This window comes from Serinicoccus sp. JS2-9 (genome assembly GCF_059025165.1).
In genome coordinates, this window is sequence record NZ_CM180091.1 from 891,226 (window position 1) to 1,116,078 (window position 224,853).

Below are 224,853 nucleotides of genomic sequence, written 5' to 3' on the forward strand. Positions count from 1 at the left end.
GCCGCCACTCCGCCTCCAGCCACACGACGGCCTCCCGTAACCCGGCGATGTCGTCCTCCAGCCGTTCCGCCCAGGCGCCGGTGTCACCCGCGTCGGTGATCCGCCTCAACGTCCCCCACGCCCGCTCGCGACTGCGGCACACGCGCACCATGGTCCGGACGACCCCGGCGTCCGGCGTTCCCGGTCGTGTCTCCATGGCCTCATCGTGCCGCACCCATGGGGTGATCCTTCCGGCACACCTGCTCCCCCGCCGTTACTCGTGTCGCCTACTGGGCTAGGACGCGCGTGGGAGGCTGCAGGGATGGGCCATCCCGTACCCCATCCGTGGACTTTGCAAGCAGAGGGTTGTCGGTTCGAGTCCGGTCGCCTCCACACGAGCACGGCCCGATCGCAGTGAGCGGTCGGGCCGTCCTCATGCCCGCAGATCACGGCGCACCCTTGCGCTCCATATCGTTTGTCGATAACATCGAAAAACGATATGGCCCGCTCGGGGCATGTGAGTCAGGGAGGTTCATCATGGGGACAGACCGGAAGCGACGCGGCATGGACTGGGCACGGTTCGACCGTGGTGACCAGATCGCGACGGCGATCCTGCTGTGGTTGATCGTCGGCTTCTCGGCGGGGTATGCCGTGTTCATCAGTCTCGACTGGATGCTGCGCCGACAGGTGACGCTCACCGAGGTGCCGCTCGAGGTGGGCGAAGACGCGGCGGGCACCGGCCGCATCGTCGGCATGCCGGCTGGCACCGTCCTCGTGGAGGGCGTCTCAGCCGGCCACTTCACCCTCCTCATGGCGCCGGTCCTGGTCGGTCTGATCGCGACGGTCTGGGGTGCCGTCCTGCTGCAGCGCCTGCTGAAGGACCTGGGCAGGGGTGAGCCCTTCAGCCGGGCGAACGTGTCCCGTCTGCGGATCGTCGCGCTGCTGCTCATGGTCGTCCCGTTGGCCAGCGACCTGGTCTCTGCCATCGCCCGCAGCGAACTGCTGTCGGCGAAGGGGGTCGACGCCTACGTCTTCGTCTTCAGCCCCGGATGGCTGCTCGCGGGCATCCTCGTCGCCGCGGTCGCGCAGGCCTTCGCCTCGGGCGTCACGCTGCGCTCCGATGTCGACGGGCTGGTCTGATGCCACCCGAGGAGGGCCACCGGGTCCGGTGCCACCTCGATGCGCTGCTCGCCGAGCGCGGGATGACGGTCGCGGCGCTGGCCGAGGCGGTGGGCGTCACCCCGGTCAACATCTCGGTGCTCAAGAACGACCGCGCCAAGGCCATCCGCTTCTCCACGCTCACCGCGATCTGTGAGGTCCTCGACTGCCGGGTCGGCGACCTGCTCAGCGTCGGCGCCTCCACCGTCGCGCCGAGCGACTGATCCCGCCCGGGGAGGTCAGGATCCGGCGACGAGATCGAGCAGCTCGACGGTCGCACCCACGATCTGCTCCTGCGCCGCCGCACGCGCCACCCCCGGCGTGCCGTCGCCCGGCTGCTGGCCGTAGTCGCCGAAGAACGCGTGCACCCCGCCGCGGATCTCCACCACCGAGGTCCGCGGCGGAAGCAGGTCCAGGCTCGACTCGATGTCCGCCGGTGTCGCCAGCCCGTCCTCGCTCCCGAAGATCGTGGCCACCGCCAGGTCGTCCCGCCCGCTGAGGTCACCCAGGGGGTATGACGCCCACAGGACGAGCCCGTCGACCTCACCCGGATGATCCTCGGCATACGTCGACGCGGCCACTCCGCCGAGGCTGTGCCCACCGACGCTCCACCGGGTCACCTCTGGATGGTCGGCGATGACGCCGCCGGGCGCGCCCAGCGCGGTGAAGCCGATCGCGAACGGCTGCTTGACGACGACCACGAGGTGTCCCTCCCCGGCGACCTCGGTGAGGACCGGCAGGTAGGCCCGCGGGTCGACGCGGGCACCGGGCTGGAAGATCAGGCCGTCGGTCACCTCCTCCCCGCTCGGCGTCAGCGTGAGCCGGGTGGAGCTCTCGGTGACGGTCACCTCGTCGGTGCCCGCCGTGAGTGCAGCCGCCTCGGGCGTCGCGCCGAACGGTCGCAGCCACGCCACCGCCCCCAGCACGAGCGCCGACACCGTGACCAGGACCACGCGCGCCAGCACTCGGACCCACCGCGGCCGGCGGCGCGCACCACGGCGGTCACCCGAGCGCCTCCCGCGGCCCAGGGCCAGCGCGAGCAGCGCCAGTCCGGCGACCCCCACCAGGGTCACGAGCACCAGGTATGCCGGGTGCCCCGCGAGCAGCACGCCGGCGCGAGTCAGCCAGACCCACCCCGCCACGGCGACCGCGGCCAGGCCGAGCACGAGGGGGAGCCAGGCCACCGGGCGGGCGCTGGTCGCGGGCACCCGGCGATGCTCATCGGTCACCTGGCGATTCTCCGGCCTGGCGTCACCCTGGGCAAAGTCGTGCACGCCAGGCACACGTCTCGACGGTGCCTCTGGTGCATATCCTTGCCCAGGTCGGGTAGGGGGTCAGGGCAGCCCGGCCAGCCGGCCCAGCGCCGCGGCGAGAGCCCCGGCGACCACGACGACAAGGAAGGGCGCCCGCAGCATCAGCGCCACCACTCCGGCGCCCAGGGCCAGCAGCCGCGCGTCGAGAGCCAGCGCCTGGCCGTCGGCCACGGTGTTCATCATGACCAGCGAGGCCAGCAGCCCGACGGTCATGCACCCGGAGATCCGGATGATCGCGGGCGCTTCCAGCACCCGCTGCGGCACCAGATAGCCGCTCAGCTTGGTCAGATAGGCCAGCGCACAGGCACCCAGGATCCACAGCCACACGGTCATCGCGCACCCCGCTCGGACCTGTCGGCCTCGCTGCGGCCCACCGTGCCAGGAGCCTCGGCGCCGGACGGCTGCGGACCCGAGGCCTCGCGCCGGAGCTGCCACCAGCCGATCGCCGCGGCCACGGCGGCGGCGACCAGGATCGGCACCCCCGGTGGCAAGAGAGGTATGCACAGCACGGTCACCACCGCGCACGCGCTGGCGATCGCCCACGGCTCGGCGCCGCGCAGGCGTGGCCACAACAGGGCGAGGAAGGCCGCGACGGCGGCGCCGTCGAGCCCCCAGGCCTTGGGGTCACCCATCGCGTCTCCGGCCAGGGCGCCGACCAGCGTCATAAGGTTCCACAGCACGAAGATGCCGACCCCGGCGGTCCAGAAGCCGCGTGCCTGCTCGGCGCGGTCCCGCTGGGCGAGCGCCGTCGCGGTGGACTCGTCGATCGTCACCTGCGCCGCGGCATACCGGCGCCACCCCTGGGGCCGCAGCATGGCGTTGATCTGCATCGCGTAGACCCCGTTGCGCAGCCCGAGCAGGGTGGAGGCCCCGAGGGCGGAGGCCGGTGAGCCGCCGCCGCCGACCACCCCGATGAAGGCGAACTGCGACCCGCCGGAGAAGGTCAGCAGGCTGAGTGCGCAGACCTCCGCCACGCCGAGACCGCTCGCGGTGCCGAGCGCGCCGAAGGAGACGCCGTAGGCGCCCGTCGCGAGGGCGATCGAGAGCCCGGCCCGGGTGGCGGGGCTGTCTCGCGCCATGGTGGCAACACGCATACCGCTAGGATGCAGACATGAGTAGCGTTCGTCAAACCGAACACTTCGACCGCAATAACGAACGCGGGCAGGCGGTCGCGCGGTTGGCGTCGGCGGTGCGCACCGAGCGGGAGCGCTCCGGACTGAGCCTGTCCGAGCTCGCCCGCCGCGCCGGGCTGGCCAAGTCCAGCCTCTCCCAGCTGGAGGCGGCCCAGGGCAATCCCGGTGTCGAGACGGTGTGGGCGCTCGCGACCGCGCTCGGGGTGCCGTTCTCCGCACTCATCGACCCGCCTCAGCCGGAGCGGGCGTTGATCCGCGCGGGTGAGGGCGAGGCGACGCTCTCGGACTCCGCCGAGTATGCCGCGCTCGTCCTTTCCCACAGCCCGCCTCACGTGCGGCGCGACCTCTACCGCATCGACGCCGAGCCGGGCGCGGTCAAGGTGTCGGATCCGCATGCGGCCGGCACGGTCGAGCACGTCGTCATCGTGCGCGGTCGGGCCCGGGCGGGCGTGACGGCTGACCCGGTGGAACTCGGGCCGGGCGACTACCTGCGCTATCCCGCCGACGTCGAGCACGTCTTCGAGGCGCTGGAGGTCGGCACCAGCGCGGTCATGGTCTCCGAGCAGCGCTGAGCGAGCAGGCGAGGCTGCCGGAGCGAGCAGACGAGGCTGCCGGTCAGAGGAACTGCTGCGGGTCGAACTCCTCGATCGGGATGATCCGCAGCCGCGGCAGCGGCGTGTTGAAGGCCAGCGTGTCGTGCTCGAGGTCGTAGAACTCCATCCCCTGGGCCACGAGCGGGTGGAAGCCGGAGTTGCGGAACTCCTCGAAGGCGATGAGCCCGACGCGCCGCGAGCCGTCGATGAGCGGCGTCACCGCCTCGAGAAAGTCGCCGTCGTGGCTGACCAGCATGACGTCGTCGGCCCGCTGCTGCAGCGCCTCCAGCGTGCGCTGGATCGCGATGTCGACGACCTTCTCCTCGGAGGTGCCCGACAGCGGGACCGGGGTGTAGCCCAGCGCCCGCAGCGCCTGCACGAAGGACATCGGCAACCCGCTGCTGGCGTTGAGGAAGAAGAGTCCCTTGGCCGGCTGGTCCCAGGTGTCCTGGGTGAAGGCGAGCAGCCGGTCCCACCGGGGCCGCTCCTCGGGGTGCGGGCGCCGACCGAGGATCGAGTTGCCCAGCGTGGCGTCGATGTTCTCCCCGTCGACGAGGAGATAGGACTGACGGGCCATGACGATGCCTTTCTCTACATCAATATGTGATCATTCATAGACAAGTTTCTGCGGTCCGGGGAAGATCCAGGACAGGCCGTCGCGCAGCCGGTCCCGCCAGTTCTCCCACGAGTGTCCGTCGCGCGACTCGACATACTGCACCTGCGCCCCGGTCGACTCGAAGACCGGCACCATCGAGCGGTTCGGCACGATGAGCGGCTCGTAGACCCCGCAGGTGATGAACATCCGGTCGGCGACCCTGCGCGGCCGCGCGCGATAGCGGTTCATGAACTTCACGACCGGGTCGAAGGCCGGCCCGCCCCCGTGGTCGGACCCGATGTCGGTGAAGACGAAGGACCCGGACTGGAGGAAGAGGTTGTCCCACACGCCCGGGTTGCGGTAGGCCGCGGACAGCGAGGCCACCGCCCCGAAGCTCGCGCCCATGAGGCAGCGCGCGTCCGAGCGCCGGATGACCGGGAGCTGCTCCTCCACCGCGGGGAGCAGCTCGCGGGCCAGGTGCCGCGCGTGCGGCGCGTAGTTCGGATACTCCCGCAGCCGGTCACCCGGGTTGGAGAAGACGACGATCGTCTCGGCGAGGTCGAGGTCGTGGATGAGGTTGTCCAGCACCGTCCGCATGGCGGAGTAGGCGAGGTAGTCGTCGCCGTCGTGCACGACGAGCAGCGGGTAGTGGCTGCTGCGCCGGAAGCGGGCCGGCAGATAGACCCGGTTGTGGGTCATCCGGCGCAACGCCTTGCTCTGCAGCGGCAGGTCGACGATCTCGCCGGGTCGGGCGTCGGGCTGCGGGTGGACCCACTCCGGCACCTCGTAGCCGGCGGCCTGACAGACGCTGCTCGATCCGACCGGGCTGTGCGCCACGTGCGGGTTGAGCGGGTCGTTGAGGGTCTCGACCGCCTCTCCGACGCGGATCTCGATCTGATACTCCACCCGCGACTGCGCCGGGAGCTCGATGCTGACGAACCACAGCGGCGTCGCGCCCTCGGCGACGTCGAGGCGTTTCATCGGCACGTGCTGCGGCTGGTTGACGATCCGGTGCCGCACCGCGACGCCGTCCGCCCGGCCGCGGTAGAGGAAGGTGCAGGTCGCGCCCTCGACGATCGGCACCTCGTGCGTCGCGAGGAAGTGCGCGACCGCGCCGTCGTCCAACGGCTGCGTGCGGGCCCGGGCGCGCAGCTCGTTGATGGCCAGCTTGCCCTTGTGCCGCTGCGGCATGGGGTATGGCGTGGGCAGGCTCACGCGAGCACCTCTCCCGATCGGTCCACTGCCGCGCCGGTATGCAGCACCGGCGTCCCCTGGTCGCCGATCACCCGGGCCCCGCGGGGCACCCGGCCCTCGGTGGTGAGGGTCACCTGGTCACCGGCGTCCAGCGGCAGCGGCAGCCGGGGGAAGCAGCGGCTCGCCAGCGTGTGCATCCGGGCTGAGTTCTTGGCATCGAGGCGGTCGCGCGCCGACGGCAGGGCGACGAGGCCGCGGGTCAGCCCGAGGCCGTCCATGAGCACCTCGGCCACGCCGGGCGCTACCACCGAGTCGTCGTAGAACAGCAGCACCCGCTCGGTCAGCGCCATCGCGCCCGCGCCCCAGGCGACGACCGGCCGCCGGACCCGGGCGTGCACCGCACCGCTGCTGTCCTGACCCGGGTCGGGCACGGCATACGCCAGGACGGGGGCCAGGTTGAAGATATGCAGCGCACCGAGGAGCACCCCGACGTGCCCGCCGGTGATGACGACGGCGTCGCACTCCGCGACCAGGCGGGCCACCTCGGTCCGGCCCCGCACGACGACCTCGCGGTGCTGGGGGGCGTAGGTGGCGTAGAACTCCTCGTGCAGCTCGGAGACCCGGGCCACGTGCCGCTCGTCCAGCTCCCGCAGGATCCGCAGGGTGTCCTCGACGGCCATCTGCTGGACGGCCTGGTCGCGCGGCTCGTGGGCGCGGATCCGGTCGAGCGCCTCGACCGCGTGCTGCAGCCCGATGAGGTAGAGCTCCTGCATCTCGGTGAGCACCCGACGGCGCGCGACGTCGGCGCGCGCCAGCTCGGGATCGGCCTCCCACATCTGCTGCATCCGCTCCCACAGCCGCAGGTTGAGCGCCCGGCCCCCGAGCAGGTCGGTGAGCATCCCGTCCTCGGCCTCGCGGTCGCGCCACCCGGCGGTGATCGTCGCCACCCGGGCGCCCCGCAGCCCGAGCCCGTCCATCACCTGCTCCAGGCGGGGCTCGCGCTGGGGGCCCAGGAGCGTGATCCGCGGGTGGCTCGCGTCGGCTGGCCCGTCCGGGTCAGCCGGCATGGACGTGCACCGTGCGCCCCACGTCGTCCATCATCCCCCGCAGCGCGTCGAAGTCCGGGTGCCGCATCCGGATCCAGGCGTTGGCCATGAAGCCGGCCGCGACCGGTTGCGTGCCGGTGCCGGCGACCGGCACGTGGGCGTCGATGATCCACCGGCCGTAGCGGTTCTCGATGTCCTCCAGGCCGCTGTAGCCGTGGATGACGCCGTCGTGGTCGGGGCGCAGCGCGATGATGCCGGCGCTGTGGCTGCGGCTCGGGCGCTCGCGGACCTCGCCGTGCACGATCGACTGGGCCCACGCGGCATACACGTCCATGTCGTTGGCCGCGCAGTAGAGATCCCAGCAGCCGACCCCTGGTGGGCGGCAACCGATCTCTGAGAACTTCAGCCCCTTGGGCCCGTGGAACCACTCCATGTGGGTGGCCGACGTGCCGATGCCCAGCGCGGCGTTGACGCGGTGGCCCATCTCGCGGATCTCGTCGTAGAGACCGCCCCCGTCGATCCGGTTGGTGGCGATGAACTGCGGCGAGATCCACCGGGTCCGCATCGCCTCGAGCACGCCGGGGAAGTAGTGCGAGGCGAAGTCGACGGCGATCTGCCCGTCGACCGACACCGTGTCGTAGAAGCCCTCGTGGCCCTCGATGAACTCCTCCACCGCGATCGAGGAGTAGCCGCCCATCTGGTCGAGCGCGGCGCGCAGCTCGGTGTCGTCGTCCACGCGGACGGTGTCGGCCGCCCCGGCCGCGTCGCGCGGCTTGAGGATGAGCGGGTAGCCCACCTGAGCCGCGAAGTCCCAGACCTGCTGGGCGTCGTCCGCACCGGTCGAGGCGGCGGTCGGCACACCGGCCTGGCGTAGCGCCTCCTTCATCGACGGCTTGTCGCGGCACAGCCACGTGGTGCGCACCGAGGTGCCGGGTATGCCGAGCGCCTCGCGCACCTGCGCCGCCACCAGCTGGTGCGACTCGATGGTGGACTCCAGCCGGTCGACCCACACCATGCCCTGGACGCATCGGGTGGCCTCGGTCATCTGGTGCAGGTCGGTGACGGAGCCGACCTGCTCGTAGTGGACCATCCAGCCCTTGAGCTGGTCGTCCAGGTAGTCCAGCGGGGTCTCACCGATGCCGACGACGTTGGCGCCGGCCTCCGCGAGGGCCCGGGCGAACTCGCGCTGGTTCTTCGGGAAGTGCGGCTCGACGAGGACGATGTTCACACCGACGAGCCTGCCACATCCCGAGGGTCTGCGGGGAGTCGGCCAGGACTCGGCGGGGAGTCGGGCGCGGCGGCGGCTGGACGTCGAGGTCAGCCGCGGCGGGCGAGCTCGTCGAAGGCCTCGGCGACGACCTCGGCGTAGACGTGCATGCCCTCCAGGTCAGGGTGGACCCGGTCCGACTGCAGCACCTCCGGCTGCTCGCCGATCGTGGCGTTCCACTCGCCGACGACGGCCTGCGGATAGTCCTCGACCACCGCGCGGATCGTCGCGTTGGACTCCTCGGTGAAGGGGGCCTGCAGGGACAGGTCCATGACCACGATGTTGCGCTCCGGCCCCAGGGCGTCGAGCGTGGCCCGGAGCGCCTCCTCGTCGACCCCCGCGTTGGTGCCCAGGTGCAGCACGACGTTGCCGCGCACCGCGTCTGCCGACAGGCCCGTGGCGACGACCTCCTGCGCGTCGCTCCACCGCCGGTTGGACTGGGCGAGGTAGGTGATCCCCGGGAAGCGGTAGGTGAGGCCGTCGGCGCTGGTCACGACGAGCGAGTCACCGATCGCGGTCATCTCCGGGCCGGCGGGGACGAGCAGGTCGTCCTCGTCGCGGGCGAAGGTCGAGCCGCGCAGCTGCACGCTCTGAGGGGAGGGTGCAGGGGCCGCCTCGCCCGGATCAGCGCCGCCCCGGCCCAGGATGGTCCCGGACGCCAACTGGTCGCGTGCCGGGTCGACGAGCTCGTCGTCGGCGGTGCCGTCCGAGCCGGCGATCCGGGCCTCGGACTCCTCGATCTGACGTTGGGTCGCGGACTTCTCCGGCGCGGTGGCCAGCGCGAGGACCGTCCCGACGAGCAGCACGAGGAGCCCGGCACCGAGGAGACGCGGTGTGCGGCTCACCTGCCAGGGGGTCCGGATCCAGGTCCCGAGCGCGCGCACGGTGGCCCGGATGCCGTGCCGGCGGACCGGGAGCTCGACCAGGCGCAGCGAGAGCTCGGAGAGCACGAGCGTGAGCCCGAGCGACGTGAGCAGCACCCCGGTCGCCCGCGCGGTCCCGACGGCATACGGCACGACCGCACCGGCGAGGACGAGCACCGGCCAGTGCCAGAGGTAGATGCCGTAGGAGCGCCGGCCGAGCCAGGTGAGCGGCCGGGTCGACATCACCCGGCGCCAGAGCGAGGGCGCCTCGAGCAGCCCGGCCACGAGGACGACGGTGGCGACGGAGGCCAGCGCGATGCCGCCGCGGAAGGTGAGGGGAGAGTCCTCGCCGCCCCACCGCATGAGCGCGGCCAGGGTCAGGAGCGCGAGCAGGACGGCCCATGGGCGCGCGACGCGCCAGGTGGCCGTGCGCAAGCCGGCGCGTCGCCGCGGGTCCGCCCACGCCAGCGCGAGGGCGGCGCCGCCCATGAGGCCGACCAGGTGCGTGTCGGTGCCGTAGTAGACCCGGGTGGCGTCGTCGCCCGGCGTGTAGAGCAGCGCCATGAGCAGGGCGGAGGTCAGGCCGATGAGAGCCACCCCGATGACGCGCTGCCTGGTCGTGCGGGTGACGGCCAGGACGACGACGAGCGTGAGCGGCCAGAGCAGGTAGAACTGCTCCTCCACCGCGAGGCTCCAGACGTTGACGAAGAGGATCGGGCTGGTGCTCTGGAAGTAGCTGGCCCCGGCGGCGATCTCCACCCAGTTGCTCGTGAAGGTGAGGGCACCGGCGGTCTGCCGCCCGATGCCCACGAGCAGATCGCCACCGATGAGCCGCGCGGCGGAGACGCTCACGAGCACGACGAGCAGCAGGGCCGGCAGCAGCCGCCGGGCCCGCCGCCGCCAGAAAGACGGCAGGTCGAGGCGACCGGTGCGGTCCAGCTCGCGCAGCAGCAGCGTGGTGATGAGGAAGCCGCTGACGACGAAGAAGACGTCGACCCCGAGGAATCCTCCGGGCAGGGTTCCGGGCCAGTAGTGGAACAGCAGGACCCCGAGGATGGCGAGGGCTCGGAGGCCGTCCAGGCCGGGGATCTCGCCGGGGCGTGGCTGCACGCCGCGTGGCCCGCGCCCACCCCCGCGTCCCCGACCGCGACGACGGGCGGCGCGGTGCGGGTGGACTTCGGGGGTCGCCGGGGCGTCCAGGGTCCGCGTGGCGCGCTGCTCGGGAGTCAGGCCGTGCGGGGGCCCGGTGACGTGGTCCGGCGGGGCTCCGGGATCGAGGAGGTCGCGGGCGTGGTCTGGGCGAGGAGAAGCGGGCAGGGACATCTGGTGCGCCCACCTCCTTCGTCGTCGCCGTGTGGCGCGAGGACTCCGCTGCGGCGAGCGTAGGGCGGGGTGACGAGGGGTCAGGGGACCAGCGACGGTGTGTCGTCAGGACGCGCCGAGGGCGCCCTCCCCGGTGGGAGAGCGCCCTCGGCGGTGGTGCGGGTGCCCGGGCTCAGGTGCGCGGCGCGTCGTCCTGCTCGCCGTCGCCGTCCTCGGCCGGCGCGTGTCGCAGCGGCTCGTCGGCGTGGCCGCGGGCCTGCTGGATCTCCTCGGTCGGGGCCTGGCCCTCGGCCTGGTCCTCCACCGGCGTCGGCTCGTCGGTGGCGAGGTGGTCGATCTCGTCGGTGGCGAGCATGTGCGGCTCGCCCTCCTCCGTGGCCGCCGCGGGTGCCGCCGCGGCCGTGGTGCCAGCCGCGGTGGTCGAGGCGGGAGCGGCCGAGGAGGACGGAGTGCTGCCGGCCCAGGGGTCGGTGCCACCCCCGCCACCGGTCGTGGTGGGCGAGCTCGCCCACGGGTCGGCCGCAGGCTGCTTCTGCTGCTCCGAGAGCCACCAGGCCAACCCGGCACCTGCCGCGGCGAGCAGGCCCAGAGCGATGAGCGCGCCACCCTTGCGGCGCTTCTTCGTGGGGCCTCCCGTGACGGCGGCGACGACGCCCTCGTCCTGGGCCAGCAGCTTGTCCTTGCCGCTCTGCACCTCGCCCAGCATGTCCTGGATCTTCGGGAGCAGCTCGTCGTTGATGAGGTCGCGCAGGTGGTCGACCGCCGGAGCGACCCCGGCGAGGCCCTCCTGGGCGCGCGGCACGGCGGCGTCGATCCCGTGGTCGACGCCGGCCACGGCGCGGGTGCGCGTCTCGGCGGCCTTGTCCCGGGCCGCGGCGGCCAGCGCCGCGAGGACGGCGGCTCCGGCTCCAGCCTTCTCGGCCGCGCTGTCACCCAGGTCGCTGCTGCGCACGCGGTCGAGCGCGTCGGCGGAGCGTTCCCGCAGCGCGTCGGCGGTGTGCCCGCTCTGCTCACGCAGCGTCTCGGCCGCGTGGCGGCCCTGGGCGCCGGCCTTCTTGGCGACCTCCCGGCTCTGGTCGCTCGCCCGACGGGCCGCCTTGGAGGCGCGGTCGCCGGCCATCCCGGCCACGGCCGCCGCCGCGCCGCCGGCCTTGGCGCCCTCCTTCTCCAGGGCGGAGCGGCTGTGCGCCCGCGCCTTGTCGGCGGCGCCGCGAGCCTTGCCGGCGGCCTTCGCCGCGGCGTCCCGGTCCTTGCCGGCGGCCTTGAGCGCCTTGGCGCGAGCCTTCTGGGCCTGCCGCTTGCCGCTCTTGTCGTCCTTGGGGGCGGTCACCTCGGCCAGCGTGGCGAGCACGGCGGCACCGAGGTTGCGGGCGCCGGAGGCGGCGCTGGCACCGGCCTCCGCGGCGTCCTGCCGGGCGCGCGCGGCCTGAGCGGTGGCGCGCTCGGCATCGGTCTTAAAGAACACGTCGGGTCCCTCCTGTCGTGGGTCTGCCACCATCCTGCCCTGTCCTGCGGGCTAACTCCACCTCACCGGGCCCCTGCGCGAGCCGCGGCGCCGGAGCAGTGGCGGCCACCGACCGAGGGGGCTCACCGCATACCCTCCGCCGCACCGGGCCCGTGCGAAACTGGGGGCATGAATGTCACGCTGCACACCAACCACGGCGACATCTCACTGGTGCTCTTCGACAACGCCGCGCCCAAGACCGTCGCCAACTTCACCGGTCTGGCGACCGGCGAGAAGGAGTACCAGGACGAGGCGGGCCGCTCCAACCCGCAGCCGTTCTACGACGGCCTCACGTTCCACCGGATCATCCCGGGCTTCATGATCCAGGGCGGCTGCCCGCTCGGGGAGGGCTTCGGGGGTCCCGGCTTCACCTTCGACGACGAGATCAGCCCCGACCACGACTTCACCCAGCCCTACATGCTGGCCATGGCCAACGCCGGCAAGCGCATGGGCAAGGGGACCAACGGCTCGCAGTTCTTCATCACCGTCGAGCCCACGACCTGGCTGCAGGGCAAGCACACGATCTTCGGTGAGGTCGCCGACCAGGCGTCTCGCGACGTCGTCGACGCGATCGCCGCCGTGCCGACCGGTGCCGGCGACAAGCCGCAGGAGCCGGTCGTCATCGAGCGGGTCAGCATCGACTGACCGGTCCGTGACCGACTCCCCCTCCCCCACGCCGTCCGGTGATGCACCGGGCGGCGTGCCCGTCTGCCCGCGGCACCCCGAGCGCACGAGCTACATCCGGTGCCAGCGGTGCGATCGACCGACCTGCCCCGACTGCCAACGCCCCGCGGCGGTCGGCATCCAGTGCGTCGACTGCGTGAAGGAGGGGGCGCGCACGGCCCCGACGGCCCGCACCCGGTTCGGGGCCCCGGCGGCTCGCAGCGGTGGAACGCCCGCTGTGACCTACACCCTCATGGGGCTGTGCGCCGGCGTCTTCGTCGGCCAGCTGCTCATCCCCGGCCTGACCAGCGCGCTGTCCTTCATCGGTGTCCTGGCCGGCGTGGAGCCCTGGCGCCTGGTGACCTCGGCGTTCGTGCACTCACCCCGCAGCATCCTGCACATCGTCTTCAACATGTATGTGCTCTTCGCCTTCGGGCCGATGCTCGAGTCGCTGCTGGGTCGGGCGAAGTTCCTGGTCATCTATCTGCTGGGCGCCGTCGGAGGATCGGTCGGCGTGCTGCTCTTCTCCCGCGTGGACCCGGGGTGGTTCACCCAGGTGGTCGGTGCCTCGGGAGCGATCTTCGGGATCGTGCTGGTCTACGTCGTCCTCGCGATGCGGAGCGGGGGTGTGCCGACCCAGCTCCTCGTCATCCTGGGGCTGAACGTCGCGCTGCCGCTGCTCATCCCCAACATCGCCTGGCAGGCCCACCTGGGGGGTGCTGTCACGGGAGCGGTGATCGGCGGCCTGCTGCTGGCCACGTCGGCCCCCGGCCGCTCACCCGAGGCCCAGCGTCGCCGTCGCCTCATCTGGCCCGCCCTCTCGGGGCTGCTCGTGCTGCTGCTGATCATCGCCGCCGTGCGGCTGCTGCAGGTCCTGGGCCCGGTCGCCTTCGGCGGCTGAGACCGAGTTACACGGGTGTGATTGTCCCCAAGCTGGGGACAACCTGTGGACAACTCAGCGCCAGCGGGTCGCCATGACGAAGCCGGCCATGATGAGGCCCATCCCGATCCCGAGGTTCCAGTAGCGGATCGCCCCGATGGGCCACTCGCCGCCGGTGATGTAGAAGACCGCCACCCACAGCACCCCGATGATCATGAGGGCGCACATCACCGGTACGAACCACGAGGGGTTGCTCGGCAGCCTCTGGGTCTCAGGCGTGGTCTGGCTGGTGCTCTGGGCGCGCTTGCGGGCGCCCTCTCGGCCGCGAGACTCGGGCACGTCCTTCTCCTTCGTGGGTGGGTCCGGCCAGGATATACGCGGCTAGGCTGGGGTCGATGACGGACGAGCCCAGCGAGGACACCCCGAGCACCGCGCCGCGCGCGGTGTCGGTCGGGGTGACGCTGATCTGCCTCGCCGCGGGGCTGCTCTTCGGCACCAGTGCCTCGCTCGCCCGCGAGGGGGGGCAGTCGCAGCCCGACGACCTGGTCGACCTCATCACCGAACGCGATCGCGCCGTCCGCCAGCTCACCGAGGAGGCCGACGACCTCACCCAGGAGGTCACCGAGCTCCAGGCCGCCCGGGACACCAGCGCCGCGACGGTGGACACCCGCCGCGCCGACGAGCTGTCGGTGGGCGTCGGAGCCGCGCCCGTGCAGGGCCCCGCCCTGCGGGTCACCCTCGACGACGCGGGCTACAGCCTGGAGACACTGCCCGACGGCTACTCCGTGGACGACGTGGTGGTGCACCAGCAAGATCTCCAGGGCGTGGTCAACGCCCTCTGGGCGGGAGGGGCCGAGGCGCTCATGGTCCAGGACCAGCGCATCGTCTCGACCAGCTCGGTGCAGTGCGTCGGCAACACGCTCTACCTCCAGGGGCGCGTCTACTCGCCGCCCTACACCATCACCGCCGTGGGCGACCTGGCCTCGCTGCAGGCCGCGCTCGAGGCCGATCCGGTCGTCTCCACCTATCGCGAGTGGGCGGACGCCGTCGGGCTCGGGTATGCCGTGGAGGAGCTCGCCGAGGCACAGCTGCCGGCCTTCTCCGGGCCGGTCCGGCCGCAGCACGCGAGCGTCCTCGACGGCTGAGTCCAGCCGAAGTCGACCACGGGTTTTCGTGCCATGGCGCAAGAACCCATGCTCCAAAACGTCGTGGGGCCTAGTCGTCCGGTGGTCCGTCGCCGGGCGGGTCCGGCTGGCCGGGCTGGGTGGGCTCGGCGGAGTCCGTGGGGTCGACCGGGTCGGTCGGCTCCGTCGGCCCGGTGGGTTCGGTCGGCTCGGTGGGTTCGGTGGGTTCGGTGGGCTCGGTCGGGTCCGGGGTGGTGGGTTCGGTCGTCGGCGTGATCGTCGCGGTCTCGGTGATGATCTCGGTCTGCGTCTGGATCGGCTCGGCGGCGACGACGAGCTCGACGGTGCTGCCCTGCTCGACGACGTCGCCGGCCTCGGGCGACTGGGACAGCACGGTGCCCGGCTCGGCCTCCGAGGTGCGCTGCGTGGTGATCTCGCGGTCGAGCGTGGCGCGATCCAGGGTCACGACGGCGGTGTTCTGGTCCTCGCCGACGACGTCGGGGACCTCGACCTCGCCGCTGGCCACGGTGAGCATGATCTCCTCGTCCGGCTCGACCTCCTCCCCCGCCTCGGGATCGGAGGAGATGACCTGCCCCTCCTCCCAGTCGGGGTCGTCCTCCTGCTCGGCCTCGCCGCGGACGTTGGTGAAGCCCTCGCGTTCGAGCAGGTCCCTGGCGACCTGTTCCTCGAGCCCCTGCAGATCGGGTATGGCGATCGCCTCCGGTCCGGAGGAGACGACGAGCTGGATCTCCGAGCCTCGCGCGAGCTCACCGCCGGGCGGCACCTGGTCGATGACGGTGCCCGACTGCTCCTGGCTGTTGCGTGAGGTGACGGCGTCGTCCGGGACCAGGAACCCGGCGCTGGTCAGCTCGGTGCGGGCCTGGGCCTCGGTGCTCCCGATGGTGCTGGGGACGGCGAGCATCTCCGGGCCGTCCTCGTTGCCGGGCCCGAGCACCTGGAAGAGCACCCAGATCACGCCGGCGGCGGCCAGCAGGGCCAGCGCGCCGAGGAGCAGCCCGGCGCCGCGATGGCGGCGCTCCCGCACCGGCATCTCGTCGGTGCGCTCGTAGCGATCCTCCTCGGCGACCGCGTAGCTGCTCGTCGGCTGCTCCTGCGGCTGTCGCGGCCGGGCGGCCACCGGCACGGCCTCCGTGGCCGCCGCATTTCCGCTCGCGGCGGCAGCGGCACCGGCGGCACCAGCCCCTGCGGCCGCCCCGAGACCCAGCAACCGTTGGTAGGTGTCCTGGGCGGCGACCGAGACCGGCTCGTCCGCCCGGGCGGCGTTGAGGTCCGCCCGGAAGTCCGCGGCGCTCTGGTAGCGGTCCTCCGGCTTCTTCTCCAGCGCGTGCAGCGTGATGGCGTCCAGGGCCTGAGGGAGCATGGCCGCGTGCGTCGACGGCGCCTTCGGTGCCTCGCCCAGGTGCTGGTAGACCAGCGAGACCGGGTCGCCCTGGAAGGGGGTGCGCCCGGCGAGCAGCTCGTAGAGCAGGCAGCCCACGGAGTAGAGGTCGGAGCGGCCGTCGACGTCGAGCCCCTGCGCCTGCTCCGGCGAGAGGTAGCGAGCCGTGCCCATGACCGCCTGCGTCTGGGTCATGGTCGCGGCGGTGTCGGCCAGGGCCCGGGCGATCCCGAAGTCCATGACCTTGACCGCGCCGGCCTCGGTGACCATGACGTTGGCCGGCTTGATGTCGCGGTGCACGAGACCGCGGTTGTGGGCGTACTCCAGGGCGCCGAGCACGGCGGCGGTGATCCGGGCGGCCTCGTCGGGGCCGATCGTCCCTTGCTCGTTGAGCAGCTCGCGCAGCGTGCGGCCCTCGACGAACTCCATGATGATGTAGGGGACCTGCACGGGCGCCCCGCCCGCCTCGTGGACCGTCTCCTCACCGGAGTCGAAGACGCCCACGATCGCCGGGTGCGACAGACCGGCCGCCGACTGCGCCTCGCGCCGGAACCGGGCGAGGAAGGAGGAGTCCCGCGCCAGGTCGGTGCGCAGGATCTTGATGGCGACCGCGCGCCCCAGCCGCAGGTCGTGGCCGACATGCACGTCGGCCATGCCGCCCCGCCCGACCAGGTCACCGATCTCGTAGCGACCGCCGAGCACCCGTGGGCCCGGCGAGCCGTCACCGGTGTCCGGCCGAGGCGTCGCCTCCGTGGGGTCCTCGCTCATCCGATCATCGCTCCACTCCTGCTTCGAGCATCGCCCGGGCGATGGGGGCGGCGATGAGGCCACCCGTCTCGCCGGTCCAGTTGTCGGTCGCCGACTCCACGATGACCGCGACGGCGATCTGCGGGTCGTCAGCGGGGGCGAACCCGGTGAACCAGGCGTGCGCTCCGCCGGTGTCGCCGTACTCCGCCGTGCCGGTCTTGCCGGCCACCTGCATACCCTCGATCGCCGCGGACTGGCCGGAGCCGCGCTCGACGACCAGGGTCATCATCTCGGTCAGCTCTGCGGCGGTCTGCGCCGAGACGGCGCGCGACCGCGCCCGCGGCTCCGTGGCATCGATGACCTCGAGGTCGGAGTCGCGCGTCTCCTCCACGAGGTGGGGCGACATCGTCACCCCGCCGTTGGCGATGGCTGCGGAGATCATCGCCACCTGCATCGGTGTCTCGCGCACCTCGAACTGGCCGATGCCGGTGAGGGCGAGCTGGGCGTCGTCGACCTCGTCGGGGTAGATGGAGGGCGTCACGCTCATCGGGACGTCGAGCGGCTCGCCGAAGCCGAAGGCCTCGGCCTGCTCCCGGATCGCGTCCGCGCCGAGCTCGCCCGCGAGCCAGGCGAAGGAGGTGTTGCACGACACCTGCACGGACTCGGCCAGCGTGGGCGTGCCCTCCGGGTCGCACGCGGCGCCCCCGAAGTTGGGCAGGGTGGTCTCGGTGCCCGGCAGGGTGTAGGTGACCTCGCCCTCCAGCTCGGTGTCCGGCTCGTAGTCACCGCTCTCCAGGGCGGCCGCCGCCATGACGAGCTTGAAGGTGGAGCCCGGGGGGTAGAGGTCGCCGGCGATGGCGCGGTTGACCAGCGGCTGGGTGGGGTCCTCGGAGAGCGCGACGTAGGACTCGTCGACGGCGTTGAGCTGGTGGCTGGCGAGGGCGTTGGGGTCGAAGCTGGGCCGGCTGACCATGGCGAGGATCTCGCCGGTGGCGGGGTCGAGGGCGACCGCGGCGCCGCGGCGGTCGCCGAGGGCCTCGATGGCGGCGGCCTGGACGTCGGGGTCGATGGTCAGCTCCAGCGAGGCGCCGGTCGGCTCGGTGCCGGTCACCACGTCGGCGAGGCGCTGGTAGAACAGGCTGTCGTCGGTGCCCGCCAGCACTGAGTTGTAGGCGTTCTCCAGACCCAGCCCGGCGCCGTAGGTGAAGGAGTAGTAGCCCGTGACGTGGGCATACCGCGTCGCCTGGTCGTAGCGGCGCAGCCACTTGAGCTCGTCGTCGGTGCGCTCGGAGGAGGCGATGGGCGTGCCGTCGACGAGGATCGCCCCGCGGTCGCGGCTGTAGCTGTCGATGAGGGTGCGCCGGTTGCCCGGCCGCTCGCGCAGGTCTTCGGCCTGCACGAACTGCACCCATGTGGTCGAGATGAGCAGCGCCGCGAACATCGCGAAGACCACGATGGCGAGCCGCCGGATCGGGGTGTTCATGCCGACGCCTCCTCGCGGGGATGGGCCAGGTCCTTGGTCGGGTCCTGGCGCCGCTCGGAGATGGGCCGCCGGGCGTGGTCGCTAATCCGCAGCAGCAGCGCGACGATGATCCAGTTGGCCAGGAGCGAGGAGCCACCGGCCGAGAGGAACGGCGTGGTCAGGCCGGTGAGGGGGATGACGCGGGTGATGCCGCCGACGATGACGAAGACCTGCAGCGCCACCGTGAAGGACAACCCGACGGCGAGCAGCTTGCCGAAGCCCTCACGCGAGCCGATCGCCGTGCGCAGCCCGCGCTCGACGAGGAGGGCGTAGAGCATGAGCAGCGCGAACATCCCCAGCATGCCCAGCTCCTCGCCGAAGCTGGCCACGATGTAGTCGCTGTTGGCGAAGTAGGTGATGTAGGGGAACCCCTCGCCGAGCCCGGCCCCGAAGAGGCCGCCGTGCGCCAGACCCATGAGGCCCTTGGCCACCTGGTCGGACTGCTCGGGGGCGAAGGGGTCGAGCCACAGCGTGACCCGGCGCTGCACGTGGTCGAAGAGGCGGTAGGCGAGGACGCAGCCGCCGAGGAAGAGGGACAGGCCGATGACGATCCAGCTCGTGCGTTCGGTGGCGACGTAGAGCATCGCCACGAAGAGCCCGAAGAAGAGCAGCGAGGAGCCGAGGTCGCGCTGCAGCACGAGGATGAGCACCGAGAGGATCCAGATGACCAGGATCGGGCCCAGGTCGCGGGCGCGGGGCAGCTGGAGCCCGAGCACCTTGCGACCGACGAGCGAGAGCGCGTCGCGGGTGGTGATGAGGTAGCCGGCGAAGAAGACCGCCACCGCGATCTTGGCGAGCTCGCCCGGCTGGAAGCTCAGCGGCCCGATCCGGATCCAGAGGCGCGAGCCGTTCTCCTCGTGGCCGATGACCGGGAGCATCGGCAGCAGCAGGAGCAGGAAGCCCGCGGCCATGGCGATGTAGGTGTAGCGCCGCAGCACCCGGTGGTCCGGCAGCGCGATGAGCACTCCTGCGGCGATCGCCATCGCCAGGCCGGTCCACATGAGCTGACGCGGGGCGACCCCCGACGTGCCGCCCGCGGCCTCGACGAGGTCGATGCGGTGGATCATCACCAGCCCCAGCCCGTTGAGCAGGGTGGCGATCGGGAGGAGGAGCGGATCGGCATACCGCGCCTTCCAGCGGAGGACCGCGTGCATCGCGAGCGCGAGCGCACCGAAGCCGGCCACGTGCCACCACGCCGCCGTCGGCAGCTCCCCGACCTCGGCGAGGTTGACGTTGACGTAGGCCGTCGTCACGACCCCCACGGCGAGCACGAGCAGGAGCAGCTCGATGGTGCGACCGCTGCGCACCTTGAGGCTGGTGATGGTCGAGGGGCTGGGGGCGGTGGCGCTGGTCACGGGCACCCCTGGGGCCAGACGACGGTGACGGTCTCCTGCGCCTCGTCGGCGCCGGTCGGCGTGGGCGTGGGAGGTGACGCTGTGGTCGACTCCGTCGACTCCGTCGACCCGGCCCCGCCGACCGCGTCGGAGCCGAGCTCCAGGCTGTCGCGCAGGAGCTGGTCGAGCAGCGTGGCCTCGGTGGGGGCGGCGGTGCTGGCGCGCGCCTCCTGGAGGCTGTCGGCCGTGACCGACGCCGCACCCTCCGGCACCTCCGTGGCCGTGGTGCCGTCCGGCAGCAGCACGGTGGGCACGCAGCTCGGCGCGACGAGGGCCCGCAGGTCTTCGACGATGCGGTCCGCTCCGGCCCGGTCGTCTGAGGAGAGCGTGCGCTGCACCTGGTCGCGGTAGTAGCGGGGCAGGTCCTCGACCGCGAGATCGGTCTGCTCCTCCGCAGTGGACAGGCTCAGCGGGCCGACGTCTTGGGAGATGCCTCGATAGATCGTGACCATCCCGTCCTGCTCGCCGACGTAGTACTGCTGCTGGCTCCAGGTCCAGCCACCCCAGGTGACGGCCGCCACCACGGCGACGACAGCGACGGCGATGCCCGTGGCCCGCAGGACGCGCACCCAGGGCCGCGACTGCTCCTCGGCGAGGACCGGGGCCTCCGAGCCTGGCGTCCCGCCGGCGGCCTCGCGGGAGAGCGCAGCGGCCTTCTCGGCCGGGCTGAGCTGGCTCAGGGGCTGGGTGCCCCGGCGCTCGCTGGCGGCACCGACCACCTGCGGCTTGCTGGTGCCGTCGCGCGGAGAGACCGCGTCGGCGACGATGACGGTGATGTTGTCGCGGGTGGAGGCGCGCAGCGCGGTCTGCACGAGGGAGTCGGCCACCTGGCCCGGGGTGCGTCCGGTGTCCGACAGCAGCTCGGTGACGACCTCCTGGGAGACGTAGTCGGTGAGCCCGTCGCTGCAGATGAGGATGCGGTCGCCCTCGCGCAGCTCCCGCAGCGACAGGTCTGGCTGGTCCTCGGGCCGGCCGGTGAAGACGCGGGTGACCAGCGAGCGCTGCGGGTGGTGCAGCGCCTCCTCGGCGTTGATCCGACCCTCGTCGAGCAACTTCTGGACGAACGAGTGGTCCTTGGTGATCTGGGTGAGCCGCTCGCCGCGCATCAGGTAGGCACGGGAGTCGCCGATGTTGGCGACGGCCAGCTTGGAGTCGACGCGCAGCATGGCGATGCACGTGGTGCCCATCCCGTCGGAGTCGGGATAGACCTCCATGACGTCGGCGAGCCGGTTGTTGGCCTCCGCGAGGGCGTGCTCGAGGATGTCGAGCGCGTCGTCGGCGCCGTGCGACTCCCCGTCGAGATGGACCAGCTCGCCGACGACGAGCGAGGAGGCGACGTCACCCGCGGCGTGCCCACCCATGCCGTCGCAGAGGACGAGCAGCTCGGGGCCGGCGTAGGCGGAGTCCTCGTTGCGCGACTTGGCGCCGAGGCCGACGTTGCTGCGGGCGGCGTAGCGGAGGGCGACAGCCATGGTCAGCGGCGCAGCTCGAGGACGGTCTGGCCGATGCGGATCTGGGAGCCGGGGTCGAGCCGGGCGCCGGTGCCGATGCGTGACCCGTTGACCTCGGTGCCGTTGGTGGAGCCGAGGTCGTCGGCATACCACGCGTCGGCGCCGGGATAGATCCGCAGGTGCCGGCCGGAGGCGTAGTCGTCGGTGAGCACGAGCGAGCACTCGGGGTTGCGGCCGATGAGGACGCCGGCGTCGTGCAGCGGCACCGACGTGCCGCGCAGCCGGCCTTCGGTGACGACGAGGTGGGTCGGCGTGTTGCGGCGCTGCTTGCGCTCGGCCTTGGACTCGCGGGGTCGCGCCGGACCCGCGTTGCGGGTGAGGACCCGTGTGCCGTAGAGGTCGCCGCGCAAGACTCCGACGACGGAGAAGACGAAGGCCCAGAGGAGCACCACCACCCCGAGCCGGAGCAGGTTGAGGGTCAGCTCACCCATCAGCCCTCCAGCTGCACGGTCAGGTGCGTCCGCCCCAGAGTGATGCGGTCGCCGTGGCGCAGCTCCTCGGTGCCGACCTGCTCGCCGTTGAGGAAGGTGCCGTTGGTCGACCCGAGGTCGCGCAGGATGACCTGCTGGTGCGGCCCGTCGTGGGTGATGCGGATCTCCGCGTGCTTGCGGGAGGCGCCGGGGTCGTCGATGACGACGGTGCACGTCTCGTCGCGGCCCAGCGAGGTGACCGCGGAGGTGAGCGAGGTGCGGCGCCCGTTGATCTCGAGGGCGGGACCGCTGCGGCGGGGGCGCGGACGCTCGGCCCGCTCCGGGGTGGCCGCCGGTCGACGGTATGCCGCGTGCGCGTCCTGCTCCTCGTGGCGGTCCGTCTCGGGCCGGCGCTGTGGGCCCTGTGGCGCCGAGGGCTCCTGCTGAGCGGGGGCCTCGCGCCGCCGGTCCTGGGCGGCCTGCGCCTCCGCGAACTCGCGGGCACCCCCGCGATCGGCGCCCTTGCGACCGTCCTTGGCGGCGGGGCGCACCCGGAAGATGCCGGTCTCGAGATCCTCGGAGTGGGTGAGACGCACCTCGAAGGGGCCGGGAGCGACATACCGCTGTGCGTCGGCGTGGTCCTCCGCCGCGGCGACCAGCTCGTCGGTCAGCGCGTGCTCGTAGGACGCGAGCCGCTCGTGGTCGGACTCCGCGAGCTCGACGGTGAAGACGTTGGGGACCATCGTGCGGCCGGGGCCGAGCACGGCGGCGCGGTCGTCCATGGCGCCACGCATGGCGGAGGCGATCTCGACCGGCTGCACCTCGGCCTTGAAGACGCGGGCGAAGGGTTGCTTGACGGCGCGCTCGAGCCCGCGCTCGAGCTTGTCGAACATACCCACGGCCTGTTCCCTCGTCTCTGGTCGTCAGCGGCTGGCTCGTCGATGGTATCTGCCGCAGGTGGGAGGACCCTGCAGGCTGGCAGGATGGCGGTCATGCGGGTCTGGGAGCCGGAGACCTGGTCATCGTGCGGGAGGTGCTGCGCGAGCCCCCAGAGACCAGGGTCGAGACCGGAGAATGGGCGCGGCCTTCCAACCGTGCTAGTCTTGCTCGGCACTCGCGCGAGTGGCGGAATAGGCAGACGCGCACGGTTCAGGTCCGTGTGCCCGCAAGGGCGTGGGGGTTCAACTCCCCCCTCGCGCACCGTGAGAAGACGGTGAAGGTCCTGGTCATCAGGTTTCTGACCAGGACCTTCGTCGTGCCAGCCGACTCCGGCCTCAGCCCTCGGGCGAGGACGCGCCGTAGAGCAGCGGCTGATAGTCCGGGTGCCGGTCGATCCACGCCTTGATGAACGGGCAGATGGCCAGCACGCGCCGCGTCCCCTGCTCGCGCACGTCGTCCAGCGCCGACCGAGCCAGCGCGCTGCCGACTCCCTGCCCCTCGAAGGCCTGGTCCACCTCGGTGTGGGTGAAAACGACGAGGATGTCGGTGAGCTGATACTCCGCGAAGCCCGCCAGCGCGCCGTCGACGCGAGCCTCATACCTCGTCTGGTCGTCGTTCCGGGTCACCTGGACATCGGCCATGCTCCACCCTCTCGCGATGTGTGCCGCGTCTAGCGCCGAGGGTGAGCTCTGCGCAGATGCTGCTCAGGCGGCGAGGAAGGCGTCGATCTGGTTGATCGACTGGGTCGCGCCCTCCTCCACGCCCATGTCGAGCACCTGCTGCAACGCCTCGTCGGACTCGTAGGTCGAGGTGAAGGTGGCGCGGGTCCCGCCCTCGACCGCCTCGAAGGCATAGACGTTGCGTGAGGCCGGCAGCTGCTCGGCGACCTCCCAGGTCTCGGCGTCGGCGAAGCGGTCCTCGAAGCTGAAGCTGGCCGGCTCGTCCACGCCGGTGATCTCCCAGATTCCGCCGAACTTCTCCCCGTCCGGCCCGGTCATGAAGTAGCGGGTGGTGCTGCCCTCGACGAGCTCGTGCTCCACGAACGTCGCCGGGTGCGAGGGCGGGCCGAAGACCTGCTCGAGCTGGCGCGGGTCGGCATACAGCTCCCAGACCCGCTCGACCGGGGCGGCGAACTCGGCTGTGATGACGATGCTGCGGGCAACGGGGTCGGTGGTGACGTGGGTGACGGGCATGTCAGTGCTCCTTGAGGAAGGTGTCGATGCGGTCGACGCGACCGCGCCACAGGTGCTCGAGCTCGGTGAGCATCGAGGAGACCGAGCGCACGGCCTCGATGTCGCCGCTGGCCAGCTGCTGCCGGCCGCTGCGGCGTTTGACGAGCAGGCCGGCGCGCTCCAGCACGGCGACATGCTTCTGGACCGCCGCGAAGCTCATGTCGTAGCTCGCGGCCAGGGCCGAGACCGAGTGCTCTCCGGCCAGGACGCGGCGCAGGATGTCGCGCCGGGTCCGGTCGGCCAGCGCGTGGAACAGCGCGTCCGCGCGCTCCTCGCTTGGCTCGTGCATGGAAACAACATACAACCAAATGGTTGTATGTTGTCAATCGCCCTCGGCGAGGATGTTCAGCGCGATGTCGACGACGTCGGCGCGGGACGGCGCGGCGCGCGCCTCGTCGATCGACACCCATCGCGCCTCGTCGGTGCTGCCGTCCACCTCGGTCGTGCCGAGCGTCCCGCCGACGATGGCCGCGTCGAAGATGAACCGCTGCGAACGGTAGGGACGCCCGGTGCGGAAGGTGGTGCCGGTGTGGTGATGCTCGGCCAGGAGCGCGCCGACCTCGACGGCATACCCCGTCTCCTCGAGGACCTCCCGCCGGCATCCGGCGACGAGCGTCTCGTCGAACTCCACGCCCCCACCGGGCAGCGACCACCCCGGCGTGGCGCCGCCCTGGCCGTTGAACCACGTGAGCAGCACCTGACCGTCGCGCACGAGGAGGGCGTAGGCGGCCAGGCGGGTGTCGTAGTCGGTGAAGTGCACCCACCCACGCTAGGGCAGGTGCGGCGTGGCGGGGGTCAACCCCCGGTCCGGTCCGGGCGGTCGCGCCACGGTCACCGCTCGATCCGGCTCCCCGGCACGAAGGGGCGGATGGCCCGCGCCGGCTCGCTCGACTCGCTGTGCGGGCGGCTCGCCGGGCTCCTCACCCGCCGACCCGGTGGTCGCGGCCGGGGCCAGCGTCGCCGCCCTCGTCGCGCTGGCGGTGCCGGCCGCCGGCATGCACACCTCCCTCGGCGGGGTGGAGAGTGCCGACCCCGACCTGCCGTCGGTGCAGGCCTACCAGCAGCTCCAGGAGGCCGTCCCCACTGACGGCGTCACGATGGAGCTCGTCGTCCGGCACGAGCCGGAGCAGGTCGAGGTGGTGGCCGCGGCCCTCGTCGGAGCGAGCGACACGGCGACGTCCATCCCGGGGGTCAGCGGGGTCGCGCCCGGGACGCCGCCTCCGGTATGCCGCAGCGCGAGCGGGTCCGCCAGTCGGTCCGGGCCGGCGTAGCTCGCTCGGCCGGGGTGGTCACCTCGGCGGCGGCCGTCATGGTGGCCGTCGTCGCGATCTTCGGCACCCTCTCCGAGCTGGAGCTCACACAGCTCGGCGTCGGCCTGGCCACCGCGATCCTGCTCGACGCGACCCTGGTCCGCGGCGTGCTCCTCCCGGCGACGCTGACCCTCCTGGGCGAGCGGGCGCATACCGGACCGGCGTGGTTGCCTCGCCTGCACCACTGACCGGAAGCTGGACCGGATGGGCGAGCCGGTCGTGGGCCGGTCCGAGGCGATGTCGGTCTGCGGCGCGTGCCTTCCCGGCGGGCCTGAGCCCGGGAGCGCCGCGCCTCAGGGCACGACGTAGTCGCTGTTGCGGGCGTCGGTGAGGGCCATGTGACCCGGGGCGTGCCCGATGGCGAAGGCAGGCCGGGAGCGCATCACCGCCGCCTGCGGGGTCACCCCGCAGGCCCAGAACACCGGCACCTCGCCGTCGCGGATCTCGACCGCCTCTCCGAAGTCGGGGCGGGCGAGGTCGGTGATCCCGAGCCGGCCGGGGTCGCCCACGTGCACGGGGGCACCGTGCACGGCCGGGAAGCGCGCGGTGATCCGCACGGCGGTGGCGACCTGCTCCGCGGGGACGGGCCGCATCGAGACGACGAGCGGTCCGGACAGGTCGCCGGCGGGGACGCAGTCCCGGTCGGTGCGGAACATCGGGACGTTGCGGCCCTGCTCGACGTGCCGGACCGGGACCCCGGCCTCGACCAGCGCGTCCTCGAAGGTGAAGCTGCAGCCGATGAGGAAGGCGACGAGATCCGGACGCCACGCCTCCCGGACGTCCGGAACCTCCGCCACGCACTCGCCGTCCCGATAGATGCGGTATGCCGGGAGGTCGGTGCGCAGGTCGCCGCCGAAGAGCCGGCTGCTCACCTCGCCCGGCTCGGTCACGTCGAGGACCGGGCACGGCTTCGGGTTGCGGTGGGCGAAGAGCAGCAGGTCGTAGGCATGCTCCCGCGGGACCGCGATGAGGTTGGCCTGCGTCCAGCCGGAGCACCACCCGGCGGTGGGCGTGACTAGACCCTCGCGGAACGCCCGGCGGGCCTCGGTCGGGGTGCGCTTCCCCGGCCCGCCCGGTGCCGCGTCATCCATCGTCGGTCCGGTCCGGACCGGCGGAGCCCGCCGCCCGCACGAAGCGCAGCTGCTGTCCGGGGCGGGCCTGCGCGGCCCGCGACAGGTGGGCGTCCCGGACCACCGCGATCACCGGGTAGCCGCCGGTCACCGGATGGTCGGCGAGAAACAGCGTCGGCTGGCCGCTGAGCGGCACCTGGAGCGCCCCGGGGACCATGCCCTCGCTGGGCAGCTCGTCCTCGATCCGCCGGCCGAGCGCCTGGCCGGAGAGCCGCATACCCACCCGGTCGCTGTCGCTGGTGACCTCGTAGGACGTGGAGGTGAGGGTCTCCAGGGCCTCGTCGGTGAACCAGTCGGCCCGGGGACCGGGGACGACCTCGAGCCGGATCGGCCCGTCCTCGGGAGCCGGCACGGGGGCCAGGTCGACGGGCGGAGGGGTCTGCGGCGCGCTGCCGACGGGGAGCTCGTCCCCCTCGGACACGGCGGGGGGCCCGACTCCGGAGAGGGTGTCCTGGGAGCGGGAGCCGAGCACGGGCGCGACGTCGACGCCGCCCCGGACCCCGACATAGCTGCGCAGACCGGACGAGGGTGGGCCGAGCGCCAGGACGCCACCGGCGGGGACCCGGACCGGTGCGTTGCGTCCGACCTCGCGCCCGTCGACGGTGACCGCGCACGGCGCACCCGTCACCACGACGACGACGTCGCCGTTCGCGCGCAGGCGCAGCCCGCCGAGGGTGGTCTCGAGGGCGGCGTGCGACTCCGGGTTGCCGAGCAGGCGGTTGGCCAGCGTCAAGGCGTCGCGGTCGGCGGCCCCGGAGCGGCCCACCCCGAGCGCCGCGTGCCCGGGTCGGCCCAGGTCCTGGACCGTGGTCTGTGGCCCGGTGTCGACGACCTCGAGGCTCCGCCCGGTGCTCATCGCGTCTCCACGAAGCGCACCCGCACCCCGGGGCGCAGCAGGGCCGGCGGGTCGCGATCCAGGTCCCACGGCACCAGGTCGGTGCGGCCGATGAGCTGCCACCCGCCGGGGGACTCCCGCGGGTAGACGCCGGTGAACTCCCCGGCGAGGGCCACGGACCCTGCCGGGACGCGGGTCCGCGGGTCGCTGCGCCGGGGAACGGTGAGGCGGTCATCACCCACGAGATAGCCGAAGCCGGGGGCGAAGCCGCAGAAGGCGACCGTCCACTCCTGCCCGGTATGCGCCTCGACCACGCCGCGCTCCCCGAGGCCGGTGAGCTCGCCGACCTCGCCAAGGTCGGCGCCGTCGTAGACGACCGGCACCTCGAGGTCGTCGACGTGCGGCCGGTCGCCCACGCCGGGGCGCGCCGCGCGCACGGCCTGGGCGACGGCGTCCAGCCCGGTGCGCCCCGGGTCCACGCGCAGCAGCAGGGTGCGGGCCGCGGGCACCAGGTCGAGCACCCCGGGGGGCGGGTCGTCGGCCAGGGCGGCGTAGAGCGCCAGCACCTGGTCGAGGTCCTCGACCTCCACGAGGAGGCCGCTGTCGGCGCACGGGAGAAGCTTCATACGAACGCCGCCAGCCGCACCCCGGCCGCCTCCAACCCGGTGCGGACCGAGCGCGCCATCTCGACCGCCCCGGGACTGTCGCCGTGGACGCACACCGACGCGGCGTCGACGGCGATGCGGCTGCCGTCGATCGTCGTCACCTCTCCCCGGGTGGCCATCTCGACGCACCGCTCGGTCACCACGTCGACGTCGTGGAGCACGGCGCCCTCCTCCCGTCGTGGGACGAGCGTGCCCTCGGAGGTGTAGGCCCGGTCGGCGAAGGCCTCCCGGACCGGACGGAGCCCCGCCTCCTCGGCGACGCGCAGCCAGACCGACCCCGGCAGGCCCAGCACCGGGAGGGTGGGGTCGTAGCGGCGGACGGCCTCGGCGACGGCGCGGGCCTGCGCCTCGTGGTGGACGATCGCGTTGTAGAGCGCCCCGTGCGGCTTGACGTACTGCACCCGGCCGCCGGCCACCTTCGCGAACGCCTCCAGGGCACCGATCTGGTAGATCACGTCGTCGGTGAGGTCCTCGGGGACCATGTCGATGAACCGGCGGCCGAATCCGGCCAGGTCGCGGTAGCCCACCTGGGCGCCGATCACCACGCCCCGCTCGACGGAGCGCTCGCACACCCGGCGCAGCACGCCCGGGTCGCCGGCGTGGAAGCCGCAGGCGACGTTGGCGCTGGTGATGACCTCGAGCAGCGCGTCGTCGTCGCCGAGCGTCCAGGCGCCGAAGCCCTCGCCCAGGTCGGCGTTGAGGTCGATGGTCCGGGCGGCACTCATGCCCACAGCCCCGCGATGCCGCCGAGCGACTGCCAGCCCAGATAGACCGTCAGAGCCCAGACGATCGTGCCGAGCACGAGCAGCCAGCGTGGGTAGTGGTAGCCGCCGAGCAGGTCGCTGCGCCGCGCGGCGGCCCACAGGATCACGGCGAAGCCGACCGGGAGGATGAGGCCGTTGAGCGCGCCCGCCAGGATGAGCAGCGTCGCGGGTGCCTGGCCCAGCAGCAGGAAGGCCGTGGCGCAGACGGCGATGAAGCCGACGACCACCCAGTTGCGGCGTTCCTTCATCCCCCGGAGGAAGACCATGAGGAACGACACCGAGGTGTAGGACGCGCCGATCACCGAGGTGATGCCGGCCGCCCAGAGGATGACGCCGAAGATGCGGACGCCGACCTCGCCGAGCGCGGCCTCGAAGGCCGTCGCCGGGGGGTTCTCCGTGCCCAGCGAGACTCCCCCCGCGACGACCCCGAGGACGGCCAGGAAGAGCAGCGCCCGCATGACGCCCGTGACCAGGATCCCGGACACCGAGCCGCGGCTGATCGTGGCGATGCTCTCCGGCCCGGTGATGCCGGAGTCGACGAGGCGGTGGGCGCCGGCGTAGGTGATGTAGCCACCCACGGTGCCGCCGATGAGCGTCGTGATCACGAGGAAGTCGACGGTCTCGGGCAGCACGCTCTGCCGCAGGGCGTCGCCGACCGGCGGCGAGGTCGTGAACGCGACGTAGGTGACCATGGCGATCATCACCAGGCCGAGGAGGACCACGATCCGGTCCATCGCCACGCCCGCCCGGCGGCTGAGGAAGATCCCGATCGCGATGATCGCAGAGATGGCGCCGCCGATCTTGACGTCGAGCCCCAGCATGGCGTTCATGCCCAGCGCGGTGCCACCGATGTTGCCGATGTTGAAGACCAGGCCCCCCAGCACGACCAGCGCGGCCAGGAAGTAGCCGGCGCCCGGGAGCACCCGGTTGGCGAGGTCCTGGGCGTGCATCCCCGAGACGCCGATGACCCGCCAGACGTTGAGCTGCACCGCGATGTCGACGAGGATCGAGACCACGATCGCGAAGGCGAAGGCCGCGCCCAGCTGCGCGGTGAAGACCGTGGTCTGGGTGATGAACCCCGGTCCGATGGCGCTGGTGGCCATGAGGAACATCGCGCCGAGCAGGGCCCCGCGCCCCGTGGCGCGGCCTACCACTCCCGCCGTCGATGTCGAGGTCGCGCCCTCGCCGCCGGACCCTGGTTCTGCCATGGTGTGTCCCGTCCTCGCAGGCCGGCCCTCCCGTCGGACCCGTCCCATCAGTCTGCCGGACGTGCGCCTGCTCGTCCACGGGATCGCCGGAGTGGGGCCCCTCAGCTGAGGAAGTCGCTGAGCCCGCTGCCCCGGCGCTCGCCGGCGCCGGTGTTGGCGGCGTTCTCCGCCGGCTGCACGAGCACGTGGCCCTGCCCGCTGAAGGCCATCTGCACCATCTCGCCGGTGCCGCCGCGCAGCATCGACCCGAGCCCGCCGGTGTCGACCCGCACGTCCATCTGCACGCCGCCGGTCCACAGCACGACCGCCTGGGCGTCGCCGAAGGTCGGCGCCGACCCCACGTCGAGGGCGACGGGCTCGCCCTTGGTGGTCACCGCGACATACCCCGAGCCGCGCAGCGCGACGTTGAACAGGCCCCCGGCCATCATGCCGCCGCGGGCCGCCACCCGGTGGATGTTCCAGTCGATGGAGGAGGAGAAGGCCAGCACGTTGGCGCCGTTGACGGAGATGAGGTCGTCGTCCAGATAGAGCACCTGCACGTCGGCGGCGTCCTCGGCGAGGAAGAGCTCACCCTGACCGCTGCACTCCATCATGTGGACGCCCTCACCGGTCAGCGAGGACTTCACCAGCTTGTTGAGCCCGCCGGAGCCCTTGTTGGCGAAGCGGATGTCGCCCTGGTAGGCCACCATCGACCCCTGTCGCGCCAGCACCGGGCCGTAGTCCATCCGGACCTTGAGCATCTTGCTGTTCTGCCGGGTGAACTGGTCGCGGGCCTCGGTCTCCTTGAAGTCCTCGAACAGCGAGCCGTGGATAGCCATCGTCGTTCCCCTTCTCGTCACGGTCAGGCACGAGTATGGTGCGTAGCGGCTCCCGCTGTCATCTCCAGAAAGGTGAGTGAGATGGGATTCTTCGACAAGGCGCGCGCTGCCGCGACCGACCTCGCCGGTCGGGCCGAGACCATGATCACCGAGGCGTCGTCGGGGGTGTCGGGTCAGGGGACGACCGGTCTGTATGCCGAGCTCGGTCGCCTCGTCTACGCCGAGCACCAGGGTCAGGCACCCGACCCGGCCCGCAAGGGGCAGCTCATCGCGCAGATCGAGACCCACGAGGCCCAGGCGGCGCAGGCCGCCACGGCGCCACCTCCTCCCGGCACGCCCGCTGCCTCACCGGAACAGCCCCGGCCGACCGCGCCACCGCAGCCACCGCAGGACGAGCCGCGGCCGCAGACGCCGCCCCCGCCACCGCCGCCCCCGACCTCCTGAGGTCGAGCAGGGCCGCCGGCGCACCCGTGGCGCGGTTGCGCCGGGGTGTGACCTCAGCCCTGGACGTCGCCGCCGACCAGCCACCAGCGGGCGTTGCCGCGCTGCCCGATGCCGTCGACGATCTCCAGAACCCCACGGGCGATGAGCCCGACGATGGCCACGACGCCGTCCACGAGGGCGAAGACACCCCACAGGAGCACGAGGCTGACCGCCGTGGAGACGGGCCACACCAAGGCGCGGCACGAGAGCGACGAGGAGCTGCGTCGCTCGCGCGGCGTGCACTCCCTCGCCGTCGTCATGGGGTCCGCTCACGGTCGTGGCGGTCATCCTCGCGACGACGTCGTTGCTGGTCGGCGCCGCGCCGACATGACGGTAAACACGGGTCGCGACCTCTTGCCGACCGGCGTCCGCGCTGGTTGCATGACTCCATGTCAACGACGACACGAGCCCTGCTGGCCACCTTGAGCGCCACCGCCCTCGGCGCGACCCTCGCCGCGGGCCCCGCGAGCGCCGCGCCGGACGACTACGTCGCCCTCGGCGACAGCTTCAGCGCCGGCACCGGCACCCGCGCCTCCACCGACGACTGCTACCGCTCGCCGTACGGCTATCCCGCCCTCATCGCGGCCCGCGAAGGGCTGACCCTGGACTACCAGGCCTGCTCCGGGGCGACGACCTCCGACGTGCTGAGCAACCAGCTCGGCACGCTCGACGCCGCCACCGGCTACGTCACGATGACCATCGGGGGCAACGACGTGGGCTTCGCCGACGTCCTCACCGAGTGCGCGCTGCCCGGGTGGATCAGTGACTGCCACGGCGAGATCGACGATTCCCTCGTCGTGCTGCGCACCCAGCTCCCCGGTCGCCTCGACACGGTCTACGGCCAGATCGACGACCGCGCGCCGAACGCCGACGTGGCCATCGCGGGCTACCCCTATCTGTTCAACGGCCGCGACTGCAGCTGGGCCACGTTTTTCTCCGGCAGCGAGATGCGCCGGCTCAACGACGGCACCGCCGAGCTGGACGAGCTCATCCGCGACCGCTCCCAGCGGGTCGGTTTCGACTATGTGGAGGTCCGGGACGACTTCGCCGGGCACGCGGTCTGCGACTCGCCCGCGTGGATCAACAACCTGACCCTGCCGATCGTGGAGTCTTTCCACCCCAACCGCGCGGGCAACGAGGCGTATGCCGCGGCGATCACGCCGGCGCTGGCCGAGGTGGCGACCCAGCAGGGCCGGTCGGCGCCCCGGGCCGGGGGGCAGCAGTCGGCGGCCGCCCCGCAGTCGACATCTGACGCGGGCGGTCCCTCGCTGCGCGAGCAGGCCGACGTCGTGCTGGCGATGGACCTGACCAGCGAGGCGAACCTGCGCCGCGCCGTGGCCGAGGGCGTCGACAGGGGCAAGATCACCCGGGCCGTGGCCTGGCTGCGCAGCGGCAACGACGCCGTGGTCCGGCGCGGCCTCGCCGAGCTGCAGCGCCTCGACGCGGAGCACGCGGCCGCGACGAAGGACTGAGGGGCGCGCAGTCGGCTCAGTCCCGACCGATCACCTCCCAGATCGCCGTCCGGATGACTGGTGCGCGGGGAGTAGACCAGGACGCGGTCCCCTGCGCCATCCGGACGAGCGGCGCGCGCTTGCCGCGAGGCGACGACGAGCCAGGTGCGTCGTGTCATGCGGTGACGCTAGGTGAGGGGTGCGACATACCGCGCTCGGAGCGGACCCGGGTGGCCCCGGACCCACAGCCCTGGAAGGCTGAGCCGCATGCGCAACGTGCTCGGCGGCCAGCTCCAGGAGTGCGGCGTCGACCCGGTCACGGGGTTCACCCGGTCCGGGTCGTGCGAGGTCACGTCGGAGGATCTCGGGGTGCACGGCATCTGTGCCGTGATGACCGAGGAGTTCCTCACGCATCAGTATGCCGTCGGCAACGACCTGCTCACGCCGCGTCCGTCCTGGGGGTTCCCCGGGCTGCGGCCCGGAGACCGGTGGTGCGTGGTCGCCGCGCGCTGGGCCCAGGCCCACGCGGAGGGCAAGGCCGCCCCCGTCGTGCTGGCGAGCACGCACGAGGCGGTGCTCGAGATCGTGCCGCTCGACGTGCTGCGCCGGTATGCCGTGGACGTCCCCGACGACCTGTCCGGGCTGCGCTGACTGCGGTTCGGGTCAGACGCGCCGGGTGTCGTAGGCCCACATCGCGATCTCGACCCGGTTGCGGGCACCGAGCTTGGTCATGAGCGCGGCGATGTGGCTCTTGACCGTGCTCAACGCGATGTAGAGCTCGCCGGCGATCTCGGCGTTGGTGCGGCCCCGCGCGACCAACCGCAGCACCTCCTCCTCCCGCTCGGTGAGCGGGTCGAGGGGCTGGACCGGTGTCGTCGGCGTCTGGTCGGCGAAGGTCGCCAGGAGCCGTCGGGTCACGTCGGGGGCGATCAACGCGTCACCGGCGGCCGCCGCGCGAATCGCCTGGGCGAGCAGATCGGGGCCGGCGCCCTTGAGCAGGAAGCCGCGCGCGCCGGCACGCAGCGCGCCGAGCACGTAGTCGTCGAGGTCGAAGGTGGTGATGACGACGACGGCCATCGGGTGGGCCACGCCCGGGCCGGCCAGACGCCGGGTCACCTCGACGCCATCGAGCCCGGGCATCCGGATGTCGACGAGCAGGACGTCCGGGCGCAGTTGTCGCGCCACCTCCAGCGCCCCCGGCCCGTCGGCCGCCTCCCCCACGACCTCGATGCCGGGCTGGGCACCCAGGATCAGCACCAGCCCGGTGCGCACCAGGTCCTGGTCGTCGGCCACCACGACCCGGATGCTCATGTGGGACCGTCCACCGGCAGCGCGACCTCGACCACCCAGCCGCCCTCGGGCGCCGGCCCCGCGGAGAGCGAGCCGCCGAGCAGCTGGGCGCGCTCCGTCATACCCGTGAGACCGAAGCCTCTCCCCGGGCCGTGCCCGGGGTCGATGCGCCCGTCGTCGGCGACCCGCAACGTCACCACCTCGCCCGACCGGCGGATCTCGATGAGGACCCGGGTCGCGCCGCGGGCGTGCCGCAGGGCGTTGGTGAGTCCCTCCTGGGCTAGCCGGTAGAGCGCGGCGTCGACCGGGCGCGGCAGGAGCGTCACGGAAGGGTCGATGTCGACCTCCACGGCGGGCGTCGTGCCGGTGCGGGCCAGGGCGGGCAGGTGGGCGACGCCTTGCTGCGGCGCGAAGGTGGTGCTCCCGTCCTCGTCCCGGAGCACCCGGACCATCGACCTCATCTCCGCCAGCGTGCGCGACGCCTCGTCCTCGATCGCGGAGAGCACCCCGGCCGCCCGGTCCGGGCGGCTGCCGACGAGCACACCGCCGGCCTGCGCCTGCACCGCGATGGCCGAGACGTGGTGGGCCACGGTGTCGTGCAGCTCGCGCGCCAGCGCCAGGCGCTCCTCGTTGCGGATCTCCACCTGGCGGCGGTGCCACAGGGCGGCGCGATAGCGGAAGACCGCCGCGAGCGCGGCGACGAGGAGCAGCAGCAGGGTCCCGCCCACGACGTCGGTCGGGCCGGCCGCGGCGACGTACATGCTGAACGCGACGACGGCGCCGACGAAGGCCAGGCCCAGCGTGATCTCGCGACCCGAACCCCACCGCACCAGGGAGAAGAGCAGGACGACGACCACCATCATCGACGCGAGCCCGAGGTCGTCGGTGCGGGCCACCAGCTGCAGGAGCGAGAGCAGCCCGGCGACGCCGAAGCCGACGAGGCAGGCGACCAGCGGATGCCGGCGGCGCAGCAGGAGCGCCGGCACCAACGTCATACCGAGCAGCACGACGACCGGCCGCCAGGCCAGGTCCGGCCGGAGGATTCCCTCGACCAGGGCGGCGACGCCGAAGACCGCGGCGAGGACCTGGTCGAGGCGGCCCACCGGCGGGGCGGCGGCGGGCCGCGGCTCGCGCCAAAGGGGACGCCACGGACTGGTCACGGTCGTCAGCCTAGGGCTCGCCACACCTGTCGCGGACCCACCGGAAGGACGACGCGAGGACCGTCCTTCCGGACTGGCAGGTGCTGGCTCCCGGGCGGGCGCGCCCGGAGGGTGAGCACGGCGATCGTGGGAGGCATCACCAACCACCGAGGCGAAAGGCCACGACATGACCACTCAGAGCGCACCGCGCCCCACCCTGCACGACCAGTCGGTCCCGGTCCGGACCAAGCTCGCGGCCGCCTGGGCCGCTTTCATGTTCTTCTACATCTACGTCGACTACCTGCACCTCTACCAGCCCGGCGCGGTCGCCGACATCCTGGACGGCGTCGTGTGGAAGTTCGACATCACGCAGACGTTCGTGGTCACCGCGCTCGCGAGCGTGGCGATCCCGGCGCTCATGATCCTGCTGTCCACGACGCTTCCCGCGCGGGCGAACCGCCTGCTCAACCTCGTCGTGGGGGCGCTGTACGTCCCCTACTCGGTGTTCAACGCGGTGGGCGAGTCCTGGATCTGGTTCTTCGGGCTCGGCGTCGTGCTCGAGGTGGTCATCCTCGCCTTCATCCTCCGCTCGGCCTGGACCTGGCCGCGCACGTCGGGTGCGGCGCGGGCCGCGTAGTCAGCGCTCCTCGGTCGGGCCGGGCCGCAGCCCCGCCCGCTCGCTCTGGGCCGCCCGGCTCGCGAGGGCCAGCAGGAAGGCGCCCCCGACGAGGTCCATGAAGCCGATGACGAGCAGGATGATCGTCAGCGCGTTGCCGTTGCCCGAGCTGTAGCGCTGGATGCCGAAGATGACGATGACGACGCCGAGCACGGTGTAGACCCAGCCGCGGCGGCGCAGGCTCGCCGGGCTCTGCCGGGCGCTGCCCGACCCGAGCAGGCCCTCGGGGGTGCTGGTGGGCTGGTCCGGGGCGGTGCCGCTGTCGGTGTCGGCGCCGGTGTCGGTGTCGGCGGCCGCGGGCGCGTCGGAGCGGTCCCTAGCCGCCGCCCGACCCGCCTCGTCGTCGAAGGTGCCGTCGAAGGGCGCGCCGGTCTGTGCGTCATACGCCTCGTAGCCGGTCTCCTCCGCCACGATGCGCACGGCCTCCCGCGTCTCGTGGTGCACGCGCTCCACGTCGGCGTCGCTCCGGTAGGGGAAGCTGACCGAGGCCGAGCGGTCGAACAGCTCCACCTGGATCCCCGTCTCCTCGGCGTCGAGCTCGCCGTAGACGTCGCCGCCGGCCTCCTCCGCCACCCAGACCTCCACCGGGCCGGTGACGACCTCGCGGACCCGACCCTCGATGCGCCGCCAGGTGTCCACCCCCGAGGCGAGGGCCTGCTCGTCCGACGCCAGCGCCTCGTCGTCGGCCTCGGCCGCCGCGATCGCCTCGTCCCACGGCTGGTCGGGGAGGCGGGGATACAGCGCGATGTCGTAGCTCATGGTGTCCATCTTGCCTGCGACGGGGGCCGGGGTATGCACATGGTGTTGTGATGGAAAGGCGTCATGCATTCGTTCGGACACCTTGGCTTTTTTTATTTCTGCGGCGGCCCTATCTCTGATCAGGTGCGATGTCCTTGTGGCGGCTCTGGAGCAGCCACTAACGTGGCATTTCAGCGGAAAGATTTTCCGGCACAGTATGGGGAAAGGAAGGCTGTCATGGCCACTGTCACTGCGATCTCCTCGTGCGAGGTCACCGCGTGCGCCTACAACAAGGACGGCTGCAGCGCCGAGGCCGTCACGATCGCCGGTGAGTCCGGCGGCGCGACCTGCGGGACCTTCATCGAGCTCGACGTGCGCGGAGGTCTTCCCGTGGCCGGTGGCCACGTGGGTGCTTGCCAGCGGTTGGAGTGCGCGCACAACTCCGACCTCATGTGCACGGCCGAGGCCATCACCGTCGGTGGCGACACCGCCAACTGCCTCAGCTACACCGCGAGCTGATCACTCGACTGCCGCCGCCGTCCTCCGCCACGCCTGGAGGGCGGCGGTGAGCGCTGTCAGGTCCCTGATCGGGGCGGGGAAGGGCACGACGACCGACCGGGTGAGGTGCTCCTCGACCTGCAGCCAGGTGCAGCCGGTGCTGTCGACATCGGCGAGGAGCACCTGACCGGCATACTCCGCGATGCCGGGTGGTGTCGGCTGGGCGCCGCAGACCAGACCGGGTCGGACGCTGTCCGCAGCCTCCTGCACCACGGACGACGCCTCCCCGAGCGCCGCGACGAGCGCGACGCTGTCCCACTCCTGCTCCCGCGACGGGAAAGCAGGCTGCTCGGCGAGCTCAGGCAGCAGCAGCGTGCTCACGCCGCCGTGACCATGCACGATGACCTTGTCGCCGCTCAGCGCGAGCAGCGCGACGCGCGCACCGGCCTGGGCGGCCAGGGCCACCGTCTCGGGGAGCGCACCGGCCTGACGCAGGGAGCGGACCTGCTCCTCCTCCAGCACGTGCAGGTGACCGAGAGCGTGCAGGCTGGCCGTCGCGACCTGCAGCCGCGCGTCAGCCGCCAGCTGGTCGAGTCGCAGGCGGACGGCGCCGCAGCTGCCGGGGTCGATCGCGAAGCTGTCGTTTAGTGCGAGGGCGACCTGGCCGGTGGCGCAGAGCCCGTGGGCGAGTGGGCGGTGGGCAGTGTCCGGGTCGAGGTGGTAGGCCACCACGCTGCAGCGTCCAGCGCCCTCGAGGAGTCGGGCCGCGACCGAGCGCGCCATCGCGTGGCGGAGGGCGTCGAGGTCGTCGGGCACCTGGGAGGGCGTGCGCGGGGCCGTCATGGACTAAGGATACCCTCACCCGGAATGCGTTGAGGACGCGCGCCTAATGGGGCTGTGGTGAGGGTGCGTCTGCCGGTGCTCTGGTGCGGCACCGGCCCTCCCGAGGGGTGGGCGAAGAAGGTGGCGCCGAGTGGGCGAAGAAGGTGGTGCCGATGGTGTGGGCCGACTGGGCGGATTCGGGGCCGCTCCTGGGCCTGGGCTTGGGTCCCGGGTGGTGAGGGTGTCGTGGTGGATCGCGAGAACGCTGGACGACTCTCTTGACGTCGAACAGGTGTTCGAGTAGTGTGGTGGGTAGTCGCTCACCAGGGGTGGCGGCAGGTTCGTCGGGGGAGGTCGGTGTGGCGGTCGCGACGGTGGAGTGGGGTGCTGGGTCGGAGTCGGCGGGGGCGGCGGCCCTGGAGGCGTTGGGGTCGGTCGCGGCGGTGCGGGCGGGGCTCGAGGCGCGGTTGATCGAGGCGGCGCGGTTGGTGGTGTCGGTGACGGGGGCCGCGCTGCTGGCGGCGAAGGGGTTCAGCAGCGTGGAAGAGCTGACCGAGGCGCAGCGGGTCAAGTGGCGCACGGAGACGAAGCGGGGCGCGTGCCAGGAGGTGCAGGCCGCGTTGGGGATGGGTGAGGCGCAGGCGAGGCAGTTGGTGGGGGTGGCGTGTGCCCCGGTGCGGGTGCGGGCGGCGGTGCTGGGGGCCCTGGATCGGGGTGAGGTGACCTGGGAGATGGTGCGGGGTTTCTGGCGCCGCTGCGGGGCGTTGCCGGCCGAGGGTGCGGAGCTGGTCGCGGAGGGGGTGTTCGGGGATGACCCGGAGACGGTGGTGGCCGAGCGGTTGGACCCGGACGGTGAGCTGCTGGACCGGCCGTGGCATGAGGCGGACTACCGGGCGGTGCTGGAGCGGGAGGCCCGCCGGGTCGAGGGGGAGGATGTTGCTGCGGAGCGGGAGCGGCGGCGCAGGGCGTACCGGGCCCGGCATGTGTCGGTGCAGGTCAATGATGACGGGTCGGGCACGTTGGCGGTGACGGGTCCGGTGCTGGCGATGATCGGTGCGCATACCCGGATCGAGCGGGCGGCCCGGTTGCTGCGCAAGCAGGGCGATCCTCGCACCCTGGACCAGCTGCGGGCGGACATCGCCGCGACGCTGTTGCTCCACGGGCACGTCCCGACCCCTGCGGGCACGACGGCAGGCACGAGCGCAAGCGATGACGACAGGGCTAGCGGTGCGCCTAGCGGGACCACCGCAGGAGCAGGCCACCGCGGCGCGCAGAGCAGCCCAGCCGGCACCGACAGCGACGCCGACGGTGACACCGACACCGGCGGTGACGTGGATGGTCATCTGATGGTGCCGGATGTCGCCGGGATCGCTCGGGTGGTCACGGGGATGCCGGCGGTGCAGCTGCAGGTCGTCGTGCCCTGGGACGCGCTGGCCGGGCGGGTCACGTGCCCGACCTGCACCAGACCGACCGGCGTGACGGGCAAGCACCCGCCGCCGGACGATCCTGCCCCTGCGTCGGGGGTGGGTCTGGTGTTGGGGCGGCACCCGGTGTACGTGGGTCCGGGGCAGGCGCGGGAGATCGCGTTGATGCCGGGCACGACGCTGTTGCGGTTGTTGACGGACCCGGCGGATGGGCGGTTGATCGAGCGGAGCACCGCGTCGTACCGGCCGGACGCGGCGATGCGCCGGCAGGTGCTGGCCGCGGACGTGTTCTCCCGGGCGCCGGGGTCCCGGCTGCCCGGGGCGGTGTGCGAGCTGGACCACGTCACCCCGTGGGCCGCCCGGGGGGCGGGGGGTCCGACCGCGGAGACCAACCTCGTCGCGCTCGGCAAACGGGTCCATGACCTGAAGACCCGGGGGTTGGCGTTCGCCGCGATCAACGAGGCGCGGGACCTGACCTGGGTCACGCTGCTCGGGCAGGCCCAGACCACGAGGGTCCACGACTACCGGCAGTACGCCCACGGCCCTAGCACCACCGGCCACTCGGGCGCGGCTGATACTTCGGGAACGTCTCGGGCGCAGGTGGAGGCCGGGCTGCGGGAGGCGGTGGACCGGCTTTCTCCGATCGACCCCGCCCGGGTTGGGGAGCACCCGAGTGCACGGGAGGACCTGGACGATCGGCGGGACCTGCTGAACCGGGCGTTCTACGCCGCTCTCGCGCACCGCGGGGTCGGTGCGTTCCTGGAAGATCACGACGACCACCCCGGGTCCGGAGAGCACGGCGGCCCGCTGGCCGGGTGGATGTGGGTCACCCGCACCACCGCGGGCGGGCAACGCCGCCACGGGCCCGATCCCGACACCCCCACCCTCGACCAGGTCCTCCACCCCGCCAGCACCCACGAGACGGACGACCACGACTCGGTCGACCGCGGCGGTAGCCGCGACGGACGTGAAGGCGGCGTTGACGACGGCAGCAATGGCGGCGACGGCGGCGACAGCCACGGCGGGCAGGACAGGCCGGGCAAGCGCGGCGAGCAGGACAGGCCTGGACAGCGCCCGGGGCACGAGCCGCGAGACAGGCACGACGAGCGGGGCAGGGGCGGATCGCAGAAACCGAGCGAGCGCGACCCGAGCGAGCGACCCCGCTGGGGCACCACGCCAGGCGACGACACCCCACCCTTCTGACCAGCGCAGTGGCCGCCTCGCCGGCCCTGGCCACCCCGACGGCCCTGGCCGCCACGGCGGGTCACCGCTCAGGCAGGCCGATGCCGGAAGCGCACGCGGACGATCCCGTGGTCGCCGGTGCCGCGTTCCTTCTGGTTCTCCTCGTTGAGGTGGTCGTTGACGACGTCCAGCCCGTCGAAGAGCCAGCGCCGCCGGTAGGAGTGGTCGTAGAACTGCTCCGAGACGAGCACGTGGTCGAGGGACTCGCGCAGATCCTGATAGACGTGCGTGTAGTAGACGTCACGGGTGCTGCGGTACTCCTGCAGCGTCTGCGCGGTGTAGAGCGCGTTGTCGCCGCCCCCGCGGGACTCGCCCACCAGGTAGCGCGGTTGTTCGGTGAGGATGTTGAGCGTGTTGGAGTGCTGGCCGTCGTTGAGGTCGCCCAGCACGATGACCGGGGTCACGGTCCCCTTGAGCTCGGCGGTGAGGATCACCCGCAGCGCCGCGGCCTCGGCGGTGCGCCGCACGGTCGAGAGCGCGGCCCCGATCGCGGTGGTATGCGGTTTGTAGCGGTCGCGGTCGGCGTTGTACCAGGGCTCGCGCCAGATCTGCGTCGGCGCCTTGGACTTCACGTGACACACGTAGACCGCGGTCGCCGGCTCGTCGTCGCGGGGAGCGATCTCGAAGCGGAGCACGGGGCGTGAGAAGCCACGGATCCTCACCGCGATGTCGGGTGTCTGCGGATCCTCACCGGAGGACTCCAGCCGCAGGTCGTCCGGGAAGGTGTCGAGCCAGCGGGGCGAGTCGGGCACGAGCAGGTCCCGGCGGACCAGGGCCGCGCAGACGATCTTGGCGCCGGTCGCCGGCGCCGCCAGCAGCTCGTAGTCCTCCTCGAGGCCGGACTGGGTCACGACGTCCCGCAGAGCCTCGGCGTGCCACAGCTCCTGCAGACCCAGAACGTCGGGTGCGAGGTCGCGCAGCATCCGCGCCGACCAGGCGACCTTGGCGGCATACTGGTCCGGGCTCCACCCCTCGCCGTTCTGATACATCGGCCCACCGGGCAGGTTCAGGTTGTAGAGGTTGAAGGTCGCGACGCTCAGCGTCGGACGATTGACCACGGTGCCTCCTCGGTCCCGGTGCTCACGGCATACCTCGTCGTTCGGCTCTACCCTCGCACTCCGCCAGAGTCTGCCGCTCGCATCCCAGATACGCGCGGTGCCGTGCGGTGAGGGTTCGGCTGGATAGATTGGGTGCCCGCACGCCGTCCCCGAAGTCACCAGGAGAGCACGTGCAGCTGTCGGTCAACGGCACGGACGTCGAGGTGCAGCGGCCCGACGAACCTTTGCTCTGGGTGCTCCACGACGAGCTGGAGCTCAACGGTGTCCGTTACGGCTGCGGCATCGGCGCCTGCGGGTGCTGCACCGTCCTCGTCGACGGGGAGCCGCAGCGGTCCTGCCAGCTCACCCCCCGCGACGTCGAGGGCCGCGAGCTGCGCACCCTCGAGGGCCTCGCCGAGGACGACGAGCTGCACCCGGTGCAGGAGGCCTTCGCCGAGAACCCGCTCCAGTGCGGCTGGTGCCTGCCCGGCCACGTCCTGTGCGCCGTCGCCCTCCTGGAGCGCACGTTCTCACCGGACGAGGCGCAGATCGAGGAGTCGGCCCGCGTCAACCTGTGCCGCTGCGGCGGCTACAACAGCGTCCGCGCCAACGTCGCCCGCGCCGCCGAGATCGCCGCGGAGCGGGGACGCCGGTGACCGCCGCAGAGGGGGATGCCGCCCCGGAGGCCGAGCGCCCGCCGCGCCGTCGGCGCCTCACCCGCCGCCGTTTCCTCATCGGAGCCGCCAGCGGCGCCGGGCTGCTCCTCGTGGGGGCCCCCATCGCGCTCGATCGGGGCCGCCCGTTCCTCGCCGAGCAGGTGCTCGAGAGGGGCATCGGCGACCCGGAGATCCCCGAGCCCATGGTGTGGTTCGAGCTCACACCGGCCGGCGTGACCTTGCACGTGCCCAAGATCGAGATGGGCCAGGGCATCCACACCGCGCTGGCCCAGATCGCCCTGGCCGAGCTCCCGCTGCTCGACGCCGACACCCTCGCCGTCGTCCAGGCCGACACGCGGCGCGGGTTCGCCGGCGGCACGATGTTCACCTTCGGCTCTACCTCGGTCTCCAGCCTCTACCAGCCGCTGCGCACGGCCGCCGCCGCAGTGCGGGAGATGCTCCTCGCCGACGCCGCGGAGCGGCTCGGGGCCGACCGGCAGCAGCTCGCCATGACCCCGGGCGAGATCTCGGTGCGTGGTCAGGCGACGGCGGTCTCCGTGGCCGAGATCGTGCGCGACCACGAGGGCACCTGGGAGCCGCCCGAGGACGCCGACCTGCTCACCGATCCCTCGGCGCCGATCCCCGACCTCCCGCGCGTCGACATTCGTGACAAGCTCACCGGCTCCGCCGTCTACGGGTATGACGCCCGCCTGCCCGGGATGCGCTACGGCGCCGTCGCGCGGCCGCCCCGGTTCGGCGCGGAGCTGGTCTCCGCGCAGGCACCGGACTGGTTCGCCGACGAGGGGGTCGAGCTGGTGCTCGACCTCGAGGCCGGCTTCGCCGGGGTCGTCGCCCCCAGCCGCACCCTGGCCTGGAACGCCCGCGACGCCCTCGACACCGCCTGGTCCGGCGGCACCACCGCCTCGACCGAGGACCTCGAGGCCGCCCTGGACGCCGAGGATGGCGCGGTCATCCGCCGCACCGGCAACCTGCGCGAGGCGCTCGCGGACGGCACGGTGGTGGAGGCGGCATACCGCACGCCGTATGCCGCCCACCTGCACCTCGAGCCGCTCGCGGCCCTCGCGACCGTGACCCCCGCGACCGACGACGCCCCGGCCCAGGTCGAGGCGTGGGTCCCGACCCAGGCGCCGGACACGGTGATCGACCAGACCCGTGAGCTGCTCGGCGACGACACCGAGGTCGTCGTGCACGTGACCTATCTCGGCGGCTCCTTCGGCCGCAAAGGCAGCCAGGACGCCGCGCTCGAGGCGGTGCGCCTGTCCCGGGCCGCCGGAGTGCCCGTGCACGTCGGCTGGACCCGCGAGGAGGACCTCCGGCACGGTCTCTACCGCCCTCCGACGCACACCCGGCTCCGCGGCACCGTGGGCACCGAGGGCCGGATCCGCGGCGTCGAGCAGCACAGCTCCAGCGGCGACATCATCTGGGCCGTGGCCGGCCTGCCCGAGTTCGTCAGGGGCACGCTCGGCTTCGACCCCGGCACCCTGCTCGGCCAGTTTCTCCCCTACGACCTCCCCGCCTACCGCGTGCACAACCAGCGCCAGCAGCTGGAGGTGCCGACCGGCCCCTGGCGCGGCCTCGGCCTGCTGCCCAACGTCTTCGCGACCGAGAGCTTCGTCGACGAGCTCGCGCTCGCCGCGGGCGTCGACCCGCTCGCCTTCCGGCTGGACCACCTCCCGGCCACCGAGACGGGTGACCGGCTCGCCGCCGCGCTGCGCGCTGCCGCCGAGGAGTCAGGCTGGGACACCCCGCCGGAGCCGGGCCGTGGCCGCGGCATCGCCTGCAGCGTCGAGCACGACACGGTCGTCGCCCAGGTCGCGGAGGTCTCGGTCACCGGCGGCGAGATCACCGTCCACAGCGTCGTCTGCGTGGTCGATCCTGGCCTGGTCATCAGCGAGTCCGGGGCCCGCTTGCAGTCGGTCGGCTCGGTCGTCATGGGTCTCTCCTCCGCGCTGCTCGAGCACCTGCCCATCGCCGACGGCGCGGTCGTCCCGGGCAACGTCGACGGCTACCCGATCCTGCCGCTCGACCGCACCCCACCCATCGACGTCACGCTCGTCGAGAGCTCGGAGGTCCCGCACGGCCTGGGCGAGCCCGTGCTCGGCCCGGTCGCGGCGGCCGTCGCCAACGCCGTCGCCGCCGCCACTGGCGAGCGGCTGCGCACCCTCCCCCTGCGCCCCACCGAGGAGTCGGCATGACCCACACACCCACGCTGCGGGAGCGGCTGCATACCAACCCGCTGCTGTGGTTGGTGCCGATGTCCTTCGTCCTCACGGGCGCGACCTACGTCGTCGGCCTGCAGATCCAGCGCGACGACCTGCTGCCCGACGCCGGCGCCTCCTGGTACTACTGGCAGCTCCCCGAGCCCACCGTCTGGACCCGCGCCTCCGCCTGGACCGGCTACGTCCTCCACCAGCTCAGCCTCTGGGGCCTCATCTACTACGCCCAGACGCGCGTCGGCCGCTGGACCGACGGGCTGCACCGGATCAACGTCGTGGCGCTGCTGACCAACCTCGGCTTCATCCTGCTGCACCTGGTGCAGTCCTGGATCTTCTACGACGGCCTCGCCCAGGACGTCTCGATCTTCTCCTCGCAGGGCTCGGTGGTCCTGCTGCTCGTCGCGGTGCTGCTCATGGAGAACAAGCGCCGCGGCCTCTTCTTCGGGAGGAAGGCGCCGCTGGGCCGCCGGGTGGTCGACTTCGCCCGGCGCTACCACGGCTACCTCTTCTCCTGGGCGATCGTCTACACGTTCTGGTACCACCCCGCCGAGATCACCCAGGGTCACCTCATCGGCTTCTTCTACATGTATCTCCTGCTCACCCAGGGCAGCCTCTTTTTCACCCGCAGCCACACCAACCGCTGGTGGACCTTCTCCTTGGAGATCATGGTCGCCGCGCACGGGGCGCTGGTCGCCTACATGCAGGCCGGGCCGACCGGCTTCTGGCCGATGTTCGCCTTCGGCTTCCTCGGCATCTTCGTCCTCACCCAGCTGCACGGTCTGGGGCTGTCGGTGCCGGTGCGCACCGCCGTCACGATCGGGTATGCCGTCGCCGTCGCCGGGACCTACACCTTCCTGCGCGGCTGGGACTCGGTCGACGAGATCGTCCGGATCCCCGTCATCGAGTACGCCCTCGTCTTCGTCCTGGCGCTGCTCATCTGGCTCGGTCTGCGGATCGGCGACGTCGTGCGCCGGGTCGGCGGCGCGTCGCGTCGGGAGCGGGAGGGTGACCGGGTCGGCGCCTGAAGGCCAGCTGCGCGCGGGCGAGGACCGGCTGCTGCTCTCGATCGCGGGTGGACCGGCGACGTGCTGCGCGTCTATGCCGGGGAAGGGCTGATCGCCGACCAGTTCTGGTCCGGCCGCGACCTGGAGCTCGACCTGCTGCCGCACGCCGGCGCGATCCGGGCCGGTGGCCTGTGTCTGCGCGGCTTCGCCTGGGACCCGAGGACCGACATCCACGTCGACCCCCGGGTGCGCCCGCAGGTGGACGAGCCGGTGCTGGACATCCACACCGTCCGCCTGCGACGGCGGCGACGCTCGGTGGGGGTGAGAGCAACCAATCGCGACGCTCGGTGGGATCGTGGCCGCGCGGAGGGGTATGCAGCGTCCGGGCTGAGGGAGGGTGAGGGCTCGGCTGGTGGAGAGGTGGGGCGGCAGGTCAGGTCGCGAGCGAGCGGCGGTAGGCCGCCTCTGCGCGCTCGACGCCCTCGACGAGGTCAGCCGCGGCTGCGGGGTCGCGCTGCGTCAGCACGGCATACACCTGCCACATCTGGGCGCGCAGCGCCTCGGTGGCGACGGCGGATGCGCCCGCCCCGATCGGGGCGGTGTCTGAGCTGCCGACGAGGTCGACGCCGGCGACCGCCCGAGGCGACCAGGCGGAGGCCGGCGCCAGGGTGCGGCGCGGCGCCGCGACGGGCTCGGGCCAGGTGAGACCCTCGGCCTCCGCATCGCCGCAGGAGTCGCCGGAGCCGCCGCCGTCTCCCGCGTCCACGTCCGGCTCGTAGGCGATGGTGCTGCCGATGCTCGCCCGCGGCCCGCTCAGGGCGGCCTGCATCCGCGTGACCTGACCGGCGGAGAACATCATCATCGCCGCATCGTCGACGTAGTCCATGTAGTTGACGAAGAGGTCGCCGTCCGGGCCGTTGCCGCAGCTCACCGACGGGAAGGTCGGGGTGCCGGTGTTCGGGCCACCCTGGTTGGGCGTGTCGCCGACCTGGTCGCTGCCCGTGCAGCCGGTGCCGTCGTCACCCCAGATGTGCCGCAGGTTGAGCCAGTGACCGACCTCATGGGTCGTGGTGCGGCCGCCGTCGAAGGGCGCGGTGGCCGTGCCGGACGTCCCGAAGGCGCTGTGCAGCACGACCACGCCGTCGGTCTCGGGCGGCCCGCCGGGGAACTGCGCATAGCCCAGCACCCCGCCCTCGAGCTGGCACACCCAGATATTGAGGTAGCGGTGCGCGGGCCACGCGTCCGAGCCCCCCGAGGCCGCGCTCTTGACGCCGTCGTCGGTCCCGAAGCCGCGCACCTCGGTGCGCACCCTCACGATGCCGTCGGTCGGGTTGCCGTCCGGGTCGGTGGTCGCCAGTTCGAACTGCACGCGCGCATCGCCCACCAGCGGCGCGAACGGCTCCGGCACGCTGCCGAGGTCGTCGTTGCGCGCGCGGAAGTCGGCGTTGAGCACGTCGAGCTGGCTGCGGATCTGCGTCGCCGAGACGTCCTCGGCATTGGTGCGCGCCACGACGTGCACCACGACCGGGATGAGCGTGCAGCCCTCTCGGGCGGCGAGCTGCGGGAAGACCTGGGCGCGCATCGAGAGGTTCTCGATCGTGGCGCGCGCGCTCGCATAGCCCTCGGCGGTGCGCAGGAGCCGCTCGTGGACCTGCCCGGTCGCGCAGGTCCGGTGCGGTATGCCGTGCTGCTGGGTGGGGGTCATGTCGCCTCACTCCTCGGGACTGCGGGGTCTGGGTCCGCGTCGGTGGTCGCGTCGGGGTCGGTGCTGGCCCCGGGATCGGTATCGGGGCTGGTGACCGACCGGGCACGGCCGACCAGGCGCCCCGGCTCCAGGCGGTCGATGTCGACCTCGTGGCTCACGGTAGGGGTGCGCACCGACAGGTGTCGCCCGTCGAGGTGCCAGCTCCCGGAGTCCTCGGTCGGGCGGTCGTCTGCTCCGGGGCCGAGGGTGCCCGCCGAGCCGTCGAGCGAGAGCACGAAGGACTGCCGTCCGCGCGCTGGCGGCAGGTCCGCGGCACGGTCCCCGCTGACGAAGACCATCTCCTCGCCGTCGCCCTGCTCGGGCGCGCTGACCCATCGATCGGCCAGCAGGCGTGCGTCGACGAGGTGGTCGCCGTCGTCGCGGTCCACGCCTCGGTCGCCGTCCCCCGGCTCTCTCATCACCGCCCTCCTCTGGCGAGCTCGAACCCGCCGCCTCGACTGTAGCGCGGACGCACGACATACCTCCCGGCTCGCGACCACGCACCCGATCGCAGCGGGCGGGTCTGTCGGCACCCCGTGGCACCATCTGCTCATGCATCCCGCCGACAGCCACGACGTGATCCGGGTCCGTGGCGCCCGCGTCAACAACCTCCAGGGGGTCGACGTCGACATCCCCAAGCGCCGGATGACCGTCTTCAGCGGGGTGTCCGGCTCCGGCAAGTCGAGCCTGGTCTTCGGCACGGTCGCGGCCGAGAGCCAGCGCCTCATCAACGAGACCTACTCCGCCTTCCTGCAGTCCTTCATGCCCGCCACGAGCCGGCCCGAGGTCGACGAGCTCGACGGCCTCTCCGCCGCGATCGTCGTCGACCAGGAGCGGCTCGGCGCCAACGCGCGCTCCACGGTCGGGACCGCCACGGATGCGTATGCCCTCCTCCGCATCCTCTTCAGCCGCCTCTCCGAGCCCCACGTCGGCCCGAGCTCGGCCTTCTCCTTCAACCAGGCCTCAGCCAGCGGCAGCGGCCGGCTCGTCGTCGACAAGGGCGGCAAGCCGCCCAAGGGCGAGGTCGCGACCTTCGAATTCATCGGCGGCATGTGCCCGGAGTGCGAGGGCATCGGCACCCAGGCGGCGATCGACGAGGACGTCGTCGTCGACCGCAGCAAGAGCCTCAACGAGGGCGCGATCCTCGTGCCGGGGTATGGCGTCGGCACCTGGGGCTGGAAGATGTACGGCGACGAGGGGGCCGCCGCCGACGGCACGCTGGACATGGACAAGGCGCTCGGGGACTACTCCGAGCGCGAGTGGCACTGGTTGATGTATCAGGAGCCCACCAAGGTGAAGTTCGCCGGGATCAACCTCACCTACGAAGGCCTCGTGGTGCGGATCCGCCGCACCCTCTTCGGCGACAAGGAGCCGAAGCAGAAGCACATGATCGAGTTCAAGGAGCGGGTCGCGACGACCGGCCCCTGCCAGGAGTGCGGCGGCACCCGCCTCAACGAGGCGGCCCGCACCGCGACGGTCGCCGGCACGACGATCCCCGAGTGCACTGCCATGCAGGTCAGCGACCTCGCGGAGTGGGTGCGGGGCATCGACGACAGCTCGGTCGGGCCGCTCGTGGCCAACCTCGCCGCCATGCTCGACTCCTTCACCGAGATCGGGCTGGGCTATCTGTCGCTGGACCGCGAGTCCGGCAGCCTCTCTGGCGGCGAGGCGCAACGGGTCAAGATGATCCGCCAGCTCGGCAGCGCCCTCACCGACGTCACCTACGTCTTCGACGAGCCCACGGTCGGGCTGCACCCGCACGACATCCGGCGGATGATCGCGCTGCTCACCTCGCTGCGCGACAAGGGCAACACGATCCTCGTCGTCGAGCACAAGCCCGAGGTCATCGAGGCGGCCGACCATGTCATCGACATCGGTCCGGGCGCGGGCAGCGACGGCGGCAGCATCACCTTCGAGGGCGAGGTCGCCGGGCTGCGGGCCTCCGACACGGTCACCGGGCGCTACCTCGATCACCGTATGTCGTTGCGTGAGCAGGTGCGCGAGCCCAGCGGCGCGATCGAGATCCGAGGGGCGTCGACGCACAACCTCCGAGACGTCGACGTCGACCTCCCGACCGGGGTGCTCGTCGCGGTCACCGGCGTCGCGGGGTCGGGGAAGAGCTCGCTCATCCACGGCTCGCTGGCCGGGCGTGAGGACGTGCTCATCGTGGACCAGTCGGCGATCCGCGGCTCACGCCGCTCCAACCCGGCGACCTACTCCGGCCTGCTCGATCCCATCCGCACCGCCTTCGCGAAGGAGAACGACGTCAAAGCGGCGCTCTTCTCGCCCAACTCCGAGGGGGCCTGCCCGGCCTGCAACGGCCAGGGCGTCATCTATCCCGAGCAGGGGATGCTCGTGGGCGCCCCGGCCCAGTGCGAGCAGTGCGGCGGCCGGCGCTTCCGCGACGACGTGCTCGAGCACACCCTTCACGGGCTCACCATCGCCGACGTCTTCGACCTGTCGATCGCCAAGGCCGCGGAGGTCTTCACCACCGGGAAGGCGCACGGCATCCTGACCCGTCTCGTCGACGTGGGTCTGGGCTACCTGCGCCTCGGGCAGCCGCTCACCACGCTGTCCGGAGGAGAGCGGCAGCGGCTCAAGCTGGCGGCGCAGCTCGGCGGCAAGGGCACCACGATCGTCCTGGACGAGCCGACCGCCGGGCTGCACCTGGCCGACACCGAGCGCCTGGTGCAGATGCTGCATACCCTCGTCGAGCAGGGGCACAGCCTCATCGTCATCGAGCACAACCTCGCCGTGGTCGCCCAGGCCGACTGGGTGATCGACATCGGCCCCGGTGCTGGCCACGACGGTGGGCAGGTGGTCTTCGAGGGCACCCCGGCCGACATGGTGGCCAACGAAGACACGCTGACCGCCGAGCACCTCGCGGAGTGGGTCGAGGCCTGACCGACTCCGCCGTGACTGGCCGCGCGGTTTGCCGTGACCGGCCGCGCGATATGCCGTGACTGGCCGCGCGGTATGCGGTGACTGGCCGCGCGGTGGGCGCACTCCACCTCAGGGCGGAGCAGATCTCCTGCGCACGACGGATGCGCTGCGGATCGATCGTGGTCAGGATGGAGCCACCGGTTCACCACAGGGGAAGGAACGAACCATGCCCATGACACGACGCACCATCGCCACTCTCGCCTCCGCAGGCATCTCACTCGGCGCCCTCGCATCCGCGCCCGTCGCCGCCGGAGCCGTCGATCACGAGCGGCCGCAGGTCGGCCTCGGGGCTGCCGTGGACGAGGCTGAGCTGCGCAAGGCCGTGCTGCAGGCCGCCGAGCAGGCGCAGGCGCTGCAGTCGGACGCCTCCACCGACGACTCCCCGTCCCGCCGCTCGGCCACTGATCCGGACGCTCCGACGCAGGCACCAGCCCCACCGCTCGTCGCCGGCGACGACCTCGACGCCGCTCTGGAGCAGGCCGATGCCGACGGCGCCATCGGGATCACCGCCCGCGTCGACACCCCTGACCTGCAGTGGAGCGGAGCCGCCGGCGAGCGCCGGCTCGACCGCCAGCCTCCAGCCCTCGACAACAGCCCGTTCCGGGCGGCCAGCAACACCAAGACCATGATCGCCACCCTCGTCCTGCAGCAGGTCGAGGCCGGCACCTGGACCCTCGACACCCGGGTGGACGACGTCATACCCGGTCTCTTCCCGGACCATCCCGACGTGACGATCGAGCATCTGCTGAGCCACACCTCGGGTCTGCCGCTCGGGACTTACGAGACGCTCATCGCCGAGGGGCTGACCGGCACCGACTGGGCGAGCTTCGTGACGGCGCTCGGCCAGGACTACACCGACCAGGACCACATCGACGCGGCCAACGCGGCACCGTGGCTCTTCGAGCCGGGGACGGGGTGGAACTACTCCAACACCGGTTACGTCGCCCTCGGCATGCTGCTCGAGGCGGCAACCGGGCAGTCGGTCGAGTCGCTGCTGCGTCGGGGTGTGCTGCACCCGGCCGGGATGCAGCACACCGCCTACCCCGACGAGTCGGGCCTGCGCGGGCTCGCGCTCAAGGAAGCGATGTGGACGGAGGAGGGCTGGGTCGGGCTGGACGGCTTCGACCCGGAGGTTTTCTCCCACTCGGGAGCTGTCGTGAGCACGACCGAGGACCTCATCGACCTGAATGACGCGCTCTTCACCGGCGAACTCGTGTCGCAGAGCACGGTCGACCAGATGCTCACTCCGGTCGTCCCCAACCCGCTCAACTACGGTTTGGGCGTCTACTCGATCCCCGACCCGTGCACGCCTGGGGAGTACCTCTCCGGTCATGACGGAGCCACCTTTGGCACGCTCAGCGTCAACTACTCCTCGCGCGACGGCTCACGTCAGCTGTCCTTCGGCGTGACGGGCCGGGACCTGACGGCGAGCCAGGACGCGCTCTACGACCTCAACGCGGTGCTGGTGCCGATGCTCCTGGCCACCTGCTGAGCCGACCGGCCGCGCAGTTTGCTGTGACTGGCCGCGCGGTATGCCGTGACTGGCCGCGCGCGGTCTGCGGTGACTGGCCGCGCGGTATGACGTGACTGGCCGCACGGTATGACGTGACTGGCCGCACGGTATGGCGTCAGGGACGCTCGTCGTCCCACTCCCCCTCGCGCACCTGGAGCGCGGCCTCCTCGGCGGGCTCGCCTGCGGAGTCCTCGGGGTGGGTGGTCGGCATCTCGGCCGGTCCACCCAGGACGTCCTGATCAGCAGGTATGGCGTCCGGGTCGTCGCCGCCGATGAGCTCGGGCTCGCGGGCGGTGTCCTCGCCGCCGGTCTCGGGGGCGCCGTAGGACGTACCCTCCTCCGGCACCTCCTGGGCGATCCGCTGGTCGATGGTCTCCTCGGCCGGGTCATCGTCGGCGAACTCTGAACTCACCGGTCGCCGGTCGGGCGGGCTCCAGGCGACGTCGGCCGTGGCGTCCGGCTCGTCCAGGTTGACCTCGGCCTCCTGCTGCTGCTCAGGGGTGTAGTCGCGGATGCCGCTCTCGTCCTCGTGGGGGTGCTCGCTCATAGGTCTACCGTGCGACACCGGGTCGACGCGCGCAAACCGTGCGGTCAGTCACGGCATCTCGCGCGGCCGGTCACGACATACCGCGCGGTCAGTCACGTCATACCGCGCGGCCAGTCACGGCATCTCGCGCGGCCGGTCACGGCATCTCGCGCGGCCGGTCCGTAGCATCGCGGGGTGCTCCGCATCGCGACCGTCAACGTCAACGGCATCCGCGCGGCCCGGCGCCGCGGGTTCGGCGACTGGATGACCCACCGCGACGGCGACGTCCTGGCCCTCCAGGAGGTCCGCTGCACCCCTGCTGACCTCCCCGACGGCGCCTTCGGCGCCTATCACGTCGCCTACGACCCCGGCACGCTCGCCGGCCGCAACGGCGTCGCGATCCTCACCCGTCAACCACCGGCCGAGGTCCGCACCTGGGGTGCCGACGTCCTGCTGCGGGCGCCGGGCGAGCGGCACACCTCCCTGGTGCCGGCGGCCGACCACGGCACCCTGGCGCGGGGGATCTCCCGGTATGCCGCGGAAGGCCGCTACCTCGAGGTCGACGTGGACGCTGCCGACACACCCCTCACGATCGCGACCCTCTACCTCCCGAAGGGCGGTCTACCCGCGCACCTGCAGCAGCCGGGCCGCATGCGGGAGGCGCCGGACGGCGGCGCGAGGTACCACCGCAAGATGCACTTCCTCGACGCCTTCGCGCGCCAGCTCACCCGCTCGCGGCGGGCGGCGCGGGCGCGGGGCCGGGAGTTCCTGCTCACCGGCGACCTCAACCTCGCCCACACGAGGTATGACGTCGCCGCCTGGCGCCGGAGCCAGCAGGCCGAGGGGTTCCTCCCGGAGGAGCGCGCCTGGCTGGACGCGCAGCTCTCGCCGCGGACGCTCGTCGACGTCGTGCGCCGACTGCACCCGGAGACCGACGGGCCCTACTCGTGGTGGTCCTGGCTGGGGCAGGCCTACGCCAAGGACGCCGGCTGGCGGATCGACTACCACCTCGCGACGCCGCGGCTGGCCGCTGGGGCGGTGCGCACGCAGGTCGACCGGGAGCACGAGGGCGTCCGGCTCAGCGACCACGCGCCCGTCGTGGTCGACTACGACCTCTGACGCCGCGTCGAGCGGGAGCGGGGTCGGGTCAGCCGGCGGGCTCGAGGTAGCCGTGGATGAGCGAGACCACGGAGGCGCCCTCACCCGTGGCCGAGGCCACCCGCTTCATGCTCCCGGCGCGGATGTCACCCACCGCGAAGACTCCCGGGAGGCTCGTGGCCAGCGGTGACGGCGGCAGCTCGTCCGCCCACTGCTCGGTCGGCACCTGCCGACCGCTCAGCACGAAGCCCCGCTCGTCGCGCGCGAGCTCGCGCGGCAGCCACTCGCAGTGCGGCTCGGCGCCGATGAGCAGGAAGAGCCCCCCGACCTCCATCCGCTTGGTGTGCTCCTTGTCCTTGTGCGAGAACTCCAGCCACTCCAGCCGGTCGTCGCCGCCGCCGTCGACCACCTGCGCCCGGCCGTAGACGGTGATCCGGGGGTTCGCGTCCAGCTCCTGGATGAGGTATGACGACATCGTCGAACTGAGGTCGTCGCGCCGGACCACGACGCTCACCGATCGCGCGAAGCGGGCCAGGTGCACCGCCGCCTGCCCGGCCGAGTTGCCCCCGCCGACGACCACGACGTCGCGCCCCTCCATCTCCCGCGACGCTGCCATCGCGGCGCCGTAGTGCACGCCTTTGCCGACGAGGTTCTCCAGCGAGTCGATCCCCAGCCGGCGGTAGTCGACACCCGTGGCGATGACGACGGTCCGGCCCCGCACGTCGCCGCCCTCGGTGATCACCCGGTGCGGCTCGCCGTCCTCGCCGATGACCAGCCCCTCCGGCCACCCGGTGTAGAACTGCGTCCCGAAGCGCAACGCCTGCAGCCGCGCCCGATGGGCGAGCCGCATACCGGAGATGCCACGCGGGAAGCCGAGGTAGTTGCGGATCATCGAGCTGGTCCCCGCCTGGCCGCCGATCGCCTCCGCCTCCAGCACCACGGTCCGCAGCCCCTCGCTGGAGGCGTAGACCGCTGCCGCCAGACCTGCCGGTCCGGCACCTACGACGACGACGTCGGCCACCTGGTCCTGCTCGATCTCGTCGGGGCGGCCGTAGAGCCGGGTCGCGACGTGCCGCACCGACCGGACCGGCCCCACCTCGCCGTTGTAGGTGGCGACGACCGGCCACTCGTGCGGGCCGTCGTAGCGCGCGAGCACCTCCTGCCCGATCTCGCTGTCCGGCGCGTGCACGCCCGTCGGCGCCCCGACCCGGCCGAGGTAGTCGAGCAGCTCGCGGGTCACCGCGTCCCGCTCGGGCGTGATGATCTGGGTCGTCTCGACCTCGGGCGTGCCGACGCTCGCGTTCCAGTCGTTGAGCAGCTCCCCGATGGCGACGTGGAACTCCTCGTCGCGCTTGCCCCGCGGCCTGAGCATGAAGGCGTCGATCGCGCCGGTCGCGACGGGGGTGCGCATCTCGGCCACCCCGGTCTGGAAGTGGTCCCAGTGCGACACCGCGACGCGGCGCGCGGTCGGCACGAGGTAGCGGAGCTTAGCCAGGACGTGCTCGGTCTCGGCCCCCGCGACCGGGTGGTCGACGACGAGCAGCGCGATGGGGATGCCGTCCTCCACCATCGTCGCGATGAGCTTCTTGGCGGCGAGCGGCGTGCTGGTGGGAATGACGGCATACTCCCCGCTGTAGCGCGCGAACTGGGACAGCAGCGTGTCCAGGTGCGAGCCGGAGAGGACGACGATGGCAGGCGTGAAGGTCACCCGCTCAGCCTAGGCACGCGCCGCTCAGGTGGCGAGGTGGTGGACGTAGCACCAGCGCCAGCTCTCGCCGGGCTCGGCGGACTGCATCACCGGATGCCCGGACTCCCGGAAGTGGACGCTCGCGTGCTGCCCCGGCGAGGAGTCGCAGCAGCCGACCTCGCCGCACTCGAGGCACTGCCGGTAGGCGACCGGCTCGGTCCCGTCGCGCAGACAGCCCTCGCACACCGGCTGGCTCGCCGTCTCCCCCCTCGGGTATGCCGTGAGCTCGGCGCAGAGCAGGTGCCCGTCACTCCCCGTGGCGCGGATGTCCTCGCGCGCCGTGGCGCCGGCGTCGATCATCGACTCCTCCAGGTCGAGCGATCCCAGGACCTGCCGGATCACCGGCGAGGGCACCCGGCCCTTGGCGCGGATGTGCAGGACGCGGTCGCGCTCGGCCTGGATCATCGCCAGCCGCAGCTGGGCGTAGGCCTCAGTCGGGGTGCGCCGTCCCTCCACGGTCGACAGCTGCTCCCAGGCGGCGAAGGTCCGCTGGTCGACGCGCTGCCGGATGGTGGCGGCGACCTCGGCATCCTCCTCGCCGACCAGCTCGTCGAGGCGCTCCAGCCCGGCGCTCGCCGCCTGCTGCAGGAGCGTGGCGCGTGCGAGGGCGTCGTCGGCCGGGTCGGGCCGGTCGACCGGCAGTCGCCGGGTGAGCGCGGGCAGGGTGAGGCCCTGCAGCAGCAGCGTGCCGGCCACCACGGTGAGCGCCACGAGCAGCAAGATGTTGCGGTATGGCGTGTCGAGCGGCAGCACGAAGGCTGCGGCGAGCGTGACGACGCCGCGCATCCCGGCCCAGCCGATGAGGGTCGTCTCGGCCCAGCCGGCGTCCTGCCGCCGCTCGCCGAGGCGGCTGCCGAGCAGCGGCCGGGTGAGGTGCACCCACGCGAGCCGGACCACGATGACCGTCGCCAGCGTCGCGGCGCAGATCGCCACGATCATCGGCGCCGACACCGGTGAGCCGCGCAGGTCCTCGACGATCCAGCGCGCCTGCAGCCCGATGAGCAGGAAGACGACGTTCTCCAGCAGGAACGACACGGTGCGCCAGGTCGTCGTCTCGACGACCCGGCTCTCGGCCGTCTGCAGGCTGGAGGCGCGGTGGCTCAGCAGCAGCCCGGCCACGACGACGGCGATGACGCCCGAGGCGCCGATCTCCTCCGCCACGAGGTAGGCCGCGAAGGGCGTGACGAAGGAGACGGCCGTGTCGAGCAGCGAGTCGTGCAGCCGGCGCCGCACCCACGCCACGACGAGGAAGACGAGCAGCCCGATGAGCACCCCACCGCCGGCGGCGAGCAGGAAGTTGCCCGCGATGCTCAGGACGCCCACCCCGCCGGCCATCGCCGCGATCGCGGTGCGCAGCGCCACCAGGGCCGTCGCGTCGTTGAGCAGCGACTCGCCCTCGAGCACGGAGACCACGCGTCGGGGCAGCCCGATCCGGCGCCCCACGGCAGTGGCGGCGACCGCGTCCGGCGGGGCGACCACGGCGCCGATGGCCAGCGCCACGGGCCACGGGAGGTCCGGCAGCAGCAGCTTCATGACGCCCGCCACCGCGACCATCGTCACGAGGATCGCGGCCACCGAGAGCAGCAGGATCGGGCGCCCGTTGGCCTTGAGGTCGACCAGCGAGGTCGACAACGAGGCGGTGTAGAGCAGCGGCGGCAGCAGCCCGACGAGCACGATCTCGGGGTCGAGGTGCAGCTCGGGCACCCCGGGCACGAAGGACAGCGCGATGCCGATGACGGTCAGCAGCAGCGGCGCCGGGGCACCGAGGCGCTCCGAGAGCGCCTCGCCCGCGATGACGACGATCGCGAGCAGCACGAGCAGGATGGCGATCTCCACCGCCCCATTCTCCCCGAATTCGACCACTGGTTTGCCTGCCATGGCGGCACGCCGTGGTCCAAGACGTCGGTCAGGCGGGGTCGGGGGCCCTGGCTCGTCCCGTGCTCGAGCGAGTCACCAGACGGGGCGTGATGAGCACCGGGTCCGGCCGCCCGCCGGCGATGGCGTCGAGCAGCTGGGCCAGCGCGGCGCGGCCGACCTCCTCGAACCGCTGCTCGACGGTGGTGAGCGGCGGCCAGTACCACGCGCTGTCCGGCACGTTGTCGTAGCCGACGACGCTGAGGTCCTCCGGCACCCGCCGGCCCCGCCCGTGCAGCGCGGTGAGCAGGCCCAGGGCCATCTGGTCGTTGGAGACGAACACGCCGGTGACGTCGTCCCGCTCCGCGAGGTGGGCGCCGGCGGCATACCCCGATCCGGCGCTCCAGTCGCCCTCCCAGGCGGCCACGACCTCGCCCCCTCCCGCGGCGACGGCCTCCTCCCAGCCGGTCGAGCGCAGCCGCGCCTCCGCCCAGTCCGGCGGCCCCGCGACGTGCGCGAGCCGACGATGACCGAGCCCCAGCAGGTGGTCCGCGGCGAGCGCCCCACCCGCGCTGTTGTCGCTGGCCACGAAGGCGTGGGCGCGCGGCGGCTCCGCCTCCAGCGACACGACCGGGAGGTCGGCCGGCAGCAGCTCGAGGTGCTGCTGCTGGTGGTCGCGCGGAGCACCACGATGAGTCCCTCGAGCTGACGACCCAGCAGGTGGTCGAGGACATCCTGCACGTCCGGCTCGTCATCACCGCGCAGCGAGGTCGCGAGCGTGGTGTAGCCGCGGGCCCGGGCGGCACCCTCGATGCTGTGGACGTAGGAGTCCGGACCGAAGCGGCCACCCTCGAAGACCAGCACGCCGGCCACGGGCTCTCCTGTCGTCGTGGAGGCGTCACGAACCGCCCTGGGGAGCCACGGTATCGCTCACCTGCCGCCACCGCCGCCACCCATGCCACCGCTGGTCGCGGCCGTGGTCGTGTCGATGGGGACGGTGAGGCGCACGACATACCCCGCGTCCGTGTCGCCGGAGACCGTGGCGAGCTGGTGCACGCCCCCGTCGTCGCCGAAGACGTTGTCGCTGGCCAGGGTGAGCTGCCCGAGGTTCTCGGTCGACCCGTCGTAGCCGCTGGTCGCGTAGACCGCCTCCGACATGCCCTGGGGCAGCGCCACCTGCGAGGTGCAGATGTTGGTCGTGGAGTCGACGATGCTCGCCTCATCCGGATAGACCTCGAAGTGGATATGCGGCCACCGGCCGGCGTAGCACCCGGGCACGATGCTGGTGAAGGTCACCACACCCGCGTCGTCGGTGACCTGCACACCGCGCAGGAAGTTCTCGTCCTCCACGCCGGAGGAATACATCGAGTAGAGCCCGCTGTCGGTGCAGTGCCAGACGTAGACCGCGGCGCCGGTCATGGGGCCGCCGCCGCCCGCGATGTCGAGGATGGTCAGCTCCAGGGTCATGGGTATGCCGCTCGCCGTCCCCCCGGCGGAGTCGCCGAAGCTGCTCGTCAGGTCGGAGCGGACGACGCCGCTCTGCTCGAGCACGTCGGCGCCGTTGGAGCCGTCGCCGGGGTAGGGACCCGCGGTCTCGTCGGGGATCTCGGTCAGGTCCGACGCGGTCGTGGCCGCAGCAGCGTCCGAGGTCGTGCCGGCCGCCCCCGAGCCCGCCGTGGCGCTGCCCGAGCTGGTGCTGCTCCCCGAGGTGCTCGCCCCGGCGCAGGCCGCGACGCTGCCCGCGGCGCCCAGGCCGAGCAGCTGCAGGGCGTGGCGCCGGCTGAAGAGCGTGCCGAGGTCGAAGGCGAGGCCCTGGTCCTCGAGGTCGTCCTCGGGGCGGGGCAGCGTGCGGCCCTGGTAGCTGGGCTGGGTCATGGTGGGTCTCCTCCCGTGTCATGTCTGAGACTCCGACGCTAGGCCGGGACCCCAGGAGCAGGCCCAGCGTCTGCTGTGCGTCTCCTGTGCTGCGGGTCCGCCGGCGGCGCGGGCGCACCCACCCCGCGGGTGCGTCAGGGACGCCACCTATCGTTGGGGCACTCGGAGGGCCGGCGCGCGAAAAGGAGCCGCGATGAGCGACAGCCACACGGCGCAGGACCTCGTGGTCCTGGTGGACGAGGACGGGTGCCCCACGGGCACGGCTCCGCGCGAGGGCGTGCACACGCCCACGACGCCGCGCCACCTGGCCTTCTCGCTGTATCTCTTCGACGAGCAGGGGCGCGTGCTGCTCACCCGCCGCGCCCTCGGCAAGCGGACCTGGCCCGGGGTGTGGACCAATGCCTGCTGCGGTCATCCCCGCCCGGGCGAGGCGATCGGGGCTGCGGTCCGGCGCCGGCTCGGCGAGGAGCTCGGGGTCACCGTCGCCGAGCTGCAGCTCGCGCTCCCGAGCTTCTCCTACCGCGCCACCGACGCCAGCGGCCTCGTCGAGAATGAGCTGTGCCCCGTCTTCGTCGGGGTCATCGAGGGCGAGCTCGACCCGGACCCCGACGAGGTGGCCCAGCACGCCTGGGTGGAGTGGGACGACCTCGTCACCGGGGTGCGCGCCATGCCGGAGATCTACAGCCCATGGTCGGCCGAGCAGATCCCGCAGCTGCAGGCCGAGCGGACCCGGCTGCCGCTGCGCGGACGTCGCGGCGGCGAGCCGACCGGTGCCGACGAGGGCGACTGCCCGGCGGAGGCCACCCTGGACCGGGTCGAGGCGCTCGTCGACGAGGAGTGCTCGTGGACCGAGCGGATGTGGACGACGCTGGCCCCCGCCGGCGCCGTCGACCTGCTCGCCGAGGACCCGGGCGACCTGCCGACCTGGCTGCGGCGCTCGCTCACGTCCGGCGGCAAGCGGCTGCGGCCCCGCATGTGCCACTGGGGCTTCGTCGCGACCGGTGGCCGGCTCGACACCCGGTGCCACGACGACCTCGTGCGGGCAGCCGCGGCGCTGGAGGTGCTGCACGGCTTCGCCCTCATCCATGACGACGTCATGGACCAGTCGGAGATGCGGCGCGGCGCCCCGGCGGCGCACGTGGTGGCGGCCGACCGGCACGCGCGCGGCGCGGCTCGGGGCTCCTCGACCCGCTTCGGCGAGAGCATCGCGGTCCTGCTCGGCGATCTCGCGCACTCGCTGGCCGACAGCCTGGTCAGCCCGCTGCCGAGCCCGATGCGCGACTACTGGTTCGAGCTCAACCTCGAGCTGCTCGCCGGCCAGCGCGCCGACCTCACGGGCAGCGCCGCGGCCCGGCGCGACCTCGCGCACGCCGAGGCCGTCGCCGCGCTGAAGTCGGGCGCCTACACCATCGAGCGGCCGCTGCAGCTCGGGTGCCTGGCTGCCTCCGCCGACGAGCAGCAGCGCTCGGCGCTGGCCACCTTCGGTCGCCACCTCGGGCGCGCCTTCGCCTGGCGTGACGACATCCTCGGGGTATGGGGTGAGCCCGAGTTCACCGGGAAGCCCAGCGGCGATGATCTCCGGGAGGGCAAGACGACGGTGATCTGGGTCATGGGCACCGAGCGGCTCACCGGGGCGGCGGCGCGGGCGATGGAGCGGGTCGGCACCCCCGAGAGCCGGGACGAGGACGTGCCGCTGCTCCAAGAGGCTCTCGAGGGGGCCGGCATCCGCTCGGAGCTCGAGGACCGGATCGAGCAGGAGGTGGCCACCGCCGAGGAGGCGCTGTCCCCCGACCTGCTGAGCAGCGCGGGCATCACCGGCCTGCGGGAGGAAGCCCGTCGCATCGCCTGGAGGAACGCATGAGTCACATCGTCGTCGTCGGAGCCGGCCTCGCCGGGCTCGCCGCCGCCTGCCACCTGGTCGGTGACGGCCACCGGGTCACCGTGCTCGAGCGGGAGGACGTGCCCGGCGGGCGCGCCGGACGGCTCACCCAGGACGGTTTCACCTTCGACACCGGTCCGACCGTCCTCACCATGCCGGACCTCATCGACCGGCCACTGCGCGCCGCCGGGTCCAGCCTGGCCGAGCGCCTTGAGCTGCAGCTGCTCGACCCCGCCTACCGTGGCTTCTTCGCCGACGGCTCCACCCTCGACCTGCCGCACGGGCACGAGGCGATGCGGGCCGAGATCCACCGCGAGTGCGGCAGCGTGGACGCGGCGGCCTTCGACGAGTTCGTCCCCTGGCTGCGCCGGCTCTACCTCACCGAGATGCCGCACTTCATCGACCGCAACTTCGACAGTCCGACCGACCTGCTGGCCCGCCCGCGCGCGGCCGCCCGGTTGGTCGCGATGGGCGGCTTCGGCCGCCTCGGTCCGATGATCCGGCGCCGCTTCACCGACGAGCGGCTGCACCGGCTCTTCTCCTTCCAGGCGATGTATGCCGGCCTCGCCCCGGACGACGCCCTGTCCATCTACGCCGTCATCACCTACATGGACTCCATCGAGGGCGTCTTCTTCCCCCGCGGAGGTATGCGCGCGGTCCCTGAGGCTCTCGCCGGTGCCGCCGCCGATGCCGGTGCCGAGTTCCGCTACGGCACCAGCGTCGCCGCCCTGGTGCGCGACGGCGGCGGTCGGGTCCGAGGGGTCGACACCGACGACGGCGAGCGGATCGCCGCGGACGCGGTGGTGTGCACGCTCGACCTGCCGACGGCATACCGCTCGCTGCTGCCCGACGTGCGGCCCCCGCGGGCCGTCTCCGGGCTGCTCGGCGGGCGCTACTCCCCGTCCTGCGTGGTGTGGCACGTGGGCGTCAAGGGCGTGCCGGAGGGCAAGGCGCACCACAACATCCACTTCGGCCACGACTGGTCCGGCGCGTTCGAGGACCTGCTGCGCACGGGCAACCTCATGGCCGACCCGTCGCGGCTGGTGACCGTCCACTCGCTCGACGACGACGAGGCGGCGCCGGAGGGGCACAGCACGCTCTACGTCCTGGAGCCGACGCCCAACCTCGAGGTCGGCCACACCGACTGGGAGCGGGAGCGGGAGCCGATGAAGGAGCGGCTGCTGGACTTCCTCGACGACGCGGGCTATCCCACCGACGTCGTCACCGAGCAGCTCGTCACACCGCTGGACTGGCGCAACCAGGGCATGGCCGCCGGCACCCCCTTCGCGCTGGCGCACACCTTCCCCCAGACCGGGCCCTTCCGCCCGGGCAACGTCGACCGCCGGGTGCCCGGTCTGGTCTTCGCCGGGTCCGGCACGGTGCCGGGCGTCGGGGTGCCGATGGTGCTGCCCTCGGGTCGGCTCGCGGCTGAGCGGGTGCGCCAGCTCGTGGGCTGAGCGTCAGCGGCGGCCGAGGCGCAGCCCCTGCCAGGGGGCGCCGAGCGTCGCCCGGGTCAGCGCGACCCGTCCAGGCCCCGGCATCGCGACGAACATCCGCCACATCGCCGCCAGCAGCGGCCCGGCGCTCGTGCCGCGGGCCATGAAGTCGCGCTGCCGCGTCGCCCCCAACCGGCCGAAGGCCTCGAAGAGTTCCACCGTGCCGGCCGTGTCCATCCGCAGCAGCGCCCGCAGCCCCGCCTCGCGCACCAGGTCGGCCGAGCCCGGTGGGTCGACCTGCGCGGGCACGTCGCCCGCGGCGATCCGGTCGGCGAGCTCGCGGCCGCTGCGCAGCGAGTGCGCCACCGAGTAGCCCGTGACGAGGTGCCCGCCGCGCCCGGCCACGCCGACCGCGAGCACCCCGGGTGGCGGCGCGACCTCCCGGCCCCGCATGGGGATCCGCACCACCTCGCGGGCCAGCGGCTCGGCGAGGACCTCCTCGGCGACGCCTCGCGCACGGAGCCGTCGGGTCAGGCGGGTGCGCAGCTCGTCGATGCCCAGCCCGGGGGCCGCCGCCAGGCAGGTCTCCTCCAGCAGCACGCGGTCCGCTCCGAGGGGGATGGCGTAGAGGAAGGTCGGGATGTCGCGCTCGCGGTCGCGTTCCTCGCCCGCCGTGCCCGTGGCCGTACCGGTCGCCCCGCCCGTCGTCCAGTCGGTCGTCCAGTCCATGAGCAGGCCCTCGGCACCCTGCAGCGCCGGGGCCGCGTCGCGCGCCGTGACGACGATGCCGTAGGCCGTCTGCGCCGCCGCGTCGTCGACGAGCGGACCGTCCGGGCGGGCGCCCCGCGCGTCGACCACGACGCGGGCCTCCGAGCGCAGCGCGGCCACCCCGACGTCGTCCAGCCGCCCCCGGCGCACCTCGACGGTCTCCAGCGGCAGCGCCTGCTGCAGCGCGACGTTGTCGAGCACGGCATACCCCCGGTGCAGCGGGTGTCGGCCCCGCGCGCGCAGCTCGGGTCGCGCGACCCGGTGCCGTACGACGGAGGAGGGCAGGCCCGCGAGCTCGTCGTCCCACACGCCGTAGGTCGGGCTCCACACCGCCTCGGGGGCGGGATCGACCGCGAGCACGTCCAGTCCGGCGGCCGCGCAGGCCGAGGCGAGCGACCGCCCCGCCGGCCCCAGACCCACCACCGCGACGTCGTGCATGACCTCACCTCCGGCGCCGACCCTAGCCGCACTACGCTAGCCAGATGCAGCAAGGAGTCTCGCCGGCGGCAGATCCCGTGCTGCGCGAAGGGTATGCCCGCTGCCGTGAGCTCACGAAGCGGCACGGCACCACCTACTACTGGGGCGCACGCCTGCTCCCCTCCTCCCAGCGGGTCGACGTCTATGCCGTCTATGCCCTCTGCCGCCTCGCCGACGACATCGTCGACGAGCCAGAGACCGTCGACGTGCCGGTGCCGCCCGATCCGGACCCCGGGGTGCGGTTGCGCGGCTTCGAGGACCTCTTCGTCACCGCGCTGCGCGAGGGCGGCTCGCGCGACCCGGTCATGGCCGCGGTCGTCGACAGCCTGCAGCGGCGCGGCACCGACCCGGAATGCTTCGACCGCTTCTTCCGCGCGATGGAGCTCGACCTGACCCGGGAGACGTGGGCTACCTGGGAGGAGCTGCGCGACGGCTACATGGAGGGCTCGGCCGCCGTCATCGGCGAGATGATGCTCCCGGTGCTGGAGCCGCATACCGGGGTGGCTGCGGCGATGCCGCCGGCGCGCTCGCTGGGTCTGGCCTTCCAGCTCACCAACTTCCTGCGCGACGTGGGCGAGGATCTCGACCGCGGGCGCGTCTACCTGCCCCAGGACGACCTCGCCCGGCACGGCGCCGACCCGCACGAGCGGCGCGTCACCCGGGCCTGGCGGGCGATGATGGCCGAGCAGATCGAGCGCAACCGCGAGCTCTACCGCGACGCCGCCCGCGGGGTGCCGATGCTGCCGACGCCCAGCGCCCGCTGCGTCGCCACGGCGCTGCGCATGTACTCCCTCATCCTCGACCGGATCGAGCAGGCCGACTACGACGTCTTCTCCGAGCGGCGCCGCGTGCCCCGACGCACCAAGGTCGCCATCCTCACCGACGTGCTCGTGCGCGGGCCGGAGCGCCGGCTGCCCGGATCGGATCGGCCATGAGCCCGCTGCCCGGCCTGGCAGGGGCGCAGCTGCCGCACCCGCACCTCATCGTGCTGCGCTCGCTCGCGACCCTCGTGCTCAGCGCGGTCGTCGCCCAGGCCGGCTGGGCCGCGGCCTTCCTCGGGGGCCAGGGCCAGTTCACCGGCTATCACCGGTGGGGCGCCTGGGTCACCCTGACCATCGTCGTCGTCTCCGCCCTGGGGTATGCCGTGCTGCGCCGGTCCGCGGGGCCGGTCAACACCACGCTCGCGGTGCTCGTGGCGCTCGCCGTGGTGGCGCAGGTCGTGCTGGGGCGGCTCGGCGTGACCTCGCCGCACATCTTCCTCGGCGTGCTCATCGCCATGCTCGCCACGGCGCTGACGTCGTGGACCTACCGGCACCAGCTGGACCCGGCCGTGACCGCGCCAGGCTCCCGGGCCGCGTCTCGCTCCGGCTCCGCAGAGGCGGGCTGACGCGAGCGCCTGCTGGCCCGTCGGCGTGTCGCGCACAGAGCTGGAGTGCCCTGCGGCGAGTCGCTCGTCATGACGTGCAGGACGCAGCATGACTCCGACGGGCCGAGGACACCTAGAGGGCGAGCTCGAGCCCCCGCAGCCAGTAGCCCTCGATGAGGTGGTCCCAGCCGAGCTCGGGCTGGGACACGATCCGGGGCCGCTCGGCCAGCAGCCGCACCAGCAGCGCGTCGGTCTCGAGCAGCGCGAGGGGCTGGCCGGGGCACTTGTGCGCGCCGTCGCCGAAGGTGAGGCCGCTGCCGCCGGTGCCGGACGGCATACCTCGTCCTGGGCAGAGGTCGAGCGGGTCCGGGCCCACCGCCTCGGGATCGGTGTTGGTGGCCCGCACGCAGACGTCGACGAGATCGCCGGGCGGGATGGTCCAGCGCTCGTCGCCGTCGCTGATCTCGACCGGCTCCTGCACCCGGCGGTAGAGGTGCCCCACGACCGGTTCCAGCCGGATGATCTCCTCCAGGATGGCCAGCCGCTCCGGCTGCTCCGCGACGAGGTAGCGCTCCAGCAGCGGCGGCGACTCGAGCAGGTGCCAGGCCGCCATGACGACGAACTCGCGGGTGGTGACCATGCCCGCGGTGCCATAGGTCACGCACTCGATGAGGATGCTGGTGCGGCTGTAGCCCTCGGCGAGCAGGTGGCTGACGATGTCGGTGCGCGGGGCCCGTTGCCGGGCGCGGATGGCGGGGCGCACGTCGGCCCACCAGAAACGCAGCACCGGCAGCAGCCCGTTGCGGGCGGCCCGGGCCCAGTCCCGCCGCGAGCGCCCCAGGTCGGCGCGGGTGATGTCGAAAGGAGGCTGGTTGAAGAAGCTCACCAGCCGCCGTGACATCGCCGGCACCGGTGACTCGGTGAGCCCGACCAGCTCCGCGGTGACCTCGACGGTGTAGTGCAGCGCCGCCTCGTCGAGCTGCACCCGACCGCGCTCGCGGGCCTGGGCGACGAGCCGGTCGGCGCACTGCTCCATCAGCGCGCCGTAGCGCTCGGTGACGACCGCCGGGGCCAGGAACCGGGCCACCTTGCGGCGCTGGTCGTCGTGCTGCGGCCCGTCGGAGACGAGGATCGGGTGGTGCTCCAGCCGGCCCTGCGGGATGGCCTCGGCGGTGAACCCGGCCTGGGTGGTGCGGTGCCGGGCCCGGAGTAGCTGCCGGGCCGGCTCCAGGGCGCGCAGCCGCCACACGGTGCTCACGCCCGGCCGGCCGCCGGAGTCCACCCGCTCGACGCGCGGCTCGGTCGCCTCGTCCTCCCGGACCGCTCGGCGCTGGCCGTGCTCGCTCACCTCACCCACCGGTGCTCCTGCTCACGGCGTCGCGGCCGAGGCGGTCGCGCCAGCCCGCCGCGTGGCCTTCGGCCGCCCGGCCGCACCCGACCGCCCGGACCACCCGGCTGCCCCGGACCGCCCGGGCCGCCGCCGCAGGATGCCCTCGAGCGGCACGGTCCATACGTCCTCGCCCCGCGCGCCCCACCCGGCGAGCAGCTCGTTGGCGGCGAGCACGCCGGTCACGGCCGCGCGCTCCATGAGCGCGATCGGCCACGGGACCCGCAGCCCGTCCCCGGCCAGCACCAGCCCGTCGTAGGGCGTGTCGACCGTCAGCCGCTCCCGCCAGGGGTCGGTGCCGACGAGCCCGCAGTCGTCCTCGACGAGCAGCTCCTCGTGCCGGATCCCGGCCCTGGCCGTCTCGGGGTAGACCTCGTGCAGCGAGGCCAGCAGCCGCTCGCGCACGGCGGCCTCGTCCACCCCGCCCCGGCCATCTCCCGCGAGCGTCGCGTCGCGCGCCGGGTCGACGGCATACCCGTGCAGCTCGACGACGGAGCCGCCGTGCTCGCGCGCCCAGTCCGCGGCACCCGCCTCGAAGCGTTCGAGGACGGTGACGTTGTCGAGCAGGTCGTAGCCGCTGGTGCCGAGGAAGGCCTCGCGCCCGGCGTCGACCGGGGTCTCGAGCCAGAGCCGCAGCACGGCGAAGGGAGGCGCGTTGCGGCCGGCGGCGACGCGCGCGTGCCAGTCCTGCTGTGCCGCAACGGGATCCGGGTCGTCGAGCGCGGCAACGAGGGAGCGGGTCGCCCGCGGGTCGGTCGCGAGCACGACCGCATCGGCGGTATGCCGTCCGCCCCCCTCGACCTCGACCTCCCAGTCTCCCTCGGCGCCCCGTCGGAGCGACTCCACCCGCGTGCCGGTGTGCACCCGTCCCCCGAGGCCCTCGAGGTAGCGCCCGAGTGGCGCCCAGAGCACCCGGTCGTAGTCGTCGTCCGGGACGTCGAAGAGCAGCCCTTCCGAGGAGCCGGTGAAGTAGGTGTGGAACATCCCGACCAGCTCGCCGGCGCTGAAGTCGGAGGGGTGGGCGAAGAACGAGCGCGCGAAGACCTCCAGCGCGAGGTGGCGCGCCCCCTCGGGGAAGCGCAGCCGGTCGAGGAAGGCCTCCGCCGACTCCCCGTCGTAGCGCTCGTGGCTCTCGGGGTAGGCCACGCTGATGAGCTCGATCGCGCTGGGCAGGTGCACCTGGGTGAGGCCGCGCAGCGGGAAGGTGGGGCTGCGCACCACGAAGGCGGCGAGGTTGGCCGGCGGCGTCGCCGGCAGCGCGGCGAAGCTGTCGGTCAGCCCGTCGCCACGTCGCAGCGGGTAGTCGGGCACCGGCACGAGGTGCTCGAGCGTCGGGTCGACCCGGCGCAGCAGGGCCCGCAGGGTGTAGTACTGCCGGAAGAAGGCGTGGAAGCCGCGGGACATCGTGCGGTCCTCGCCCACCGGCCACGACCGCACCCGGCCCCCGAGCTGGTCCTGGGCTTCCACCAGGGTCACCTCGACGCCGCGCTCGAGCAGGATCGTGGCGGCCGCGAGGCCGGCGATGCCGCCCCCGACGACGACGACGTGGCGCGGCTCCTGGACCGTGGCGGTGCCGGGGGGTCCGGGGTGGCGCAGGGCGTTGCGGTCGCGACCTGGTGTGAGGCGGTGGGGCATCAGCGGGCTCCCGTCGGTGGGGTGTCGGAGGGGTCGGCCCCCGCGGCGGTGCCGGCGTCAGGGCCCGCGTCGGGGTCCAGCGGACGGCGGGCCAGCACGGTGTGCAGGATCCCGCGCTGCCAGCCGCGCGCGGTGGTCCAGGTGACGTCGACGAAACCGGCCCGGCCGAGCCGCTCGCTCAGCGAGGTCGTGCTCTCGTTGTCGAGGACGCTGCGCCACAGGTAGCGGTAGATCTCGGGGTTGCCCCGCACGACGGCGGACAGCGGAGTCACCACGCCCCGGCACACCGCGGTCCAGGTGCGCTCGGCGCGGCGGTCTCCGGCGACGTGGTAGTCGTGCAGGGCGATCCACCCGCCGGGCCGCACCTGGTCGTGGATCGCCCGGAGCACCCCGTCGCGCTCCGCGGCGGGCACGTTGCGCAGCAGGTATGCCGCGAAGGCGCCGTCGGCGGGGCCGTCTAGGTGGGCGGCGGCGGTGTCGGTGAGGTGCTGGGCGGTGCCCTCGACGAAGGTGACCGTGGCGGGCCAGTCCTTGGCGCGGGCCTGCGCGAGCATGCCGCCAGAGGCGTCCAGGCCGACGATCCGGGTGCCGGGCCGGGTGCTGCGCAGCAGGGCCTGGGTGGACAAGCCCGAGCCGCAGCCGAGGTCCCACAGGGTGGCCGGCTCATCGGTGGTGGCGCGTAGCCGCTGCACGAGGGCGTCGGCCGCGGCCCGCAGCTCGCGGTGGTAGCCGGGGTTGAGCCGGGTGAGCAGGTCGTAGCGCCCCGCGGCGCGGTCGAACTCGCGGGAGAGCTGGTGCTCCCGCCGATCCACGTCGTCCGTCGTCACCGCGGCACCTCGTCTCTCATCGGCTGGGGATTGTCGTCCGGCTCGGGAGACACCATCTTGCCCTGCGCCGATCCTGGCGCGTGCCGCGGGACCGGCGGACACGTCATATCGAGCCTGGGACACTTGTCATGCACCGAGGCGGGCTGCGCCGTCTAGCGTGGCGGCATGACTTCTCCCGTGCTCGAGGTCGACGGCCTGCGTCGGACGTTCGGATCCCTCACCGCCGTCGACGGCATCAGCTTCACCATCGGGCGCGGGGAGACCTTCGGGCTGCTCGGACCCAACGGCGCCGGCAAGACGACCACGATCTCCATGGTGGTCGGTCTGCTGCGGCCGGATGCGGGGCGGGTGCTGGTGAGCGGCATCGCCATGGGGGAGGACCCGATCGCCGCGAAGCGCCGGCTCGGCCTGGTGCCGCAGGACCTGGCGATCTATCCGGAGCTGTCCGCACGCGACAACCTGATCTACTTCGGCCGGCTGCAGGGGCTCACGGGGCCGCGGCTGCGCGAGCGGGTCGCGACCGTGCTGGAGATCGTCGGGCTGACCGACCGCGCGAAGGGGGCGAGCAAGACGTTCTCCGGGGGGATGAAGCGGCGGCTCAACATCGCCGTCGGGCTGCTGCACGAGCCGGAGCTGCTCATCCTCGACGAGCCGACCGTGGGCGTCGACCCGCAGTCGCGCAACGCGATCCTCGAGTCGGTGGAGGCGCTCTCGACCGAGGGAATGGCGGTGCTCTACACCACGCACTACATGGAGGAGGCGGAGCGGCTGTGCGACCGGATCGCCATCGTCGACGACGGCCGGATCCAGGCCGAGGGTGACCGGGGGCAGCTGGTCGACCTCGTCGGCGGCACCGACACGGTGACGCTCACCGGCAGTGGTGACCTGGAGGCGGCGCAGGCGGCCCTGTCGTCCTCGCCCGCCGTGACCCAGGTGCACCGGGAGCACGGGCAGCTGCTGCTGACGGTGCAGGGGGCGCCGAGCGCGATCAGCGGGATCGTCAACGCGAGCACGGGTGCCGGCATGGCGCTCACCGACGTGGAGATCTCCCGCCCCGACCTCGAGTCGGTCTTCCTCCACCTCACCGGCAAGGCGCTGCGGGACTGACCATGCCAGCGCCAGTCTCGATGCCCCGACTCCTCGTCATGGTCCTCTCCGACCTGCGCCAGCAGGTGCTGGACAAGTCGTTCGTCATCTTCGGGCTCGTCGTGCCCTTCGCGCTCATGTGGGTCTTCTCCCTGGTCTTCACGCCGCTCGCGGACGACCTGGAGCCGATCACCGTGGCCGTCTCCGCGCCCGCCGAGGACCAGGTCGCCCAGGTGATCCCGCAGACCCTGCAGGAGATCGACCCGGCCCAGCTCGACGTGCGGGTGGAGACCGCGACGGCCGACGAGGTGGCCGACCGGGTGGACGCCGGGAGGGCGGGCGCCGGGATCGTCGTGCCGGAGGACTTCGGTGCCGCCCTGGCCGCCGGCGCGGCGCCGGAGGTGGTCGTCCACCGGCCCGAGGACGCCGGAGTGGAGGCCGACGTCGTGACCAGTGTCATCGACGGCGTGCTCACCCAGCTGACGGCGACCAACCGCACCGCCTGGGCCCTGGACGACCTCGGGGCGACGCAGGAGGAGATGGGGCAGGCGTTGGGTGAGGGGGTCGACGGGCCGGCCGTGAGCTGGGTCGCCGGTGAGACGGCCGACGAGCAGCTGACGCCCAGTGCGTCGATCGTCGCCGGTCAGGCGGGTTTCTTCCTGCTCTTCACGGTCGGCTTCGGCGTGCTCGGCCTCATCGTCGAGCGGGAGTGGGGCACGCTGCCGCGGTTGCTCTCCATGCCGATCCCGGGGTGGTGGCCGGCGCTCTCGAAGGGGCTGTCGAGCTTCGTGCTGGGCGTCGTCGCCACCGCGGTGCTGCTGCTCGCCGGGTCGCTCGTCTTCGACGACGTGGCGCTGGGGTCGCCCTGGCCCATCGGGGTGCTGCTCGTCGCGGTCGTCGCGGCCGCGACCTCGATCGGCTTCGTCATCGCCAAGGTGGCCCGCTCGGCCGAGCAGGCCGGTGTCGCGCAGACCATCGTCGCGATCACCCTGGGGATGAGCGGTGGCTCCTTCTTCCGCGTGCCGTCCTCCGGGACGATCGGCACGGTGCTGGAGGTCAACCCGGTCGCCGCGTTGGGCCGGGGGCTCGGCATCACCTCCGGTGGTGGGGGCGTCGCCGACCTGACCCCCGTCCTGCTCACCATGCTCGTCTTCACCCTCGCGATGCTGCTGCTCGCGCGGGTCGTGCCCGGCCGGAAGGACGCCTGAGTGAGATCCGTGCTCGCCATCACCGTCGTGGAGCTGCGGCGCTTCTTCGCCGACCGCTCCAACCTCTTCTTCGTCTTCATCTTCCCGCTGGCCATGGTGACCGTCATCGGCTGGCAGTTCGGCGGAGACGGGCCCACCTCGCAGGTCTCGGTCGTCGCTCCCGAGGGGTCGGCGCACGACGCCCTCGTGAGTCGTTGGCAGGAGGCTGACCTCGAGGTCCTCGTGCGCGACGACGCCGCCACGCTGCGCGAGGACGTCGCCCGCGGTGACTCCGACGTCGGGGTGGTGATCCCCGAGGCGAGCGCACAGGCATACCTCGACGGGGCCGCGATGGAGCTGGAGATCGTGCAGGGCACCTCCTCGCAGGCCCCGGCGGTGGCCGAGGTGGTGCGGGCGCAGGCCGAGGCGGTGGCCGTGTCCGCGCAGCAGCACGAGGTCGTCAGCACGGTCGTGCCCGCGCAGGAGGCGGGCGACGCGCTGGACCGGGCTGCTGCCGCGGTCGCCGAGCCCGAGCTGCTCGTGGTGCAGCCCGACAGCGAGCTGGCGCAGGCCTTCGAGGGGGCGGGGCAGTTCGGCACGGGGGCCACTGCGCAGCTGCTGCTCTTCGTCTTCCTCAGCACGCTCACCGCCTCGGCCGCGCTGATCAAGGCGCGGCGCGACGGGGTCATCCGCCGCACGCTGTCGGCGCCGGTCACGACGGCGCAGACGATGCTGGGCCTCATCGTCGGCCGGGTGGCGATCGGGGTCTTCCAGGGTGCCTACATCATGGTGGCCAGCTCGCTGCTCTTCGACGTCGGATGGGGTGATCTGCGGGTGACGCTCGTGGTGCTGCTCGCGTTCGCGCTCATCGCCGCCGGGGCAGCCATGGTCATCGGGGTCGTCGTCGACAGCGAGGGGGCGGCCAGCGGGCTCTCGGTCGGTGCGGGGCTGGTCATCGCGGCGATCGGCGGCTGCATGGTGCCGCTGGAGCTCTACCCCGACCGGCTGCGCACCATCGCCCACCTCACGCCGCACGCCTGGGCCTACGACGCGCTCGCCGACATCCAGCGGCGCGGCGCCGGCCTGGTCGACGTCCTCCCAGAGGTCGGCGTCCTGGTCGCCATGGCCGTCGCGGTCCTGGCTCTCGGCGCCCTCCTGCTGCGCCGCAGCCTCGCCCGCGCCATGTGACCCTCACCCCTGCATACCCACCGAGCGTCGCGGATGGTTGCCCAGCACCCCACCGGGCGTCGTGAATGGTTGCTCCCGACGCCGGACGAGGAGGGAGTAGGCTCAGGGTGAGCCGCACGTCGGTGGACACGCCGCCGCACCTCGACGTCGACAGGGCGTCCTGGGACGGCGGCGCACGCACCAAGGGGTATGACGTATGGACCAGGGGCAGCAGACCCGTCACGTCGGTCGTCTCGCGCGGTCGCCACGTGGTCATGCCCTGCGCGGCCTGGCGCTCGGCGCCGCCCTGCTGATGTTCACCGGCTGCGACGGCACCGCGCAGAGCCCGCTGACCGGTGACGGGGAGGCTGCCAGCGCGTCGGCGGCCCCGGCCCCCGCCCCGGCACCGACCAACGACGGGGCGGCCCCGCCCCTGGCCGAGGTGTGGCCCGCGGCGCTGGAGCAGGCCGAGGCGGCCGAGGAGGTCAACGCCCTCATCCGGGGCAACACGCAGGGCATGGTGATCGAGGCGGAGGTCGCGGGTCAGTTCGACGACTCGAACTACCAGGTCAACGCGACGATGGACGACCTCGAGATCTCCATCATCTTCGCCGACGACCAGCACTATCTCCGCGGCAACGAGGCCTACTGGGAGGTGTCGGGCGCGCCCGAGCCCGAGCGGCTCGACGGCGAGTGGGTGGAGGCGCCCTCCTCCCTCGACCTGCGCGGCTTCTCCCTGTCCTCCTTGTGGGAGGGCGCCCTCGGGGTGGCGCCGGCCGCGGATGCCGACCTCGAGACCAGCGCCGTCGAGGTCACCGAGCTCAATGGTCGCGCGGCCTACCACTACACGCTCGCCGCGACCGGCGCCGAGGTATGGGTCTCCGTGGTCGACAGCAAGCTGCTCAAGGTCAGCATGCCCGACGCGGGCGAGGAGCCGACCGAGCTGGAGGTCTTCACCTGGGAGGACGCGCCGGAGATCTTTCCGCCCGACGCGATCACCATCGACGACTGAGCAACCCTTCGCGGCGCCCGGTCGGTCTAGGGACAACCCTTCGCGACGCCCGGTGGGTATGCCGCTCGCTCAGACCTGCTCGACCTCCACCGCGGCGCCGCTGAACTGCGCGGCGTGCAGCCGGGCGTAGGCGCCGTCGGCCTCGAGCAGCTCGGCGTGGGTGCCCTGCTCGACGATGCGCCCCGCCTCCATGACGAGGATGAGGTCGGCGTCCCGGATCGTCGAGAGCCGGTGCGCGATGACGAAGCTGGTGCGGTCGGCGCGCAGCCGGGCCATCGCCTCCTGCACCAGCAGCTCGGTGCGTGTGTCGACCGAGCTGGTGGCCTCGTCGAGGATGAGCAGCGAGGGCTGGGCGATGAAGGCCCGCGCGATGGTGATGAGCTGCTTCTCCCCGACCGACACCGTGGTGCCCTCGTCGTCGACCGTGGTGTCATAGCCCTCCGGCAGGTGCTGGACGAAGCGGTCGACGTAGGCCGCCTCGGCGGCGTCGCGGATCTCCTCGGGGGTCGCGCCCGGGCGCCCGTAGGCGATGTTGTCGGCGATGCTGCCGCCGAAGAGCCAGGTGTCCTGCAGCACCATGCCGACCCGTGAGCGCAGGTCTTCCCTGGTCATCGTCGTGATGTCGCGACCGTCGAGCGTGATCCGCCCGCCGTCCAACTCGTAGAAGCGCAGGATGAGGTTGACCAGCGTCGTCTTGCCGGCCCCGGTCGGCCCCACGATCGCCACCGTCTGACCCGGCTCCGCGACGAGCGTGAGGTCCTCGATGAGCGGCTCCTCGCCGTAGGAGAACGACACGTCCTCGAAGGCGATCCGCCCGCTGCGCCCGCGCGGTGCCGCGTCGGCGTCCACCGGGTCGGGGACCTGCCGGTCCGCGTCGAGCAGCTCGAAGGTCCGCTCCGCCGAGGCGACGCCGGACTGCAGCAGGTTGGCCATCGAGGCCACCTGGGTCACCGGCTGGGTGAACTGGCGGGAGTACTGGATGAAGGCCTGCACGCTCCCCAGCGAGAGGGTCCCGGAGGTCACCCGGAGCGCCCCGACGACGGCGACCAGCACATACCCGAGATTGCCGATGAGAAACATCGCGGGCATGATCACGCCGCTCATGAACTGCGCCCGCCAGGTGACGTCGTAGAGCCGGTCGTTGATCTCCCGCATCCGCTCGGTCACCTGCTCGCGACGCCCGAAGACGGTCACCAGCTCGTGCCCGGTGAAGGCCTCCTCGATCTGCCCGTTGAGGGTGCCGGTGTGCGCCCACTGCGCCTTGAAGAGCTTCTGGCTGCGCCGCGCGATGAGGATCGTCACCAGCACCGACACCGGGATGGTGAGCAGGGCGATGAGGGTCAACGTCGGCGAGATCCACAGCATCATCGCGAGGATCGCGAGCACCGTCACGAGCGCGTTGAGCAGCTGGCCGAAGGTCTGCTGCAGCGTCTGCTGCAGGTTGTCGAGGTCGTTGGTGACGCGGGAGAGGATCTCGCCGCGAGGTTGGGCGTCGAAGTAGGCCAGCGGCAGCTCGTGCAGCTGCTCCTCGGCGTCGGCGCGCAGGTCGCGCACGGTCCACATCGAGATCCGGTTGACCAGCCGGGTCGAGATCCACATGAGCACGGCGGAGCCGAGGTAGAGCGCGACGACCAGGGCGACGGTCCGCCCGACGGCACCGAAGTCGATGCCCTCGCCCGGCACCAGGTATGGCGTGCCCGCCACCAGGTCCGCCATGGTGTCCTCACCGTCGGCCCGTAGGCCCGCGACGACGTCGTCCACGTCGGCCCCCGCGGGCAGGCGGGCCCCGAGGAAGCCGGCGAAGACGTAGTCGGTGGCGCGCCCGAGCACTCTCGGGCCCAGGACGCTGAGCACCACCGCGACGAGGGTCAGCAGGACCGAGAGCCCGATGAGCAGCCGGAACGGCGCCAGCCGTCCGAGGAGGCGCCGGGCCGAGGCCGCGAAGTTGCTGGGCTTGTCGACCGGCACCGCGGCCCCGATGGGTCCACCCGGACCTCGTCGGGCCTGCGGCCGCGGGGTGGCGGTGCCGGAGGTGGATCCAGCAGTCGACTCGGACGTCGACCCGGGCGTCGACCCGGAGTTCGAGTCGACGTTCGATTCGGTGCTGGCGTCCTTGTCACTCATGCCGCCACCTCCCCGCGCTCTTGGCTCCGGACGATCTCGGCATACGTCTCGCATCCCTCGAGCAGCTCGGCGTGGGTGCCGACGCCGACGATCCGGCCCTGCTCGAGCACGACGATCTGGTCGGCGTCGACGATGGTCGAGACCCGCTGGGCCACCACGATCACGGTGGCGTCGCGGGTCATCGGGCGCAACGCCGCTCGCAGGCGGGCGTCGGTGGACAGGTCGAGCGCCGAGAAGGAGTCGTCGAAGAGGTAGATCGACGGGCGGGCCACGAGAGCACGCGCGATGCACAGGCGTTGCCGCTGCCCGCCGGAGACGTTGGTGCCGCCCTGGGCGATGGGGTGGTCCAGCCCTTCGGCGGTCGCGCGCACGAAGTCGTCGGCCTGAGCCACCCGCAGCGCCTCCCACAGCTCCTCGTCGGTGGTGTCCGGACGGCCGAAGCGCAGGTTGGAGGCGACGGTCCCGGAGAAGAGGTAGGGCCGCTGCGGCACGAGGCCGACCATCGACCACAACGTCTCGGGCGCCAGGTCGCGCACGTCCACCCCGTCGAGCCGGATCATCCCGTCGCTGACGTCGGCCAGCCTGGGGATGAGCCGCATCAGGGTCGTCTTGCCGGAGCCGGTGCCGCCCACGATCGCCGTGGTGGTGCCGGGTCGGGCGGTGAAGCTCACGTCGCAGAGCACGGGCGCGTCGGCGCCCGGATAGGTGAAGTCGACGTCGTCGAGCTGGACGGTGCCCGGCCGCTCGGCATCCGGGCTGCTCGGGCTGGCGGGCGCGACCACGGTCGTGTCGGTCTCCAGGACCGCGCCGATGCGCTCGGCGGAGACGGAGGCGCGCGGGATCATCGTCGCCACCATCGTCGCCATCATGATCGACATGAGGATCTGGATGAGATAGCTGATGTATGCCGTGAGCGCCCCCACCTCCATCGCTCCGGCCTCGACCCGCTGGGCGCCGAACCAGATGACGCCGACGCTGGAGAGGTTCATGACGAGCATGACGAAGGGGAACATCAGCGCCATGAGGTCACCGACGCGCAGCCCGATGCCGGTCAGCTCGGTGTTGGTGTCGTGGAAGCGCTCGCGTTCGTGCTCCTCGCGGGTGAAGGCCCGGATCACCCGGATCCCCGTGATCTGCTCGCGCAGCACCCGGTTCACGGCATCCAGCTGCACCTGCTGGGCCCGGAAGAGCGGCACCATCCGGCGGATGATGAGCGCCATCCCCAGCAGCAGGACGGTCACGGCCACGGCGATGAGCGGGGAGAGCCCCACGTCCTGCCGCACCGCCATGATGACGCCGCCCACGGCGGTGATCGGCGCGGCGACGAGCATGACCAGCGCCATGAAGGTCACCTGCTGCACCTGCTGCACGTCGTTGGTGCTGCGGGTGATGAGCGAGGGCGGCCCGAAGTGCCCCAGCTCGCGCGAGGAGAAGGACAGCACGCGGTCGAAGAGCGCAGCGCGGACGTCGCGCCCGACGCTCATCGCCGTGCGCGCCGCCGCCCAGGTGGCGCCGATCTGGGCCAGCGCCTGCACCGCGCTGACGAGCAGCATGATGCCGCCGACCCGCCAGATGTAGGGCAGGTCGGTCTGCACGATGCCCTGGTCGATGATGTCGGCGTTGAGGCTCGGCAGATAGAGGCTGGCGGCCGTCGCCACCAGCTGCAGGGTGAGCACGACGACCACCAGTCCCGCATAGGGCCGCAGGTGGGTGCGCAGGAGTCGGAGGAGCACCTGTTGATTGTGCACCGTCACCCAGGGTGAGAGTCATCTCCCTCCGGACCAGGTATGCCGCCGCTCTCCCCCTGCGTTGCGCAGCGTCGCCAGGGAGGGGCTCGCCTCCGTCCAGGCCAGGTATGCGGTCGGAGCCGGTTGCGCAGGACCACCGTGCGGACCCGTTCGAGCACCTGGGCCGGCCGACGGGCGATAGACCTCGGGGTGACGCCCACGACGATGACGCTGTGCTCGGCGTAGGCGCCGTCCTTCTCCACAGTCATACTCCACAGGTCGGTGCCGTCGTCGTCATAGCCGCTGTGGTGCTGGCGGGAGTGCACCTGGGCTGCCACCCCGGCCTCCGCGAAGAAGGCGTCGGGTGTCCCGATCAGACGTCCGGCGAGGTCGGTCAGGCGCGGGTTGAGCAGCCGGGGAGGCAGCTCTGAGCAGGTGGCGAGCAGCCTGTCGAACTCGCCTTCGGGCAGGCTCCACGCCCGCCGGTCGAAGGTCTCCAGTGCCGCGACCAGCGGGGCGTTGGCGAGGCGCGGTGTGGCGCGCAGCTCCTGGTGCAGCCGGTCGGGGTGGGTCCGGCCCTGCTGGAGGGCCGACAAGGCGAGAGCGGTGAGGTCGCGGTGGGTCATGTCCTGGTGCTGCGCGGTGTCGAGCAGGGCACGGTCGAGGCCCACGACGAGCACGCACCCCAGCTCCTTCGCGACGCGGACCTCGCGGGTGGTGCGCACGGTGCGGACCGGTCCGTGAGCCCTCGCCCGAGACGTCCCGGGCACCAGGAAGACGGCCTCCTCGCGATCGGCGCCGACGAGCCCGTGCCAGGCGAGGGCCACACCCCCTGTCAGGACGGCACCCGGTCCGGCCCACAGCGCTGCGGCAGCCAGCCGGTCGTCCCCGTGGAGGGGACCGCGATGTGGCGCCACCACGCCGGGCATCGGCTGCTGCCAGCGGCGGTCGAGCCCATGGGTGATGGCCGAGCGGGTCAGTCCGGCGTCTCGGAGCTGGCGTGTCGTGGCCAGCCCCCGTTGCCCCGGGAGGTCCGGGAAGGGCGGTGAAGGGCTCATGATCGAAGGCAACACCAGCCCTGGGCGGGTCTCCAGGGCGAGCGCCAGATCTGTGGACGACGGGCTGGCGACCACAAGGGGTGTGGATGACTCCTGCCAGCAGTCGGCGCAGATGGTGTGGGCCGGTGGCGTGCGGGTGAGATCTGGCGAGGGCTGCTGAGGACCTGTGCGGAAGGCTTGTTGCGGTCTGCACGCGCAGACGTGCGACTCGCCGCAGAGCCCTTCGGCCATGTGCACGACACGCCGGGGATGGTTGATGACGCTGGGGGCCAGGAGCACGGCGGGCCGAGGCCAGAGACGGAGGTGAGTCAGGGGTGGCCGGCTACCAGCCGGTTCAGCCCTTGCAGGTCCTCACTCCAGGTGTGCCGCCAGAAGGCTCAGGCCGTCCACACCGAGGACCTCGCCCGGGAGCAGCGGCACCTGGGTCACGGGGATCCCGGGCAGTGCCTCGGTGAGCTGGGCGACATACCCCTCCTCGAGCCCGTGCCGGCTGGCGAGCAACGGCCCACCGTCGGCCGGCGAGCGCTTGTTGACCACGAGCGCGCCGACCTCCATCCCCGCCCGCTCCAACTGCGCGTGCAGCTCGACGGTCTCCAGCACGGGAAGGCGTTCGGCGGCGAGGACGATGACGAAGGCGGATCGGGCCGGGTCCTGCAGCAGGTCCCGCAGGTCGGAGAAGCGACGCTGCCGCCGGTCGAGGATGTCGCGGATCTCCGCGTCCCGCCGACCCCGACGGTCCCTCGGAGTTCCGCGCTCGCCCCGAGCCGCCCGATCCCGACGAACCTCCCGATCTCGAAGAGATCCCCAAAGCCCTCGATCTCCGAGAAGCCCCCGATCCCCGCCGCCGATGACGTCGGCCGCGGCGCGCTCGCCGGCGTCCCGCCGCCCTTCCAGCCCCCGCAGCGCGGCGCCGAACCGCGCCGACCGGTCCTGCCTGCGCAGCAGCCCCTCGGTCCAGGCCTGCATGAGCTCCGGCAGCGCCACCAGCCGTGAGGTGTGCCCCGACGGCGCCGTGTCGAAGATGACGAGCTCGTCGGGGTGGCGCTGCTCGACCACCTCGGCGATCCGCTCCAGCACGGCGGCCTCATGGGTGCCGGGGGCGTCCCGCGCGAGCTCCAGGTGGGTCGCGACCTCGCCCTGGAGGTGCTCGGGCATGAGCCGCTGCATGGTCGCGCGGACGGCCCGCAGGTGGGCATCGGTCGTGCGGACCGGGTCGATCTCCAGGCCGCGCAGCAGCGGAGCGAGCTCGACGACCTTGTCGCCCACCGCGCGGCCCCACAGGTGCCCGAGGTTGTGGGCCGGGTCGGTCGAGACGACGAGCACCCGGCGACCGCCCCGCGCCAGCGACAACCCCAGCGCCGACGCGACGGCCGTCTTGCCCACCCCGCCCTTGCCGCCGACGAAGAGCACCTCCCGACCCTGCGCCAGGGCGACGAGCCCGGGCGGGGGCGTCACGGCATACCTCTCAGCAGCACGAGAAGTGGTCCAGCGGGCTGCGGTCCAGGCCCATCCGCCGGTGCCAGTCGTGGACCTGGTCGTAGACCACGGGCAGCAGCTCGATCGTGTAGTAGCTCGCCGGGTTGGGCACGCCGAGCGCCTCGGCCATGACGATGACGAGGAAGAGGTCGTCCTCGTCCTGCCGCGCCCGCGCGAAGGTGCGCCGGTAGGGCCCGGAGTAGACTTCGCCCAGCGCCGCGGCCACCTGCGCGAGGCGGCTCCGGGGCTGCGGGTCGTCCGTCATCCCCCCAGGGTATGCCGCTCGCTCAGTCTGCCGAGCGCCCCGGCTGACCGGAGGAGACCTCGGTCTGCGCCAGCTCGGCGTCGTCGTCGCCGTCGTAGTCGCGGGCCTTGCGCATGGCGCCCAGCGCCTCGACCATCACCCACAGCGAGGCGACGAGGATGACGATGTCGAGCACCAGCAGCAGCCAGTTGCCCTCGGACCAGAAGGTGCCGAGCTGGATGAAGAGCGCATAGAGCGTCATGAAGCTGACGAAGACGAGCGGGATCAGCGCGGGCAGGGCGGTGCGGCCGCGGCGCAGCAGCATGATCGCGACGATCGAGAGCGTGAGCCCGGCGAGCAGCTGGTTGGTCGTGCCGAAGAGCGGCCAGATGAGCATGCCGCCCGAGCCGTCCACGCCGGCGCCGAAGGTCAGGGCCAGCGCGACGCCGACCGCGATGAGGGTGGCGGGGCCCTTGCGCAGCTGGACGCCGGCGATGTCGCCGATCTCCTGCACGACGAAGCGCTGCAGCCGGACCCCGGTGTCCATCGTCGTCGCGGCGAAGAGGATCGCGGTCGTCGCGAGGATGGTGGCGGCCAGCGACTGCGGCAGCCCGAGGCCGCTCTCGACGATGGCCCCACCGCCGGAGACGAAGGCGCCGACGCTGCCCTGCCCGAAGGCGGAGTAGGTCTCCTCCCACGCCGCGAGGCTCTGGAAGCCCGCCGTCGCGGCGATGATCGCGCCGAGGGCCAGCAGCCCCTCGCCGACCGCACCGAAGTAGCCGACGAAGCGGGCGTCGCTCTCCTTGTCCAGCTGCTTGGAGCTGGTGCCCGAGCTCACCATGCCGTGGAAGCCGGAGATGGCGCCGCAGGCGATGGTGACGAAGAGCAGCGGGACGATCGAGGGCGTGCCCTCGGGCACGTTGCCGTTGACCGCGGGGGCCACGATCTCGGGCCGGGCAAGCAGGACCGAGCCGTAGAGGATGCCCAGCGCGACGAAGAGCTGCAGGCCGTTGATGTAGTCGCGCGGCTGCAGCAGCACCCACACCGGCAGCATCGAGGCGACGCCGGCGTAGATGAACAGCAGGATGATCCAGACCGCGTTGGCCGGCAGCCCGGCCACCGTCTCCGGCAGCGCGAGCGGCACCTGGTCGCCGATCCAGATGAGGGCGTAGAGCGAGGCCACGCCGACGACGGACACGACCGGCAGGCTCCACCGCAGTCGGTAGATCGCCTGCCCGACGAGCAGCGCCACGAGCAGCGCGCCCCAGGTCGGGATGACCGCGGTCGGGGTGCTCACGAGCAGCCCGGCGATGACGACGGCGAAGGCCGCGTTGACCATGAGCAGCAGCAGGAAGATGACGACGAGGAAGAGGTTGCGGCCGCGCGCCCCGATGTAGCGGCCGGACAGCGCCCCCATCGACTGCCCCTTGTTGCGCACCGACGCCCACAGCGCCCCCAGGTCGTGCATCCCGGCGAAGAAGACGGTGCCGATGGTCACCCAGAGGAAGGCCGGCAGCCAGCCCCAGATCACCGCGATCGCGGGGCCGACGATCGGCGCCGCGCCGGCGACCGAGGTGAAGTGGTGGCCCCAGAGGACGTACTTGTTGGTCGGCACGTAGTCGACCCCGTCCTCGAGCTCGTGCGCCGGGGTGCTGCGCGAGTCGTCCAGGGCGTAGATCTTGCTCGCGAGGAAGCGCGAGTAGAGCGCATACCCCGCCAGGATCATGAGGACGCCGATGAGGGCGAGAACGAGCGAGTTCATGGCGGTCTCCGTCGACATGAGCCAGGGGCGGCGCAGGGAGCGGCGCGGGTATGACGTGCCGAGACTATCGCGTCCCAGCCGCCACACCAACCACTTCCGTCATATCAGCCCGCACCGGGCGTCGCGAATGGTTGCCCCAGCCGCCACCCGGCGTCGCGAATGGTTGCCCCCACCCCCACCGGGCGTCGCGAATGGTTACCCGGATCACTTTCCTTTACGGAAACTTGACCGTTTTACCCTTGTGGCCGACCGCCGCCCCGTGGTTCGGTGGACAGACCGATGGCGCTGCCGCCACCGGGGGGAGGGAGTCTTCATGGTCCAGCGACGTCCCGCGGCGCGGCCGAGCCGGCGCAGCGTCCTCAAGGCGGCGGCCCTCGGGGCCCTGGGCGTCGGCGGGGCCGGCGGCCTCAGCGGCTGCTCCGGGGTGGCCGAGGGCAGCGCCCGCTTCCTCATGAACAAGCCCGAGGTGGTCGGCTACTTCGGCGATCTCGTCGAGACCTACAACGCCGACTCTCCGGCCACGCCGATCTTCTTCGACAGCACGCCGACCTCGATCTCGGCGCAGTTCGTGCGCGGGGTGCCGCCCGACATCGCCTGCTACAACTACCAGTACGAAGCCTCCACCTATGTCCGCCGGGACGTTCTCACCGACCTGCGCGACACCCCTCAGGCCGAGCTCATCGCGCCCAACGTGCAGGAGCTGGTCAGCCAGTTCGCCGACGAGGACCACCGCTTCCACGTCCTCCCCTACTCCACCGCCGCCGAGGGCGTCATCTACAACCGGCAGCTCTTCGAGGAGCAGGGGCTGGAGGTTCCGACGACGTGGACCGAGTTCCTCGAGGTATGCCGTACCTTCCAGGACGCGGGCATCACCCCGATCTACGGCACCTTCAACGAGGGCTGGACGATGCAGCAGGGCCTGTTCGACTACTGCGTCGGCGGGGCGGTCGACGTCGCCGCGTTCTACGAAGGGCTGCGCGAGGTCGGGGTGGACTTCGAGCCGGGCGCGGACTACTCCTTCAGCGGGGTCATGCCCGAGGCGATCGAGAAGCTCGTCATGCTGCGCGAGTTCCACCAGGACAACGCGCTCACCCAGGGCTACCCGGACGGCAACCTCGCCTTCGGGCGTGGTGACGCGGCGATGTACTTCCAGGGCCCCTGGGCCCTCGGCGAGATCGCCAAGGTCGACCCGGACCTGCCGGTCGGCACCTTCCCGCTGCCGATGACCGACGACCCTGCCGACACCCGCTGCCGCGTCAACATCGACCTCGGCGTGTGGATCCCCAGCTCCACGGCGCACCAGGAGGGGGCGATGGGGCTGCTGGAGTTCCTCTTCCAGCCCGATGTCATCAACACCTACAACCAGGAGAACCTCTACTACTCGCCGCTGGCCGACGCTCCCCCGCAGCCCGACGAGCGGGTCAACGGCCTGCAGGAGTATGTCGACAGCGGCCAGTTCTACCAGGGGCCGGGGACCTTCATGCCCCCGACGATCCCGCTGCCGAACTACCTGCAGGGGCTCATGATCACCGGCGACGTGAGCGACTTCCTGAGCCAGCTCGACGAGGACTGGCGGCGGCTCGCGCTGCGGTCGGCCTGAGGGGAGACAGACAGATGGCGACCACCACCGACACCACCGACACCGCAGGCGGCGCCGCCCCGGCCGCGGAGCAGAGACCGGTCCCGGCGGCCCGCGCCACCGCAGCCCGCGGCGGCATGGGCACCTACTACCTCATGCTGCTGCCGGCGCTGGCCCTCTTCACCTTCTTCATCACGCTGCCCGGCCTGGCGGGGATGTTCTACTCCGTCACCAACTACGTGGGCTTCGGCGAGTGGGAGTTCGTCGGGCTCAACAACTACCGGGTCATGTTTACCGACCCGAAGATCCTCTCGGCCTACGTCTTCACCATCGGCTTCTCGGTCGTCACCGTCATCGTCGTCAACATCGTCGCGATGCTCCTGGCACTGGGGCTCAACGCCAAGATCCGGTTCAAGACGCTGCTGCGCGGGGTGTTCTTCGTGCCGATGGTCATCTCGGGCATCGTCATCGCCTACGTCTTCAACTACCTCTTCGCGACCTCGCTGCCGACGATGATGCAGGCGCTCGGCGCGGAGGGAGCGCTGGGCGAGAGCATCCTGGCCAACGAGAACCTCGCCTGGGTCTCCATCGTCATCGTCACCGCCTGGCAGGCGATCCCGATGTCGCTCATCATCTACCTCGCCGGGCTGCAGGCCGTCCCCGAGGAGGTCTACGAGGCCGCCTCGCTCGACGGTGCCTCCCCGGCCAAGCAGTTCTGGTCGATCACGCTGCCGCTCATGGCGGGGTATGTCGTCATCAACACCGTCCTCGGCGTCAAGAACTTCCTCAACGCCTACGACATCATCGTCGGCCTCACCAACGGTGGCCCGGGCACCTCCACGATGTCGGTCGCGATGTCCATCTTCACCGGCTTCAACAGCGGGGACTATGCCTACCAGATGGCCAACGCGGTGATCTTCTTTGTCGTCACCGTGGCGGTGTCCATCCTGCAACTCCTGCTCATCCGACGCAGAGGAGTCTCGCTGTGACCGCCCAGCCCGCCAGCACCGAGTCGGCCGCCACCGCGGAGGCCGCCGAGAAGGGACGTCCACGTCCGGCACCGCGCCGCACCCGGGGTCGGGTCAACTGGCCCGCCACCCTGCTGCTCCTGCTCGCCTCGCTGTCCGTCCTGATCCCGCTCTACTTCACCGTCTCGATGGCCTTCAAGACGTCGGAGCAGGCGGTGCAGGGCGCCGGCTTCTCCTTCCCCTGGCCGGTCAACTGGGGCAGCTTCGTCGACGCCTGGACGCTGACCGACTTCCCGCGGTCGTTCACGATCTCGCTGCTCATCGCGGTCGGCACCGTGGTCGGCACGCTCGTCATCAGCTCGATGGCGTCCTACGCCATCGCCCGCAACTGGAAGCGGCGGTTGTTCCGCTGGTCCTACTTCTACCTGCTCGCCGCGATGTTCATCCCGTTCCCCGTGGTCGCGTTGCCGCAGGTCAAGCTCACCGCGCTCATGGGGATCGACGGCCCGGTGGGCGTGACGATCCTGCACATCATGTTCCAGATGTCGTTCAGCGTGCTGCTCTACAGCGCCTTCCTCCTCTCGATCCCCGAGGAGATCGAGGAGAGCGCCCGGGTCGACGGGGCGACCACCTGGCAGGTCTTCTGGAGGATCATCTTCCCGCTGCTCGCGCCGATGAACGCCACGGTCGGCATCTTCGCCTTCCTGGCGTCGTGGAACGACTTCATGATGCCCTCGCTCATCACGTCCGACCCCACGATGCAGACGCTCCCGGTGGTCCAGAACATCTTCCAGCTGGCCTTCTCCACCAACTACAACATCGCCTTCGCGTCCTACCTCATGGCGATGCTCCCGACGATCCTCGTCTACATCGTGGCCCAGCGCTGGATCATGGAGGGCGTGACCCGCGGCGCCATCAAGTGATCGTCACCCACCGGGTACTGTGTCGGCGTTCACACGGCGGAGGCCGACCGAGCTCGTGGAGGGGGCTAACTCGTGATGATGTCCAGACGACTCACCGTCCTGGTGTCGCTGTGCTGCCTGGTCGGCGTGAGCGGCTGTGACGGTGAGGAGGACGGGGCGAGCACGCCGAGCGGGGAGACCACGCAGGCCGCGACCGACGAGGCGTCGGCCAGCAGCGCGGCGGAGGCGTCGGGTGGTGAGATCGCGGTGCTCGAACCGGTGCCGTGCGAGGACGCGACCCGGGAGCCGACCGAGCTCGAGTCCACCCTGCTGATCGAGGCCGGTCCGTACTCGGGGGACAGTTTCGACGCGGAGGCCGCAGCGGAGGCGGTGCTGGCGATGGATCCGCAGACCGAGGACGAGTGGGTGCGGGCGGTGGCCTCGCAGGTGCAGGGCGACCATGCTGCAGCGATGTGTGAGCTCATCAGCTTCTCTCCGGATCTGGGTGACACGGCCGCGCCGACGGCGGGGCCGCCGGAGACTGCGGCGGTGGGGCAGAACCACTTCGCCCTGGTCCTCGACGCGAGCGGGTCGATGGCTGCGCAGAGTTCGGGTGGGACCCGGATGGATGATGCGAAGTCGGCGATCGAGGACTTCACGGACGCCCTGCCTGCGGGGTCGACGGTGAGCCTGCGGATCTACGGGCACGAGGGGTCCAACTCGGAGGCGGACCGCGCGGAGTCGTGCGAGAGCTCGGAGGTCGTCTACGAAGGTGCCCTGGGGGAGGGGTTCTCGGAGGCGTTGGGCCAGGTACAGCCGGTGGGCTGGACTCCGCTGGCGCGGGCGATCGGGGACACCGAGGGTGATATCGACCAGGACGCGACGGACGCGATCGTGTATGTGGTCACCGACGGGATCGAGACGTGCGAGGGTAACCCGGTCGCTGCGGCGGGCGCGCTCGCGGAGGCCGGGATCCAGCCGGTGGTGAACGTCATCGGTTTCCAGGTGGGTGACGCGGACCAGGAGGCGTTGGCGGCGATCGCGGACGCTGGTGGTGGTGCGTACACCCAGGCGGACTCGGCGGCTGCGTTGGAGGAGTACTGGAAAGAGGAGGCCTCCCGGTTGAGCCGGGCCTGGACGGAGTGGCAGGACGCCGAGAGCTACCGGCTCGACGACGCCCGCGCCGACCTCCAGGAGCGGAACCGTGAGGTCTACCAGGACCTGCGCGGCGAGCTGAGCGACGACCTGCTCAACAGCAGTCAGGTGACTCGGGAGCTGCGCGACGCCGACGCGTTCGGCGACGACGCTCAGTCGCAGGAGATGATCGACCTGATCAAGGGCTACTTCGACGAGCGGTACGACTACGTCCAGGACCTGGGCCACCAGAACAGCGAGACCGTCTCGAGCCTGTTCACCGACCAGATGGCCGACCTCTACAGCGAGAGCACCTCCACCTGGAGCGAGCTCTACGAGGAGAGCCTGCAGGACGACTGACCCGGCTGCGGGCGGCGTGCCGAGCGACGAGGCTCACTCGGCGTCGACGTCGATGTCGCCGAGCGTCGTCTCGAGGTCGAGGGTATGCGGTGCGTCGGGATCGCGGCGCACGTCCGGGTCGATGGTGACGCTGCCCTGGCTGCTGTCGGTGCTCACGGCATACGCCTCCGCGGGCACCTGGACCGCCACGGCGCCGAGGGTGCTGCGGATCCGCACCTGGTCCGGCGCGACGGAGGAGCGGAAGTCGATGTCGCCCAGGGTGGCGCTGAGCGAGGCCTCGGTCGAGGAGCCGTCGACGGTGATGTCGCCGCCGGTGCCCTCGACCACGACCGTCCCGCTGGTGGTGACGTCGACGTCGCCGAAGCTGGTGTCGATCTGGAGGGCCGTGCCGGCCGGCACCCAGGCGACGAGGTCGACCGAGCAGACGCCGAGGTTGGTGCCGGTGCACGGGGCCTCGACCCGGACGCTGCCGTCGTCGTCGGTCGTCGTGGTGACGTCGGGGCGGGTCAGGGCCCAGGTGCTGCGCGACTCCAGCCGGGGGCTCTCGGCCCCGAGCACCTCGCGGACCTCGACGTCGCCCCGAGGCGCCTCGAGGATGAGCGTGCTCACGTCCGAGGGGAGGGCGGTCTCGTCCGTGCCCTGCTGGCGCAGCATCTCCGGCGCCGTCGACGTGGCCCCGCCGAGGACGAGCATGAACGTGATCACGACACCGACCGCGCGGAGGCCGCGATGACTCGATCGGCTCGACTGGCTCGGGCGAGGACCGCCGGTCCGCCGGGTCGGGCTCGGCGTGTCGGTCGGCGTGCTCACTGCGCGTCACCGGCCCCGTGGTCGAGCCACTGCAGCACGGCGAGGACCCTGCGGTGGTCCTCGTCGGTCGGCGGCAGGTCCAGTTTGGTGAAGATGGAGGAGACGTTCTTCTCCACCGCCCCCTCACCGATGAAGAGCTCGCGGCTGATCGCGCTGTTGGTCCGCCCCTGCGCCATGAGCCGCATGACGTCGCGCTCGCGGGGGGTGAGCCGCTCCAGCGGGTCGGCGTTGCGGGCGCGCGACATGAGCTGGGAGACGACCTCCGGGTCGAGCGCGGTCCCGCCCGCGGCGACCGCGCGCAAGGCCTCGACGAAGTCGCTGGTGTCGGCCACCCGGTCCTTGAGCAGATAGCCGACGCCCTTGGCCCGGCCCGCGAGCAGCTCGGTGGCGTAGCGCTCCTCGACGTACTGGCTGAGGACGACCACCCCCGTGTCGGGCAGCTCGGAGCGCACCTGGAGCGCGGCCTGGAGCCCCTCCGCGGTGAAGGTCGGGGGCATCCGGACGTCGACGACGACGAGATCGGGCCGGTGCTCGCGGACGGAGGTGAGGAAGGTCTCGGCGTCCGGGCAGGCGTCGACGACGTCGAAGCCGGTGGCCCCGAGCAGGCGGACGATGCCGTCCCGGAGGAGGACCGAGTCCTCGGCGAGGATGACGCGCAGGCTCACGGCATACCCCTCTCGCGTAGCGGCAGGGTGATCGACACGATGGTGCCGCTCCCGACCGGTGAGTGGACGTGGACGTGGCCGTCGACGGCGCTCGCGCGCTGCCGCAGACCGGTGAGGCCGCTGCCCTCGCCGACCACCGCGCCGCCGGCCCCGTCGTCGGAGACGGTGACGGCGAGCAGGTCTCCGGTGAGGCCCCGCGCGGTGCCCAGCTCGACGACCGCGCTGCGGGCGTCGGCGTGCTTGGCGATGTTGGTGAGGGCCTCGGAGACGCAGAAGTAGGCGATCGCCTCGACCGTCGGATCCAGCCGCTGCTGCGGCATCCGGTTGACGACCTGGACGGGCACCGGGCTGCGGGCGGCGATCGCGGAGACGGCGGCGTCGAGGCCACGGTCGGTGAGGATGGGCGGCACGATGCCGCGGGCGACCTGCCGCATCTCGGTGATCGCCTCCTTGCTCGAGGAGTGCGCCTCGTCGAGCAGCTCGCGCACCTGACGGGCCGCCTCGGCGTCGTCCGGGTTGCGGTCGAGCGCGTCGCGCGCCAGGCCCAGGCTCATCGCGATGGAGACGAGGCGCTGCTGCGGGCCGTCGTGGAGGTCGCGCTCGATCCGGCGGCGCTCGGCCTCGACCGAGTCGATGGTCTCCTCCCGGCTCGTGGTGAGGGTGTCGACCCGCTGGCTCATCTGCTGCAGCTGGGCCTCCTGGTCCTCGCCGAGCAGCCATCGGGCCAGGGCGACATCGACCCCGGCGAGGCCGCGCGCCACGACCGGCAGGCCGAGGAGGACGACCATCCCGACCAGCCAGGTGAGGAGCAGGCCCAGGGTCGAGGTGATGCGCAGGGTGCCGAAGAGCGTGACGCCCTCGCCCACCCAGGCCCATGCGGGCAACGTCGCCAGGAGTGCGGCCTGGACCGCCAGGGCCAGCGTGAGCGCACCGCTGAGGATGCCCCACAGGCCGTGCAGCCCGACCCAGCCGAGGGCCCGGAGCCGGGGCTCGTCCAGCCCGAGGAAGCGCCGCCATGCGGGAGCGGTGGACCGGGAACGTTCGCCGATGTCGAGGCCGAGGAAGGCCGCGATCCGATGGCGCTCGAAGCGGGCCAGCAGCCAGGAGCCCCAGATCGCGGGCACCAGCAGCACCAGCCCGGCGCCGAGGCCGGGGATGGAGAAGAAGCCGCCGATCGCCAGGGCCAGCAGCACGATCGCGGCGACGCCGGTGAAGATGCCGGTGACGTTGTAGGGGATCGCCCAGGCCTGTCGGCCGAGCCATCCGGCCGCGCCCCGCGGGGTCGGTCGGGTGTGGTCCCCGGCTGCCGGGGCGGCCGCGTCGTCGACCGGACCGCCGGGGGCCTCGACCAGGCGCGGCATGTCGGCCGGCTCGAGGTCGCCCGGCCCGTCGGGAGCGCTGGCGTAGGAGGTCATGGGGTCCACGGTAGTCAGCGGCGCGACGGCCCAAGAGGCAGCGCGCCCCCGAACAGCAGGGGGGATAACCCCCGTCGGCGCCGGTGCCCGGAGGTCAGCGGCCCCACACAACACAAAGGGAGGGCGCGTCGGTCCCGTGACAGCCGACGCGCCCTCCTCAACGAACACGCCTTCCCCCCCGTCGGGGCGAGACCATCGGGCGGACTGCAGGGGGTAGACGCCCGCCCGCTCGGTCCGCGCCTCTCTCGGCGTGTCCGTACCGACCAGTCACCGTGGCGACGAAGGGGTACGACATCCCACGACGTCTGATCGATGTCTCGACGTTACTCCTGGTTTCGCAAAGTGCGGGTATGGACTTGGTATGGAGTTGGTCAAGTTTCTGAGAGTCGCGCGTGCCCTCCCGCCGCGACCCTGCTGCCGCGCCTGGCGCTCAGCGGCAGGTCACACTGTCCTGTATGCAGCTCGCCACCGTCACCGGCACGTCCGCCCAGGTCGCCGCGACCCGCTCGCGCACGGCCAAGACCGCGCTGCTGGCGCAGACCCTGGCGGAGGCCGCCGAGCAGTCGCCCGGGTGCGAGGGCACCGACGCTGTCGACCGCGCCGACCGGGACCGGCAGGTCGAGGTGGTGGCGGACTACCTCGCCGGCACGCTGCCGCAGCGGACCGTCGGGGTCGGCTGGCGCGGGTTGCGCGATCGGCCCGACCCGGCGGAGGAGTCGACGCTGACGGTGCTCGAGGTCGACGCCGCGCTCAGCCGGATCAAGGCGATCGGTGGCCAGGGCTCGGGCGCCGAACGGGCCGCGGCCGTCGGCGACCTCTTCTCCCGGGCGACGGAGGAGGAGCAGGCCTGGCTTACGGGGCTCATCACCGGGGAGTTGCGCCAGGGGGCGGGCGACGGGGTGATGCTGCCGGCCATCGCGCAGGCGGCGGACGTGCCCGAGGCGCTGGTCCGCCGCGCCGTCATGCTCGCGGGCTTCCCGGGGCCGGTGGCGCGAGCGGCGCTCACCGACGGGGCGGCGGCGCTGGAGGCGGTCCGGCTGGAGGTGGGGCGGCCCCTGCGTCCGATGCTGGCGGGCTCCGAGCCCGACGTCGCCGCGGCGGTCGACGGCGCGACCGAGGTCGCCCTCGATCTCAAGCTCGACGGGATCCGGCTGCAGGCCCACCTCGACCGCGCCGCGGACGTGCCGGTGCGGCTGTTCACCCGGAGCCTGGAGGAGATCACCGACCGGCTGCCCGAGGTGGTCGAGGCGATCAGCGCCCTTCCCGCCGAGCAGGCCGTGCTCGACGGCGAGGTCATCGCGCTCGCGGAGGACGGCCGGCCCGAGCCGTTCCAGGTCACCGGCGCCCGGACCGCCTCGCGCACCGACCCGGCCGAGCTGGCGCGGACGACGCCGGTGACGACATACCTCTTCGACCTGCTGCACCTGGACGGGCGCGACCTCGTCGACGAGCCGGCGCATGAGCGGTGGGCGGCGCTGGCCGAGCTGGCGCCGTCGCTCGTGGTCGAGCGCGTCCTCACCAGCGACCCGGAGGCCGCGCAGGCGTTCTTCGACGACGTGGTGGCGCGCGGGCACGAGGGGGTCGTGGTCAAGGGCCCGCAGGCGCCGTATGCCGCGGGTCGCCGCGGCGCCGGCTGGGTCAAGGTCAAGCCGCGCCGCACCGCCGACCTCGTGGTGATCGCGGTGGAGTGGGGCAGCGGGCGCAGGCAGGGGTGGCTGTCCAACATCCACCTGGCCGCGCGCGGTGAGGACGGCGAGCTGGTCATGGTGGGCAAGACGTTCAAGGGCATGACCGACGCGATCCTGCAGTGGCAGACCGAGCGGTTCCTCACGCTGGAGACCGCACGCGAGGGGCATGTGGTGCACGTGCGTCCCGAGCAGGTCGTCGAGATCGCCTACGACGCGGTGCAGACCTCGCGTCGCTACCCGGGCGGGATCGCTCTGCGCTTCGCGCGGGTGCTGCGGTATCGGGACGACAAGACTCCGGACGAGGCCGACACCCTAGATTCCCTCCAGTGACCCCACTGGGCTTCGCGTGTGGTTGCTGACAGAGCGACCGGGCGTCGCTGATGGTGGCTCGCCGCGGGCAGCCGGTGGGATAGCCTGCCCGCGACATGACGTGCGGAGGGCGATGACGTGGGGCGACGAGTCACGACGACGGGCACCGTGGTGCGCTGGGACCACCGCCGGGTCGGCACGACTACCGCCCTCGACAAGCAGCGGTCCCTGCCGGTGGTGCGCTTCACCACCGAGGACGGCAGCGAGGTCGAGGCGATGGCACGGGTCGCGCTCGATCTCGGGGTCTACCGCACCGGTCAGTCGGCCGAGGTGGAGTATGACGTGGACGCCCCCGAGGACGCCACGATCCGGCTCGATGGCCTCGGACGCCACCCCGTGCTGGCCTTTGTGCTCTTCGCGGTGGTCGTGCTGGTTCTCCTGGTCGTCGTGTTCCCCATGGTGGCCAGCCGCCTGCTCTGAGCGGCCCGGCTCCGAGGTCACCGCGCTGCGCAGGACAGGCGGGCGGTCCTTTGGCACGATCAGTGGGCAGTGCATCTCGCAGCGGCGCCGCACGAGAGCGGTGCCGCACACCGCATACCTGAAGGGGTCGACGATGACCAGCGCCAGCGCCAACATTGCCCACAACCTCGCCGCCACCGCCGAGCGCGTGCCGGACCGGCCGGCGGTGATCCTGGACGACCTGGTGCTGCCCTATCGCGACCTGGAGCACGCGGTGCGCCAGCTCGCCGGGTGGCTGCGCAGCCAGGGGATCGGGGCGGGTGACCGGGTGGCGCTCATGCTCCCCAACGTGCCGACCTTCCCGATCGTCTACTACGCCGCGCTGCGGCTCGGCGCCGTCGTCGTGCCGATGAACCCGCTCTTCAAGAAGCGCGAGATCCAGTTCTACCTGGAGGACTCCGGGGCGAAGCTGCTCGTGGCGATGCCGGGCGACGACGCCACCGCAGCGGCCGAGGCGACCGGCACCCAGCTGCTCGCCGTCGGCCCGGAGGGGCTGAACGCCTACATCAGCGGCGACGAGGCCACCGACCCGGTCGAGGAGATCGCCGAGCGCTCGGGCGACGACACCGCCGTCATCCTCTACACCTCCGGCACGACCGGGCGGCCCAAGGGCGCCGAGCTCACGCACAGCAACCTGCAGACCAACCAGCTCGCGACCACCGAGACGCTGCTCCACCTCGACGAGGACGACGTCGTCATGGGCTGCCTGCCGCTGTTCCACGTCTTCGGGATGACCTGCGGCATGAACACCGCCTTCGCGACCGGCGCGGCGCTGACGATGATCCCCCGCTTCGACCCGGCCAAGGCGCTGGAGGTTATCGCGCGCGACGAGGTCACCGTCTTCGAGGGGGTCCCGACGATGTATGGCGCGATGCTCGCCGCCGCGGCTGCCGCCGACACCCCGCCCGACCTGTCCACCCTGCGGACCGCGGTCTCTGGCGGCGCCAGCCTGCCGCTGGAGGTGATGAAGAAGTTCGAGGAGACCTTCGGCGCGACGATCCTGGAGGGCTACGGACTGTCCGAGACCTCGCCGGTGGCGTCCTTCAACCACCCGGACGCCGAGCGCAAGGCCGGCTCGATCGGCATACCGATCCGCGGGGTGGAGATGAAGCTCACCGACCCCGAGGGAGCCGATGTCGACACCAGCGACCCGGAGGCGGTCGGCGAGGTGTGCATCCGCGGGGAGAACATCATGAAGGGTTACTGGGAGCGCCCCGACGCCACCGCCGAGGCCATCGACGACGACGGCTGGTTCCACTCCGGCGACCTGGCACGCGTCGACGAGGACGGCTACTACTTCATCGTCGACCGCAAGAAGGACCTGATCATCCGCGGCGGGCTCAACATCTACCCGCGCGAGATCGAGGAGCTGCTCTACGAGCACCCGGCCGTCGCCGAGGCGGCCGTCATCGGCACCCCGCACGAGGAGCTCGGGGAGGAGGTCGCGGCGTATGTCGTGCTCGCGCCGGAGGGCGACGCGACGGAGGCCGACCTCATCGAGCACGTGAAGAGCCAGGTCGCGCCCTACAAGTATCCCCGCACGGTCACCTTCATCGACGAGCTGCCCAAGGGGGCCACCGGCAAGATCCTCAAGCGGGAGCTGCGCGACGCCTGAGCCCCGGGTCGCGGTCGCTGGCCAGGAGTGGAGGTGTCGTGACCTTGCGCAGGCGTGACGAGTGGGCCCCTACGCGCTGGCGGTGTGGTGACCCTGGGTGGTCGTGGTGGCTACGTGTCGCCAGGGCGACGCAGGGTCACCACAACGACACATGGTCACCACGGCAGGTCAGGGCGTGTGCTCGGCGCGGTGGCTGGCCGTCCGGATCTCGACCGGCCGGGTGTCCGGCGCGACGACGTGCCAGCGCCCGCCGCTCTCCGGTATGACGTCCACGTCCGGATCCGGGCAGCTCACCTCGGGCAGGGGCGCGGTGGCGTGGAAGTCGTCATCAGCCCGGTCCTCACGCAAGAGCCCGCCCTTCGGCACGGACAGCCACAGCTCGGTCCGGTGGCTCAGGCCCCGTCCCACGGAGAAGCCGTCGTCGGAGAGGGCGGTGAGCTCGGCGGTCGACGACTCCAGCCGCAGGCCGCAGGGCAGGTCGAGTCCCAGCGCCAGGATCGCGGCGGTTCGGGCAGGCACCGCCAGCTGCTGGTCCAGCAGACCGGTGGGGTCCCCGGGTGTCACCGACACCTCCGCACCGAAGCCGGTCGGGTTGAGCAGGTGCAGCATCCGCTGCCCGTCGGAGGTCGCCGAGGTGGTCGCGACGACGCCGGGCACCGAGGTCGACAGCGAAAGATCACGGCTAGCCCCCAGCCACTCCGCGAGCAGGCTGAACAGCTGCGGGCTGCCCGGCACCCCGGCGGCCAGCACGACAGCGCGGCCACCCGGCCCCATCTCGACGCCGAGGCCGCAGACCGCGCCGCCGACGTCCTCGACCAGCGGCACCGCCGCCTCGTCCTCGTCCCAGGTGAGCGGCTGCCACCAGTCGACCCGCATCTCGTCCCAGGCCGCGGCCGGCCCCACGCCGCGCACCGAGGCGAAGTGCCGATGGCTCGACTCCACCCGCTGGCCGGCGCGCACCCCGAGCGCGTCGGCCAGCACGGTGCATGCCCGGCCCCGCGTGTCCCGCGTCGGGACCGGCCCGAGCAGCAGCAGCCCACCACGGTCGCGCAGGTGCCTGACCAGCCGCTCCTGCACGTCGCGGGAGAGCACGTCGCCGCAGGCCAGGCCGACGACTCGCGGCCACGCCCCGTCCGAGGACAGGTCCACCGCCCCGAAGCGCCACCCGTCGAAGAGCCAGGAGCGCCACAGCGCCTTGCCCGGCCCCGGGCCCCGGTGCCGCTCGAGGTCGGAGACGATCTGCCCCATCGATTCCGAACCGGGGTGGCGGTACTCCGTCATGAAGGCGTCCGGCCAGAAGCTCACGGCCAGGTCGTCGCGCTCCTCCCCACCGGCCCCGCCGGTCCTGCCGTCCCGCCGTCGTCGCGCGCGTATGCCTGATGGCCACTGTCGTCATACCTGTGGACAACTGCACCCGGGGTCTGCTGACGACGGGCAGACTGGCGGATCACGGCCCTGGCCACCTTGGGCCGTGGTGAGGGGGAGACATGTCGAAGGTCGTGACGCGCCAGCGTGCGCTGAAGCGAGGCGTCACGCTGTCCAGGCAGCGACATCTGCTGGCACGCGGCGACTGGGGGAGGGTCTTCGACGGGGTCTTCGTCATGCACGGCGGGGAGGTGACCTATCTCGAGCGCCTGGAGGCTGCCGCGCTCGCCCGTGGCGAGGGCGCCGTGGTCAGCCTGCTGTGCGCGCTGCACCTGTGGGGTCTGCTCGACCGACAGCCTCCTGTCATGACCCTGGCCGAGCCCGCGGCGACCCACCGTCGCCGAGCCCTGCCCGGGGTGCGCGTCCGCCGCCGCCGCAGGCTTGCGACCACGCGGCGGCACGGCATACCCGTGACGACGCTGGCGCAGACCCTCATCGACGTGGGCGGCACCGCGCCCCTGGACGACCTCATCTCCTGGATCTCCCGCGCCGTGGCCACCCGGAAGGTCACCCTGCCGGCCCTGCGGGAGGAGCTGGCACACCACCCGCTGCACCCACGACGGATGCTGCTCGCGGACATCCTCGAGGCGGCCGAGTCAGGTCTGGAGAGCGTGGCCGAGATCCGGTATGTGCGTGACGTCGAGAAGCCGCACGGGCTCCCGCCCATGGCGCGCCAGGTGCCGCTCGACGGGACGGCGGCGATGGCGGACGGTCGCTGTCGGCGGATCGACTTCCGCGACGCGGAGCGCCGCTTGGGGCTGGAGATCGACGGTGAGCTCGTCCATCGGGACAGGCAGACCGTAGACCGGCGGCGTGACCGCGAGGCCGCGGGCCGGGGCGACACCAACCTGCGGGCGGGGTGGTTCGAGGTGCTGGAGAGCCCCTGCGAGCTGGCCGCCGACGTGGCGGTGGCTCAGCTGGCGCGTGGCTGGCAGGGGACTCCCCGCGCGTGCTCCCGCGACTGCGCGCTGCTACTCGACCCGCGACTGCGGCTGGTCGTGAACCGGGGGTGATCGGTGTGGTGACCGTGTGTGCTCGTGGTGAGGCTGAGTCGCCATGGCGGCACGCACCCACCACGACCACGCAAGGTCACCACGCGTCAGCCCGGCCGGTCACCGGGCGGCTCAGCCGTCGCGGCGCTGCAGATAGCCCTCGGCGGCCCGCTGGCCGCTCACCATGGCCCCCTGGATCGAGCCGGTGTCCATGTGGTCGCCGGCGAGGATGAGCCCCGGCTCGACCTCGAGGGGGGTGCGCGCCTGCAGTGGGGCGGGCTGCACCGGCAGGGCGTAGTGGATGTCGTCGCGCCGCAGCAGCTCCCAGTCGTCGGTCGGGACTCCGTAGATCCCGGCCAGCTGCTCGGCCACGGCAGCGTCGGTCACCGGCTCGACGCCCGGGCGGAGCAGGCTGCTGGCCTGCACCAGGTGGCGTCCCGGCGGCGCGTAGGACGGCGCGGCGTTGCTCATCACCGTCGTGTTGATGACTGGTCCGCCAGCCTCACGTTGGTCGATGACGAGCAGGGCGAGGTCGGAGGGTGCGTGGTCCACGGCATACCAGTGGGTGGTCACGCCCTTGCCCGGCGTCGCCTCCCGCCCGGTCAGCGCGGCCGCGGCCTCGGCGCCCGTCGCGACGACGACGAGGTCGGCGCCCAGCTCCTCCCCGGCGGCGGTCCCCACGGTGCCCGGCCCGACCGACTCGACCTCGGTGCCCAGCTCGACAGGGGTATGCAGTCTGCTCGCCAGCTGCTCCGGCAGCGCCTGCATGCCGGCCTCCGGCACACCCGGTCGCCCGAGCGCGAACATCCGCGTCAGCAGCCGGGTGAAGGCAGTCGAGGTGCTGCCGTCGTCCTCGAGCAGCACGCCCGCGAGGAAGCTGTCGACGATCCGGCGCAACGGCCCGATGAGCCCGGCGCGATCCATCGACTCCCGCCGCGGCAGGTCTTCCAGGCCCCCGCGCAGCACCCAGTCCTCGCGCAGCGCGGGTGCCGCCCACCGGGCCAAGGCAGCCAGCGTCGCGGGGTGCAGCTTGCCCGAGCGCATCGTGGCCGTGATGAGCCCCGGCTCGCGGCGCGGGTCCGCGACGACGAGCAGGTCGTCGGTCCGGTCGCTGCGGCACGCGACGCCGCTGGGAAAGGTCTGCAGCGCCAGTGCGTCGACGTCGACGAGCGACTTGACCATCGGGTAGGCCGGGTTGAGCAGCTGGAAGCCGCGGTCGAGCAGGAAGCCGTCGACGCGGTCGGTCCGCACGCGTCCTCCGACGGCGTCCGCGGCCTCGAGCACCCGCACGTCCACCCCCTCCTCCTGCAGGGTGAGTGCGCAGGTGAGACCGGCGAGGCCGGCTCCGACCACAAGGACGTCAGTCGTGGAAAAGGACATGGCAGGCAGGGTATGTCGGTTCGCTCACGCCGTCTTGTTACGAGGCAGTAATCGCGGTTGCTTCACCCGGCGCCAAGCAAAAGTCTGCCCCTGGGTATGCGCGGGCAGCGGCCTGTCGGACCCGTGCTTCGGTGGGTTGCTGACCTGGCCTTCTCTAGGATGTCGGCGTGACCGATGACCCCCAAGCCCAGGTGCCGGTCTGGGTGCGCGCGGAGTTCGGGCACGCCGTCGTGCAGCGCCTCGCCGACCTCGTGGGAGCAGACATCCTCCACCTCAAGGGCGCCGCCACCGACGTCGAGCTGCGCACCCGCCCGGAGGGCGGCAGCGACGCCGACGTGCTCGTCCGCCCCGCGCACCTCGACGCCCTGCTCGGCGCGCTCTGGGCGCACGGCTGGACGCGCTACAGCTCCTTCGAGACCGGCAGCGCCTTCGAGCACGCCACCACGGCGCAGCACCCCGACTTCCTCTACGCCGACCTGCACCGCTACAACCCTGGCTTCGACGCCGATCCCGGGCTCGCCTTCTCCGTGCTCTGGCAGGCGCGTGAGCCCCGCCAGATCGCGGGTATGCCGTGCGCCGTCCCCGACCGCGCCGGTCGGGTGCTCGTCCACGTGCTCAACCAGGCGCGCTCGCGGCAGCGTCGCTGGACGCGCGAGCAGGTCGCCGCGCTGCTGCCCGACACCGATCTCGGCGCGTTCGACACCCTGGTCGCCCGGCTCCAGGCCCAGGTCGGGTATGCCGCAGCGCTCGGCGAGCTGGACCGGCACCGCGGTGCCCGGACCTACGCGCTGTGGCGCTCGACCGTGACCGGCGGCAGCCGGGTGCAGGAGTGGCTGGCTCGAGTGCGGGCGGCCGAGTCGTGGTCGGCCAAGGCCCGCATCGTCGGCCGCGCGCCGCTGGTCAACATCGACCACCTCGGGCACCGGCTGGGCCACCGGCCGTCCCGCCGCGAGGTGGCCCGGGAGTTCGTCGCCCGGCCCGCCCGCGGGCTGCGCGAGGAGTGGACCAAGCTCACCCGACGTGCCGAGCAGCCCCGATGACCTGGCGACGCCCGCCCCACGTCGCCCTGGTCTTCGACGGCGGGGCGACGGGCACGGCATACCTCGCGACGCTGCCGGACGGACCGATCATGCGCCTCGACGGCGTCGGTGCCGCGCTGGTGCGGGCGGTGGAGCAGGGCGACGGCACGGTCGCCTCGATCTCGGCCGAGCTCGCCGCCCTGCTCGACCTCCCGGCCGACGACATCGACGAGGAGGCGGTCGCCGACTTCCTCACCGAGCTGGCCGATCAGGGTCTCCTGATCGCGGTGATAGACGCCTGACCGGCCGCGCCTCTGCCGCCTCGACTCAGGCGGTGTTGTCCTTGAGCAGGTCCCAGGCCTGGAGGTAGAGGTTGATGGCGGTCCGCGCGTCTCCTGAGTCGGACGCCTCGTCCGCGTCGGCGATGAGCGCGTCGACCTCGGCCAGGATCGGCTCGGGCACTCCTTCGTCAGGGGCGGTGGCGCGGCTGGTCGCCACGAGGTCGGCTGCCGCCTCGACGAGGTTGTCGGTCAGTGCCTCGATCATCTCGGGGGGCAGGTCCGAGCGGTCGAGATCTCCGACGACTTGCCGGATGAGGGCGAAGACACCACCGCCGCCGGGCACGGCGACATGGCTGTCGTCCACCCACAACCGGTCGCGCAGCGCGCGGTCCAGGGTGCGGATGGCGGAGGCGACGGCGCGGTCGTCGTCGTGGTCGGCCAAGGTGGCGCGCACCCGCTCCAGCGCTGGTCGGGGCTCGAGCAGCTCGTCTTGGAGCATGTCGAGAAGCTCATCGCGGTTCGCAGGCCCCTCGCCCGGCGGGAGTGCCGCGAGTTCCTCCATCGCCGCGATGGCGGCGGCGAGGACCTCCGGGTCCTCAAGGTCTGGCACCGTCACGATGATGGTCGTGGTGTCCAGGATCTTCCCGGTCGCGGTGCTGGTCAGCTCCACCTCGACGTCGTAGACGCCCGGGACGGCGCCGTCGGTGTCGACCGTCAGCCCGAGCGGGGCGGTGTCGCCGGTGGCCACCTCCAGATCGCCGGGCCCGACGACCCCGAGGCCGCCGTCACTGACCTGCACCGAGTAGGTGTCATCCCGCTCGCCGACGTTGCTGACCTCGGCCGGGACCGAGCGGACCCCCGCGTCCGGGAGCAGCACCGCCGTCCCGGCGGCGGACAGCAGCGCGTCGTAGTCACCGGTGAGCACGCCGAGCTGGTCGGCCCGCTCCACAGTCAGCTCGTCGTCGATGGTCACCTCCGGCGCCGGGGTGCTCTCCCCAGCTTGCCCGATGGCGCCACCGTCGTAGCGCAGCGCGTCCCAGTCGTCGTGACCGTCCAGCACGCCGAACGCGCCGTCGTCATTGATGTCCGCAGTGAGCCCGGACAGATTCGCCGCGCCCGTGCAGTTCCAGTCGATAGGCCCTGCCGCCGCGTCCGTCACGGTCTCGCCGCCGCCGCACCACCAGCGCGTGCCGAAGGTGCCCACGAGCGCGTCGGGGTCGAGCCCGACCGTCTCATCGAGTGCCGTCTCGTCGAGCGCGGCCAGGGTCTCGCGCGAGAAGTCCAGCGTTCCGTCGGTCCCGCCGTCGCGCAGACCGGGGAACTGGAAGCTGTAGCTCATGATGCTGAGGTAGTTGGGCTCGCGGTTGCAGTTGTCGTCGCCGCCGTGCCGCAGGCCCAGGTTGTGACCGAACTCGTGCATCAGCGTGCCGCGCTCCTGCGCGAGGGTGAAGCCGGAGCCGGAGTTGAAGGCTCCCTGACTCACGATGAGGTCGGCCGCCGTGATCCCCCGGCTGATCCCGGACGAGCCACTGCCGGCATAGGTATCGGCGTAGACGGCGTAGTGGAAGACGTCGCGCCGCACGTCGTCGAAGTTGGCGTCCTTGACCGCATCGAAGTCGGCCCATCCGTAGCCGCTGCTGGCCGTGCCCGTGGACCCGTCGCACCGCTCGAAGGAGAAGGAGCCGCTGACGTTGCTCCCCAGACTGGTCTGATGGGCCACCGGCCCACCGCGCCCCTCGCCACCCCAGGCGCCTCCCGTCGCCGGATGCGGTGATCCGGGCCCGGCATCGACGTGCAACGTGATGCCGGTGGAGCCGTCCGGGTTGGTCACCGGGGCGTCGGCGAAGGCGTCGACGGTCGCCTGGATCGCGGCGGCGCGTGGAGAGAAGTCCTCGCCACCCCAGCAGATGAGCCAGATGCACGTCGGGTCCTCGTGCATCCAGTCGACCTCGAGGAAGACGTCCTTGCGATCCGGGTCCGCCCCCAGCGCAGGCAGGTCGAGATCGGTCACCCCGTCGTTGTCGACGTCCAGGCCGTCGGTCTCCCACGCATCCGGTAGACCGTCCTCATCCCGGTCACCGATGTCGATGATCCCGGCCTCACAGTCCTGGTCGTAGAGCCACCGCGCGTTGTCCAGCGCCACGGCCGAGTCGTAGATGGAGTCGCCGACGTCCTGGATCGTGAAGGTGATCAGCACCTCGCCGGCGTCGTTGAGCTCGGCGGGAGTCACCGCGGTGAGCATCGGCGTCGATCCGTCGAACGTCGTCTCCGTGTCGTCGGCGAAGCCGACGATCGAGTTGATCGTCATCGCGTTCCCCTCCGCGTCGTAGGCGAAGTTCCAGGGCGTGACGATGCTGCCGTTGCTGAAGGAGATGTCGGACTGCACGATCTCCGCAGTGAAGGCGTCGTTGTAGCTGCTGCCCAGGTACTCGGGATACTCCTCGGAGAAGAAGCGGAAGTCCACCGCGAGGCAGGTGGCTCCGGTCGGGGGCTCCAGGCGCATCTGCAGCTGGGTCTGGTCCTCCCCTGCGGCACCGACTGGTCCGTCGAGATCGATCCCGCTGCTGCCCGAGTCATCCGGTGCGGTGATGTCTGAGGCACGTCCGGTGGACAGGACCAGATAGTCCGGTCCGGCGACCGGGAAGCCGGCGACGGCGGCCGACTCCACGGACGCGCCTGCCTGATCCCCGGTATACGTCGTGCCGAGGACCGCCGACGTCAACTCGATCGCATCAGTCAGGTCGCTCTCCGCGGTGAAGTCCGCAGCCGCCGGCGCGGCCGCCAACGGCGCCGCCACGAGCGCACCGATGATGAATATTCCCCTGCCCACCGTCTTCATGATGACCCCTTTGTCAGTGTGGTGGTGACCTAGATCACGCTACAGTCACGCGCTATGCCGTGTCACGGGTCCAGAGGATGATCCCTTCGGCCTCGAGGAAGGTCTGGTGAGGCAGGTGGGGCGAGTCCGTGTCGGGTATGCCGTGGCACGGGTCGTTCTGGCAACGGGTGCAGCGGCACTGCTGGCATCCTGCAGCTCGTCCGTCCCGAGCACCGGTGGTGAGTCGGGCGCCGCGACGGACAGCGCCACGTCTGATGCAGCTGCCGGCGTGCCGGCCACGGGGTCCTCCGAGCCGTCCGAGGGGCTGTCGGCCCAGGAGGCGGAGAGCGTGGGCGTCCTGACCGGCGACTACGACGCCCTGGTCGAAGATCCTGTCCTGGTGGGGACCACGGACGGCTGCCAGGTCTTCGCGACCACCGTGCGCAACGTGGGCGAGCGTGCGGACAGCTATGTCTTCGAGGCTGACGGGGTCGAGGTCGACACGGGCGAGGACGGGCCGAGCCTCGACGTTGCGGCGTCAGCGGCCACCAGCATCACCATCACGCGCTGCCCCGACGATGGACCAGCCCTGGTGCGTGTGCTGAGCGACGGCCTGGACGGTGGGCTCGTCGAAGAGATCGTGCTCGATCGCTGACCGGCCGTCGACGGCCCCCCGCGCGGCGGATCCTCCCATCCGGGGGAACTCGCTGATCCTCCGCCGCGTCACGTAGTGTGCACGGCGTTTGGGCCCCGCCAGGGGTGACGCAGCTCGGAGGGGATGGACATCACCATGCACAGGTTGTCGACGTTCACGGTCGCGCTGGCGGTCGGCTCGCTGGTCACCGTGGCCGGCTGCACCGGCGACGAGGAGGGGTCGGACCCCACCGTCACGGCGGACGGGGGTGGCACCGCTGGTCCCTCGGACGATGCGGCGACGTCGACGCCTGCGGGCACCTTCGAGCTGGCGGCACCGCCCGCAGTGGAGTGCGGGCCGGAGTCACGAGAGCCCAACGAGCTCGAGGCGCGGCTGCTGACCGAGGCAGGCCCGTATACCGGTGAGGCCTTCGACGTGGAGGCGGCGGCCGAGGCGGTGGCGGCGATGAATCCGCAGACGGATGAGGACTTCGCGGTGGCGATCGCGGCGCAGGTGCAGGGTGGGTATGCCCAGGACATGTGCGAGATCCTCACGCTGACGACTGATCTGGGGGATGCGGCGGCTGGCCCGACGGGTGGGGTCCCGGCGGAGTCGGAGGCGGTGGGTGACAACCACTTCGCGTTGGTGCTGGATGCGAGCGGGTCGATGGCGGACACGACGGCGGGTGGCACCCGGATGGATGCCGCTAAGGACGCGCTCAACTCTTTCGTGGATGAGGTGCCGGAGGGCTCGACGGTGAGCTTGCGCATCTATGGTCATGAGGGCGACAACAGTGAGGCCGGGAAGGCGGAGAGTTGTGCGAGCTCGGAGGTGGTCTACGAGGGTCCCGTGCCCGATGGGGGCTTCGGTGAGGCGCTCGGTGCGGTGCAGCCGACGGGGTGGACCCCGTTGGGGCAGGCGATCGGTGACTCTGCTGGGGACATTCCGGACGAGGCGACCGATGCGATCGTGTATGTCGTGACCGACGGTCTGGAGACGTGTGGTGGTGATCCGGTGGCGGCGGCGGAGGAGGTCGCCGCGGCGGGGATCGAGCCGGTGATCAATGTCATCGGCTTCGAGGTCGGTGACGCGGACCAGGCTGCGTTGCGGGCGATTGCCGAGGCCGGTGGTGGTGACTACACCCAGGCCTCCTCACCGGACGAGCTCAACCAGTTCTGGCGCGAGGAGCGGGAACGCTTGGAAACCGCCTGGAAAGAGTGGCGCAATGCCGAGCGGGACCGACTCGTCGACACCCGCGACGAGAAGTACGAGACCAAGCGGGTCCTGACCACGGACGTCAACGGGGAGGTTCTCCGGGTGGCAGGAGACGCGGCGCTGGTCACATCGCAGTTGGGGTCTATGGGCGTCTACGACCGGAACCGCCAGCAGGACGTTCGCAAGGCTGCCTGGGACTACTTCATGGACGTGCGCGGCCATCTCCTGGACCTCTCTCAGCAGCAGACCGGCGAGATCGCCGACAACCTGCGGTCCCGGATCGACGAGGTCTACGAGACCACGGAGACGTCGTGGTCCGAGCTCTACCGCGAGACCATCCCCGAGCAGTGAGCACGCGCGGCAGCAACGCGGCGGTGAAGACAACCCCCAGACTGGGAACTCGGTGATCCTCGGCTGCGTCAGGTAAGGTGCACGTCGTTTGCGCCCCGCGAGGGGTGACGCATCTCGGGAGGGGATGGACATCACCATGCACAGGTTGTCGACGTTCACGGTCGCGCTGGCGGTCGGCTCGCTGGTCACCGTGGCCGGCTGCACCGGCGACGAGGAGGGGTCGGACCCCACCGTCACGGCGGACGGGGGTGGCACCGCTGGTCCCTCGGACGATGCGGCGACGTCGACGCCTGCGGGCACCTTCGAGCTGGCGGCACCGCCCGCAGTGGAGTGCGGGCCGGAGTCACGAGAGCCCAACGAGCTCGAGGCGCGGCTGCTGACCGAGGCAGGCCCGTATACCGGTGAGGCCTTCGACGTGGAGGCGGCGGCCGAGGCGGTGGCGGCGATGAATCCGCAGACGGATGAGGACTTCGCGGTGGCGATCGCGGCGCAGGTGCAGGGTGGGTATGCCCAGGACATGTGCGAGATCCTCACGCTGACGACTGATCTGGGGGATGCGGCGGCTGGCCCGACGGGTGGGGTCCCGGCGGAGTCGGAGGCGGTGGGTGACAACCACTTCGCGTTGGTGCTGGATGCGAGCGGGTCGATGGCGGACACGACGGCGGGTGGCACCCGGATGGATGCCGCTAAGGACGCGCTCAACTCTTTCGTGGATGAGGTGCCGGAGGGCTCGACGGTGAGCTTGCGCATCTATGGTCATGAGGGCGACAACAGTGAGGCCGGGAAGGCGGAGAGTTGTGCGAGCTCGGAGGTGGTCTACGAGGGTCCCGTGCCCGATGGGGGCTTCGGTGAGGCGCTCGGTGCGGTGCAGCCGACGGGGTGGACCCCGTTGGGGCAGGCGATCGGTGACTCTGGGAAGGACATTCCGGACGAGGCGACCGATGCGATCGTGTATGTCGTGACCGACGGTCTGGAGACGTGTGGTGGTGATCCGGTGGCGGCGGCGGAGGAGGTCGCCGCGGCGGGGATCGAGCCGGTGATCAATGTCATCGGCTTCGAGGTCGGTGACGCGGACCAGGCTGCGTTGCGGGCGATCGCCGAGGCGGGTGGTGGTGACTACACCCAGGCCTCCTCACCGGACGAGCTCGACCAGTTCTGGCGCGAGGAGCGGGATCGGCTCGCGGCGGCCTGGCGGGAGTGGCGTGACGTCGAGATCGAGCGCCTGGCCTCCACCCGCGACGAGAAGCTCGAGACGAGGCGGCTCCTGACCACCGACGTCACCCAGGAGGTCCACATGGTCGCCATCGACGCGTCCAGCGTGGCGTCGCAGCTTCGCAAGATGGACGTCTACGACCGGACTCGCGAGCAGGAGGTCCGTGCAGCGGCCTCCGATTACTTCATGGAGGTCCGCGGCCTTCTCCAGGACATGGCGCAGGAGTCCAACAGTCAGATCGCCAACAACCTGCAGTCGCAGATCAACGAGGTCTACGAGACCTCCGAGACCACGTGGTCTGAGCTCTACCGCGAGGGCATTGAGGACAGATGACAACCGATCCCGGAGCGCCTGCCGCTCGGGGAGCACGACGAAGGGCCCCACCCGGTCGGGTGGGGCCCTTCGTCGTCCTGCGGCGGCGGTCGTGCATGCGCTTACTCGACGAGGTGCACCTCGTGGTGGATCGCCTGCTTGACCTGACCCCACGGGTGCAGCCAGAAGCGCCCGCTGAGGTATTTGAGGTCGAAGCGCTCGTCGTCGCACTGCATCCAGGTCCAGGCCACGCCGGTCACGGCCTGCGCGCTGAACGAGGGGTCGATGTAGCAGTTCTTCAGGTTGAGGCTCCAGTCGGCCTCGGCGGTGGCCTTGCCGTCCTGGGCGCCGTCGATCGGGACGTCCATCCGCGTCGTGACCCGGACCTCGCCCCACTCGCGCATGAAGCAGGACACCAGCCGGGCGCCGTTCTTGCTGGCGTAGCTCGAGGCGGAGGACCAGACCTGGGCCGGGCACGGGCCCGAGACCTCCACCATGGCGCGCAGCTCGGCGGTCGTGCTGAAGCCCCCGGCGAAGTAGATCCGCCCGGCCGGGTCGAAGGCCTCGGCCGCGGCGAGCGCGGAGGCGTCGGCGGCGTTCTGGTTGCTCTGACCCGCGCTGGAAGCGATGCCCAGCGAGAAGACTCCCAGCAGCACGAAGATCGTGGCGAGGGTCGCCGCGCCCAGCAGCCCCAGGTTGATCAGCCCGGCCTCGGGTGAGCGGTCCGCTGGTGAGTCCGCAGGCTCGATCGGGCGACGGTCGGTCAGGTGGCGCATGCTTCCCCCAAGTCGAATGATCGACGGCGTTGCCGGTTGGACGTGGCAGAAGGCGATGGGGGCTCAGCGCCCCCATCGCCTTCGGTAGTCAGGCTCAGCCGGGGATCGCGTTGCCCAGCTTGGTGATGCCCTGGTCGATGAAGTTGTTGATCGAGCTGGCGAAGTTAGGCGCGGCGACGGCGATGGCGGCGAGGATGATCACCGCGACCACGATGACGCCGAGGTACTCGACGGCACCCTGGCCGGACTCGCGGTCGAGACGCTTGATGAGGTTCAGCTTGGTCATGTCATGTTCCCTTCGAAGTCCGGGTCCCCCCGGGTGGTCGTCCTTACACCCGTAACGCTATGTGCCGAAAAGCCGGATGAGCAGGGCCCAGGGGCCTAATCGGGGGCCCACCTTTGGCCGCCTGGTCATGGGGCTGCGGACCCCTGCGGCTCGGACGCCAGCCACCAGCTGACTGCCTGGGCCCGGGCGTCGACGCCGAGTTTGGCGAAGATGTGGTTGACGTGGTTCTTCACCGTCTTCTCCGACAGGAAGAGCTCGGCCGCGATCTGACCGTTGTTGCGGCCCCGGGCGATGAGGGCCATGACCTCGACCTCGCGCGGGGAGAGGGTGTGGTCGGTGCGGACCTGGCTGCGCTGCTCGTCCTGGGACAGCGCTGCGACCGCAGCGGGCGAGAGCGTGCCGACGCCGCGGGCGGCGCCCCGCACGGCCATCTCGATGTCCTGCGGCTCGAAGGCGCCGTGCACGAGATAGCTGCACGCCCCGGCGCGCATGGCGGCGCGGACGACGTCAGGGCTGTCGCTGTAGGTCAGCATGATGACTCGGCTGTGCTGACTGATCTCGGTGGCCGCGGAGACACCGTCACGACGGGGCATGCGCACGTCGAGCAGCGTCACCTTGGGCTGGAGCCGGCGAGCCAGCGTGACGGCCTGCTCGCCGTCCCAGCTCTCCCCGATGACGTGGATCCCCTCCATCTGCGACAGCACCGCCTTGATGCCCATGCGCACCACGGCGTTGTCGTCGACGACGAGGACGGTGATCGGTGCTGCAGCAGTCATGACTCCTCTTCCATGGGGGTGACCTGCCACCGGCAGCGCACGGTCGTGCCCTCGCCGGGGGTGCTGGTGATCTCGCAGGTGCCGTGGCTGTGGTCGGCCCGCTCGCGGATGCCGCGCAGCCCGAAGTGGCCGTGCAGCTCGCGGCGTCGCACCGCACGGGTGTCGAAGCCCTGCCCGTCGTCGCGGATCTGCAGCACGAGCGAGCGCCGGGTCTGATCCAGGCTGACGTGGGCTGTGGTTGCCGCAGCGTGCCGGGTGACGTTCTCCAACGCCTCGGCGGTGATGGCGATCACCTCGTGGGCCAACGGATCCGGCAGATCGGCCACACCGGTCACGTCCACCCGCACGGAGAGATCGTCCGTGGCTCGCTCGCGGCCCAGCTCGCCGAGCACCTCGGCGATGGGCCGGTCGACCTGGTGTCGGCGCAGGCCGCGCAGCAAGCTGCGCGACTCGTCGGCCGCGGTGCGGGCCGCCCGGCGGATCTCGGTGGCGAGCGACTCGACCGTCTCCGTCTGCCCCGAGGCGCTGGCCGACATCAGGGCGGCGGCGGCCATATCGATGCCGTTCACCGTCTTGCCGATGGAGTCGTGCAGGTCTCTCGCCAGGCGTTGTCGCTCGTCGGCGTGCCGGCGCCGGATGATCTCGTCCATGACCAGATCCCGGCTGCGCCGCAGCTCGACGAAGGCGAAGCGGATGGTCCACCCGAGCGCGGTGGTGCCGACCATGGCGAGGGGGAGCGCGAGGGCGCTGACGCTCCACAGCGGTGTCGCGGCGGTGCTCTGATCGCTCAGCGTGAACATCGTCACCGACCCGAGGGTGAGCAGCAGTCCGGGCAGGCCGAGCCACGGCGTGAGCGCGAGCCCGAGCAACAGGCTCGTCAAGGTGAGGGAGAGCAGGGCCACCGTGGCGGGCCACTCCAGCCACACCAGGACGATGACGACGAGGGTGTCCACGGCGACCAGTGCCGGGTGCCGGAAGTAGGCGCGGACGAAGGTGTCCGACAGCATTCCCCAGGCGGAGAGCGATGCCTGGGCGACGAGGAGGAGGGTGGCCACCCCGGTCTCGGGCGAGGTGAAGGCGGCGGTGAGCGCGCAGGCGAGCAGCCGGAAGGCGAGCACGCCGCGACACACCCGGAGGTAGGTCGGGTCGCCGAGCACCTCCGAGCCCTGGGTGAGCGGTGCCGTGCGCATCAGACGTCCAGCCCGCTCAGGTCGAGATTGAGGTCGAGTCCGAAGACGATGCCCAGCACGATGAGGATGATGGCGGCGGGAACGATGATGATCGAGCCCACGAGGCTGACCCGGGGAGAGGCCTGCCCCGCCTTTCGGCGGAGCCGCTGCGCATTGTCCCGCCGCATGTCCAGCGCGATCTGCGAGAGCGTCTCGGCGAGCGGGGCGCCGAGCTCCTCGGCCTGGAGGAAGGCGCGCACGAAGCGCTCCATCATCTGCGAGGTCGACCGGTCGCGCATCTGCTCGAAGGCGTCCCGGACGCTGGCGCCGTGGGCCAGTCGGTCCAGCGCCAGGTTGACGTCTTCGGACAGCGCCCCGTCGAAGCGCGCCGACACCCGGCGCAGCGCCGGCCGGAAGGCGATGCCGGCGGTCACGGTGACCGACAAGATGTCGAGGAAGTCCGGCAGGTCGCCGTCGATCTGCTCTCGGCGCCGGTTGGCGATGCCGGCCAGCTTGGAGATGGGCAGGAAGACGGCGGCCAGCACGACCAGGGGGGCGAGATACCAGACCCCGCCCACGACGAAGAGCAGGGCGACCGGCAACAGCAGGAGCAGGAGGCCGCCGATCCGCCGCAGCACCGTGTCGGTGCTGATGCCCTGCGGTCGCCCGGAGTAGTGGACGAGCTTGCCGATCCACTCCAGGCCGTGGGGGCCGAGCACCTTGCGCAGCGGGCCGACGAGCCGGCCACCGAGCCGTTCGGTGAGCGAGAACTCCTTGCGCGCCTCACGCTGCCGCTCCTCGCTGAGCAGCGACAGGTCGCCGGCGTCGAGTCCTTCGACCACGTCGCTGCGCAGCATCCGGAAGCCGACGGCGAAGATGAGATAGGCCAGCAGCGCGCCGAGCGCCGGCAGCACAGGCAGCATCTGGGTCACAGGTCCACCTTGGTGATGCGCCGGATCAGCACATGGCCGATGAGCATGAGGACGCCCGCCACGGCGAGGCCGACGATGCCGAAGACGTTCTGGGTCATCCGCTCGATGGTCCCCGGGGCCACGAGGTTGATGAGGAGCAGGATCCCGAGGCCGAAGACGATGAGGGTGTAGCCGGTGGCCACCGCCTGCGACATGACCGACCGGACCTCGCGGCTGGTCTCCTTGCGCTCGTCGAGCATGTAGGAGATGTCGCGCAGCGCGCTGACCAGCGAGCCGCCCGATCGGGACGCGATGACCAGCGTCGACATGAGCACCTTGACCTCACGCGAGGGCAGTCGCTCCTCGACGCTGACCATGGCCTCCTCGAGCGAGGCGCCGAACCGGACGGCGGTGTTGATCCGCGCGATCTCGCGGCTGGCCGGCTCACCCATCTCGCGCTCGGCCACCGCCCAGGCGGTGCGGATCGACAGGCCGGCGCTCGTCGCGTTGGAGAGCACGCGGGCCAGGTCGGGGATCTGGTCGACGAAGCGGGTGCGGTAGCGCTCCCGCTGGCGGCGCAGCCACCATCGGATCCCGAACCACCCGGCCAGGACGCCGAAGACCGCGACGAGCGGCGCGATCAAGACCCACAGCAGGATCGGCACGGTGATCGTCAGGACCAGCCCACCGAGCAGGACCGACCACAGTGGGTAGGTGATGCCGGCGCGGATGAGTTCCTCGCGTAATTGGCGCCCGGGTCGGGTGCGGCTCAGCCGCTTCTCGAGGTCGACGACGCGGCTCTGCCGCGATCCGTCGAGCGGTCCGAGGACCTGCCGCGAGATGCTCTGCTGCGAGCGGGCGTTGCTCACGAAGAAGTGCACCGCGGCGAGGCCGAGCAGGAGGGCGAGCATGACGCCCGCGAAGATGGCGGGGATCACGTCATACCCCCGCCGGTGCCGGCATCAGCGTGAAGTCGGCGGGCACCTGCTCACCGCGGGCTCGGAGGCGGTCGGCGAGCGACCGGTGCAGCGGGTAGCGCGCGAAGTGCGGCGTGTCCGCCATGTCGTCCCACAGCATGATCGGCTCGAGCTTGAATTCCTCGCGCCGACGCGACACGACCTGGCGCACCTCGGTGATGCGGCGCGCGCCGTCGGCCCCTCGGGTCAGCTGCACGATGATGTCGACGGCCGAGTTGACCTGGTCGCGGAGGGCCGCGAAGGGGACCTCCACGTCGCTCATCGTGGCCAGCGTCTCCAGGCGGGAGAGGGCGTCCTCGGCCGTGTTGGCGTGGACCGTGGCGAGGGAACCCTCATGCCCGGTATTCATCGCCTGGAGCATGTCGAGGGCCTCACCGCCACGGACCTCACCGACGATGATCCGGTCCGGGCGCATCCGCAGCGAGTTGCGGACCAGGTCGCGGATGGTGATCTGGCCCTTGCCGTCGACGTTCGGCGGTCGGGTCTCCAGTCGCACGACGTGGTCCTGCGAGAGCGAGAGCTCTGCCGCGTCCTCAACGGTGACGATGCGCTCGTGCGCCGGGATGAAGGCGGAGAGGGCGTTGAGCATCGTCGTCTTGCCCGAGGCTGTGCCCCCGGAGACGATGACGTTGAGCCGGGCCCGCACGCAGGCGGCCAGCAGCTCGGCGGTCGGCTCGTCCAGGGCGCCGCGGGCCAGCAGCTCGGTCATGCCGTAGGCCTTGGGGAAGAGCCGGATCGTCACCGTCGGGCCGTTGAGCGCCAACGGCGGCAGGATGACGTTGACACGGGCGCCACGGGGGAGCCGCTCGTCGGCCGGGAGGCGGGCGTCGACCATGGGGCTGGACTCGTCGACGCGCCGGTTGACGGTCGAGACGATGCGGTCGATCGTCTGCAGCAGCTGCGCCTCGGAGGTGAAACCGCTGCTGATCTGCTCGACCCGGCCGAAGCGCTCGACGTAGACCGTGTCATGGCCGTTGATCATGACCTCGCTGACGCTCTCGTCGCCGAGCAGCGGCTCGAGCACGCCGAGGCCGACCGACTCGTTGATCACGGTCGAGACGAGGGCGGAGCGCTCGCGGTTGGCGAGGATGATGCCCTCGCGCGAGATGAGGTGGGTGAGGATCCGCTCCAGCCGGATGCGGCGCTGGTCGTTGTCGAGCAGCGCCAGCTCCTGCAGGTCGACCTCGTCGAGCAGGAGCTGCTTGAAGCGGCGGACCTGTGAGGCGTCCTCGGTGGTCGCGCTCGTGCTGACGCCCGAGCGCGCGTTGCGACCGAAGTTGCTCCCGAAGCTGCGGCTCATGGGACGTAGGCCGTTCTCGTGATGGAGCCCGCGGGCATGAGGGGCAGGAAGTCGGGGGAGGTCACGGTGACCCGCACCCCGTCGCCGAAGACCTCGACGGTCTCGACCGTGACGGCACCGGGCACCGAGGCGTGGGCGGCGCTGGAGGCGCTCTGCCCGAGGGAGTGGGCGCGCGCGGCGTCCCACGCCGCGCGCCCGGCGGCCTGACCGGCATACATCACGCTGAAGATCTGCAGGGCGACGAGCACCACGAAGGCCACGACCATCGACATGACGATCGCCTCCAGGGGTGCCGAGCCGCGCTCGCGGCGGCTCACGGGCGCGGCTCCCGGGTCACGTCGCGGTCGACGTTGACGGGGGCGTCCGCCGCGCCCTCGCCGATCGGCGACATCTTGATCGTCACCTCGACGTCGTCGCCGCCGCTGCTCACCGTCATCGCGCCGTGGAAGACGGAGGGGACGACGTCGCGGGCCGCGTCGGCGACCTCGGCGCTGTTGCCGCCGAGCGAGGCCTCGCGGGCCGCGGCGTTGGCGGCCTCACCGGCCCAGAGCACGCTGATGCCCAGGCCGAGGATCTGCCAGAAGACGATGATGAAGATGACGGTCACCGGCAGCACCCCGACGGCCTCGATCGCGGCCTGGCCGGACTCGCGGCTGCGGGCGGGCACCGGCTCGGGCGCGGCCGGCTCCTGCGGCTCACCGGCCTCGGGACTGGCGCCCTTGCCGGCCCGCGGGCCCCGGCCGGACCGCCGGATGCCGGCGAGCCGGAAGCCCTGCTGCGCGGGCTCCTCCTCCAGCGCGGTGAGGATCTCGGACTCGCGCACCACGGCACCCAGCGACTTCCACCAGTTCTTGGGGGTGTTGTGCGACGGGGTGCGGGTGTTGACCGCCGGCTCCAGGCTGCGGCCGAGGTCGGGCACGAGCGCCTCCATCCGGCGCCCGAGGACGAGCCGGTCGATGGTGCTCTGCTGGATCTCGGCGTCGCGGGAGAACTTGTTGACCAGCACCCACACGTCGGCCGGGTTGCGCACGCCCAGCTCGCTCCAGAACTGCGTCTGCCGCCGTGCCGCGCGCAGCGAGGGCACGTCGGTGGTCACCAGCTGCAGGGTGTGGTCGGCCATCTCGACCGCCGCGCACTGCGTCGGCGTGACGTTGCTGCCGGTGTCGACGATCACCACGTCGTACATCTGCCGCAGCTGGGCCAGGATCGAGCGCACCGCCTGCGGCGTCACGACGTCGACGTCGCGGACGTCGGTGGGCGCGGGCAGGATGTGCAGCCCGCTCTCGTGCACGGCGACGGTGTCGCGCACGACGCGGTCGGTGATGTCTTCGGAGATCTTGGCCAGGTCGACGATCGAGACGCGGTGCGCCAGGTCGATGTAGGACGGGACGTCGCCCTTCTCCAGGTCGAGGTCGACGAGGCAGACCGACATCGTCGGCCGCTCCTGGATGATCATCCACGCCAGGTGCGAGGCGACCAGCGAGGTGCCCACCCCGCCCTTGCTGCCGGCGAGCGCGGCGATCCCGCCCTGCGTCGACGGCGTGGCGCCACCGTCGGTGAGCATGCCGTGCATCCGCTCGCCCCACTCGACCGCGCGCTGGAGCGCGTCGCTCACCTCGGCGAGCACGAAGGGGTAGGTCAGCACGGCCCGGGCGCCGACCTCCAGCGCCAGGCTGAGCGAGTCCTCGCGGTCCACCCGCGAGACGAGCAGGATCGGCAGCGCCGGGCGGCGCGTCGTGAGGTCGTGGGTGACCCTGCTGATCGGCCCGGGCTGCAGGTCGCGGTCGAGGATGAGCACGTCGGGGTCGTGGTTGAGGACCGCGGGCACGAGCTCCTGGGTGCTCTCCGAGATGTGCGCGATCGCGTAGTCCTCGAGCGCCTCGATCCGGCTCGTCAGGTCGGTCGCGAGGACCTGGTCGGCGATGCCGAGAAGGATCCGGGTGCTCATGGCGTCACTCCTTCCCTGACGACGGCTTCTCCGCCGAGCTCCTCGGCGTCGAACTGGTTCATCTCGCCCTCGCGGTCCTGCGTCGTGCCGGCCGGGAGACCGACGAGCCGGACCTGCGCGGCGAAGGTGGAGGCATACGTCACGGCGAGCGCGTCCTGCGGGACGAGCGCCAACGTCACGGGTATGACGTCCTGCAGCTCTCCCGTCGTCGTCTCGGTGACCTGCTGGGTGCCGCCGACGCTGACCACCCGCACGTTGCGGATGAGGATCCGCGACTGGTTGGGCAGGCCCGGGGCGTCGTCGAAGACGGCGTAGACGTCGACCCGGTCACCCGGTCGGATCCGCCCGGCGATGCCGGTGACGGCGTCGACGTTGATGGCGACCTCGCGCTCGTTGGGGTTGAGGTCGCTGGGTGGCACCAGGACGTCCATCGTGACGCGGGAGCCGGCCGACAGCGGGACGGCCACGGTGCGGCCCTCGATGTCCTGGACGCTCAGCCGGGAGGACTCGTCGGCCCAGCGGACCGGCACCTCGACGGCCTCGACCCGGTCGGCGGTGAGCTCGGTGAAGGCGTCGAGGTCCTCGCTGGCCTGATAGATCGTGGTCATGGGGCCGACCTGGCTGTTGATGCTGCTGACATAGCTCGCGACGCCGAAGAAGACGGCGATGGCGAGCACCATCGACACGACCATCAGCAGGACGCCCCGTCGCTGACGCGGGTTCATGCTCCACCCTCCCTGGTGTTGGCGACCACGTGGTCGGCTCGAAAGTGCGCGGCCGGGCTCTCGGGCGACGGCAGCCGGCCCCAGTGGGCGTGGCAGTAGGCGCAGTAGTCCCTGACGGAGGCGCCGCAGTTGGCGCAGGTCTCCTGTGTGGGGGTGCCCGAGACAGCGGCCGACCCGGGCAGCCAGCGCGGCAGGGCCAGCTCGACGCCGCGCTGACGGCCGACGATCACGCGCGATCCGGGGGACACCTCGCGCGACCAGATCTGGCGCCCGTCGAGGCGTGGCCCGACCTGGGCCGACTGGCGCTCGGGCATCTCGCCGCACTGGATGAAGGCGTCGGCCCCGTCGAGGAGCTCGTCCCAGACGGCGTCCTCGGCGAACTGGACCTGCACGGGGTCAGCGCCGGTCGCGAGATAGCCGGTCTTGGAGAACCACGAGCGCACGACCGCCCAGAGGCTGGGCCGGGCGCCCTGGACGGGCCCGGGCCGGCGCACCCACAGCGCGCTGGAGGTGCGCTCGAGCAGGTCGCGGACCGCCCGGGCGGCGGCGCCCGGCTCGAGGTCGTGCTGGTGCACCTCGCTCACGCACGCGGCGGCGGCGAGCGGGGTATGCCCGGTCTCCAGCACGGCCACGCCGAGCGTGGGCTCCTGGGCGCGCAGCAGCGTCGCGAGGCGGCGCATGGCCGGGGCCCACTCGGGGCGGGTGACGAGCAGCAGGTGGGTGACGTCGGTGTCGAGCGCCTGCTCGCTGGGCTCGTGCCCCATGAGGGTCGCGAGCATGGACTGTGCGTCATCGGTCGTGACCGGCACAGCCCAGCGGACATCTCCGCCACACACTGTGGCAAGGAACTTCACAAGTACCCCCTGGACTCCCATGGTGACGGTAGTAAGAAACGGGTCATGAGCCAAATCCGCTCATGCCCTGGGTCTGGGTGTGGCGGCGACCGAGGGCGAGCAGGGCGAGGACCGCGAGGAGTCCGCCCGTCACCCAGGCCCCACCAGCCACAGCGACCTGCTGCCAGGACGCGCCGCTGAGCCCGGCGGTGACCCCGGCCAGGACGGCTCCGACGGTCGGGGCGGGCAGCAGCCGCAGCGCCAGCCGGCCCGCGGCGAGCCGGGTCGAGCGCGTGAGGGTGGCGAGCAGGACGGTCGACAGCACGATGGTGGCGGCGACAGCGGTGGCCAACGCCCAGAGGCTCTGGGCGCCGGAGGAGACAGCCAGCGAGGTCAGCATCCGCAGCGTGATCCACAGCACCAGCGCGTGGCCGGCCCAGAACAACGGGTCACGACCCATCGCGCACCTCGATCCGCGACAGCAGGGTGCGGCGCAGCGACGGGCTCCAGTCGGCCGCGCCAGAGAGCGCGAGCACGGCCGTCTCGGCGCCCAGGGTGCCGGCGAGGAGTACCCCGCGCCGGTCGTCCTGCACGGAGGCGACGTCGAGCACCGAGTAGGCGTCGGCGCCCGGGACCGGCTGCGGCGGGTGACCGGTGACGGACCAGGTGAAGCGTCCGTCGGCGCCGGGTGCCAGCAGGTCGGCCAGGGCCATGTCGGGGGTCGGGAAGGTGGTCCGTCCGCGCACCTGCAGCAGCACGTCGTCCGGTCCGGCGGCGGCCCAGTCCCAGCCGTCGCCCGGCTCGACGGGCGCCACGCCGTCGGGCAGCTCGAGCTGCATCAGCCCGATCTGGACGGTCTCCCCGGCCGTGCTGGCGCCGGTGGCCCCCAGGGCGGTGCCGGCGGCGATGAGGAAGTGGCGGCGGCTCAGCACTGGATCTCCTGGGCGGCGCGCTCGGTGCCGGAGGGCTGGGGCCGGGTGAGCTCGGTGACGCTGCGCTCGACCGGGAGCTCGCCGTAGGGGCGCCGGTCCAGCGACAGGTGCTGCCAGGTCAGGTCGACGTAGCCCGCGCGGTCGAGGTCGAACTCCTCGTAGGCGACGGTGCCGGCGGCGGCAACGAGCCGCTCCAGCGGACGCTCGGGGGAGGGCTCGCGCTCGCCGCGCAGAAAGCTCAGGTCCAGCGTGGGGCCGTCCGGCTGCTGCAGCCAGGCCTCGAAGTCGTCGTCGTCGCCGTCCGCGAGGGGGAGCACGAGGTGGACCGCCGAGGTGCGCCCGCCCTCGGTCCAGGCCCAGGTGCCGACGAGCTCGGTGGCCCGCCCGGTGGTGAGCCGGGCCCATCGCACGACACCCTGCACGTCGGCGCCGGAGGCGGTGATGCCGCTGGCTGGGACGGTGGTGAGGACTGCCTCGGCGACCTCGTCGTGCAGCAGGGTGGCGGCGGTGCCGGAGAGCCGTACGGTGCCCGGGGTCGGCGTGGGCTCCGAGGTCTCCTCGGCGACGTCGGTCAGCGGGGTGCGCGACCACCAGGTGGTGGGGGCGGTCAGCTCGGCCGTCGCGGCGCGGGTGTCGCTGAGCAGCGGGGCGAGGGCCGACCGCTCCTGGTAGCGCCGCGCGTGCTGCTGCTGCAGCGCGGCAATGACCTCGCGCTCACCCTCGCCGTCGGGAAAGGTCCACTGCGCGGCCAGCGGCAGGTCGACCCCGGGGAGCAGGGTGATCGAGGGCCAGGCGTCGCCGTCCCACCCGTCGGCCGAGCCGGAGGGCGGCTGCTCGGGGAGCGCCACGAGCCGGATGTCGCCGTTGCGGGCGACCCAGCGCTCGAGCTGGCTGCCGGTGGCGAAGGAGATGATCTGCCGCTCGACCGTGGGGGCCATCTGCTCGAGGACCTGGTCGACGTCGCACTGGGGCACGGCGCGCAGCGCGGCGGGCGGCGGTTCGTAGAGCCGGGCCACGCAGTCGGTCACGCCGAAGGTCGCGCCCTGGCAGCCCCAGGAGATGAGCCGCTGCTGCCACGACTGCGGCAGGAGGGTGAGGACGGCGATGAGCGACAGGGTGACCACCATGACGGTGGCCACGCGGTCCAGCCTCGTGCGCCAGCGCTGCTGGCGGCGCGCGGTGTCGGTGGTGCTCATCCTGCCCTCCCGAGCGGGCCCACCCCGCTCTCGCCATTCCCCGGTCGTCCTCACTGTATGGGCGCTCCTGGGCCCGGTCCGTGGGTCTGGCCCTGGGCCCTGGGGCCCAGGTCGGCGGGGGGTATGTTGCTCGCGGGGCGGATGACTCAGGAGGTGCGATGGACCCGTGGGTGTGGGCGCTGCCCGGTGCCGCGGTGGGCCTGCTCATGGCCTACGGGGTGATCCGGTGGGCCTCGGGACGCGACTACCGCTACGACGACGAGCAGGGCCGACGGGAGCCGCAGCATACCTGGCTCTATCCCGTCGCCGCGCTGCTGGTCGCCGGGCTGGCGGTGCGCTGGGTGGAGCGTCCGGCGACCCTGGTGGTGCTCGTGGCCTTGTGCCTGCCGATGTGGGCGCTCGCGGTGATCGACCAGGACGTGCACCGGCTGCCGGACCGGATCACCAAGCCGCTCTACCCGGCGCTCGCGGGGGCGCTCGCCCTGGTGGCGTGGGTGGAGGGCGCGTGGGGCGACCTGGGCCGGGCGCTGCTGGGGGCGGTGGTCGGTCTGGTGGTCTTCCTGGTCCTGGCGCTCGTCGGCAACGGCGGCATGGGCCTGGGGGACGTCAAGCTCGCCGGGATCCTCGGTATGGCGCTCGGCTGGGTCTCGTGGAGCAGCGTGCTCTGGGGGCTGCTGGCCGGGGTCTTCCTCGGGGCGGTGTGGGGCTTCGGGCTGGTGCTGGCCCGGCGGATGACCCGCAAGGACTTCATCCCGCTGGGGCCGTTCCTCATCATCGGCGCCCTCGCGACGCTGGCGGTGGCCCCGTGAGGGCGGGGTGGGGCGCCGCCTGGGCCTCGCGGGGCTCCGTGCTCACGGTGGTGTGGCCGTGAGCGCCGGGCGGATGCCGGCCGGGGCGGACGTGCTCGTCGTCGACGGCCGACCGGTGGCCCCGGTGCGGGTGGCGCGGACCCACCGCGAGAAGGGCCGGGGGCTGCTGGGCACGACGGGTGTGGACGGGGCGCTGTGGCTGGAGGGCACGACGAGCGTGCACATGATGGGCATGCGCTACCCGATCGACGTCGCGGTGCTCGACGGTGAGGGCCGGGTGCTGCACGTCGCGACCCTGCCGCGCTGGACCGGCCTGACCCGCCCCCGCCTCGCCGGTCGCGCCGTGGTCGAGGCCGAGCAGGGCTCGATGGCCACCTGGGGCATCACCCCCGGCGCCATCCTCACCATCGCCTGAGCGAGCCCCCCAGTTCTGCACAGGACCTGCGTCGGTCACGCACAGAGCAAGCGTTCGTCACGCATCGAGCAAGCGTCAGTCCCGCACCGGACGCGCGTTGGTCACATGCGCGTCCGGGTGCGTGACTACCGCGCGTCCGGTGCGTGACTAACGCGCGTCCGGTGCGGGGATGGCGGGCCGGCCGGGAGGATGGTGCTGGGCTGGGCTGGGCTGGGCTGGGCTCGCGGGCTGAGCGTCAGCGGTTGCCGATGGGGGCGCTCTGCTCGGCGCCGGGGATTGCCACGATGACGGACTCGAAGCCCTCCTCGGCGCGGACGTAGTGCGCCGTCAGCCGCACGCCCTCGGGGGGCACGACCTGCGGCAACGTGCCGCACATGCACCGCTGCGCCGGGTCCTCCTCGCCGACGTCGGGCCTATAGACCGTGGGCAGCAGCGTGTCGTCCGAGCGCTCGTCGAGCAGCGAGATGTCGGCGATGGTGCGGTTGCCCTCGCCGAGCTCGCCGCTGAGCCCGCCATCCACCGCGCTCAGGTCGAGCGGCTCGTCGCCGACGGGCAGCAGCTGCAGGTGCAGCACGAGAGAGAGCTCGGTCCGCCGCAGCGCGAGGATCTGCACGTCGAACTCGTCGTCAGTGCCCGCCACGGTCCCCCGCACGGTGTCGATCGGCTCGCGTTCGCTCTCGGCGAGCAGCTCCTCGATCCGCTCCGCCGCCTCGGCGTAGTCGGCCTCGGCCTGGGCCGCCGCGTCGGAGCTCTCCTGCGGCAGTGCGGTCGCCTCCGCGGTCGGTCCGACGGGCGCCACCACGGGGGCCTCCGGCGACAGGTTGCACCCGCTCAGCGCCAGCGCCAGCCCCGCGGCCACCGCCACCCCCGAGGTATGCCGCCCGCTCACCGCACGCCGCGCCCTCACCGGGCGCCCCACCCTCACCGCTCGTCCTCGGAGGAGTAGCTGATGGTCACCCGGCGGTTCTTGGCGCGGCCTTCCTCGGTGTCGTTGGTGGCGATCGGCTCGTCCCAGCCGCGCCCCTCCACGGTCACCTCGACGTCGCCGTCCAGCTGCCCCTCGAGCACGTCCGCGACCGTCTGGGCCCGCCGCACGGACAGGTCCTGGTTGGCGGCGGCGGTGCCCTGGCCGTCGGTGTGGCCGATGATCTCCACCCGGGTCGCGCCGGCCTCGACGAGCGCGGCCACGGCGTCGTCCAGCACCTCCTCGGCCGGCCCGTCGAGGTCGGCGCGATCGAAGGCGAAGAGCACGTCGGCGTCGAAGCGGACCAGCCGGTCCTCCCCGGTCCCCTCGGTGGTGACCGACCCGTCCTGGCCGGTGCTGCGGCCGACGAGATCCTGCGGGTCAGCGCCGGTCGCGGCCTCGATCACGTCCTCGCGCGGCGCGGCGGGCCAGCCGTAGCCCATGAGCGTCGCGGTGGCGTCGACCTGCGGTCCGCCGGGCAGCGCGCCGTCGACCGGCACCCCGGCGACGATGGTGCCGCGGCCGTCGACGTCGATGTCGATCGTCGTGGTGCCGTCGGGCAGCGCGGGAAAGGTGGTGTACATCGTCTGGAAGCGGGTGTCGTCCAGGTCACCGGGCAGCGTCGCCGCCTCGGTGCACAGGCACACCCCGGCCTCGTCCTTGAGCGGCAGCAGCACGTCGAGCTCACCCGGGTCGGCGAGGACGCCACCGACGAGGTCGAGATCCTCATACTCCAGCGCGGTGCTCAGCCCCACCGTGCTGCCCTGCGCCTCCCGCAGCGACCAGTAGACGACGGTGCCGCCGTCGACCCGGTATGCCCCGTGGATGGCCCCCTCGAAGCGCGCGACCGCGCTCCCCTCGTCGAGCGGCACGTCGATGACGAAGACGTCGGCGACCGGCACCGTCACGGCGAACGCCGGCTGGGGTGTCACGCCGAGGGGCCACAGCACCGCCGTCACGGCGGCCATCGCCACGACGCCTTTGCAGGCCACGGAACCCCTCACCCGGTCATGGTAGCCGCCGGTGCCGACCGCGCCGCCCCGGCCGCCGGTCCGTGGGACCAGCCGCACCGCCGGGCCTGGTCAGCCGCCGACGACCTGCGTCAGGCCAAAGAGGGAGAAGGCGGCCAGCGGCAGGCCAATGACGACATAGATCAGCCCCGCCTCGGTGATGATCGTGTTGGGCGCGAAGATCCGCTGCGGATCGGCCGGGTCGTAGTAGACCTCGACCTCGGTGCCGACCCGCGAGCGGACCCCGCTGTGGCGGTGGAACGGCTCGGCCACGACGCTGCGCCCGTCCGGCGTCGTGTATTCGATGATCTCGTGGGTGCTGCTGTTGACCTGGTCGCCCGTCGGCGCCACGTCGTGGGTGTCCACGACCACCCCGGTCGTGCGCGGGCGCTGCCGCCACCGGATCACGCGCACGAGCTTGACCACTCCGATCACCAGAGGGATCAGCAGCGGGATGAGGATGAGATAGGGGAAGAACTCCACAGACGGGACCCTCAGTCGAACGGTTCGGAGACGAACTGGCGGGGATCGTCGGGACGGTAGCGCACCGTGACCTGCTCACCTTCCCGGTCGGTCACGGTCCGGCTCGGCCGCGCCGGCCGCCCCACGATCCGCTCGCCCGCCGCGTCGGTGAACTCGACGACCTCGTAGACCTGCCCGGTGCGCGCCCGGATCACCTGCCGGCAGGTGCCGGTCGTGCGCACGTAGTCGTCCAGCGAGTCGCGGTAGCGCCGGACGCCCCGCGGAACCACCACCAGGAGGAAGAAGAGATAGCCCGCGCCCACCACGCCGAGCACCGGCAGGAACCACTCCACTCCCGGTCAGTCCAGCCCGCGCCGGCGACGGCTCCCCGACTGGTGCCGGCTCACCCGTTCGCGCCGGTGGCCGGCTCCAGCATGGTCATGGTGTCCTGCACCTGGCTGCGCACGTCGTCGTCGAGCTCGGCAGCCGACAGGGCGACCGCCACGGAGGTGTCGGTCTCGTCGTCGGAGGCGACGATCCACATACCCTCGAAGACGCCGTTGGTCTCCTCGGTGCCGTAGACGAAGTCGAGGCGCACGGCGGAGGTCGCCCCGGGCACCTCGATGTCGGTGGTGCTCTCGACGGAGAAGCCGGGCGTGCCGACCTGGATGTCGCCGATGAGCGTGCTCAGCCCCACCCTGGCGGTGCCGTAGTCGCCGAAGTAGCCGGACAGGGACAGGGTCGGCGCGTCATCACCGTCTCCCTCGCTGTAGCGCAGGGGGAAGATCGGGTCGTCGGCCATCCACTCCTCCCAGCCCTCGGGCACGTCCACCTTGAGCCGACCGATCTCCCCACGTGCCGTGGGCTCCATGGCGGCCTCCTGGTCCTGGGTCGTCGCGGCGGTGTCGTCGGTCTGCTGCGCGGTGTCGTCGGTGGTCTCCTCGGCCGCGTCCTCGGTGGCGGTCGACTCCTCCTGCGTGGGGGTGTCGGCCGGCGCCACCTCCTCGGCGCTCGAGCAGGCCGAGACGAGCAGCAGCGCTGCGCCTGCGGTGAGGATCCTCTTCAGAAGCATGCGTCCATCGCCTCCCATGGTCGTTGTCCCCCGGACGGCGGTCCAGCATACTCGGCTGCGACCACCTCTCCGTCGGTCTGGGTGTGGGTGTAGCTGGCCCCGAACTTCAGGCCCCATTTGATGTTGGCCCCGATCTCCTCCACCGTGCGGGAGTCGCGGGTGGTGACCCGGGTGACCATGGCCTCCTCGTGCAGCAGCTGCTGCATCGGGTCGGAGGACTCGACGAGGGGGTCCCAGCCGTGGGTGCCGAGGGGGGTGAAAGGCATCCAGTCGTCGCCCCAGGACGTCTCCCCGCTCAGCCAGCCCTCCACCGTCTCGCGGTTGCCGTCGTGGACCGGGAGGTCGATCGTCGTGACGGTCTTGTCGGTGTCGCCGGCGGAGAAGCCGACGTTGCCGCCGGCCGAGTTGCGGTCGTCCGGCTGCCCCTCCGCCGGCGGTGCGCCGTGGTTCTCGGACTGGTCGACGCCGACGTTGCCGTTGGCCTCGCCCTCGGAGATCTGCACGATCTGCACTCCCACGATCGCGTTGTTCTCGTCCCGGGTGATGGCCACCGCCGAGCCCCAGCCCTTCATACCGTCGACTCCGCCCATCATCGTCCCCATCTCCCCGCTCAGCTCGCCGTTCCACGTCGTGACGTAGGTCGTGTGGCCGGTCTGGTGGTTGTAGGTCGACTCCCAGCTGTGGCTCGCCTGCATCGACCCGGAGGCCGAGGCGGCGGTGACCTCGCCGTCGCGCTGCTCGCCGTTGCGGTTCTCCCGGCTGTAGGACCCGGTCAGCCCCATGTCCCCGCTGAGCGTGCCCTCGCCCTCCCAGGTCGTGGATTCGGTATACGGGTCCGCACCGTCGGCGCCGTCGTTGCCGTGGTCGTAGAGCTCCTGCGCGAGGGCCTCGGCCTCCTCGGCCGTCTCGACCCGGTAGGTCGTCCCGTCGACGTAGCGGCCCTTGCCGGAGAGGTCCACCTGGAAGCCGGCGGAGACGCCGCCCTCCATGTCCTTCTTGCCGCTCTTCAGCCCGCCCCCGGCGCCGGTGCCGAGCCCGGCCTCGCCGTCGTTGTTGACGGTCACGAGGTAGTAGTCGCCGTCCTCGGACTGCACGTGCTGGGTCTGCACCGTCCGCCCGATGCCCGCGTCGACGATGGCGATCGAGATGTCGCCCTCCTTGCGCTCGCTGGAGGTGCCGACGGTGCACGTGGTGGGCACCAAGGTGGGCGGCAACAGCTCGGGCGGCAGGTCGGGCGCGCACTCGCCGGCGCCGTCACCCCCGACCGCCGACCCGACGCGGCAGATCCCCGCGGCGACGTAGGCGTTGACCTGCTGGCTGAAGACCATAGCCCCGCCGAGCAGGCCGGCGATGACGAGGACGACCACGACGATGACACCCAGGTGCTCGGTCGAGGCTGCGCCTCGCTCGCGGCTCACGCTCGTCGGCGTCATGGTGTCCCCCCGGGTATGCAGTGCCTTCGCACCGTGCGGCTGTCGTCTCATCGCCAGCCTAGGTCTGGGGTGCATGGGTCGCGGGGCCCAATCAGGGCCCAACGTGCCGGGCCCGGTTGGCGCGTCGAGCGCGACGGGAGCTGATCAGACCGGGCAGTCCGGGTTGTCCTCCCACGTCCGGCTGGCGGAGCCGTCGGGCGCGGTGAGCGACTTGTTGGAGAGCACCTCGCCGTTGGTCTGGGTCGCGGCGACGTGGCCCCCGAAGGTCAGGCCGAACTTGATCTCGAAGCCCAGCTCCTCGCGCGTCCGACCGTCGCGGATGATCACCTGCTGCCCGACCCCCTGGTCGTGCAGCAGCTGCTGGATGGCCACGTCGGAGCCGACCGACGGGTCCCATCCGGCGGTCTCGAAGGGCGTCGTCGGGAGGTAGTCGTCACCGACGCTCGCCTGCTCGCTCAGCCACTCCTCGACGACGGCGCGGTTGCTGTCGTTGACGGCGAGCTCGTAGGTCGTGATGACCTTGTCGGTGCCGTCGACGTCGACGTCGAGGTTGGCGCCGCCGCCGTTCTTGCTGACCGGGTTGCTCTCGGAGTGATCGGCGGTGAAGGCCCCACCCGCTTCGTACTCGTCGATCTGGGCCACCTCGACCTTGATGATCTGGTTGTTGGCGTCGCGGGTGATCGCCACCGTGGAGCCCCAGCCGCGGGACCCCTGGGTGCCGCCCATCTCGGTGTTGAACTCGCCGGTGATCGAGCCGGCGTAGGACGTGACGTAGGTGGTCGTCTGCGTCTGGTGGTTGTAGGTCGCCTCCCAGCCGTGGGAGACCTCACCGCGCAGGGACGCCTCGATGGCGGTGACCGTCCCCTCCCGGGGAGAGCCGTTCTCCGTCTCCCGGCCGTAGCCGCCGGTGAGGCCGCCCTTGCCCTGGGCCGAGCCCTTCCCCGTGATCGAGGTGGACTCGGCATACGGGTCGAGACCGTCGGCGCCGTCCACGCCGTGATCCATCAGCTCGCCGGCCAGGGCCATGGCCTCGTCCTCGCTGCCGGTGAGCTTGAAGGTCGTGCCCTCGCCGTAGCCGATCGTGCCCGACAGGTCGAGCCTCGCCCCGAGCTCGACGCCGCTGCCGAGGTCCTTCTTGCCGCTGGCCGCCCCCGCGCCGGTGCCGGTCGTGAGGCCGCCCTCGAGGTCCCAGTTGACCTTGACCAGATAGAAGGGCTTGCCGTCGGCCCCCCTCATCTCGACGACCTCGACGGTCCGGCCTCCCTCGGCGGTGAAGAACGCGATCTTGGCGCCACCCTCGCGCCGGTCGCTGGAGTTGCCGACGAGGCACTCGTCAGGGGTGAAGTCGATCGCGGCGGGGTCGCCGGCCTTGACCCAGCTGCCCTCGGCGTCGGCGCCGCCGGTGGCCGCGGTGCTCGAACCGCTGTCGCAGCCGGGGCTCAGGGTGCGCATGGTGCAGAACGCCTGGTCGACGTAGCCGCCGATCTGCGCCCGCATCGCGGTGCCCCCGGCGATGAGGGCTGCCAGCAGGATGACGGCGACGATCCAGTAGCCGAGGTGCTCGATCGAGGCGTTGCCGCGCTCGCGGCGCGCGGGCACTGGCGTGGTCGGCATGCTCTTCCCCCGGGTGTGGCTGTCTCAGGCTTTCCTCAGCAGCCTATGAGGCGCTTGCATGGGCCCGGGGGCCCAAAGTCGAGGGCGGCCAGGGCCCAGGGGGAGTTGCTGACCTGCGCGCTCGAGGGCTCGGACCAGGCCCAGGTATGCCGTGTGCTGCGGGGTGAGCTCAGTCGCGCCTGCGGGTGGCGTGCTCCAGGTCGGTGCTGGACTCCCGCGTCGCGTCGCGGGCGGCGCGTCGCTCGGCGGCTTCCTGGGCGTTGGGCAGCCGCTTCTTGGCCTGGCGGTCGCGCTTGCGGCGGGTGCGGCTCTCGCTGCGGCGCCGGTTGGACCGGGGCTTGTGGGGCTCGTCGTTCTGCTTGCTGCCGTAGTAGTAGCTGTAGTAGCTGTTGGGCTGCGCCGGAGTCTTGGTGAGCACGAAGCCACCGATCTCGACGTCCGCGGTGCCGAGGATCCGCAGCGCCTCGGCCAGGTGGCGCTTGCGGGTGCTGCCTGCGGCGACGGCCATGATCGTGCCGCCGACGAGCTTGCTGACGACCAGCGGGTCGGCGACCGGCAGCACGGGCGGGGTATCGACGAGCACGAAGTCGAAGTCCTGAGAGACCCGGTCGAAGAAGCTGCGCATCGCCTTGGAGCCGAGCAGTTCGCTCGGGTTGGGCGGGATGTCGCCGGAGGCGAGCACGTGCAGGTTGGTGCCGGCCCACTTCTGGATCACGTCGTCGGGCTCGGCGGCGCCGAGCAGGATCGTGGTCAGGCCCACCGAGCCTTCCAGGCCCAGGGCTCCGGCGACGCTCGGGTGGCGCAGGTCGGCATCGATGAGCAGCACCTTGAGCCCGGAGTCGGCCATCGCCAGGCCGAGGTTGACCGCGGTCGTGGTCTTGCCCTCGCCGGGCAGGCTCGAGGTGATCATGAAGGAGTGCCCACCGGTCGTGACGTCGACGAAGAGCATGTTGGTGCGCAGCGTGCGCACCGCCTCGGCCTGGACGCCGAAGGGGTCGGACTCGACATAGATGTCGTGCCCCGAGCCGCTGCTGGAGACCGGGATCGCCGCGAGCACCGGGCGCTCGGAGAGGCCGGCGAGGTCGCGGCCCGCCCGCACCCGGGTGTCGAGGTTGTGCCGGATCAGCGCGAAGATGACGCCCAGCAACAGCCCCGCGAGGACCGCCATGAGGAGGTTCGTCACCAGGTCGGGCTCGACCGGGAGGCTGGAGGTGCTGGCCGGTGAGATGACCTGGGCCTCGACCGCCTGACCGCTCTGGGCCAGGCTCGGCGCGAAGTTGCGGGCGACGGAGGCGAGCACCTGCGGCACCGCGGTCGCGATGTCGGCCGCGCGCTGCGGGGTGTCGCTCGTCGCGGAGACGTCGAGCAGCGTGGTGTCTCCCGCGACGCTGGCGGAGATGGTGATGGGGACGGACCCGTCATACCCCAGCTGCTCGCGCACCCCGTCGACGACGACCGGGGAGGAGGCGACCTGGACCAGCGTCTCCTTCTCCGCAGCAGGCATGTTGTAGAGGTTGCCCGTGGAGGACTCCTGCGAGGCGAGGAGGTAGACGCGGGTGCTGGAGCCGTAGACCTTCGGCGTCTGCCAGGTGATCAGCGCGGTGACGGAGAGCACGAGCAGCAGGGTCGCCACGATGATCCGCCAGCGCTGACGGATCGCGGCGAAGAAGTCTTGGATGGTCACGGGTCTGGGCTCCCCACTGCTGCGTTGTGGAGAAGGAGTCTACCGGGTTCTCGGCCGACGTCCGGCGCGATCTCTCACGGTGCAGCGGCAGGTGACAGGCTGTGCCGCCGATACCATGCCGGGTATGCGTGTGCTCCGGGTCTTCCACAGCGGAGTCGTGTCCGCGTGGCGGTCGCGTGAGCGTCACCTGCGGAGACTCGGTCACGAGGTCCACCTGCTGTCGTCGCGCCGGTGGAACGAGGGCGGCTCCGACGTCGCCCTGGTCGCGGACCCGGGCGAGCCGGTGACCGCGGTCGACACCGCCGGTCGGCACCCCGCGCTGTTCCTCTACGACCCTCGCCCGATCTGGCGCGCCCTCGGCGAGCGGTGGGACGTGCTCGACATCCATGAGGAGCCCTTCGCCCTCGCGACGGCTGAGATCCTCGCGCTCCGGGCGCTGCGCCGCAGTCGGGTGCCCTACGTGCTCTACTCCGCCCAGAACATCGCCAAGCGCTACCCCATCCCCTTCCGGTGGCTCGAGCGATGGGCCCTGACCCACGCCTCCGCCGTCGTCGTCTGCAACGAGGAGGCGGGGCGCATCGTGCAGCGCAAGGGCTTCCCCGGGGTGGCCGACGTCGTGCCGCTCGGCGTCGACGTCGAGGCCTTCGCGCCGGGAGTGGAGAGGCCCGGGCGTCGGGTGGGCGAGCGTGTCCGGGTGGGGTATGTCGGTCGGCTGGCCGAGCACAAGGGCGTCACCGTGCTCCTCGACGCAGTCGCGGCGGAGCCGCGGCTAGAGGCGACGCTCATCGGCGCCGGGCCGCAGGAGCCCGAGCTGCGGCACCGGGTCGCCGCCGATCCCGAGCTGCTCGACCGGGTGACCTTCCACGGCTCGGCAACGCCCGAGGAGCTACCCGCGCTGCTGCACGATCTGGACGCCCTGGCCGTCCCGTCTTTAACGACGCCGGGGTGGGTCGAGCAGTTCGGCAGGGTCGTCGTCGAGGCCATGGCCGCCGGCGTGCCGGTCGTTGTGAGCGACAGCGGCGCGCTGCCCGAGGTGGTGGGTGACGCAGGCATCGTGGTGGCCGAGAATGACGCGTCGGCGCTCGCGGTGGCGCTGGTGCGCGTCGGGAGCGACGACGCGCTCGCAGCACGGCTGCGCGAGGCCGGACTGGCGCGCGCCGAGGAGTGCTCGTGGTCCGCGGTCGCCCGGCGCTATGACGAGATCTACGCGCGTATCACGAGATCAGTAGAAACGGCTAGCGACGGCGATCCTGAGGTGATCGTCGTCGCCTATCACTCGGAGGAGCTGCTGCGCAGTGCCCTGGCGCCGCTCACGTCGCTCCCGATCACGGTGGTCGACAACTCTTCATCGACGGCCGTGCGCGCCGTGTGCGACGAGCTGGGGGTGCGCTACCTCGACACGGGGTGGAACGGCGGCTTCGCTGCGGGGGTCAACCACGGGCTGACCCACCGGCAGCACCCGGGCCGCGACGTGCTGTTGCTCAACCCTGACGCCTCGATCGACGTGGTCGGGGTGCGTGAGCTGCAACGAGCGATGCGCGCCGAGCGCGACCTTGCGAGCGTCGCACCGGTCCAGGTGGACGGCGAGGGCCTGGCCCGCGTCGCCTGGCCTTTCCCGGGGCCGATGCGCTCGTGGGTCGAGGCAATCGGCCTCGGGAGGATCAACGATCGGCAAGAGGACTACGTCATCGGGTCGGTCCTGCTCCTGCGGGCCGAGGCGCTGGAGCAGGTCGGTCCCTTCGACGACGACTTCTTCCTCTATGCCGAGGAGACCGACTGGGCGCGGCGGGCGGCCCGCCTGGGCTGGCGGCACCGACTGGTCCCGGAGGTGACTGCGACCCACGTGGGCGCGGCGACCAGCACCGACTCGACCCGGCGCGAGACGCACTTCCACGCCGGCCAGGAGCGCTACCTGCGCAAGCACCACGGCGAGGTCGGCTGGCAGCTGGCGCGGGCCGGTCAGTGGGCGGGGGCCACCGCCCGCTCGCGCGTACTCCCCGAGGGTCGTCGAGAGAGCGCCAGGGCACGGGCCGAGCTGCTCCGGCAGGGCCCGCGCCGCATCGAGGCTTCCCGCTATCCCCGGGCGGTGCGACCATGAGTGCCATGGTGCGCGAGTGGATGCGCCCGCTGGCGATCGCTCTGCTCGTGGTCGGCGCCGTGGGCCTGGCGGTGACGGTCGGCTATGCCGTGCCGCAGCAGCCCTTGCTCGTGGTCGGTGGCGTCGTCGTCATGCTCGTCGCCGTCGTTGCCCTGACTCAGCCGGTCGCCCTGCCGCTGCTGGCCATGCCCGTCATCGTCGTGGTGGCCCGCTTCGGGGCGGGGCCAGTCGAGATGACGATCTCTGACTGGATGCTCGGCTTGGCGTTCTGGCCCGCGGTCATTCTCGGGAAGCGCCCCTTCAGTCCTGAGCTGCGCCAAATCCTGTGGGGCAACGCCATCTATCAGGCGACCACGCTGTTCACGCTCATCGCCAACCCCTTCGTCGCCAACTACGTCGAGTGGTTCCACGCCTGGCTGCTGGTGTCGGGAGCCCTCATCGTGGGCTGGGCGGTCGGACGGGCTGGTTATGCCGAGCTGGGGCTGAAACTCTTCCTCGGCGTCTGCGTGTTCCTAGCCGCTGCCACGATTGTGCAGGCCGTCCTGCAGTACGCACGAGGCGATTTCTCCCCTGTCTACCCTCGCTTTCCCTGGCCGATGCACAAGAACTTCATCGGGACCGTCCTCCTGACGGCGGCCATCATTTGCTATAGCCGTCCGCGCTGGCTTCAGTTGCGCACGAGTTTCGCGAGCGGATCCTTCTGGATGCTGCTCGCGGCGATCGCGATGTCCCAATCCCGTCAGGCGCTGCTTGGCCTGGCGGTGGGTCTGCTCGTCATCTCGCTGCGACAGCATCAGGATCGTCGCCGCTCGATCCTGGCGCTCGTGGTGGTGGCTCCCATGATCTGGCTCGTAGCCACGCTCGCGCGCGACCAGATCGCTGAGGGCAACGAGCACAACTCGTGGTTCCAGCGCATCGAGTGGTATCAGGAGTCGATCGTGCTCTGGCTCGAGCGACCCTTGACGGGACATGGTTTGCGATATTGGACGCAGCCTGACGCACCGGGCTATTTCCAACCCCCCAACGTTTTCCTGGAAGTGCTCGCAACCGCCGGACTAGTGGGTCTGATCGGTTTCCTTGCGATGGTCGGCCTCGCATTGCTCGCTCTCTCGCGTCTGCCTAGGTCCTACGGCACTCTGGCATTGGCGGTGGTCGCGATCCGCCTCGTCCAGGCCCAACTGGACATCTTCTGGGTGAGCCCATCGGCCTCCATCCCGTTCCTCATCACCGGCGTGCTCCTCGGGGCTGCGGCCACTGCCCCTACCACGAGTGCCCGGATCAACTCCCAGACATTGCAGCAGAGCCAACAGTGATCATTCTCCAAGTCTCCCCGGAGAACGCTCCCGGGACAGGTGTCGGTGCTGTCGTGCACCACCTTGAGTCCTGTTGGCGGGAGGCGGGACACGATGTGCGGTGGTTTGGACCGGCAGAGGCCGGGTGTTCGTGGCTGGCCAAACCTGCACCCGGTTGGCGCGGCCGCCTGAAGCATGCGGGGCGTGTGATGTGGTTCTCGACTGTTGGCAGCATCCGGGCCCGGGCGGCAATCCGGTCCCTTCCGCAGGGTGCTGTGACCATCTGTCACAACGATGCGCTGGCGGGCGACGTCTACGTGAACCACGGGTTGTTGACGGTCGCCATGAAAGCTCGCGGCCAGTTCGTCGGACGGATGCTGCGCAACCCGCTTCACCTCTTCACGGCTGCCCGAGACTTTTACCGATTCCGCGCGGGCGTGCATCAGGTCGTGGTCAGTCTGAGCCGAGTCGACCGCGACGTCCTCCTCGCCCGACACCCTCAGGGAGCGACTCGGCAGTTGATCGTGCCTAACGGCGTCCAACTGGACCGTTTCACTGTTGCAAACTCAGATGAGCGAGCCGCCATCCGCGAAGATCTTGGCATCCCGCTCGACGCTCCCACGGCCGTCTTCGTCGGTCACGAGTTCTCCCGCAAGGGCCTCCCGGTGCTTCTCGAGGCCATGCGTAGTCTGCCCCTTCACCATCTGGTCGTTGTGGGCGGATCTGCGAAGGAGATCGGTCGTCTCCGGTCTGCCGCAGGACCACGCGTCCATTGGTTGGGCTCGCTGGGCGACGCGCGTCCCGGCCTTGTGGCAGCCGACGTGCTGGTATTGCCGAGCGCGTACGAGGCCAACCCGCTTGTGGTCCTTGAGGCTCTTGCCTCGGGTCTTCAAGTGGTGGCGACCGCAGTGGGTTCGGTTCCGGAGCTTCTCGCGGACGACGAGATCTCTCGCGTGGTGGAGCGTTCTCCCGTTGACGTCGCCAGGGCACTTGCCGAACTTGCCTCCCTTGACTTACCTCGCGCGTATGTCACCGAGTTGGCCCGTGCCCGGGCCGCAACACTCAGTTGGTCAATTGTCGCTGATCGCTACGTGACCCTCTTCCAGTCCATCGGGAGCACCAACAGTGGGGGACGATGAGAGTTCTGCACGTCATTCGGTCCGATGGCTTCGCAGGTGTAGAGCGGCACGTCGCGACACTTTCCCGTGCACAGGCCGACAGGGGACACGAGGTGCGGGTGATCGGTGGTAATGCCTCGTCTATGAGATCCATTCTTGATGGGTCCGCGGTAACACACGCGAGGGGAGACTCGGTCGCGCAGCTCTTCAGGCAGTTGACGGTGCAGCCAGCCGCGGATGTGATCCACACTCACATGACCGCCGCTGAGGCAGTTGTGACTGCTACTCCGCGTCGTACTCCCGTGGTGACCACACGACATTTCGCTTGGCGGCGGGGAGAGTCATTCGCGGGTCGGGTGATGGCTCCATTAATCCGACGACGAGTCGCCGCCCAGATCGCCATTAGTCAGTTTGTTGCCCGGCGCGTGGATGGCCACGCGACTGTCGTCTATCCCGGCGTCACCGATATGCCCGCAGTCTCAACGGCCAGGGACGATGTCGTGCTGGTCGTGCAGCGCCTGCAGCCGGAGAAGGAAACCGACGTGGCTTTGCGGGCATTCGCGGCAGCCCAGCTGGATGGCTGGAAGTTGCGGATTGTGGGTCGAGGTTCGTCTGAACCCGAACTACGTAGGCTGGTTCAGGAGCTTGGCATCGCCCAGCGCGTCGAGTGGGCGGGGTTCACAGAGGACGTTCATTCGGCGATGGAAAGCGCAGGGATTCTCTTAGCGCCATGTCGCGTCGAGGGTCTGGGTCTGAGTGTCCTGGAAGCGATGGCAACGTCTCTCCCGGTGGTTGCTGCTGACTCCGGCGCCTACGGTGAGACCGTTGGGCGGGCGCCCGAAGCGAAGCTCTTCCCACCCGGCTCCCACCACGACGCAGCCAGGATGCTGCAGGAGCTGGCCGCCGATGAAGGACTTCGGTCCTCATACGGCAAGGATCTCCGAGATGTGCAACGGTCCACCTTCAGCGTGCAGTTGCAAGCGGAAAAGACGGACGCGGTTTATGGGAGTGTGGCATCTTGACCGATCTGGTCATCATCTCACTTGAGGCGTGGGACGAGGTGTGGCGCCGCAACCAGCACCTTGTGGCCGGCCTCCTAGGCGCAGGGCACCTCGACCGTGTGCTCTTCGTTGAGCCCGCGACCGATCCGCTTCACGCGCTCCGCATCCGCCGGCGCCCTGAGCTCGGGGTGCGCCGTGAGCCCATCGAGCTGCAGGGGATCCCTGGACGTGAACTAAGGCGCCTTCGGATGTCGAAATGGTTGCCGCGGCGTTGGGATCGCGCTGGAGACCGCCGTCGTGCTCACGCGGTGCGACGTGAGGCGCAGCGCATGGGCCTGCAGGAGCCGCTTCTGTGGATCAACGACCCTGGCGGAGCCGAGGTGGCGCGCGTCGTGGACTGGCGAGCCATGTACGACATCACGGACGACTGGCTCATGGCCGATCGTCCGCCGAGCGAGCTGGCGAGACTGCGACGGCAAGAGGCCTATCTGATGGAGCGTTGCGCCGAGGTGGTCGTGTGCTCCCCCAATCTGGAGCGTGCCAAGTCTGCTTCTCGCGACGTGCGACTCGTCCCCAACGCCGTCGACCTCGACGCCTACGAGCAGAGGCATCCTCGCCCCGCCGATCTCCCCAGCGGCCGTGTGGTGCTCTACGTGGGCACGGCGCACCGGGACCGCATCGACGTAGACCTGTGCGCGCGCGTCGCAACGGAGGTGGATGCAACAGTGGTCTTCGCGGGTCCTGCTCCGCTAGAGCCGGAGGACCGCCGGCGACTGGTCCGCGCTGGCGTGCTGATGCTCGGTCCTCGGCCAAGTCCCAGCATCCCGTCCTACCTCCAGCACGCCGATGTGCTGATCGTTCCGCACGTCCTGACCCCTTTCACCATGTCTCTTGATCCAATCAAGGCTTACGAGTACCGCGCAGCGGGCCGACCCGTGGTCGCTACACCGGTCCCTGGCTTTTCTGACAGCGCCGATACTCGGGTGCACGTTGCGCGAGCTGACGACTTCCCGAGAGCGGTGGTCACCGCCCTGGAGTCCGAGGCGCTCGAGCCGACCGCGACTTCTCCCGTTTCGATTCCGTCCTGGAATGACAGGGTCGAGCAGATGGCTGACATCTTGCGCACGGTGAGTCATGGCTGAGGCGATCACGTTTGTCTCGCACACGGCGGCCCCGGGCGGAGCCGAGTTGGCACTGAGCCGCTACTTGCGGGTTACGGCACTGCCGGTCGAGTTGGTGACCATGGCAGATGGCAACGTCTGGTCGGACCTGCCCTGCCCGGTTCGACCAGCGTCGACGCTGCCCTTGCTTGCACGCGAGCTCCATCAGGGACGAGGCCTTGTCGTAGCCAACTCGATGCGAGCAGCCCTGTACGTCTCATTGCTCGCACCGCGCCATCGCCGTGTGGCCTACTGGGTCCGAGACGGGTTGGTCGACAGCGCGATGTCCAACACGGCGCTTCGCTTGACGCAGGCGATCACAGCAAGACGGGTGAGCCACTATCTCGCGAACTCCTCCTGGACCGCCCAGACAGTCAGAGAGCGTCTGCGCGTCCCAACCGCTGCCATCTCCGTCGCCCACAGCATGAGCGGTATCGGGGATGTCCCTGCGCTCCCGCGCTCCAAACCAGTCGGACGCCCTTGGCGGCTGCTCTACCTAGGCCGAATGGCGCCCTGGAAGGCGCCTGACGTGGCAGTCCGCGCGGTGTCCGACCTCCGTCGGCGAGGCGTCAACGCCTACCTAACGGTCGCTGGCGGGGCGCAGTTCGGCGAGGAGCGCTATGAACACCAGCTGCGCGGTCTCGCCGAACGCACGGAGGGCGTCAGAGTGGTCGGACACGTAGCAGACGTGGGTCCTCTACTGAAAGAAAACGACATCCTAGTGCACACTTCAATGCGCCCAGAGCCGTTCGGACAGGTGATCGTCCAAGCAATGGCGGCAGGACTACCTGTGGTCGCCACTGCGCAAGGTGGCCCGTTGGAGATTCTAGCGGAAAGTCCCTACCCCACACTGTATCCCGCTGGAGAGTCTGTCGAATTAGCCCTCGCGGCACAGGGGGCCATGAAGAGTTTCGAGACGTTGTCGCTGTGGGGCATTCAGGAAGCCCAGCGTTACCGAGATTCTGCTTGCCTGGACAGGCTGGACGAAATTCTTCGCCAGATCCGATAGTCCGACCCATTTCTGCACTCGACGGTAGACTACAGCCCCTCCGATCACTCCGTCTTGCAAGATGGAATTCTTGAGCGACGTTCATGTTTCATTAAGCGCCTCCATGTAGATGTACTCGTACGCTTGCGCAACCTTTTCCCACGAATACGCCTCTACGGCGCGCAGTCCAGCCTTAGATAAGCGACTGGCCAGCAGCGAATCATGCAGGAGTTTATCCATTGCAGAGGCAAGGGCCGTCGTGTCAAATGGGTTCACCAGCAACCCGGTGACTCCATCATCAACGAAGTCACTTGGGCCACCCAGGGAGGTCGCAATGAGCGGAGAACCACTCGCCCAAGCCTCCAGCGCAACGATGCCGAACGCCTCTCTGCGGCTCGGGCAGACCACGACTTGGCCTGCGCTCATGATGTCCCGCACGTCCTCGGACGAGCGTCGACCCAAGAATTGCACACGGTGGGCCAAGCCCAAGTCTTGGGCTCTTTCCTCCAGCCTCCCGCGTTCGGGACCATCTCCAACAATGAGGAGGTTGGCCCTAGCTCGAACCTTGGCGAATGCGTCGATCAGGAGATCGAAACCTTTGACGTCTACAAGGCGACCGGCAGCTACAATTGAAGGCGTGTCGAGGATGATCGGCGCCTGTCCACGATTCGCAACGTCGATTCCATTTGGCACCACCCGAACTTCGCTCGCGCCAAAGCGGGCCTTGAGGTCGTCTACCACGAAGCGAGAGCAGCCCGTCACGACCTTCGCTCGGCTACACGCTCTTGATAACGCCCACCGCATGAGGGAGGAGCCGTCGAACACATGGCTATCCATGAAAGTTTCTCCATGCCCCGACACGATCAGAGGTCTGCCCGTCAGGAGTGCCAGGAGTAGACCGTAGACACCGTTCGGGCCGAAGCATTGCACGTGTAGAATTTGTGGCTTGAACTGCGCCATTGCCTTGAGCCAGTACATGAGACCGGCCGCCCCAACCCAACTGAAACGGGCCAGGGTCACCGCACTACGCGCGGGGAGTGGGGAAGGGAGGTAGCGCGTTCGTATCCCATCAACTTGGCGGGCCTCCAAAGCTTCACCGCGATTCACTGTCCAAACTTCCACAGCATGGCCTCGTGATTGCAAGGAATGGGCGACGTGCCGCACGTGTTCCTCGACGCCGCCAAAGTGTGGGTAAAACGAACTGCTGAGCAGGGCTACACGATGACCTTTTGTGTTTGGCATTATTCTTCCCTCCTCCATCCCGCCATTTCCGAACCAAGTCCGGCTGAAATCAGTCTCATCGCTGGTCGTCGAACTGCCGACGGCAAAGCGCGTCCTATTGCATCTACGTCCCCTTGATGTAGCCCAGCGCGGGCCAGCCTAAGCCCCACCAGGAACAGGCCTCCGCCGATGGCTCCCGCAGCCATGGCGGCGAGTGCATAGGAGTTCGAGCGTTCCAGGACGAGGAGACCGCTGGCGTAGGCAGCCAGAGCAGAGATTGCAGCGATCAGAACGCCCCTGAACGAGAGAAGGTACTGCCATCGGGTGACCAAGAAGCTTTCGGTCTCCCGTAGCCCCAACCACGCGACCCGAGTGACGGCAATGGCCCCCTTACCGAACACGGCACCCCATGCCCCGACGGCTGGAACGAGTGCTACCAAAAGGGTCACACTCACGACGAGTGAGGTCGTGTTGACCGCCAGCGTGCTGCCAGACCTCAGCCGCGCTGTCACGAAGGCCTGCATTGGGTAGCTGACAACCAGGAAGCCGCTGACGATGACAAGCGCAAGCACTAGGGGCGCTGCGGGCGCGAACTGGACCCCGTACAGCCATGGGACCATGAGCGCCAATGCTGGTCCGGCTGTGGCGACTGCGGCCCCCGCCAACAGGTTGCTCATCCGTGTTGCGCGCCCAAAGGCGGAGGAGATCGATTCCGGATCAACCTCGCGTAGTGCCGAGACAGCTGGCGTCAGCGGGTTCAGAAGGGCAAGCGCAGGTGCAAAGAGATGACCAGCTAGTCCGAAGGCGATGGCGTAGAGGCCCACCTGCTCCTGCGTGGAGAGATACTCAAGAACGATTACCTCGCTCCGACCCAGCACAACGACTCCGATGAGAGCCGACGCCCCCATTGGCAAAGAGAAGGCCCAGAAGCCGGCTGGTAGGTGCGTCGGCCAACGCGGGACGATGCTCGCCCAGCGGTAGCGACGTTGCACGAGCGTTAGGGCGAGCGCAACGCCGAAACCGGTTGCAACCAGACGCACCACCCAGACGACATCTGCGTCAGCGACAATCAGCACGGTGGAGACTACGGCTGTTTGGCTAATGATGTTTGTCACCATGGCTAGCCTGGCGTCTCGAGCAGAATCGTTCTGAACCCGGACGGCCGCCTTCGCGCCCCCGAAGATAGCAGGCAGCCACACCCCGCCGAGGATGGCCAAGGTAAGGAGGAGTGGACTCACATCGAGTAAGAGAGCTACCAAAAGGGAAAGAGTTGGTGCGACTACCAGCAAGCGAAAGCCCTGGGTCTTGCCGAGAAGCCTCCGAACGGCTAGGTGGTCTCCGGTGGAGTGGGCCTTCGAACCGAACTGCGTGAGCCCCACCCCCACGCCGGCTAGGGCCAGCACAGCTGCTATCTCCATGACCATGGTGAGATAGGCCAGATGTCCGTAAGCCGAAACGCCGAGAGCGCGGGCCAGCACGATGTTGACCGCAAAGGCCAGAGGAAGCGAGACGGCTACGTGAAGAAGGGTCCACATAGACCCGCTTACGGCACGCGCCTGCAGTTCCCGTCGATCCATCGAGTCGCCAGTGTCAGTCGACGTCACGTTCACCCGCTCCAGGGGAACCTCGTCCGCACCTGCACACGCCGCCAGTCTACCTCGGCCGAGGGTCGTGACTCGGCCTCGAGGAGAGCCCGGAATCGCGAGAGGTATGGTACGAGGCTAGAGACATCCAGGCTTGAGTAGGGACTACCGTGCGCTCACCATCGCAGTGGCTCGCCTTCGACTCGCTGCCGCGTAGGCGAGCCAGACTCGTCGGTCGAGTCGCGGGAGCAGCACTCACCCCCAGCATGTACCCATCATCTTTGGTTGCGCGAGCTTTCTGGTATGACGGCCAGGCGAACTTCGGAGATGCGCTGACGCCGTGGCTCTTGCGACGGGCAGGGATAGTGCCGCTACCGTCCCAAGCCGAAGCCGCAGACCTCGTTGGAGTAGGTAGTATTCTTGAGATGGTTCCGGAGTCATTCTCGGGGACCATCTGGGGATCCGGCCTGCTGCACGAAAAGGCCCGGACCTTTCCACATGCCAACGCAATTGCCGTGCGCGGCAATTTGACACGGGAGTGCCTTGGCATAGCGGGGCCTGTCACGCTGGGGGATCCAGGCCTCCTGGTCCCACGATTTCTCAAGAGGCCCCCGGCCAAATGGCAGATCGGCCTGGTTCCGCATCATTCGCATCTCGATGATCCGATATGGAGACGCGTCTCCGAAAAGAGTGACGGCCGAGTGCGAGTCATCAGTGTTGAAAGGGGCCCGAGCGCTGTTCTGAAAGATATTGCGCGATGTCAATCCGTAATCAGTAGCAGTCTTCATGGCCTAGTCACGGCGGACGCCTTTGGCATCCCAGCGATCTGGGCCGTAACTGGAGAACGGCTCTTGGGAGACAAATTCAAGTTCCTTGACTATCAATCGAGCCTCGGGAACTTTTCCCGCCCTCGCATAGAAATTGCTTCTGCAAAAGGGATCGGCAGCGCCCAGAAGTACTTTAATTCCCCGGACGCGGCCGTTGTAAGGAAGAGGCAAGACGGACTTCTCCGCGCACTTCGAACAGTCAATTTTCCGGCCTCGTCTCCGCTCCTGGCGATCCGCCATGCTGGGCAACGTACGTCATCGTAGCTGTGTCGTCACCCACTGTGAGGACAATAAGTCTCATGACTGGTGGGACATTGGAAGCTTGCGAGCGGTCGCCGCGCGCGCTGATGTCGGCACAACTGGCGGCCGATGGTGGCTGCCTCAGGGAATCATGCCGTAAAAACCCCCAGGAAGGATATGTTCCAAATATTGGCGGCGCCGAGCGAAGAACTCTCGTCTGTCGCCGCGGCTCTTCGTAACGCTCGCCTGAAGGGAGGCGTCGGGCCACCTGTAGGCAATCAAATGACTCACTTCGACTATCGCAGGTGTCATCGCTGCGGAGTTGCTTCGTGCTGCCTCGTAGAAGTCTAAAGCGGAGTGCACTCCAATTCGACCTGCCAAGAACAACGCACATCTCGCAAATTCCACGCTCGGCCACCCGATGTGAGCACCACCCCAGTCTATCAAACGAAGTACCGGCTTATCGTCGCGCCATAGCCAGTTTCCGGGGTGAGGGTCGCCGTGGACGAGCCCGAGAGGAAGGTCCCCATCTTCTCTCATCTTTTCTACGGCATCGGATGGCAACTCAGACATGATCCGTGAGCCCATTTCCCAAACTGGACCAGATCGGTCATGAGTTCCTAGATGACCCCACGGTGATCGATGAACTCGATGATATGTGTCCGCCAGCGCAGCTAGAGTCCTCTGGCTGCGATACCAGGACGGCTCCCAAACTACCCTTCCATTAAGCCGTTCGGTGAGTAACAGCTCCCCTCCTAGCACGGGGCCTCGTTGAAAGGCTAGAACCTTGGGGCCGAGATGTTCTGTCTGCCCGTCGGAGGCAAGGAGGTCGAGAACTTCAGCTTCTGAACGGAGTTCCGAAGTTGCATCGCTCCTGCGCCATCCTGGGGGTGGCCTCTTGACGACGACGGCCTTCTCGTCGGTTCCCACGATGAGGCTGGCGAACGCTACCCGGTTCTTCGCCCCTCCGATCAAGTCTGATTCGAGCTTGAACCGCGCTCGAGCTCGTCGCCTAAGCGTCCAGGTGACCTCAGCGTCGGACGCTCTTGATACCGCGTTGCTGAACACACGACTAGCATGTCTACGGCTGGCTCTGAGTGCCCTCATGGATCGCCTCGACTCCTTCACCGGCGCGCCAGGCTGCGCGCTCTTCGTGAGAGCCCACGTGCAGCGCGACTCACTCCAGCGCCCGCGATGTCCGCGGTGTGAGAAGCAAGAGCCTTTCTGCGCTGGTGGCGGTTGACGTGGTGCTCGACCTCAGTCATTAACTCTTCCAGCTCTAGGATGAGTGCTCGGTTGCGTTGATACTTGACGGAGGCAAGATATGCGTTCCTTTGAGCCCGCCACAGGTCGAGATTGAATTGAGAATCGAAGCGGTCCACTACCCCCAATAAATCCAAGGCGGCAAGGGTGAGTTGACATTTCCAACAGGCCGAGCAATTGACTTTGCCGTGAGCGCCATCGTAAATGCAGACATCAAGGGCGGTCCAAGCGTCGGGAATGTTTGCAATTGACCTCACCTTGTCTATTCGGCGCTTCTGTGAAGAGGCAGTGCGCAGGACAGTGGTTTGAGTACTCATAAGCGGCAAGGCGATTGGGTCGACGAACGCAGTGTTGTACGAGCGTGGTCGAACGCCGACGCGGCGAAACTCGACGCTGGAAGCGAAAATCCAAGTCTGGACTCCTGCCGCCAGGAGGTGAGCAACGGAAGCGTTGGCGGGGGTATTGAGCGCCTCGTATGATATGCCTGGAGATGGAACGCTATCGAGATTCGAGTTGATGTCTATAAATGGCAGGCTCATCTTTGTGGTTGCTGCGGCCAAGCGCTTATAGCGAGATCTCCACAGAGCTTCGCCTCCGGTGTCATGCGAACCGACGTTATTAAACAAAAGGTGAGTGAGACGCAAATTGGTGGGGATGTTGGTCGCGTAGTGATGGTCGGCAAGCAGAGCAAAAGAGTCCACGCCCCCCGAGAATCCGGCAGCGACGGCCGTTCCGCGTGAAGCGGCTGCGAGCCTGATTGGAATCATTACTTCAGCAGGTGGGCGGTCACTGGACGCGGAGTACAACGCGGCGACGTCGCCCTGCCAGAAGGCCAACTCTTCTGTCACAGGTCCGTCAAAGACCAGGCGCGTGCCCATCCGCATCGCCGGAATCGTGAGGGCGATGAGCGCCGGGTCGCAACGATCGGTGAGCATGTCGGCGTGCTCTCTCGGAATGTCGTACCAGAGATGGTCTGGGACGCCTGGCGGCCCGTCGAGAGGCACCGACCAACGTACTCGCGCGTCAGGGGTGTCTTCGATCAAGGGCGGTCCGACGGTGATCTGGGCAGCTGGAGACGCCTTCATGTCGGCATGGTAGAGCGTCGGACCCCTGTGTTTAATCTGTTGCTTCAGGTTCGCCTACCGGTCCAGCGCGTCATGACATGGCACATTGACTGCCCGCGTCCCATCAATCCCGCAGCGATAGTCAACGTGTGCGGACACCGAGTCACGTGGGTGTCCCGGTCTGCGGGGCTCTGGACTTAGTCGTGGAGCGCGGTCGCCATGATGGCTGCGACGTCGAGCGGCCGGTTACGTGCGTCAGTGGCCATGGAGGCGGCCGTCAATAGACCTTGAGGTGACTTCCAAGCCCAGACGATGTGCGCCTCGCTCGTCGGCTGATGGCCATGAGTTCCGGTCTTGCCCGCAGCGTAGCCGGGGACACCGTGGGTGTTCCGCCCAGCAACGGCGTAGAGCCACGGGTCTATTGATGCTATCCGGCGCAGTAGGTCGACCAAGCCACGGGCAGTCACACGGTTGGTTCGTCCAAGGCCGCGCAAGTCGTCAATCACCCACTCGCCGGGAGCCACGTTTCGCGCATATGTGAGCAACTCCGCGCCTCCGCGCCTCGCGAGTGTCGACGCTGCGGTGTTGTCCGAGTGCTGGAGGCACGAGGCCACGAGGTCAGAGACGGTCAGCGCCTGCCCCACCTCGACCACGCTGTGCGGGGAGGCGTCCTGCGGAGCCACAACAATCCACTCGTCAGGATCCAGAACAGTCCGGGCAGCGAGCGCCGTCAGGAGCTTCATGGTTGAACGCCCGTGGACCAGCCGGTCGGGATTGCGTTCGTAAAGGGTGGCTCCAGACTCATCAATGACCATCACGGACCGAGCCCACACGGGTCGTAAGACCCGCGCGGCGCGGTGGCTCGCTGTGCGCGACCACGCACGCCGCGCGAAACTCTTCATCATGAGTCTCAACGCTAGCGCTGTTCGTAGGCTCTTGTATCCCTGATTGCGCGTCACGCGGGACACTCGCTGCGAAGAGGGCCGGGATCGCGTTGTCATTAGGCTAGGTTCATGCGGCGCCTTCTCGTGACCGGCGGAGCCGGATTCATCGGGTCCAACTTCGTGCACCAAGCCTTGGCAGACACCGATACGCACGTCACCGTGCTCGACAAGCTGACCTATGCCGGCTCCAGGGACGCCTTAGGCGGTCTGCCGGACCACCGAATCGCCCTGGTGGTGGGAGATGTCGCCGACGCTGGCGTCGTCGACGAACTGGTGTCAGGCCTCACCGGTGACGGCGACGCCGTCGTGCACTTCGCGGCGGAGTCGCACAACGACAACTCGCTTCGAGACCCGAGCCCTTTCGTGCAGACCAACCTCGTCGGAACCTTCACGATGTTGGAGGCGGTGCGGAAGCACAACGTGCGACTGCACCACGTCTCCACCGACGAAGTCTATGGCGACCTCGAGCTGGACGGTCCGGATCGCTTCACCGAGTCGACGCCTTATCGCCCGTCCAGTCCCTACTCCGCGTCCAAGGCGGGAGCCGATCACCTCGTGCGGGCCTGGGTGCGGTCCTTCGGCGTCCGGGCGACCCTCTCCAACTGCTCCAACAACTACGGCCCGTGGCAGCACGTCGAGAAGTTCATCCCCCGGCAGATCACCAACCTGCTCGACGGCGGTCGGGTCAAGCTCTACGGCAGCGGCGCGAACGTGCGCGACTGGATCCACGCCGAGGACCACTCCTCCGCAGTCCTGGCGATCCTCGAGCGCGGACGCATCGGCGAGACCTACCTCATCGGCGCCGACGGCGAGCGCTCCAACCTCGACATGGTCCGGCTGATCCTTGGGCTCATGGGCCACGACCCTGACGACCTCGACCACGTCACCGACCGCCCGGGCCACGACCTGCGCTACGCGATCGACCCGACCAAGTTGCGTGATGAACTCGGCTGGGAGCCCAATCACCGCGACATCGAGCAGGGTCTCGCTGCCACGATCGAGTGGTATCGCCAGCACCGCGACTGGTGGGGGCCGCACAAGGACGCCATCGAGGCGGCCTACGCCGAGAAGGGGCAGTGACGGTGGCCGGTGAGCTGGCGGTCCGCACTACCGACATCCCCGGCCTGCTGGTCGTCGACCTGCAGGTGCACGGCGACACCCGTGGCTGGTTCAAGGAGAACTGGCAGCGGGCCAAGATGACCGACCTCGGCCTTCCGGACTTCGGCCCTGTGCAGCACTCCGTGTCGTCCAACGGAGTGGCCGGCGCGACCCGGGGCATCCACGCGGAGCCGTGGGACAAGCTGGTCTCGATCGTCCACGGTCGAGCCTTCGGTGCCTGGGTCGACCTGCGCGAAGGCCCGACCTTCGGCACGGTGCACACCGAGGAGCTCGACGAGCACACCGCGGTCTTCGTGCCGCGCGGCGTCGGCAACTCCTACCAGACCCTCGTCGACGACACCGTCTACTCCTACCTCGTCAACGCGCACTGGCGCCCGGACGCCAGCTACACGATGCTCAACCTCGCCGACGAGCGGGCGGCGGTGCCCTGGCCGATCCCCCTCGACGAGGCCACCATCTCGGATAAGGACCAGGCGCACCCCCGGCTCGCCGACGTCGCCCCGGTCCAGCGACCGCGCACCCTCGTCCTCGGCGCGACGGGACAGCTCGGCCAGGCGCTGCTCGCGGCCATGCCCGGGGCCGAGGGCCTGACCCGTGCCGACCTCGACCTGGCCGACGCCGCGGCCGTCGACGGCTTCGACTTCGGCGACGTCGAGGTGGTCGTCAACGCGGCGGCCTACACCCAGGTGGACGCCGCCGAGACCGACGAGGGCAGGGCTGCGGCCTGGGCCGCCAACGTCACCGGGGTCGCCGCGCTCGCCCGAGCGGCCCGCACCCACGGCTTCACACTGGTGCACTACTCCAGCGACTACGTCTTCGACGGCTCCGCCGACTCGTACGACGAGCACGCGCCCTTTTCGCCCCTGGGGGTCTACGGCCAGACCAAGGCCGCCGGCGACACCGCCGCCGGGCTCGCCCCGCGGCACTACGTCATCCGCACCTCCTGGGTCGTCGGGGCGGGGCGCAACTTCGTCAGCACCATGCGCGACCTCGCCGTCCGCGGCGTCAGCCCCAGCGTGGTCGACGACCAGGTCGGGCGGCTCACCTTCACCCGTGACCTCGCCGCAGCGACCGTCCACCTGCTCTCGACGCAGGCACCCTTCGGGACCTACAACGTCACCGGGGCCGGGGAGCCGACGACCTGGGCCGATATTGCCCGCGCGGTCTTCGCCCACGAGGGCAGATCACCCGACGACGTCGCCGGCACGACCACCGCGGAGTATGCCGCCGGGTTGCCGCCGGACCGCCCGTTCGCCCCGCGCCCGGCGCGATCGGTGCTGGCACTGGACAAGGTCCGGGCCACCGGTTTTGAGCCGCCGGACCACCTGGCCGGGCTGACGGCATACCTCGACGAATCCCCAGACCTAGACTGAGGCGCCATGCGCGGCATCATCCTCGCCGGGGGCACCGGCTCGCGGCTGCACCCCATCACGCAGGGGATCAGCAAGCAGCTCGTGCCGGTCTACGACAAGCCGATGATCTACTACCCGCTGAGCACGCTCATGCTCGCCGGGATCCGCGACGTGCTCGTCATCACGACCCCGCACGAGGCGGCGCAGTTCCGCCGGCTGCTCGGTGACGGGTCGCAGTTCGGCATCTCGATCACGTATGCCGAGCAGCCCTCGCCCGATGGCCTGGCGCAGGCCTTCCTGCTCGGCGCGGACCACATCGGTGACGAGCCGGTCTGCCTCGTCCTCGGCGACAACATCTTCTACGGCCCTGGCCTCGGCACCCAGCTGCGCCGCTTCGAGCACCTCACCGGGGCCGCGGTGTTCGGCTACCGCGTGAGCGACCCCACGGCATACGGCGTGGTCGAGTTCGACGACCGCGGCCGGGCGATCTCGCTGGAGGAGAAGCCGGAACGGCCGCGGAGCCCGTATGCGGTGCCGGGGCTCTACTTCTACGACAACCGCGTGGTCGACTACGCCCGCGCACTGAGGCCGTCGGAGCGGGGGGAGCTGGAGATCACCGACCTCAACCGGCGCTACCTCGACGACGGCGAGCTGGCCGTCGAGGTGCTGCCGCGGGGCACCGCCTGGCTCGACACCGGGACGTTCGACTCGCTCAACGACGCCTCCAACTTCGTCCGCACTCTGGAGGCACGGCAGGGCTACAAGATCGGCGCGCCGGAGGAGGTGGGGTGGCGGATGGGCTTCCTCTCCGACGACGAGCTGGCGGCGCGGGCCGAGCCGCTGCGCAAGTCCGGCTACGGCGACTACCTCCTGAGTCTGCTTGGCACCTGAGCCTCGGGTAGCGTGCCCGGAGTCAGCCAGCAGGGAGGCGAACGCATGACTCGCGGGACCGTGCCCGTGGCCATCGCCCACGACTACCTCACCCAGCGTGGCGGCGCCGAGCGCGTCGTGCTGGCGTTGAGCCGTGCCTTCCCCGAGGCGCCGATCTACACCACTCTCTACGACCCCGAGGGCACCTTCCCCGACTTCGCCGACCGCGAGATCATCACCAGCCCGCTCAACCGGGTGGGGCGGCTGCGTCGCCACCACCGGTTGGCGTTGCCGGTGCTCGCACATGCGTCGAGCGCGATGACCGTGCCGGCGGATGTCGTCGTCGCCTCCAGCAGCGGCTGGGCGCACGGCTTCCGGCACGAAGGGAAGTCGCTCGTCTACTGTCACAACCCGGCGCGCTGGCTCTATCAGGCGGAGGAGTATCTCGGCGACGCTGGCCGGTGGTCGCCCAAGGCGCTCGCGGTGCGGGTGCTCGGCCCCGGCCTGAAGCACTGGGACCGCGTCGCCGCACGCCGAGCCGACCGCTACCTGGCGAACTCGACCGTAGTGCAGGAGCGGATCAGGTCGGCCTATGGGATCGAGGCCGACGTCGTGCATCCACCGCCCGGCCTGGACACGACGGGTGACCAGCACGTGCCGGGGGCGCTCGCCGACTGGCGGGACACGGGCTACTGGCTCGTCGTCTCTCGGCTGATGACCTACAAGAACGTGCGCCAAGCGGTCGACGCCTTCCGTGGCACCGACCAGACGCTCGTCGTGGTGGGCCACGGGCCGGAGGGCGACGACCTGCGGGCCGACCTGCCGGGAAACGTCAGGATCGTCTCCGACGTCAGCGACGCCGAGCTGCGCTGGGTCTATGCCCACGCTCGCGGGCTGGTCGCCCCCAGTCGAGAGGACTTCGGGCTGACCCCGCTGGAGGCCAACGGTTGGGGCCTGCCGGTGGTGGCGCTGCGTGCGGGCGGCTATCTGGACTCGGTGCGGGACGGCGAGACCGGTCTCTTCTTCGAGGAGCCGGAGCCGGACCTGATCCGGGACGCCTTACTGCGGGCTGAGGAGGTGGACTGGGACGAGGACGCGCTGCGCGCGCATGCCCAAGCCTTCAGCGAGGACCGCTTCCTCTCCCGCATCCGGGCCGAGGTGCGGGACCTACAGTCCGGGTGAGGCCTACCTGCCGCTCTCCGCGCGAACGGGCTTCGGCGTCGGGGAGGGGAAGCGTCGGCGACCGTAGTGATGGCTCGGGACCTCGACCCACTGATACAGCACACTTGCGACCCCATAGGTTGCGGCGAGCACCAGCAGCCCGCCGGCCAGGAACTGAACGGGCCATCCACCCGGGAGGAGGGCGACGAGGGGCCCCGTGGCCAGAAGCATCGGCTGGTGCAGCAGGTAGAAGCTGAAGGACCGCTCACCGAAGCGCTCCGCGAAGATGGCTGCTCGTCCGCCAAGGCCGAGTTGAGAAATGAGGCTGATGGCGAAGACTCCAGCTACGCCCCAGACGATCGTCTGGATAGGCTGGCTCGCTTCCATCGTGTAGATCACCCCACCAAGAACCCCGAAGGCGACGAACCCGAGCGCGCTCTTCCCTAGCGTCGGGAGTGCGTACCGGTGCGCAAACTGGGCGCAGGCCATGCCGAGAACGAACTGGAGCAAGCGGGCGGGGAGGGCGTGAGCGTCACCGAAGTAGGGAGCGAGGTGAGTTCCCGCTGCCAAGACACCAGTCACCTCCCACAGCACCGAGAGGGCGGCCATGATGACGATGACGGCCCGCCAGCCATACCTGAACCACAGCCAAACCATGACCGGGAACACCAGGTAAAGATTCACCTCGAGCGAGATGCTCCACAGCGAGCCATTGATCGAGCCCAGACTCGGTGGATTCCAAGTCTGCATCGCGAGCACGTGCCACCATAGGTCGGAAGACGTGGCGCGTGCCCCGACGAACAGGGCATACGTCCCTGGCGACATGGCCAACGCGGCCGCGATGGCCAAGGCGACGTAGTAGGCGGGCAGGATCCTCGTCGCACGGCGGCCGTAGAACTGACCGACGTTCAGCCGGCCCTCCGAGCGCAGCACCGGGATCATCAGGCAGAAACCGGAGATCACGATGAAGAGATCAACACCGTGGGTGCCCCAGGTCAGGATCTCCGGAAGCTTCGACGGAAGGTTGAGAAACGTCCAGTAGCCGCCGATGTGACATACGAAAACCGCGAGAGCGGCGAAGCCGCGAAGCGAGTCGATGCCGGTCACACGTTGTGCGGGCAGGGTGGCACTGGTCACGGGCGCGAAGATTCTTTGTCGACGACGTGGGTCGATCAGACAGGGTAGGTGCAACTCCGGCAGATTGGCTAGGTGCGCCTCAGCCGCGCCCCGCCGGCTGGACGCAGTCCGGCATACCTGGAGTTGGTGAGCAGGGTCCGCTTCACGAACGGGAAGCCCTGGTCGAACAACGTCTCCCACCCGGCGAGGACGGCGTCGGCGGTGCGCGGGAGGCCGAGCTGCTCCTGGGTCCACCCGATCTCGCTGGACAGGCCCTGAGCGTCGACGAGCCCGCTGAGGCCGAACTCGTAAGTGCGCACGACGTGCGTCTTCGACGGCTGGGAGGTCACGCTGCCGAAGAAGTCGCGCCAGGGCGGCGTCGCCAGCACGCCGCCGCGCCAGGCCGTGAGGTAGCTCTGCAGGTGGTCGCGCGGGTGGTGGTTCATCGTCGCCGCCCAGACATCGGCCTCACTGGCCTCGATCTGGCTCAGCAGGGGCCCGAGGCTGCCGACCGGGCCGACGAGCGAGTCGTTGGTGAGGATGACCCGGTCCTGGGCCGCGAGGTCGGGGAACTCGGCGAGCGCGTCGCGCCAGCTGCCGAAGTCGTAGGCGGAGTTGGGCCGCTGCGCGACGACCCCCTGGGGGAGGGCCGGCTTGCGCAGGCGCACCCACGGCTCCCGCGCGCAGATGACGAGCGTGGGCCAGCCTGCTTCGGCGTAGGCGGTGGCGGCACGGAGCGCGTCCGGGCGGACGTCCCGGCCGCGCGACCACTCGGCCATGAGCACGACGCGGTCGCCGGCATGCAGGTGGTCGACGTCACCGGCGACGCCCCGCAGGCCCGAGGCGCTGGAGTTGACCCGCTCCTTGACCTGCCACCTCGTCTCCCGTGCCCACGTCCGGGCGTCCGCGGTGGCGGCCTCGACCCGGTCGCTCAGGGTCAGCCCGTCGTCCTGGGCACGCTCGTGCGTGCCGCGCAGCGCCCAGGCCCTAGCCTCGGCCCACTTGGTGGCCTCACCGGGATGACTCACCCATAGCCGCGCCCGCCGGCCGAGATGCTTCACCTGCGAGCGGCGCAGGCGCAGACCACGGCGGTCCGCGTCATACCCGAGTGCCATGTCGAAGCGGCGACCGACCACCGCGGGTGAGACGACAGAGCCGTTGACGATGTTGGACAGGTTCGTGCCGTGGACGACCTGCGCCCACATGACCGGCGCCCGCACCTCGCGCAGCGGGCCGTGCGCGCGGGCGCGGGCGTGCTTGGCGACGTAGACCGTGTCCGGCGCCTGCCCGGGGCGACGCCGCTCGATGAGCGACAGGAACGGGCTGGAGAGGATGTCGCTGCGGTAGACCGTGCCGTCGCGGTCGATCTGGACCCCACGGGGGAAGTTGACGAAGAGGCGGTCTGGGAGACCGGGCTCGAACTGCCCCTGCACCGCGGCCATGAAGTCGACCGCCATCGCGTCGTCGCTGTCGATCCGCGTCGTGATCAGCCAGGGCGAGTCGCCTTGCGAGACGTGCGCGGCGAAGCTGTCGCGGCGGAACGGCTCATGGGTCCAAACCGGCTCGAAGACACCCGGCGCGAGCTCCTCCACCTGCTCGCGGAACCAGTCGGGGCAGCGGTCGTCGAGCAGCACCAGCCAGCGGAACGGTGCCGCGCCGCGCTGGGAGCGCACCGACGGATACGTCGCGTCGTAGAAGAAGCCGAGACGGTAGTGCAGCCAGTCCGGGTCGGGTGGCGGCGCGTCGGGGTGGAGCACGGCGCTGAAGCGGGTCAGCAGCGCGTGCTCGTAGACCCCCGACGGTGAGTGCGTCGCGCTGGCCATCCGGACCTCCCTCACGCTGCCCGACCCTACCGAGACCGGAGCGCCGTCGAGGGTCGCCGCCGCGCGCCGGACGTGTCGGCCTGTGGCACGGTGTGAGGCGTGGCAGAGCCCGAGCGCACCGAGGACGGCCGGTGGATCGTCGTGGACGGCCGGCGGTGGCGGGCGACCGACCCGGGCATCCCCGACCCGCTACGACAGGAGCTGGTCGACGAGCTCATGAGCGCGCGCCGGCAGGTGCGCACCGACCCCGAGCACGCACGGCCACGGGTGCAGGACGCCAAGGTGGCGCTCGGGGAGCGTGGCCGACCCTGGTGGGAGGAGCCGGACGAGCAGGCGCAACGGGACCGGGCGGCCGCGACGGTCCGCGCGCTGCTGCGGCACCGCGCCGGGTCGACGATCTGCCCCAGCGACGCGGCCCGCGTGGTCGGCGGCGAGGGCTGGCGAGACCTGATGCCGCTGGTGCGCGACGTCGCGTGGGAGCTGGCCGGGGAGGGAGCGGCGGTCATCCAGCAGCGCGGGCAGGCGGTGGACACCCGACGCGACGTCAAGGGACCGATCCGCATCGCACCGGGCCCACGGCTGCTTCCGCCGGGGTCCTGAGCCCGTCCTCCCCCCCGCGGGGTGGGGGGGGGTCGGTCCGGCGAGCGCGAGGGGGGGTCCCCCCCTACCGTGAAAGCATGCAGACACCGACCTGGCGCCGATCTGGAGCCCCCGCGAGGGCTCCGGATCCGCTGACCGGGGAGCAGCTCGCCGCGATCATCAGGGACGCGACGTCGCGGCGGCCTCCGCACCGCGAGCGGCCCCCTCCGGCGTGATCACGCCGCCGGCCCCACCCTCCCTCTCGTCCGGATCGAGCACCGCGGCTCGGTCGACCGTCACCTGGCGCGTCGACCCCTTGAGGCGACCCCGGTGATTTTCCTCGCGCTCCCGCGCGCCCCCTCGTAGTCAGGAGACCCTGCGTGCACGTCGTCCTCGTGGGCCACACCCGATACCCGATTGCCCAGCCCTTCGCCGGTGGACTGGAGTCGATGACCTGGCACCTGGCGCGTGGCCTGGTGGCCCGCGGCCACCGTGTCTCGCTCTTCGCGCGCCGCGACAGCAACCCGCTCCCGGGCGTCGAATACCTCTGGCCCGACGAGCTCGCCCTCTCCGACGCCGCCCGCCGCGACGTCTCGATGCCCGAGGAGGGGTGGCTGCAGCGCCACCACGCCTACCTGCAACTCATGCTGCAGCTCGCCCAGCGGCGCGACGTCGACCTGGTGCACGTGCACGCCCTGCACCACCTGCCGGTCGCCATGGCCCCCACCCTCGACGTGCCGACCGTCCTCACGCTGCACACCCCGCCCACCCCGTGGCTCGAGTCGGCGCTGAGCGTCGCCGCCGCGTCCTCCCGGCACGACCGGCTGCACGTGACCGCGGTCAGCGCGTGGACCGCTCGGGCCTGGCGGCACGCGGTGGAGGCCCGGGTGGTGCGCAACGGGGTCGACATCGACCGGTGGCGGCCCGGCCCCGGTGGCCCCGGGCTGGTCTGGTCGGGCCGCATCGTGCCGGAGAAGGCACCTCATCTCGCGGCGCGCATCGCCCGGGCGACCGGGATGCCGTTGGTCATCGCCGGTCCGGTCAGTGACGAGCGGTATGCCCGGGAGCAGCTCTGGCCGCTCTGCGGCGCCGGGACCGGGGTGACCTACGCCGGTCACCTGGGCGCCGACGACCTGGCCCACCTCCTGGGCCGCAGCGCGGCCGCCCTGGTCACCCCCGCGTGGGACGAGCCCTTCGGGTTGGTCGCCGCCGAGGCGCTGGCCTGCGGCACCCCGGTGCTCGGCCTGGCCCGCGGCGGGCTCCCCGAGGTCGTGGGCGCGTCGGCCGGCCTGGTGCCGGTCACCGGCGAGGAGGACGAGGAGCAGATCGTCGCGGCGGCCGCCGCCCTGCTGCCGCAGGTGCTGCGGCTGCCCCGGTGGGCCGCACGCGCCCACGCCGAGACCCACCACTCCTTCGAGCGGATGGTCGACGACTACGTCGACGTCTACGACCACGTGCTCGCCGGCCGTCCCACGCATCCGCTCGGCCCGGCGATGACCGGGGCCGCGGCGGCCTCGTGATCGGCTACTACCTGCACCACCAGGGCCAGGGCCACCGGCGTCGCGGCAGGGCGATCGCCCGGGAGCTCGGCGTGCCCGTGACCGGGCTCGGCTCCGGCGGCCCGCCCGAGGGCTGGCCCGGAGACTGGGTCGAGCTGGACCGCGACGACGAGCCGGCGGTCGACCCGGAGCGCGCCGAGGTCGGCGCCGGCGGCGTCCTGCACTGGGTGCCCCTGCACCATCCCGGCCTGGCCCGGCGGCACCACCAGGTTGCCCGCTGGCTCGCCGAGGCGCGGCCCAGCCTGGTCGTCGTCGACGTGTCGGTGGAGATCGCGCTGCTGGTGCGCCTGTGCGGGGTGCCCGTGGTCGTCGGGGGTATGCCGGGGGACCGGACCGACGCCCCGCACCGGATCGGCTACGACGTGGCCAGCGCGGTGCTGGCACCGTGGCCGGCCGGGGCCCACGACGCGGGTGGCTCCGGCCGCGCTGCTGCCCAGACCCCGCCGTGCCCGGTCTGGGAGGTCGGCGGCATCAGTGCGCTCGCCGGTCCGGTCGTCGCCGAGCCGCAGGTCGCCCACGACCACGACCACGACCGCGACCGCGACGAGGGCCGGCCTACGGTGCTCGTCGTGTGGGGCTCGGGCGGCGGCGCCCCCGACCCGCGGGCGGTCGACGCAGCGCGGGAGAGCACGGGGTGGGACTGGACGGTGCGCGGCGGGGCCGAGCCCGCGGCCGGCGACCTGCTGGCCGAGATGCGGGCCGCCGACGTCGTCGTCTGCCACGCCGGGCAGGGTGCCGTCGCCGACGTCGCCGTCGCGCGGCGGCCGGCGGTGGTGCTGCCCCAGCCCCGGCCGTACGGCGAGCAGGAGGCCACCGCCGGCGCGCTGGAGCGGATGCGGCTCGCGGTGACCGCCCCGGGCTGGCCCGAGGCCACCGCCTGGCCCGGCCTGCTGGATCAGGCGCTGGCCCTGGGCGGGCAGCGCTGGGTCGAGTGGGGCACCGACCACGGCGCCGCCGAGGCGGCCCGGCGGCTGCGCGAGGCGGCCACCGAGATCGAGGAGCGGCGATGCTGGCCGTCCTGACCCTGGCGCACGGGCGCCACGACCACCTCCGCGGGCAGATCCACGGGCTGGCCGCCGGCACCCGCCGACCCGATCTGCACGTCGTGGTCGCGATGGACGACCCCGCCGTGGAAATTATCGCCCGTGAGGCCTGGGCCGCCGCCGCGCCGGGCGAGAAGCCGCCGCTCACCCTCGCCCACCTCGAGCACGACCCTGGTGGCCTTCCCCTGGCCCGGGCCCGCAACCTGGCCGCCGGCGTCGCGACCGACGCCGGCGCCGAGTACCTGGTCTTCCTCGACGTCGACTGCATCCCCGGCGTCACTGCGATCTCCGGTTATGACGAGCAGCTGCGGGCGATGCCCGCGCCGGGCTCGCCGGCGCTCTTCTGCGGTGACGTCGCCTACCTGCCGCCCCTCCCGACCGGGCAGACCGACTGGACCGGCAGCCTCGACCGCCTCGCCGAGTTCGGGGAGCACCGGCCCGACCGGGTACGGCTCGAGCCGGGTGGGCGCCAGCCCGAGCCCGACCTCACCCGCTTCTGGTCGCTCAGCTTCGCGCTCAGCAGCGCCGACTTCGCCGCGACCGGGGGCTTCTGCCCCGACTACGTCGGCTACGGCGGCGAGGACACCGACTTCGCGATCCTCGCCGGGGCGCGCGGGGGGAGCCTGACCTGGGTGGGCGGCGCGACGGTCTACCACCAGCACCACGCCTCCACCTCGCCGCCGGTGCAGCACCTCGAGGCGGTGGTGCGCAACGCGGGCGTCTTCGAGCAGCGATGGGGCTGGTGGCCGATGCTGGGCTGGTTGGAGCAGTTCCGCGAGCGCGGCCTGGCCGAGCGCGACGAGGCCGGCCGCTGGCAGGTGAGCCGATGAGCATCCGGGTGAGGCACGTGCCGGCCGGGCACCCCTACGTGGAGGCGCTCCTGCCGGCGTCGCCCGACGCGTCGGGCGCGGCGCCGGCCGTCGTGCACCCCCCCGACCCGCCCGTGCCGGGTGCACCGCCGGGTCAGTGGTGGCCGCACCCGGCCCTGGAGCCGGCCTGGGTGCGGGAGCACGCGGGGGAGCAGGACGTCGTGCACGTCCACTTCGGCATGGAGGGTCGCACGCTGGGCCAGCTGCGGGAGTGGCGGCAGACGCTGCGGGAGGTCGGGCTGCCGCTGGTGCACACGGTGCACGACATCGACCACCCCCAGCTGCACGACCAGACCCGCCACCGGGCGCACCTCGGGCTGCTCGCCGAGGAGGCCGACGGCCTGCTGACCCTCACCGAGGGTGCGGCCGACGCGGTCGAGCGGGCCCACGGACGCCGGCCCCTCGTCATACCCCACCCGCACGTGGTGCCGCTCGACCTGGTCGGCCGCGAGCGACCGGCGGCCGACGGGCGGCTGCGGGTGGGCCTGCACCTGAAGTCGGTGCGCCCCAACCTGGCGCCCGTGCGGGTGCTCCCCGCGCTCGCCGAGGCGGTGCGGCAGGCCGACGCGGCGCTGCCCGGTGGGGCGGTGCTGCAGGTGCGGGTGCACCCGGAGGTGACCCGGGGCCCGGACCCGAGAGGTGGCCCGGCCCTGACCGCGCTGCTCGCCCACCTCGAGGCGCACGGTGCCCCCGAGGTCGAGGTGGTGACCGGCCCGCGGCTGAGTGATGCAGAGCTGTGGGACCACCTGGGTGGGCTGGACGTGTCGGTGCTGCCCTATGCCTGGGGCACCCACTCGGGCTGGCTCGAGGCGTGCCGCGACCTGGGCACCTGGGTGCTCGCCCCCGACGTCGGGCACCTGCGGGAGCAGGGCGGGGTGCTGACCTGGGGCGACCCGCGGCGGGCCCCTCGGCCGGCGCGATTGGTCGAGCTGCTGCAGCAGGCCGCGGCCGGCCCCCGCCCCGGGTGACCAGGCAGGATCGGGAGCGGCAGCGGTCTGTCGGTGCGGTGAGGCATGCTGTGGTCTATGCCGCGGTGCTGGATGGGCGTCGCGTGGACGCCAGGACGGAGGATCTGGGATGAGTGACGACGAGGGGCGCCGGCGGCACTACGGCCTGTTCTACGGGCTCGAGCCGCTGCCCGAGGACGGCCGCCCGGTGCTGGCGGTCTACGGCAACTGCCAGGCCGAGGCGCTGCGGGTGGTGCTGGAGACCTCCGGAGCCGTCGCCGGCGTCCGGATGCCGCCGGTGCACGAGCTCGAGCCCGACGACCTGCCGCACCTGCACCGGCTGCTCGACCGGGTCGACCTGCTGGTCGTGCAGATGATCGGCGACGACTACCGCGGTATGCCGCTCGGCACCGCCCAGGTCTGCGCCCGGCTGGCGGACGAGGCGAAGGTCGCCCGGGTGGGCAACTACTTCTTCGAGGTGCTCTATCCGTGGCAGGTGCTGGTCCGGCACGAGGACGACGGCGTCGAGGACCCGCCCATGCTTCCCTACCACGACGTGCGCAGGCTGGGCGAGGCTGCAGGCTGGACCGGGCCCTGGGAGCTGCCGGCGGAGGGTGTGCGGAAGGTGGCCGAGGCGTCGCTCGCCGAGCTGCGCCGGCGCGAGCGCAAGGACGACCTGCTGCCGGTCAGCGACCTCGCGGAGCAGGCCGGGGCGGCGGCCGGGTGGACCGTCGACCACCCGGGCAACGAGGTGCTGCTCGGCCTCGGGCGGCGGGTGCTGGAGCGCTTCGAGGTCGGTGACCCGGCGGCGGTGAGCGACCCGGGGAGGGTGCTGCTGTCGTCGGTGATCAGCCCGTTGCGGCCGGAGGTGCTGGACACCCTGGGCCTGGAGGGCGAGGAGCGCGCCGGCTGGCGGGTCGGTGGCGACGACGTGTCGGACGAGGAGGTGGGGGAGGCGCACCGCGAGTTCTACGCCGCCCACCCCCGGGTGGTCGAGGTGGGGGTGGAGAAGAAGGGCGAGCGGCTGCGGACCCTCGGCTGGTCGCCGTGACGCTGCTGCACGTCGTCGTCGGGCCGGAGCAGCACGGGGTGGTCCGGCACGGGCTGCTGGTGCACCCGGGGGAGGCCGAGCTGCTGTGGGTGCCGTCCTTCGCCGACCTCGACGGTGGGGTGCTGGCCGGCCGGGTCGTCGTGGTGCAGGTGACCGACCGGCTGCTGGCCGACCGGCCCGACGCCGCGCTCGCCGTGTGGCAGCGGGCGACGCGCATGGCGGCCAGGGTCACCGTGGTCCTGCACGACCTGCCCCAGGCCAGCGACGGCCGGTGGCGACGGGAGCGCAGCGAGCTCTATGCCGCGCTTGCCGCCGACGGTGACGGTGTCGTCGTCGCCAGCGGGCACGAGCGGCTGCTGCTGCGGGCGGCCGTGCGCCATGCTCGGGGCGAGACGGTCGCCGCGGCGGTGGACCGCCGGACCCACGTCATACCGCTGCCGGTGGTGGAGGCGGTGTCCCGGGCCGAGCTGGGGACGCGAGCTGAGGGGCAGTCGGGGCCGAGGACGGCCGACGTCGTCACGCTGGGCTACGTCTACCCCGGCAAGGGCCTGGAGCAGGTGATCGACGCCACCGCCGCCGCTGTCGCCGATCTGCCCGAGGGTGGGCCGACGGTGCAGGTGCGCAACCTGGGTCGGGCCTCACCGGGGCACGACGACCTGGTGGACGAGCTCGGCGCCCGGGCGCACGCGGCCGGCCTGTCGTGGAGCACGACCGGGTGGGTGCCTGACGACGAGCTGCCCGGACTCCTCGCCGCGGCCGCCGTGCCTGTCGCCGGTCATCAGCACGTGTCCGCCTCCGGGTCGATCGCGACCTGGCTCTCCGCGGGGCGTCGGCCGCTGGTCGTGCGCTCGCGCTACACCGAGGAGATGGCGGCCCGCCTGCCCGGCGCGCTGCACCTGGTCGAGCCGGGCTCGCTGGCGGGCGCTGTGGCGCAGGCGCTGCGAGATCCTGCGGGCACCTGGCTGGCGCCGGAGGTCGAGCTCGGTCCAGCGCCGCAGGAGGCCGGCCGCCGGCTCGGTGAGGTCGCCGACCGGCCCGCGGTGTCGGTCGTCATCCCCTACTACCGCGACCAGCCGATGCTCGCCCTGATCCTGGCGCGGCTGGAGGCCCAGCGAGGCGTCGAGGGCGGGCTCGAGGTCGTGGTGGCCGACGACGGCTCGCCGGAGCCCCCAGTGGTGGGAGAGCGCTCGGTCCCGGTCACGTTGGTGCGCCAGCGCGACGACGGCTTCCGGCTGGCGGCGGCCCGCAACCTCGGCGCCGCCCACGCGTGCGGGCGGGTGCTGGTCTTCCTCGACGGCGACACCGCGCCCGAGGACGACTACGTCGCGACCCTGCAGGCCGCCTGCCTGGCCGAGCCGACCCTGGCCGTCGGGCGACGGCGGCACGCCGACCTCAGCGGCAGTGGCCGACCGGTCGACGTGCCGTGGCCGCCGGTCGAGCTGCACCCGGAGCCGGCGTGGCTGCGGCAGGCCCTCGCCGCCAGCGACGAGCTCCGCGGCGCCGACGACGGGTCGTTCCGGTTCCTCATCGGGGCGGTCACCGCGGTCTCGCGCACCGTGGTCGAGGCCGTGGGTGGCTACGACGCCACGCTCACCGGCTACGGCGGGGAGGACTGGGACCTCGCCTGGCGCGCCTGGCTGGCCGGTGCCCGGCTGCGGCACGAGCCGACGGCGGTGGCCTGGCACGACGGGCCCGACCTGGTCGGCCGGGAGGAGGCCGGCGCGAGCGACCGGGCGCGGCTGGCGGAGGTCAAGAACTCCGAGACCGCCCGCCTGGCCGAGCGTCTGCCCCACCCGCTCGTCCGCGGCCGGGGCCTGTGGCACGAGCAGCCCGACGTCGTCGCCGTGCTCCCGCGCGACTCGGTGTCGTGGGCGCCCGGGCAGGTGCAGGTGGTGCTCGAGTCGCTGCTGCGGCTGGGGGACGTCGGGGTATGGGTGCCGTCCGGGCTCTCGGTCTCTGCGGACCCTCGCGTGCACCCGGGCCATCCTCCCGCGCGGGTGCTGGCCCGGGCCCGGGCGTCGTTGTGGCTCACCCGACCCGAGGCGGTCGCCCGCCTGCCGTGGGAGCCGCACCCGCACGACGTAGGCGGGGCCGAGCGCGAGCTGGTGCCCGAGGGGGTGTCGGCGAGCGGGGTGCGGGTCTGCCTGACCCGGGTGGAGGCGCAGGCGCGCCTGCTCGGGGGGTCGAGGGAGGCGGCATACCTCCCGGCGGAGTGGGTGCAGCCATTGGCCCCGGACACGGTGGTGGAGTGGTGGCTACAGAGCAACCCCTGACCCGGTCGGCGCTTCGGTGCCGCGGCGGCGCTCAGCAGTCGCGCTGCAGCTGTGCCTTGACCCAGCCGCCGGTCTGATAGATCGCGGCCTGGACCCAGCTGCGGGTCGACAGTTCCCGGGGGTAGTCCCAGACGAGCACCTCGGCGTCGACGCAACGCTCCATCAGCAGGCGGGCGCGGGCGGCGTGCGGGGTGCTGGTGAGGACGGCAACGCGGTCCCAGCCGCGGTCCTGCACCTCGCGGGCCAGCAGGCTGGCCTCGCCCTGGGTGGTGTAGGGGTCGGGGACGAGGCACTCGACGGTGTAGGTGTCGGTGAGGAGGCCGCAGTGCTCGGTGGCGTAGGCCTCGCCGGTCGCCTGGTTGACGGAGGTGGTGGCGAGCAGGAGCGGTGCGACCCCGGAGTCCATGACCGCGAGCGCCTCGTCGATCCGGGTCTCGACCGGGCCGAGCACGTAGACCGCGTCGACTTCGGACCGTGCGTCGATCGTGGGGTGCGCGACGAAGCGCCAGGCGAGGGTGCTGCATACCGTGAGGGCGGTGGCCGCGAGAAGCGCCGTCGCGACGACGGCTCCCCGGGCGGTGATGCGGACTCCCACGGGCTCCAGTGTGTCAGCGCCGACGCGGCGCTTCGCGCGCCTGCCGCTGTGTGGGGCATGTCACCCCCGCCAGATTTGGTCGGCGCGGAAAGCGTTGCTAGCGTCGAATGTCTAGGGGGCACGAGCCGGGGAAATCGGCGGGGCCCACACGACGATCAAGGTATGGGGTACACGGCCCAGGGGATGGGCCATCACCACACAGGGGCAATGGCGCGCGCTCGCAGGGAGCGGCGCCCGATCCACGACGGATCCACACATCTATCGCCAGGACCATCCTGGCTCTGCGATGCGCGCTGGGCAGGGACTTGGCGTGCCGAAGGGGAATCACCATGACACCAGCGCGTCTGGCATCGGCGAATCAAGCGGAAGCGGCTCGAGCCTATGCGGGGGTGGGGCCGCTGAGCGGCGGCAGCACCCTCACCCCTCCCGACGAGGTCGTGACGATGCAACGCAGCGTGATCCTCCGCCGGGCGCCCGAGGACGTCTTCCGGTTCCGCCTGCAACGGGACTCCTTCCCCGCGATCATGCCCGACCCGATCCGTGTGCTGTGGACGTCCACCGAGCACGGCGAGCTGGGCGGCACGTATGACTTCCGCTGGTCCTTCAAGGGTGTGATCCCCATCCGTTGGACCGCCTTCATCGACTCCTGGGACGAGGGTCGTGAGTTCAGTGACATGCAGATCCGCGGGATGTTCCGCTGGTTCCACCACACCCACACGTGCGCGCCTCGCGAGGACGGCTGCCGCTACACCGACACCGTGAGGTTCCGGTCGCGGTGGGGCCTGACGGTGGACCGCAAGGTGCTGCTGCCGCAGATGCGGTCGATGTTCGGGCAACGCCACGACCGCATGGAGCGGATGCTGAGAGTCATGCCGTGACCGTCAGTGAAGGCACCCTCGACGCTGTTGAGGCTGCCGTCGTGGAACGTCGCGCGGAGGGGCAGGTCGTTGACGGGCTTGCCGCCACAAAGTGCCCCGTCGGCCGCTCGCCCGGCGCTGGTGCTCAGTCGACCTCGGATCGTCGCGAAGGCGTCGCGCAACTCCTGCGGCTCGACGTCGGCGAGCGCGGTGTCGAAGGTGAGGAAGAGCCCGGCGACGCCGGCCCACGACCAGGCACCGATCGCCATACTGGATCGATCCGGGCCGAGCGGGGTGACGACCCACCCGCCGGGCGCCCAGCGGGCGACGACGTCGGCGGGCAGCGGGAGCGTCGCTGACCCGACGCAGGGCCACTGGTCGGAGGTGTCTCCGCGGTCGGGGTTCTGCACCACGAGCCGGGAGACGTCGTCGTCGGTGAGTGGCTGCGGGGCGAAGGTGTCGCCGAGGTGCGACTTCGGTCGGACGCGGTCGACGCGATAGGTGGCCCAGCTGCGATCCGGGCGATCGCGGGCGAGGAGATACCACCGGCCGGCCCACACGACGAGCCGGTGCGGCTCGGCCTCGCGTGGGGGCTCGAAGTCGGGCTCGCCCGGTGCCGCGACGCGTCCCTCCGGCCCCGCGTAGTCGAACCGGAGGACCCGGCACGTCCGCACGGCAGCGCCGACCGCGCGCAGGGTCGCGACGTCGACCGGTGGCGCGGCGAACTCCCAGTAGTTGCGCAGGCTGGTCACCTCGAAGGCCTCGCTCGCGGCGCGCAGCCGCGCCGGCATCACCTGGCGCACGGTGGTGAGCGCGCGCCGCACGGCGTCGTCGATCCCGGTGACCGTGGCCGGGGCGGTCTGCAGGGCGAGCGCGATGGCGACGGCCTGGTCGTCGTCCAGCACCAGCGGCGGCAGCTTGCCGCCCGCGCCGAGCCGATAGCCGCCGCCCGGCCCCTTGATCGGCTCGACCGGATAGCCGAGCTCCCGGAGGGTGTCGACGTCGCGCCGCAGCGTCCGTGCTGACACCCCGAGTCGGTCGGCGAGCTCGGGCCCGGCCCACTCCACGCGCGCCTCGAGCAGGGACAGCAGGCGCAGGATCCGTGCGGACGTCTCGGCCATGACTCCGAGGATGCCAGGAGAAGCGGCCATTCCGTGGCCGCTACCCCTGACAGCGTGCGGTTCATGAGATCGACACCAGAGACCCCGACCCGCTCCGACGACCCCACCGGCACGCCTGCCGACGACGCCTCGACCGACCCACCTCAGGTGACCGGACGCGCTGCCGTCCTCGCCCTCGTCGTCGTCCTGTCCGCCGTCTTCATGGACCTGCTCGACGTCACGATCGTCACCATCGCGGCGCCCGACATCGCCGCCCACCTAGGAGCGAGCCAGGCGCAGCTGCAGTGGATGCTCGCGGCATACACCCTCGCCCTCGGCTCCGGCCTCATCACCGGCGGTCGCGTCGGCGACGCCTATGGGCGGCGCCGGACCTTCCTCACCTCGCTGGCGCTCTTCGGCCTCGCCTCCGCGGCGTGCGCGCTCGCGCCCACCGCCGGAGCCCTGATCGCGCTGCGCGCACTGCAGTGACTCGCCGCCGGCTTCATGGTGCCGCAGGTCTTCGGGATCATCCGCTCCTCCTTCGCCCCGGCCGACCTGGCCAAGGCGTTCGGGGCGTTCGGCGCGGTCCAAGGTATGGCGTCGGTCGCCGGACCGCTGCTCGGCGGCGCGCTCGTGGATGGAGACCTGTGGGGCACCGGATGGCGGATGATCTTCTGGATCAACATCCCGGTGGCGGTGGTCGCGCTGGTGGTCGGCGCGCGGGTCCTGCCGGAGTCGGCGGAGCCGCGGCGAGCGCGGCTCGACGTGCTGGGAGCGGTCCTGGCGGCGGCGGGGGTGCTGCTCGTGCTGCTGCCGCTGGTGCAGGGTCGCGACTGGGGGTGGCCGTGGTGGGGCTGGGCCGTGCACGCGGCCGGCCTGGTCGTCCTCGTGGGCTTCGTCGCCTACGAGCGCGCCGTCTCGCGGCGCGGCGGGGAGCCGGTCCTGGACCCGGCGCTGCTGTCGGTGCGGCCGTTCGTGGCCGGGCTCGTCGCCTAGGGTGTTCTTCTTCGGCGGCCTGGCGTCGTTCTTCCTCGTCCTGTCGATCTATCTGCAGACCGGGACCGGCCGCTCCGCCTGGGAGACGGGGCTGGTGATCCTGCCGCATGCCGTGGGCTCGCTGCTCACCTCCGGGGCGGGCGTGGCGCTCGCCGGGAAGGCCGGGCGAGCGCTGCTGGTGACCGGGTCGCTCACGCTGGCCGCGTCGCAGGCGCTGCTGTGGGTGCTGGTCAGCGACGGCGGCACCCCGGGCTACTGGGCGCTCGCCGGTGCGCTCTTCCTCGGGGGTCTCGGCCTCGGGCTGGCGGCTCCCATCCTGGTCAACGTGGTGCTCTCAGGTGTGCCAGGGCGCCAGGCCGGGTCAGCCGGAGGGGTGCTGTCGACCGTCAACCAGATCGGCGGTGCCGTGGGCGTCGCGGTCCTCGGCACGATCTTCTTCGCCGCCCTGGGTGACGCCGGGGTGGGGCAGGCGCAGGCCGGGGAGGCCTTCGGGCAGGCTCTGGCCCGGGTGATGCCGTGGCAGGTCGCGACCTATCTCCTGGCGGCGCTCGCGATGCTGGCGCTCCCGAGGGTGGCGGTGACCGAGGACGCGTCATGACGCCTGGCGCTGATCCGTGTACGCTAAGTGCATGGCTGTCAAGACAATCACCATCGATCTGGATGCCTATGAGCGCCTCAGCCGCCTCAAAGATGGCGACTCGTTCTCGCAGGTCATCAAGAAGTACCTCCCTGCAGCAGGGTCGACCGCGGGTGACTTGCTGGCGGCGCTGGACGACACGACTGTCAGTGAGGAGACCCTCGAGGCGGTCGAGGCCGTGGTCGAGGAACGGAAAGAGCACCCGGTGCGGGTCCCGCGCTGGTGATCCACCTCGACACGACCTTTCTGGTCGACGCCATCCGCGAGTCCCGGCGTGGGCGTGAGGGCCCGGCTCGCGCCTGGCTCGCGGAGCACCGGTCCGAGCAACTCGGCCTGAGCGTCTTCGTCCTGTCTGAGCTGCTCGTCGGTGCTGAGCTGCATGGCGATCCGGTCGAGGAGCGGCGCCGCGTGATGCGCGTCTGTGGGGATCTGCCGGTGGTGCTCCCCGATGCTCATCTCGCTGACACCTATGCCGCGGTGCACGCGACGCTGAGCCGTGCCGGCACCCCGGTGGCGACCATGGATCTGCTCATCGGCTGCACCGCGCTCAACGCCGGGGCGCCCCTGCTCACGGCGGATCAGGCACATTTTTCCCGCATGCCTGGTCTGCGGGTGCTCTCCTACTGACGCGGCCCGATCCGATCGAAGTTCCTGGAACAAGATGGCTCGTGAAGCCTCTATTGACGACCAGCGGGAACTGGGGACGTGCGGCTCCCGCTTCGAAGGGCTGCGGCGACGCGGGCGAGCAGGAGTGACCGGCGACGGCCCTCGGGCGGGTGAAGAGGAATGCCGCGACGCCGGGTCTGTCAGGGGTTCGAGGCAGTCTTGGCCGCCTCGGACGAACTGGGAGGGACGATGCAGAAACGAATGGCTAGCAGGGGTCTTCGCCGACGCATGCGGCGGCGCAACGTCGTCGAGCGGACCAGCGCCGCGCGAGTGGTTGAGCGTGACCCACAGAAGGCCTCGGCGGTGGACGCGGACTATGACGTGTCCAAAGTGCAGCAGACCGAACGTCGTCGGCAGGGAAAGCTCCTTGTTTCGACGGCATGGTTGGTGGTCGCAGGTCTACTCGGCTACGGGTTGATCTGGGTCATGACGGTGGTGTGGAACATCGGACTCGTAGCGGGGCAGATACAGATCCCCTTGAGTGCGCTGGAAGCAGCGAGGGATCTGGGAGCCACGTCCACTCAGGTCGCGGCGTGGAATCTCGGCATCCTCGGGGCTGTCGTCGCATTGGCCATCGCGTCAGCCACGTCTTCACCTCCGGAGGGGCATCGGGATCTGCCCGGTGAGCTGCGGTGGAGAGCCTGGTTGAACATGTTGTCTCTCACCTGCGCGTTTCTCACGGTTGCGGCTGTCGTCCTCGCGATCTCCCGGGTGGCCAGCCTGGGTCGTCCGTTAGATATGGTCGTGTGTGTCGTGCTGGCATGCGTCTGTGTCGGAATCTCCGTGACGCTGACCGATAGGACGAACTCGCGTTTGGAAGTTGCCTTGGTGATGGCGAGTGCGAGGAACCTAGAGCTGGCGCTCAAGCGTCTAGGCGAGCGTTTGCCCGCCAGTCGCGGGCCGCGAAGGATATGGAAGGCCGCCGCTGTGGCCGTCCTGACGCCTGCTCTGGCCTACTTGCTCGGTTACTCGATCTCGCGAGCCGTATGCGAACCGGCTCAGTGTCTGCACACCGGCTCTGTCGGCTTGGACCTCCGCTGGGGTATCTACCTCGGGCTGGTGCTGGGCTGGTGCTCCTCCTTCTCTCGGTGGTGGAGTGGGCGCTGCTTGGATTCGCTTGGGGACTCATCCTGACTGAGAACCGGGGCATCGGAGTTGCTTTGCTGTGGATTGCATGCCTTCTCGCTGGCTTCCCCTTCGCATTTTTCGCTCTAGACCAAGAGCTCGGAGCAGTGGCCCGGTGGGTCCTCGGCCTCGCCATGTTGGTGTGGTGGTCACTTGTGCTCCTGGCGGCGAGGGGCAGAGGGATGCTTTCTCTGCCGTGGGCCGCGCTCCTCGCTGTGGATCTGGAGGTAAGCCTCAAGGGATTGCAGGATGCAGCCCGACGTGGAGTGAAAGAGCTCTCACCCTCTTCGTCCTGAGGAGTCGCGGAATTGCTGCAGCCGGTGTAGGTGCGCCAGCGTCTCCCGGTCTGCGAACGGCCGCCCCACCACCTGCACCCCGATGGGGCGGCCGTCGGAGGTGCGTCCGGCGTCGACCGTGCCGGCCGGCTGGCCGGTGAGGTTCCACGGCAGCGTGAAGTTGATGTGGTGCAGGCCGCGGCCCTCGTCGGGGTAGGGCATCGGCTGCTCGGCGGCGAACGCGGCGCACGGGGCGACGGGCGAGAGCAGCAGGTCGGGGTCACTGGCGTCCTGCCAGGCGGCGCGGGTCCGGGCCTGCACCTGGGCGAACGCGTGATAGGCGTCCATGACCTGCATACCCGTCAGGTCGCGGGCGCGCCGCACCCACTCGGCGATGTAGGGGTGCACCCGCTGCTGCGCCTGCGGGTCGAGCCGCGAGAAGTCGGCCCAGCTCCGCGCCTGCCAGAAGCGGTCGACACCGTCGAGCAGGTCTTGGGTGAGCCAGGGCGCGATCCGCTCGACGCGTGCCCCCGCGGCGGCCAGCCGCTCGGCCTGCGCCTCGACGACGGCGACGATCTCGGGGTCCGGCTCCACGCCATACCCAGCCTCGGTCCACAGCGCGACCCGCAGCGTGGATGCGTCGACCTCGAGACTGGTCCAGTCGATCCGCTCGGCGGGCAGCGAGGTCCAGTCGACGGGGTCGGGGCCGGCGAGCACCGACATGAGCAGCGCACAGTCGCGGGCGGTGCGCGCCATCGGCCCGGCGACGCGGCCGAGGTATGGCGCGTGCAGCGGGATGCGCCCGGCGCTCGGCTTGAGCGTGGCGAGACCGAGCCAGGTGCCGGGGAGGCGGATCGAGCCGCCGATGTCGGTGCCGACGTGGAGGGGACCGTAGCCGGCCGCGGCCGCCGCGCCCGCGCCCGAGCTGGAGCCGCCGGTGGTCCAGGCGGGGTCCAGGGGGGAGCGGGTGAGGCCGTGCAGGCTCGAGACGCCGGAGGAGAGCATGCCCCAGTCGGGCATGACGGTGGAGCCGAGGATGATGAGGCCGGCTTCGCGGCAGCGGCGCGCGATGGGGGAGTCGACCTCGGGGGTCTCGGGGGTGACGCCCGCGCAGCCGAGCGGCATGGGTATGCCGGCGCGCGCGAGGTTCTCCTTCAGGGTGACCGTGACGCCGTCGAGCGGGCTGAGGGGGCGGCCCTGCTCCCAGCGGGCGGCGGATGCCTCGGCCTGCGCGCGCGTGCGCTCGACGTCGTCACGGACGTAGAGGGCGTTGAGCTGGGGCTCGCGGTCGTCGACGAGCCGCTGGATGTCGGTGACCACGTCGACCGGGGAGAGGGAGCCGTCGGCATAACGGACGCTCTGCTCGGCGGCGGCGTGCTGGGCGACCGTCGTGGAGGTGGTGGCCGAGCCGGCGTGCGCGGCCGGATCGGCGTCGTCGACATCACGGTGCACGGGGCCTCCTGGGGCGGGTCAGTGCGACACGTGGTCGCAGGGTCAGTATGCGTGTGTCGGGCGCTGGTGGTGACGACGTCGGCTTCGTGGCCTGCTCAACCGTGCCTTCGACGCCGCTCCCTCAGCCGGAGATCTCGCTTGCTCGCCGAGGCAGTCAGCCGTGCCGCACCTGGCAGCCCGGGCACCAGTAGGCGGTCTGCAGGCCCATCCGCTGCGAAACCACCTCGGCGCCGCAGCGAGGGCAGGGGCGGCCGCGGCGCAGATAGACGGCATACCGCTTGGGCCAGCGTGGCACCGGCTCGCCGCGCACGAGAAGGTGTCGGGCCGCGGCGAGCTGCTCCGGGTGGGTCACGATCCAGCCGGCACCGAGGCCGATGCTCATGAGGTCGATGGTGTCTTGCCACAGCGCCTCGAGGGCGTCAAGGGGCACAGAGCTGCCGGGGGAGTGCGGGTGGATGCGGGCCCGCCAGAGGAGCTCGGCGCGATAGACGTTGCCGATACCCGACACCACCGACTGGTCGAGCAGCAGCAGCCCGATCGCCCGCCGCGACCGGTGCAGACGCGCCACCGCGAGGTCTGGGTCGGCGTCGGCGCGCAACGGGTCGGGCCCCAGCTGGGTATGCAGCGCGCTCACCCCGGCGTCGTCGAGCAGCTCGCAGATCGTCGGCCGGGTGACCTCGAGCAGGAACGACCCGGTGAGGAAGCGCCAAGCCAGGTGTGCCGGCACGGGCGGATGCGTCCGGGGCAGACCGTCCTGGCCGAGAGCCCGCCGGTGCCGGCGCACCGAGACGCGGCCGTGCATACCGAGGTGGAAGTGGCCGGCTACCTGCGGCCCGTTGTCGGTGGGCCCAGACGTGTCCGGAGATGCCGCGGCGCCATGGGTCGGACCGAGGTGGACGAGCAGGTGCTTGCCGTGGGCCTCGGCGTCCCGGATGACCCATCCGTCCACCTGCGCCGGGTCGAAGGCGTCGGTCTGCTCCCCGGAGGAGCGACCCGGCTGTCCGACGAGCTGTCGCACCCGGCGAGCCATGCCGTGCACCGCGTGCCCTTCAGCCATGGGCTGACCCTACGAATTCGACCATGGGTCTTCGCGCCATGGCACAACCCATGGCCGACAAGGTGATGCTCAGGCGTCCAGGGGCGTGACGTAGGCCGAGCTGATGCCACCGTCGACGAGGAACTCGCTGGCGGTCATGAACGAGCTGTCGTCGCTGGCCAGGAAGGCCACCGCCGCCGCCATCTCCTCCGGCCGCCCGAAGCGGCCCATCGGCACGTGCACCAGGCGCCGTTGGGCCCGCTCCGGGTCAGAGGCGAAGAGCTCCTGGAGCAGCGGCGTGTCCACCGGCCCCGGGCACAGCGCGTTGACCCGGATGCCCCGCCGGGCGAACTGCACGCCCAGCTCCCGGGTCATCGACAACACGCCGCCCTTGGAGGCGGAGTAGGCGATCTGTGACGTCGCGGCCCCCATGACCGCGACGAAGGACGCGGTGTTGATGATCGAGCCGCGACCCTGCTCCAGCATGTGCGGCAGCGCCGCCTTGCAGCACAGGTAGACGCTGGTGAGGTTGACCTCCTGCACCCGCCGCCAGGCGTCCAGCCCGGTGGTGAGGATCGAGTCGTCCTCCGGCGGCGAGATGCCGGCGTTGTTGAAGGCGACGTCGACGCTTCCGTAGGTCTGCTTGGCCGTGGCGAAGAGCCGCTCCACCTGGTCGCGGTCGGTGACGTCGGTCTGGACGAAGAGACCGTCCAGCTCGGCAGCCAGCCCTGCGCCGGTCTCCTCGTCACAGATGTCGGCGAGCACCACGGTGGCGCCCTCTGCGGCGAGGCGTCGGGCGCTGGCCAGGCCGATCCCGCTCGCCGCGCCGGTGACGACGGCGACGCGACCGGCCAGTCGCTGGGTGAGGTCCACCGTGCTCGGGGTGCTGGTCATGGCTCGTTCCCTCCTGCTCACTCGCCCGTGGCGACGAAGATGGTCTTGGTGTCGGTGAAGGCGTCCAGCGCGTGCGGGCCGAGCTCGCGCCCGAGCCCGGACTGCTTGAAGCCGCCGAACGGTGTGCTGTAGCGCACGGAGCTGTGGCTGTTGATGGCGAGGTTGCCCGCCTCCAACCGCCGGGCGACCCGCATCGCCCGGCCCACGTCACGGGTCCAGATCGACCCGGACAGCCCGTATGCGGTGTCGTTGGCGATCCGCAGCGCGTCCGCCTCGTCGGTGAAGGGGAGCACCGAGATGACCGGGCCGAAGATCTCCTTGGTGAAGGCCGGGTCACGTTCGGAGCGGGTCTGGAGCACCGTCGGCGGGTGCCAGAAGCCGGCTCCCTGCGGCGCCTCCCCGGCGAAGAGCACATCCGCGTCGGCGACGTAGCCCGCGACCACCTCGCGTTGACCTGCGGAGATGAGCGGCCCCATACCGCTGCTGTCGTCGCTCGGGTCACCGCAGACGAAGCCGCGCACCGCCGGCTCGAGCCGCTCCAGGAAGGCGTCGAGCACCTCGGCCTGGACGAGCAGCCGCGAGCGGGCGCAGCAGTCCTGCCCCGCGTTGTCGAAGGCCCCGCCCGGCGCCGCCGCGGCCGCCGCGTCGAGGTCGGCGTCGGCGAAGACGATGTTGGCGTTCTTGCCGCCCAGCTCGAGCGTCACCCGCTTGACCTGCGCGGCGCACCCGGCCATGACCTTCTTGCCGACCGCCGTGGACCCGGTGAAGACCACCTTGCGCACCAGCGGGTGGGTGACGAAGCGCTCGCCGACGACCGCGCCCTCGCCCGGCAGCACCTGCAGCACCCCCTCGGGAATCCCTGCCTCCAGCGCGAGCTCGCCCAGGCGGATCGCGGTGAGCGGCGTCAGCTCGGCCGGCTTGAGCACGACGGTGTTGCCCGCCGCCAGGGCCGGGCCGATCGCCCACCCGGCGATCGGCATCGGGAAGTTCCACGGCACGATGACGCCGACCACACCCAGCGGCTCGGCGAAAGTCATCGCCACTCCGCCGTCGGCCGGGATCGTCTCGCCACCGGGGCGCTCGGGCGCGCCGGAGTAGTAGGCGAGGACGTCGCGGACGTTGCCCGCCTCCCAGCGCGCGTTGCCGATCGTGTGCCCGGCATTGCGGACCTCGAGCTGGGCCAGCTCCTCGACGTGGTCGTCGACGACCGCCGCGAAGCGTCGCAGCAGCCGGGCGCGGTCGGCGGGGGAGACCTCGCGCCAGCTCTCGAAGGCGCGGTGGGCGGCCTCGATCGCGCGGTCGGTCTCGGCCTCGTCGGCCAGGTCGAGGGAGGTGATGACCTCCTCGGTGGCCGGGTTGAGGACGTCGGTGGTGCTGGGGGTGGTGCTGCTCATGGGGTCGATCTCTCCTCTCGTGCTCCGGCCTGGTGGACCAGCGCGTGGAAAAGCCGCCGGTCGGCGGGGTTCTCCTCGGGGTGGAACTGCACACCGATCGCCCAGGCCTGCGGATCGGTCGGCTCCAGCGCCTGGATGACGCCGTCGGCCGAGCGTGCGGTCACCACGAGCCCGTCGGCGACCTCACCGACGCCCTGATGGTGGTAGCACGGCGACGTCGCCTCGGCGCCCAGCACCTCCGCGATCCGCGAGCCCGGCTCGGTCGTGAACCTCACCTCGCCGAAGACACCGGGGCTGGGCTGGTATGCCGTGTGCCCCAGCCGGTCCGGCAGGTGCTGCTCCAGGGTGCCGCCGAGGGCGACGTTGAGCACCTGCACGCCGCGGCAGATCGCCAGCAGGGGGGTATGCCGCTCCAGCGCCGCCCGGGCGAGCCTGAGCTCCGGCGCATCCCGCACCGGCTCCGGCGCGGTGCTGGGGTGGGGAGCGACGGCATACTGCGCCGCGTCGACATCGGCGCCGCCGACGAGGACCAGTCCGTCCAGCACGTCGAGGACCGAGGTGTCCACCCCGACCGGCGGCAGCAGCAACGGCATACCCCCGGACGCCGCGACCGCGTCCACGTAGACCGCCGGGACGATCGCCGCCTCCCGGCGCCAGACTCCCCAGGCCGCCTCCTTGTAGTAGGTGGTCAGCCCGATCCGCGGTGACCTCTCCGTCACAGCCGCTCGAACCCTCGCCTCAGCTCCCAGTCGGTCACGGCGGCGTCGAAGGCGGTGATCTCGACGTCGGCCATGTTGACGTAGTGGTCCACGACGTCCTGGCCGAAGGCCTCCTTGGCCACCTCGGAGGCGGCGAAGAGGTCGCGGGCCTCGCGTAGCGTGTGCGGCACGAGCGGTGCGTCGGAGTCGTAGGCGCTGCCCTCCATCATCGGCTCCAGCTCGAGCTCCTGCTCGATCCCGTGCAGGCCGCCGGCCATCATCGCGGCCACCGCCAGATAGGGGTTGCAGTCGCCGCCGGGCACGCGGTTCTCCATCCGGGCGCCCGCTCCCTCACCGACGAGGCGTACCGAGCAGGTGCGGTTGTCCATGCCCCACGCGACCGCCGTGGGCGCGAAGGAGCCGAGCGCGAAGCGCTTGTAGGAGTTGATGTTGGGGGCGTAGAACAGCGTGAACTCGCGCAGCGTCGCGAGCACGCCCGCGATGAACTGCTCGTAGATCGGCGTGCGCTCGCCGTCCTCCCAGAAGACGGTGCTGCCGTCCAGCCCGCGCAACGACAGGTGGATGTGGCAGGAGTTGCCCTCACGGTCGTTGGGCTTGGCCATGAAGGTCAGCGACTGGCCCAGCTCGGCGGCGATCATCTTCGCACCGGTCTTGTAGACGCTGTGGTTGTCGCAGGTCGTCACGACGTCGTCGAAGAGGAAGCCGATCTCGTGCTGGCCGAAGTTGCACTCGCCCTTGGCCGACTCGACGATCATGCCGGCCTTCCACATGTCCGTTCGGATGCGCCGGAGCAACGGCTCGACCCGCCCCGAGCCCATGATCGAGTAGTCGACGTTGTACTGGTTCGCCGGCGTCAGATCGGCATACCCCTTGCTCCAGGCCTCCTCGTAGGAGTCGCGGTAGACGACGAACTCCAGCTCGGTGCCGGCGACCGCCGACCATCCATGCTCGGCGGCCCGCTCGACCTGCGAGGTGAGCATCGCGCGCGGCGACATCGGCACGGGCGAGCCGTCGGTGAGCGCCAGGTCGCACTGGATCATGACCGTGCGCTCCAGCCACGGCACCCAGCGGATGGTGTCGAGGTCGAGCTCGAACTCCATGTCGCCGTAGCCGGACTCCCAGGAGGAGATGGCGTAGCCGTCCACGGTGTTCATCTCGGTGTCGACGGCGAGCAGGTAGTTGCAGCCCTCGACGCCCTGCCCGAGGGCGTGCTCGACGAAGTAGGGGCCGTGGAGGTATTTCCCCTGCAGCCGCCCCTGCATGTCGGTGAAGGCGACGACGACGGTCTCGATCGACTCGTCGGCGACTCCGGCGCGGAGCTGGTCGACGGTGAGCATCCGGTCGCTGCGTGGGTGGGTCATCGCAGACCTCCTTCGGCCTCGGTGAGCTGGTCGAACTCTTCCTCGGGTGCGGTGGAGACGAGGTGGTGGCGGCTGTAGAACCAGAAGTAGGCGACGAAGATCACGAAGACCGCCGCGGTGATGCCGGCCGCCCGCTCGTCGACGAAGAAGGTCGCGATGACGGCCACGACGCTGAGGACCAGCGCGATGCCGGTCGTCACGACCCCGCCCGGGGTGCGGTAGCCGCGCTCCAGGTCGGGCTCGCGGTGGCGCAGCACGATGTGCGAGAGGTTGAGCAGCACATAGCTCACGGTCGCACCGAAGACCGCGATGTTGATGAGCAACGCGCCGTCCTGGGTGATCGCCGCGAGCAGGAAGCCGATCGTGCCGGGCACGACCAGCGCCACCCACGGCGTCTTGCGCGAGCCGGTCAGCGACAGGAGGCGCGGCAGGTAGCCCGCCCGGGAGAGCGCGAAGAGCTGGCGGGAGTAGGCATAGATGATCGAGAAAAAGCTCGCGACGAGCCCGGCCAGCCCGGCGTAGTTGACGAAGCCGGCGATCCAGTCGCCCTCGCCGCGGGCCGCGCGCAGCGCCTCGGGCAGCGGGTTGTCGGAGGTGCGGACCGTCTCGGCGCCGGCCGAGCCGGGCACGAGCAGCAGCATGAGCGCGGCGAAGACGAGCAGCACGCCCATCGCGACGATGATGCCGCGGGGCATGTCCTTCTTGGGGTCGGCCGTCTCCTCGGCGGCCAGCGGCACGCCCTCGACGGCGAGGAAGAACCAGATGCCGTAGACCAGCGCAGCCAGCGCCCCGGCGAAGCCGAAGGGCAGCAGGCTGCTGGCGCCCGCGGCGTCGGTGACCGCGATGTCGGTGAGGTTGGCGGGGTCGAAGTGCGGGATGAGGCCGATGACGGTGGCGATGAGCGCGAGCACCGCGACAGCGGTGATCGCGAACATCACCTTCAGCGCCTCGCCCACGCCCCAGATGTGCAGACCGATGAAGATGAGGAAGGCGACCAGATAGATCGGCCACCCGTTGGTCAGCCCGAAGAGCCCCAGCGCCTCGACGTAGCCGCCGATGAAGACGGCGATCGCCGCCGGCGCCACGGCATACTCGATGAGCACGGCGACGCCGGTCGCGTAGCCGCCGAGCGGGCCGAGCGCGCGCCGCGCGAAGCCGTAGCCGGCACCCGCGGTCGGCAGCGTCGACGACATCTCGGCCAGGCCGAAGACCATGCACGTGTACATCACGCCCATGAGCACGGTGGCGATGAGCAGCCCGCCCCAGCCGCCCTCGTCGAGCCCGAAGTTCCACCCCGCGAAGTCGCCGGAGATGACGTAGCTGACGCCGAGCCCGGCGAGCAGCACCCACCCGGCAGCGCCCTTCTTGAGCTGCCGGTGCTGGAGGTAGTCCTCGCCGACGTCCTGGTAGTCGACCCTGCGCTTGGCCATGTGCGTCCCTTCCTCGTCAATGGATCATCATTGGTCCATTGAGCGTCCGGGGCGAGTCTGCCGCCGGGTGGACGCATCGTCAAGGGGAAACGATGGGTGCGCCACGGCCTACCCTCGGGGGTATGGAGCAGGCTGGCGATCCGCGCGTCGTGCCGGTGCGCAGCGGCAACGTCTTCGAGGAGACGATGGAGAGCCTGCTGCGCCTGCTGCGGCTCGGGACCTTCCCGCCCGGGTCGAAGCTGCCGGCCGAGCGGGAGCTCGCCGAGTCGCTGCGGGTGTCGCGGACGACGCTGCGCGAGGCGATCGGCGAGCTGCAGGAGGCGGGGTATGTCGTGGTGCGCCGCGGGCGCTACGGCGGCACCTATGTGTCGCAGGCGCCGCCGGCGGGGGGTGGCTCGGGCAGGCTCGACGCGGCGGTGATCGAGGACGTGCTCACGTTGCGGCACATCGTGGAGCCGGCGGCTGCCGGGCTGGCCGCCGCGCGGGAGCTGTCGGCCCAGGAGGTCGACCGGTTGCGGGCGGCCGCGGCGGACTGCGCCGGGGCCGGGGCGGAGCAGTACCGCCCCTTCGACGCCCGGCTCCACCTCACCGTCGCCGAGCTGAGCGGGTCACCGAGCCTGGCGGGAGTGGTCGCCGACGTGCGCGTGCAGATCGATGCCCTGCTGGAGTGCATACCTCTCATCCCACCGAACCTCGCACACTCCACCGAGCAGCACGAGGCCGTCGTCGCGGCGGTACAGGCGGGGGAGCAGGGTGCGGCGGAGACCGCCATGCGCGACCACCTCGAGGGCACCGCCGCGTTGCTGCACGGCTTCTCGATCTGACCGGGCGCCGCCCAGGGTTGCTCTGAGATCGACCGCTCGGAGGAGGGTCAGCGCCGGTAGTGCCTCGGCGGCTGCGGGCGCTGCCGGCTGAACTCGCCACCCTCGCGGCCGCCGTAGGGGCGGCCGTGGTCGGCATACTCCTCACGGGCGTAGACGAAGGTCTGCTCGCCGCAGGCGACACCGGCGCCGGTGCGCAGCACGATGCCCTCAGTGGCCTGCTCGCCCGCGACCGTCGCCGGGGCGTCGGAGAGGGCGTGCAGGAGGTATTCGTCGGTCGCCTCCTCGCGCCGGACCTCCGCGTGGCGCGGCTCCAGCCCGGGCACGACGATGTCGTTGTCGGGTGCCGAGCCGATCGTCGTCGTCCCGCGACGCAGGTGCGCGACCTGGCGCGGCGCGCCCTGCTCGGGGCCGGGCGGCAGATAGTAGACGAGGCGCGGGTCACCGCCGCCGGACGGGTCGTGCGTGGTCGTGACCCGTCGGTGCAGCGACGGCGCGACCGTCGGGGCCGGGGGCCACGGCGTGCCGGGTGGTGTGAGGTCGGCGAGCGAGGGCCCGTCGGTGCGCGCGGCCCGCAGCAGCCGCAGCGCGGCCCGCCGGTCGCGCACGGCGATGTGTCGCGACCCGGTGACGGCCCGGTCCAGCAGCCGGGAGCGCACGGCCCCCAGCGCCAGCACCGGACCGTCGGGGCCAGACACCGACACGACCAGACCGGCGTCCGCGGCGGCCTCCCCCACGTCGGAGGCGAGGTCGGCGGCTGCGCGACGACCCATTCCCAGCGGCAGGCCGATGAGCCGATCCAACGAGACCTCGATCTCAGATCCAGATCCCCGGATGGTCGCCGTGATCTGCTCGGCATCGGCCTTGGCGCCCTCCTGGGCGGACGACCCCGGCACCGAGATGGTCAGCGTCAGATCGGCATCGACGTGCAGCTGGGCGTTCATCGGATCAGGCCGCCCCGTGCTCGCGGTCCTCGGTGGTGATGCGCAGCGTCCCGTCCAGCTTCCAGGTGGCGCGCGGGGCATCGGGGCCGGTGTCGCGCGGCACCTCCACCGCCATGTCCTGGAAGGTGTAGTTGATGGCGGCGCCCTGGCCGGTGAGGTAGTTCCACATCTCCTTGCCGAGGTCGGTCCAGGAGACGGTGTCTCCGCTCGTCCCGGTCATCTGACCCTGCTGCTCGCTCATAGCGATACCTCCTGTGGTCGGTCGGACAGTGTGTCCAATGTTTGTGCAAGGTGGCACTAGTATGGCCTCTCCCTGCCCGGACGGCAACGGGTGTGACCTGTGAGACATCCGACGACAAACTTTTGACAAAGACTGAATCCGCAGCGTCGTTCCGGTGCGTAGTAATGGTCGAGGGCGGAACAGGTCCGCCTCGAGCAAAGGAGCACCCCGATGCGCACGATCCGCAAGATCACCGGGACCACGGCCGCCGTCGTCCTCGCCGGCACCGGCGCCGCTGCGCTGGCCACGCCCGCGATGGCCGACAACCACGAGGCCACGGTCTCCGTCCTGCACGGTGTCCCCGACCTCACCGTCGACGTCTACGTCAACGGTGAGGAGACTGTGCCCGACTTCACTCCCGGCACCCTCACCGACCCGCTGATGCTCCCCGAGGGCAGCTACGACATCGAGGTGTATGCCGACGGTGACGACCCCGAGTCCGCCGAGCCGGCGATCTCGGCGGAGGGTGTCGAGGTGCCCGGTGGCGCCAACCTCACCCTCGCGGCCCACCTGGGCGAGGACGGCACGCCGATGCTGTCGGCCTTCGCCAACGACACCTCCACGCTCGATGCCGGCCAGGCCCGCCTCACCGTCCGGCACGCCGCCGCGGCCCCTGCCGTCGACGTGCGCGCCGGTGGCAGCCCGGTCATCGAGGGTCTGACCAACCCCAACGAGGAGGTCCTCAACCTCGACGCCGGCACCGTCTCGGCGGATGTGGTGCTCGCGGGCACCGAGGACGTCGCGATCGGCCCGGCCGACCTCAACCTGGCCGAGGGCACCAACACCATCGTCTACGCCTGGGGCTCGGCCGAGGACGGCAACCTCGACCTGGCCGTCCAGACCATCGAGGGCCTGCACGGCGACCCCGAGGGCGTCCCCTCCGGCCAGGGCGGGCTGACGACGGACAACGGCGTGCTGCTCGTGCTCGCCATGGCTGGCGCTGCCGGTGCGGTGCTCGCCGGTAGCCGCCTGGTCCGGTCCGAGAACTCCACTCGCTGAGTCTTGGCCCCGACCCCGCCCCGCCGCGGCCGGATCAACCCGGTCGCGGCGGTGGCGTCCCTTCTCTGCGGGATCGTGGCGGCGCTCGCCCTCTGGGGTATGCAGCGCTCCCCGGTCCCTGCCGCCGCCGACTTCGGGTCCGCTTCCCCTGCGACCCCGTCGGCGGCCCCTGACGCCGCGGCGGACGTGGCCGCCGCGGCGTCTGCGGGGGAGGGCGACGGGGGATCGCGCGTCGTGATCGAGCAGCCGGGCACTCGCTCGGCGTCGCTGACCGACGCGGCACCAGCAGATCGGCTCACCCCAGAACGTCTCCTCGTGCCCTCCCTGGACGTGGACGTCCCGCTCGACGCCGTCGGCGTCGCCGACGACGGCCAGATGGCGATCCCCGAGGACGCCGATCGGGCCGGGTGGTATCGCTTCGGCCCCGCCCCGGGCGACGACAGCGGGTCGGCGGTAGTCGCGGGGCACGTCGACGACCGGTCGGGACCCGGGGCGTTCCTCGCCCTCACCGAGGTCGAGGAGGGCGCCGATCTGACGGTGCAGCTCTCCGACGGGACCGAGGTGGCCTACCGCGTCACCGCCCGGGAGCAGGTCGCCAAGCCCGAGCTGCCCCTCGACGACGTCTTCACCCGTGAAGGCCCGCCCCACCTGCGCCTCATCACCTGCACGGGGGACTGGTCGCAGCGCAACGCGAGCTACACCGACAACCTCGTCATCACCGCAGAGCCGGTGGAGGGGTGATCGGGTCGTGGCAGCCTCACCCCGGCCGACGCAGCAGCAGCTCGTCGACGCCCATCCGGCCGCTGGCGAAGATCCACGCCGCCGCGCCGAGATAGAGCTCCCAGACCCGCGCGACCTCCTCGCCGACGAGCGCGACGACCTCGCCGCGCCGCTCCCGCAGCCGCTGCCCCCAGGACCGGATGGTCCAGGCGTAGTGCTCGCGCAGCGCCGCGTGCAGGCTGAGCGACCCCCAGCCGCACCCGACGTCGACGAGGCGCTGCCCCTCGCGCTGGTGCAGCCCGACCTTACGGCAGACCAGGTCGAGCTTGTCCCATTGCGCCTGCTCCAAGGGGTATGCCGCACTCTCCCGCCCGTGCAGCAGGTCGGCACCGGGGTCGGTGACGTAGGCGCAGGAGTAGGCCATCTGCGCGTTGAGGATGCCGGTGACGAAGGCCTGGGCGGCACCGAGCTCGCCCGGCGACCACAGGAGCCGCTGCAGCGCCTGCGGCGAGCGCAGCCGCACCGTCGGCGCCACCTGCGGATCTGCCCCTGCGTGGGACCCGTCCCACGCGGCGAGGTGGACCGGCAGCTCCCCGCCGGTGAGCGGCGCGAGCAGGTCGCGCAGGCGCGCGGCGACGTCAGGCAGACCGCCGACCCTAGACGCGTCGACCTGACGCGTCGCCCCGGGTCACCTAAGGTGCGGCCATGAGTGTCGCCACACCCAAGGGCGACCGCGAGATCGCCATGGCCTGGATCGAGGGCAGCCACGACGCGCTCGAACATGCCTTCCGGCGATGGGGCGGTCTGGTGCACGGACTCGCGCGACGGGCCGTCGGCCCGGACGACGCCGAGGACGTGACGCAGCAGGTCTTCGTCTCGGCCTGGCGCGCCCGTGACACCTACGATCCGGAGGCGGGCCCCCTCGGGGCCTGGTTGGTCGGGATCACCCGACGGCGGGTCGCTGATCAGCTGCGCGCGCGGCATCGGCAGGTCGAGGTCTCCACGGACCTGACCGACGCCCTGCCCGAGGACATCGACCACGCCTTCTCGGAGGCCGACCGCGACGACCTGCTGACGATCTACGAGGAGCTGGAGCGGATCGGGGACCCGCAGCGTCGGATCATCCTGCTGGCCTACGTCGACGACCTGACCCAACGAGAGATCGCCGAGCGCCTGGACCTGCCGCTCGGGACGGTCAAGACCCATACGAACCGAACCCTGGCTCGGCTCCGAACACTCCTCGGAGGTGCGCGATGAGTGACGACACCCAGATCCCACCCGACGTGGGCGACCCGGGCGGCCCGGGCGACCCTGGTGGTGACGCGAGCCGTGACGCCCGCGTCGCGGCGCTCCTGCGCGGGGCCGGCGCGGTCGAGGTGGAGCCGGGCGAGCACGTGTGGGAGCGGATCCGGGCCGAGGTGGCCGGTGACGGCGCTCCTGCCGACGAGGTCGCCCGCCGTCGTCGTGACCGGGCAGCCGGGCCCGTCCGCCGCGGGTCCTCCCACCGCAGTCGTCGCCCGGCCCGCTGGCCGCTGCTCGCGGCCGCCGCGGTCGGTGCCCTCGTCGCGTGGCTAGGCACCGAGCTCGTCGGCACCAACGCCGACGACGACGGCGTGGTCGTCGCCGACGCGTCCCTGAGCGAGCTGCCCGACGCGGGCCTCACGGTCGAGGGCAACGCCGAGGTCGTGACGATCGACGGGGAGCGGCGGCTGCGGCTGGACCTCTCCGAGCTGCCGGACGCCGGCGAGGGATATCTCGAGGTCTGGCTGATGCGGCCGGATGTCAGCGGCATGGTCACCGTCGGGATCCTCTCCGGCGACACCGCGGAGTTCACGCTGCCGGCCGGGGTGGACCTCGCGGACTACCCCGTGGTCGACATCTCGCGGGAGCAGGTCGACGGCGACCCGTCCCACGGCGGTGACAGCCTCGTGCGCGGAGAGCTGGAGCAGCCGTCGGCAGGACGTGACCCGAGTGACGGCATACAGTGAACAAACCTTGTGCACAACGTTGGACAAGAGCCACGACGTCCCAGGAGGACACATGACCGAGCACCACGACAGCAGCCCCGCCGACCCGGTGGAGGTCACCTCTGATCCCGAGGCCGTGCAGAAGGCGCACCAGGTCATGTCGAGCATGGACATCGCCATGCTGACCACCGTCGACTCCAGCTCGGGCGAGGGTCGGCTCACCAGCCGGCCGCTGTCGACCCAGGTGCACGAGGAGGACGGCGACGTCCTCTTCCTCGTGCGCTCCAGCAGCGCGGTCGCGAGCGACGTGCGCGCCAACCCGCACGTCAACGTGGCCTACTCCTCGATGAAGGCCTGGGTCTCGCTCGCGGGCAGCGCCACGGTGATCGAGGACCGCGCCCTCGTCGAGCAGCTGTGGAGCAAGGGGGCCGACGCCTTTATGGAGGGTGGCCCGGAGAACCCCGACAACGTGGTGCTCAAGGTCAGCGGTGACACCGTCACGTACTGGGGCGGCGACTCGCTCGTCGGCACCGTCGTCGACACGGTCAAGATGGTGACCGGGAAGGGCGACCAGCAGGACGCCGGCCCCACCGTCGTCGAGCTGCCGTGAGCCGTCGCCTGGGCGCCGGCCGGTGGCTGGCGGGTCTCGCGGCCACCGGCGTGGCCTTCGGCGCGCTCGACGCGCTGTGGCTCGGGGTGGTCGCGAAGGAGAAGTACGCCAGCAGCTTCGGCTCGCTCATGGCCGACCCGATCAACGCGCCCGCGGCGGCGGTGTTCTACGGCATCTACACCGTCGGCCTCACCCACTTCGCGACCGCGCCCGGGCTCGCCTCCGGCAGCATCGCGAAGGCGGCGGCGCAGGGCGGCGCCCTGGGCGCCGTGGCCTACGCGGCCTACGACCTCACCAGCCTCGCGGTGATCGAGGGCTTCCCGAGTGACGTCGTTGTCATGGACATCGCCTGGGGCGCGGGCGCCAGCGCGGCGGCGGCGGCCGTCGCCACCGCGGTCGTCCGCCGCCGGGGCGCACGCCAGGAGGCCGGGGTATGACGCGCGACCGCCTCCTCGTCACCCTCGCCGCGGTCGTGTGGATCGGCGGCACCCTCCTTGGGACCGGCCTGATCGGCGGTGGCGGCGTCGAGAGCCAGGGCAGCGGGCTCTTCTCCGACAGCGCCACGCTCATCGCGCCGAAGGGCCCGGCTTTCTCCATCTGGTCGGTGATCTATCTCGGCCTCGCCGGGTATGTCGTGTGGCAGTGGCTCCCCGCCACCCGCGACTCGCGCTGGGCGCAGGTCACGCGGCTGCCCGCGGCCGCGGCGATCGCGCTCAACGGGATCTGGCTGCTCGTGGTCTTCGCCGACCTCGTGTGGCTCTCGGTCGTCGTGATGCTGGGGATCGTCGTGTCTCTCGGGATCGTGCTGCGCCGCACCGCTGGGCTGGAGCGTGAAGGGCTGGGCGCGGACCTCTGGGTGTCGGCGACCCACGGGCTCTACCTCGGCTGGATCTGCGTGGCCACCTGCGCCAACATCGCCTCCTGGCTGGTCGGCCTCGGCGTGCCCTCCGCGAGCGCCACCTCGGCCTGGATCACCGTCGCCGTGCTCGCGGGCGTCGTGCTCATCGCGGCCTGGTTGCTGACCCGCACCGACCAGCGTCTCTTCCAGCTCGGTCTCACCGCTGCCGTCGCGTGGGGGACCGCCTGGGTCGCCGCCGGCCGCCTCACCGGCGAGCCGCGCTCCGACCTCGTCGGCATCGCCGCAGCGGTCACTGCAGTGCTCGTCGGTGTCATCGGAGTCTGGGCGGTTGCCCGTCGGCGGGAGTCGACCGGGGAGCTGCAGCATGCCTAGCGACCCCGACCCACTGCCGCCTCGCCGGCCTGCTGGCCCAGCCGACCCGGCCCGACGACGTCGTCACCCTCAACCACACCGGGCGCGTCGATCCTGAGCGCGTGCTGGTCCCCACTCCTGAGGAGAGCCGGGTGGCCGCGGTTCACGCGGCCACCCAGCCCCTCACCCAGTCCGTCGCTGGGTCAGATCCGTCAGCTCACTCGCACCAGGGGTAGACGAAGAGGCTGTCGTCGCCGGCCAGGTGGTCGCGCAGCACGACGCTGAGCGGGATCGGGTCCGGCACGCCCGAGATGTCGGCGCCCTCACGGACCGTCACGCCCACCGAGACAGCGGTCTCGATCGGCAGGCCGTTCTGGGCGACGCTGGTCAGTAGGTCGGCGTCGCGTAGGGTCTGCAGGCCGGCGCGCAGGCACTCGACGTCGGGGCGCTGCGGGGCGGCCGAGGCGGGGGCGGCGACACCGGCGGTCAGCGCGAGGGCTGCAACGGCAGCGGCGGCGGTCTTCTTGAGCATGGCGTCCTCCTTGACGCTTCTCCGGGGTCGAGGGGCCGAACCCCGGTTGTGCCGAGCCTGACACCCGCGCATAATGCTTGTCAAGAGTTTGTCCAAGGTTGTTCCGGAGAGGCGGAATGCGCGTGGATGCGTCAGGCTGGGGAAGTGTGAACCCCGTCACCGAGCTGCGCGCCTTCCTCCGCGCCGCGCTGGTCACGCCGGTGCCACGCGACCATCGTGATCCGCCCCAGGTGCTGCGGCGTCGCCGCATCGTCACTGCTCTCACCCTGGTGATCGGATCGGCGCTGCTGTGGTGGTCGCTGAGCCTGGAGCCGGGCAACCCGTTGTTCTACCTCGGCACCACCGCCCTGGCGGCGACCTGGGTGATCGGCGCCTTCCTCTCCGGTCGTCTCTATCTCGGCCGTGGGCATACCCGCAGCGGCGAAGGCTACGCTCGCCCCGTCATCCAGTCCCTCGCGCTCGGCCTGCTCCTGCTCGTCATCTTCATCGCCGGCGCGCTCGTCGTGGCGCAGATCCCCTTCCTCCTCGGCCCGGTCAACGACCTGCTCGACCACGTGCGCTTCGCGTCCGTGCCGCTGGTGCTGCTCATCACCATGATGAACGGCATCGCTGAGGAGATCTTCTTCCGCGGCGCGCTCTACGCCGCCATCCCGCAGCGGTGGACCGTCATCGCCACCACCGTCGTGTATGCCCTCACCACCGTCGTCGCCGGGGTCCCCCTCCTCGTGTTCGCCGCGGTGGTGCTCGGCGTGGTCTGCGGGCTGCAGCGCCGCGTCACCGGTGGCGTCCTCGGCCCCGCCATCACCCACATCACCTGGTCCGCCGGGATGCTCCTGCTCCTGCCCCCTCTCCTGTCGATCGTGAGCTGACATGACTGAACCACACCCCACCGACACTCCTCCCCAGACCGGCACCTCCGAGACTGGTCGGCGCGCCCTCGTCACCGGCGCCACCGGCTACATCGGCGGCCTGCTCGTGCCCCGCCTGCTCGACGAGGGATACGTCGTGCGCGTCCTCACCCGGTCGGCTGACAAGCTGCCCTCGGAGTGGGAGGACCGCGTCGAGGTGAGCGAGGGCGACGCCACCGAGCGCGCCGACCTCGAGACGGCGCTCGCCGGGGTCGACCTGGCCTACTACTTCATCCACTCGATGGACGGCTCGGGCGACTTCGTCGAGCGCGACCGGCGGCTGGCCCGGACCTTCGGCGCCGCGGCCCGCGAGGAGCAGGTCGGCCGGATCGTCTATCTCTCCGGGCTCCACCCCGACCTGCCCTTCCAGGAGCTGTCCAAGCACCTGGCCAGCCGGGTCGAGGTCGGCGAGATCCTCATGGACTCCGGCGTGCCGACCGCGGTGCTGCAGGCCGCGACCGTCATCGGCTCCGGCTCGGCCAGCTTCGAGATGCTGCGGCACCTCACCAAGCGGCTGCCCGTCATGGTCGCGCCCAAGTGGCTCAAGAACCGCATCCAGCCCATCGGCATCGACGACGTGCTGCACTACCTCGTCGCCGCCGCCGAGCTGCCGGCGGAGCACAACCGCACCTTCGACATCGGTGGGCCGGACGTCCTGACCTACAAGGAGATGATGCACGGCTTCGCCGAGGTCACCGGCCTGCGGCACCGCACGATCGTCACCCTTCCCGTCCTCACGCCGTGGCTCGCCTCGCACTGGGTCGGGCTCGTGACGCCGGTCGACGCCGGGGTGGCCAAGCCTCTCGTCGGCTCCCTCGTGCACGAGGTGGTCTGCCGCGAGCGCGACCTGGAAGGGCTGGTGGGCGCCCCGCCCGGGGGCGCGACGGCATACCGCGACGCCGTGCGCGAGGCCGTGGGGCACGGATGAGGGAGCATCGCCCGGCCGCGCCTGGGTCCTCCGGTCCTCCCGGCGTGCATCTCGGCGCTGCCGCCACGGTCTCTGCCTCCGCGATCGGTCACGTCGACCTGAGCCCGGCTGTGCAGGCGACACACGGTAGAGAAGCGCGCTTCCGGTGCACAACGGTGCTCAGGTCGCCACGGACGGTCGACGTCGGTGCACCACCGTGCCCAGGTCGGCGCGGGACGCTCGGAACCGCGGCATACCCGCAGGAAGGGTGTCGTGGTGCACGCCAGGAGGTCCGCCCGTTGCCGGTCTGTCGGACCTCGCCCGTAGGGTCGGTGCGATGATCCGCTTCGAGAGCGTGACCAAGAGGTATGCCGACGGGACCGTGGCCGTGGACGACCTCAGCCTGGAGGTGCCACGGGGCGGGATCACCGTCTTCGTGGGGCCGTCCGGCTGCGGCAAGACCACCAGCCTGCGGATGATCAACCGGATGGTCGAGCCCACCGAGGGCCGCATCCTGCTCGAGGGCGACGACATCGCCGAGCGCAAGCCCGCCCAGCTGCGGCGCTCCATCGGCTACGTCATCCAGCACGCCGGGCTCTTCCCGCACCGCACCGTGCTCAAGAACGTCATGACCGTGCCACGGCTCATCGGCTGGAGCCAGGCCAAGGCCAAGGACGCGGCGATGGAGGCGATCGAGAAGGTCGGCCTGACCGCCGACCAGGCCGAGCGCTATCCCGCGCAGCTCTCCGGTGGCCAGCAGCAGCGCGTCGGCGTGGCCCGGGCGCTGGCCAGCGACCCCGAGGTCGTCCTCATGGACGAGCCGTTCAGCGCCGTCGACCCGCTGGTGCGCGGCGACCTGCAGGCTGAGGTCCGGCGGCTGCAGCGCGATCTTGGCATCACCGTCGTCCTCGTCACCCACGACATCGACGAGGCGATCCAGCTCGGTGACCACATTGCGGTCATGCGCCAGGGCGGCCACCTCGCCCAGCTCGCGACGCCCGGTGAGCTGCTGCGGGAGCCGGCCGACGACTTCGTCGCGAGCTTCGTCGGCAAGGACCGCGGCTATCGCAAGCTCGGCTTCACCGACGCCGCTCTGGAGCCCGCGCCGGAGCAGACGGTCGCCCTCGGCGACGATGTGTCCGCGGGGAGCGGCTGGGTGCTCGTCACCGGCGAGGGGGGCGACCCGCTCGGGTGGGTGGAGCGGCATACCTCCGGCGGGGCGGTGCGCGAGGAGGAGCTGCATCGTATGGGGTCGCTCGCCGAGGTCGGCGACTCCGCCCGGGTCTTCCTCGACGCGGCCCTGTCGGCCCCCTCGGGCCGGGGCGTCGTCGTGGAGGACGGCCGGGTCGTCGGCACGGTCCAACCTCAGCAGGTGCTCGCCGCGATCCGGCAGGGCTCGACCGCCGCGGACGACCCGCGCACGAGCGATGCCCCGGCCCCCGAGGGGGCTTCGTGATCGGCGGTGTCGCCTGGTCGACCGTCGGCGAGCTGCTGCTGCGCCACCTCTACCTCGCGGGGGTGCCGCTGCTGCTCGGGCTGCTCATCAGCCTGCCGCTGGGCTGGCTGGCCACGCGCTACCGCTGGCTCGCGCCACCGATGATCGCCGGCACCGGGCTGCTCTACACCATCCCCTCCCTCGCGCTCTTCATCCTGCTGCCGCTGCTGCTGGGCACCCGCGTGCTCGACGACGCCAACGTGCTGGTCGCGATGACGCTCTACACCGTCGCCCTGCTCACCCGCACCGTCGCGGACGGGCTCGGCTCGGTGCCCGGCGCGACCCGGCAGGCCGCGACGGCGATGGGCTACGGCGAGCTGCGGCGCACCGTCACCGTCGACCTGCCGCTCGCAATCCCGGTCATCACGGCGGGGCTGCGCGTGGCCGCGGTCAGCAACGTGTCGATCGTCTCGGTCGCCGCGCTCATCGGCGTGAGCCAGCTCGGGCAGCTCTTCACCGAGGGCTTCAACCGCAACGACATGGGCCCGATCCTCGTCGGCATCGGCGCCTGCGTGGCGCTGGCGATCGCCCTCGACGCGGGCATCGCGCTGCTCTCCCGCGCGCTCACGCCCTGGCTGAGGGCGGGGGTGGCGCGATGATCTCCCTCACCTGGCAGTGGCTCCTCGATCCGGAGACCTGGACCGGCCCCGGCGGCATCCTGGCGCAGAGCGTGGCGCACCTGCGGATCTCGCTCATCGCGCTGGTCGTCGCCGCGCTCATCGCGGTGCCGGTCGGGCTCGTCATCGGGCACACCGGCCGGGGTCGCTGGCTCGCGATCAACCTGGCCGGCGCCTTCCGCGCCATCCCCAGCCTCGGGGTGCTCTTCGTCGCCACGCTGCTGCTGCTGCCCCGGCTGAGCGGTGACCTCGCCTTCGAGCTGCCGGTGATCCTGGTGCTTGTCCTGCTCGCCATCCCGCCGGTGCTCTCCGGCACCTATGCCGGGGTGGAGTCGGTCGACCCCGCCGCCCGCGACGCGGCGCGCGGGGTAGGCATGACCGAGAGCCAGATCCTGTGGCAGGTCGAGGTGCCGGCGGCGCTGCCGCTGCTGCTGTCCGGGCTGCGCTCGGCGATGCTGCAGATCATCGCGACCGCGACGATCGCCGCCATCGTCGGCATCGACGGCCTCGGCCGCTACCTGATCGACGGCCAGGCCTCGCGGCAGTATGAAGTGATGGCCGGCGGCGCGCTCGTCGTCGCCGCCCTGGCGCTGCTGGTCGACCTGGTGCTCGCCGGGGTCCAGCGGCTCGTCGTCTCCCCCGGCCTCGTGGCCGCGAAGGAGCACTGAGCGGCGATGTCTTTACCACTTCGTGACCCGCGCACCGGCATACCCCTGCGCCCACCGCTGTTCCACTGCATACCGAACCCGACCCGGGAGGACACCCCATGCGACGCCCTCTGACCACCCTTGCCCTCGCCCTGCCCCTGACCTTCGGCCTGGCCGCCTGCGGCGGCGGGAGCGACCCGATGGACACCGACACCGGCGGCGAGGACGCCGCCGAGGAGTCGGGTGAGGGCAGCGACGGCGGGGAGGCGACCGGCAGCATCACCGTCGGCTCGGCCAACTTCCCCGAGAACGAGCTGCTCGCCGAGATCTACGCCGCCGCGCTCGGCGACGCCGGGGTCGAGGTCGACACCCAGCTCAACATCGGCAGCCGCGAGGCCTACGTCGCCGGCATCGAGGACGGCTCGATCGACGTGCTGCCCGAATACACCGGCGGCCTGGCGACCTACCTCAACCCCGAGATCACGGTGACCTCCAGCGAGGAGGTGCTCGCCGACCTGCAGGAGAACCTCCCCGAGGGTCTGCAGGTGCTCGAGATCAGCGAGGCCGAGGACAAGGACTCCCTCGTGGTGACCGGTGAGACGGCCGAGGAGCTGGGCCTGACGACCATCGCCGACCTCGAGCCGCACGCCGGGGACCTCACCCTCGGCGGCCCGCCCGAGTTCGAGACCCGCCCCAACGGTGTCGACGGGCTGGCCGAGACCTACGGGCTGGAGTTCGCGGACTTCCGCTCGCTGGCCGCCGGCGCGAACCTCACGGTCCAGTCGCTGGTCAACGGCCAGGTCGACGTCGCCAACATCTTCACCACAGACCCGGCGGTCGAGGAGAACGGCTTCGTCGTGCTGGAGGACCCGGAGTCGCTCTTCGCGGCCCAGAACATCGTGCCGCTCATCCGCGCCGACGCCGTCAACGACGACGTCGAGACTGCGCTCAACGAGGTGTCCGCGGCGCTCACGACCGAGAACCTCACCCAGATGATGGTCCAGGTCGTCACCGACGGGGAGGACCCGCAGGACGTCGCCCGGGAGTTCGTCGACGGGATGTAGTCGCCGCCTCACCCCCGCCCCATCCGGGCGTCGGGTAGGATGCCCTACCTGCGATGTCACAGGTCTGTGACATCTTTGTACGCGCCAAGGAGGCGGTGCCCGATGAGCGGCGCGCAGTACACCGTGAAGCAGGTGGCAGATCTCACCGGGGTGGCCCCTGCCACGTTGCGTGCCTGGGAGCGCCGGTATGGCGTGGTCGCTCCGCAGCGCTCGGCGTCCCGCTACCGCCTCTACGACGACACCGACGTCTCCCGCCTGTCGCGCATGGCCGAGCTGGTGCGTGCGGGCACGCCCGCCTCGCTCGCCGCCGCCCGCCTCGGAGCGGTCGAGGAGGAGGCGGCCACGCTCGAGGAGTTCACCGCGACGCCCACGCCGGCGGTCGACGACCTGGTGCAGGTCGCGCAGACCTTCGACCAGCACCACCTGACGCGGGTGCTCGACGCGGCGATGTCGCGCACCTCCTTCGAGACCGCGCTGGAGGAGTGGCTCATGCCCGCGCTCACCGGGCTGGGGCGGGCCTGGGAGCGGGGCGAGGTCGACGTCGCCGGGGAGCACTTCGTCTCGGCAGGGGTGCACCGCCGGCTGGCAGCCGCCTACGACGCCGCCGGGCCCAACCACGGCGCCCCGGTGGTCCTCGTCGGCAACCCGCCCGGCGCACTGCACCAGCTCGGCGCGCTCTCCTTCGCCGTCTGCCTGCGGCGCCAAGGCATCGACGTGCGCTTCCTCGGCAACGACGTGCCGTTGGCCAGCTGGGCCCACTCGGTCGCCGCGACGCGACCGGCGGCGGTGGTGCTCAGCGTCCCCATGCCGCACGACGCGGCCTCGGCCGCCGAGCTGCTGGAGCAGCTGGGTCGGGACCACCCGGACGTCTCGGTCTGGGTCGGCGGCCACGGTGCCGCACGACTCGACGCGCAGCACCAGCTCCGGGCCTCCGCGGTCGGCGCCGCCCGCGACGTCGCCGAGGCGCTGCGCCGCCGCTGACGGTGGGCGGTGGCGCCGCCACGCCGCTGACGGTGCCGAGCGGCGCGCTCAGCCGGTGACGGTATGCCGCTCGCCCGCCACCACGATCCCGCGCAGCTCCCAACGTGGCCTCGCAGCGCTACTTCAGCCAGGGTGCGAGCGTGGGAACGGAAAAGGGCTGACCAGCGGCGATGCCGGGCGGGCGGTGCAGGAGTGGCGCATGTGACTTATGGGACGCCTCGACGTCAAGACTTGGCAAAGAACCCTGCTCCTGCCCTATCCCTGCCCCGACGTCGCCACGTAGAGTCTGAATCACGTGTGCGACACGGCTGCTGCCGTGCCGCACTGACCAACGTCGGTGCGAGGTCACCGCGGCCCGCCGCGGTGACGTGAGAAGTCAGGGGTTGACCGCATGTCAGGGAGTGCGGGCGTGCGCCACAGCAGTCGTGGAGCGCGGATGCTCACCGCCACGCTGCTGGCGGGCGCACTGGCGCTGGGGGGCCCGACGGTCTGGGCGACCGACGACGACCCGGAGGGCGGCGCGGGCGGATCGACAGGTGACTCCGCCACCTCCGGAGGCGGCGGGGGCGGGCTGCCCGGCTCCGCGACTGCGGTCCCGGTGCCCCGGGGAGCGGGCTTCGGCACCAACGGCTCGGCCGCCGGTGACGCACCCTTCACGCCGCTCCCGGAGGATGCGGCATACCCCGTGCCGGAGCCGCCGGTCAACGAGGACCTCCCCACCGAGATCGACGCGACCACCGCCTTCGCCCCGCAGGTCACCTGCGACCCGGAGAGCCGCCCGGGCGTCATCGCCTTCGCGCTGCTGGTCAGCGAGCACTACGACCGGCCGACCTTCAGCGGGGCGCGGCAGTGCATCGACTACATGAGCTTCCACCACGACGGGCGGGCGCTGGACTGGCCGCTCAACGCCTACGACGCGCAGGACCGCCGGATCGGCGACGCGGTCGTCGCCTGGCTCACCGCCGACGACGCCGAGATGATGCGCCGCTTCGGGATGGAATACATCATCTGGAACGGCCTGATCTTCCAGAAGGAGGACAACCGCTGGCGCTACTACACCGGCACGCCGCACGAGGACCACATCCACATCTCCTTCACCTGGGACGGCGCGATGATGCGGACCTCCTGGTGGACCGGTGTGGCGGTCACCCAGCCCGACCTCGGGCCGTGCGACACGGTGGCACGCCAGTATGCCGCGCTGCACACCTTCCCCCGGCTCGACATCTGCGAGACGCCGGCCCAGGCGGCACCCCAGTCCGGCCTCGGGCGGGTGCGTCCCGGCGAGTCCGGCGGTGGCGTGACGATGCTGCAGGGCGTCCTCGGCGTGAAGGAGTCCGGGGTGCTCGACCAGGCCACCCGCGACGCGCTCATCGCCTGGCAGGAGGAGCAGGGGATCCCCGCCACCGGTGTGGCCGACGACTACACCTATGCCGCGGCCCAGGGCTGGGAGGTCCCCGAGCTGCCGGAGGAGGCGCTCGCGGTGCAGCCCGAGGAGTGGCAGGTCACCGCGTTCACTCCCTACAAGCGGCGCACCCTCACCGAGGGTGACGACGGCGAAGCCGTCGTGGTGCTGCAGGAGGCCATCGGGGCGGAGCCTGACGGCGCCTTCGGGCCCAAGACGGCCGCCGCGTTGCTGGAGTGGGAGGAGACGGTCCCGGTGCTCGCCGAGCAGGCCGTGCGCCGCGGCGACGGCCCCGCGGTCGTCACCCCGCTGACCTGGGTCTTCCTCGAGCGGTCCGTGCATCCCACGATCGCCCTGCGCGACATCGAGCTCGCCGAGGGCAGCCTCGACATCGACGCCGACCCGGAGGGTCGGCTCGCCGCCCGCGCCAGCGCCGAGGGGGCCGCCGACAGCCCGTATGCCGGTGGTGCGGTCTCCGCGCTGCAGGAGCTGCTCGGGGTGGACGTCGACGGCAGCTTCGGCCCGCAGACGGCCGAGGCGGTCCGCGAGGTCCAGGAGGCGGCCGAGCTCGAGCCGACCGGCGAGGTCGACGGTCCGACGTGGGCCGCGGTCGAGGAGCTCGCGATCGAGGAGGGGCGTGTCGCCGGCGCTCCCGGGCTGGAGGCCCAGCAGGCTCGCGAGGAAGCCGAGGAGGCCGAGAAGCAGGCGCAGGCCGAGGAGGAGCAGGCGCGGGCCGAGCACGAGGCCGCGGTCGCCGGCGCCGACCGCTGACCCACGCGGCGGGACGCGCGGTGCCGGGGCGGGCGGCATACCTGGGAGGTGTCGGCAGCGACACGCCCGAGGCGCCCATATCCCTGCCGACGGCTAAGGTACGTCGCATGGCGCGTCCCCACATCGCGGCCGTCCTGGAGGACTCCGTCCGCCGTCGCATGGACTCCCGGCTGCGCCGACGCGGCTGGCACGACCGGCTCTACGGCTACACCGGCTACGGCACGCCCGACCGGGCGCGAGTCTTCGTGCGGGTGCTGCTGTCGCGGCACGAGCCGGAGGAGTCGCGGACGGCGCTGACCCATGTCGAGGACTCGCTGCTCGACATCGCGCAGCGAGGATGGCGCTTCTTCCTCACCGCTCCCGCCGTCGACGTGCCGGTGACGGTCCGCTGCGGTGACGTCCAGGTGAGCGCGCGCACCGACCGGGGTGGCTACGTCGACGTCGAGCTCACCGGGCACGGTCTCCAGCCCGGGTGGCGCGAGGCCTACGTCGAGATCGAGAACGGCGACAGCCTGGCGGTGTCCGTGCTGGTCGTCGACCCGGCCACCACCGTCGGGCTGGTGAGCGACATCGACGACACCGTCATGGTGACCCACCTGCCGCGCATCCTCATCGCGGGGTGGAACACCTTCGTGCGGTCCGAGCAGGTCCGGCAGGCGGTGCCGGGGATGAGCGCGATGTATCGCGCGCTGCTCGCCGAGGACCCCCGCATGCCGGTCTTCTATCTCTCGACGGGGGCGTGGAACACCGCACCGGCAATCACCCGTTTCCTGCGGCGGCACGACTTCCCGGTCGGGCCGATGCTGCTCACCGACTGGGGGCCGACGAACACCGGATGGTTCCGGTCGGGGCAGGAGCACAAGGAGGCCGAGCTGCGGCGGCTGCGCGAGGACTTCCCGGAGATCCGGTGGATCCTCGTCGGCGATGACGGCCAGCACGACCCGGTGATCTACGGCGAGTTCGCCCAGGAGCACCGCGACGCGGTCGAGGCGATCTGCCTGCGCGAGCTCACGCCCGCCGAGCAGGTGCTCTCCAGCGGTCTGCCGGTGGCGACCGATGAGCTGCTGGGCAAGCGGGTGCAGGTGCCGATGCTCAAGGCGTCCAACGGCTTCGGGCTGCACCAGCTGCTCGTCGGGGCGCGGCGACGGGGCGGCGACCGTGCCTGAGCTGCCCGAGGTGCAGGCGCTCACCGACTTCCTCGGGGAGCGGATGACCGGGCGCGTCGTCACCGACGTGGAGCTGGGCTCGATCGCGGTGCTCAAGACCTTCGACCCGCCGCCGGACGCCCTCGTGGGCGCGCCGGTCGACGGGGTGGCGCGGCACGGCAAGTTCGTCGACGTCGACGTCGACGGCACGCATCTGGTCTTCCACCTGGCGCGGGCCGGGTGGCTGCGGTGGTATGACGAGGTGCCGGGCACACAGGTGCGCCCCGGCAAGACCCCGATCGCGCTGCGGGTGCGGCTCGACGACGGCGCCGGCTTCGACCTCACCGAGGCGGGGACGAAGAAGGGGCTCGCGGCGTATGTCGTGCGGGACCCCGCCGACGTGCCCGGGGTGGCCTCGCTCGGGCCGGACCCGCTGGCGGAGGATTTCGACGAGGCGGCCTTCGCCGCGCTGCTGGAGGGGCGGCGGACCCAGGTCAAGGGCCTGCTGCGGGACCAGTCGGTGCTCGCCGGGGTGGGCAACGCCTACTCCGACGAGATCCTCCACGCGGCGCGGCTCTCGCCCTTCGCGCTGGCGGCGTCGCTGAGCGAGGAGCAGGTGCGGGGGCTCTACGCAGCGCTGCGGACGACGCTGGAGGCCGCCGTCATGGCGGCCGAGGGCAAGCCGGCCGCGCAGCTCAAGGACGCCAAGCGGGCGGGCATGAACGTCCACGGCCGCACCGGCGAGGCCTGCCCGGTCTGCGGCGACACGGTGGCGGAGGTGTCCTTCGCCGACTCCTCGCTGCAGTACTGCCCCACCTGCCAGACCGGCGGCAAGCCCCTCGCCGACCGCCGCATGTCCCGCCTCCTGCGCTAGCTTCCCTTCCCCTTCCCTTCCCTGCCCCGTCCCTGCCACTGCCTCCACCCCTCCCGCACCCAGCGTGTGTTGGTGACGCACCGAGCGTGCGTTAGTGACGCACCGAGCGTGTGTGACGAACGCACGCTCGGTGCCTGTCAGGGGTGGGGGAGGGCGAAGACCTGGCCGCGCCAGCCGAAGTCGCGAGCCGCGTCGACGTTGGCCGCGCGGTCGTCGGTGAAGTGGACCTCGGCCCGCCCGACCGTCCGCCCGAGGCGGCGCTCGATCTCGGCGTGCGCGACGGCATACGCCTCGGGTGCCGGTTTGGCGAAGCCCAGGTCGTGCGCGTTCATCAGCAGAGGTATGAAGCGTCCCAGGCCGATCCGCTCCAGCTCGGCCGGGACCTGATCGGTGCCGTTGGTGAAGACGAAGGTCGGCGTGCCGGCGGCGGTGAGGTCGTCGACGAGGTCGACGGAGCGCTGGATCGGGGTCCCACGGTCCGCCTGCCAACGGTCCAGCACGCGCCCGACCGCGTCCTCGGGGTGGCCCAGCTCCAGCAGGCGGGCGCGGAGCGCGTCGACCCACTGGGCATACGTCGCGCGGCCGACGACCATGGCGGAGGCCTCGGGCAGCCGGAAGGCGATGTCGACGAGCCCCATCGGCTCCAGCCCCAGCTCGGCCTCGCTCACGCTGCGCTGCCCCGCCTCGTCGAAGCCGCGGATGACGCCGTCGAGGTCGAGCACCGCGACCCCTGCCCGGCGGAGGTAGGCCGCGAGCCGCCACGGTCGCTGCGGCACCGGCTTGGCGATCACCACGTCACCGCGCGCGATCGACACCTCGCCGGCGCGGGTCCGCACCACCAGCGACTCGGGCCGGCGGTCGACCAACTCACCGAGAGCATCGGTGGCCCGCTCGCCTCCCTCGATGAGATGGCGCACGACGACGCGGGAGCCGAGGGGGAGGGCATCAAGGGCAGCGGAGGAGGCGACACCAGACATCGAGATCAGCCTAGCGGCGTCGACCGACATCTCCGGTCGTCTCGCGTCTGCGCTAGAGAGGCCTAGATCGACTCAGATGACCTCAGGCTGCCCGCCCTCGGCCCCGCCGACCATGCTCTTGTCGGCGGCGCCCCAGGCGCGCATGCCGCCCTCGACGTTGACCACGTCGAAGCCCTGCTGGACCAGCCACTCGACCGCGCGGCCGGACCGGCCGCCGCTACGGCATACGACCGGCAGGGAGGTATCGGTCTCGGGCAGCTCGTCGATGCGGGCCGGCAGGTCGCCGAGCGGGATGTGCACGGCGCCGGGTGCGTGCCCGGCGGCCCACTCGTCCGGCTCCCGCACGTCGACGACGACCGCGTCGTCGGGCACGTCGGTGACGGCGACAGAAGGAATCTGGCTCATGCGCACCACTATCGCACCCTCGCCCCGATCGGATCGTCTGCGTGTCTCTGACAGATCCGCTAGAGGACCGCATACAGTCCCAGCGTGGATCCGATCCGTAACCCCTACGCCCCCGGCGCCGGCCAGCGACCCCCCGAGCTCGCCGGGCGGGACGAGCAGCTCGACCGCTTCGCCGTGGTGCTCGAGCGCATCGCCCGCGGTCGTCCGGAACGCTCGATGGTGCTCACCGGGCTGCGCGGCGTCGGCAAGACGGTGCTGCTCAACGCGCTGCGCTCGACCGCCGTGCGCTCGCGCTGGGGGACCGGCAAGTATGAAGCTCGTCCGGAGCAGGGGATGCGTCGCCCGATGGCGGCGGCGCTGCACGTGGCGGTCCGGGAGCTGGGGCACCCGCGGGGCGAGGATCTGGACCACGTGCTCGGCGTGGTCAAGGCGTTCGCGCAGAAGGACCAGCCCGGCGCCAAGCTGCGCGACCGGTGGAACCCCGGCATCGACGCGCCTGCCGTCACCGGCCGGGCCGACTCCGGCGACATCGAGATCGACCTGGTCGAGCTCTTCTCCGACGTCGGCGGGCTGGCTGCGGACGTCGGCAAGGGGGTCGCGATCTTCATCGACGAGATGCAGGACCTGCAGCCCGACGACGTCTCTGCTCTTTGCGCCGCCTGCCACGAGCTGTCGCAGGCGGGGCTGCCGGTCATCGTCGTCGGCGCCGGGCTGCCGCACCTGCCGGCGGTGCTGTCGGCGAGCAAGTCCTACTCCGAGCGGCTCTTCCGCTACAACCGCATCGACCGGCTCTCCCGCGAGGAGGCCGAGCGTGCGTTGCAGCTGCCCGCCGAGGACGAGGACGCCCGCTGGTCGCCGGAGGCGCTGTCGGCGATGTATGCCGCGACGGGCGGCTACCCCTACTTCATCCAGGCCTACGGCAAGGAGGTCTGGGACTTGGCGCCCGAGTCGCCGATCGGGGAGGAGGACGTGCGGGTCGCCGGGCCTGCGGCGGAGGCGGAGCTGGCCGTCGGGTTCTTCGGGTCGCGCTACGAGCGCGCGACGCCGGGGGAGCGGGAGTATCTGCGCGCCATGGCGGATCTCGCTGCAGCACAGCACGAGTCGGGCGAGGAGCTGGACGAGGTCGAGTCGGTCGCGACCTCCGACATCGCCGCGCACCTGGACCGCAAGCCGCAGAGCCTCTCGCCCGCGCGCGACGCGTTGCTCAAGAAGGGGCTCATCTACTCCGGCGAGCGGGGCCGGATCGCCTTCACCGTGCCGCACTTCGGGAGATATCTGCGCGAGCACACGTGAGCGAGGGGCGCGGCGTCGCGCCGTCGAGCCTCTCGCCGGTCGCGGCGCCGCCTGGCACGCCTACTCCGTCAGCGCACCGACCGGGAGCGCCCAGATCCGCTCACCCAGCGGACTCTCGAGTAGCGGTTCCTGTGGACGACCTGCACCAGGTGTCAGTGGTCGAGGCCGACGGTCAGGACGTCACGCAGGACCGTCGGCCCGCCGCCACCGACCCGGATGTCGAGCCCCCGGCCGCAGTCGCGATCTGCCCGACCGGCTCACCGGTAGACTCCCCCCCCTCGTGGAGGGCTTCGGAATCTCGGCGATCCTCGCCGTGCTCATCGGCGTCATGCTGCTCCCGCTCCTGCTCATCCCGTATGTCGCATGGAGCTATCGGCGGGGCACCGCCGGTCCGGGGCGGGCCCTGCTCGCGGCGGCCGCCGTGGTCTACGCGATGGCGCTGTGGACCTACACCATCGTCCCGCTGCCGGCGCCGGGCGAGCTGGTCTGCAGCGGGCCCCGCGGCATCCAGCTGGTGCCGCTGCGCTTCCTGGCCGACATCGACTGGTCGCGCGGCCTCGGCGTGCTCACCGACCGCGCCCTGCTGCAGGTCGTGCTCAACGTGGCCCTCTTCGTGCCGCTCGGCGCCTTCCTCGGGCACCTGGCGCGCTGGCGTCGCGTCGCCGTCGTCGCGACCGGGGCGGCGGTACGCGCCGTGGACCGACCCGGTCGACCCGCGCCAGCTCAGCACGGCGGTCGTCGCCGTGGGTGGCCTGGCCTATCTCGGTCGCCCCGTTGGCCTGACAGGGGGCTCGCACCCCCGGCTCGCGCAGATGTGACGAGACTCACGTCATACCGTCATCACCGCAGATCACAGAAGGATCACGAAACGACAAAGTCCATTTCTGAATGAAGTCTGGCCAAGGCGTTTTGGAGATCGTGCGGGCGATCCCGCACGCTGGAGATCTGGCCGCGTGACACGCGCCCGGCCGACCCTAAGACCCCGTCCCCAAGAGGTTCACCATGAAGCACCGCGCCCTCCGCACGCGTCGCCCCGCCGCGCTCGCCGCCGCCACCGGCCTGGCCGCGATCGCCACGACCGTCACCGCCACCTCCGCCTCGGCCGCGAGCGACGCGACCTGGGACGCCGTCGCCCAGTGCGAGTCCGGCGGCAACTGGAGCATCAACACCGGCAACGGTTACTACGGCGGCCTGCAGTTCGCCCAGAGCACCTGGGAGGGCTTCGGCGGCGGCCAGTATGCCGCGCGCGCCGACCTGGCCACCCGCGCCCAGCAGATCGCCATCGCCGAGAACGTCCTGGCCGTCCAGGGCCCCGGCGCCTGGCCGACCTGCTCGGTCCGCGCGGGTCTCACCGCTGGTGGCTCTGCCCAGCCCGCTCCCGCCGATCAGGCCCCGGCTGAGCAGGCGCCCGCCGAGCAGGCCGCCCCGCAGCAGTCGGCCCCGGCTGAGCAGGCTCCTGCCGAGCAGGCCGCCCCGCAGCAGTCGGCCCCCGCCGAGCAGGCGCCCGCGCAGCCGCAGCAGAGCGCTGCCGCCGAGCAGGCTCCGGCCCAGCAGCCCGCCCCGCAGCAGGCCGCGCCGAAGGCCGACCTGGCCGAGCACCTCATCGCTCAGGGCGAGACGACCGGCACCATCGCGGCCGACTACGGCACCACGGTCCACGAGCTCGTGTCGCTCAACGGCCTGCCCCAGGGTGGCGCGCTGATCTACGCCGGCGACATCATGCTGGTCCCGGCCACCGGCGCCTCGCACGGCGGCGGCAGCTACACGATCCAGTCCGGCGACACCCTCGCCGAGATCGCCCACACCCAGGGCGTCGACCTCGACACCCTCGTGTCGGTCAACGGGATCGACGACCCGGACTTCATCGTCGCCGGTGACACGCTGCACCTGGGCTGAGCGCCACGGGTGCGCTGACCCGGTGAGGTGAGCGCCCGACATACCCGACGAGCCGGGACCCCACGCGGGGTCCCGGCCGCGGCGTGCGGTGGCCGATCAGGCCGGTGCGCCGTTCTGGGTCAGGCCTGGCAGGCCGCCTCCAGTTCGTCCTGCGCCGCGGCGGAGTCCGCCACGTCCACCTCCGGGATCGCGATGGTGTCGTCGGTGCGGGTGCCGTCCTCGACCACGGCGTCGGTCACCTCCTGGAAGGGCGCGTTGATCCGCTCCAGCAGCGCCGCCTGCTCGCCGTCCGCGTCGTCGGCGAGCGACAGCAGTCGACCAGAGAGCAGGGTCATCTCGGAGTAGGACACCGCGTCGAGGTCGTCGCCCGGGGCCACGACGTCGCGCTGGGTCTGGGTGCGCTCGGCCAGCGGGGTCCCCTGACCAGCGAAGAAGCCCTGGCAGATGGGATCGTCGCTGATGCCGGCCGCCGCGTCGCCGGCGGCGTCGGAGGTCTGGGCGGCGTCTCCGTCGGACGCCGCGTCGCCGGTCTGCCCAGCGCCGTCGTCCGAGCTCTCCTCGGACGACTGCTCCGCCAAGCTGGTTTCGTCGACGCCGGTCTCGTCCTCGCCGGAGCAGGCGGCCAGCGCGGTGGCCGCCGTGAGGGCGGTCAGGAAGGTCAGGGCACGTCGCATGGGTCACTCCTCGTGGTCGGGATGGTGTCCGTCCGCTGTGGACGGTATGACGTCGCCCACCGGCGCAGCTGCCATCCCCATGGCGTCGGGCGCGGTCGGCGCACGTACAAGTCTCCATGATGAGGCAGACGAGATCCAGGCGAGACGACGCCTGGTGCGCGACGCGTCGGTGCGCGGTCGGTGCAGCGGGCCCGGAGGCCCTCAGGTCACCAGCCCTCGGTGCCGGGCGCGCCCTTGAACGGCCCGGTGACGCGGGAGGTGATCCAGCCGCCGTAGAAGTCGCCCTCCTGGGGGACCACGCGCTCCCCGTCGACGTAGCAGCCGTCCTCGGCATCGATCGCGGCATCCACCGCGCTCGGCATGACCGCGACGTGGTCGGCGATCGCCTCGAAAGCCGGGGTGGGATCGGGGTAGGTCCAGGCGGCGCGACTGATCCGCGTGCCGTCCACGACGAGGTCGAAGTAGGTCGCCGACCCCTTGAACTCGCAGGTCGTGCGGCGGTTGTCGCGCGCCGGCTGCAGCGCGCCGGTGATGAACGAGCCCAGGGGCAGGTAGTAGGTCGGGGGGTGCGTCGTCTCGAGCACCCGCACCGCAGCGACGGTCTCCGCGATCGTCCCTCCGCCCACCCGGATCACCACGTGCTCGCCGCCGGAGGTGTCGACCGCCGGCGGGCGTGGGTAGTCGGAGACGGACTCGGGCTGTCGCGACATGACTCGACTGTAGGGGGTCCGGGCCTCGCTCGCGCAACACCCGTGACCTGTGGCGATGAACCGGCCCCGCGGCGCCGCGAGGTCTAGGCTGCGCAGCATGGGCTTCCTGGACCGGATGAAGCGCAAGGCGACCGAGCGGATGAGCACCCCTGAGGAGCCGCGGGTGCGCACGCTGCCCGACCCTGGGGAGGCGCCGGTCGACGAGCTGCCGCTCGCACCGGAGTCGCGCAAGATCGGTGACGAGGAGCGGGAGCGCATCGCCTCCGGAATCGCCGCGGTGGAGGACGACGGGGTGGACGTCGACGACCTGGCCTCGATCAGTGACGGGCTGGACCGGGCGCTCGAGGCGTGGCTCCAGACCAAGGGTGCGGGCCACGACCTGATCGTCGAGCGCTACGGGATGGCGGTCGGCGAGCACCTGCACCGGTATACCGATCTGGCGTGGGAGATCGTCACCGACGTCTTCGGGACCGACCTCGCGGTGGCGGCCGGCGACTTCGTCGTCGTGCCGACCAACCTCGTTGCTGTGCGGTGGATGCGGCGCGAGCGGGGCTGGATCCCGCGGGTCGTCGGCCACATGGTGCAGGTGCGCAGCCGGCGCTAGGGCAACCACCCGCGACGCTCGGTGGGGGTGGGAGCAACCACGCGCGACGCCCGGTGGGTCAGGTGGCGTCCGTCTTCGAGTCGGCGTCGGAATCGGAGTCGACATCCGTCGTCTCGTCCGCGCTGGCCTCGCGCACCGGCTGGCGGGGCTCCGGGTCACGCGGGCGGCCGGCGAGCCGCTGCACCTGACGGAAGAACCACGCGGTGGCCACCTGTCGGCCGGTGGCGACGTACTCGACCGACGAGTCGTGGAAGGCCGTGGAGAGCACGACCGACAGATCCAGCTCCCGCCCCAGGAAGAGCAGGGTGTCGCCCTCCTTCAGCGGCTCGTCCATGCTGGGCGTGAAGATCCGCCGCCCGGCCCGCACGAGCACGGCTGGATAGACCGCGAGCCGGATCTCCCGGTCGTCCGGGTCCCGGAGCAGGTCGCCGAGGACGAGCTCGTGCTCGGCCAGCCAGCGCACCACGGCGGGCGCGTGCGCGTAGTCGAGATCGAGACGGTTGGACACCGGTGTCTCGTCGCCGACGACGGCGATGATCTCGTCCATGACCCGGCCGTCCCACTCGTCGTCCTCGTGGAGCACGTGGTCGATGAAGCTCCAGTAGTTGGGCGAGGTGATCCGCGCCACGGCCTCGCGGGCCAGCAGATCAGTCGGTATGAAGACGGAGTCGGCGTCGAAGGCCATCAACGGCGCCTGGTTGACGTTGGAGTTCTGCCGCACCGCGATGAAGAGCTGGTCGTTCTCGATCCGCGCGTGCGCGGCGTTGGCCATGTTGACGATGTCGGACTCGGCCCCGGCGATGAAGCCGACCGCGTCGGAGACGTCCGGTCGGCCCTCGGCCGGGTCGACGAGCACGACGTCGAGGCCGGCGCTCTCCAGGTCGCGGGTCACCTCGAAGCCGAAGGTGCCGTCGGCGCAGACGACCCACTGACCCTCGGTCAGGTGCTCCAGCTTGTGCGGCAGCTCCGAGCCGCGCTTGCTCATGAGCCACGACGCCAGCCGGAAGCCGGCGGGGCGCCGCAGCGCCATGACCAGATACGCGCCATACCGGTCGAAGGGGTTGATGATGACGTCGGCGGCGAAGTCGTGCATCTGCTGCGCGTGCTCGCGGTCGCTGCACCGCGCGATGACCATGAGCTCGGGGCGCAGCAGGTTGACCGTCATGACGACAGACAGGTTGGTCTCGTCGTTGTCGGTGAGTGCGAGCACCGCCTCGCACTGGTCGTGCGCCAGCCCGGCGAGCCCCAGCATCCGCGGGTCGCGCCCGCTCGCGGCGAAGCCGGGGTGGTCACCGGCGTAGCCGTCGAGCGCCAGCTGCTGGACCCGCTCCGGATCCTCGTCGAGGATGACAAACTCCCGACCCTGGTCCTCGAGCGCACGGCATACCGCAGCGCCCGCCTGCCCATAACCGACGATGAGGACGAACGGGCTCTGGATGCTGCGCACCTTGCGCCCGAAGCGCTGCAGCCGGATCGCCTGCCGGAACGCCTGCTCCTGCGACAGGCTCAGCAGCGCACCGATGCTGTAGGACCAGGCGATGACGCAGGCGTAGATCGTCAGCGTCACCCACAGCCGTTGGGCGTAGCTGAACTCGTGCGGCACCTCGCCGTAGCCGATGGTCAGGCCGGTGTAGCTGATGACGTAAAAGCTGTCGAAGACCGTGAGGCGCTCGGGGTTCTCCTCGGTGCCGGGCATCATGCTCAGCCCGAAGGTCATGAGCGCGAAGACGGTGACGATCACGACCAACGGCGTGCGCACGCGGCGCAGCACCATGAAGACGGCGTCGGTCGTCGGCAGATCGGCGGGGACGTCGACGCGATAACGGCGCAGCGAGTCGGGCCGGGCCCGCGCGGGTTTGCCGCGGGCGAGGAGCTGGAGGAGGTTGGCCATCGGGCGCGCCGGTCAGGTCAGCGGCGGCGGTAGGAGACGGTCTCGACGACGAGCAGGATGATCGAGACGATGTTGGCCAGCAGCGCGCCGGCGGCGATGGAGACGACGCTGCTCATGTGCTGACCGGTCAGGCCGGCCGGGTCGACGTGACGCGCCCAGATCCAGACCAACGCGGCGACGATGAGCTGGATGCTCGCCACGAGTGACGTCGCCAGGTGGACGGCGCCGATCTGGGTGCGGTCGCCGAACTTGAGGATGGTCGCGATGATGTTGACGACGACGGCGGCATAGAGCTCGTAGACGTTGTGCAGCAGCGGCTTGTCGATCTCGCCCAGCACGTAGCCGAAGTTGAGGGTCGCCGCGAGCAGCACGAAGAAGCCGAAGACGACTTTTTCCAGGTTCACACCCACGACGATAACGCCGCAGGTCTGTCGGTGCGCGCTCCTAGCATGTGCGTCATGGAAGTCAGGGAGGCCGCGCAGCTGGCGCGCAGGCTCATGGGGGAGCACGGGGTGGCGGACTGGAGCTTCGGCTTCGACCGCGCGAAGGTGCGGGCGGGGGCCTGTCACCACAGCGATCGGCGGATCACGCTGAGCCGGGCGATCACGGGGTTGCACGACGAGGCGCAGGTGCGCGAGACGCTGCTGCACGAGATCGCGCACGCGCTGGTCGGGCCCCAGCACGGCCATGATCGGGTATGGCGTGCCCAGGCTCGCGCGATCGGGTCCACCGGGGAGCGGTGCTACTCCGCGGAGGAGGCGACGGTGCCGGGTCGGTGGGAGGGCCGGTGCGCGGCGGGGCACGTGGTCCAGCGCCACCGACGCCCCACCCGGGTGCTCGTCTGCACCCGGTGCCGGGGTATGCCCACGGTCGAGCGGGTGATCGCGTGGACCCACGACGGGCGGGTGGTTGACCATTCCGAGCTGGGCCCGGTGGTGCGCGAGACCATGTCACGACTGAATCGATTGACCTCGCGGTAGGACGGGGGTCGGTGGTGCAGAGAGGACGGTGGCGCAACTGTGACCGAAGCGTGACCTTTTTCGTTCCCGTTGGCTCTGCGATCTGGGTTACGTTGCGGTAGGTGTCCGGTGATGCGCGTGCTCCGTCCTGGGTTGGGTGCGCGACGCGGACCGAAGTGGAAGGAGCCAATGGTGGCTAACGCGAGATGGCGACGCGTCACGGTGCCCGGTGTGACCGCAATCGCGGCCGTGACCTTGGCCGGGTGTCTGCAGAACCCTGACGCAGGCAGCGGCAGCGGAGGTTTCGACGGCAGTGCCGAGCCCGAGGAGGGCGACGGGGTCGTCACGATCATGGGTGCGTTCGGCGGTGGTGAGGAAGAGCTCTTCAACGAGTCCCTCGCGCCGTTCGAGGAGGAGAGCGGCATCGAGGTCCAGTACGTCGCCGACCAGGACTTCACGACCAACATCCTCATCCGGGTCGACTCCGGCGATGCGCCAGACGTCGGCCTCTTCCCGCAGCCCGGCGGCGTGCTGCAGATGGCCGAGCGGGGCGACGTCGTCCCGATCGACGCCTTCCTCGACTACGCCGCGCTGGACTCGACGCTCGTGCCGGGCTTCCTGGACTCCTCGCGCTACAACGGCCGGGTCTACGCCGCGCCGATGCGCATGGCGGTCAAGTCGATCGTCTGGTACCCGAAGGAGGCCTACGAGGCCGGTGGGTGGAGCACCGAGCCGGCGACGCTCGGGGAGCTGGACGAGGTGACCAGCCAGATCCTCTCCGACACCGACACCCCGCCGTGGTGCATCGGCTGGGAGAGCGACCAGGCCACCGGCTGGGTCGGCACCGACTGGGTGGAGGAGTACATGCTCCGCCTGCACGGCCCGGACGTCTACGACGACTGGATCTACCACCGCATCCCGTTCAACGACGAGCGCGTGGTGGAGGCGATCGACGCCTACGGCGAGCTGGCGACGGATGACAACGTCCTCGGTGGCTCGACCGGCATCCTGTCCACGCCGTTCGGTGAAGCGATGCTGCCCGCCTTCGAGGACGAGCCGGGCTGCTACCTCATGCGCCAGGGCAACTTCGCCACCGGCTTCTTCCCGGAGGACGTGCAGGCCAACCTCGACTCGGAGGTCGGGATCTACGTCTTCCCACCGGCCGAGGACGGCTTCGAGGGTCAGCCCATCCTGGGTGGTGGCGACCTCGCGGCGGCCTTCTCCTACGACGCCGACACCGTCGCGCTGATGGAGTACCTCACCTCCGACGAGTTCGGCGGAGCCTGGGCCGAGGGCGGTGGCTGGCTCAGTCCGCACACCTCCTTCGACACCTCGCTCTATCCGGACGACCTGACCCGGCAGATGGCCGACATGGCCTACACCGCTGACGTCTTCCGCTACGACGGATCCGACGTCATGCCCAAGGAGGTCGGGTCCGACACCTTCTGGAAGGGCATGGTCGAGTACCAGGACGGCAGCAAGACCGCCCAGGAGGTCGCCGACGAGATCGAGGCCGGCTGGCCCGAGATGGCGGAGTCGGAGTCCGAGATGGAGAGCGACGGCTGATGAGCTCGCACTCCACCCCGCCGGTCGGCGACGACACCACTGTCGTCGAGGCCGACCCGCGGGCGGACGACGCGACGGCGGAGGCCGCCGTCCCCAACGACCAGGGCATGCAGCCGGTCAAGCTGCTCATCGGTGTCCTGGGCGTGGCGGTGACGTTGTGGCTGATGCTCAACCTGTTCCTGGCCTTCGCCTACTACCCGGGTTGGTTCTTCGACAGCAAGATCCTCATGGGTGTGCTGGGCCTGGTGGTGGGCGTCGGCGGTGCCGCCGTCATGTTCTGGTTCATCAACGTCGCGGTCGAGGCGCTGCCCCGCCGGCTGGAGCACGGGTTGATCCCGTATGCCTTCCTGCTGCCGGGCTACAGCCTCATCGGGCTGATGCTCCTCTACCCGACGATCCAGACGATCCACTACAGCTTCGCCAACCGCGACAGCACGGCATACGTCGATCCGCCCTGGGACAACTACACGACGCTCTTCGGTGACGCCGGCTTCTGGTCGGCGATCATCAACAACGTCCTGTGGATCGCCATCGTCCCGGCGGTCACGGTCGCCCTGGGCGTCGTGGTCGCCGTGCTCGCGGACAAGCTGTCCGCCCAGAGCGAGAAGTGGGCCAAGAGCTTCATCTTCCTGCCGATGGCGATCAGCTTCGTGGCGGCGTCGGCGATCTGGAGCACCCAGGTCTACGCCTACCAGCCTCCGGGCCGCGACCAGACGGGCATGCTCAACGCCATCGTCACGCAGTTCGGCGGGGACCCGCAGGACTGGCTGTCCATCGAGACCGGCCGGCTCAACAGCCTGCTGCTCATGGTCATCCTCATCTGGCTGCAGACCGGTTTCGCCATGGTGCTGCTGAGCTCGGCGATCAAGGGCGTGCCGGAGGACACGATCGAGGCCGCGCGCATCGACGGCGCCTCGGAGTGGCAGATCTTCTGGAAGGTCACGATCCCGCAGATCAAGAGCACGATCATCACGGTCTTCATCACGGTGCTGATCCTCGTCATGAAGGTCTTCGACATCGTCTACGTGCTCACCAACGGGCGCAACGACACCGATGTCATCGCCAACATGTTCTACAACCAGATCTTCGCCCGGGGCCAAGCCGGCCTGGCGAGCGCGATCGTGGTGATCCTGCTGGTCGCGGTGATCCCGATCCTGATCTACCAGGTCAAGCAGTTCCGCGAGCAGGAGGCCATGCGATGAGCGCCGGACGACTCAAGGACGGGCGTCAGCGCAGTCCGTTCTCCATGGTGGTCATGCTGCTGCTGGTCATCCTCTGGTCCATCCCCACGCTCGGACTGCTCATCACGAGCCTGCGCCAGCGCGAGGTCGCCGCGACCTCGGGCTGGTGGGAGGCCCTGTGGGAGGGCGGCTGGACGTTCCAGAACTACCAGCGCGTCTTCGAGCAGGCCGACATGGGCAGCGCCTTCCTCAACGGAATCCTGGTGGCCGTCCCTGCGACGATCATCCCGATCATGTTCGCGGCCTTCGCGGCCTACGCGTTCACGTTCATGGACTTCCGCGGCAAGGACTTCCTGTTCATCAGCATCGTGGCCGTGATGGTCATCCCGATCCAGGTGGCCTTCGCGCCGCTGCTGGACGTCCTGGGTCCGCGCGGTCTGGGCATCTCGGGGCAGTACCTCGCGGTGTGGCTGCTGCACACCGGTTTCGGTATGCCGTTGTGCATCTACACGCTGCGCAACTACATGGCCTCGCTGCCGTTCAGCGTGGTCGAGTCGGCACGGATCGACGGGTGCTCCAACTTCCAGATCTTCTGGAAGCTCATCGCCCCGATGGCCATGCCCGCGATCGCGGCCTTCGCGACGCTGCAGTTCCTCTGGGTCTGGAACGACCTGCTCATCGCCAAGCTGTTCCTGACCAACGACAACACCACGGTGATCGTCAAGCTCCAGCAGCTGCTGGGCACCCAGGGTCAGGGCGCCGAGCTCCTGACCGCGGGCGCGTTCATCTCGATGGTGCTGCCGATGATCGTCTTCTTCGTGCTCCAGAACTTCCTGGTGCGCGGCATGACGAGCGGCGCCGTCAAGGGCTGATCCGACGGGGTGAGCCGCACGGCATACCTCGAACGGAGACCGAAACCCAGGCCGCCTTGAAAGAGGCCGCAACGACGACGGGCGGTCGCGCCGGGCATTCCCCGGCGCGACCGCCCGTCCCCCTTTCCGCACCGGACGCGCGTTCGTCACGTCCCTTCCCGCACCGGACGCGCGTTCGTCACGCATTCCTGTACCCAACGCGCGCTCGGTGCAGAGAAGGGAGGCCGGAGTGGGCACGCCAGGCTCTCGGAGTGGGCACAGCAGGCTGCTGGAGTGGACGGGCCAGGCTCTCGGTCGGCAGTGGGGGGTCGGGGTGTGGTGGGATGAGGCTGTGACGCGCGAACTCCCCTGGCCCGTGACACTTGCCCCCGACGCCCGCACCCGCATCGAGGCGATCCTCGCTCCCCTCCCCGGGCACCGCCAGACCACCTTCGTCCTCCGCGTCGCCCGCTGGTGGGACGACCTGGTCGCCGGGCTCGCCCCTTACCCCGACCCCCCGGCGCTCGCCGCGCGGACGCTCGAGCTGGCGGCGACGGCATACCGGGATCGCGACGACGAGCTGCACCTGCTGGACGAGCAGCGCTCGCTCGAGCCGGACTGGTTCCAGCGGCCCGGGATGATCGGCTACGCCGGGTATGCCGAACGGCTGAGTCCCGAGGGCACGATCACCGCGCTCGCGGGTCTGGCGGACCACCTGAGCGACCTCGGCGTCGCCTACCTGCACCTCATGCCGCTGCTCCAGCCGCGCCCGGCGCCCAACGACGGAGGGTATGCCGTCGCGGACTACCGCGCGGTCCGCTCCGACCTCGGCACGATGGAGGATCTGCGGGCGCTCACCACGAGCCTGCGCGAGCGCGGGATCAGCCTCTGCCTCGACCTCGTCCTCAACCACGTCGCCCGCGAGCACGAGTGGGCGCAGGCCGCCCGCGCGGGCGACCAGCACTACCGGCGCTACTTCCACGTCTACGACGACCGAGAGGTCCCCGACGCCTACGAGCGCACGCTGCTCGAGGTCTTCCCCGACTTCGCGCCGGGCAACTTCACCTTCGACGAAGAGCTCGACGGCTGGGTCTGGACGACGTTCAACAGCTATCAGTGGGACCTCGCGTGGAACAACCCGGACGTCTTCTGCGAGCTCGCCGACGTCATCCTCTATCTCGCCAACCAGGGCGTCGAGATCCTGCGCCTGGACGCCATCGCGTTCATCTGGAAGCGGATGGGCACCCAGTGCCAGAACGAGCCCGAGGTGCACCAGCTCACCCAGGCGCTGCGCTCCCTCACCCGCATCGCGGCGCCGGCGGTCATCTTCAAGGCCGAGGCGATCGTCGGCCCCAACGAGGTCGTGCACTACCTCGGCCAGGGCAAGCACCACGGCAAGGTCTCCGACCTCGCCTACCACAACAGCCTCATGGTGCAGATCTGGTCGATGCTCGCCAGCCGCGACTCCCGGCTGGCCACGCACGCGCTCGGACGCTTCCCGGTCGTGCCGGCCAGCACCGCCTGGATCACCTACCTGCGCTGCCACGACGACATCGGCTGGGCCATCGACGACGCCGACGCGGCCTCGGTCATGGTCGACGGCTTCGGGCACCGGGGTTTCCTCTCCCGCTACTACGCGGGGGAGTTCCCGGGCTCACCGGCGCAGGGGCTGGTCTTCCAGCACAACCCGGCGACCGGCGACAAGCGCATCTCCGGCACCGCCGCCAGCCTCGTCGGCCTCGGCACCGCACTGGAGGAACAGGCCGGCGCGGTCGACATCGAGAGCGTCGAGGAGGCCGACACCGCGGTCGACCACGCGGTGGCGCGGCTGTTGCTCGGCTACACCATCGTCTACGGCTTCGGCGGGATCCCCGTCATCTGGTCCGGTGACGAGATCGCGGCCCTCAACGACGAGTCCTGGGCCGAGACGCCCGAGCAGGCCGACGACAACCGGTGGGCGCACCGGCCGCGGCTGGACCGGGAGCGGCTCGCCGAGGCGAGCGCCGACCCCACGTCCCCCACGGGCCGCGTGCTCAGCGGGCTGCGCCACCTCGCGATCGCCCGGGCGGCGCTGCCCCACCTGCACGCGAGCGTCGGCGCCAAGCTCGTCGCGGCGCCCGATCCCGGCGTCTTCGCGGTGCTCAGGCGGCATCCCGTCGGGCCGATGCTGCAGCTCTACAACGTCACCGAGACGCCGCGCAGCGTGCCGGAGTGGTGGGTGCGGGAGCAGGGTCTCGCGATCGACCAGACCATCGACGCGCTCAACGGCTACCCCCCGAGCACCGCTGCCGACGGATCGCTCTACCTGTCCACCTACCAGCCGGTGTGGCTCGTCCGCCCCTGACACGGCATACCCCCTGGGGTATGCTGAGCGGGTCCCCGAGCGAAGGAGAGACCCATGTGTCGCGCCGTCACCTGCACGACCTGCGGCAAGACGACCTGGGCGGGCTGCGGTCAGCACGTCGACCAGGTCAAGAAGGCTGTCCCCGCGGGCCAGTGGTGCCCCGGGCACGAGGAGAGCGAGGGATCGGGGCGGGGGTTCTTCGCCAGGCTCTTCGGGCGATGAGACGCGCGCCGGGCGCGCCCTGACCGCAGCCGCCGGACGTTTGCCCGTTGCGCCCGGCGGTCGCGCTATCCCTCGGCGATGACGACGAAGTTGGCGGCGGTATGCCCGTCGTCGAGATAGCCGAAGGCGTCGTCGCAGGTGATGATCGCCAGTCTCGGAGTGCTCGGTTGCTCGCCCCAGACCGTGCGCGACCGGGCGAGCTCCTGCTTGTCGATCGCACTGGCGGAGGTCCGGGGGAGTGCTGGTGCCGGGCACGTCAGGCATCAGCTGGATGGCGAGCAGTCCGCCCGGCACCACGGCGACGACGAGACCGACGACGACGCGCAGCAGCGGGGGCACCGGACCACTGGTCCGGCGCCCGCGCGTGGGGTCGCTCATGCCGGCGCTCAGCCCTCCTGGCGGGCACGGCGCAGGCCGACGGCGGCCAGACCAAGGCCGGCAGCGGCAGCCAGGCCCAGCGGCAGGGCCGGGTTCACACCCGTGGCCGGCATGTCGGTCTGCACGACCGGGCCGAGCGGGCTGCCGCTGTCGTCACCGGCGCCACCCGGCTCGGTGGGCTCGGCCGGGTGCGTCGGCTCGGTCGGCTTCTCCGGGTGGGTGGGCTCCTCGGGCTCGGTCGGCTCCTCGAGCTCGCCGTCCTCCTCCCAGTCCACCTGCATGTACTCGCCGTAGTTCGAGTAGTCGCCCTCGGCCTTCTCGCAGGCGACGTTCACGAAGCCCTCCTCCTCGAGTGCGCCTCCCAGTAGGCAGGGTTGGTGTTGTCCGGGTTCGTGGCATAGGCCGCGCCGGCCCCGCCACTGGCCAGCAGGACGGTGGCGGCTACGGCAGCCGTGCTGCGACGGGACGCAGTCATGAAGGGTTCCATCTTTCTCGCGGCCCGACTCCGTGCCGGGCTCGCGCGAAATACCACGACACCACGACACCACGGCGCGCGCGGACCACGCCGACAGCGGGCGCGCCGCCTATCCTGTCCGCCATGCGTCTCCCTGACCTCGTCGCCGTCCTCGACGCCGAGCTGATCGACCACACCCACCCTGCGTCCCCCGAACCGATCGAGGTCACCGGGGTCAGCCACCAGGCCGACTGGATCGAGCCGGGTCAGGCCTTCGTGGCGATCCGCGGCGCGCGCTTCGACGGGCACCAGTTCATCGCCCGGGCGGTGGAGCGGGGGGCGGTGGCTGTCGTCGGTGAGGGCATGCCGCCCGGTATGAGGATTCCCGTGCCCTACCTGCGCGTCACCGCCGCGCGGCAGGCGCTCGCGGACGCGGCCACCGCGGTGCTGGGTCGGCCGAGCGAGGACCTGACGGTGCTCGGCGTCACCGGCACCGATGGCAAGACCACGACGTCCTGCCTCGTGCTGCACCTGCTGCGCGAGACCGGCAGCGCGACCGGGCTGCTGTCGACCATCGGCTACGAGCTGCCCGACGGCGTGCTGCGCCAGCCGCCCTCGCACTTCACCACTCCCGAGGCGCCGCAGGTGCAGCAGATCCTGCGCGACATCGCTGACGCCGGGGCCACCCACGCGGTCGTCGAGTCCTCCAGCCACGCGCTGGCCCTCGACCGGGTGCGGGGCGTCGACTACGACCTCGCGATCTGGACCAACCTCACTGGCGAGCACCTCGACTTCCACGGCACGATGGAGCGCTACTTCGCCGACAAGGCCAAGCTGGTCCGGCGCGCCCGGCTCAGTGTGCTCAACGTCGACGACACCCCCTGGGTCGAGCAGCTCGTGCCGCTCGCGACGGAGGGTGGCCGCGGCCTGACGACCTATTCGGCCGAGGGGTCGGAGGCCGACTGGCGAGCCACCGACGTCGTCGAAGGCCCGGACGCGATCACCTTCACGGTGCACGCGCCGGAGGGGACCGCCGAGGCGCGGCTGCCGATGATCGGGCGCTTCAACGTCGCCAACGCCCTGGCGGCGATGGCCGGGGTCGCGGCGACCGGGGTCGGGCTGGAGGCGCTCGTCGCCGCGCTGTCGACCTTCCGCGGGGTCGCCGGACGGATGGAGATGGTCGAGCGCCGCGACGGTGAGCCGCGGGTGATCGTGGACTTCGCGCATACCCCCCCGAGCCTGGAGAAGGCGCTCGACACGGTGCGGGTGACGACCGAGGGCGCGCTCTGGGTGGTGCTCGGCTCGGCCGGCGGGCCGCGCGACCCCTCCAAGCGGGCGCCGCTCGGGCGGGTCGCGACCGATCGCGCCGACCGCGTCGTCTTCACCGAGGAGGACCATCGGACGACGCCGCTGGCCGAGATCCTCGAGGAGATGGAGCGCGGCGCGCGCGAGGCCGGGCGCAGCAACTTCGTCTCGATCGGCGACCGCACCGAGGCGATCCGGTATGCCGTGCGCGAGGCCGCCGCCGCCGACACCGTCGTGCTGGCCGGCAAGGGGCCGGAGGAGACGATGGAGCGGGGGACCGAGCTGGTGCCGTGGGAGGAGATCGAGGAGGCCCGCCGCGCGCTCGCGGTCCGCCGCGGCGAGCAGGTCTGAGAGGCGAGCAGGGCCACCACGTTTTCGACCATGCCTTTTCGCGCCATGGCGCGACAACCAGTGGTCGAAATCGGAGTGAGTCGCGCGCCGAGTGACCGTCTCAGGCCGCGGAGTCGCCCCGCTCCTCGCTGCCGGCCTCGGCCACCTCCGGCTCGGGCTCGGGCGTCTCGACCTCGGGCCGCCGCAGCGCCCGGACCACGAGCACAATGCCCGCCACGATGAGCGGGATCGTCAGCCACTGCCCCATGTTGAGCCCTGTCGCCGCGGCGAAGTCGGACAGCTGCGCGTCCGGCTCGCGGAAGAACTCCACGACGAAGCGTCCGCCGCCGATCCCGATCGCGAAGACCCCGGCGAGCAACCCGGGCCGCCAGCGCGCCCGCGTGCGCCAGAAGAGCCAGAAGAGCACGACGATGAGGAGCGCGCCCTCGAGCGCTGCTTCATACAGCTGACTGGGGTGACGCGGCTCGTCGCCGGCGCCGGGGAAGACCATCGCCCACGGCACGTCGCTCGGGCGGCCCCACAGCTCGCCGTTGATGAAGTTCGCGATCCGGCCGAGCATCATGCCGATCGGCACGTTGACCGCGATGTAGTCGGTCACCCGCAGCGGCGGCAGCTTCTGCCGCCAGCAGAACCATCCCATCGCCACGAGCACGCCGATGAGGCCGCCGTGGAAGCTCATGCCGCCGTTCCACGGCATGAGGAGCTCCCACGAGGTCCAGAGCGAGGGGTTGTAGAACGTCGCGTAGCCCAGACGCCCGCCGATGATGATGCCGAAGGTGACGCCGATGATGAGGTCGTCGACCTGCCGCGGGGTGATCGGGCTGCCGGGGGCCTTCGCCATGCGGGTGAAGTGCCAGTAGCCCAGCAGGATGCCGAGCAGATAGGCCAGCGCGTAGTAGCGCAGCATGAACGGGCCGATCTCGATGCCCTGGGAGAGGCCGAGGTCGGCCCAGCGCAGCACGTCGTCGTCGCTGGCCGTGGTCGCGAGCGCGGCGGGGAGGGTCAGCACGGTCCCGACCCTAGTCGGTCCGGCTGGGTGCTCCCCGAGGTATGCCGTCACGGCAGACCGCGCGGTCGGTCACGGCATTTCGCGCGGTCGGTCACGGCATTTCGCGCGGTCGGTCACGGCATTTCGCGCGGTCGGTCAGGAGGTGGGACGTGTGCTTAAGCCTCAGGCGCGCTCGCCAAAGGCGGCGAGCACCTCCTCGCGGGGCACGTCGGCGACCGAGGCGTGCTGCCAGCGCGGCGAGCGGTCCTTGTCGACGAGCTGGGCCCGCACGCCCTCGGCGAAGTCGGGGTGCCGCGCGAAGGTCGCGCCGAGCACCCTGTCCTGCGCCAGCACCTGCTCGACCGTCATCGAGGCCGCCCGCCCCAGCGCCTCGAGGGTGACCGCGACCGAGTGCGGCGACCGGGCGGCGATGAGCTCGGCCGCCTCCTGCGCCTCGGGCTCGGGCCGCTGGCGCAGCCGCTGCAGGATGGCGGCTGCGTCGTCGCCGGTGTAGCACGCGTCGATCCAGGGGCGCTGCTGCTCCAGCCACGAGCCGCCAGCCCCCACGCCCGCACCCGACACACGCTCCGCCAGCGCCGCGGCGTCCGCCGACGGGTCCCCGCGCAGCGCGGCGAGCACGTCGGCATACCGGTCGGAAGGCACGAGGGTGTCGGCCATGCCGAGCGCGATGGCGTCCGCCCCCGCCACCGGCGCCCCGGTGAGCGCCACGTGCGTGCCGATCTCACCCGGTGCGTCGGCGAGGTAGAAGAGCCCGCCCACGTCAGGGAAGAAGCCGATGATCGTCTCCGGCATCGCCAGCTGCGTGCGCTCGGTGACGAGCCGGACCGACCCGTGGGCCGAGACGCCGACGCCGCCGCCCATGACGATGCCGTCCATCCAGGCGACGTAGGGCTTGGGGTAGGCGGTGATGAGGGCATTGACGGCGTACTCGGCCTCCCAGTAGGCCTCGGCCTCCTCCGGCCGCCCCTCGCCGATCGCCTCCCGCAGCGCCCGCACGTCGCCGCCGGCGCAGAGCCCGCGCTCGCCGGCTCCCTCGATGACCACCGCGGCGACCGCGTCGTCCGCGGCCCAGGCGGTGAGCTGCTGGAGCAGCGAGTCGATGCTGGCCCGGTCGAGCGCGTTGATCGCGCGGGGGCGGTTCAGCAGGATCCGCCCGAGGCAACCGTCCACGGCATACCGGACCTCGTCGCCGTGGCCGGAGGCCGGCCCCCACCCCGGTGTCGCCGCGTCGTCGCTCATGCTCAGACACTTTCACGGCGCACGTAGACTCCCCGGCATGGGTAAGGCATCACGCAAGAAGCGCACACGCGACGCAGGCCAGGCCGGAGCGGGCAAGCCCGCGCGGGCTCCCTTCGTGGCGCGCCCGTTCGACGGGCTCGCCGGCGAGACGGAGTGGGTGGCGATGCGGGAGATCCTGCCCGCCGCCCAGGCGCGGGTGCAGGTGGTCGTGCCCGAGGGTATGCAGATCGGCGGCCAGGCGGTCCCCGCAGGGGAGCACGAGGTGACCCTCGTGACGGTGCTGCCCGCGGCGATGCCCGCGATCCACCGCGACTCCGGCGAGGTCCTGGTGGCGCTGCAGTCGCGCACGTCCAGCGGCGACGCGTCGCGCGACGTCGTGCAGGCGATGCTGACGGCGCTCGCCGCCGACCCGGGCACCTCGGTCAACTCGGTGCGTCCCGCGACGTCCGAGACCCCCCGGCTGCAGGACCTGCTCGCCGACGGGCAGGAGCTCGACGTCGAGGTGCACGACGACTTCGGCTTCTGGCTGGGTGAGGACGCCACGCCCGAGCAGAAGGCGGCGCTGGAGGAGATGAACGACACCGCCGTGCCGATGGCCCGGGTGGAGGGAGCGCCGACGGCGTTCTGGTGCCACATGAGCGGCCGGTCCTACATCCGCTGGATCCTCGGCCAGGACGAGGACACCGCGCTGGAGGCGCTTGCGCGGCTCAGCGCTGCCGGCGAGCACACGCTGGGCGAGGGCACCGAGCTCCTGGGAGCGTTCCGCGCCGCGGGCCTGCTCGTGCCGGTCATCGAGGTGGACGCCTCCAGCGAGGCCGGTGACCACGCCGAGGCGCTCGGCGAGCTCCAGAGCAGGTATGACGCCGCCCTCGCCGAGTCGACCCCGCTCACCGATGCCGAGCGCCGGGCCAAGAACGGTCTGGTCTCCCGCCAGGTCACCCTGCGGTGAGTCGCCGGAGCGGCTGAGAGAGGGCGGATGGCGATGGGCACGAGCACCGGGGAGGGCCCCGTCGAGGGCGTGCTGCAGCGGCAGGTCGTCGCGGTCGTGCCCGCCAAGGACGAGGAGCAGCGGATCGGGGCCACCCTCGCCGCGCTGCGCCGGCTGCCGGCGGTGGGGGCGATCGTCGTCGTCGACGACGGGTCGACCGACCAGACCGCGCACGTCGCGGAGTGGGCCGGTGGGGTCGAGGTCGTGCGGCACGAGCGCAACCGCGGCAAGGCCGCGGCGCTCGCGAGCGGTGCCGGGCGGGCCCAGGAGCTGCTGCCCGGGTCGCCGCTGCTCTTCGTGGACGCCGACCTGGAGGAGTCGGCGGCCGAGCTCGGGCCGATCATCACTCCGGTCCTCGTGGGGCGGGCCGACATGACGATCGCCGTGCTGCCGCCGCAGCCGGGCGCGGCGGGAATGGGGCTGGTGGTGCGCACGGCGAGCACCGGCATCGCGCAGCTCACCGGCTGGACGCCGACCCAGCCGTTGTCGGGGCAGCGCTGCCTCACCCGCGAGGCGTTGCTCGACGCGATGCCGCTGGCGCGGGGCTGGGGCGTCGAGGTCGGCCTGACGATCGACGTCATCCGCTCCGGCCGGCAGGTGCTGGAGATCCCGTGCGAGCTCCGGCACCGCGCGACGGGGAGCGACATGGCCTCGCAGGTGCACCGGGCCCGCCAGCTTGCCGACGTGTCGTTGGCGATCGCCGAGCGCTCCGGCGTGCCCGACAAGGTGCGCGAGGGCGGGCTGGAAGGGAGCAGGATCGTCCGCGAGCAGGGCGCGCGGCTGGCCGAGGTCGCCCGCGAGCGTGGGATGCCCGCGGCCAAGAGGGCGGCCGGGCAGGTCAACGAGCAGGTGCAGCGCCACGGCCGCCCGCTGCTGGATCGGGCCCGCAAGGAGTGGCGCCGGCGGCAGCCGCCCACTCAGCGCTGAGGCCCCTTGAGGAAATGGACATAGCTTTTTGGGGAACGGGCCCCAGATTCCTCTGTCCAGAACCTGGGGCCCTGAGGAAGTAGACATAGCTTTCTGGGGAACGGTCCCCAGATTCCTCTGTCCAGAACGTGGGTCGGGAGCCAACTCCTCAGCCGCGGACGGGGCGCCTCGCCGCGAGGACGGCGACGCCGGCCCCGATGAGCACGGTGAGGCAGGCGGCGACGGCCGCGATGCCCGAGTCGTTGAGCACCCAGGTCAGCACCAGGGCGACGACGGCGACCGCGGCGACGGGCGGCATACCTGACTGCTCCCACAGGGCGGCGCTCCACGCCGGCCGGCGCCAGACGAGCACGGCGAGCCCCGCGAGCGCCAGCACCGCCAGCCACGACACCGGGTAGCTCACCAGTATCCCCAGGCTCTGGTCCAGCTTGCGGGTGACGATCCCGAGCGCCTCCCCGTCGAGCACCGACTGCACGAAGTCGCCCAGATGCGTCCGTGCCTCGACCGGGCGCAGCCAGTCGAGCACCATGACGGCCACCGCGAGGGCCGCAGCGAGGCTACCGACGAGCAGCAGGCTCCGCGTCGTCCAGCGGCGACCGAGCGCGGCGAGGGCGACCAGCCCGGTCGCCACGCCCATCGCCGGCACACTCCCGAAGTCGGCCCCGGCCTGCGGCGCCGCGCCCAGGGCGGTCGTGGCGAAGCCGAGCAGGAGGACGGCGGCCATCGCCTCACCGCGCGACGGTATGCCGTGGCGCAGGTCAGTCAGACCGCTCGGCCCGCTCGGCTGGCCCGGCTCGCCCGCCCGGATCAAGGGTGCCGGCGCGAAGGATCGCGTCGGGGTGGGGTGCGCTGCCGCGGACTGATCGCCCCGCGCGACGTCGACGGCCGGAGCCCGGAGCCAGGTGAGCACCGCTGCCATGAGCACGAGGGTGGCACCGAGCACGAGCCCGAAACCGACGTTGCCCTGACCGTAGAACCGCCCCGCGGTCACCGGCTGCAGCCCCATGACCGAGACGAGCCCGAGCCGAGAGGACCAGATCGTGTCGACTCCCAGGACGATGAGGGTGAGCGCCGCGACGACGGCGGGCGCGGCCAGGGGGGAGCGGCGGGCCGAGGGGAGCCACCACGCGAGCGCGACCAGGGCTGCACCGACCCCGAGCACGAGGGCGGTGAGCGTCGGCCACGGCTGCTCGGCGCGCCACCACGGTGCGAGCCCGGCAAGGAAGGTCGCGGCCGGGACGGCCATGACGAGCAGGCTCACCGCGGTCAGGAATGTGCCTGGAGCGCCGGTGCCGCCGGAGATGCCAGGGCCGCCGGATGCGCCGTTGCCGTCGGAGGTGCCAAGGCCGCCGGGGGCCGCAGCACTGTCGTCGCCCGCGTCGCCCGGGCCCTCCCGAGACGCGCCTCCCCGGGAGGTGGCGGCCCACCGCCACAGACCCAGGGCGAGCGCCGGGAGCAGGACCAAGGCGAGGGCTGCGAGCGTCCCGGGCGCGGTCACCTTGGTCCAGCTGACCGCCTCGGCGAGGTCGGCGGCGCGGGCGGCCGCCGACTCGTCGGCCTCCTCTCGCACCACCTCCACCCGTGCGCCGGGAAGCGTGGCCTCCGGCGGGTCGAGGCCGGCGAGGTGTAGCAGCGTGGGTGTGAGGTCGACCAGCTGGACCAGCCCGGCCTGCCGGGTCGAGGCCGACGTGAGGAGAGTGGGGTCGGCGGCCGTCTCGGCGGAGACGTCGGCGACGACGAGGGCCTGCGCGGTGGCCCGGCCAGCGGTCTGGCCCATCCCCGCCACCACGACGGTGGTCCCCGGTGGTTGCTGCTCGATCAATCGGGCCAGCGCCGCGTCCGTCTCGGGCAGCACGTCGGACCGGTCGCTCTCGTAGACGATCGGCCCCTCCACCAGATGGATCCGGCACTCCGCGTCGAGCTCGGGATCACCCAGCAGCCCCTCGCCCGCGGCCGGCACGGCGCGGTTCTCGCCGTTCACCCGCCGCAGTCCGTGCGTCGCCAGACAGGTGCCGCCCGCCGTCGCTGCGTCCTCCAGCCGGGAGAGGTCGGGAGTGGTCGAGCCCTCGCCGTAGAAGCCGCTGCCACCACCGCCGTCCCTCGCGCAGCCGGTGCCTCCGCGGCGCTCCCCGGCGCCGACCGTCAGCCAGGCATCCTCGGTGCACGCGACCTCCGGCGTGGCGCGCAGCACGAGGGCGGCGCTGCCGCCGACGGCGGTCAGGTCCTGCAGCGTCGGTGTGGTTTCGTCGACGACGTCCCAGGTCAGGCCCGGTATGCCGACGAGCACCACGCGGGGCTCGTCCGCCACCGGGAGCGGCCGGGTGTCGGGAGCGTGCGCCGGGGCGAGGTCGGTCGCGACGGCGAGCGCAGCCACGCACCACGAGGCGAGCACGGAGACGACGAGCGTCCACGCCAGCGCGCGTTGCCGCATACCTCACCTCCGTCGGTGCATGGTCCCACGGCGACCTCGGCCCCGGCTGGATCCAGCGCGCCGGTCCTAGGCCCGCGCCCGCGGTGAGGATCAGTCCACCTGCACCGATCCTCGCCGGGTGGGGCCGGGGTATCTGGTGAGGATCGGTACACCCGCACCGATCCTCACTAGGTGAGCCGACGACATACCCTGAGCGGGTGGACCCCGAGCTGCTCGCCTGGATCGCCGGTGGCGTCGCCTTGCTCGCGCTGCTGCTGGCGGTGGTGGCCTGGCGGCGGCTGCGCGTCGTGGACCGACGGCTGACCCAGCTCGTCGAGGCGGGTGCGCCGACCACGCCCGAGCGCGGGCGGATCGAGGCGCTCGAGGCCGAGCTCGGCGCGGTACGGGGCGATCTGGCGCAGGCGTTGCGTCACGTGGCGGTGGTGCGCTACGACGCGTTCGGGGACATGGGCGGGCGGATGAGCTTCAGCGCGGCGGTCGTGGACGACACCGGTGACGGCATGGTCATCAGCTCGATCCACGCGCGCGGCGAGAGCCGGACCTACGCCAAGGGGATCGTCGGAGGAGACTCCGAGATCGTCCTCACTCCCGAGGAGCGGCAGGCACTCGACGCCGCCCGCACCGGCCGCGACGACTGACCGCCCGCGCGGTATGTCGTGACTGGCCGCGCGGTATGCGGTGCCTGGCCGCGCGGTTTGCCGTGACTGGCCGCGCGGTATGTCGTGACTGGCCGCGCGGTATGTCGTGACTGGCCGCGCGGTATGTCGTGACTGGCCGCGCGGTATGTCGTGACTGGCCGCGCGGTATGTCGTGACTGGCCGCGCGGTTTGCGGCGCCCGCGTGCAGAGCGTGCGTCCGGTGCGCGCAGACGAGGCGGACCGCGGGAAGGCTGCTCAGGCGGTGGAGCGGTGGAGAACCGCGCCAGAGTCGGCTGGGAGGCGTACCAGGAGGCTGCCGGGGTCGCTCTCGATCCGCATCGCGATCGCCGAGCCGAGCGTGTCGCCGTCGATCTCCAGCTCCACCGGCTTGTCCGAGAGCACGCGCACCTCGCGCGCCTGCAGGTGATCCACCCGACGGTGCCCGATCTTGCGGCGCGTGCTCAGTTGGGCGATCGTCGCGGCCCAGCCGACGATCCCCTCCGGCGACAGGAGCACGGCGTCCAGGGTGCCGTCGTCGGCGATCGCGTCAGGGAGCAGCTCCATCCCGCCCTGCAGCTTCCCGACGTTGCCGACCATGACCGAGCGCACCCGTCGATGCATCGCCTCCCCGCCGTCCAGCCGCACGTCCACCGTGAACTGCGGGCCCTTGAGGTGCCGCAGACCGGCCACCAGATAGGCCATCCACCCGACCCGGGCCTTGAGCTTCTCCGGCGCTGAGGCCATCACCTCGGCGTCGAAGCCGAGCCCCGCCATGACGAGGAACCGGTGCTGCTCCCGCACCTCTTCGCTCCCGCGCGCGTCCACCGCGTCGTCGAAGTCCACGTTGCGGGAGGGGTCGTCGTCATCCTCCAGCCGGTCGGCCAGCTGCGACGACGTGGGCCGGATCAGCTCCAGGCGACACGTATCAATCGGGGTGTTCTCGCCGTTCAGAGCGGCCTCGAGGGCCTCCTCCAGCGAGTCAATCGGCAGGTCGAGGTTGCGGGCCAGCAGGTTGCCGGTGCCTCCCGGCAGCAGCCCGACCGGCACACCGCTGTCGACCATTTCCGACCCCACGGTGCGCACCGTCCCGTCGCCACCGAGCGGGCAGACGACATCGACGCCCGCCGCCCGGGCCTCCCGCGTCTGCCCGGCGCCAGGATCGTCCTCGGTCGTCTCCAGCCAGAGCGGCTCCTGCCATCCCAGCCGACGGCATACCTCCTCCACCTGCTGCCGCACCGCGTCCACGTCCTCGAACTTCGTGGGGTTCACGATGACCGCCGCGCGGCGCGAAGAATCCATGGGCCGAGGGTAACCGCGCGCCGTTAGGCTTGCCGCATGATCGACATCCGCGACCTGCGCAGCGACCCCGAACGCGTCCGCACGAGCCAGCAGGCCCGCGGTGAGGACCCTTCCGTGGTCGACCAGGTGCTCAGCGCGGACGAGACCCACCGCACGTCGCTGGCCGAGTTCGAGGCCGCCCGCGCGGAGCAGAAGGCGTTCGGCAAGAAGGTGGCGCAGGCGCAGGGCGAGGAGAAGCAGACACTGCTGGCCGAGGTCAAGGAGCTCGCCGCCCGGGTCAAGACACTCGAGGCCCAGGCATCCGAGGCCTCGACCGCGCGCGACCAGGCCATGCGGCGCATCGGCAACGTGGTCATGGACGGTGTGCCGGTCGGCGGCGAGGACGACTTCGTCGTGCTCGAGACCGTGGGCACCCCGCGCGACTTCGCGGCGGAAGGATTCGAGCCGCGCGACCATCTCGAGCTGGGCGAAGGGCTGGGCGCGATCGACATGGCGCGCGGCGCCAAGGTCTCCGGTGCCCGCTTCTACTACCTCCTCGGCGACGGCGCCCGGCTCGAGCAGGCGCTCATGGGCCTCGCCCAGCAGATCGCGCAGGAGGAGGGCTTCACCCCCGCGATCGTGCCCAACCTCGTGCGCCCGGAGACGATGGCCGGCGCCGGCTTCCTCGACGCCCACGCCGACGAGGTCTACCGGCTCGAGGCCGATGACCTCTACCTCACGGGCACCTCCGAGGTCGCGCTCGCCGGCCTCCACGCCGACGAGATCCTCGACCTCACCGACGGCCCGCTGCGGTATGTCGCGACCTCCACCTGTTACCGCCGCGAGGCCGGGTCCTACGGCAAGGACACCAAGGGCATCTTCCGGGTGCACCAGTTCCAGAAGACCGAGATGTTCGTCTACTGCCGGGTCGAGGACGCGGTTGCCCAGCACGACGACCTGCTGCGGATCGAGCGGCGGATGCTCGATGCGCTCGAGCTGCCCTACCAGGTCATCGACGTGGCTGCAGGAGACCTCGGGGGGCCGGCCGCGCGCAAGTTCGACTGCGAGGCCTGGGTGCCGACGCAGGGCAAGTACCGCGAGCTCACCTCGACGTCCAACTGCACCACCTTCCAGGCCCGCCGCCTCGGCACCCGCGAGCGCGACCCGCACGGCAGCGGAACCCGCGCGGTGGCGACGCTCAACGGCACCGTGGCGACGAATACCCGCCCGATCGTCGCGTTGCTCGAGAACCACCAGCAGGCGGACGGCTCCGTGCGCGTCCCCGAGGCGCTGCGCCCCTTCCTCGGAGGTATGGAGTCGCTCACGCCGCGCGGCTGAGGTTGCCGGAGCGAGCAGGCGAGGCTCTCGGAGAGCAAGCCAGGCTGCTGGAGCGCGCAGACGAGGCTCTCGGAGTGATGGGAGAAGGCTCTCGGAGTGAGCAGACGAGGCTCTCGGTCGAAAGGGTGAGGGCGTCTCCGTCGTGTGGCCGAGGCGGTCTGTCGGTGGTGGCACCTACGCTGAGGCGCGGGGACAGCGAGGAGGTGAGGGCGTGATCACAGCGGTGGAGCGCTGGTTCGGCGTCGACGAGGAGTGGGTGCGTCCGACGCCCGGGCCGCAGGAGCAGCGTCGCGACCTGTGGTGGGCGCTGCTGGCTCTGGTGGTCATCGCCATGGGGCAGGAGCTGACCCGCTCGGTCGGCCTGCTCGAGGACGAGCGCTACGGCGTCTGGGGCCAGTACGCCGGCATCGTCTCCCTCGCCGCGATGGTCGCCGTGCGCCGGCGCTTCCCGGTGGGAGTGGCGCTGCTGGGTGGCATGCACATGATCGGGATGTCCTTGATCATGCCGATGAGCATGTCGCAGCTTCCCATGCAGATGACCTACTTCCTGCTCATCTTCTCCGGCATGGCCTGGGCCCGGAACCGTCGGGCGCTGATGCTCGCCATCGGTGTGGTGCTGGTGATCCTCGTGCTCATCTTCGCCTGGTCCTACGCCCTGGGCTCGGGCCTCGACCAGATCAGGAGCAACCTCGGGGAGTCCGACATCGAGCAGGTGGGCCCGATCCCGCCGATCGTCTCCATCGTGCTCTTCTCTGTGCTGGGCAACCTCATCTTCTTCGGCTTCGCGATCGGTCTGGGGCAGGTCGCCTGGCGGGGCGCGATGCGCCAGCATGAGGTCGAGCAGCAGGCGGAGACGATCCGCGCCCAGACCGCCCGGCTCACCGATCAGGCGGTCGTCGCCGAGCGGCTGCGGATCGCCCGCGAGCTGCACGACGTGGTCGCCCACCACGTCTCGGTCATGGGGGTTCAGGCCGCCGCCGCCCGGCGCGTCATGGAGCGCGACCCAGACGCCGCGCGCACCGCCCTGGGAGCCATCGAGCAGGCCTCCCGCGACGGCGTCAGCCAGATGCGCGACCTGCTGGGCACGCTGCGCTCCGCCGACGGGTCGGGCGCCGCCGCGGCAGGCGAGTCCGAGGAGGCCTCGTCGGTGGCGGGGGAGTCCGACGTCGGCCACCGCGCGCCCCAGCCCACCCTCGCCACCCTTCCGGCGCTCGTCGAGCAGGCGAGCACGCCGACCTGCGCCGTGACCGCCGACGTCGTCGAGTCCCCGTCGGGTGCCGCCGGCCGGGTGCCGCCCCCGGTGCAGCTCACGGCCTACCGGATCGTCCAGGAGGCCCTCGCCAACGTCCGCCGCCACTCGACCGCGCGGCGCGCGCGCGTCATCGTCCGCGTCGACGAGCCGGACGGCGCGATCGAGGTCGAGGTGGTCGACGACGGGTCGCCTCGCCCCGGCACCTCCGGCACCGGTCTGGGCCTGCTCGGTATGCGCGAGCGCGCCCACCACCTCGGCGGCGGAGTCGAGACCGGTCCCCGACGGGGTGGTCCAGGCTGGCGGGTCCGCGTCTGGGTGCCGCTGGACGGCCACCGGCCCGCGCCGGCCGGGGAGTCCGCGCAGCGGGACGTGCCCGAGCCCGCACCGGACGTGCCTTCGTCACCGGACCGGTCTTCCACACCGGACGTGCGTTCGTCACCGGACCGGTCGTCCGCACCGGACGTGCGTTCGTCACCGGACCGGTCGTCCGCACCGGACGTGCGTTCGTCACCGGACCGGTTGTCCGCACCGGACGCGCGGACCGAGCCCGCCCCGGCCTCGGGGAGTGGGCGCCGGTGAGCAGCGACCCGTTGCGCCTCCTGCTGGTCGACGACCAGCCCCTGCTCCTGCAGGGCTTCGCGATGATCCTGTCGACCGAGCCGGACGTGCAGGTCGTCGGCCAGGTCGAGGACGGCCAGCAGGCCGTCGACGCGGTGCCCCAGCTGCGCCCCGACGTCGTGCTCATGGATGTCCAGATGCCCGTGCTCGACGGCATCGAGGCCACCCGCCAGATCGTCGCGGCCCACCCGGAGGTCAAGGTCGTCATCCTCACCACCTTCGACCGTGACGACTACCTCTTCGACGCACTCGAGGCCGGGGCCAGCGGCTTCCTGCTCAAGAACGCCGACGCCGACGACCTGGTCGACGCCATCCGCGCCGCGGCCGACGGCCACGCCCTGCTGGCCCCCGAGGTCACGATGCGGGTCATCGGCCGGATGGCGGCCGGGCCGCGACCGGCCAGCACGGCTGAGGGCGAGCTCGCCGCGCCGAGCCCCGACGCGGCGCTGCCCCAGCTCACAGGGCGCGAACGCGAGGTGCTGAGCCTCGTCGCCCGCGGCCTGTCCAACGCCGAGATCGCCGCCGAGGCCTTCGTCAGCGAGGCCACGGTCAAGACCCACGTCTCCAACGTCCTCGCCAAGCTCGGGGTGCGCGACCGGGTCCAGGCGGTCATCGCCGCCTACGACTCCGGGCTGGTCCGCCCCGGGTCGGGCACCGGCTCTCCGTCCTGAGACTGACCCGCACCGCGCCCAGGATCGGCGGCATGGCCGATGTGGGCCGACCCTCACCCACCTAGCGTGGACGGCACGAGGTGAGAGACCTCATACCGATCAGAGCGAACGATGGAGGACGACGTGCTGGAGCTGCAGAGTCTCAGCCGGGCCTACGGCGAGCACCTCGCCGTCGGCGACGTCAGCTTCACCGTGCCCGCCGGGCGCATGGTGGGCTTCGTCGGTGGCAACGGGGCTGGCAAGACGACGACGATGCGCATGATCATGGGAGTCCTGGCGCCGACCCGGGGTGAGGTGCGCTGGGAGGGTGCGCCGGTGACCCGGGAGGAGCGGGTGCGCTTCGGCTACATGCCGGAGGAGCGGGGGCTCTACCCCAAGCAGCCGGTGCTCGGTCAGCTCACCTACCTCGGTCAGCTGCACGGTATGACGCAGCACGCCGCCCGGGAGCGCTCGCGGGAGCTGCTCACGAGGTTCGGGCTCGGGGAGCGGCTCACGAGCAAGGTCGAGACGCTGTCGCTCGGCAACCAGCAGCGGGCGCAGATCATCGCCTCCGTGCTGGGTGATCCGCAGCTGCTCGTGCTGGACGAGCCGTTCAGCGGGCTCGACCCCGCTGCGGTCGACCAGATGAGCGAGCTGCTGCGCGAGCACACCGCGACCGGGGTGCCGGTGCTCTTCAGCTCCCACCAGCTCGACCTCGTTGACCGGCTCTGCGACTCGATCGTCGTCCTGCACGGCGGTCGCGTCGTGGCGCAGGGGACGTCCGAGGAGCTGCGCGCCAACGCGCCGCTGCGCTACCGGCTCACCATGGCCGCTGACACCGGGTGGGTCCGTGGCGTGGCCGGCGTCGAGGTGGTCGACCTCGACGGCCCGAGCGTTCTGGTGCAGCCCGAGGACGAGCAGGTCGCCGAGCGCCTGCTCACCGATGCGGTGTCCCGCGGCGGGGTGCGCGAGTTCAGCCGCATCCGCCCGACCCTGTCCGAGATCTACCGAGAGGTGGCCGTCGCATGAACGCCACATCCCCCTGGCGGCTGGTCGCCGCCCGCGAGGTCATGGTCAAGCTGACCGACAAGAACTTCCTCATCGGCACCGCGCTCACCCTCGTCCTCCTGCTCGCGGCGATGTTCCTGCCGACGCTCTTCGGCGGTGGCTTGGCGTCCTACGACGTGGCGGTCACCGACCAGGCGGCCACCGAGCTGGTCGCCGAGGCCGAGGGCTCCCTGTCGGTCCTCGACGACGGGGGCGAGATCACCCCGCTCGAGGTCGCCGACCGGGCCGCCGCCGAGACGGCCGTGACGGAGGGCGAGGCCGACGCCGCGCTGGTCGGCGAGAGCGGAGCCTGGGAGCTGCTCCACGACGGCGGGGCGCCCGCCGACCTGGAGAGTGCGCTGGCGCAGGTGGTGCGCAGCAACACGCTCGCGACCAACGCTGCCGCGGCCGGCACCTCGGTCGACCAGCTCACCGCCGGCACCGAGCTGGTGCCGGTCGACCTGGCCGAGGAGTCTGAGGCGATGACCGGGCCGTTCGCCTTCATCCTGGGCTTCGCCTTCGCGATGCTGTTCTACTTCGCGGCGCTGATGTTCGGGATGCAGATCGCCAACAGCGTCGTCGAGGAGAAGCAGTCGCGGATCATCGAGATCCTGGCCGCCAAGATCCCCACCCGGCAGCTGCTCCTGGGCAAAGTGCTCGGCAACACCCTGCTCGCCTTCGGCCAGCTGGCGCTCATCGCCGCGGTCAGCCTCATCGGCCTCACCTTCGTCGACCTCGACGTGGCGCTGCCCGGCCTGACCGAGGCGATCCTGTGGTATCTCCCCTTCTTCCTCGTCGGCTTCCTCGCCCTGGCCTGCGTCTGGGCCGCTGCCGGGGCACTGGCCTCGCGCACCGAGGACCTGCAGCAGACGACGATGCCGCTGACGATGGTGCTCGTCGCGCTCTTCATCATCGGTATCAACCTCGAGGGGCGCTGGGAGCAGATCTTCTCCTTCGTGCCGGTGGCCTCCACCTTCGTCATGCCGGTGCGCATCATCGAGGGCGACACCGAGCTGTGGGAGCCCGCGCTCGCCCTCGGGCTGGCGCTCGCGTTCTGCGCCCTGACCATCACCCTCGGCGCACGGCTCTACGAGCGGGCGCTGCTGCATACCTCCGGCAGCCTGTCGTGGCGCCGGGCGATGGCGCTCAGCAGGGACTGAGCGGCGGGACCGCCGGCGCACCCACCGTGCCACGGGGGTGCGCCGGCTCTTGCGCGTCGTACACACTCGGTCGCGGCATACCGTGCGGTCGGTCACGGCATATCGCGCGGCCGGTCGCGGCATATCGCGCGGTCGGTCACGGCATATCGCGCGGCCGGTCACGGCATACCGTGCGGCCGGTCACGGCATACGGAGCCGTGCGCCGGGGTCGATAGGCTGGCGCTGTGATCAGCCCGGACCCTGCCGCCCCTGCGCCGAGCTCCACGCCGCTGCTCGTCGCCCTCGACGTCGACGGCACGATCGTGCACCACGACGGTCGCCTCTCGCCGCGGGTGCGCGAGGCCGTCCAGGCGCTCGACGCGCTGCCCCACGTGACCGTCGTCATCGCCACCGGCCGGTCGGTGGTGGCGACGCTGCCGGTCATGGAGCAGCTCGGTCTGGTCACCGACGGTCGCCCGGCGGTCTGCTCCAACGGCGCCGTGACCGTGGCGACGACGCCCGGCGCGGAGTCGCCCTTCGAGCTGCTCGACGTCGTCACCTTCGACCCGGCCCCGGCGGTCGCGCTGATCCGCACCCACCTGCCGACCGCGCTGGTCGCGGTCGAGGAGATCGGGGTCGGCTTCAAGGTCAGCACGCCGTTCCCGGAGGGCGAGCTGTGGGGCGAGGAGATCGTCGTCCCGGTCGAGGAGCTCACCGCCACGCCGGCTACGCGCGTCACCTTCCGCGAGCCGACGCTCAGCTCGGAGGACTTCACCAGGCTGGTCGAGAGGATCGGGTTGCACGGCGTCGCGTATGCCGTCGGCTGGAGCGCGTGGCTCGACCTCGCGCCCGAGGGGGTCAGCAAGGCGTCGGCGCTGGAGATGGTGCGGCGTCGCCTGGGCGTGCAGCCGCACCGCACCGTCGCCGTCGGCGACCAGCGCAACGACGTCGAGATGCTCCACTGGGCCGCCGTCGGGTATGCCATGGGTCAGGCGCCCGAGGAGGTGCTGCGGGTCGCGGACCGCACCACCGGGGCGGTCGACGAGGACGGCCTCGCCGACGCGCTCGACGAGGTGCGCGCCGAGCTGGCCTGAGCCGAGGTGAGCGGCCTCCGGAGCCGTCTGACGACATACCGAACTGGACAGAGGATCCTGGGAGACGGGCCCCAGTCCCCTGTCCAGAAGGTGGTGTCGGGGCGGGGTGTGGCGCCGCGCACCCCCGTCGTGCGGGAGACTGGCGCCGTGCCCGAACCGCTGCTCATCACCTCCCCGGCCAACCCGCGCCTCAAGGCGATCGCCGGGCTGCGGCGGCGCCGGGTGCGCGAGCAGGAGGGCGTCACCGTCGTCGAGGGGTATGAAGAGCTGTCCCTCTCCCTCGACGCGGGGGTCGTCCCGGAGCTGGTGCTCGTGTGCCCCGAGTTGGCGGCGCCCGGCACCGTCGAGGCACTGGCCGACCGGTTGGCGGGGCTGCCGTCCGAGGTCGTGCACGCCTCGCGGGCGGCCTTCGAGAAGGCGGCCTACCGCGAGGGCCCGGACGGTGTGCTCGCCGTCGTGGAGGCGGTCGACCGCAGGTGCTCCGACCTCGCGCTCCCCGACGACGCCCTCGTCCTGCTCGCCGAGGGGGTCGAGAAGCCGGGCAACCTCGGCGCCATGCTGCGCACCGCCGACGCTGCCGGCGTGGACGCCGTCGTCGCGGCCGACCCCGTCACGGACTGGGGCAACCCCAACACCGTCCGGGCCTCCAAGGGCACCGTCTTCTCGGTGCCGGTCGCGAGCGACCCGACCCCGGCGGCGCTCGACTGGCTGGTGGGGCACGGCATACCTCTCGTCGCGGCGACGCCGGACACCGACCTGGCGCACACGGAGGTCGACTACCGCGGCCCCGTCGCCATCGCGGTCGGCACCGAGAAGACCGGGCTCACCGACCTCGTGCTGGAGCGGGCGGCATATCGCGTGCGGATCCCCATGGTCGGTCGCGCGAACTCGCTCAACGTCGCGACCTCCGCAGCGATCCTCGTCTACGAAGCGGTCCGGCAGCGACGTCCGGCCTGACCAGCCACCGGATGCGGGCGGCCACGAGGGCGGTAACAGCGCGGACACAGGTGTGTGTCACGATGAGCGCCATGCGTATCGACCACGTGAGTTATGCGGCGGGACCCGACGGGCTGCAGGCCACGGCGGAGACCTTGGCGCAGCGGCTCGGCGTGACCCCGCACG

Annotated in this window: 215 protein-coding genes, 1 tRNA gene and 1 pseudogene (2 of these 217 cut by a window edge); 107 read left to right on the top strand and 110 right to left on the bottom strand. The window is 71.5% G+C overall.

Annotated elements, in window-relative coordinates:
* Window positions 1-196 carry the beginning of a hypothetical protein gene (locus AC5PYY_RS04470; protein WP_493898591.1) on the bottom strand. It extends 347 nt beyond the left edge of the window, so only the first 196 of its 543 coding nucleotides appear in the window; its start codon is at window positions 194-196; its stop codon lies off the left edge, out of view.
* Window positions 197-516: 320 nt separating this feature from the next.
* On the opposite strand from AC5PYY_RS04470, the gene AC5PYY_RS04475 reads away from it, so the two are divergent.
* A complete protein-coding gene (locus tag AC5PYY_RS04475) occupies window positions 517-1,119 on the top strand; it encodes a DUF2975 domain-containing protein (protein WP_493898592.1) in 603 nt (200 codons plus the stop codon).
* Window positions 1,119-1,361, top strand: coding sequence for a helix-turn-helix domain-containing protein (locus AC5PYY_RS04480; protein WP_493898593.1), 243 nt, complete (start codon window positions 1,119-1,121; stop codon window positions 1,359-1,361). The genes AC5PYY_RS04475 and AC5PYY_RS04480 overlap by 1 nt, the downstream gene beginning before the upstream one ends.
* Window positions 1,362-1,376: 15 nt before the next feature.
* On the opposite strand, the gene AC5PYY_RS04485 is transcribed toward AC5PYY_RS04480, so the two are convergent.
* From AC5PYY_RS04485 to AC5PYY_RS04495, 3 genes are all read right to left on the bottom strand, one after another.
* A complete protein-coding gene (locus AC5PYY_RS04485; RefSeq protein WP_493898594.1) occupies window positions 1,377-2,366 on the bottom strand; it encodes an alpha/beta hydrolase in 990 nt (329 codons plus the stop codon).
* 105 nt (window positions 2,367-2,471) lie between these two features.
* Window positions 2,472-2,783 carry an AzlD domain-containing protein gene (locus AC5PYY_RS04490; RefSeq protein WP_493898595.1) on the bottom strand — a complete coding sequence of 104 codons (312 nt, stop codon included), beginning with the start codon at window positions 2,781-2,783 and terminating at the stop codon, window positions 2,472-2,474.
* The gene (locus tag AC5PYY_RS04495) at window positions 2,780-3,544 is read right to left on the bottom strand and encodes an AzlC family ABC transporter permease (RefSeq protein WP_493898596.1); all 765 of its coding nucleotides are present in this window, start codon (window positions 3,542-3,544) and stop codon (window positions 2,780-2,782) included. The genes AC5PYY_RS04490 and AC5PYY_RS04495 overlap by 4 nt, the downstream gene beginning before the upstream one ends.
* 17 nt (window positions 3,545-3,561) lie before the next feature.
* On the opposite strand from AC5PYY_RS04495, the gene AC5PYY_RS04500 reads away from it, so the two are divergent.
* Entirely contained in the window at window positions 3,562-4,155 is a 594-nt protein-coding gene (locus AC5PYY_RS04500; protein ID WP_493898597.1) for a helix-turn-helix domain-containing protein, read from the top strand.
* A gap of 43 nt (window positions 4,156-4,198) precedes the next feature.
* On the opposite strand, the gene AC5PYY_RS04505 is transcribed toward AC5PYY_RS04500, so the two are convergent.
* The 6 genes from AC5PYY_RS04505 to AC5PYY_RS04530 all read right to left on the bottom strand — a co-directional run bounded on the left by AC5PYY_RS04505 (window position 4,199) and on the right by AC5PYY_RS04530 (window position 11,929).
* On the bottom strand, window positions 4,199-4,753 hold the full coding sequence (locus AC5PYY_RS04505) for an NYN domain-containing protein (protein ID WP_493898598.1): 555 nt from the start codon (window positions 4,751-4,753) through the stop codon (window positions 4,199-4,201).
* A gap of 30 nt (window positions 4,754-4,783) precedes the next feature.
* On the bottom strand, window positions 4,784-5,986 hold the full coding sequence (locus tag AC5PYY_RS04510) for an alpha/beta hydrolase (RefSeq protein ID WP_493898599.1): 1,203 nt from the start codon (window positions 5,984-5,986) through the stop codon (window positions 4,784-4,786).
* On the bottom strand, window positions 5,983-7,032 hold the full coding sequence (locus AC5PYY_RS04515; RefSeq protein ID WP_493898600.1) for a type 1 glutamine amidotransferase family protein: 1,050 nt from the start codon (window positions 7,030-7,032) through the stop codon (window positions 5,983-5,985). Before AC5PYY_RS04515 ends, AC5PYY_RS04510 begins: the two co-directional genes overlap by 4 nt.
* On the bottom strand, window positions 7,022-8,239 hold the full coding sequence (locus AC5PYY_RS04520; RefSeq protein ID WP_493898601.1) for an ATP-grasp domain-containing protein: 1,218 nt from the start codon (window positions 8,237-8,239) through the stop codon (window positions 7,022-7,024). The genes AC5PYY_RS04515 and AC5PYY_RS04520 overlap by 11 nt, the downstream gene beginning before the upstream one ends.
* 89 nt (window positions 8,240-8,328) lie before the next feature.
* Complete coding sequence (locus AC5PYY_RS04525) at window positions 8,329-10,464, bottom strand: acyltransferase family protein (protein ID WP_493898602.1); 2,136 nt, start codon at window positions 10,462-10,464, stop codon at window positions 8,329-8,331.
* A gap of 172 nt (window positions 10,465-10,636) precedes the next feature.
* Window positions 10,637-11,929 (bottom strand): hypothetical protein, encoded by a 1,293-nt coding sequence (locus tag AC5PYY_RS04530; RefSeq protein ID WP_493898603.1) that lies wholly within the window; start codon window positions 11,927-11,929, stop codon window positions 10,637-10,639.
* Between the two features lie 168 nt (window positions 11,930-12,097).
* On the opposite strand from AC5PYY_RS04530, the gene AC5PYY_RS04535 reads away from it, so the two are divergent.
* Together AC5PYY_RS04535 and AC5PYY_RS04540 are read left to right on the top strand one after the other, a co-directional pair.
* Window positions 12,098-12,613, top strand: coding sequence for a peptidylprolyl isomerase (locus AC5PYY_RS04535; RefSeq protein WP_493898604.1), 516 nt, complete (start codon window positions 12,098-12,100; stop codon window positions 12,611-12,613).
* 256 nt (window positions 12,614-12,869) lie between these two features.
* Window positions 12,870-13,532 (top strand): rhomboid family intramembrane serine protease, encoded by a 663-nt coding sequence (locus tag AC5PYY_RS04540; RefSeq protein ID WP_493898605.1) that lies wholly within the window; start codon window positions 12,870-12,872, stop codon window positions 13,530-13,532.
* 54 nt (window positions 13,533-13,586) lie between these two features.
* Here the strand turns inward: AC5PYY_RS04540 and AC5PYY_RS04545 are convergent, their stop codons facing one another.
* Window positions 13,587-13,850, bottom strand: a complete 264-nt coding sequence (locus AC5PYY_RS04545; RefSeq protein ID WP_493898606.1) for a cell division protein CrgA — start codon at window positions 13,848-13,850, stop codon at window positions 13,587-13,589.
* Between the two features lie 56 nt (window positions 13,851-13,906).
* On the opposite strand from AC5PYY_RS04545, the gene AC5PYY_RS04550 reads away from it, so the two are divergent.
* Entirely contained in the window at window positions 13,907-14,656 is a 750-nt protein-coding gene (locus tag AC5PYY_RS04550; protein ID WP_493898607.1) for a DUF881 domain-containing protein, read from the top strand.
* A gap of 70 nt (window positions 14,657-14,726) precedes the next feature.
* Here the strand turns inward: AC5PYY_RS04550 and pknB are convergent, their stop codons facing one another.
* Genes pknB through AC5PYY_RS04580 form a run of 6 tightly spaced genes read right to left on the bottom strand, consistent with a single transcriptional unit; the run spans window position 14,727 to window position 22,511 of the window.
* On the bottom strand, window positions 14,727-16,802 hold the full coding sequence (gene pknB / locus AC5PYY_RS04555; RefSeq protein WP_493898608.1) for a Stk1 family PASTA domain-containing Ser/Thr kinase: 2,076 nt from the start codon (window positions 16,800-16,802) through the stop codon (window positions 14,727-14,729).
* Between the two features lie 4 nt (window positions 16,803-16,806).
* Window positions 16,807-18,264, bottom strand: coding sequence for a peptidoglycan D,D-transpeptidase FtsI family protein (locus AC5PYY_RS04560; RefSeq protein WP_493898609.1), 1,458 nt, complete (start codon window positions 18,262-18,264; stop codon window positions 16,807-16,809).
* Window positions 18,261-19,664 carry an FtsW/RodA/SpoVE family cell cycle protein gene (locus tag AC5PYY_RS04565; RefSeq protein ID WP_493898610.1) on the bottom strand — a complete coding sequence of 468 codons (1,404 nt, stop codon included), beginning with the start codon at window positions 19,662-19,664 and terminating at the stop codon, window positions 18,261-18,263. The genes AC5PYY_RS04560 and AC5PYY_RS04565 overlap by 4 nt, the downstream gene beginning before the upstream one ends.
* Window positions 19,655-21,169 carry a PP2C family protein-serine/threonine phosphatase gene (locus AC5PYY_RS04570; protein ID WP_493898611.1) on the bottom strand — a complete coding sequence of 505 codons (1,515 nt, stop codon included), beginning with the start codon at window positions 21,167-21,169 and terminating at the stop codon, window positions 19,655-19,657. The genes AC5PYY_RS04565 and AC5PYY_RS04570 overlap by 10 nt, the downstream gene beginning before the upstream one ends.
* A 2-nt stretch (window positions 21,170-21,171) precedes the next feature.
* Window positions 21,172-21,639 carry an FHA domain-containing protein FhaB/FipA gene (locus tag AC5PYY_RS04575; RefSeq protein ID WP_493898612.1) on the bottom strand — a complete coding sequence of 156 codons (468 nt, stop codon included), beginning with the start codon at window positions 21,637-21,639 and terminating at the stop codon, window positions 21,172-21,174.
* Window positions 21,639-22,511, bottom strand: coding sequence for an FHA domain-containing protein (locus AC5PYY_RS04580; protein ID WP_493898613.1), 873 nt, complete (start codon window positions 22,509-22,511; stop codon window positions 21,639-21,641). Before AC5PYY_RS04580 ends, AC5PYY_RS04575 begins: the two co-directional genes overlap by 1 nt.
* A gap of 223 nt (window positions 22,512-22,734) precedes the next feature.
* Between AC5PYY_RS04580 and AC5PYY_RS04585 the strand changes: the two genes are divergently transcribed.
* A tRNA-Leu gene (locus AC5PYY_RS04585) sits at window positions 22,735-22,818 on the top strand.
* Window positions 22,819-22,892: 74 nt separating this feature from the next.
* Here the strand turns inward: AC5PYY_RS04585 and AC5PYY_RS04590 are convergent.
* From AC5PYY_RS04590 to AC5PYY_RS04605, 4 genes are all read right to left on the bottom strand, one after another.
* Window positions 22,893-23,198, bottom strand: a complete 306-nt coding sequence (locus AC5PYY_RS04590; RefSeq protein WP_493898614.1) for a GNAT family N-acetyltransferase — start codon at window positions 23,196-23,198, stop codon at window positions 22,893-22,895.
* A gap of 63 nt (window positions 23,199-23,261) precedes the next feature.
* Window positions 23,262-23,750 (bottom strand): SRPBCC family protein, encoded by a 489-nt coding sequence (locus AC5PYY_RS04595; RefSeq protein WP_493898615.1) that lies wholly within the window; start codon window positions 23,748-23,750, stop codon window positions 23,262-23,264.
* Window position 23,751: 1 nt separating this feature from the next.
* Window positions 23,752-24,078 carry an ArsR/SmtB family transcription factor gene (locus tag AC5PYY_RS04600; RefSeq protein WP_493898616.1) on the bottom strand — a complete coding sequence of 109 codons (327 nt, stop codon included), beginning with the start codon at window positions 24,076-24,078 and terminating at the stop codon, window positions 23,752-23,754.
* 33 nt (window positions 24,079-24,111) lie between these two features.
* Window positions 24,112-24,549, bottom strand: coding sequence for an NUDIX hydrolase (locus AC5PYY_RS04605; RefSeq protein ID WP_493898617.1), 438 nt, complete (start codon window positions 24,547-24,549; stop codon window positions 24,112-24,114).
* Window positions 24,550-24,724: 175 nt separating this feature from the next.
* Between AC5PYY_RS04605 and AC5PYY_RS04610 the strand changes: the two genes are divergently transcribed.
* A complete protein-coding gene (locus AC5PYY_RS04610; RefSeq protein WP_493898618.1) occupies window positions 24,725-25,060 on the top strand; it encodes a hypothetical protein in 336 nt (111 codons plus the stop codon).
* A complete protein-coding gene (locus AC5PYY_RS04615; RefSeq protein WP_493898619.1) occupies window positions 25,015-25,287 on the top strand; it encodes an MMPL family transporter in 273 nt (90 codons plus the stop codon). Before AC5PYY_RS04610 ends, AC5PYY_RS04615 begins: the two co-directional genes overlap by 46 nt.
* A 105-nt stretch (window positions 25,288-25,392) precedes the next feature.
* Here AC5PYY_RS04615 and AC5PYY_RS04620 read toward each other — a convergent pair whose 3' ends face one another.
* From AC5PYY_RS04620 to AC5PYY_RS04645, 6 genes are all read right to left on the bottom strand, one after another.
* Complete coding sequence (locus AC5PYY_RS04620) at window positions 25,393-26,190, bottom strand: putative hydro-lyase (RefSeq protein WP_493898620.1); 798 nt, start codon at window positions 26,188-26,190, stop codon at window positions 25,393-25,395.
* Entirely contained in the window at window positions 26,183-27,085 is a 903-nt protein-coding gene (locus tag AC5PYY_RS04625; protein WP_493898621.1) for a 5-oxoprolinase subunit C family protein, read from the bottom strand. The genes AC5PYY_RS04620 and AC5PYY_RS04625 overlap by 8 nt, the downstream gene beginning before the upstream one ends.
* Window positions 27,082-27,690 (bottom strand): 5-oxoprolinase subunit B family protein, encoded by a 609-nt coding sequence (locus AC5PYY_RS04630; protein WP_493898622.1) that lies wholly within the window; start codon window positions 27,688-27,690, stop codon window positions 27,082-27,084. The genes AC5PYY_RS04625 and AC5PYY_RS04630 overlap by 4 nt, the downstream gene beginning before the upstream one ends.
* Entirely contained in the window at window positions 27,687-28,454 is a 768-nt protein-coding gene (locus AC5PYY_RS04635; protein ID WP_493898623.1) for a LamB/YcsF family protein, read from the bottom strand. The genes AC5PYY_RS04630 and AC5PYY_RS04635 overlap by 4 nt, the downstream gene beginning before the upstream one ends.
* Window positions 28,451-29,701: an NRAMP family divalent metal transporter gene (locus tag AC5PYY_RS04640; protein WP_493898624.1), complete on the bottom strand. Its 1,251-nt coding sequence runs from the start codon at window positions 29,699-29,701 to the stop codon at window positions 28,451-28,453. The genes AC5PYY_RS04635 and AC5PYY_RS04640 overlap by 4 nt, the downstream gene beginning before the upstream one ends.
* Window positions 29,702-29,802: 101 nt before the next feature.
* On the bottom strand, window positions 29,803-30,519 hold the full coding sequence (locus AC5PYY_RS04645; protein ID WP_493898625.1) for an AIM24 family protein: 717 nt from the start codon (window positions 30,517-30,519) through the stop codon (window positions 29,803-29,805).
* 81 nt (window positions 30,520-30,600) lie between these two features.
* Here AC5PYY_RS04645 and AC5PYY_RS04650 point away from each other — a divergent pair, with 81 nt between their 5' ends.
* Window positions 30,601-30,963 (top strand): hypothetical protein, encoded by a 363-nt coding sequence (locus tag AC5PYY_RS04650; protein WP_493898626.1) that lies wholly within the window; start codon window positions 30,601-30,603, stop codon window positions 30,961-30,963.
* A 53-nt stretch (window positions 30,964-31,016) separates the two neighbouring features.
* Here AC5PYY_RS04650 and AC5PYY_RS04655 read toward each other — a convergent pair whose 3' ends face one another.
* Window positions 31,017-31,262, bottom strand: a complete 246-nt coding sequence (locus AC5PYY_RS04655) for a DUF308 domain-containing protein (RefSeq protein ID WP_493898627.1) — start codon at window positions 31,260-31,262, stop codon at window positions 31,017-31,019.
* A gap of 129 nt (window positions 31,263-31,391) precedes the next feature.
* Between AC5PYY_RS04655 and AC5PYY_RS04660 the strand changes: the two genes are divergently transcribed.
* Entirely contained in the window at window positions 31,392-32,474 is a 1,083-nt protein-coding gene (locus AC5PYY_RS04660; RefSeq protein WP_493898628.1) for an SGNH/GDSL hydrolase family protein, read from the top strand.
* A 246-nt stretch (window positions 32,475-32,720) separates the two neighbouring features.
* Window positions 32,721-33,104: a DUF2237 family protein gene (locus AC5PYY_RS04665; protein WP_493898629.1), complete on the top strand. Its 384-nt coding sequence runs from the start codon at window positions 32,721-32,723 to the stop codon at window positions 33,102-33,104.
* A gap of 12 nt (window positions 33,105-33,116) precedes the next feature.
* Here AC5PYY_RS04665 and AC5PYY_RS04670 read toward each other — a convergent pair whose 3' ends face one another.
* Both AC5PYY_RS04670 and AC5PYY_RS04675 read right to left on the bottom strand, forming a co-directional pair.
* Window positions 33,117-33,764, bottom strand: coding sequence for a response regulator (locus AC5PYY_RS04670; protein ID WP_493898630.1), 648 nt, complete (start codon window positions 33,762-33,764; stop codon window positions 33,117-33,119).
* Entirely contained in the window at window positions 33,761-34,903 is a 1,143-nt protein-coding gene (locus AC5PYY_RS04675) for a sensor histidine kinase (protein ID WP_493898631.1), read from the bottom strand. Before AC5PYY_RS04675 ends, AC5PYY_RS04670 begins: the two co-directional genes overlap by 4 nt.
* Window positions 34,904-35,069: 166 nt before the next feature.
* On the opposite strand from AC5PYY_RS04675, the gene AC5PYY_RS04680 reads away from it, so the two are divergent.
* Complete coding sequence (locus AC5PYY_RS04680) at window positions 35,070-35,519, top strand: DUF6326 family protein (protein ID WP_493898632.1); 450 nt, start codon at window positions 35,070-35,072, stop codon at window positions 35,517-35,519.
* Here AC5PYY_RS04680 and AC5PYY_RS04685 read toward each other — a convergent pair whose 3' ends face one another.
* Window positions 35,520-36,317 (bottom strand): hypothetical protein, encoded by a 798-nt coding sequence (locus AC5PYY_RS04685; RefSeq protein ID WP_493898633.1) that lies wholly within the window; start codon window positions 36,315-36,317, stop codon window positions 35,520-35,522.
* A 216-nt stretch (window positions 36,318-36,533) separates the two neighbouring features.
* On the opposite strand from AC5PYY_RS04685, the gene AC5PYY_RS04690 reads away from it, so the two are divergent.
* On the top strand, window positions 36,534-36,815 hold the full coding sequence (locus AC5PYY_RS04690) for a DUF1540 domain-containing protein (protein WP_493898634.1): 282 nt from the start codon (window positions 36,534-36,536) through the stop codon (window positions 36,813-36,815).
* Here AC5PYY_RS04690 and AC5PYY_RS04695 read toward each other — a convergent pair whose 3' ends face one another.
* A complete protein-coding gene (locus tag AC5PYY_RS04695; RefSeq protein ID WP_493898635.1) occupies window positions 36,816-37,637 on the bottom strand; it encodes a hypothetical protein in 822 nt (273 codons plus the stop codon).
* 338 nt (window positions 37,638-37,975) lie between these two features.
* Between AC5PYY_RS04695 and AC5PYY_RS04700 the strand changes: the two genes are divergently transcribed.
* Window positions 37,976-40,243: an HNH endonuclease signature motif containing protein gene (locus AC5PYY_RS04700; protein WP_493898636.1), complete on the top strand. Its 2,268-nt coding sequence runs from the start codon at window positions 37,976-37,978 to the stop codon at window positions 40,241-40,243.
* A 68-nt stretch (window positions 40,244-40,311) separates the two neighbouring features.
* Here AC5PYY_RS04700 and AC5PYY_RS04705 read toward each other — a convergent pair whose 3' ends face one another.
* Window positions 40,312-41,340: an endonuclease/exonuclease/phosphatase family protein gene (locus tag AC5PYY_RS04705; RefSeq protein WP_493898637.1), complete on the bottom strand. Its 1,029-nt coding sequence runs from the start codon at window positions 41,338-41,340 to the stop codon at window positions 40,312-40,314.
* Between the two features lie 170 nt (window positions 41,341-41,510).
* Here AC5PYY_RS04705 and AC5PYY_RS04710 point away from each other — a divergent pair, with 170 nt between their 5' ends.
* From AC5PYY_RS04710 to AC5PYY_RS04720, 3 genes are read left to right on the top strand one after another with little or no spacing between them, the layout of a single operon-like run.
* Complete coding sequence (locus AC5PYY_RS04710) at window positions 41,511-41,975, top strand: (2Fe-2S)-binding protein (RefSeq protein ID WP_493898638.1); 465 nt, start codon at window positions 41,511-41,513, stop codon at window positions 41,973-41,975.
* On the top strand, window positions 41,972-44,191 hold the full coding sequence (locus AC5PYY_RS04715; RefSeq protein ID WP_493898639.1) for a xanthine dehydrogenase family protein molybdopterin-binding subunit: 2,220 nt from the start codon (window positions 41,972-41,974) through the stop codon (window positions 44,189-44,191). The genes AC5PYY_RS04710 and AC5PYY_RS04715 overlap by 4 nt, the downstream gene beginning before the upstream one ends.
* On the top strand, window positions 44,188-45,237 hold the full coding sequence (locus tag AC5PYY_RS04720; protein ID WP_493898640.1) for a hypothetical protein: 1,050 nt from the start codon (window positions 44,188-44,190) through the stop codon (window positions 45,235-45,237). The genes AC5PYY_RS04715 and AC5PYY_RS04720 overlap by 4 nt, the downstream gene beginning before the upstream one ends.
* A 412-nt stretch (window positions 45,238-45,649) precedes the next feature.
* Here AC5PYY_RS04720 and AC5PYY_RS04725 read toward each other — a convergent pair whose 3' ends face one another.
* Both AC5PYY_RS04725 and AC5PYY_RS04730 read right to left on the bottom strand, forming a co-directional pair.
* Entirely contained in the window at window positions 45,650-46,921 is a 1,272-nt protein-coding gene (locus AC5PYY_RS04725) for a zinc metalloprotease (RefSeq protein WP_493898641.1), read from the bottom strand.
* Complete coding sequence (locus AC5PYY_RS04730; protein ID WP_493898642.1) at window positions 46,918-47,379, bottom strand: hypothetical protein; 462 nt, start codon at window positions 47,377-47,379, stop codon at window positions 46,918-46,920. The genes AC5PYY_RS04725 and AC5PYY_RS04730 overlap by 4 nt, the downstream gene beginning before the upstream one ends.
* A gap of 133 nt (window positions 47,380-47,512) precedes the next feature.
* On the opposite strand from AC5PYY_RS04730, the gene AC5PYY_RS04735 reads away from it, so the two are divergent.
* Together AC5PYY_RS04735 and AC5PYY_RS04740 are read left to right on the top strand one after the other, a co-directional pair.
* On the top strand, window positions 47,513-49,864 hold the full coding sequence (locus AC5PYY_RS04735) for an excinuclease ABC subunit UvrA (protein WP_493898643.1): 2,352 nt from the start codon (window positions 47,513-47,515) through the stop codon (window positions 49,862-49,864).
* 211 nt (window positions 49,865-50,075) lie between these two features.
* Window positions 50,076-51,395 carry a serine hydrolase domain-containing protein gene (locus tag AC5PYY_RS04740; RefSeq protein ID WP_493898644.1) on the top strand — a complete coding sequence of 440 codons (1,320 nt, stop codon included), beginning with the start codon at window positions 50,076-50,078 and terminating at the stop codon, window positions 51,393-51,395.
* Between the two features lie 136 nt (window positions 51,396-51,531).
* Here the strand turns inward: AC5PYY_RS04740 and AC5PYY_RS04745 are convergent, their stop codons facing one another.
* Complete coding sequence (locus tag AC5PYY_RS04745) at window positions 51,532-51,963, bottom strand: hypothetical protein (RefSeq protein WP_493898645.1); 432 nt, start codon at window positions 51,961-51,963, stop codon at window positions 51,532-51,534.
* A gap of 174 nt (window positions 51,964-52,137) precedes the next feature.
* On the opposite strand from AC5PYY_RS04745, the gene AC5PYY_RS04750 reads away from it, so the two are divergent.
* Entirely contained in the window at window positions 52,138-53,061 is a 924-nt protein-coding gene (locus tag AC5PYY_RS04750) for an exodeoxyribonuclease III (protein WP_493898646.1), read from the top strand.
* 28 nt (window positions 53,062-53,089) lie between these two features.
* On the opposite strand, the gene AC5PYY_RS04755 is transcribed toward AC5PYY_RS04750, so the two are convergent.
* The 4 genes from AC5PYY_RS04755 to AC5PYY_RS04770 all read right to left on the bottom strand — a co-directional run bounded on the left by AC5PYY_RS04755 (window position 53,090) and on the right by AC5PYY_RS04770 (window position 58,516).
* A complete protein-coding gene (locus AC5PYY_RS04755; protein WP_493898647.1) occupies window positions 53,090-54,748 on the bottom strand; it encodes an NAD(P)/FAD-dependent oxidoreductase in 1,659 nt (552 codons plus the stop codon).
* Between the two features lie 24 nt (window positions 54,749-54,772).
* Window positions 54,773-56,623, bottom strand: a complete 1,851-nt coding sequence (locus AC5PYY_RS04760) for a Na+/H+ antiporter (RefSeq protein ID WP_493898648.1) — start codon at window positions 56,621-56,623, stop codon at window positions 54,773-54,775.
* A gap of 70 nt (window positions 56,624-56,693) precedes the next feature.
* Complete coding sequence (locus AC5PYY_RS04765) at window positions 56,694-57,293, bottom strand: substrate-binding domain-containing protein (protein ID WP_493899326.1); 600 nt, start codon at window positions 57,291-57,293, stop codon at window positions 56,694-56,696.
* Between the two features lie 278 nt (window positions 57,294-57,571).
* Entirely contained in the window at window positions 57,572-58,516 is a 945-nt protein-coding gene (locus tag AC5PYY_RS04770) for a dioxygenase family protein (protein ID WP_493898649.1), read from the bottom strand.
* 193 nt (window positions 58,517-58,709) lie between these two features.
* On the opposite strand from AC5PYY_RS04770, the gene idi reads away from it, so the two are divergent.
* Together idi and crtI are read left to right on the top strand one after the other, a co-directional pair.
* On the top strand, window positions 58,710-60,377 hold the full coding sequence (idi, locus tag AC5PYY_RS04775; protein WP_493898650.1) for an isopentenyl-diphosphate Delta-isomerase: 1,668 nt from the start codon (window positions 58,710-58,712) through the stop codon (window positions 60,375-60,377).
* Window positions 60,374-61,852 (top strand): phytoene desaturase family protein, encoded by a 1,479-nt coding sequence (crtI, locus tag AC5PYY_RS04780; RefSeq protein ID WP_493898651.1) that lies wholly within the window; start codon window positions 60,374-60,376, stop codon window positions 61,850-61,852. The genes idi and crtI overlap by 4 nt, the downstream gene beginning before the upstream one ends.
* Before the next feature lie 3 nt (window positions 61,853-61,855).
* Here the strand turns inward: crtI and AC5PYY_RS04785 are convergent, their stop codons facing one another.
* On the bottom strand, window positions 61,856-63,037 hold the full coding sequence (locus AC5PYY_RS04785; RefSeq protein WP_493898652.1) for a lycopene cyclase family protein: 1,182 nt from the start codon (window positions 63,035-63,037) through the stop codon (window positions 61,856-61,858).
* A 44-nt stretch (window positions 63,038-63,081) separates the two neighbouring features.
* Between AC5PYY_RS04785 and AC5PYY_RS04790 the strand changes: the two genes are divergently transcribed.
* Both AC5PYY_RS04790 and AC5PYY_RS04795 read left to right on the top strand, forming a co-directional pair.
* Window positions 63,082-64,011: a phytoene/squalene synthase family protein gene (locus AC5PYY_RS04790; protein ID WP_493898653.1), complete on the top strand. Its 930-nt coding sequence runs from the start codon at window positions 63,082-63,084 to the stop codon at window positions 64,009-64,011.
* On the top strand, window positions 64,008-64,463 hold the full coding sequence (locus AC5PYY_RS04795) for a hypothetical protein (RefSeq protein ID WP_493898654.1): 456 nt from the start codon (window positions 64,008-64,010) through the stop codon (window positions 64,461-64,463). The genes AC5PYY_RS04790 and AC5PYY_RS04795 overlap by 4 nt, the downstream gene beginning before the upstream one ends.
* 112 nt (window positions 64,464-64,575) lie before the next feature.
* On the opposite strand, the gene AC5PYY_RS04800 is transcribed toward AC5PYY_RS04795, so the two are convergent.
* From AC5PYY_RS04800 to AC5PYY_RS04810, 3 genes are read right to left on the bottom strand one after another with little or no spacing between them, the layout of a single operon-like run.
* On the bottom strand, window positions 64,576-65,799 hold the full coding sequence (locus tag AC5PYY_RS04800) for a cytochrome P450 (RefSeq protein ID WP_493898655.1): 1,224 nt from the start codon (window positions 65,797-65,799) through the stop codon (window positions 64,576-64,578).
* 12 nt (window positions 65,800-65,811) lie between these two features.
* The gene (locus AC5PYY_RS04805) at window positions 65,812-67,464 is read right to left on the bottom strand and encodes an FAD-dependent oxidoreductase (protein ID WP_493898656.1); all 1,653 of its coding nucleotides are present in this window, start codon (window positions 67,462-67,464) and stop codon (window positions 65,812-65,814) included.
* A complete protein-coding gene (locus AC5PYY_RS04810; RefSeq protein ID WP_493898657.1) occupies window positions 67,464-68,291 on the bottom strand; it encodes a methyltransferase domain-containing protein in 828 nt (275 codons plus the stop codon). Before AC5PYY_RS04810 ends, AC5PYY_RS04805 begins: the two co-directional genes overlap by 1 nt.
* Before the next feature lie 165 nt (window positions 68,292-68,456).
* Between AC5PYY_RS04810 and AC5PYY_RS04815 the strand changes: the two genes are divergently transcribed.
* From AC5PYY_RS04815 to AC5PYY_RS04830, 4 genes are all read left to right on the top strand, one after another.
* On the top strand, window positions 68,457-69,398 hold the full coding sequence (locus AC5PYY_RS04815) for an ABC transporter ATP-binding protein (RefSeq protein ID WP_493898658.1): 942 nt from the start codon (window positions 68,457-68,459) through the stop codon (window positions 69,396-69,398).
* A gap of 20 nt (window positions 69,399-69,418) precedes the next feature.
* On the top strand, window positions 69,419-70,585 hold the full coding sequence (locus AC5PYY_RS04820; protein WP_493898659.1) for an ABC transporter permease: 1,167 nt from the start codon (window positions 69,419-69,421) through the stop codon (window positions 70,583-70,585).
* Complete coding sequence (locus tag AC5PYY_RS04825; RefSeq protein ID WP_493898660.1) at window positions 70,586-71,752, top strand: ABC transporter permease; 1,167 nt, start codon at window positions 70,586-70,588, stop codon at window positions 71,750-71,752.
* Between the two features lie 196 nt (window positions 71,753-71,948).
* Window positions 71,949-72,743, top strand: coding sequence for a hypothetical protein (locus AC5PYY_RS04830; protein WP_493898661.1), 795 nt, complete (start codon window positions 71,949-71,951; stop codon window positions 72,741-72,743).
* A 69-nt stretch (window positions 72,744-72,812) separates the two neighbouring features.
* On the opposite strand, the gene AC5PYY_RS04835 is transcribed toward AC5PYY_RS04830, so the two are convergent.
* The 6 genes from AC5PYY_RS04835 to AC5PYY_RS04860 all read right to left on the bottom strand — a co-directional run bounded on the left by AC5PYY_RS04835 (window position 72,813) and on the right by AC5PYY_RS04860 (window position 81,134).
* Window positions 72,813-74,867 carry an ABC transporter ATP-binding protein gene (locus AC5PYY_RS04835; protein ID WP_493898662.1) on the bottom strand — a complete coding sequence of 685 codons (2,055 nt, stop codon included), beginning with the start codon at window positions 74,865-74,867 and terminating at the stop codon, window positions 72,813-72,815.
* The gene (locus AC5PYY_RS04840) at window positions 74,864-76,600 is read right to left on the bottom strand and encodes an ABC transporter ATP-binding protein (RefSeq protein WP_493898663.1); all 1,737 of its coding nucleotides are present in this window, start codon (window positions 76,598-76,600) and stop codon (window positions 74,864-74,866) included. The genes AC5PYY_RS04835 and AC5PYY_RS04840 overlap by 4 nt, the downstream gene beginning before the upstream one ends.
* 17 nt (window positions 76,601-76,617) lie before the next feature.
* Entirely contained in the window at window positions 76,618-77,652 is a 1,035-nt protein-coding gene (locus tag AC5PYY_RS04845; protein WP_493898664.1) for a hypothetical protein, read from the bottom strand.
* A gap of 351 nt (window positions 77,653-78,003) precedes the next feature.
* Entirely contained in the window at window positions 78,004-79,107 is a 1,104-nt protein-coding gene (locus AC5PYY_RS04850; RefSeq protein WP_493898665.1) for an ArsA family ATPase, read from the bottom strand.
* A gap of 10 nt (window positions 79,108-79,117) precedes the next feature.
* Window positions 79,118-79,393 (bottom strand): cory-CC-star protein, encoded by a 276-nt coding sequence (locus tag AC5PYY_RS04855; protein WP_493898666.1) that lies wholly within the window; start codon window positions 79,391-79,393, stop codon window positions 79,118-79,120.
* 22 nt (window positions 79,394-79,415) lie between these two features.
* Window positions 79,416-81,134 carry a carbon starvation CstA family protein gene (locus AC5PYY_RS04860; protein WP_493898667.1) on the bottom strand — a complete coding sequence of 573 codons (1,719 nt, stop codon included), beginning with the start codon at window positions 81,132-81,134 and terminating at the stop codon, window positions 79,416-79,418.
* A gap of 313 nt (window positions 81,135-81,447) precedes the next feature.
* On the opposite strand from AC5PYY_RS04860, the gene AC5PYY_RS04865 reads away from it, so the two are divergent.
* The 4 genes from AC5PYY_RS04865 (at window position 81,448) to AC5PYY_RS04880 (ending at window position 86,077) form a co-directional block, all read left to right on the top strand.
* Window positions 81,448-82,734, top strand: coding sequence for an ABC transporter substrate-binding protein (locus AC5PYY_RS04865; RefSeq protein ID WP_493898668.1), 1,287 nt, complete (start codon window positions 81,448-81,450; stop codon window positions 82,732-82,734).
* Between the two features lie 14 nt (window positions 82,735-82,748).
* On the top strand, window positions 82,749-83,702 hold the full coding sequence (locus AC5PYY_RS04870) for a carbohydrate ABC transporter permease (RefSeq protein ID WP_493898669.1): 954 nt from the start codon (window positions 82,749-82,751) through the stop codon (window positions 83,700-83,702).
* Window positions 83,699-84,604 (top strand): carbohydrate ABC transporter permease, encoded by a 906-nt coding sequence (locus AC5PYY_RS04875; protein WP_493898670.1) that lies wholly within the window; start codon window positions 83,699-83,701, stop codon window positions 84,602-84,604. Before AC5PYY_RS04870 ends, AC5PYY_RS04875 begins: the two co-directional genes overlap by 4 nt.
* A 75-nt stretch (window positions 84,605-84,679) precedes the next feature.
* Window positions 84,680-86,077: a VWA domain-containing protein gene (locus AC5PYY_RS04880; protein WP_493898671.1), complete on the top strand. Its 1,398-nt coding sequence runs from the start codon at window positions 84,680-84,682 to the stop codon at window positions 86,075-86,077.
* 33 nt (window positions 86,078-86,110) lie between these two features.
* On the opposite strand, the gene AC5PYY_RS04885 is transcribed toward AC5PYY_RS04880, so the two are convergent.
* The 3 genes from AC5PYY_RS04885 to AC5PYY_RS04895 all read right to left on the bottom strand — a co-directional run bounded on the left by AC5PYY_RS04885 (window position 86,111) and on the right by AC5PYY_RS04895 (window position 88,967).
* The gene (locus tag AC5PYY_RS04885; protein ID WP_493898672.1) at window positions 86,111-86,782 is read right to left on the bottom strand and encodes a DUF4097 family beta strand repeat-containing protein; all 672 of its coding nucleotides are present in this window, start codon (window positions 86,780-86,782) and stop codon (window positions 86,111-86,113) included.
* Between the two features lie 101 nt (window positions 86,783-86,883).
* On the bottom strand, window positions 86,884-87,546 hold the full coding sequence (locus AC5PYY_RS04890; protein WP_493899327.1) for a response regulator transcription factor: 663 nt from the start codon (window positions 87,544-87,546) through the stop codon (window positions 86,884-86,886).
* Between the two features lie 2 nt (window positions 87,547-87,548).
* The gene (locus AC5PYY_RS04895; protein WP_493898673.1) at window positions 87,549-88,967 is read right to left on the bottom strand and encodes a sensor histidine kinase; all 1,419 of its coding nucleotides are present in this window, start codon (window positions 88,965-88,967) and stop codon (window positions 87,549-87,551) included.
* Between the two features lie 455 nt (window positions 88,968-89,422).
* Between AC5PYY_RS04895 and AC5PYY_RS04900 the strand changes: the two genes are divergently transcribed.
* The 3 genes from AC5PYY_RS04900 (at window position 89,423) to AC5PYY_RS04910 (ending at window position 93,098) form a co-directional block, all read left to right on the top strand.
* Window positions 89,423-90,985: an ATP-dependent DNA ligase gene (locus AC5PYY_RS04900; protein ID WP_493898674.1), complete on the top strand. Its 1,563-nt coding sequence runs from the start codon at window positions 89,423-89,425 to the stop codon at window positions 90,983-90,985.
* A gap of 117 nt (window positions 90,986-91,102) precedes the next feature.
* Window positions 91,103-91,444, top strand: coding sequence for a DUF3592 domain-containing protein (locus AC5PYY_RS04905; RefSeq protein WP_493898675.1), 342 nt, complete (start codon window positions 91,103-91,105; stop codon window positions 91,442-91,444).
* A 133-nt stretch (window positions 91,445-91,577) separates the two neighbouring features.
* Window positions 91,578-93,098 (top strand): long-chain-fatty-acid--CoA ligase, encoded by a 1,521-nt coding sequence (locus AC5PYY_RS04910; RefSeq protein ID WP_493898676.1) that lies wholly within the window; start codon window positions 91,578-91,580, stop codon window positions 93,096-93,098.
* A gap of 168 nt (window positions 93,099-93,266) precedes the next feature.
* Here the strand turns inward: AC5PYY_RS04910 and AC5PYY_RS04915 are convergent, their stop codons facing one another.
* Window positions 93,267-94,403, bottom strand: coding sequence for a hypothetical protein (locus AC5PYY_RS04915; protein WP_493898677.1), 1,137 nt, complete (start codon window positions 94,401-94,403; stop codon window positions 93,267-93,269).
* 182 nt (window positions 94,404-94,585) lie between these two features.
* On the opposite strand from AC5PYY_RS04915, the gene AC5PYY_RS04920 reads away from it, so the two are divergent.
* The gene (locus AC5PYY_RS04920) at window positions 94,586-95,536 is read left to right on the top strand and encodes a hypothetical protein (protein WP_493898678.1); all 951 of its coding nucleotides are present in this window, start codon (window positions 94,586-94,588) and stop codon (window positions 95,534-95,536) included.
* Between the two features lie 111 nt (window positions 95,537-95,647).
* Here AC5PYY_RS04920 and AC5PYY_RS04925 read toward each other — a convergent pair whose 3' ends face one another.
* Window positions 95,648-96,895 (bottom strand): NAD(P)/FAD-dependent oxidoreductase, encoded by a 1,248-nt coding sequence (locus AC5PYY_RS04925; RefSeq protein ID WP_493898679.1) that lies wholly within the window; start codon window positions 96,893-96,895, stop codon window positions 95,648-95,650.
* Window positions 96,896-97,062: 167 nt separating this feature from the next.
* Between AC5PYY_RS04925 and AC5PYY_RS04930 the strand changes: the two genes are divergently transcribed.
* Complete coding sequence (locus tag AC5PYY_RS04930; protein WP_493898680.1) at window positions 97,063-97,935, top strand: nucleotidyltransferase family protein; 873 nt, start codon at window positions 97,063-97,065, stop codon at window positions 97,933-97,935.
* Window positions 97,932-98,216, top strand: coding sequence for a PqqD family protein (locus AC5PYY_RS04935; RefSeq protein WP_493898681.1), 285 nt, complete (start codon window positions 97,932-97,934; stop codon window positions 98,214-98,216). Before AC5PYY_RS04930 ends, AC5PYY_RS04935 begins: the two co-directional genes overlap by 4 nt.
* Window positions 98,217-98,241: 25 nt before the next feature.
* Here AC5PYY_RS04935 and AC5PYY_RS04940 read toward each other — a convergent pair whose 3' ends face one another.
* Complete coding sequence (locus AC5PYY_RS04940; RefSeq protein ID WP_493898682.1) at window positions 98,242-101,034, bottom strand: choice-of-anchor L domain-containing protein; 2,793 nt, start codon at window positions 101,032-101,034, stop codon at window positions 98,242-98,244.
* Window positions 101,035-101,302: 268 nt separating this feature from the next.
* Here AC5PYY_RS04940 and AC5PYY_RS04945 point away from each other — a divergent pair, with 268 nt between their 5' ends.
* From AC5PYY_RS04945 to AC5PYY_RS04955, 3 genes are all read left to right on the top strand, one after another.
* Complete coding sequence (locus tag AC5PYY_RS04945) at window positions 101,303-101,668, top strand: hypothetical protein (protein WP_493898683.1); 366 nt, start codon at window positions 101,303-101,305, stop codon at window positions 101,666-101,668.
* Window positions 101,669-101,812: 144 nt separating this feature from the next.
* Window positions 101,813-103,213, top strand: coding sequence for a VWA domain-containing protein (locus AC5PYY_RS04950; protein WP_493898684.1), 1,401 nt, complete (start codon window positions 101,813-101,815; stop codon window positions 103,211-103,213).
* 145 nt (window positions 103,214-103,358) lie between these two features.
* Entirely contained in the window at window positions 103,359-104,759 is a 1,401-nt protein-coding gene (locus AC5PYY_RS04955; RefSeq protein WP_493898685.1) for a VWA domain-containing protein, read from the top strand.
* A gap of 101 nt (window positions 104,760-104,860) precedes the next feature.
* Here AC5PYY_RS04955 and AC5PYY_RS04960 read toward each other — a convergent pair whose 3' ends face one another.
* The 14 genes from AC5PYY_RS04960 to AC5PYY_RS05025 all read right to left on the bottom strand — a co-directional run bounded on the left by AC5PYY_RS04960 (window position 104,861) and on the right by AC5PYY_RS05025 (window position 116,567).
* A complete protein-coding gene (locus AC5PYY_RS04960) occupies window positions 104,861-105,514 on the bottom strand; it encodes a hypothetical protein (protein ID WP_493898686.1) in 654 nt (217 codons plus the stop codon).
* A gap of 94 nt (window positions 105,515-105,608) precedes the next feature.
* On the bottom strand, window positions 105,609-105,800 hold the full coding sequence (locus AC5PYY_RS04965) for a hypothetical protein (protein ID WP_493898687.1): 192 nt from the start codon (window positions 105,798-105,800) through the stop codon (window positions 105,609-105,611).
* A gap of 125 nt (window positions 105,801-105,925) precedes the next feature.
* Window positions 105,926-106,576 carry a LuxR C-terminal-related transcriptional regulator gene (locus tag AC5PYY_RS04970; RefSeq protein ID WP_493898688.1) on the bottom strand — a complete coding sequence of 217 codons (651 nt, stop codon included), beginning with the start codon at window positions 106,574-106,576 and terminating at the stop codon, window positions 105,926-105,928.
* Entirely contained in the window at window positions 106,573-107,766 is a 1,194-nt protein-coding gene (locus AC5PYY_RS04975; RefSeq protein ID WP_493898689.1) for a sensor histidine kinase, read from the bottom strand. The genes AC5PYY_RS04970 and AC5PYY_RS04975 overlap by 4 nt, the downstream gene beginning before the upstream one ends.
* Entirely contained in the window at window positions 107,766-108,668 is a 903-nt protein-coding gene (locus AC5PYY_RS04980) for a type II secretion system F family protein (protein ID WP_493899328.1), read from the bottom strand. Before AC5PYY_RS04980 ends, AC5PYY_RS04975 begins: the two co-directional genes overlap by 1 nt.
* Window positions 108,669-108,673: 5 nt before the next feature.
* Window positions 108,674-109,594 (bottom strand): type II secretion system F family protein, encoded by a 921-nt coding sequence (locus tag AC5PYY_RS04985; protein WP_493898690.1) that lies wholly within the window; start codon window positions 109,592-109,594, stop codon window positions 108,674-108,676.
* 1 nt (window position 109,595) lies between these two features.
* Window positions 109,596-110,933 (bottom strand): TadA family conjugal transfer-associated ATPase, encoded by a 1,338-nt coding sequence (locus tag AC5PYY_RS04990; protein ID WP_493898691.1) that lies wholly within the window; start codon window positions 110,931-110,933, stop codon window positions 109,596-109,598.
* Entirely contained in the window at window positions 110,930-111,250 is a 321-nt protein-coding gene (locus tag AC5PYY_RS04995) for a hypothetical protein (protein WP_493898692.1), read from the bottom strand. The genes AC5PYY_RS04990 and AC5PYY_RS04995 overlap by 4 nt, the downstream gene beginning before the upstream one ends.
* Window positions 111,247-112,881: a CpaE/TadZ family protein gene (locus AC5PYY_RS05000; protein ID WP_493898693.1), complete on the bottom strand. Its 1,635-nt coding sequence runs from the start codon at window positions 112,879-112,881 to the stop codon at window positions 111,247-111,249. Before AC5PYY_RS05000 ends, AC5PYY_RS04995 begins: the two co-directional genes overlap by 4 nt.
* Window positions 112,878-113,606 carry a Flp pilus assembly protein CpaB gene (cpaB, locus tag AC5PYY_RS05005; RefSeq protein WP_493898694.1) on the bottom strand — a complete coding sequence of 243 codons (729 nt, stop codon included), beginning with the start codon at window positions 113,604-113,606 and terminating at the stop codon, window positions 112,878-112,880. Before cpaB ends, AC5PYY_RS05000 begins: the two co-directional genes overlap by 4 nt.
* On the bottom strand, window positions 113,603-114,385 hold the full coding sequence (locus AC5PYY_RS05010) for a hypothetical protein (protein WP_493898695.1): 783 nt from the start codon (window positions 114,383-114,385) through the stop codon (window positions 113,603-113,605). The genes cpaB and AC5PYY_RS05010 overlap by 4 nt, the downstream gene beginning before the upstream one ends.
* A 118-nt stretch (window positions 114,386-114,503) precedes the next feature.
* Window positions 114,504-114,899, bottom strand: a complete 396-nt coding sequence (locus tag AC5PYY_RS05015) for a hypothetical protein (RefSeq protein WP_493898696.1) — start codon at window positions 114,897-114,899, stop codon at window positions 114,504-114,506.
* Window positions 114,889-115,371, bottom strand: a complete 483-nt coding sequence (locus AC5PYY_RS05020; protein WP_493898697.1) for a hypothetical protein — start codon at window positions 115,369-115,371, stop codon at window positions 114,889-114,891. Before AC5PYY_RS05020 ends, AC5PYY_RS05015 begins: the two co-directional genes overlap by 11 nt.
* On the bottom strand, window positions 115,365-116,567 hold the full coding sequence (locus AC5PYY_RS05025; RefSeq protein WP_493898698.1) for a hypothetical protein: 1,203 nt from the start codon (window positions 116,565-116,567) through the stop codon (window positions 115,365-115,367). Before AC5PYY_RS05025 ends, AC5PYY_RS05020 begins: the two co-directional genes overlap by 7 nt.
* Before the next feature lie 158 nt (window positions 116,568-116,725).
* Here AC5PYY_RS05025 and AC5PYY_RS05030 point away from each other — a divergent pair, with 158 nt between their 5' ends.
* Window positions 116,726-117,376 carry a prepilin peptidase gene (locus tag AC5PYY_RS05030; protein WP_493898699.1) on the top strand — a complete coding sequence of 217 codons (651 nt, stop codon included), beginning with the start codon at window positions 116,726-116,728 and terminating at the stop codon, window positions 117,374-117,376.
* 52 nt (window positions 117,377-117,428) lie between these two features.
* Window positions 117,429-117,791, top strand: coding sequence for a DUF192 domain-containing protein (locus tag AC5PYY_RS05035; RefSeq protein WP_493898700.1), 363 nt, complete (start codon window positions 117,429-117,431; stop codon window positions 117,789-117,791).
* 235 nt (window positions 117,792-118,026) lie between these two features.
* On the opposite strand, the gene AC5PYY_RS05040 is transcribed toward AC5PYY_RS05035, so the two are convergent.
* The 8 genes from AC5PYY_RS05040 to AC5PYY_RS05075 form a co-directional block, all read right to left on the bottom strand.
* The gene (locus AC5PYY_RS05040; protein WP_493898701.1) at window positions 118,027-118,698 is read right to left on the bottom strand and encodes a hypothetical protein; all 672 of its coding nucleotides are present in this window, start codon (window positions 118,696-118,698) and stop codon (window positions 118,027-118,029) included.
* Between the two features lie 14 nt (window positions 118,699-118,712).
* Window positions 118,713-119,759: an OmpA family protein gene (locus AC5PYY_RS05045; RefSeq protein ID WP_493898702.1), complete on the bottom strand. Its 1,047-nt coding sequence runs from the start codon at window positions 119,757-119,759 to the stop codon at window positions 118,713-118,715.
* 78 nt (window positions 119,760-119,837) lie between these two features.
* The gene (locus AC5PYY_RS05050) at window positions 119,838-120,248 is read right to left on the bottom strand and encodes a DUF3592 domain-containing protein (RefSeq protein WP_493898703.1); all 411 of its coding nucleotides are present in this window, start codon (window positions 120,246-120,248) and stop codon (window positions 119,838-119,840) included.
* 11 nt (window positions 120,249-120,259) lie between these two features.
* Window positions 120,260-120,580 carry a DUF3592 domain-containing protein gene (locus AC5PYY_RS05055; RefSeq protein WP_493898704.1) on the bottom strand — a complete coding sequence of 107 codons (321 nt, stop codon included), beginning with the start codon at window positions 120,578-120,580 and terminating at the stop codon, window positions 120,260-120,262.
* A 50-nt stretch (window positions 120,581-120,630) separates the two neighbouring features.
* Window positions 120,631-121,299, bottom strand: coding sequence for a hypothetical protein (locus AC5PYY_RS05060; protein WP_493898705.1), 669 nt, complete (start codon window positions 121,297-121,299; stop codon window positions 120,631-120,633).
* Window positions 121,290-122,783 (bottom strand): hypothetical protein, encoded by a 1,494-nt coding sequence (locus AC5PYY_RS05065; protein ID WP_493898706.1) that lies wholly within the window; start codon window positions 122,781-122,783, stop codon window positions 121,290-121,292. The genes AC5PYY_RS05060 and AC5PYY_RS05065 overlap by 10 nt, the downstream gene beginning before the upstream one ends.
* Window positions 122,784-122,876: 93 nt before the next feature.
* Window positions 122,877-124,346, bottom strand: a complete 1,470-nt coding sequence (locus AC5PYY_RS05070; RefSeq protein ID WP_493898707.1) for a hypothetical protein — start codon at window positions 124,344-124,346, stop codon at window positions 122,877-122,879.
* Between the two features lie 169 nt (window positions 124,347-124,515).
* Window positions 124,516-126,030: a tyrosine-protein kinase domain-containing protein gene (locus AC5PYY_RS05075; RefSeq protein WP_493898708.1), complete on the bottom strand. Its 1,515-nt coding sequence runs from the start codon at window positions 126,028-126,030 to the stop codon at window positions 124,516-124,518.
* A 124-nt stretch (window positions 126,031-126,154) separates the two neighbouring features.
* Between AC5PYY_RS05075 and AC5PYY_RS05080 the strand changes: the two genes are divergently transcribed.
* From AC5PYY_RS05080 to AC5PYY_RS05105, 6 genes are all read left to right on the top strand, one after another.
* A complete protein-coding gene (locus AC5PYY_RS05080) occupies window positions 126,155-128,128 on the top strand; it encodes a glycosyltransferase (RefSeq protein ID WP_493898709.1) in 1,974 nt (657 codons plus the stop codon).
* 5 nt (window positions 128,129-128,133) lie between these two features.
* Entirely contained in the window at window positions 128,134-129,441 is a 1,308-nt protein-coding gene (locus AC5PYY_RS05085) for an O-antigen ligase family protein (RefSeq protein WP_493898710.1), read from the top strand.
* Between the two features lie 254 nt (window positions 129,442-129,695).
* Window positions 129,696-130,559 (top strand): glycosyltransferase family 4 protein, encoded by an 864-nt coding sequence (locus AC5PYY_RS05090; protein ID WP_493898711.1) that lies wholly within the window; start codon window positions 129,696-129,698, stop codon window positions 130,557-130,559.
* The gene (locus AC5PYY_RS05095; protein WP_493898712.1) at window positions 130,556-131,560 is read left to right on the top strand and encodes a glycosyltransferase family 4 protein; all 1,005 of its coding nucleotides are present in this window, start codon (window positions 130,556-130,558) and stop codon (window positions 131,558-131,560) included. Before AC5PYY_RS05090 ends, AC5PYY_RS05095 begins: the two co-directional genes overlap by 4 nt.
* Window positions 131,557-132,681: a glycosyltransferase gene (locus AC5PYY_RS05100; protein WP_493898713.1), complete on the top strand. Its 1,125-nt coding sequence runs from the start codon at window positions 131,557-131,559 to the stop codon at window positions 132,679-132,681. The genes AC5PYY_RS05095 and AC5PYY_RS05100 overlap by 4 nt, the downstream gene beginning before the upstream one ends.
* A 301-nt stretch (window positions 132,682-132,982) precedes the next feature.
* Entirely contained in the window at window positions 132,983-133,708 is a 726-nt protein-coding gene (locus AC5PYY_RS05105) for a glycosyltransferase (protein WP_493899329.1), read from the top strand.
* Window positions 133,709-133,789: 81 nt separating this feature from the next.
* Here the strand turns inward: AC5PYY_RS05105 and AC5PYY_RS05110 are convergent, their stop codons facing one another.
* Window positions 133,790-134,947 carry a glycosyltransferase family 4 protein gene (locus AC5PYY_RS05110; RefSeq protein ID WP_493898714.1) on the bottom strand — a complete coding sequence of 386 codons (1,158 nt, stop codon included), beginning with the start codon at window positions 134,945-134,947 and terminating at the stop codon, window positions 133,790-133,792.
* On the bottom strand, window positions 134,929-136,512 hold the full coding sequence (locus AC5PYY_RS05115; protein WP_493898715.1) for a lipopolysaccharide biosynthesis protein: 1,584 nt from the start codon (window positions 136,510-136,512) through the stop codon (window positions 134,929-134,931). Before AC5PYY_RS05115 ends, AC5PYY_RS05110 begins: the two co-directional genes overlap by 19 nt.
* Window positions 136,513-136,916: 404 nt before the next feature.
* On the opposite strand from AC5PYY_RS05115, the gene AC5PYY_RS05120 reads away from it, so the two are divergent.
* The gene (locus AC5PYY_RS05120; RefSeq protein ID WP_493898716.1) at window positions 136,917-137,582 is read left to right on the top strand and encodes a polysaccharide pyruvyl transferase family protein; all 666 of its coding nucleotides are present in this window, start codon (window positions 136,917-136,919) and stop codon (window positions 137,580-137,582) included.
* 117 nt (window positions 137,583-137,699) lie between these two features.
* On the opposite strand, the gene AC5PYY_RS05125 is transcribed toward AC5PYY_RS05120, so the two are convergent.
* The 3 genes from AC5PYY_RS05125 to AC5PYY_RS05135 form a co-directional block, all read right to left on the bottom strand.
* Complete coding sequence (locus AC5PYY_RS05125; RefSeq protein WP_493898717.1) at window positions 137,700-138,665, bottom strand: aminoglycoside phosphotransferase family protein; 966 nt, start codon at window positions 138,663-138,665, stop codon at window positions 137,700-137,702.
* Window positions 138,666-138,682: 17 nt separating this feature from the next.
* On the bottom strand, window positions 138,683-139,906 hold the full coding sequence (locus AC5PYY_RS05130; protein WP_493898718.1) for a hypothetical protein: 1,224 nt from the start codon (window positions 139,904-139,906) through the stop codon (window positions 138,683-138,685).
* Window positions 139,907-140,082: 176 nt separating this feature from the next.
* On the bottom strand, window positions 140,083-140,700 hold the full coding sequence (locus AC5PYY_RS05135; RefSeq protein WP_493899330.1) for a serine hydrolase: 618 nt from the start codon (window positions 140,698-140,700) through the stop codon (window positions 140,083-140,085).
* A gap of 198 nt (window positions 140,701-140,898) precedes the next feature.
* On the opposite strand from AC5PYY_RS05135, the gene rfbB reads away from it, so the two are divergent.
* Genes rfbB through AC5PYY_RS05155 form a run of 4 tightly spaced genes read left to right on the top strand, consistent with a single transcriptional unit; the run spans window position 140,899 to window position 145,352 of the window.
* The gene (gene rfbB / locus AC5PYY_RS05140) at window positions 140,899-141,909 is read left to right on the top strand and encodes a dTDP-glucose 4,6-dehydratase (protein WP_493898719.1); all 1,011 of its coding nucleotides are present in this window, start codon (window positions 140,899-140,901) and stop codon (window positions 141,907-141,909) included.
* A gap of 2 nt (window positions 141,910-141,911) precedes the next feature.
* Complete coding sequence (locus AC5PYY_RS05145) at window positions 141,912-143,321, top strand: sugar nucleotide-binding protein (protein WP_493898720.1); 1,410 nt, start codon at window positions 141,912-141,914, stop codon at window positions 143,319-143,321.
* Window positions 143,322-143,327: 6 nt separating this feature from the next.
* Complete coding sequence (gene rfbA / locus AC5PYY_RS05150; protein ID WP_493898721.1) at window positions 143,328-144,191, top strand: glucose-1-phosphate thymidylyltransferase RfbA; 864 nt, start codon at window positions 143,328-143,330, stop codon at window positions 144,189-144,191.
* Between the two features lie 45 nt (window positions 144,192-144,236).
* Entirely contained in the window at window positions 144,237-145,352 is a 1,116-nt protein-coding gene (locus tag AC5PYY_RS05155) for a glycosyltransferase (protein WP_493898722.1), read from the top strand.
* A gap of 3 nt (window positions 145,353-145,355) precedes the next feature.
* Here AC5PYY_RS05155 and AC5PYY_RS05160 read toward each other — a convergent pair whose 3' ends face one another.
* Both AC5PYY_RS05160 and AC5PYY_RS05165 read right to left on the bottom strand, forming a co-directional pair.
* Window positions 145,356-146,468, bottom strand: coding sequence for an acyltransferase family protein (locus AC5PYY_RS05160; RefSeq protein ID WP_493898723.1), 1,113 nt, complete (start codon window positions 146,466-146,468; stop codon window positions 145,356-145,358).
* 68 nt (window positions 146,469-146,536) lie between these two features.
* Window positions 146,537-148,285: a glycosyltransferase gene (locus tag AC5PYY_RS05165; RefSeq protein WP_493898724.1), complete on the bottom strand. Its 1,749-nt coding sequence runs from the start codon at window positions 148,283-148,285 to the stop codon at window positions 146,537-146,539.
* 84 nt (window positions 148,286-148,369) lie between these two features.
* Here AC5PYY_RS05165 and AC5PYY_RS05170 point away from each other — a divergent pair, with 84 nt between their 5' ends.
* The 7 genes from AC5PYY_RS05170 to AC5PYY_RS05200 all read left to right on the top strand — a co-directional run bounded on the left by AC5PYY_RS05170 (window position 148,370) and on the right by AC5PYY_RS05200 (window position 156,591).
* Window positions 148,370-148,870 (top strand): DUF3253 domain-containing protein, encoded by a 501-nt coding sequence (locus tag AC5PYY_RS05170; protein ID WP_493898725.1) that lies wholly within the window; start codon window positions 148,370-148,372, stop codon window positions 148,868-148,870.
* 359 nt (window positions 148,871-149,229) lie between these two features.
* Window positions 149,230-150,369 carry a glycosyltransferase gene (locus tag AC5PYY_RS05175; RefSeq protein WP_493898726.1) on the top strand — a complete coding sequence of 380 codons (1,140 nt, stop codon included), beginning with the start codon at window positions 149,230-149,232 and terminating at the stop codon, window positions 150,367-150,369.
* Window positions 150,366-151,430 (top strand): glycosyltransferase, encoded by a 1,065-nt coding sequence (locus tag AC5PYY_RS05180; protein WP_493898727.1) that lies wholly within the window; start codon window positions 150,366-150,368, stop codon window positions 151,428-151,430. The genes AC5PYY_RS05175 and AC5PYY_RS05180 overlap by 4 nt, the downstream gene beginning before the upstream one ends.
* The gene (locus AC5PYY_RS05185; RefSeq protein ID WP_493898728.1) at window positions 151,415-152,281 is read left to right on the top strand and encodes a glycosyltransferase family 2 protein; all 867 of its coding nucleotides are present in this window, start codon (window positions 151,415-151,417) and stop codon (window positions 152,279-152,281) included. Before AC5PYY_RS05180 ends, AC5PYY_RS05185 begins: the two co-directional genes overlap by 16 nt.
* Window positions 152,278-153,288, top strand: coding sequence for a glycosyltransferase family protein (locus tag AC5PYY_RS05190; RefSeq protein WP_493898729.1), 1,011 nt, complete (start codon window positions 152,278-152,280; stop codon window positions 153,286-153,288). The genes AC5PYY_RS05185 and AC5PYY_RS05190 overlap by 4 nt, the downstream gene beginning before the upstream one ends.
* Before the next feature lie 109 nt (window positions 153,289-153,397).
* Entirely contained in the window at window positions 153,398-154,318 is a 921-nt protein-coding gene (locus tag AC5PYY_RS05195) for a WcbI family polysaccharide biosynthesis putative acetyltransferase (protein WP_493898730.1), read from the top strand.
* On the top strand, window positions 154,315-156,591 hold the full coding sequence (locus AC5PYY_RS05200) for a glycosyltransferase (RefSeq protein ID WP_493898731.1): 2,277 nt from the start codon (window positions 154,315-154,317) through the stop codon (window positions 156,589-156,591). Before AC5PYY_RS05195 ends, AC5PYY_RS05200 begins: the two co-directional genes overlap by 4 nt.
* Window positions 156,592-156,622: 31 nt before the next feature.
* Here AC5PYY_RS05200 and AC5PYY_RS05205 read toward each other — a convergent pair whose 3' ends face one another.
* Together AC5PYY_RS05205 and AC5PYY_RS05210 are read right to left on the bottom strand one after the other, a co-directional pair.
* The gene (locus AC5PYY_RS05205; RefSeq protein ID WP_493898732.1) at window positions 156,623-157,186 is read right to left on the bottom strand and encodes a hypothetical protein; all 564 of its coding nucleotides are present in this window, start codon (window positions 157,184-157,186) and stop codon (window positions 156,623-156,625) included.
* 745 nt (window positions 157,187-157,931) lie between these two features.
* Window positions 157,932-159,164, bottom strand: a complete 1,233-nt coding sequence (locus AC5PYY_RS05210) for a helix-turn-helix transcriptional regulator (protein WP_493898733.1) — start codon at window positions 159,162-159,164, stop codon at window positions 157,932-157,934.
* 201 nt (window positions 159,165-159,365) lie between these two features.
* On the opposite strand from AC5PYY_RS05210, the pseudogene AC5PYY_RS05215 reads away from it, so the two are divergent.
* The 5 genes and pseudogenes from AC5PYY_RS05215 (at window position 159,366) to AC5PYY_RS05235 (ending at window position 162,863) form a co-directional block, all read left to right on the top strand.
* A pseudogene (locus AC5PYY_RS05215) lies at window positions 159,366-160,139 on the top strand (MFS transporter).
* A 1-nt stretch (window position 160,140) separates the two neighbouring features.
* Window positions 160,141-160,737, top strand: a complete 597-nt coding sequence (locus AC5PYY_RS05220; protein ID WP_493898734.1) for an MFS transporter — start codon at window positions 160,141-160,143, stop codon at window positions 160,735-160,737.
* Window positions 160,738-160,768: 31 nt separating this feature from the next.
* Complete coding sequence (locus AC5PYY_RS05225) at window positions 160,769-161,002, top strand: antitoxin VapB family protein (protein WP_493898735.1); 234 nt, start codon at window positions 160,769-160,771, stop codon at window positions 161,000-161,002.
* Window positions 160,999-161,403 carry a type II toxin-antitoxin system VapC family toxin gene (locus AC5PYY_RS05230; RefSeq protein ID WP_493898736.1) on the top strand — a complete coding sequence of 135 codons (405 nt, stop codon included), beginning with the start codon at window positions 160,999-161,001 and terminating at the stop codon, window positions 161,401-161,403. Before AC5PYY_RS05225 ends, AC5PYY_RS05230 begins: the two co-directional genes overlap by 4 nt.
* A gap of 1,109 nt (window positions 161,404-162,512) precedes the next feature.
* Complete coding sequence (locus tag AC5PYY_RS05235) at window positions 162,513-162,863, top strand: hypothetical protein (protein ID WP_493898737.1); 351 nt, start codon at window positions 162,513-162,515, stop codon at window positions 162,861-162,863.
* On the opposite strand, the gene AC5PYY_RS05240 is transcribed toward AC5PYY_RS05235, so the two are convergent.
* The 7 genes from AC5PYY_RS05240 to eat form a co-directional block, all read right to left on the bottom strand.
* Window positions 162,846-164,294 carry an amidase gene (locus AC5PYY_RS05240; protein WP_493898738.1) on the bottom strand — a complete coding sequence of 483 codons (1,449 nt, stop codon included), beginning with the start codon at window positions 164,292-164,294 and terminating at the stop codon, window positions 162,846-162,848. The two genes, AC5PYY_RS05235 and AC5PYY_RS05240, sit on opposite strands and share 18 nt — an antisense overlap.
* A 154-nt stretch (window positions 164,295-164,448) precedes the next feature.
* Window positions 164,449-165,351, bottom strand: coding sequence for an Fpg/Nei family DNA glycosylase (locus AC5PYY_RS05245; protein ID WP_493898739.1), 903 nt, complete (start codon window positions 165,349-165,351; stop codon window positions 164,449-164,451).
* A 69-nt stretch (window positions 165,352-165,420) separates the two neighbouring features.
* A complete protein-coding gene (locus AC5PYY_RS05250) occupies window positions 165,421-166,224 on the bottom strand; it encodes a 3-oxoacyl-ACP reductase (protein ID WP_493898740.1) in 804 nt (267 codons plus the stop codon).
* 17 nt (window positions 166,225-166,241) lie between these two features.
* Window positions 166,242-167,618 carry an aldehyde dehydrogenase family protein gene (locus AC5PYY_RS05255; RefSeq protein WP_493898741.1) on the bottom strand — a complete coding sequence of 459 codons (1,377 nt, stop codon included), beginning with the start codon at window positions 167,616-167,618 and terminating at the stop codon, window positions 166,242-166,244.
* Window positions 167,615-168,337 carry a gamma-glutamyl-gamma-aminobutyrate hydrolase family protein gene (locus AC5PYY_RS05260; protein WP_493898742.1) on the bottom strand — a complete coding sequence of 241 codons (723 nt, stop codon included), beginning with the start codon at window positions 168,335-168,337 and terminating at the stop codon, window positions 167,615-167,617. The genes AC5PYY_RS05255 and AC5PYY_RS05260 overlap by 4 nt, the downstream gene beginning before the upstream one ends.
* Window positions 168,334-169,698 (bottom strand): glutamine synthetase family protein, encoded by a 1,365-nt coding sequence (locus tag AC5PYY_RS05265; RefSeq protein WP_493898743.1) that lies wholly within the window; start codon window positions 169,696-169,698, stop codon window positions 168,334-168,336. Before AC5PYY_RS05265 ends, AC5PYY_RS05260 begins: the two co-directional genes overlap by 4 nt.
* On the bottom strand, window positions 169,695-171,128 hold the full coding sequence (gene eat, locus AC5PYY_RS05270) for an ethanolamine permease (protein ID WP_493898744.1): 1,434 nt from the start codon (window positions 171,126-171,128) through the stop codon (window positions 169,695-169,697). Before eat ends, AC5PYY_RS05265 begins: the two co-directional genes overlap by 4 nt.
* 122 nt (window positions 171,129-171,250) lie before the next feature.
* Between eat and AC5PYY_RS05275 the strand changes: the two genes are divergently transcribed.
* Window positions 171,251-171,952 carry a FadR/GntR family transcriptional regulator gene (locus AC5PYY_RS05275; RefSeq protein WP_493898745.1) on the top strand — a complete coding sequence of 234 codons (702 nt, stop codon included), beginning with the start codon at window positions 171,251-171,253 and terminating at the stop codon, window positions 171,950-171,952.
* Window positions 171,953-171,999: 47 nt separating this feature from the next.
* On the opposite strand, the gene AC5PYY_RS05280 is transcribed toward AC5PYY_RS05275, so the two are convergent.
* Both AC5PYY_RS05280 and AC5PYY_RS05285 read right to left on the bottom strand, forming a co-directional pair.
* Window positions 172,000-172,893, bottom strand: coding sequence for an FHA domain-containing protein (locus AC5PYY_RS05280; protein WP_493898746.1), 894 nt, complete (start codon window positions 172,891-172,893; stop codon window positions 172,000-172,002).
* A gap of 4 nt (window positions 172,894-172,897) precedes the next feature.
* On the bottom strand, window positions 172,898-173,134 hold the full coding sequence (locus tag AC5PYY_RS05285) for a hypothetical protein (protein WP_493898747.1): 237 nt from the start codon (window positions 173,132-173,134) through the stop codon (window positions 172,898-172,900).
* A 210-nt stretch (window positions 173,135-173,344) separates the two neighbouring features.
* On the opposite strand from AC5PYY_RS05285, the gene AC5PYY_RS05290 reads away from it, so the two are divergent.
* Window positions 173,345-174,172, top strand: coding sequence for a DUF4397 domain-containing protein (locus AC5PYY_RS05290; protein ID WP_493898748.1), 828 nt, complete (start codon window positions 173,345-173,347; stop codon window positions 174,170-174,172).
* Between the two features lie 51 nt (window positions 174,173-174,223).
* Window positions 174,224-174,913, top strand: a complete 690-nt coding sequence (locus AC5PYY_RS05295) for a class F sortase (protein ID WP_493898749.1) — start codon at window positions 174,224-174,226, stop codon at window positions 174,911-174,913.
* A gap of 16 nt (window positions 174,914-174,929) precedes the next feature.
* On the opposite strand, the gene AC5PYY_RS05300 is transcribed toward AC5PYY_RS05295, so the two are convergent.
* Window positions 174,930-175,427: an SAM-dependent methyltransferase gene (locus AC5PYY_RS05300; RefSeq protein ID WP_493898750.1), complete on the bottom strand. Its 498-nt coding sequence runs from the start codon at window positions 175,425-175,427 to the stop codon at window positions 174,930-174,932.
* A gap of 170 nt (window positions 175,428-175,597) precedes the next feature.
* Here AC5PYY_RS05300 and AC5PYY_RS05305 point away from each other — a divergent pair, with 170 nt between their 5' ends.
* From AC5PYY_RS05305 to AC5PYY_RS05325, 5 genes are read left to right on the top strand one after another with little or no spacing between them, the layout of a single operon-like run.
* The gene (locus AC5PYY_RS05305; RefSeq protein WP_493898751.1) at window positions 175,598-176,149 is read left to right on the top strand and encodes an RNA polymerase sigma factor; all 552 of its coding nucleotides are present in this window, start codon (window positions 175,598-175,600) and stop codon (window positions 176,147-176,149) included.
* The gene (locus AC5PYY_RS05310; RefSeq protein ID WP_493898752.1) at window positions 176,146-176,880 is read left to right on the top strand and encodes an anti-sigma factor; all 735 of its coding nucleotides are present in this window, start codon (window positions 176,146-176,148) and stop codon (window positions 176,878-176,880) included. Before AC5PYY_RS05305 ends, AC5PYY_RS05310 begins: the two co-directional genes overlap by 4 nt.
* A gap of 52 nt (window positions 176,881-176,932) precedes the next feature.
* Window positions 176,933-177,469, top strand: coding sequence for a pyridoxamine 5'-phosphate oxidase family protein (locus tag AC5PYY_RS05315; RefSeq protein ID WP_493898753.1), 537 nt, complete (start codon window positions 176,933-176,935; stop codon window positions 177,467-177,469).
* A complete protein-coding gene (locus AC5PYY_RS05320; RefSeq protein WP_493898754.1) occupies window positions 177,466-177,906 on the top strand; it encodes a DUF2177 family protein in 441 nt (146 codons plus the stop codon). The genes AC5PYY_RS05315 and AC5PYY_RS05320 overlap by 4 nt, the downstream gene beginning before the upstream one ends.
* Window positions 177,903-178,700 carry a TspO-related membrane protein gene (locus AC5PYY_RS05325; protein WP_493898755.1) on the top strand — a complete coding sequence of 266 codons (798 nt, stop codon included), beginning with the start codon at window positions 177,903-177,905 and terminating at the stop codon, window positions 178,698-178,700. Before AC5PYY_RS05320 ends, AC5PYY_RS05325 begins: the two co-directional genes overlap by 4 nt.
* 196 nt (window positions 178,701-178,896) lie before the next feature.
* Here AC5PYY_RS05325 and AC5PYY_RS05330 read toward each other — a convergent pair whose 3' ends face one another.
* Complete coding sequence (locus AC5PYY_RS05330; protein ID WP_493898756.1) at window positions 178,897-179,211, bottom strand: hypothetical protein; 315 nt, start codon at window positions 179,209-179,211, stop codon at window positions 178,897-178,899.
* A gap of 146 nt (window positions 179,212-179,357) precedes the next feature.
* On the opposite strand from AC5PYY_RS05330, the gene AC5PYY_RS05335 reads away from it, so the two are divergent.
* From AC5PYY_RS05335 to AC5PYY_RS05380, 10 genes are all read left to right on the top strand, one after another.
* Entirely contained in the window at window positions 179,358-180,080 is a 723-nt protein-coding gene (locus tag AC5PYY_RS05335; RefSeq protein WP_493898757.1) for a CPBP family intramembrane glutamic endopeptidase, read from the top strand.
* Window position 180,081: 1 nt separating this feature from the next.
* Window positions 180,082-181,047 carry an NAD(P)H-binding protein gene (locus tag AC5PYY_RS05340; protein ID WP_493898758.1) on the top strand — a complete coding sequence of 322 codons (966 nt, stop codon included), beginning with the start codon at window positions 180,082-180,084 and terminating at the stop codon, window positions 181,045-181,047.
* 316 nt (window positions 181,048-181,363) lie between these two features.
* Entirely contained in the window at window positions 181,364-182,482 is a 1,119-nt protein-coding gene (locus tag AC5PYY_RS05345) for an ABC transporter ATP-binding protein (protein WP_493898759.1), read from the top strand.
* Entirely contained in the window at window positions 182,479-183,120 is a 642-nt protein-coding gene (locus tag AC5PYY_RS05350) for an ABC transporter permease (RefSeq protein ID WP_493898760.1), read from the top strand. The genes AC5PYY_RS05345 and AC5PYY_RS05350 overlap by 4 nt, the downstream gene beginning before the upstream one ends.
* The gene (locus tag AC5PYY_RS05355; RefSeq protein ID WP_493898761.1) at window positions 183,117-183,806 is read left to right on the top strand and encodes an ABC transporter permease; all 690 of its coding nucleotides are present in this window, start codon (window positions 183,117-183,119) and stop codon (window positions 183,804-183,806) included. Before AC5PYY_RS05350 ends, AC5PYY_RS05355 begins: the two co-directional genes overlap by 4 nt.
* 98 nt (window positions 183,807-183,904) lie before the next feature.
* The gene (locus AC5PYY_RS05360) at window positions 183,905-184,849 is read left to right on the top strand and encodes an ABC transporter substrate-binding protein (RefSeq protein ID WP_493898762.1); all 945 of its coding nucleotides are present in this window, start codon (window positions 183,905-183,907) and stop codon (window positions 184,847-184,849) included.
* A 102-nt stretch (window positions 184,850-184,951) separates the two neighbouring features.
* A complete protein-coding gene (locus tag AC5PYY_RS05365) occupies window positions 184,952-185,830 on the top strand; it encodes a MerR family transcriptional regulator (RefSeq protein ID WP_493898763.1) in 879 nt (292 codons plus the stop codon).
* Between the two features lie 436 nt (window positions 185,831-186,266).
* Window positions 186,267-188,003 carry a peptidoglycan-binding domain-containing protein gene (locus AC5PYY_RS05370; protein ID WP_493898764.1) on the top strand — a complete coding sequence of 579 codons (1,737 nt, stop codon included), beginning with the start codon at window positions 186,267-186,269 and terminating at the stop codon, window positions 188,001-188,003.
* A 107-nt stretch (window positions 188,004-188,110) separates the two neighbouring features.
* Window positions 188,111-189,169, top strand: coding sequence for an App1 family protein phosphatidate phosphatase (locus AC5PYY_RS05375; RefSeq protein WP_493898765.1), 1,059 nt, complete (start codon window positions 188,111-188,113; stop codon window positions 189,167-189,169).
* Complete coding sequence (locus AC5PYY_RS05380) at window positions 189,162-190,022, top strand: Fpg/Nei family DNA glycosylase (protein ID WP_493898766.1); 861 nt, start codon at window positions 189,162-189,164, stop codon at window positions 190,020-190,022. The genes AC5PYY_RS05375 and AC5PYY_RS05380 overlap by 8 nt, the downstream gene beginning before the upstream one ends.
* 137 nt (window positions 190,023-190,159) lie before the next feature.
* On the opposite strand, the gene AC5PYY_RS05385 is transcribed toward AC5PYY_RS05380, so the two are convergent.
* Together AC5PYY_RS05385 and AC5PYY_RS05390 are read right to left on the bottom strand one after the other, a co-directional pair.
* Entirely contained in the window at window positions 190,160-190,999 is an 840-nt protein-coding gene (locus AC5PYY_RS05385) for a putative acetyltransferase (protein WP_493898767.1), read from the bottom strand.
* A 72-nt stretch (window positions 191,000-191,071) separates the two neighbouring features.
* The gene (locus AC5PYY_RS05390; protein ID WP_493898768.1) at window positions 191,072-191,404 is read right to left on the bottom strand and encodes a rhodanese-like domain-containing protein; all 333 of its coding nucleotides are present in this window, start codon (window positions 191,402-191,404) and stop codon (window positions 191,072-191,074) included.
* Between the two features lie 84 nt (window positions 191,405-191,488).
* Between AC5PYY_RS05390 and AC5PYY_RS05395 the strand changes: the two genes are divergently transcribed.
* The 3 genes from AC5PYY_RS05395 to AC5PYY_RS05405 all read left to right on the top strand — a co-directional run bounded on the left by AC5PYY_RS05395 (window position 191,489) and on the right by AC5PYY_RS05405 (window position 194,593).
* Window positions 191,489-192,697 carry a DUF8462 domain-containing protein gene (locus AC5PYY_RS05395; protein ID WP_493898769.1) on the top strand — a complete coding sequence of 403 codons (1,209 nt, stop codon included), beginning with the start codon at window positions 191,489-191,491 and terminating at the stop codon, window positions 192,695-192,697.
* 280 nt (window positions 192,698-192,977) lie between these two features.
* Entirely contained in the window at window positions 192,978-193,589 is a 612-nt protein-coding gene (locus tag AC5PYY_RS05400; protein WP_493898770.1) for a VanZ family protein, read from the top strand.
* 110 nt (window positions 193,590-193,699) lie between these two features.
* Window positions 193,700-194,593, top strand: coding sequence for a transglycosylase family protein (locus AC5PYY_RS05405; protein ID WP_493898771.1), 894 nt, complete (start codon window positions 193,700-193,702; stop codon window positions 194,591-194,593).
* A gap of 119 nt (window positions 194,594-194,712) precedes the next feature.
* Here AC5PYY_RS05405 and AC5PYY_RS05410 read toward each other — a convergent pair whose 3' ends face one another.
* Complete coding sequence (locus AC5PYY_RS05410; protein WP_493898772.1) at window positions 194,713-195,267, bottom strand: hypothetical protein; 555 nt, start codon at window positions 195,265-195,267, stop codon at window positions 194,713-194,715.
* 206 nt (window positions 195,268-195,473) lie between these two features.
* Entirely contained in the window at window positions 195,474-195,977 is a 504-nt protein-coding gene (locus AC5PYY_RS05415) for a DUF427 domain-containing protein (protein WP_493898773.1), read from the bottom strand.
* Window positions 195,978-196,074: 97 nt separating this feature from the next.
* Here AC5PYY_RS05415 and AC5PYY_RS05420 point away from each other — a divergent pair, with 97 nt between their 5' ends.
* Complete coding sequence (locus AC5PYY_RS05420; protein ID WP_493898774.1) at window positions 196,075-196,581, top strand: DUF3806 domain-containing protein; 507 nt, start codon at window positions 196,075-196,077, stop codon at window positions 196,579-196,581.
* A gap of 58 nt (window positions 196,582-196,639) precedes the next feature.
* On the opposite strand, the gene AC5PYY_RS05425 is transcribed toward AC5PYY_RS05420, so the two are convergent.
* A complete protein-coding gene (locus tag AC5PYY_RS05425) occupies window positions 196,640-198,472 on the bottom strand; it encodes an NAD-binding protein (protein WP_493898775.1) in 1,833 nt (610 codons plus the stop codon).
* 17 nt (window positions 198,473-198,489) lie between these two features.
* A complete protein-coding gene (locus AC5PYY_RS05430) occupies window positions 198,490-198,876 on the bottom strand; it encodes a DUF6394 family protein (RefSeq protein WP_493898776.1) in 387 nt (128 codons plus the stop codon).
* Between the two features lie 54 nt (window positions 198,877-198,930).
* On the opposite strand from AC5PYY_RS05430, the gene AC5PYY_RS05435 reads away from it, so the two are divergent.
* The 6 genes from AC5PYY_RS05435 (at window position 198,931) to AC5PYY_RS05460 (ending at window position 205,595) form a co-directional block, all read left to right on the top strand.
* Window positions 198,931-199,452, top strand: coding sequence for a SprT-like domain-containing protein (locus AC5PYY_RS05435; protein WP_493898777.1), 522 nt, complete (start codon window positions 198,931-198,933; stop codon window positions 199,450-199,452).
* Window positions 199,453-199,662: 210 nt separating this feature from the next.
* Window positions 199,663-200,997 (top strand): ABC transporter substrate-binding protein, encoded by a 1,335-nt coding sequence (locus AC5PYY_RS05440; protein ID WP_493898778.1) that lies wholly within the window; start codon window positions 199,663-199,665, stop codon window positions 200,995-200,997.
* Window positions 200,997-202,199: a carbohydrate ABC transporter permease gene (locus AC5PYY_RS05445; RefSeq protein ID WP_493898779.1), complete on the top strand. Its 1,203-nt coding sequence runs from the start codon at window positions 200,997-200,999 to the stop codon at window positions 202,197-202,199. The genes AC5PYY_RS05440 and AC5PYY_RS05445 overlap by 1 nt, the downstream gene beginning before the upstream one ends.
* Window positions 202,196-203,050 (top strand): carbohydrate ABC transporter permease, encoded by an 855-nt coding sequence (locus tag AC5PYY_RS05450; RefSeq protein WP_493898780.1) that lies wholly within the window; start codon window positions 202,196-202,198, stop codon window positions 203,048-203,050. The genes AC5PYY_RS05445 and AC5PYY_RS05450 overlap by 4 nt, the downstream gene beginning before the upstream one ends.
* A gap of 331 nt (window positions 203,051-203,381) precedes the next feature.
* A complete protein-coding gene (locus tag AC5PYY_RS05455) occupies window positions 203,382-205,373 on the top strand; it encodes an alpha-amylase family protein (protein WP_493898781.1) in 1,992 nt (663 codons plus the stop codon).
* A 54-nt stretch (window positions 205,374-205,427) separates the two neighbouring features.
* Window positions 205,428-205,595 carry a DUF8730 family Cys-rich protein gene (locus AC5PYY_RS05460; RefSeq protein ID WP_493898782.1) on the top strand — a complete coding sequence of 56 codons (168 nt, stop codon included), beginning with the start codon at window positions 205,428-205,430 and terminating at the stop codon, window positions 205,593-205,595.
* A gap of 386 nt (window positions 205,596-205,981) precedes the next feature.
* Here AC5PYY_RS05460 and AC5PYY_RS05465 read toward each other — a convergent pair whose 3' ends face one another.
* A complete protein-coding gene (locus AC5PYY_RS05465; RefSeq protein WP_493898783.1) occupies window positions 205,982-206,308 on the bottom strand; it encodes a hypothetical protein in 327 nt (108 codons plus the stop codon).
* Window positions 206,305-206,448: a hypothetical protein gene (locus AC5PYY_RS05470; protein ID WP_493898784.1), complete on the bottom strand. Its 144-nt coding sequence runs from the start codon at window positions 206,446-206,448 to the stop codon at window positions 206,305-206,307. The genes AC5PYY_RS05465 and AC5PYY_RS05470 overlap by 4 nt, the downstream gene beginning before the upstream one ends.
* Before the next feature lie 123 nt (window positions 206,449-206,571).
* Here AC5PYY_RS05470 and AC5PYY_RS05475 point away from each other — a divergent pair, with 123 nt between their 5' ends.
* Complete coding sequence (locus AC5PYY_RS05475) at window positions 206,572-208,083, top strand: UDP-N-acetylmuramoyl-L-alanyl-D-glutamate--2,6-diaminopimelate ligase (protein WP_493898785.1); 1,512 nt, start codon at window positions 206,572-206,574, stop codon at window positions 208,081-208,083.
* A 100-nt stretch (window positions 208,084-208,183) separates the two neighbouring features.
* Here AC5PYY_RS05475 and lgt read toward each other — a convergent pair whose 3' ends face one another.
* Together lgt and AC5PYY_RS05485 are read right to left on the bottom strand one after the other, a co-directional pair.
* Entirely contained in the window at window positions 208,184-209,092 is a 909-nt protein-coding gene (lgt, locus tag AC5PYY_RS05480) for a prolipoprotein diacylglyceryl transferase (RefSeq protein ID WP_493898786.1), read from the bottom strand.
* Window positions 209,093-209,254: 162 nt separating this feature from the next.
* A complete protein-coding gene (locus tag AC5PYY_RS05485; RefSeq protein ID WP_493898787.1) occupies window positions 209,255-210,331 on the bottom strand; it encodes a 3-hydroxyisobutyryl-CoA hydrolase in 1,077 nt (358 codons plus the stop codon).
* 37 nt (window positions 210,332-210,368) lie between these two features.
* Between AC5PYY_RS05485 and AC5PYY_RS05490 the strand changes: the two genes are divergently transcribed.
* Together AC5PYY_RS05490 and AC5PYY_RS05495 are read left to right on the top strand one after the other, a co-directional pair.
* Window positions 210,369-211,280, top strand: coding sequence for a DUF5926 family protein (locus AC5PYY_RS05490; protein ID WP_493898788.1), 912 nt, complete (start codon window positions 210,369-210,371; stop codon window positions 211,278-211,280).
* 33 nt (window positions 211,281-211,313) lie between these two features.
* Entirely contained in the window at window positions 211,314-212,246 is a 933-nt protein-coding gene (locus AC5PYY_RS05495) for a glycosyltransferase family 2 protein (protein ID WP_493898789.1), read from the top strand.
* 148 nt (window positions 212,247-212,394) lie between these two features.
* On the opposite strand, the gene AC5PYY_RS05500 is transcribed toward AC5PYY_RS05495, so the two are convergent.
* The gene (locus AC5PYY_RS05500) at window positions 212,395-214,677 is read right to left on the bottom strand and encodes a hypothetical protein (protein ID WP_493898790.1); all 2,283 of its coding nucleotides are present in this window, start codon (window positions 214,675-214,677) and stop codon (window positions 212,395-212,397) included.
* Between the two features lie 197 nt (window positions 214,678-214,874).
* Between AC5PYY_RS05500 and AC5PYY_RS05505 the strand changes: the two genes are divergently transcribed.
* Window positions 214,875-215,315 carry a DUF4446 family protein gene (locus tag AC5PYY_RS05505; RefSeq protein WP_493898791.1) on the top strand — a complete coding sequence of 147 codons (441 nt, stop codon included), beginning with the start codon at window positions 214,875-214,877 and terminating at the stop codon, window positions 215,313-215,315.
* 255 nt (window positions 215,316-215,570) lie between these two features.
* Here the strand turns inward: AC5PYY_RS05505 and AC5PYY_RS05510 are convergent, their stop codons facing one another.
* Window positions 215,571-216,614 (bottom strand): diacylglycerol/lipid kinase family protein, encoded by a 1,044-nt coding sequence (locus AC5PYY_RS05510; RefSeq protein ID WP_493898792.1) that lies wholly within the window; start codon window positions 216,612-216,614, stop codon window positions 215,571-215,573.
* A 36-nt stretch (window positions 216,615-216,650) separates the two neighbouring features.
* On the opposite strand from AC5PYY_RS05510, the gene serS reads away from it, so the two are divergent.
* From serS to AC5PYY_RS05550, 8 genes are all read left to right on the top strand, one after another.
* Window positions 216,651-217,931, top strand: coding sequence for a serine--tRNA ligase (gene serS, locus AC5PYY_RS05515; RefSeq protein ID WP_493898793.1), 1,281 nt, complete (start codon window positions 216,651-216,653; stop codon window positions 217,929-217,931).
* A gap of 211 nt (window positions 217,932-218,142) precedes the next feature.
* Entirely contained in the window at window positions 218,143-219,762 is a 1,620-nt protein-coding gene (locus AC5PYY_RS05520) for a sensor histidine kinase (RefSeq protein WP_493898794.1), read from the top strand.
* Entirely contained in the window at window positions 219,759-220,472 is a 714-nt protein-coding gene (locus AC5PYY_RS05525; RefSeq protein ID WP_493898795.1) for a response regulator, read from the top strand. Before AC5PYY_RS05520 ends, AC5PYY_RS05525 begins: the two co-directional genes overlap by 4 nt.
* Window positions 220,473-220,583: 111 nt before the next feature.
* Window positions 220,584-221,480, top strand: a complete 897-nt coding sequence (locus AC5PYY_RS05530) for an ABC transporter ATP-binding protein (protein ID WP_493898796.1) — start codon at window positions 220,584-220,586, stop codon at window positions 221,478-221,480.
* Entirely contained in the window at window positions 221,477-222,658 is a 1,182-nt protein-coding gene (locus AC5PYY_RS05535) for an ABC transporter permease (protein WP_493898797.1), read from the top strand. The genes AC5PYY_RS05530 and AC5PYY_RS05535 overlap by 4 nt, the downstream gene beginning before the upstream one ends.
* Window positions 222,659-222,882: 224 nt before the next feature.
* Window positions 222,883-223,731, top strand: coding sequence for an HAD family hydrolase (locus AC5PYY_RS05540; RefSeq protein ID WP_493898798.1), 849 nt, complete (start codon window positions 222,883-222,885; stop codon window positions 223,729-223,731).
* Between the two features lie 147 nt (window positions 223,732-223,878).
* A complete protein-coding gene (locus AC5PYY_RS05545; RefSeq protein ID WP_493898799.1) occupies window positions 223,879-224,688 on the top strand; it encodes a TrmH family RNA methyltransferase in 810 nt (269 codons plus the stop codon).
* 71 nt (window positions 224,689-224,759) lie between these two features.
* Window positions 224,760-224,853, top strand: the beginning of a protein-coding gene (locus AC5PYY_RS05550; RefSeq protein WP_493898800.1) for a VOC family protein. It continues 554 nt past the right edge of the window; only the first 94 of its 648 coding nucleotides appear in the window; it begins with the start codon at window positions 224,760-224,762; its stop codon lies off the right edge, out of view.

Bases quoted from the DNA above. Each gene is read 5' to 3' on its own strand.
- AC5PYY_RS04475 (WP_493898592.1), top strand. From the start codon at position 517: ATGGGGACAGACCGGAAGCGACGCGGCATGGACTGGGCACGGTTCGAC.
- AC5PYY_RS04480 (WP_493898593.1), top strand. From the start codon at position 1,119: ATGCCACCCGAGGAGGGCCACCGGGTCCGGTGCCACCTCGATGCGCTG.
- AC5PYY_RS04490 (WP_493898595.1), bottom strand. From the start codon at position 2,783: ATGACCGTGTGGCTGTGGATCCTGGGTGCCTGTGCGCTGGCCTATCTG.
- AC5PYY_RS04495 (WP_493898596.1), bottom strand. From the start codon at position 3,544: ATGCGTGTTGCCACCATGGCGCGAGACAGCCCCGCCACCCGGGCCGGG.
- AC5PYY_RS04500 (WP_493898597.1), top strand. From the start codon at position 3,562: ATGAGTAGCGTTCGTCAAACCGAACACTTCGACCGCAATAACGAACGC.
- AC5PYY_RS04505 (WP_493898598.1), bottom strand. From the start codon at position 4,753: ATGGCCCGTCAGTCCTATCTCCTCGTCGACGGGGAGAACATCGACGCC.
- AC5PYY_RS04515 (WP_493898600.1), bottom strand. From the start codon at position 7,032: ATGCCGGCTGACCCGGACGGGCCAGCCGACGCGAGCCACCCGCGGATC.
- AC5PYY_RS04525 (WP_493898602.1), bottom strand. From the start codon at position 10,464: ATGTCCCTGCCCGCTTCTCCTCGCCCAGACCACGCCCGCGACCTCCTC.
- AC5PYY_RS04535 (WP_493898604.1), top strand. From the start codon at position 12,098: ATGAATGTCACGCTGCACACCAACCACGGCGACATCTCACTGGTGCTC.
- AC5PYY_RS04550 (WP_493898607.1), top strand. From the start codon at position 13,907: ATGACGGACGAGCCCAGCGAGGACACCCCGAGCACCGCGCCGCGCGCG.
- pknB (WP_493898608.1), bottom strand. From the start codon at position 16,802: ATGAGCGAGGACCCCACGGAGGCGACGCCTCGGCCGGACACCGGTGAC.
- AC5PYY_RS04560 (WP_493898609.1), bottom strand. From the start codon at position 18,264: ATGAACACCCCGATCCGGCGGCTCGCCATCGTGGTCTTCGCGATGTTC.
- AC5PYY_RS04570 (WP_493898611.1), bottom strand. From the start codon at position 21,169: ATGGCTGTCGCCCTCCGCTACGCCGCCCGCAGCAACGTCGGCCTCGGC.
- AC5PYY_RS04575 (WP_493898612.1), bottom strand. From the start codon at position 21,639: ATGGGTGAGCTGACCCTCAACCTGCTCCGGCTCGGGGTGGTGGTGCTC.
- AC5PYY_RS04580 (WP_493898613.1), bottom strand. From the start codon at position 22,511: ATGTTCGACAAGCTCGAGCGCGGGCTCGAGCGCGCCGTCAAGCAACCC.
- AC5PYY_RS04590 (WP_493898614.1), bottom strand. From the start codon at position 23,198: ATGGCCGATGTCCAGGTGACCCGGAACGACGACCAGACGAGGTATGAG.
- AC5PYY_RS04595 (WP_493898615.1), bottom strand. From the start codon at position 23,750: ATGCCCGTCACCCACGTCACCACCGACCCCGTTGCCCGCAGCATCGTC.
- AC5PYY_RS04600 (WP_493898616.1), bottom strand. From the start codon at position 24,078: ATGCACGAGCCAAGCGAGGAGCGCGCGGACGCGCTGTTCCACGCGCTG.
- AC5PYY_RS04615 (WP_493898619.1), top strand. From the start codon at position 25,015: ATGCCGCAGCGCGAGCGGGTCCGCCAGTCGGTCCGGGCCGGCGTAGCT.
- AC5PYY_RS04620 (WP_493898620.1), bottom strand. From the start codon at position 26,190: ATGGATGACGCGGCACCGGGCGGGCCGGGGAAGCGCACCCCGACCGAG.
- AC5PYY_RS04625 (WP_493898621.1), bottom strand. From the start codon at position 27,085: ATGAGCACCGGGCGGAGCCTCGAGGTCGTCGACACCGGGCCACAGACC.
- AC5PYY_RS04630 (WP_493898622.1), bottom strand. From the start codon at position 27,690: ATGAAGCTTCTCCCGTGCGCCGACAGCGGCCTCCTCGTGGAGGTCGAG.
- AC5PYY_RS04635 (WP_493898623.1), bottom strand. From the start codon at position 28,454: ATGAGTGCCGCCCGGACCATCGACCTCAACGCCGACCTGGGCGAGGGC.
- AC5PYY_RS04640 (WP_493898624.1), bottom strand. From the start codon at position 29,701: ATGGCAGAACCAGGGTCCGGCGGCGAGGGCGCGACCTCGACATCGACG.
- AC5PYY_RS04645 (WP_493898625.1), bottom strand. From the start codon at position 30,519: ATGGCTATCCACGGCTCGCTGTTCGAGGACTTCAAGGAGACCGAGGCC.
- AC5PYY_RS04650 (WP_493898626.1), top strand. From the start codon at position 30,601: ATGGGATTCTTCGACAAGGCGCGCGCTGCCGCGACCGACCTCGCCGGT.
- AC5PYY_RS04655 (WP_493898627.1), bottom strand. From the start codon at position 31,262: ATGACGACGGCGAGGGAGTGCACGCCGCGCGAGCGACGCAGCTCCTCG.
- AC5PYY_RS04660 (WP_493898628.1), top strand. From the start codon at position 31,392: ATGTCAACGACGACACGAGCCCTGCTGGCCACCTTGAGCGCCACCGCC.
- AC5PYY_RS04665 (WP_493898629.1), top strand. From the start codon at position 32,721: ATGCGCAACGTGCTCGGCGGCCAGCTCCAGGAGTGCGGCGTCGACCCG.
- AC5PYY_RS04670 (WP_493898630.1), bottom strand. From the start codon at position 33,764: ATGAGCATCCGGGTCGTGGTGGCCGACGACCAGGACCTGGTGCGCACC.
- AC5PYY_RS04680 (WP_493898632.1), top strand. From the start codon at position 35,070: ATGACCACTCAGAGCGCACCGCGCCCCACCCTGCACGACCAGTCGGTC.
- AC5PYY_RS04685 (WP_493898633.1), bottom strand. From the start codon at position 36,317: ATGAGCTACGACATCGCGCTGTATCCCCGCCTCCCCGACCAGCCGTGG.
- AC5PYY_RS04690 (WP_493898634.1), top strand. From the start codon at position 36,534: ATGGCCACTGTCACTGCGATCTCCTCGTGCGAGGTCACCGCGTGCGCC.
- AC5PYY_RS04695 (WP_493898635.1), bottom strand. From the start codon at position 37,637: ATGACGGCCCCGCGCACGCCCTCCCAGGTGCCCGACGACCTCGACGCC.
- AC5PYY_RS04720 (WP_493898640.1), top strand. From the start codon at position 44,188: ATGACCCACACACCCACGCTGCGGGAGCGGCTGCATACCAACCCGCTG.
- AC5PYY_RS04725 (WP_493898641.1), bottom strand. From the start codon at position 46,921: ATGACCCCCACCCAGCAGCACGGCATACCGCACCGGACCTGCGCGACC.
- AC5PYY_RS04730 (WP_493898642.1), bottom strand. From the start codon at position 47,379: ATGAGAGAGCCGGGGGACGGCGACCGAGGCGTGGACCGCGACGACGGC.
- AC5PYY_RS04735 (WP_493898643.1), top strand. From the start codon at position 47,513: ATGCATCCCGCCGACAGCCACGACGTGATCCGGGTCCGTGGCGCCCGC.
- AC5PYY_RS04740 (WP_493898644.1), top strand. From the start codon at position 50,076: ATGACACGACGCACCATCGCCACTCTCGCCTCCGCAGGCATCTCACTC.
- AC5PYY_RS04745 (WP_493898645.1), bottom strand. From the start codon at position 51,963: ATGAGCGAGCACCCCCACGAGGACGAGAGCGGCATCCGCGACTACACC.
- AC5PYY_RS04770 (WP_493898649.1), bottom strand. From the start codon at position 58,516: ATGACCCAGCCCAGCTACCAGGGCCGCACGCTGCCCCGCCCCGAGGAC.
- idi (WP_493898650.1), top strand. From the start codon at position 58,710: ATGAGCGACAGCCACACGGCGCAGGACCTCGTGGTCCTGGTGGACGAG.
- crtI (WP_493898651.1), top strand. From the start codon at position 60,374: ATGAGTCACATCGTCGTCGTCGGAGCCGGCCTCGCCGGGCTCGCCGCC.
- AC5PYY_RS04785 (WP_493898652.1), bottom strand. From the start codon at position 63,037: ATGCACGACGTCGCGGTGGTGGGTCTGGGGCCGGCGGGGCGGTCGCTC.
- AC5PYY_RS04790 (WP_493898653.1), top strand. From the start codon at position 63,082: ATGCAGCAAGGAGTCTCGCCGGCGGCAGATCCCGTGCTGCGCGAAGGG.
- AC5PYY_RS04795 (WP_493898654.1), top strand. From the start codon at position 64,008: ATGAGCCCGCTGCCCGGCCTGGCAGGGGCGCAGCTGCCGCACCCGCAC.
- AC5PYY_RS04805 (WP_493898656.1), bottom strand. From the start codon at position 67,464: ATGCCCCACCGCCTCACACCAGGTCGCGACCGCAACGCCCTGCGCCAC.
- AC5PYY_RS04815 (WP_493898658.1), top strand. From the start codon at position 68,457: ATGACTTCTCCCGTGCTCGAGGTCGACGGCCTGCGTCGGACGTTCGGA.
- AC5PYY_RS04820 (WP_493898659.1), top strand. From the start codon at position 69,419: ATGCCCCGACTCCTCGTCATGGTCCTCTCCGACCTGCGCCAGCAGGTG.
- AC5PYY_RS04830 (WP_493898661.1), top strand. From the start codon at position 71,949: ATGGACCAGGGGCAGCAGACCCGTCACGTCGGTCGTCTCGCGCGGTCG.
- AC5PYY_RS04835 (WP_493898662.1), bottom strand. From the start codon at position 74,867: ATGAGTGACAAGGACGCCAGCACCGAATCGAACGTCGACTCGAACTCC.
- AC5PYY_RS04845 (WP_493898664.1), bottom strand. From the start codon at position 77,652: ATGAGCCCTTCACCGCCCTTCCCGGACCTCCCGGGGCAACGGGGGCTG.
- AC5PYY_RS04855 (WP_493898666.1), bottom strand. From the start codon at position 79,393: ATGACGGACGACCCGCAGCCCCGGAGCCGCCTCGCGCAGGTGGCCGCG.
- AC5PYY_RS04860 (WP_493898667.1), bottom strand. From the start codon at position 81,134: ATGAACTCGCTCGTTCTCGCCCTCATCGGCGTCCTCATGATCCTGGCG.
- AC5PYY_RS04865 (WP_493898668.1), top strand. From the start codon at position 81,448: ATGGTCCAGCGACGTCCCGCGGCGCGGCCGAGCCGGCGCAGCGTCCTC.
- AC5PYY_RS04870 (WP_493898669.1), top strand. From the start codon at position 82,749: ATGGCGACCACCACCGACACCACCGACACCGCAGGCGGCGCCGCCCCG.
- AC5PYY_RS04880 (WP_493898671.1), top strand. From the start codon at position 84,680: ATGATGTCCAGACGACTCACCGTCCTGGTGTCGCTGTGCTGCCTGGTC.
- AC5PYY_RS04895 (WP_493898673.1), bottom strand. From the start codon at position 88,967: ATGACCTCCTACGCCAGCGCTCCCGACGGGCCGGGCGACCTCGAGCCG.
- AC5PYY_RS04900 (WP_493898674.1), top strand. From the start codon at position 89,423: ATGCAGCTCGCCACCGTCACCGGCACGTCCGCCCAGGTCGCCGCGACC.
- AC5PYY_RS04910 (WP_493898676.1), top strand. From the start codon at position 91,578: ATGACCAGCGCCAGCGCCAACATTGCCCACAACCTCGCCGCCACCGCC.
- AC5PYY_RS04920 (WP_493898678.1), top strand. From the start codon at position 94,586: ATGTCGAAGGTCGTGACGCGCCAGCGTGCGCTGAAGCGAGGCGTCACG.
- AC5PYY_RS04925 (WP_493898679.1), bottom strand. From the start codon at position 96,895: ATGTCCTTTTCCACGACTGACGTCCTTGTGGTCGGAGCCGGCCTCGCC.
- AC5PYY_RS04935 (WP_493898681.1), top strand. From the start codon at position 97,932: ATGACCTGGCGACGCCCGCCCCACGTCGCCCTGGTCTTCGACGGCGGG.
- AC5PYY_RS04940 (WP_493898682.1), bottom strand. From the start codon at position 101,034: ATGAAGACGGTGGGCAGGGGAATATTCATCATCGGTGCGCTCGTGGCG.
- AC5PYY_RS04960 (WP_493898686.1), bottom strand. From the start codon at position 105,514: ATGCGCCACCTGACCGACCGTCGCCCGATCGAGCCTGCGGACTCACCA.
- AC5PYY_RS04965 (WP_493898687.1), bottom strand. From the start codon at position 105,800: ATGACCAAGCTGAACCTCATCAAGCGTCTCGACCGCGAGTCCGGCCAG.
- AC5PYY_RS04970 (WP_493898688.1), bottom strand. From the start codon at position 106,576: ATGACTGCTGCAGCACCGATCACCGTCCTCGTCGTCGACGACAACGCC.
- AC5PYY_RS04975 (WP_493898689.1), bottom strand. From the start codon at position 107,766: ATGCGCACGGCACCGCTCACCCAGGGCTCGGAGGTGCTCGGCGACCCG.
- AC5PYY_RS04980 (WP_493899328.1), bottom strand. From the start codon at position 108,668: ATGCTGCCTGTGCTGCCGGCGCTCGGCGCGCTGCTGGCCTATCTCATC.
- AC5PYY_RS04990 (WP_493898691.1), bottom strand. From the start codon at position 110,933: ATGAGCCGCAGCTTCGGGAGCAACTTCGGTCGCAACGCGCGCTCGGGC.
- AC5PYY_RS05000 (WP_493898693.1), bottom strand. From the start codon at position 112,881: ATGAGCACCCGGATCCTTCTCGGCATCGCCGACCAGGTCCTCGCGACC.
- cpaB (WP_493898694.1), bottom strand. From the start codon at position 113,606: ATGAACCCGCGTCAGCGACGGGGCGTCCTGCTGATGGTCGTGTCGATG.
- AC5PYY_RS05010 (WP_493898695.1), bottom strand. From the start codon at position 114,385: ATGCTCGCGACCCTCATGGGGCACGAGCCCAGCGAGCAGGCGCTCGAC.
- AC5PYY_RS05015 (WP_493898696.1), bottom strand. From the start codon at position 114,899: ATGGGTCGTGACCCGTTGTTCTGGGCCGGCCACGCGCTGGTGCTGTGG.
- AC5PYY_RS05025 (WP_493898698.1), bottom strand. From the start codon at position 116,567: ATGAGCACCACCGACACCGCGCGCCGCCAGCAGCGCTGGCGCACGAGG.
- AC5PYY_RS05030 (WP_493898699.1), top strand. From the start codon at position 116,726: ATGGACCCGTGGGTGTGGGCGCTGCCCGGTGCCGCGGTGGGCCTGCTC.
- AC5PYY_RS05060 (WP_493898705.1), bottom strand. From the start codon at position 121,299: ATGCTTCTGAAGAGGATCCTCACCGCAGGCGCAGCGCTGCTGCTCGTC.
- AC5PYY_RS05065 (WP_493898706.1), bottom strand. From the start codon at position 122,783: ATGAGACGACAGCCGCACGGTGCGAAGGCACTGCATACCCGGGGGGAC.
- AC5PYY_RS05070 (WP_493898707.1), bottom strand. From the start codon at position 124,346: ATGCCGACCACGCCAGTGCCCGCGCGCCGCGAGCGCGGCAACGCCTCG.
- AC5PYY_RS05080 (WP_493898709.1), top strand. From the start codon at position 126,155: ATGCGTGTGCTCCGGGTCTTCCACAGCGGAGTCGTGTCCGCGTGGCGG.
- AC5PYY_RS05085 (WP_493898710.1), top strand. From the start codon at position 128,134: ATGGTGCGCGAGTGGATGCGCCCGCTGGCGATCGCTCTGCTCGTGGTC.
- AC5PYY_RS05095 (WP_493898712.1), top strand. From the start codon at position 130,556: ATGAGAGTTCTGCACGTCATTCGGTCCGATGGCTTCGCAGGTGTAGAG.
- AC5PYY_RS05105 (WP_493899329.1), top strand. From the start codon at position 132,983: ATGTCCAACACGGCGCTTCGCTTGACGCAGGCGATCACAGCAAGACGG.
- AC5PYY_RS05110 (WP_493898714.1), bottom strand. From the start codon at position 134,947: ATGGAGGAGGGAAGAATAATGCCAAACACAAAAGGTCATCGTGTAGCC.
- AC5PYY_RS05120 (WP_493898716.1), top strand. From the start codon at position 136,917: ATGGTTCCGGAGTCATTCTCGGGGACCATCTGGGGATCCGGCCTGCTG.
- AC5PYY_RS05125 (WP_493898717.1), bottom strand. From the start codon at position 138,665: ATGAGGGCACTCAGAGCCAGCCGTAGACATGCTAGTCGTGTGTTCAGC.
- AC5PYY_RS05130 (WP_493898718.1), bottom strand. From the start codon at position 139,906: ATGAAGGCGTCTCCAGCTGCCCAGATCACCGTCGGACCGCCCTTGATC.
- AC5PYY_RS05135 (WP_493899330.1), bottom strand. From the start codon at position 140,700: ATGGTCATTGATGAGTCTGGAGCCACCCTTTACGAACGCAATCCCGAC.
- rfbB (WP_493898719.1), top strand. From the start codon at position 140,899: ATGCGGCGCCTTCTCGTGACCGGCGGAGCCGGATTCATCGGGTCCAAC.
- rfbA (WP_493898721.1), top strand. From the start codon at position 143,328: ATGCGCGGCATCATCCTCGCCGGGGGCACCGGCTCGCGGCTGCACCCC.
- AC5PYY_RS05155 (WP_493898722.1), top strand. From the start codon at position 144,237: ATGACTCGCGGGACCGTGCCCGTGGCCATCGCCCACGACTACCTCACC.
- AC5PYY_RS05185 (WP_493898728.1), top strand. From the start codon at position 151,415: ATGCTGGCCGTCCTGACCCTGGCGCACGGGCGCCACGACCACCTCCGC.
- AC5PYY_RS05190 (WP_493898729.1), top strand. From the start codon at position 152,278: ATGAGCATCCGGGTGAGGCACGTGCCGGCCGGGCACCCCTACGTGGAG.
- AC5PYY_RS05195 (WP_493898730.1), top strand. From the start codon at position 153,398: ATGAGTGACGACGAGGGGCGCCGGCGGCACTACGGCCTGTTCTACGGG.
- AC5PYY_RS05210 (WP_493898733.1), bottom strand. From the start codon at position 159,164: ATGGCCGAGACGTCCGCACGGATCCTGCGCCTGCTGTCCCTGCTCGAG.
- AC5PYY_RS05225 (WP_493898735.1), top strand. From the start codon at position 160,769: ATGGCTGTCAAGACAATCACCATCGATCTGGATGCCTATGAGCGCCTC.
- AC5PYY_RS05245 (WP_493898739.1), bottom strand. From the start codon at position 165,351: ATGGCTGAAGGGCACGCGGTGCACGGCATGGCTCGCCGGGTGCGACAG.
- AC5PYY_RS05250 (WP_493898740.1), bottom strand. From the start codon at position 166,224: ATGACCAGCACCCCGAGCACGGTGGACCTCACCCAGCGACTGGCCGGT.
- AC5PYY_RS05255 (WP_493898741.1), bottom strand. From the start codon at position 167,618: ATGAGCAGCACCACCCCCAGCACCACCGACGTCCTCAACCCGGCCACC.
- AC5PYY_RS05265 (WP_493898743.1), bottom strand. From the start codon at position 169,698: ATGACCCACCCACGCAGCGACCGGATGCTCACCGTCGACCAGCTCCGC.
- eat (WP_493898744.1), bottom strand. From the start codon at position 171,128: ATGGCCAAGCGCAGGGTCGACTACCAGGACGTCGGCGAGGACTACCTC.
- AC5PYY_RS05275 (WP_493898745.1), top strand. From the start codon at position 171,251: ATGGAGCAGGCTGGCGATCCGCGCGTCGTGCCGGTGCGCAGCGGCAAC.
- AC5PYY_RS05280 (WP_493898746.1), bottom strand. From the start codon at position 172,893: ATGAACGCCCAGCTGCACGTCGATGCCGATCTGACGCTGACCATCTCG.
- AC5PYY_RS05285 (WP_493898747.1), bottom strand. From the start codon at position 173,134: ATGAGCGAGCAGCAGGGTCAGATGACCGGGACGAGCGGAGACACCGTC.
- AC5PYY_RS05290 (WP_493898748.1), top strand. From the start codon at position 173,345: ATGCGCACGATCCGCAAGATCACCGGGACCACGGCCGCCGTCGTCCTC.
- AC5PYY_RS05305 (WP_493898751.1), top strand. From the start codon at position 175,598: ATGAGTGTCGCCACACCCAAGGGCGACCGCGAGATCGCCATGGCCTGG.
- AC5PYY_RS05310 (WP_493898752.1), top strand. From the start codon at position 176,146: ATGAGTGACGACACCCAGATCCCACCCGACGTGGGCGACCCGGGCGGC.
- AC5PYY_RS05315 (WP_493898753.1), top strand. From the start codon at position 176,933: ATGACCGAGCACCACGACAGCAGCCCCGCCGACCCGGTGGAGGTCACC.
- AC5PYY_RS05325 (WP_493898755.1), top strand. From the start codon at position 177,903: ATGACGCGCGACCGCCTCCTCGTCACCCTCGCCGCGGTCGTGTGGATC.
- AC5PYY_RS05330 (WP_493898756.1), bottom strand. From the start codon at position 179,211: ATGCTCAAGAAGACCGCCGCCGCTGCCGTTGCAGCCCTCGCGCTGACC.
- AC5PYY_RS05340 (WP_493898758.1), top strand. From the start codon at position 180,082: ATGACTGAACCACACCCCACCGACACTCCTCCCCAGACCGGCACCTCC.
- AC5PYY_RS05345 (WP_493898759.1), top strand. From the start codon at position 181,364: ATGATCCGCTTCGAGAGCGTGACCAAGAGGTATGCCGACGGGACCGTG.
- AC5PYY_RS05355 (WP_493898761.1), top strand. From the start codon at position 183,117: ATGATCTCCCTCACCTGGCAGTGGCTCCTCGATCCGGAGACCTGGACC.
- AC5PYY_RS05360 (WP_493898762.1), top strand. From the start codon at position 183,905: ATGCGACGCCCTCTGACCACCCTTGCCCTCGCCCTGCCCCTGACCTTC.
- AC5PYY_RS05365 (WP_493898763.1), top strand. From the start codon at position 184,952: ATGAGCGGCGCGCAGTACACCGTGAAGCAGGTGGCAGATCTCACCGGG.
- AC5PYY_RS05370 (WP_493898764.1), top strand. From the start codon at position 186,267: ATGCTCACCGCCACGCTGCTGGCGGGCGCACTGGCGCTGGGGGGCCCG.
- AC5PYY_RS05375 (WP_493898765.1), top strand. From the start codon at position 188,111: ATGGCGCGTCCCCACATCGCGGCCGTCCTGGAGGACTCCGTCCGCCGT.
- AC5PYY_RS05385 (WP_493898767.1), bottom strand. From the start codon at position 190,999: ATGTCTGGTGTCGCCTCCTCCGCTGCCCTTGATGCCCTCCCCCTCGGC.
- AC5PYY_RS05390 (WP_493898768.1), bottom strand. From the start codon at position 191,404: ATGAGCCAGATTCCTTCTGTCGCCGTCACCGACGTGCCCGACGACGCG.
- AC5PYY_RS05405 (WP_493898771.1), top strand. From the start codon at position 193,700: ATGAAGCACCGCGCCCTCCGCACGCGTCGCCCCGCCGCGCTCGCCGCC.
- AC5PYY_RS05410 (WP_493898772.1), bottom strand. From the start codon at position 195,267: ATGCGACGTGCCCTGACCTTCCTGACCGCCCTCACGGCGGCCACCGCG.
- AC5PYY_RS05415 (WP_493898773.1), bottom strand. From the start codon at position 195,977: ATGTCGCGACAGCCCGAGTCCGTCTCCGACTACCCACGCCCGCCGGCG.
- AC5PYY_RS05420 (WP_493898774.1), top strand. From the start codon at position 196,075: ATGGGCTTCCTGGACCGGATGAAGCGCAAGGCGACCGAGCGGATGAGC.
- AC5PYY_RS05425 (WP_493898775.1), bottom strand. From the start codon at position 198,472: ATGGCCAACCTCCTCCAGCTCCTCGCCCGCGGCAAACCCGCGCGGGCC.
- AC5PYY_RS05435 (WP_493898777.1), top strand. From the start codon at position 198,931: ATGGAAGTCAGGGAGGCCGCGCAGCTGGCGCGCAGGCTCATGGGGGAG.
- AC5PYY_RS05445 (WP_493898779.1), top strand. From the start codon at position 200,997: ATGAGCTCGCACTCCACCCCGCCGGTCGGCGACGACACCACTGTCGTC.
- AC5PYY_RS05450 (WP_493898780.1), top strand. From the start codon at position 202,196: ATGAGCGCCGGACGACTCAAGGACGGGCGTCAGCGCAGTCCGTTCTCC.
- AC5PYY_RS05460 (WP_493898782.1), top strand. From the start codon at position 205,428: ATGTGTCGCGCCGTCACCTGCACGACCTGCGGCAAGACGACCTGGGCG.
- AC5PYY_RS05470 (WP_493898784.1), bottom strand. From the start codon at position 206,448: ATGACTGCGTCCCGTCGCAGCACGGCTGCCGTAGCCGCCACCGTCCTG.
- AC5PYY_RS05475 (WP_493898785.1), top strand. From the start codon at position 206,572: ATGCGTCTCCCTGACCTCGTCGCCGTCCTCGACGCCGAGCTGATCGAC.
- AC5PYY_RS05485 (WP_493898787.1), bottom strand. From the start codon at position 210,331: ATGAGCGACGACGCGGCGACACCGGGGTGGGGGCCGGCCTCCGGCCAC.
- AC5PYY_RS05490 (WP_493898788.1), top strand. From the start codon at position 210,369: ATGGGTAAGGCATCACGCAAGAAGCGCACACGCGACGCAGGCCAGGCC.
- AC5PYY_RS05495 (WP_493898789.1), top strand. From the start codon at position 211,314: ATGGGCACGAGCACCGGGGAGGGCCCCGTCGAGGGCGTGCTGCAGCGG.
- AC5PYY_RS05500 (WP_493898790.1), bottom strand. From the start codon at position 214,677: ATGCGGCAACGCGCGCTGGCGTGGACGCTCGTCGTCTCCGTGCTCGCC.
- AC5PYY_RS05510 (WP_493898792.1), bottom strand. From the start codon at position 216,614: ATGGATTCTTCGCGCCGCGCGGCGGTCATCGTGAACCCCACGAAGTTC.
- serS (WP_493898793.1), top strand. From the start codon at position 216,651: ATGATCGACATCCGCGACCTGCGCAGCGACCCCGAACGCGTCCGCACG.
- AC5PYY_RS05530 (WP_493898796.1), top strand. From the start codon at position 220,584: ATGGAGGACGACGTGCTGGAGCTGCAGAGTCTCAGCCGGGCCTACGGC.
- AC5PYY_RS05535 (WP_493898797.1), top strand. From the start codon at position 221,477: ATGAACGCCACATCCCCCTGGCGGCTGGTCGCCGCCCGCGAGGTCATG.